This window comes from Pigmentiphaga soli (assembly GCF_039541095.1).
GTDB lineage: Bacteria > Pseudomonadota > Gammaproteobacteria > Burkholderiales > Burkholderiaceae_B > Pigmentiphaga > Pigmentiphaga soli.
In genome coordinates, this window is sequence record NZ_BAABFO010000003.1 from 1 (window position 1) to 230,686 (window position 230,686).

General features: G+C 69.9%; 175 protein-coding genes and 1 pseudogene (1 of these 176 cut by a window edge). 81 read left to right on the top strand and 95 right to left on the bottom strand.

Annotation, left to right across the window (positions count from 1 at the left end; translation table 11 throughout):
• Window positions 1-1,138 precede the first annotated feature (1,138 nt).
• Window positions 1,139-3,241: an exodeoxyribonuclease V subunit alpha gene (gene recD, locus ABD927_RS03855; RefSeq protein WP_345246515.1), complete on the top strand. Its 2,103-nt coding sequence runs from the start codon at window positions 1,139-1,141 to the stop codon at window positions 3,239-3,241.
• A 36-nt stretch (window positions 3,242-3,277) separates the two neighbouring features.
• Here the strand turns inward: recD and ABD927_RS03860 are convergent, their stop codons facing one another.
• Both ABD927_RS03860 and ABD927_RS03865 read right to left on the bottom strand, forming a co-directional pair.
• Window positions 3,278-11,647: a two-partner secretion domain-containing protein gene (locus ABD927_RS03860; protein ID WP_345246517.1), complete on the bottom strand. Its 8,370-nt coding sequence runs from the start codon at window positions 11,645-11,647 to the stop codon at window positions 3,278-3,280.
• 37 nt (window positions 11,648-11,684) lie between these two features.
• Window positions 11,685-13,193: a ShlB/FhaC/HecB family hemolysin secretion/activation protein gene (locus tag ABD927_RS03865; RefSeq protein ID WP_345246519.1), complete on the bottom strand. Its 1,509-nt coding sequence runs from the start codon at window positions 13,191-13,193 to the stop codon at window positions 11,685-11,687.
• Between the two features lie 433 nt (window positions 13,194-13,626).
• Here ABD927_RS03865 and tam point away from each other — a divergent pair, with 433 nt between their 5' ends.
• Window positions 13,627-14,400: a trans-aconitate 2-methyltransferase gene (tam, locus tag ABD927_RS03870; RefSeq protein ID WP_345246521.1), complete on the top strand. Its 774-nt coding sequence runs from the start codon at window positions 13,627-13,629 to the stop codon at window positions 14,398-14,400.
• A 10-nt stretch (window positions 14,401-14,410) separates the two neighbouring features.
• Here the strand turns inward: tam and nikR are convergent, their stop codons facing one another.
• Genes nikR through ABD927_RS03885 form a run of 3 tightly spaced genes read right to left on the bottom strand, consistent with a single transcriptional unit; the run spans window position 14,411 to window position 18,037 of the window.
• Window positions 14,411-14,806, bottom strand: coding sequence for a nickel-responsive transcriptional regulator NikR (gene nikR, locus ABD927_RS03875; protein WP_345246523.1), 396 nt, complete (start codon window positions 14,804-14,806; stop codon window positions 14,411-14,413).
• A gap of 9 nt (window positions 14,807-14,815) precedes the next feature.
• Window positions 14,816-16,936, bottom strand: coding sequence for a TonB-dependent receptor (locus ABD927_RS03880; protein WP_345246525.1), 2,121 nt, complete (start codon window positions 16,934-16,936; stop codon window positions 14,816-14,818).
• 15 nt (window positions 16,937-16,951) lie between these two features.
• Entirely contained in the window at window positions 16,952-18,037 is a 1,086-nt protein-coding gene (locus ABD927_RS03885) for a HoxN/HupN/NixA family nickel/cobalt transporter (RefSeq protein WP_345246527.1), read from the bottom strand.
• 286 nt (window positions 18,038-18,323) lie between these two features.
• Here ABD927_RS03885 and ABD927_RS03890 point away from each other — a divergent pair, with 286 nt between their 5' ends.
• The 5 genes from ABD927_RS03890 to cyoD (ABD927_RS03910) all read left to right on the top strand — a co-directional run bounded on the left by ABD927_RS03890 (window position 18,324) and on the right by cyoD (ABD927_RS03910) (window position 23,349).
• Window positions 18,324-19,325, top strand: coding sequence for a tripartite tricarboxylate transporter substrate binding protein (locus ABD927_RS03890; RefSeq protein ID WP_345246529.1), 1,002 nt, complete (start codon window positions 18,324-18,326; stop codon window positions 19,323-19,325).
• Between the two features lie 245 nt (window positions 19,326-19,570).
• Window positions 19,571-20,398, top strand: a complete 828-nt coding sequence (gene cyoA, locus ABD927_RS03895; RefSeq protein ID WP_345246531.1) for a ubiquinol oxidase subunit II — start codon at window positions 19,571-19,573, stop codon at window positions 20,396-20,398.
• Between the two features lie 7 nt (window positions 20,399-20,405).
• Window positions 20,406-22,382: a cytochrome o ubiquinol oxidase subunit I gene (gene cyoB / locus ABD927_RS03900; RefSeq protein WP_345246533.1), complete on the top strand. Its 1,977-nt coding sequence runs from the start codon at window positions 20,406-20,408 to the stop codon at window positions 22,380-22,382.
• A 2-nt stretch (window positions 22,383-22,384) separates the two neighbouring features.
• Window positions 22,385-23,014 (top strand): cytochrome o ubiquinol oxidase subunit III, encoded by a 630-nt coding sequence (gene cyoC / locus ABD927_RS03905; protein WP_345246535.1) that lies wholly within the window; start codon window positions 22,385-22,387, stop codon window positions 23,012-23,014.
• A gap of 2 nt (window positions 23,015-23,016) precedes the next feature.
• Window positions 23,017-23,349 (top strand): cytochrome o ubiquinol oxidase subunit IV, encoded by a 333-nt coding sequence (gene cyoD / locus ABD927_RS03910; RefSeq protein WP_345246537.1) that lies wholly within the window; start codon window positions 23,017-23,019, stop codon window positions 23,347-23,349.
• Here the strand turns inward: cyoD (ABD927_RS03910) and ABD927_RS03915 are convergent.
• Both ABD927_RS03915 and ABD927_RS03920 read right to left on the bottom strand, forming a co-directional pair.
• Entirely contained in the window at window positions 23,342-23,989 is a 648-nt protein-coding gene (locus ABD927_RS03915) for a DUF6436 domain-containing protein (protein ID WP_345246539.1), read from the bottom strand. The genes cyoD (ABD927_RS03910) and ABD927_RS03915 overlap by 8 nt on opposite strands.
• Before the next feature lie 57 nt (window positions 23,990-24,046).
• Window positions 24,047-25,453: an aminotransferase-like domain-containing protein gene (locus ABD927_RS03920; protein ID WP_345246541.1), complete on the bottom strand. Its 1,407-nt coding sequence runs from the start codon at window positions 25,451-25,453 to the stop codon at window positions 24,047-24,049.
• A 98-nt stretch (window positions 25,454-25,551) separates the two neighbouring features.
• Here ABD927_RS03920 and hisC point away from each other — a divergent pair, with 98 nt between their 5' ends.
• Window positions 25,552-26,724 (top strand): histidinol-phosphate transaminase, encoded by a 1,173-nt coding sequence (hisC, locus tag ABD927_RS03925; protein ID WP_345246543.1) that lies wholly within the window; start codon window positions 25,552-25,554, stop codon window positions 26,722-26,724.
• On the opposite strand, the gene ABD927_RS03930 is transcribed toward hisC, so the two are convergent.
• On the bottom strand, window positions 26,721-27,974 hold the full coding sequence (locus ABD927_RS03930; protein ID WP_345246545.1) for a Bcr/CflA family multidrug efflux MFS transporter: 1,254 nt from the start codon (window positions 27,972-27,974) through the stop codon (window positions 26,721-26,723). The two genes, hisC and ABD927_RS03930, sit on opposite strands and share 4 nt — an antisense overlap.
• 137 nt (window positions 27,975-28,111) lie before the next feature.
• Window positions 28,112-29,125, bottom strand: a complete 1,014-nt coding sequence (locus ABD927_RS03935; RefSeq protein WP_345246547.1) for an aldo/keto reductase — start codon at window positions 29,123-29,125, stop codon at window positions 28,112-28,114.
• A 78-nt stretch (window positions 29,126-29,203) separates the two neighbouring features.
• Between ABD927_RS03935 and ABD927_RS03940 the strand changes: the two genes are divergently transcribed.
• The 3 genes from ABD927_RS03940 to ABD927_RS03950 all read left to right on the top strand — a co-directional run bounded on the left by ABD927_RS03940 (window position 29,204) and on the right by ABD927_RS03950 (window position 31,498).
• Complete coding sequence (locus ABD927_RS03940; RefSeq protein WP_345246549.1) at window positions 29,204-29,611, top strand: GFA family protein; 408 nt, start codon at window positions 29,204-29,206, stop codon at window positions 29,609-29,611.
• A 155-nt stretch (window positions 29,612-29,766) separates the two neighbouring features.
• Complete coding sequence (locus ABD927_RS03945; protein WP_345246551.1) at window positions 29,767-30,174, top strand: DUF2231 domain-containing protein; 408 nt, start codon at window positions 29,767-29,769, stop codon at window positions 30,172-30,174.
• Window positions 30,167-31,498, top strand: coding sequence for a PQQ-dependent sugar dehydrogenase (locus tag ABD927_RS03950; RefSeq protein WP_345246553.1), 1,332 nt, complete (start codon window positions 30,167-30,169; stop codon window positions 31,496-31,498). The genes ABD927_RS03945 and ABD927_RS03950 overlap by 8 nt, the downstream gene beginning before the upstream one ends.
• Window positions 31,499-31,667: 169 nt before the next feature.
• Here the strand turns inward: ABD927_RS03950 and ABD927_RS03955 are convergent, their stop codons facing one another.
• Window positions 31,668-32,417, bottom strand: coding sequence for an SDR family oxidoreductase (locus tag ABD927_RS03955; protein WP_345246554.1), 750 nt, complete (start codon window positions 32,415-32,417; stop codon window positions 31,668-31,670).
• 233 nt (window positions 32,418-32,650) lie between these two features.
• On the opposite strand from ABD927_RS03955, the gene asd reads away from it, so the two are divergent.
• The 9 genes from asd to purT all read left to right on the top strand — a co-directional run bounded on the left by asd (window position 32,651) and on the right by purT (window position 44,840).
• Window positions 32,651-33,517 (top strand): archaetidylserine decarboxylase, encoded by an 867-nt coding sequence (gene asd, locus ABD927_RS03960; protein WP_345246556.1) that lies wholly within the window; start codon window positions 32,651-32,653, stop codon window positions 33,515-33,517.
• Between the two features lie 290 nt (window positions 33,518-33,807).
• Window positions 33,808-33,897, top strand: a complete 90-nt coding sequence (gene kdpF, locus ABD927_RS03965; RefSeq protein WP_345246558.1) for a K(+)-transporting ATPase subunit F — start codon at window positions 33,808-33,810, stop codon at window positions 33,895-33,897.
• Complete coding sequence (kdpA, locus tag ABD927_RS03970) at window positions 33,897-35,696, top strand: potassium-transporting ATPase subunit KdpA (RefSeq protein ID WP_345246560.1); 1,800 nt, start codon at window positions 33,897-33,899, stop codon at window positions 35,694-35,696. The genes kdpF and kdpA overlap by 1 nt, the downstream gene beginning before the upstream one ends.
• Window positions 35,697-35,717: 21 nt before the next feature.
• The gene (kdpB, locus tag ABD927_RS03975) at window positions 35,718-37,799 is read left to right on the top strand and encodes a potassium-transporting ATPase subunit KdpB (protein WP_345246562.1); all 2,082 of its coding nucleotides are present in this window, start codon (window positions 35,718-35,720) and stop codon (window positions 37,797-37,799) included.
• 55 nt (window positions 37,800-37,854) lie between these two features.
• Window positions 37,855-38,520 (top strand): potassium-transporting ATPase subunit KdpC, encoded by a 666-nt coding sequence (gene kdpC, locus ABD927_RS03980; protein ID WP_345246564.1) that lies wholly within the window; start codon window positions 37,855-37,857, stop codon window positions 38,518-38,520.
• A 59-nt stretch (window positions 38,521-38,579) separates the two neighbouring features.
• Complete coding sequence (locus ABD927_RS03985; protein ID WP_345246566.1) at window positions 38,580-41,435, top strand: DUF4118 domain-containing protein; 2,856 nt, start codon at window positions 38,580-38,582, stop codon at window positions 41,433-41,435.
• Window positions 41,436-41,439: 4 nt separating this feature from the next.
• Window positions 41,440-42,132, top strand: coding sequence for a two-component system response regulator KdpE (gene kdpE, locus ABD927_RS03990; protein WP_345246568.1), 693 nt, complete (start codon window positions 41,440-41,442; stop codon window positions 42,130-42,132).
• A gap of 248 nt (window positions 42,133-42,380) precedes the next feature.
• The gene (locus ABD927_RS03995; RefSeq protein WP_345246921.1) at window positions 42,381-43,553 is read left to right on the top strand and encodes a pyridoxal-phosphate-dependent aminotransferase family protein; all 1,173 of its coding nucleotides are present in this window, start codon (window positions 42,381-42,383) and stop codon (window positions 43,551-43,553) included.
• Window positions 43,554-43,625: 72 nt separating this feature from the next.
• Entirely contained in the window at window positions 43,626-44,840 is a 1,215-nt protein-coding gene (purT, locus tag ABD927_RS04000) for a formate-dependent phosphoribosylglycinamide formyltransferase (RefSeq protein WP_345246569.1), read from the top strand.
• 55 nt (window positions 44,841-44,895) lie between these two features.
• On the opposite strand, the gene ABD927_RS04005 is transcribed toward purT, so the two are convergent.
• Together ABD927_RS04005 and ABD927_RS04010 are read right to left on the bottom strand one after the other, a co-directional pair.
• Window positions 44,896-45,822 carry a BMP family ABC transporter substrate-binding protein gene (locus tag ABD927_RS04005; RefSeq protein WP_345246571.1) on the bottom strand — a complete coding sequence of 309 codons (927 nt, stop codon included), beginning with the start codon at window positions 45,820-45,822 and terminating at the stop codon, window positions 44,896-44,898.
• 270 nt (window positions 45,823-46,092) lie between these two features.
• Window positions 46,093-47,694 (bottom strand): ABC-F family ATPase, encoded by a 1,602-nt coding sequence (locus tag ABD927_RS04010; RefSeq protein WP_345246573.1) that lies wholly within the window; start codon window positions 47,692-47,694, stop codon window positions 46,093-46,095.
• A gap of 297 nt (window positions 47,695-47,991) precedes the next feature.
• Here ABD927_RS04010 and ABD927_RS04015 point away from each other — a divergent pair, with 297 nt between their 5' ends.
• Genes ABD927_RS04015 through mnhG form a run of 6 tightly spaced genes read left to right on the top strand, consistent with a single transcriptional unit; the run spans window position 47,992 to window position 54,052 of the window.
• Window positions 47,992-50,907: a monovalent cation/H+ antiporter subunit A gene (locus ABD927_RS04015; RefSeq protein ID WP_345246575.1), complete on the top strand. Its 2,916-nt coding sequence runs from the start codon at window positions 47,992-47,994 to the stop codon at window positions 50,905-50,907.
• Complete coding sequence (locus ABD927_RS04020) at window positions 50,898-51,239, top strand: Na+/H+ antiporter subunit C (RefSeq protein WP_345246577.1); 342 nt, start codon at window positions 50,898-50,900, stop codon at window positions 51,237-51,239. Before ABD927_RS04015 ends, ABD927_RS04020 begins: the two co-directional genes overlap by 10 nt.
• Window positions 51,236-52,888, top strand: coding sequence for a monovalent cation/H+ antiporter subunit D (locus ABD927_RS04025; RefSeq protein WP_345246579.1), 1,653 nt, complete (start codon window positions 51,236-51,238; stop codon window positions 52,886-52,888). The genes ABD927_RS04020 and ABD927_RS04025 overlap by 4 nt, the downstream gene beginning before the upstream one ends.
• Entirely contained in the window at window positions 52,885-53,376 is a 492-nt protein-coding gene (locus ABD927_RS04030; RefSeq protein ID WP_345246581.1) for a Na+/H+ antiporter subunit E, read from the top strand. Before ABD927_RS04025 ends, ABD927_RS04030 begins: the two co-directional genes overlap by 4 nt.
• Window positions 53,373-53,648, top strand: a complete 276-nt coding sequence (locus ABD927_RS04035; protein WP_345246583.1) for a K+/H+ antiporter subunit F — start codon at window positions 53,373-53,375, stop codon at window positions 53,646-53,648. The genes ABD927_RS04030 and ABD927_RS04035 overlap by 4 nt, the downstream gene beginning before the upstream one ends.
• Window positions 53,645-54,052, top strand: a complete 408-nt coding sequence (gene mnhG / locus ABD927_RS04040) for a monovalent cation/H(+) antiporter subunit G (RefSeq protein WP_345246585.1) — start codon at window positions 53,645-53,647, stop codon at window positions 54,050-54,052. Before ABD927_RS04035 ends, mnhG begins: the two co-directional genes overlap by 4 nt.
• Window positions 54,053-54,091: 39 nt before the next feature.
• Here mnhG and ABD927_RS04045 read toward each other — a convergent pair whose 3' ends face one another.
• From ABD927_RS04045 to ABD927_RS04085, 9 genes are all read right to left on the bottom strand, one after another.
• Window positions 54,092-55,141, bottom strand: a complete 1,050-nt coding sequence (locus ABD927_RS04045) for an LD-carboxypeptidase (protein ID WP_345246587.1) — start codon at window positions 55,139-55,141, stop codon at window positions 54,092-54,094.
• Between the two features lie 15 nt (window positions 55,142-55,156).
• A complete protein-coding gene (gene tadA, locus ABD927_RS04050; RefSeq protein ID WP_345246589.1) occupies window positions 55,157-55,681 on the bottom strand; it encodes a tRNA adenosine(34) deaminase TadA in 525 nt (174 codons plus the stop codon).
• Between the two features lie 97 nt (window positions 55,682-55,778).
• Window positions 55,779-56,894 carry a bifunctional DNA-binding transcriptional regulator/O6-methylguanine-DNA methyltransferase Ada gene (gene ada / locus ABD927_RS04055; protein ID WP_345246591.1) on the bottom strand — a complete coding sequence of 372 codons (1,116 nt, stop codon included), beginning with the start codon at window positions 56,892-56,894 and terminating at the stop codon, window positions 55,779-55,781.
• Window positions 56,895-56,999: 105 nt separating this feature from the next.
• A complete protein-coding gene (locus tag ABD927_RS04060) occupies window positions 57,000-57,404 on the bottom strand; it encodes a hypothetical protein (protein WP_345246593.1) in 405 nt (134 codons plus the stop codon).
• A gap of 247 nt (window positions 57,405-57,651) precedes the next feature.
• On the bottom strand, window positions 57,652-58,803 hold the full coding sequence (locus tag ABD927_RS04065) for an enolase C-terminal domain-like protein (protein WP_345246595.1): 1,152 nt from the start codon (window positions 58,801-58,803) through the stop codon (window positions 57,652-57,654).
• A 25-nt stretch (window positions 58,804-58,828) separates the two neighbouring features.
• Complete coding sequence (locus tag ABD927_RS04070; protein ID WP_345246597.1) at window positions 58,829-59,812, bottom strand: Bug family tripartite tricarboxylate transporter substrate binding protein; 984 nt, start codon at window positions 59,810-59,812, stop codon at window positions 58,829-58,831.
• Window positions 59,813-60,011: 199 nt separating this feature from the next.
• Complete coding sequence (locus tag ABD927_RS04075) at window positions 60,012-61,496, bottom strand: efflux transporter outer membrane subunit (RefSeq protein WP_345246599.1); 1,485 nt, start codon at window positions 61,494-61,496, stop codon at window positions 60,012-60,014.
• 39 nt (window positions 61,497-61,535) lie between these two features.
• Window positions 61,536-64,775, bottom strand: coding sequence for an efflux RND transporter permease subunit (locus tag ABD927_RS04080; protein WP_345246601.1), 3,240 nt, complete (start codon window positions 64,773-64,775; stop codon window positions 61,536-61,538).
• A 23-nt stretch (window positions 64,776-64,798) separates the two neighbouring features.
• Window positions 64,799-66,016, bottom strand: coding sequence for an efflux RND transporter periplasmic adaptor subunit (locus tag ABD927_RS04085; protein WP_345246603.1), 1,218 nt, complete (start codon window positions 66,014-66,016; stop codon window positions 64,799-64,801).
• Between the two features lie 110 nt (window positions 66,017-66,126).
• On the opposite strand from ABD927_RS04085, the gene ABD927_RS04090 reads away from it, so the two are divergent.
• Complete coding sequence (locus ABD927_RS04090; protein WP_345246605.1) at window positions 66,127-67,131, top strand: LysR family transcriptional regulator; 1,005 nt, start codon at window positions 66,127-66,129, stop codon at window positions 67,129-67,131.
• Window positions 67,132-67,144: 13 nt separating this feature from the next.
• On the opposite strand, the gene ABD927_RS04095 is transcribed toward ABD927_RS04090, so the two are convergent.
• The 9 genes from ABD927_RS04095 to ABD927_RS04135 all read right to left on the bottom strand — a co-directional run bounded on the left by ABD927_RS04095 (window position 67,145) and on the right by ABD927_RS04135 (window position 78,520).
• Window positions 67,145-68,896, bottom strand: coding sequence for a phosphoethanolamine transferase (locus ABD927_RS04095; protein WP_345246607.1), 1,752 nt, complete (start codon window positions 68,894-68,896; stop codon window positions 67,145-67,147).
• 219 nt (window positions 68,897-69,115) lie between these two features.
• Complete coding sequence (locus ABD927_RS04100; protein WP_345246609.1) at window positions 69,116-69,724, bottom strand: DNA-3-methyladenine glycosylase I; 609 nt, start codon at window positions 69,722-69,724, stop codon at window positions 69,116-69,118.
• Window positions 69,725-69,869: 145 nt separating this feature from the next.
• On the bottom strand, window positions 69,870-70,586 hold the full coding sequence (locus ABD927_RS04105; RefSeq protein ID WP_345246611.1) for an ROK family protein: 717 nt from the start codon (window positions 70,584-70,586) through the stop codon (window positions 69,870-69,872).
• Window positions 70,587-70,696: 110 nt separating this feature from the next.
• Window positions 70,697-73,105, bottom strand: a complete 2,409-nt coding sequence (locus ABD927_RS04110; protein WP_345246612.1) for a catalase — start codon at window positions 73,103-73,105, stop codon at window positions 70,697-70,699.
• 47 nt (window positions 73,106-73,152) lie between these two features.
• Window positions 73,153-73,389 (bottom strand): hypothetical protein, encoded by a 237-nt coding sequence (locus ABD927_RS04115; RefSeq protein ID WP_345246613.1) that lies wholly within the window; start codon window positions 73,387-73,389, stop codon window positions 73,153-73,155.
• A gap of 117 nt (window positions 73,390-73,506) precedes the next feature.
• On the bottom strand, window positions 73,507-74,763 hold the full coding sequence (locus tag ABD927_RS04120) for a lytic murein transglycosylase (RefSeq protein ID WP_345246615.1): 1,257 nt from the start codon (window positions 74,761-74,763) through the stop codon (window positions 73,507-73,509).
• 168 nt (window positions 74,764-74,931) lie between these two features.
• Entirely contained in the window at window positions 74,932-76,572 is a 1,641-nt protein-coding gene (locus tag ABD927_RS04125) for a glycine betaine ABC transporter substrate-binding protein (RefSeq protein WP_345246617.1), read from the bottom strand.
• A 31-nt stretch (window positions 76,573-76,603) separates the two neighbouring features.
• Window positions 76,604-77,230 (bottom strand): TetR family transcriptional regulator, encoded by a 627-nt coding sequence (locus ABD927_RS04130; RefSeq protein WP_345246619.1) that lies wholly within the window; start codon window positions 77,228-77,230, stop codon window positions 76,604-76,606.
• Window positions 77,231-77,242: 12 nt separating this feature from the next.
• Entirely contained in the window at window positions 77,243-78,520 is a 1,278-nt protein-coding gene (locus ABD927_RS04135) for an MFS transporter (protein WP_345246621.1), read from the bottom strand.
• 226 nt (window positions 78,521-78,746) lie between these two features.
• Here ABD927_RS04135 and ABD927_RS04140 point away from each other — a divergent pair, with 226 nt between their 5' ends.
• A complete protein-coding gene (locus ABD927_RS04140; RefSeq protein ID WP_345246623.1) occupies window positions 78,747-79,343 on the top strand; it encodes a hypothetical protein in 597 nt (198 codons plus the stop codon).
• Between the two features lie 14 nt (window positions 79,344-79,357).
• Here ABD927_RS04140 and bioD read toward each other — a convergent pair whose 3' ends face one another.
• The 3 genes from bioD to bioF all read right to left on the bottom strand — a co-directional run bounded on the left by bioD (window position 79,358) and on the right by bioF (window position 82,813).
• Window positions 79,358-80,752, bottom strand: coding sequence for a dethiobiotin synthase (bioD, locus tag ABD927_RS04145; RefSeq protein WP_345246923.1), 1,395 nt, complete (start codon window positions 80,750-80,752; stop codon window positions 79,358-79,360).
• An 86-nt stretch (window positions 80,753-80,838) separates the two neighbouring features.
• Window positions 80,839-81,570 carry an alpha/beta fold hydrolase gene (locus ABD927_RS04150; protein WP_345246625.1) on the bottom strand — a complete coding sequence of 244 codons (732 nt, stop codon included), beginning with the start codon at window positions 81,568-81,570 and terminating at the stop codon, window positions 80,839-80,841.
• A 52-nt stretch (window positions 81,571-81,622) separates the two neighbouring features.
• Window positions 81,623-82,813: an 8-amino-7-oxononanoate synthase gene (gene bioF / locus ABD927_RS04155; protein WP_345246627.1), complete on the bottom strand. Its 1,191-nt coding sequence runs from the start codon at window positions 82,811-82,813 to the stop codon at window positions 81,623-81,625.
• 216 nt (window positions 82,814-83,029) lie between these two features.
• Between bioF and ABD927_RS04160 the strand changes: the two genes are divergently transcribed.
• The gene (locus ABD927_RS04160) at window positions 83,030-84,304 is read left to right on the top strand and encodes an adenosylmethionine--8-amino-7-oxononanoate transaminase (protein WP_345246629.1); all 1,275 of its coding nucleotides are present in this window, start codon (window positions 83,030-83,032) and stop codon (window positions 84,302-84,304) included.
• 57 nt (window positions 84,305-84,361) lie between these two features.
• Complete coding sequence (locus ABD927_RS04165; RefSeq protein WP_345246631.1) at window positions 84,362-86,722, top strand: hybrid sensor histidine kinase/response regulator; 2,361 nt, start codon at window positions 84,362-84,364, stop codon at window positions 86,720-86,722.
• A 7-nt stretch (window positions 86,723-86,729) separates the two neighbouring features.
• Here ABD927_RS04165 and ABD927_RS04170 read toward each other — a convergent pair whose 3' ends face one another.
• Window positions 86,730-87,137: an OsmC family protein gene (locus ABD927_RS04170; RefSeq protein ID WP_345246633.1), complete on the bottom strand. Its 408-nt coding sequence runs from the start codon at window positions 87,135-87,137 to the stop codon at window positions 86,730-86,732.
• 160 nt (window positions 87,138-87,297) lie between these two features.
• Here ABD927_RS04170 and ABD927_RS04175 point away from each other — a divergent pair, with 160 nt between their 5' ends.
• Window positions 87,298-87,936, top strand: a complete 639-nt coding sequence (locus ABD927_RS04175) for a MarR family winged helix-turn-helix transcriptional regulator (protein ID WP_345246635.1) — start codon at window positions 87,298-87,300, stop codon at window positions 87,934-87,936.
• Window positions 87,937-88,009: 73 nt separating this feature from the next.
• Here ABD927_RS04175 and ABD927_RS04180 read toward each other — a convergent pair whose 3' ends face one another.
• Window positions 88,010-88,987, bottom strand: a complete 978-nt coding sequence (locus ABD927_RS04180) for a tripartite tricarboxylate transporter substrate binding protein (protein WP_345246637.1) — start codon at window positions 88,985-88,987, stop codon at window positions 88,010-88,012.
• Window positions 88,988-89,047: 60 nt separating this feature from the next.
• Window positions 89,048-90,208, bottom strand: a complete 1,161-nt coding sequence (locus ABD927_RS04185) for a mandelate racemase/muconate lactonizing enzyme family protein (protein ID WP_345246639.1) — start codon at window positions 90,206-90,208, stop codon at window positions 89,048-89,050.
• 111 nt (window positions 90,209-90,319) lie between these two features.
• On the opposite strand from ABD927_RS04185, the gene ABD927_RS04190 reads away from it, so the two are divergent.
• The 6 genes from ABD927_RS04190 (at window position 90,320) to ABD927_RS04215 (ending at window position 98,742) form a co-directional block, all read left to right on the top strand.
• Window positions 90,320-91,363, top strand: coding sequence for a LysR substrate-binding domain-containing protein (locus ABD927_RS04190; RefSeq protein WP_345246641.1), 1,044 nt, complete (start codon window positions 90,320-90,322; stop codon window positions 91,361-91,363).
• Between the two features lie 93 nt (window positions 91,364-91,456).
• Window positions 91,457-93,688 (top strand): hypothetical protein, encoded by a 2,232-nt coding sequence (locus tag ABD927_RS04195; RefSeq protein ID WP_345246643.1) that lies wholly within the window; start codon window positions 91,457-91,459, stop codon window positions 93,686-93,688.
• A gap of 248 nt (window positions 93,689-93,936) precedes the next feature.
• Window positions 93,937-94,764 carry a ferritin-like domain-containing protein gene (locus ABD927_RS04200; protein WP_425570180.1) on the top strand — a complete coding sequence of 276 codons (828 nt, stop codon included), beginning with the start codon at window positions 93,937-93,939 and terminating at the stop codon, window positions 94,762-94,764.
• A 217-nt stretch (window positions 94,765-94,981) separates the two neighbouring features.
• Complete coding sequence (locus ABD927_RS04205) at window positions 94,982-96,001, top strand: amidohydrolase family protein (RefSeq protein ID WP_345246927.1); 1,020 nt, start codon at window positions 94,982-94,984, stop codon at window positions 95,999-96,001.
• A 104-nt stretch (window positions 96,002-96,105) separates the two neighbouring features.
• The gene (locus ABD927_RS04210; RefSeq protein ID WP_345246645.1) at window positions 96,106-97,644 is read left to right on the top strand and encodes an MFS transporter; all 1,539 of its coding nucleotides are present in this window, start codon (window positions 96,106-96,108) and stop codon (window positions 97,642-97,644) included.
• Between the two features lie 117 nt (window positions 97,645-97,761).
• Window positions 97,762-98,742, top strand: coding sequence for an Rpn family recombination-promoting nuclease/putative transposase (locus ABD927_RS04215; RefSeq protein ID WP_345246647.1), 981 nt, complete (start codon window positions 97,762-97,764; stop codon window positions 98,740-98,742).
• Window positions 98,743-98,800: 58 nt separating this feature from the next.
• Here the strand turns inward: ABD927_RS04215 and ABD927_RS04220 are convergent, their stop codons facing one another.
• From ABD927_RS04220 to ABD927_RS04240, 5 genes are read right to left on the bottom strand one after another with little or no spacing between them, the layout of a single operon-like run.
• Window positions 98,801-100,978, bottom strand: coding sequence for a site-2 protease family protein (locus tag ABD927_RS04220; RefSeq protein ID WP_345246649.1), 2,178 nt, complete (start codon window positions 100,976-100,978; stop codon window positions 98,801-98,803).
• Entirely contained in the window at window positions 100,972-102,327 is a 1,356-nt protein-coding gene (locus tag ABD927_RS04225) for an efflux RND transporter periplasmic adaptor subunit (protein WP_345246651.1), read from the bottom strand. The genes ABD927_RS04220 and ABD927_RS04225 overlap by 7 nt, the downstream gene beginning before the upstream one ends.
• 13 nt (window positions 102,328-102,340) lie before the next feature.
• Entirely contained in the window at window positions 102,341-103,255 is a 915-nt protein-coding gene (locus tag ABD927_RS04230) for an efflux RND transporter periplasmic adaptor subunit (RefSeq protein ID WP_345246653.1), read from the bottom strand.
• Window positions 103,256-103,295: 40 nt separating this feature from the next.
• The gene (locus ABD927_RS04235; RefSeq protein WP_345246655.1) at window positions 103,296-105,185 is read right to left on the bottom strand and encodes a TolC family protein; all 1,890 of its coding nucleotides are present in this window, start codon (window positions 105,183-105,185) and stop codon (window positions 103,296-103,298) included.
• 56 nt (window positions 105,186-105,241) lie between these two features.
• Window positions 105,242-123,010, bottom strand: coding sequence for a VCBS domain-containing protein (locus ABD927_RS04240; protein WP_345246657.1), 17,769 nt, complete (start codon window positions 123,008-123,010; stop codon window positions 105,242-105,244).
• A 413-nt stretch (window positions 123,011-123,423) separates the two neighbouring features.
• On the opposite strand from ABD927_RS04240, the gene ABD927_RS04245 reads away from it, so the two are divergent.
• Window positions 123,424-125,442 carry a sensor histidine kinase gene (locus ABD927_RS04245; RefSeq protein WP_345246659.1) on the top strand — a complete coding sequence of 673 codons (2,019 nt, stop codon included), beginning with the start codon at window positions 123,424-123,426 and terminating at the stop codon, window positions 125,440-125,442.
• Here ABD927_RS04245 and ABD927_RS04250 read toward each other — a convergent pair.
• From ABD927_RS04250 to hyfB, 6 genes are all read right to left on the bottom strand, one after another.
• On the bottom strand, window positions 125,439-125,972 hold the full coding sequence (locus tag ABD927_RS04250; protein WP_345246661.1) for an NADH-quinone oxidoreductase subunit B family protein: 534 nt from the start codon (window positions 125,970-125,972) through the stop codon (window positions 125,439-125,441). The genes ABD927_RS04245 and ABD927_RS04250 overlap by 4 nt on opposite strands.
• Complete coding sequence (locus ABD927_RS04255) at window positions 125,972-127,549, bottom strand: hydrogenase large subunit (protein WP_425570175.1); 1,578 nt, start codon at window positions 127,547-127,549, stop codon at window positions 125,972-125,974. Before ABD927_RS04255 ends, ABD927_RS04250 begins: the two co-directional genes overlap by 1 nt.
• Window positions 127,550-127,553: 4 nt before the next feature.
• Window positions 127,554-129,008, bottom strand: a complete 1,455-nt coding sequence (locus ABD927_RS04260) for a hydrogenase 4 subunit F (protein ID WP_345246665.1) — start codon at window positions 129,006-129,008, stop codon at window positions 127,554-127,556.
• A 191-nt stretch (window positions 129,009-129,199) separates the two neighbouring features.
• On the bottom strand, window positions 129,200-129,859 hold the full coding sequence (locus tag ABD927_RS04265) for a formate hydrogenlyase (protein WP_345246667.1): 660 nt from the start codon (window positions 129,857-129,859) through the stop codon (window positions 129,200-129,202).
• 9 nt (window positions 129,860-129,868) lie between these two features.
• A complete protein-coding gene (locus tag ABD927_RS04270) occupies window positions 129,869-130,819 on the bottom strand; it encodes a respiratory chain complex I subunit 1 family protein (RefSeq protein ID WP_345246669.1) in 951 nt (316 codons plus the stop codon).
• Window positions 130,813-132,825 carry a hydrogenase 4 subunit B gene (hyfB, locus tag ABD927_RS04275; protein ID WP_345246671.1) on the bottom strand — a complete coding sequence of 671 codons (2,013 nt, stop codon included), beginning with the start codon at window positions 132,823-132,825 and terminating at the stop codon, window positions 130,813-130,815. The genes ABD927_RS04270 and hyfB overlap by 7 nt, the downstream gene beginning before the upstream one ends.
• Before the next feature lie 109 nt (window positions 132,826-132,934).
• Between hyfB and ABD927_RS04280 the strand changes: the two genes are divergently transcribed.
• Together ABD927_RS04280 and ABD927_RS04285 are read left to right on the top strand one after the other, a co-directional pair.
• Window positions 132,935-133,693, top strand: a complete 759-nt coding sequence (locus tag ABD927_RS04280) for a YoaK family protein (RefSeq protein ID WP_345246673.1) — start codon at window positions 132,935-132,937, stop codon at window positions 133,691-133,693.
• 34 nt (window positions 133,694-133,727) lie between these two features.
• Window positions 133,728-133,922: a ribbon-helix-helix protein, CopG family gene (locus tag ABD927_RS04285; RefSeq protein ID WP_345246675.1), complete on the top strand. Its 195-nt coding sequence runs from the start codon at window positions 133,728-133,730 to the stop codon at window positions 133,920-133,922.
• 5 nt (window positions 133,923-133,927) lie between these two features.
• Here ABD927_RS04285 and ABD927_RS04290 read toward each other — a convergent pair whose 3' ends face one another.
• Together ABD927_RS04290 and ABD927_RS04295 are read right to left on the bottom strand one after the other, a co-directional pair.
• A complete protein-coding gene (locus tag ABD927_RS04290; RefSeq protein WP_345246677.1) occupies window positions 133,928-134,992 on the bottom strand; it encodes a Bug family tripartite tricarboxylate transporter substrate binding protein in 1,065 nt (354 codons plus the stop codon).
• 23 nt (window positions 134,993-135,015) lie between these two features.
• Window positions 135,016-136,146 carry a mandelate racemase/muconate lactonizing enzyme family protein gene (locus ABD927_RS04295; RefSeq protein WP_345246679.1) on the bottom strand — a complete coding sequence of 377 codons (1,131 nt, stop codon included), beginning with the start codon at window positions 136,144-136,146 and terminating at the stop codon, window positions 135,016-135,018.
• A gap of 105 nt (window positions 136,147-136,251) precedes the next feature.
• Between ABD927_RS04295 and ABD927_RS04300 the strand changes: the two genes are divergently transcribed.
• The 6 genes from ABD927_RS04300 to ABD927_RS04325 all read left to right on the top strand — a co-directional run bounded on the left by ABD927_RS04300 (window position 136,252) and on the right by ABD927_RS04325 (window position 145,810).
• Complete coding sequence (locus ABD927_RS04300) at window positions 136,252-137,181, top strand: LysR substrate-binding domain-containing protein (protein WP_345246681.1); 930 nt, start codon at window positions 136,252-136,254, stop codon at window positions 137,179-137,181.
• 409 nt (window positions 137,182-137,590) lie between these two features.
• The gene (locus tag ABD927_RS04305) at window positions 137,591-140,803 is read left to right on the top strand and encodes an efflux RND transporter permease subunit (RefSeq protein ID WP_345246683.1); all 3,213 of its coding nucleotides are present in this window, start codon (window positions 137,591-137,593) and stop codon (window positions 140,801-140,803) included.
• A gap of 2 nt (window positions 140,804-140,805) precedes the next feature.
• On the top strand, window positions 140,806-142,047 hold the full coding sequence (locus ABD927_RS04310; protein ID WP_345246685.1) for an efflux RND transporter periplasmic adaptor subunit: 1,242 nt from the start codon (window positions 140,806-140,808) through the stop codon (window positions 142,045-142,047).
• Window positions 142,048-142,061: 14 nt separating this feature from the next.
• The gene (locus tag ABD927_RS04315) at window positions 142,062-143,498 is read left to right on the top strand and encodes an efflux transporter outer membrane subunit (protein WP_345246687.1); all 1,437 of its coding nucleotides are present in this window, start codon (window positions 142,062-142,064) and stop codon (window positions 143,496-143,498) included.
• Window positions 143,499-143,712: 214 nt separating this feature from the next.
• The gene (locus ABD927_RS04320) at window positions 143,713-144,789 is read left to right on the top strand and encodes a TauD/TfdA family dioxygenase (protein ID WP_345246689.1); all 1,077 of its coding nucleotides are present in this window, start codon (window positions 143,713-143,715) and stop codon (window positions 144,787-144,789) included.
• Between the two features lie 52 nt (window positions 144,790-144,841).
• Window positions 144,842-145,810, top strand: coding sequence for a Bug family tripartite tricarboxylate transporter substrate binding protein (locus ABD927_RS04325; protein ID WP_345246690.1), 969 nt, complete (start codon window positions 144,842-144,844; stop codon window positions 145,808-145,810).
• A gap of 11 nt (window positions 145,811-145,821) precedes the next feature.
• Here the strand turns inward: ABD927_RS04325 and ABD927_RS04330 are convergent, their stop codons facing one another.
• Together ABD927_RS04330 and ABD927_RS04335 are read right to left on the bottom strand one after the other, a co-directional pair.
• Entirely contained in the window at window positions 145,822-148,239 is a 2,418-nt protein-coding gene (locus ABD927_RS04330) for a penicillin acylase family protein (RefSeq protein WP_345246692.1), read from the bottom strand.
• Window positions 148,240-148,241: 2 nt separating this feature from the next.
• On the bottom strand, window positions 148,242-149,744 hold the full coding sequence (locus tag ABD927_RS04335; RefSeq protein ID WP_425570181.1) for an MFS transporter: 1,503 nt from the start codon (window positions 149,742-149,744) through the stop codon (window positions 148,242-148,244).
• 219 nt (window positions 149,745-149,963) lie between these two features.
• On the opposite strand from ABD927_RS04335, the gene ABD927_RS04340 reads away from it, so the two are divergent.
• Complete coding sequence (locus tag ABD927_RS04340) at window positions 149,964-150,158, top strand: DUF3008 family protein (RefSeq protein WP_345246696.1); 195 nt, start codon at window positions 149,964-149,966, stop codon at window positions 150,156-150,158.
• Between the two features lie 31 nt (window positions 150,159-150,189).
• Here ABD927_RS04340 and ABD927_RS04345 read toward each other — a convergent pair whose 3' ends face one another.
• Together ABD927_RS04345 and ABD927_RS04350 are read right to left on the bottom strand one after the other, a co-directional pair.
• Window positions 150,190-150,699, bottom strand: coding sequence for a DinB family protein (locus ABD927_RS04345; RefSeq protein ID WP_345246698.1), 510 nt, complete (start codon window positions 150,697-150,699; stop codon window positions 150,190-150,192).
• Between the two features lie 29 nt (window positions 150,700-150,728).
• Entirely contained in the window at window positions 150,729-152,174 is a 1,446-nt protein-coding gene (locus tag ABD927_RS04350; protein ID WP_345246700.1) for an MFS transporter, read from the bottom strand.
• A 116-nt stretch (window positions 152,175-152,290) separates the two neighbouring features.
• Between ABD927_RS04350 and ABD927_RS04355 the strand changes: the two genes are divergently transcribed.
• The 9 genes from ABD927_RS04355 to cyoD (ABD927_RS04395) all read left to right on the top strand — a co-directional run bounded on the left by ABD927_RS04355 (window position 152,291) and on the right by cyoD (ABD927_RS04395) (window position 161,184).
• On the top strand, window positions 152,291-153,220 hold the full coding sequence (locus tag ABD927_RS04355; RefSeq protein ID WP_345246702.1) for a hypothetical protein: 930 nt from the start codon (window positions 152,291-152,293) through the stop codon (window positions 153,218-153,220).
• 42 nt (window positions 153,221-153,262) lie between these two features.
• Window positions 153,263-154,129: a glycosyltransferase family protein gene (locus ABD927_RS04360; RefSeq protein ID WP_345246704.1), complete on the top strand. Its 867-nt coding sequence runs from the start codon at window positions 153,263-153,265 to the stop codon at window positions 154,127-154,129.
• 183 nt (window positions 154,130-154,312) lie between these two features.
• The gene (locus ABD927_RS04365; protein WP_345246706.1) at window positions 154,313-155,302 is read left to right on the top strand and encodes a glycosyltransferase family 9 protein; all 990 of its coding nucleotides are present in this window, start codon (window positions 154,313-154,315) and stop codon (window positions 155,300-155,302) included.
• 59 nt (window positions 155,303-155,361) lie between these two features.
• The gene (locus tag ABD927_RS04370; protein ID WP_345246707.1) at window positions 155,362-156,570 is read left to right on the top strand and encodes an ATP-binding protein; all 1,209 of its coding nucleotides are present in this window, start codon (window positions 155,362-155,364) and stop codon (window positions 156,568-156,570) included.
• Window positions 156,567-157,118, top strand: coding sequence for a response regulator transcription factor (locus ABD927_RS04375; protein ID WP_345246709.1), 552 nt, complete (start codon window positions 156,567-156,569; stop codon window positions 157,116-157,118). Before ABD927_RS04370 ends, ABD927_RS04375 begins: the two co-directional genes overlap by 4 nt.
• Before the next feature lie 191 nt (window positions 157,119-157,309).
• Window positions 157,310-158,212, top strand: coding sequence for a ubiquinol oxidase subunit II (gene cyoA, locus ABD927_RS04380; RefSeq protein ID WP_425570176.1), 903 nt, complete (start codon window positions 157,310-157,312; stop codon window positions 158,210-158,212).
• Window positions 158,213-158,219: 7 nt separating this feature from the next.
• Window positions 158,220-160,193: a cytochrome o ubiquinol oxidase subunit I gene (gene cyoB / locus ABD927_RS04385; RefSeq protein ID WP_345246710.1), complete on the top strand. Its 1,974-nt coding sequence runs from the start codon at window positions 158,220-158,222 to the stop codon at window positions 160,191-160,193.
• Window positions 160,190-160,825, top strand: coding sequence for a cytochrome o ubiquinol oxidase subunit III (gene cyoC, locus ABD927_RS04390; RefSeq protein WP_425570177.1), 636 nt, complete (start codon window positions 160,190-160,192; stop codon window positions 160,823-160,825). Before cyoB (ABD927_RS04385) ends, cyoC (ABD927_RS04390) begins: the two co-directional genes overlap by 4 nt.
• Window positions 160,825-161,184, top strand: coding sequence for a cytochrome o ubiquinol oxidase subunit IV (gene cyoD, locus ABD927_RS04395; protein ID WP_345246712.1), 360 nt, complete (start codon window positions 160,825-160,827; stop codon window positions 161,182-161,184). Before cyoC (ABD927_RS04390) ends, cyoD (ABD927_RS04395) begins: the two co-directional genes overlap by 1 nt.
• A 20-nt stretch (window positions 161,185-161,204) precedes the next feature.
• Here the strand turns inward: cyoD (ABD927_RS04395) and ABD927_RS04400 are convergent, their stop codons facing one another.
• Both ABD927_RS04400 and ABD927_RS04405 read right to left on the bottom strand, forming a co-directional pair.
• Window positions 161,205-161,666, bottom strand: a complete 462-nt coding sequence (locus ABD927_RS04400; protein WP_345246714.1) for a DUF2269 family protein — start codon at window positions 161,664-161,666, stop codon at window positions 161,205-161,207.
• On the bottom strand, window positions 161,651-162,970 hold the full coding sequence (locus tag ABD927_RS04405; protein ID WP_345246716.1) for an SDR family oxidoreductase: 1,320 nt from the start codon (window positions 162,968-162,970) through the stop codon (window positions 161,651-161,653). Before ABD927_RS04405 ends, ABD927_RS04400 begins: the two co-directional genes overlap by 16 nt.
• Before the next feature lie 69 nt (window positions 162,971-163,039).
• Here ABD927_RS04405 and ABD927_RS04410 point away from each other — a divergent pair, with 69 nt between their 5' ends.
• The gene (locus ABD927_RS04410) at window positions 163,040-163,519 is read left to right on the top strand and encodes a hypothetical protein (RefSeq protein ID WP_345246718.1); all 480 of its coding nucleotides are present in this window, start codon (window positions 163,040-163,042) and stop codon (window positions 163,517-163,519) included.
• A 26-nt stretch (window positions 163,520-163,545) separates the two neighbouring features.
• On the opposite strand, the gene ABD927_RS04415 is transcribed toward ABD927_RS04410, so the two are convergent.
• From ABD927_RS04415 to ABD927_RS04425, 3 genes are all read right to left on the bottom strand, one after another.
• Window positions 163,546-164,271 (bottom strand): ferritin-like domain-containing protein, encoded by a 726-nt coding sequence (locus ABD927_RS04415; RefSeq protein WP_345246720.1) that lies wholly within the window; start codon window positions 164,269-164,271, stop codon window positions 163,546-163,548.
• Between the two features lies 1 nt (window position 164,272).
• On the bottom strand, window positions 164,273-165,454 hold the full coding sequence (locus tag ABD927_RS04420) for a hypothetical protein (protein WP_345246722.1): 1,182 nt from the start codon (window positions 165,452-165,454) through the stop codon (window positions 164,273-164,275).
• A gap of 74 nt (window positions 165,455-165,528) precedes the next feature.
• Window positions 165,529-166,419 (bottom strand): MBL fold metallo-hydrolase, encoded by an 891-nt coding sequence (locus ABD927_RS04425; RefSeq protein WP_345246723.1) that lies wholly within the window; start codon window positions 166,417-166,419, stop codon window positions 165,529-165,531.
• A 354-nt stretch (window positions 166,420-166,773) separates the two neighbouring features.
• Here ABD927_RS04425 and ABD927_RS04430 point away from each other — a divergent pair, with 354 nt between their 5' ends.
• A complete protein-coding gene (locus ABD927_RS04430) occupies window positions 166,774-167,985 on the top strand; it encodes a GGDEF domain-containing protein (protein ID WP_345246725.1) in 1,212 nt (403 codons plus the stop codon).
• Here ABD927_RS04430 and ABD927_RS04435 read toward each other — a convergent pair.
• From ABD927_RS04435 to ABD927_RS04475, 9 genes and pseudogenes are all read right to left on the bottom strand, one after another.
• Window positions 167,969-168,157, bottom strand: a complete 189-nt coding sequence (locus ABD927_RS04435) for a hypothetical protein (RefSeq protein ID WP_345246727.1) — start codon at window positions 168,155-168,157, stop codon at window positions 167,969-167,971. The two genes, ABD927_RS04430 and ABD927_RS04435, sit on opposite strands and share 17 nt — an antisense overlap.
• A 104-nt stretch (window positions 168,158-168,261) precedes the next feature.
• Entirely contained in the window at window positions 168,262-169,881 is a 1,620-nt protein-coding gene (gene groL / locus ABD927_RS04440; RefSeq protein ID WP_345246729.1) for a chaperonin GroEL, read from the bottom strand.
• Window positions 169,882-169,917: 36 nt separating this feature from the next.
• Window positions 169,918-170,235, bottom strand: coding sequence for a co-chaperone GroES (groES, locus tag ABD927_RS04445; RefSeq protein ID WP_345246731.1), 318 nt, complete (start codon window positions 170,233-170,235; stop codon window positions 169,918-169,920).
• Between the two features lie 153 nt (window positions 170,236-170,388).
• Complete coding sequence (locus tag ABD927_RS04450) at window positions 170,389-171,033, bottom strand: diguanylate cyclase (RefSeq protein WP_345246733.1); 645 nt, start codon at window positions 171,031-171,033, stop codon at window positions 170,389-170,391.
• A 104-nt stretch (window positions 171,034-171,137) separates the two neighbouring features.
• Window positions 171,138-171,224, bottom strand: a pseudogene (locus tag ABD927_RS04455) (DUF3597 family protein); the annotation flags it as partial.
• A 203-nt stretch (window positions 171,225-171,427) separates the two neighbouring features.
• Window positions 171,428-172,594, bottom strand: a complete 1,167-nt coding sequence (locus ABD927_RS04460) for an aminotransferase class V-fold PLP-dependent enzyme (RefSeq protein ID WP_345246735.1) — start codon at window positions 172,592-172,594, stop codon at window positions 171,428-171,430.
• A gap of 40 nt (window positions 172,595-172,634) precedes the next feature.
• Window positions 172,635-173,621: a Bug family tripartite tricarboxylate transporter substrate binding protein gene (locus ABD927_RS04465; protein ID WP_345246736.1), complete on the bottom strand. Its 987-nt coding sequence runs from the start codon at window positions 173,619-173,621 to the stop codon at window positions 172,635-172,637.
• 85 nt (window positions 173,622-173,706) lie between these two features.
• Complete coding sequence (locus tag ABD927_RS04470) at window positions 173,707-175,446, bottom strand: hydantoinase B/oxoprolinase family protein (RefSeq protein WP_345246738.1); 1,740 nt, start codon at window positions 175,444-175,446, stop codon at window positions 173,707-173,709.
• Window positions 175,443-177,545 carry a hydantoinase/oxoprolinase family protein gene (locus ABD927_RS04475; protein WP_345246740.1) on the bottom strand — a complete coding sequence of 701 codons (2,103 nt, stop codon included), beginning with the start codon at window positions 177,543-177,545 and terminating at the stop codon, window positions 175,443-175,445. The genes ABD927_RS04470 and ABD927_RS04475 overlap by 4 nt, the downstream gene beginning before the upstream one ends.
• A 100-nt stretch (window positions 177,546-177,645) precedes the next feature.
• Here ABD927_RS04475 and ABD927_RS04480 point away from each other — a divergent pair, with 100 nt between their 5' ends.
• Window positions 177,646-178,581, top strand: coding sequence for a LysR substrate-binding domain-containing protein (locus tag ABD927_RS04480; protein WP_345246742.1), 936 nt, complete (start codon window positions 177,646-177,648; stop codon window positions 178,579-178,581).
• Window positions 178,582-178,705: 124 nt separating this feature from the next.
• Here the strand turns inward: ABD927_RS04480 and ABD927_RS04485 are convergent, their stop codons facing one another.
• A complete protein-coding gene (locus ABD927_RS04485; RefSeq protein ID WP_345246744.1) occupies window positions 178,706-179,101 on the bottom strand; it encodes a DUF3597 domain-containing protein in 396 nt (131 codons plus the stop codon).
• Between the two features lie 33 nt (window positions 179,102-179,134).
• The gene (locus tag ABD927_RS04490) at window positions 179,135-180,622 is read right to left on the bottom strand and encodes a DHA2 family efflux MFS transporter permease subunit (protein WP_345246746.1); all 1,488 of its coding nucleotides are present in this window, start codon (window positions 180,620-180,622) and stop codon (window positions 179,135-179,137) included.
• A gap of 173 nt (window positions 180,623-180,795) precedes the next feature.
• Between ABD927_RS04490 and ABD927_RS04495 the strand changes: the two genes are divergently transcribed.
• Window positions 180,796-181,233 (top strand): MarR family winged helix-turn-helix transcriptional regulator, encoded by a 438-nt coding sequence (locus ABD927_RS04495; protein WP_345246748.1) that lies wholly within the window; start codon window positions 180,796-180,798, stop codon window positions 181,231-181,233.
• A 12-nt stretch (window positions 181,234-181,245) separates the two neighbouring features.
• Here the strand turns inward: ABD927_RS04495 and ABD927_RS04500 are convergent, their stop codons facing one another.
• Entirely contained in the window at window positions 181,246-181,836 is a 591-nt protein-coding gene (locus ABD927_RS04500) for a 2'-5' RNA ligase family protein (RefSeq protein ID WP_345246750.1), read from the bottom strand.
• 255 nt (window positions 181,837-182,091) lie between these two features.
• On the opposite strand from ABD927_RS04500, the gene ABD927_RS04505 reads away from it, so the two are divergent.
• On the top strand, window positions 182,092-183,285 hold the full coding sequence (locus ABD927_RS04505) for an MFS transporter (protein ID WP_345246752.1): 1,194 nt from the start codon (window positions 182,092-182,094) through the stop codon (window positions 183,283-183,285).
• 48 nt (window positions 183,286-183,333) lie between these two features.
• Here ABD927_RS04505 and kce read toward each other — a convergent pair whose 3' ends face one another.
• Together kce and ABD927_RS04515 are read right to left on the bottom strand one after the other, a co-directional pair.
• Window positions 183,334-184,257 (bottom strand): 3,5-dioxohexanoate:acetyl-CoA acetone transferase, encoded by a 924-nt coding sequence (gene kce / locus ABD927_RS04510; RefSeq protein WP_345246754.1) that lies wholly within the window; start codon window positions 184,255-184,257, stop codon window positions 183,334-183,336.
• A 23-nt stretch (window positions 184,258-184,280) separates the two neighbouring features.
• The gene (locus ABD927_RS04515) at window positions 184,281-184,736 is read right to left on the bottom strand and encodes an acyl-CoA thioesterase (protein ID WP_345246756.1); all 456 of its coding nucleotides are present in this window, start codon (window positions 184,734-184,736) and stop codon (window positions 184,281-184,283) included.
• A 201-nt stretch (window positions 184,737-184,937) separates the two neighbouring features.
• On the opposite strand from ABD927_RS04515, the gene ABD927_RS04520 reads away from it, so the two are divergent.
• From ABD927_RS04520 to ABD927_RS04565, 10 genes are all read left to right on the top strand, one after another.
• The gene (locus ABD927_RS04520; RefSeq protein WP_345246758.1) at window positions 184,938-186,176 is read left to right on the top strand and encodes a CaiB/BaiF CoA transferase family protein; all 1,239 of its coding nucleotides are present in this window, start codon (window positions 184,938-184,940) and stop codon (window positions 186,174-186,176) included.
• A 5-nt stretch (window positions 186,177-186,181) separates the two neighbouring features.
• Complete coding sequence (locus ABD927_RS04525; RefSeq protein WP_345246760.1) at window positions 186,182-186,685, top strand: MaoC/PaaZ C-terminal domain-containing protein; 504 nt, start codon at window positions 186,182-186,184, stop codon at window positions 186,683-186,685.
• Window positions 186,685-187,221, top strand: coding sequence for an Lrp/AsnC family transcriptional regulator (locus tag ABD927_RS04530; RefSeq protein WP_345246762.1), 537 nt, complete (start codon window positions 186,685-186,687; stop codon window positions 187,219-187,221). The genes ABD927_RS04525 and ABD927_RS04530 overlap by 1 nt, the downstream gene beginning before the upstream one ends.
• Window positions 187,218-187,988 carry an enoyl-CoA hydratase/isomerase family protein gene (locus ABD927_RS04535; protein WP_345246764.1) on the top strand — a complete coding sequence of 257 codons (771 nt, stop codon included), beginning with the start codon at window positions 187,218-187,220 and terminating at the stop codon, window positions 187,986-187,988. Before ABD927_RS04530 ends, ABD927_RS04535 begins: the two co-directional genes overlap by 4 nt.
• Before the next feature lie 79 nt (window positions 187,989-188,067).
• Window positions 188,068-189,012 carry a Bug family tripartite tricarboxylate transporter substrate binding protein gene (locus tag ABD927_RS04540; RefSeq protein WP_345246766.1) on the top strand — a complete coding sequence of 315 codons (945 nt, stop codon included), beginning with the start codon at window positions 188,068-188,070 and terminating at the stop codon, window positions 189,010-189,012.
• A 7-nt stretch (window positions 189,013-189,019) separates the two neighbouring features.
• Window positions 189,020-189,985, top strand: coding sequence for a hydroxymethylglutaryl-CoA lyase (locus tag ABD927_RS04545; RefSeq protein WP_345246768.1), 966 nt, complete (start codon window positions 189,020-189,022; stop codon window positions 189,983-189,985).
• Window positions 189,986-190,007: 22 nt separating this feature from the next.
• The gene (locus ABD927_RS04550) at window positions 190,008-190,985 is read left to right on the top strand and encodes an NADPH:quinone oxidoreductase family protein (protein WP_345246770.1); all 978 of its coding nucleotides are present in this window, start codon (window positions 190,008-190,010) and stop codon (window positions 190,983-190,985) included.
• A gap of 30 nt (window positions 190,986-191,015) precedes the next feature.
• Window positions 191,016-192,152, top strand: coding sequence for an iron-containing alcohol dehydrogenase (locus tag ABD927_RS04555; protein WP_345246772.1), 1,137 nt, complete (start codon window positions 191,016-191,018; stop codon window positions 192,150-192,152).
• Between the two features lie 153 nt (window positions 192,153-192,305).
• Complete coding sequence (locus ABD927_RS04560; RefSeq protein WP_345246774.1) at window positions 192,306-193,277, top strand: Bug family tripartite tricarboxylate transporter substrate binding protein; 972 nt, start codon at window positions 192,306-192,308, stop codon at window positions 193,275-193,277.
• Window positions 193,278-193,311: 34 nt separating this feature from the next.
• A complete protein-coding gene (locus tag ABD927_RS04565) occupies window positions 193,312-194,214 on the top strand; it encodes a cupin domain-containing protein (RefSeq protein ID WP_345246776.1) in 903 nt (300 codons plus the stop codon).
• Window positions 194,215-194,338: 124 nt separating this feature from the next.
• Here the strand turns inward: ABD927_RS04565 and ABD927_RS04570 are convergent, their stop codons facing one another.
• Window positions 194,339-195,703 (bottom strand): MmgE/PrpD family protein, encoded by a 1,365-nt coding sequence (locus ABD927_RS04570; protein WP_345246778.1) that lies wholly within the window; start codon window positions 195,701-195,703, stop codon window positions 194,339-194,341.
• A 130-nt stretch (window positions 195,704-195,833) separates the two neighbouring features.
• On the opposite strand from ABD927_RS04570, the gene ABD927_RS04575 reads away from it, so the two are divergent.
• Window positions 195,834-196,541 carry a GntR family transcriptional regulator gene (locus ABD927_RS04575; RefSeq protein ID WP_345246780.1) on the top strand — a complete coding sequence of 236 codons (708 nt, stop codon included), beginning with the start codon at window positions 195,834-195,836 and terminating at the stop codon, window positions 196,539-196,541.
• A gap of 63 nt (window positions 196,542-196,604) precedes the next feature.
• On the opposite strand, the gene ABD927_RS04580 is transcribed toward ABD927_RS04575, so the two are convergent.
• Complete coding sequence (locus tag ABD927_RS04580) at window positions 196,605-197,567, bottom strand: Bug family tripartite tricarboxylate transporter substrate binding protein (RefSeq protein WP_345246782.1); 963 nt, start codon at window positions 197,565-197,567, stop codon at window positions 196,605-196,607.
• A 150-nt stretch (window positions 197,568-197,717) separates the two neighbouring features.
• Window positions 197,718-198,626 carry a ketopantoate reductase family protein gene (locus ABD927_RS04585; protein ID WP_345246784.1) on the bottom strand — a complete coding sequence of 303 codons (909 nt, stop codon included), beginning with the start codon at window positions 198,624-198,626 and terminating at the stop codon, window positions 197,718-197,720.
• Between the two features lie 191 nt (window positions 198,627-198,817).
• Between ABD927_RS04585 and ftsH the strand changes: the two genes are divergently transcribed.
• The 4 genes from ftsH to ABD927_RS04605 all read left to right on the top strand — a co-directional run bounded on the left by ftsH (window position 198,818) and on the right by ABD927_RS04605 (window position 204,634).
• Window positions 198,818-200,656 (top strand): ATP-dependent zinc metalloprotease FtsH, encoded by a 1,839-nt coding sequence (gene ftsH, locus ABD927_RS04590; RefSeq protein ID WP_345246786.1) that lies wholly within the window; start codon window positions 198,818-198,820, stop codon window positions 200,654-200,656.
• 90 nt (window positions 200,657-200,746) lie between these two features.
• Window positions 200,747-201,523 carry a fumarylacetoacetate hydrolase family protein gene (locus tag ABD927_RS04595; RefSeq protein WP_345246788.1) on the top strand — a complete coding sequence of 259 codons (777 nt, stop codon included), beginning with the start codon at window positions 200,747-200,749 and terminating at the stop codon, window positions 201,521-201,523.
• A 62-nt stretch (window positions 201,524-201,585) separates the two neighbouring features.
• Window positions 201,586-203,571 carry a bifunctional metallophosphatase/5'-nucleotidase gene (locus tag ABD927_RS04600; protein WP_425570178.1) on the top strand — a complete coding sequence of 662 codons (1,986 nt, stop codon included), beginning with the start codon at window positions 201,586-201,588 and terminating at the stop codon, window positions 203,569-203,571.
• A 91-nt stretch (window positions 203,572-203,662) separates the two neighbouring features.
• Window positions 203,663-204,634, top strand: coding sequence for a Bug family tripartite tricarboxylate transporter substrate binding protein (locus ABD927_RS04605; protein WP_345246792.1), 972 nt, complete (start codon window positions 203,663-203,665; stop codon window positions 204,632-204,634).
• 107 nt (window positions 204,635-204,741) lie between these two features.
• On the opposite strand, the gene ABD927_RS04610 is transcribed toward ABD927_RS04605, so the two are convergent.
• The 5 genes from ABD927_RS04610 to ABD927_RS04630 all read right to left on the bottom strand — a co-directional run bounded on the left by ABD927_RS04610 (window position 204,742) and on the right by ABD927_RS04630 (window position 209,930).
• Window positions 204,742-205,794 (bottom strand): NAD(P)-dependent alcohol dehydrogenase, encoded by a 1,053-nt coding sequence (locus ABD927_RS04610; RefSeq protein WP_345246794.1) that lies wholly within the window; start codon window positions 205,792-205,794, stop codon window positions 204,742-204,744.
• Between the two features lie 163 nt (window positions 205,795-205,957).
• Window positions 205,958-206,863: a polyphosphate kinase 2 gene (ppk2, locus tag ABD927_RS04615; protein ID WP_345246796.1), complete on the bottom strand. Its 906-nt coding sequence runs from the start codon at window positions 206,861-206,863 to the stop codon at window positions 205,958-205,960.
• A 102-nt stretch (window positions 206,864-206,965) separates the two neighbouring features.
• Window positions 206,966-208,030, bottom strand: a complete 1,065-nt coding sequence (locus ABD927_RS04620; RefSeq protein ID WP_345246798.1) for an Ldh family oxidoreductase — start codon at window positions 208,028-208,030, stop codon at window positions 206,966-206,968.
• A 17-nt stretch (window positions 208,031-208,047) separates the two neighbouring features.
• Window positions 208,048-208,740: an RraA family protein gene (locus ABD927_RS04625; protein WP_345246800.1), complete on the bottom strand. Its 693-nt coding sequence runs from the start codon at window positions 208,738-208,740 to the stop codon at window positions 208,048-208,050.
• Window positions 208,741-208,784: 44 nt separating this feature from the next.
• Window positions 208,785-209,930 carry a mandelate racemase/muconate lactonizing enzyme family protein gene (locus ABD927_RS04630; protein ID WP_345246802.1) on the bottom strand — a complete coding sequence of 382 codons (1,146 nt, stop codon included), beginning with the start codon at window positions 209,928-209,930 and terminating at the stop codon, window positions 208,785-208,787.
• 143 nt (window positions 209,931-210,073) lie between these two features.
• Here ABD927_RS04630 and ABD927_RS04635 point away from each other — a divergent pair, with 143 nt between their 5' ends.
• The 3 genes from ABD927_RS04635 to ABD927_RS04645 all read left to right on the top strand — a co-directional run bounded on the left by ABD927_RS04635 (window position 210,074) and on the right by ABD927_RS04645 (window position 213,326).
• Window positions 210,074-211,063 (top strand): LysR substrate-binding domain-containing protein, encoded by a 990-nt coding sequence (locus ABD927_RS04635; protein ID WP_345246804.1) that lies wholly within the window; start codon window positions 210,074-210,076, stop codon window positions 211,061-211,063.
• Window positions 211,064-211,187: 124 nt separating this feature from the next.
• Window positions 211,188-212,168, top strand: coding sequence for a Bug family tripartite tricarboxylate transporter substrate binding protein (locus ABD927_RS04640; protein WP_345246806.1), 981 nt, complete (start codon window positions 211,188-211,190; stop codon window positions 212,166-212,168).
• A gap of 45 nt (window positions 212,169-212,213) precedes the next feature.
• Window positions 212,214-213,326, top strand: a complete 1,113-nt coding sequence (locus ABD927_RS04645) for a mandelate racemase/muconate lactonizing enzyme family protein (RefSeq protein ID WP_345246808.1) — start codon at window positions 212,214-212,216, stop codon at window positions 213,324-213,326.
• A 21-nt stretch (window positions 213,327-213,347) separates the two neighbouring features.
• Here the strand turns inward: ABD927_RS04645 and ABD927_RS04650 are convergent, their stop codons facing one another.
• From ABD927_RS04650 to ABD927_RS04700, 11 genes are read right to left on the bottom strand one after another with little or no spacing between them, the layout of a single operon-like run.
• Window positions 213,348-214,514, bottom strand: coding sequence for a CaiB/BaiF CoA transferase family protein (locus tag ABD927_RS04650; RefSeq protein ID WP_345246810.1), 1,167 nt, complete (start codon window positions 214,512-214,514; stop codon window positions 213,348-213,350).
• A 7-nt stretch (window positions 214,515-214,521) separates the two neighbouring features.
• Complete coding sequence (locus ABD927_RS04655) at window positions 214,522-215,205, bottom strand: nitroreductase (RefSeq protein ID WP_345246812.1); 684 nt, start codon at window positions 215,203-215,205, stop codon at window positions 214,522-214,524.
• A 7-nt stretch (window positions 215,206-215,212) separates the two neighbouring features.
• Entirely contained in the window at window positions 215,213-216,196 is a 984-nt protein-coding gene (locus tag ABD927_RS04660) for a Bug family tripartite tricarboxylate transporter substrate binding protein (protein ID WP_345246814.1), read from the bottom strand.
• Between the two features lie 30 nt (window positions 216,197-216,226).
• Entirely contained in the window at window positions 216,227-217,003 is a 777-nt protein-coding gene (locus ABD927_RS04665; protein ID WP_345246816.1) for an SDR family oxidoreductase, read from the bottom strand.
• Between the two features lie 47 nt (window positions 217,004-217,050).
• Complete coding sequence (locus tag ABD927_RS04670) at window positions 217,051-218,031, bottom strand: Bug family tripartite tricarboxylate transporter substrate binding protein (protein ID WP_345246818.1); 981 nt, start codon at window positions 218,029-218,031, stop codon at window positions 217,051-217,053.
• Window positions 218,032-218,056: 25 nt separating this feature from the next.
• Complete coding sequence (locus ABD927_RS04675; protein ID WP_345246820.1) at window positions 218,057-219,535, bottom strand: aldehyde dehydrogenase; 1,479 nt, start codon at window positions 219,533-219,535, stop codon at window positions 218,057-218,059.
• A gap of 3 nt (window positions 219,536-219,538) precedes the next feature.
• Window positions 219,539-220,129, bottom strand: coding sequence for a thiamine pyrophosphate-dependent enzyme (locus ABD927_RS04680; RefSeq protein ID WP_345246822.1), 591 nt, complete (start codon window positions 220,127-220,129; stop codon window positions 219,539-219,541).
• Between the two features lie 8 nt (window positions 220,130-220,137).
• Window positions 220,138-220,689 (bottom strand): phosphonopyruvate decarboxylase, encoded by a 552-nt coding sequence (locus tag ABD927_RS04685; RefSeq protein ID WP_345246824.1) that lies wholly within the window; start codon window positions 220,687-220,689, stop codon window positions 220,138-220,140.
• A 4-nt stretch (window positions 220,690-220,693) separates the two neighbouring features.
• The gene (locus ABD927_RS04690; RefSeq protein WP_345246826.1) at window positions 220,694-221,815 is read right to left on the bottom strand and encodes a LacI family DNA-binding transcriptional regulator; all 1,122 of its coding nucleotides are present in this window, start codon (window positions 221,813-221,815) and stop codon (window positions 220,694-220,696) included.
• Window positions 221,812-223,029 carry an iron-containing alcohol dehydrogenase gene (locus ABD927_RS04695; protein WP_345246828.1) on the bottom strand — a complete coding sequence of 406 codons (1,218 nt, stop codon included), beginning with the start codon at window positions 223,027-223,029 and terminating at the stop codon, window positions 221,812-221,814. The genes ABD927_RS04690 and ABD927_RS04695 overlap by 4 nt, the downstream gene beginning before the upstream one ends.
• A gap of 16 nt (window positions 223,030-223,045) precedes the next feature.
• The gene (locus ABD927_RS04700; protein ID WP_345246830.1) at window positions 223,046-224,467 is read right to left on the bottom strand and encodes an aldehyde dehydrogenase family protein; all 1,422 of its coding nucleotides are present in this window, start codon (window positions 224,465-224,467) and stop codon (window positions 223,046-223,048) included.
• A 271-nt stretch (window positions 224,468-224,738) separates the two neighbouring features.
• Here ABD927_RS04700 and ABD927_RS04705 point away from each other — a divergent pair, with 271 nt between their 5' ends.
• Window positions 224,739-225,257 (top strand): carboxymuconolactone decarboxylase family protein, encoded by a 519-nt coding sequence (locus tag ABD927_RS04705; protein WP_345246832.1) that lies wholly within the window; start codon window positions 224,739-224,741, stop codon window positions 225,255-225,257.
• Window positions 225,258-225,294: 37 nt separating this feature from the next.
• On the opposite strand, the gene ABD927_RS04710 is transcribed toward ABD927_RS04705, so the two are convergent.
• The gene (locus tag ABD927_RS04710; RefSeq protein WP_345246834.1) at window positions 225,295-226,680 is read right to left on the bottom strand and encodes an MFS transporter; all 1,386 of its coding nucleotides are present in this window, start codon (window positions 226,678-226,680) and stop codon (window positions 225,295-225,297) included.
• Window positions 226,670-227,266 (bottom strand): PadR family transcriptional regulator, encoded by a 597-nt coding sequence (locus ABD927_RS04715; protein ID WP_345246836.1) that lies wholly within the window; start codon window positions 227,264-227,266, stop codon window positions 226,670-226,672. Before ABD927_RS04715 ends, ABD927_RS04710 begins: the two co-directional genes overlap by 11 nt.
• Window positions 227,267-227,399: 133 nt before the next feature.
• Between ABD927_RS04715 and ABD927_RS04720 the strand changes: the two genes are divergently transcribed.
• The gene (locus ABD927_RS04720) at window positions 227,400-227,837 is read left to right on the top strand and encodes a PPC domain-containing DNA-binding protein (RefSeq protein ID WP_345246838.1); all 438 of its coding nucleotides are present in this window, start codon (window positions 227,400-227,402) and stop codon (window positions 227,835-227,837) included.
• Here ABD927_RS04720 and ABD927_RS04725 read toward each other — a convergent pair.
• Entirely contained in the window at window positions 227,821-228,981 is a 1,161-nt protein-coding gene (locus ABD927_RS04725) for a PepSY-associated TM helix domain-containing protein (protein ID WP_345246840.1), read from the bottom strand. The genes ABD927_RS04720 and ABD927_RS04725 overlap by 17 nt on opposite strands.
• Window positions 228,981-230,686: the 3' portion of a TonB-dependent siderophore receptor gene (locus tag ABD927_RS04730; RefSeq protein WP_345246842.1), read on the bottom strand. Its footprint extends 721 nt past the window's final position; 1,706 of the gene's 2,427 nt are visible here — the last part of the coding sequence; its start codon lies off the right edge, out of view — the gene reads right to left on this strand; its stop codon occupies window positions 228,981-228,983. Before ABD927_RS04730 ends, ABD927_RS04725 begins: the two co-directional genes overlap by 1 nt.

Below are 230,686 nucleotides of genomic sequence, written 5' to 3' on the forward strand. Positions count from 1 at the left end.
CCTAAGACCGCTTGGCCCTCCGACTTGGACGGGCTGGCGCAGCGCGTGCGCGCGGCGCGCCGCCGCGCGGCCGAAGTGTGGTGGATCGCGTCGTACAGCGCGCTGCGGGTCGCCGCCGCGGGCGCCGACGGCGCGACGCCGATCGTGCCGCACGGCGATGCCAGCCCCGAGACCGCCGGCGCGCAGAAATTGCTCGACGACGACGCGGCGCCGGCCGATTGGCCGGTGGCGCCGGCCGGTCCGTCGGTCCTGCCGCCTGAGCGATATGCGGTGCCCGCCGATCCGTATGCCGCGCCGCCCGGCCCCTCCGTCGGCGTGGCCCCGGGGCGCGCCGGCCTGCATCGTTTCCCGCGCGGCCCGCAACCGGGCACCTTCCTGCACGGCCTGCTGGAATGGGCCGGCGCCGAGGGTTTCGCGCAGGCCGTGGGCGAGCCGGAAGCGCTGGCCGACGTGGTGGCGCGCCGCTGCAACCGGCGCGGCTGGTCCGCCTGGATCCATCCGCTGCGCGACTGGCTCGCCGCGCTGCTGCAGGCCCCGCTGCCGCTGCGCGGCGCCGCGCCGCTGGTGCTGGCCGCGCTGCGCGACTACCAGGTGGAAATGGAATTCTGGTTCGAAAGCCGCCACGTCGACGTCGCGCGCCTGGACCGCCTGGTGCGCCGCCATACCCTGGACGGCGCCGACCGGCCGCCGCTGGAAGCGCAGCAGCTCAACGGCATGTTCAAGGGCTTCATCGACCTCGCGTTCGAACACGAAGGCCGCTACTACGTGGCCGACTACAAGTCCAACTGGCTGGGCGCCGACGACGGCGCCTATACCGAGGCGGCGATGCGCGCCGAAATCCTGGCCAAGCGCTACGACCTGCAATACGTGCTGTACCTGCTGGCGCTGCACCGGCAGTTGAAAGCCCGGCTGCCCGGCTACGACTACGACCGCCATCTGGGCGGCGCCGTCTATCTGTTCCTGCGCGGCACGGCGTCGGCCACCGCCGGCGTCTTCTTCGACCGCCCGCCGCGCGCCGCCATCGAAAGCCTCGATGCGTTGTTCAGCGGAATAATGGTGGAGGAGGGGACATGAATGACCGCGCAGGCCGCGCGATTGCCGCGGCCCGGATGCCGGACGGCGCAGGGAGGCCGTTCCGATGACCACGGCCAGCCGTTCCCGGGGCGTGTCTTCCTCCAGCCTGCCGCGCGACGCCGCCGAGCTGCGCAGCCTGCTCGGGCTGTGGGTCGAGCGCGGCTGGCTGCGCACGCTGGACCGCGCGCTGGCGGAATTCTTCCTCGACCTGCGTCCCGAAACCGACGTCCGGGTGGCGCTGGCGGCCGCGCTGGCCAGCGGCCGGCTCGGCCACGGCCACGTGTGCCTGGACCTGGAAGACGCCCTGGCCAGCCCGGGCGAGGTGCTGCCGCCGCCCCCCGACGGCGGCGGCGAGCCCGCGCCGTGGCAGCCGCAGCAGGTGCTGGCCGGCCAGCGCGCCGGCGCCTGGCTGGCCGCGCTACGCGCCAGCCCGCTGGTGGAAGCCGCCGGCGGCGGCACGCAGGCGGCCCAGGGCGACCTGTTCGCCGACGCCGGCGACCCCGGCAATCGTCCGCTGGTGCTGTGCGGACCGCGGCTCTACCTGCGCCGCTACTGGCGCTACGAACGGCAGGTGGTGGAAGGGCTGCGCGCCCGCCTGCTGGCCCCGGCGGCGCCGCCGCCCGGCCTGCGCGCGCGGCTGGACCGCCTGTTCGGCCCGCCGCCGCCCGGCGGCATGCCGATCGACTGGCAGAAACTGGCCTGCGCGATCGCCGCGCGCGGCGCCTTCGGCATCATTACCGGCGGCCCCGGCACCGGCAAGACGACCACCGTGGTGCGCCTGCTGGCCGTCCTGCAGGAACCGGCGGTGGAGGCCGGCCGGCCGCTGCGGGTGCGGCTGGCCGCGCCCACCGGCAAGGCGGCGGCCCGGCTGTCGGCCTCCATCGGCGAGCAGATCGGCCGGCTCGACGTCGCCCCCGGGGTGCGGGCGGCGATCCCGGCCGACGTCGTCACGGTGCACCGGCTGCTGGGGCGCCGCGCCGGCAGCCGCCAGTTCCGCCACCATGCCGGCCGGCCGCTGCCGCTCGACGTGCTGGTGGTCGACGAGGCCTCCATGGTCGACCTGGAAATGATGGCCAGCCTGCTGGACGCGCTGCCGCCCGACGCCCGGCTGGTGCTGATCGGCGACAAGGACCAGCTGGCCTCGGTCGAGGCCGGCGCGGTCTTGGGCGACCTGTGCCGCGACGCCGAAGAAGGGCGCTACGGCGCCTCGACCCGGCAGTGGCTGGAAGCGGCCACCGGCCTCGCGCTGCGCGACCCGCGGCTGCGCGAGGGCGACGCGGCGCGCCACCTGCTGGCGCAGCAGACCGTGATGCTGCGCGACTCGCGCCGCTTCGGCCCCGACAGCGGCATCGGCCGGCTGGCGCGCAGCGTCAACGCCGGCGACCCGGCGGCCGCGTGCGCCGAACTGCAAAGGCTGGCGGACAGCGCCGGCAGCGGCATATCGCTATTGTCCGCCGCCGACGATGGCGCGGCCTTCGCCAGCCGCCTCGATACCCTGCTGCTCGACGGCCCGCCGGGCGCGCAAGCCGTTGCGCCGGGGCACGCCGCCTATCTGCATGCGCTGCGCGACGCGCGGCCGGTGGATGCGGCGCCCGGCGATGCCGCCTGGGAAGACTGGGCGCGCGCCATCCTGGCCGCGTTCGACCGCTTCCGCGTCCTGTGCGCCGTGCGGCAAGGCGATCATGGCGTCGTGCGCAGCAACCAGCGCATCGCGCGGCTGCTGCGCGCGCGCGGCCTGATCGAGCGCGAAGACGGCTGGTACGAAGGCCGCCCGGTGCTGGTCACGCGCAACGATCCGGCCACCGGCCTGGTCAACGGCGACATCGGCATCGCGCTGGAACTGCCCGCGCCCGGCGCGGCGCCGGCGCTGCGCGTGGCCTTCCTGCGCGGCGACGGCGGCGGCGTGCGTTTCGTGCTGCCGAGCCGGCTCGGCGCGGTCGAAACCGCCTACGCGATGACGGTGCACAAGTCGCAGGGGTCGGAATTCGCGCACACGGCGCTGCTGCTGCCGGACAGCGCCAGCCCGGTGCTGACGCGCGAGCTGGTCTATACCGGCATCACCCGCGCCGCCGCCTGGTTCACCCTGGTGGAGGCCGCCCCCGGCGTGTTCGGGACGGCGGTCGGCCGCCGGGTGCGGCGCGCCAGCGGGCTCGACATCTGCGCCTGAACGCCTGCCGGGCGGCCCCGGCAGGCATCGGCCCGCTTACCGCGACGTCTGCTCGTCCGTGGACGAAGCGCCGAGCGATCCACCGCCACGCACATCCGTGACCAAGGCGCTCCCCGACTGCGCCCACACGCTGTACACCAGAGCGCTGGGCATGAAGTTGCCGTAATAGGGCGACGAGGTAGCGTTCGACAATTCGTTGATGAATTGCTGGCTCTGCGTATAGGTGCCGCCGTAGGGACGGGAATCCAGGTTGACCGAAGCCGCGTTGGTCTGGTCGCCGACCAGATCCCTGACCAGCTCGGGGCTGGAGGCGCGCGAATCCATGTCGATGACCCCCGCCTTGATGTTGGCGCCGTTCGGCAGGTTGTCGACGATGGTGGCCGCGGTCAGGGTGACTCGTCCGCCGTTCGAGCCGGTGCTGGTTTCGATCTGGCCGATCGAAACGCTGTCGGCCGCCCGGTAGACGATGTCGCCCTGGCCCGTGGTCTTGGCCTGCGGGCCCATGGCGATGCTGCCGTCGCTGATCAGCGACACGCTGCCCTTGCCCGCGGCCGTCACGTTGCCGTCCTGCGCGATGTCGCCGCCGGACTGCAGCACGATGCGGCCGTCGCCCGTGCCGGATACGCCGCTGCCGATGCCCAGGTCGCCGGCCGTGGTCAGCACGATGTCGCCGGCGGCGCCGAGGGCGTCGCCGTTGCCCGCGCCGGCCAGGGCCAGCTCGCCGCCGTACAGGTTGTTCACGTAGATGCCGCCCGTTCCGCCCTGGGCGCTCAGGCTGTGGATCATCACGTCCATGCCGTTGTCGGCGGAGCCGACGCCGCGCGCGGCGTCGAGGACCAGGCGCTCGGCCGTCACGCTGGCGACGCCGGCGCCGGCATCGCGGATCGCGCCGCCGGCCGCCTGCAGGCTCACCGCATGGCCGTCGGCGTTGATCGTATCGACCACGATGTCGCCGCTGGCGCTGCGCACCGAAACGTCGCCCGCCGGGCTTTGCACGCTCAGGCCGGCCAGGCCGTCGGCTTCGTCGATGTCCACGGCGCCGCCGGCGGTGGCCGACAGCCGGTCGACCTGCGTCTGCACGGCGATGTCGCCCGCTGCCGCCAGCGTGGCGCTGTCGGCGGCCACCCGGGTGGCGGCGTCGCCGTCGTCGCGCAGGGCGCCGGCGGCGGCAGTGAGGGTGGCCTGGCCGCTGACCGCGACCGCGCCGAGGGTGGCGTCGCCCAGGCGTACCAGCAGGTTGGCGTTGCCCTGGCCTGCGGCCAGGCTGTCGACGGCGATCGCCTTGGCCTGGTCCAGGTTCACGTCGCCCGCCGTGCTGCCGGCGCGCAGGCGGTTGACGTCGAGCCGCAGCGCGCCGAGGGGCCCGTTGCCGATGCCGGTGGCGGCCGCCAGGCCGAGCGCGTCGGCGACGATCTGCGGATCGGTGCCGGCGGCGGCGCTGGTGATGGCGTCGCCGGAGGTCAGGCTGACGTTGCCGCTGCCCGCGCCGGCCGACACGCTGTTGACGGCGATGCCGCCGGCGGCGCCGACGGTGATGTCGCCGTCGGCGGTGCGGATCTGGTCGAGCGCGATGCTGCCGGTCTCGTCGATGGCCACGTCGCCCTGGCCGAGTACCGCGACGGAAGCGCGGTCGGCACGGGTATGGATCGCCACGCCGTCCTGGGCCTGGACCTGCAGGTCGGCAGCCTGGATCAGGCCGCCGGTGCCGGTGTTCACGCTGCCGGCGGAGGTCAGCGCGACGGTGCCAGTGGTCGATCGCACGTCGAACGCGGTGATGTCGCCGCCCGCGTTGACCTGCAGCAGGCCGTCGGCGTTGCCTGCCTGGGTCAGTTGCAGCGCGTCGGCCTCGTCCACGTTGAGCGTGCCGCCCTGCGTGACCTGGGCGGTGAGGGTATCGATGCGGGTCTTCAGCGGCTGGGCCAGCGAACCGATGCCGGTCGCCGCGGCGGCGTTCAGGTCCTTGCCGGCCACGTGGTAGGCGGCCGAGGCGTTGCCCTCGATGCTGCCGGTTTCGGCCGCCAGCCGGACGTTGCCGTCCTGCGTATCGATGGTGTTGACCCGGATGTTGCCCTTCGCGCCGTACGACACGTCGCCGTCGCCGCTGACGATGGTCGACGTGCCGTCGGCCATCGTGATGTTGCCGGCGGTCGCGGTGGCCGTGACCGGACCGTTGGCGGTCAGGATGTCGGCGTTCTGGTTGATGTTGCCGCCGGCCGTGGCGCTGACCGAATCCAGCGCGGTCACGACGCCGTTCAGCGTGAGGGCGCCGCTGGCGTTGAACGTGGCATTGGTGCCGGTGATCGTCTCCAGCGTCATGTCGCCGCCGTGGGCGGTGTACGAGATGTCGCCGGCGCCGGTGACCGTGGTCGAGGTGCCGTCGGCCATCGTGACGTCGCCGGCGGTCGAATCGATCGTCACGTTGCCGGTGTCGGTGGCGATGTCGGCGTTCTGCGTGACGGCGCCGCCGGCGGTGGCGGCGACGTCGGCCTTGCCGGTCACGCTGCCGCCCAGCAGGATGGCGCCGCTGGCGTCCAGCGCGATATTGCCGTTGCCGGTGCTGTCGACGTGCTTCCCGACGTTGAGCGAACCCTGCTTGACGGTAACGCTGATGTTGCCGCCGCTGGCCTCCAGGCCGTTGAGCGCCGGCGCGCCGCCGGACGTTGCCACGGAGTCGACCAGCAGGTCGCCGCTGAGGTCGGCCAGCGCGATGCCGCCGGTGCCGCCGCTCGCCTCCAGGCGGGCCGCCTCGATGTTCAGCGCCTTGCCGGCGCCGATGCCGCTGCCGGCGCTCAGGCTCAGATTGGCGGCGGTGAGGTTGCTGGCGTCGTCGGCCAGGCCGTTGTCGATGCCGCCGCTGGCCACCAGGGTGATGGTGTTGTCGCTGGTGCCGCCGGTGGCGGTGCCGATGCTGCCCAGCGCCATCGAACCCGCCAGCGTGGTCAGGAACACGTCGCCCTGGGTGGTCGACAAGGTGCCGACCGCCAGGTCGTCCGCTTCGGCGATCTGGATCGCGCCGCCGGCCAGGCCGTCCAGGGCGTTGACCTGGGTCGTCAGCCGGCCGCCGGTGATGCCGATGCTGCCGCCGGCGGTCAGGGTCAGGTGGTCGCCGGAGATGCCGGTGGCGGCATCGCCGTCGCCATCGATGCGGCCGCCGGCCGTCAGCGTGATGGCGCCGGTGCTGGCATCGGCGCTCAGGGTGCCGACCACCAGATTGCCGGCGCTGTCGATGTCGAGGTTGCCGTCGGCTACGGTCGCCAGGTTCGCCACGAGGTCGCCCGTGTTGTGGATGCCGAGATCGCCGTCGGCCACCGTCACCTGATGCGCGACGAGGTCGCCCGCGTTGCGGATGTCGAGGTCGCCGGTGCCGGTGAGGGCGGCGGTCAGGCCCGCGAACCGGGTATCCATGTCCACCGCGTTGACGGCGGTGATGGCCAGTTCGCCGCCCTGCGCATTGAGATCGGCGCCGTTGCCATCGATGATGGCACCGCCGCTCTCCAGCGTTACCGTATGGGTGCCGGCGGTGTCGTCCACCGACTGGTCCAGCTTGAGGTCGGCGTCGGTATCCAGCGTGATGTCGCCCGCGCCGCTCACGCCGCGGACGGCGCCCAGTTCGCTTACGGTGATCAGCTGGCCGGTGCGGTTGCTGATGTTCACGCCGCCCGCGCCGCCGTCGGCCGCCAGGGTCGACACCTTGGTGTTGACCGCCTGGTTCATGCCGATGCCGTTGCCGGCGACGGCCGTCAGTTCCGGCGTGACCAGCGTGCCGCCGGCGCCGAGGATCGCCCCGCCGGCGTTCAGGTCGATGGACGTGTCGCTGTTGACGGTGCCCACCACGCTGATGTTCTGGTCGGCCTGGGCCTTGATCGTCTCGCCGGAGGCGACCTTGATGTCGCCCAGGCCCAGGTTGCCGGCCGTCTCCAGGTACAGGCTGGTGTTGAGCGCGCCGTCCGCGCCGCTGCCCGCGATGTCGAGCCTGTTGGCGGAAATGCCCAGCGGCTTGTCGGCCGAGCTGTCGATGTCCTTGTTCAGGTCGTAGGCGGCCACCGCCTGCCGGCGCAGCTGGCCGGCGGCGTTGAAGGCGACGGTCGCCTTGAACACCGACTGGTCGTCGGTGTTCTTCGAAATCTGCCAGGCGTCGCGCTGGGCGGTAAGGTCGTGCAGATTGTTGTTCGCCGCGGTCAGCGCGGCCTTGGCCTGGTCCAGCTCGTTGTTCAGGTCGTCGAGCTGGCCGTCGAGCGGGTTGAAGGTATAGGTTTCGAATACGTCCACCGCCGTCTGGGCGGCGGACAGGGCAAGGTCGACCACCGCGAACGCCGCGTCGGCGCCGGCATCGCCGGAGAACGGCACGGCCTGCGCGGCGCCGGCGACGACGGCCGCGGCATTGCGCACCACGGTCGCGGCGCTGAGCGCGGTATTCAGGCCGTCCAGCACCGATTGGGCCGCATCGACCAGGGCCGACAGATTGTCGACTTCGCGGGCCGTCGACTTCTCGTCCCGCGCGGCCTGCGCCTGCCGCGCGGCGGCGTCGGCCACCAGGCGCTGGTAGCTTTCGAGCTGCTGGATCGCCTCTTCGAGCTGGGCGATCTTGGCGTTGAGTTCGGCCTGCTTGGCGGAATATTCGGCGATCGCGGTCTCTTCCGTCAGCTGGGCGTCGCGCAGGGTCGGCGTGTGGACGCTGATCTCGACGTCGTTGCCGATGATGTTTTCCAGGCTGCCGTTGCCGTCCAGCAGCACCCCGTTGTGCGCGATGATCGACACGTCGCCGTTGCTGGTGGCGTCGAGCATGCCGATGGTGATGTTCGACTGCGCTTCCAGCCTGATCGAGCCGCCGTCGGTCTTCAGGTTGCCGACGATGATGGCGCCGTTGTAGCCGTCCAGGTCGGACTGGCCCAGCGCGGTCATCGTGATGCTGCCGCTGCCCCGTACGTAGATCGTGTCGGCCTGGTTCAGGAAGACGATGCTGCCGCTGGTGGCGACCAGTACCAGGTTCCCGTTCGGGTCCATGGCGATGGTGCCGCCATGGTTGTCCAGGATCGTGATGTCGGTGGCGGTGATCGACACGCCGCCGCTGCCCCGGTTTTCCAGCGTGCTGGCGTCCACCGCGATGGCGCCGGTGTTGGCCGCCTGCACGCCGCCGCTGCCGCCGGAAGCCGACAGCTGGCTGACGTTCAGCGCGAGCGTGCCGTTGCTGCCGATCCCCTGGTCGGCGCTGAGCGTCAGGCTGCGGGCCGTGACGTTCGCGTCGCCGGAGCCGCCGGCCAGCTTTTCGATGGCGCCGCCGCTGGCGATCGAGGCGTCGGCGCCGCCGGCGTCGACCACGCCCAGCGCGATGTCGCCGTCGCTGGCGATGCCGACCGCGCCGGCGCCGCCGGTGTCGGCCTTGACCAGCGACAGCGCCTGCCCGCCGCTGTTGGACACGAAGATGCCGCCGCTGCTGGTGTCGACCGTCAGCGTGCGGACCTGGGTTTCGAGGGAATCGGCCTGCGTGCCGAAGACGCCGGCCGTGACGGTCAGGTCTTTGGCGACGAAGTTCAGGTCGTTGCCGTTGGCGTCGGTTACCGCGCCGCTGTTGGAGAAATCGATGGCCTTGGTCGCGCCGGCCTGCAGCTTGCCGACGGCCGCGGTGCCCTGGTTGCTGAAGCCGATGTCGCCCTGCGCCGTGACGTCGACCTGCGTGAGCGTGCCGATGTTGGCGTAGTCGACGTCGCCGCCGCTGGTGATCGAGACCAGCCCCGTCCCGGCCACGGGATTGTTCGAGCTGTCGAGCCGGGCCGAGACCTGGGTGGCGAACGGCGTGGCGGCGCTACCCACCGAGGCGCCCGACAGGTCCAGCGAACCGGCGACCACGGCCGCGCCGTCAGTGGCGCCGGAGACCAGCGCGCCGGTCGCGTGCAGCGTCGCCTTGCCGGTGGTGCTGACCTCGTTCACGGTCATGTCGCCCGCGTGGGCCACGCTCACGGCGCCGTTCGATCCTTCGGCGGTCGCCGTCACGGTCAGCGCGCCGGTGGACGCATCGTTGACGTTGATCGCGCCCGTCGTGCTGGTGGCATCGAGCTGCGTAGTCTTCGTGTTCAATGCGGCGCCGGCGGCGCCGATGTCATCGTCCGCGGCCAGCGCGATGGTCTGGGCGGTGAGGGTGGAGCCGCCGCTGGCGGTGATGGCGCCGACGGTGCTCGTCAGCGAGATGTCGTGCGCGCCGCCGACGTTCAGGTCGCTGGCGACGACAATATCGCCCTGGTTGGAGAAGACCAGGTCCATCGGATTGGCGCCGGTCAGCGTCAACTGGTGGTTGCCGTGGTTGAAGGCGAGGGCGCCCACGTTGAAGTCGATGCTGACGTCGCCGTTGCCGGTGACGGCCGACAGGGCATCCAGCTTCTTGTCGTTGCTCAGGTACAGCCCGGCCGCGGCGGCGGTCACCGTGGCGTCGATCGTGTCGACGTCGGTCTCGATCTTGTCGGCCGCCGTGCCGACCGCGCCGCCGGCGTTGATCGCCAGGCCGGCGCCGCGCACGTTGAGCGCGCTGCCGTTGTTGTCGGTGGTGGCGCCGCTGGTGACGGTCAGCGACACCTGGCCGCCCGCGGCATCGATGCTGCCCAGTTTCAAGGCGCCCTGGCCGACCGAGACCGACACGTTGTTGTTCGCTCCGCCGGCCACCAGCGTGCCCACCGTCAGGCCGTTGTTCTCGCCGACGTAGATGCCGCCGTTGCCGGCCGCGGCATTGAGGGTTTCGGTCTGCAGCTTGAGGGCCGCGCCGTCGGCGCCGATGGCTCCGCCTGCCGTCAGGTTGATCGTCCGGCCCATCAGCGGCCCGCCGCCCGTGCCGCCAGACGATGGCGCGGCATAGATGTTGCCGCCGTCCGAAGTGAGATTGAGGGCGTTGCCCGCGGTGATCGCGCCGCCGACGATCAGGTCGCCGCCGGCTTCGATCGAGACGTTGGCGCTGCCGGCGGCGCCGTTGGCGAACCGGATGTTGCCGTTGGCATCGCTGAGCACCGTCAGGGCGACGTTCTGCCCGCCCACGTTGAGCACTTCGGACGTCTGGATCGCGCCCAGCATCAGGCCGCCGGCATTGCGGACGTTCACGCCGCCATTGCCGGCGGTGGCCGTCAGAATGTTCACGTCGGTGTTCAGCGCCTGGCCGTCCGTGCCGATGGAGCCGGCCGAGGTGAGGGTGGTCGACCACGCGGTGATGTTGGTCGCGCCCGGATCGGCGGACGTGATGCTGCCGCCTTCGCTGGCAATGATGGCGCGGCGCTGGTTGGTATCGTCGTTGGTGCCGGTCGTGATGGTGCCCAGGGCGACGCCGTCCGCCACGTCGGTGACGAGCACGTGGCCATTGACCGCCGAGGCGTTCAGGATGTCGGCGTCGACCCGCAGCGGGGCGTCCTCCGCCCCGATCGAGGCGCCGTCGGCCGTCACGGCCAGGTTCAGGGTATGCGCCTTGGTCAGGTTCGGCGTCGAAGTGGCGGACGCCGGGGTCGTGATCGATTGCGTGGCCGTCAGGGTGGCGGTGCCGGTGGCCGTGACCCGGCCGTTCTGGACGATGTTGGCGCCGGAAATGTCCAGCGTGGTGGCCTCGATGACGCCGGTGTTGTTGACCACAGACGACATCAGCGCGTTGGCCTGGTTGGCCGACAGCAGCACGTTCTGCGCGGTGAGGGTGCCGGTGTTCTTCACGCCCACCAGGTTGGCATCGGTGCCCGCCGCGGTCAGCGCATCGGCCGACACGCTGAAATCGATCAGGTTGCCGCCCTGCAGATTGACCGCGAACTGGTTGCCCGCCGCCAGCGTGATCTGCGCCACGTTGGCCATGACGAGATCGTCCTGGAGGCCGATGCTGCCGTTGTTCTCCACCGACGGCGCCACCAGGTAGACGAAGCCGTTGTCGCCCACCCTGATTTCGCCGTTGTTGACGATCTTGGCCAGGTTGTCGGCCGCCGCGAAGGTTAGGTTGCCGCCGGCCATGAAGGCGTCGTTGTCGACGTCCAGCGTGGTCGCCAGCAGGCCGGCCACGTCGATGTGGGCGCCGGCGCCGAACACGATGCCGTTCGGGTTGACCAGGAACACGCGGCCGTTGGCCTGCAGGGTGCCCAGGATGTTCGACTGCGCGGCGGTCGTCACCCGGTTCAGCACCACCGACGTGGAGCTCAGCTGCGCGAACTTGACCAGTTCGTTGGCCGAGATGCTGAAGTCGTTCCAGTTGATGACGGCCTTGTCGCTCGTCTGGTTGATGATGGTCTGCAGCGCCGTGGAGGTGTCGAAGGTGGCGCTGCCCCGGACCACGGTGCCGCCGGTCGGAGCGGCCAGGGCTACGCTGCCGTAGCCGGCGCTCAACAACGCGACGGAAAGAGAAGAGAGGACGAACGCTTTGCGAGCGGCATGACGCGTATTGTTCTTGCTGGACATGGCAATTACCTGTTGCGAATGTGGGGTGTGCGTTGCGTCAGAAGTGGTACTGGGCCTGCACGAAGAAGACGGGGCTGGTGCCTTCCTTGTCGCCGACCGGAACGGCCAGGTCCATGCGCACGTCGACCGCCTTGATGGGTTCGGCCAGCACGCCGAAGGTGACGCCGGTCAGGTGGTTGTTGCGCTCCTGGCCCAGGAACGGCGTGCGGGTATAGACCCGGCCGTGGTCGATGCGCGTGAAAAGCTGGTAGCGGTTGTCGTCCGACAGCAGCGAATAGCGGGCTTCCACGCTGGCGGTGAAGCCGCTGTCGCCGGAGAACAGGGCCGGCTGGAAACCGGCCACCGAGTTGATGCCGCCGATGGTCCACTGCTCGCTGGAAACCAGCGACTTGGTGGAGTACTGGCCCGAGAAGCGCGGGATCAGCGAGATGCGCGAGGTGATGCGCTGCACGCGGCCCAGATCGAGGGTCAGCTTGGTGAACGAATTGTCGGCACGCGCGTAGCTGCGGCTGGACATCAGGCTTTCGTCGTCCATGCCGCCCAGCCCCTGGCCCAGCCCGACCTGCACGCCGAACGCGGCCAGGTTGCGGCTGGCCAGGCCGGTATTGTCCAGGCCCACGCCGAAGCGCAGCTTGCGGATCTTGTCCTTGGCCGTGGTGGTGTCCAGCATTTCCTGCTTCAGATTCTGCGCCTCCAGCCAGGCCTCGGCGTTGAAGACGGTGCGCGAGGAGCGGATGAAGTCCTGGGCGATGCCCACGCCCAGGCTCTTGTTGTCGCCCTTGATGTTCAGCGCTTCGTACTCGCGGCCCACGCCGACGTTGCCGTTGGCGAAGTAGGCCTGCAGCTTGGTGCCGATGGCGTTGAGGGGCGTCGCGTAGCTGACGTACTGGTAGTTCAGGTCGCCGGCGCCCACCGCGGTCATGGCCAGCGCGTTGAGCTCGTCGCCGCGGCCGGTCAGGTCGGCGAACTTGACCGAGGGCATCAGGCGGTTCTTGCCGGTGTTCTTGCTGCCGTAGTTGTTGAACTCCACGCTGCCCGAAATGCGCGGGCTTTCGACCACGTTGACCACCAGGTCGGTGGAGCCTGTCTCCTTGCCCGGCTGCAGCGTGGAGGTGACGGCGATGCCGGACTGCCGGTTGAGCTGGGTCAGCCCTTTCTCCACCTGCGCGAGCGTGAAGGTCTTGCCCTGGACCACGCCGGCGGCGTTGAGCGCCGCCACCACGCGTTCGGTGCCGTAGCGCGCATTGCCACGGACGTCGATGCGGCCCAGCCAGCCTTCGAGCACGGTCAGCTTCAGCGCCTCCATGTGGGCGAAGTCCTGCGCCGGCACGACCACCGTGGCCAGACTGTAGCCGGCCTTGTGGTAGTAGTCCTGGATCTTCGAAGCCAGTTCGCGCATGGCCTGCAGCGACATCGGCTTGCCGATGTCGCTGGCGATCAGCGAGCTGAGCTGGGCGCTGGTGAACGCGCGGTTGCCGCTGAAGTCGACGCGGTCGACCCGCACGCTGGGATCGGCGGCCGCGACGGCGGCCGGTTCATCGGCCATGGCCGTTCCATGGGCCATGGCAATGGCCAGGCCGAGCGTACCTACCGCGAACGTGGACGAAAGCGAACCCGAAAACATGAATGCCCACCTACTTGTAGAAATGGATTGATCGTTGCCGGCCTGCCACGGCCTGGTCCGAAAGAGGCTTGTGCGAAGGGAAGGGGTTTGCTTGCCCGAGATTCGTTCGCTCATCCCGATTGCCATGTGTATACTTGCCTCCCCAATATTGGTGCGGATACTAACAGATACTAATAAAAACAAATAGACGCATTTATATAGAAAGAAAGATAAGAAAAAACGGAAGGCTTTTATAAGAATTCTTAGTACAGATCTGGCAGGCGAAGGCCTGTCCTGTAGCCGTCCCAGACAGCTGGCCGTAGGGGGAAACCGTCTATCATGTCGCCCAGCCGGAACACCGGCGGGAGAACGAGACATGGCCTGGTCGGCAACGCAATACCTGCATTTCGAAGACGAACGAACCCGCCCCGTGCGCGACCTGCTCGCCGCGGTGCCGAACCGGGAGGTGCGCCTGGCGGCCGACCTGGGCTGCGGCCCCGGCAATTCGACCGAAGTAGTGGCCCGGCGCTATCCGCAGGCCCGCCTGATCGGCGTGGACAATTCCGAGGAAATGCTGGTGGCGGCGCGCAAGCGCCTGCCGGACGTGGAATTCCAGCTGGCCGACATCTCGACGTGGGATGCCGCCGGCCCCTTCGATCTGTTGTTCGCCAATGCCTCGCTGCAATGGGTCCCCGACCATGAGCGCCTGCTGCCTTCGCTGGCCGGCAGGCTGGCGCCGGGCGGCACCCTGGCGGTGCAGGTACCCGACAACCTCGATGGGCCCGCCCATCGCCTGATGCGCGACCTGGCCGCCGACGGCCCATGGGCGCCCAGGCTCTCCAAGGCCGCCGCGGCGCGCACCGGATTGAAGGAAGTCGGCTGGTACTACGACCTGCTGCGCCCGCATTGCGCGCGGGTCGAGGTCTGGCTCACCATCTACCACCACCCGCTGGCCGGCGGGGCGGCGGCGGTGGTCGACTGGTTCAAGGGCACCGGCCTGCGGCCCTTCCTGGATCCGCTGGACGCCGACGAACGGCAGGCCTACCTGGAACGCTATACGGCCGGCATCGAAAAACTCTTCCCGCCGCACCCCGACGGCTGCGTGCTGCTGCCGTTCCCCCGCATGTTCATCGTCGCTACGAGAGGTTGAGAGCCCGGCGTCAGGCCATCAGGTGCAGCTGGCCGTCTTTGACGCCTTTTTCGGCCAGGATGGCGTTGCCCAGGCTGCTGACAGCATCGGCCGGGCCGCGCAGGATGACGGTCTCCAGGCACTTGTCGTGTTCCAGGTGCACGTGGGTCGACGCCATCGTCAGCACGTGGTGGTCGTGCTGCAGTTCGAGCAGGCGCATGGTGGTGGTGCGGTCGTGGTGGTCGTACAGGAAGGTCAGCGCGGCCACGCAGGGGGCGTCGGGGCGCAGGGCCACGCGCTCGCGGCGCAGTTCGCTGCGCACCAGGTCGCGGATGGCTTCGGAGCGGTTGCTGTAGTGGCGCGAGGCGATCAGGGCCTCGAAGTCGGCGGCGAGATCGTCGTCGATGGAAATGGTCAGGCGCTGCACGGCGTTCCCTCAGAAGTTCCACGCCACGCCCATCCGCAGCGTGCGCGGTTCGGCCGGGTGGATATGGCGGTCGTCGACCGGCACGGCCTCGCCGCGCAGTTGCGAGGCGTAGTAGTAATCGATGTCGTTGACCTTGCGATCCAGCACGTTGAGCAGCTCCGCATACAGCCGCACGTTTTTCGCCACGCGGTAGCCCAGTTTCATGTTGACCAGCAGCGACGAAGTCGAGCGCTGGCTGTTGTCCTCGATCAGCGGCCGCGGCCCGAAATAGCGCAGGCGGGCGCCGAAAGTCCAGGCGCCACGGTTCACCGACAGGCCGGCCGAGGCGGTGGTCCGGACCGCCTCGGGGATGTGGTCGCCCGCAGGATCCCGGTCGCGGAAGCGCGCGCGCGAGAACCCGCCGTCCACGTCCAGCACCACGCCCGGCGTGGGCGCATAGTAGGCCGCCAGCTCGATGCCGCGGCGCCGGCTCGGCCGGCTGGGCTCGGTGGCGCCGCTGTCGCCGCTGTAGACCAGTTCCGAATCCAGGTCGAGCTGCCACAGCGCGGCCGACAATTGCAGGCCGGGCACGAAGGCGGCCGTCTTCACGCCGACTTCCCCGCCCTTGCCCGGCACCAGCAGGCGCACCTTGTCGAGCGGCTCGCCGGTCTCCGGGTCCACCGCCGCCGTCGCGCCGCGCACGTCGTTGCTGTGGTAGCCGCGGCCGTAGTTCAGGAACACCTCGGTGCCCTTGGCGGGCGACAGGATCACGCTCAGCTTGGGGCTGATCGCGCGCTGGCTGCCGCTGCCCGAATTGGCCGGCGTGACCTTGGCGTCGACGTCGTACCAGAACTGGTCGGCGCGCAGGCCGGCCACCGTGCGCAGCCATGGCAGCCACTGCGTGCTGTTGCTGGCGTAGAAGGCGGCGCTGGTTTCGCTCAGCGTATCGACGCTGATGTCCTGCACCACGTTGCGGTTCTCGGTGGCCGACAGGGTGACCGGGGCGAGCCGGTCGTGGCGCACCTGCATGCCCACCGAGCTCTGGCTGTCGCGGCCGAGCAGGGTAGAGAACCAGGTCCGCTCCACATTGGCGCCGGTGATGACGCGGTCTTCCGACTGCTCGAACTGGTCGCCGCGCGCCGGGTCGTCCATGTAGTACGTGAAATTCGAGAACAGCTGCATGCGGCTCTTGACCACATAGGCGTTGGCCTTGATCTGGCCATCGGCCAGCGGCCTGAGCCAGTCTGCCGACAGGCTCAGGCGCGAGGCGCGGCCGCCGTCGGTCGGGTCGATCATGCCGAAGCGGCCGATCAGGCCCGAGTCGACCGCCCGGCCCGGCACCTGGTCGGTGGCATGCCACGAATTGCGGTATGCCATCGCGGAGATGCCCAGCTTCTCGCCGCCGCCCAGCGGCATCGTGTAGCGCAGCACGCCGTTGAGCTTGCGCACGCCCTCGGGCAGGTCCCAGGGGCCGTCTTCGTTCATCCATTCCAGGCCGTAGAGCAGGGTGCCCGCGCCCAGTTGCGGCGAGCCGGCCAGCACGCCGCGCCGGTAGCCGTGCTCTCCCAGCTCCATCTGCGCCAGATTGGCGGGCAGCCTGTCGGCATATTCGATGCCGACCGCGCCGGCGGTGGCGAAATCACCCTGGTCGGCGAAGTACGGGCCCTTGCGGTAGGCCACGTAGTCGACCAGTTCCGGGATCACGAAATTGAGGTCCGTATAGCCCTGGCCATGCGCATTGCTGCGCATATTGGCCGGCATGCCGTTGAAGGTGGTGGCCAGGTCGGTGCCGTGGTCCAGGTTGAAGCCGCGCAGGAAATACTGGTTGGCCTTGCCGTCGCCGCTGTGCTGGGTAACGATCAGGCCCGGCACGGTCTCCAGCAGTTCGCCGGGCCGCAGCAGCGGCCGGTTTTCCAGCTGCGCGCGCGGCACATAGCCTTCGGTGGCCGAGTCGCTGCGTTCCGTGTCGACCGGCGAAGCGGCCGGGACCGGCCGCGCAGCCACCGTCACCGCGGCCAGCGTAGGCGTATCGGCGGGGGCGGGGGCCTGCACGCCGCCGGCCTGGGCGCCGGCGCTGAGCAATGCGCCGATCACGGCCGGCAGGAAGCTCGGCCGCCCGGGCCTCGCGGCCCGGCAGACAGCATGTTTCATGGGCAGGATCCGTGCTCAGGGTTGGCAGGCCGGCTCAGGAGGCCGAACCGGTGGGTGCACGATGTCGTCGAAGCGCTTCCAGCGGTAGATCGCCGCCGATATCAGCCAGCTGGCGACAAAGATGCCGATCACTGCGAAACCGATCAGGCCGAAATGTTCGTTCAGCTTGCCGATCGCGTCCCACCAGCCGCCGCTCAGCTCCAGCTTGTCGGCCAGCAGGCCGAGCCCTTCGATGCCGCCGATCAGCAACGCCACGATGGCGGAAATCGCGGTGATCGTGACGTTGTAGTAAAGCTTGCGGACCGGCTTGACGAAGGCCCAGCCGTAGGCGCCCAGCATCAGCGTGCTGTCCAGCGTGTCGACCAGCGTCATGCCCGCCGTGAACAGCGCCGGGAACACCAGAATGGTCCAGATCGGCATGCCTTGCGTGGCGCCGGCGGCCGAGATGCCGAGCAGCGTCACCTCGGTGGCCGTGTCGAAGCCCAGGCCGAACAGGAAGCCCAGCGGGTACATGTGCCAGCTCTTGGTGACCAGCCGGAACAGCGGCCGGAAGACCCGCGCCAGTAAGCCGCCGCCGGCCAGCAGCGCGTCGACGTTTTCTTCCTCGTACGGCTCGCCCTGGCAGACGCGGCGGAAAATCTTCAGCACCGAACGCAGGATCGCCAGGTTCATCAGGCCGATCGCGAACAGGAAGAAGGTCGACACCAGCGTGCCGATCAGCCCGCCGATCTCCTTGAACTCCGCCAGCGCGCCTTGCAGCGCCATCGCAGTGGCCGCAATGCCGGCCGAGGCCAGCACCACGATCGACGAATGCCCGAGCGAGAACATCAGGCCCACCGTCAGCGGCCGCTTGCCGGCCTGCATCAGCTTGCGCGTAACGTTGTCGATGGCGGCGATGTGATCGGCGTCGACCGCGTGGCGCAGGCCCAGCGTATAGGCCAGCAGGCAGGTGCCGAGCAGCAAGGGATGATCGCGGAACGCCGCCAGGGCCCAGGCCCAGCAGCCGATGTTGAACGCGATCAGCAGGCCGTAGAGGCCGGCGATCCTCGGCCGCAGCCGCGGGTTGTCGTCGCTGAACAGTGCCTTGAATGAATGTGCCACGCATGCTCCCGGTGTCGGCGACATTGTTCGCCGCCGGCCGGGGAGCCGAATAGTTCAATTTTCATGAGTGGCGCTGCGTTTTTCTTATGATTCTGAAAATCGTGTGAATGCAGCGCCGCGCCTTAATTATCGCATAATGTGTATTATGTAAAGTCAAGGCCAGAACAGGTTGACGCCGAGGGGGCTCACTTTTCGTAGCGCGAAAAACCCGAAAATCCCGTTTGCCGCCGCCGGCATCCTTACTTAGGATCGCCGGTATCACAACGACAAAATACCGGCGGAGACCATGGCCCCCATTCCCGCGATTCCCGTTCGCCTCTGCGCGAAGCGGTCCGGCGCGTTCGCCGCCTGGGCGGCCCTGGCCGTCGCCGGCCCCGCCGCGGCGGCCGACTACCCGGCCCACGCCGTCACGCTGGTGGTCGGCTACACGGCCGGCGGCGCCATCGACCAGTCGGCCCGCCTGGTGGCCAGCGAGCTGGCCAAGCGCTGGAACCAGCCGGTGGTGGTCGACAACAAGCCAGGCGCCAACGGCGTGATCGCCGCCACCGAGGTGGCCCAGGCCCGGCCCGATGGCTACACCCTGCTGGTGACCGCCACCAGCCACAACCTCAACAAATTCGTCAACAAGAACCTGCGCTACGACGTCCAGAAATCGTTCGCGCCGGTGGCGTTGACGGTCGAGGTGCCCAACGTGCTGGTGGTCAACGCCGCCTCGCCCTACCGCAGCGTGGCCGAGCTGGTGGCCGCGATCAAGGAAGGGAAAAAGAAATTCAGCTATGCCTCGCAGGGCGTGGGCGGCGTGCCCCACCTGGCCGGCGAACTGTTCAAGATGCGCACCGGCACCGACATCCTGCACGTGCCGTACAAAGGCGCCGCGCAAGGCATGACCGACCTGATGGGCGGCGTGGTCGACATGTCCTTCCCCTCCCCCGGCTCGGTCATGGCCTACGTCAACCAGGGCAAGCTGCGCGCGCTGGCGGTCGCCTCGCCCGAACGCATCGCCCAGCTCAAGGACGTGCCCACCTTCGCCGAGGCCGGCGTGCCCGACTACCTCATCAGCACCTGGCACGGCATCCTCGCCCCGGCCGGTACGCCCGCCGACGTGGTGCGCAAGATCAACGCCGACGTCAACGCCATCATCGCCGAGCCCGGCTTCCAGCAGTCCCTGCTGGCCCAGGGCAACATGGCCGCCAAGCCGCTCACGCCCGGGCAATTCGGCCAGAAGCTGGCGCGGGAACTGAAAACCTACGGCGACATCGCCGGCAAGGTCGACCTCAGCGGAAGCTGATGCCGGAAGACGACGGCTCTTCCGCGGGGCGCGCGGATCCGGCCGTGGACGTTTCGAAATCATCGCGCCGGTCCCCGGAAATTTGGGTAGCGGTCAATTCGCCCGACAAAATCCATACAGACAAGGGATTTCCCTTGCATTGTTTATTGCCATACAATACACATACATCAAAAGTTAAATAGCAATTTGTATGTGTGTATAGGCGTCGTATGGATATTCCCGGTCTACCCACAGCAGCCAGCTGGGTGCTTTTCAATTCCAAAGGAAGCGTTGGCCTGGCCCAGCGCGATCTGATCATCGTCTGCATCGGCCTGATGCTGTTCGTGGTGATCCCGGCGATCGTGCTGACCTTCGTTTTCGCCTGGAAGTACCGCGCGGGCAACCTCAGGGCCCGCTATACGCCCGATTGGGCGCATTCGACCCGGATCGAGCTCGTCGTATGGGGCATGCCGCTGGTCATCATTGCCGTCCTGGCCACCATTGTATGGAAATCAACCCATGAACTCGATCCATACAAACCGCTGAACGCTGGCGGCGAACCGATCAATGTGGAGGTGATCGCGGCCGACTGGAAGTGGATTTTCGTCTACCCGGACCTCGGCATCGCCACGGTCAACGAACTGGTCTTCCCCGAACGCCGCCAGCTGGCCTTCAGCATCACGTCCAACTCGACGATGAACACCTTCTTCATCCCGCAGCTGGGCGGCCAGGTCTACGCCATGGCCGGCATGCGCACCCGGTTGCACCTGCTGGCCAACGAACAGGGCACGTTCCGCGGCATGTCGGGCAATTTCAGCGGACCCGGCTTTTCCGACATGCACTTCGCCGCCCGCGCCACCAGCGAAAAAGATTTCGAGCGCTGGGTGAACCAGGTCCGGATCTCGCCGCTCACGCTGGACTACGGCACTTTCCAGAAGATCGCCCGGCCCAGCCAGGGCGACGGCGTGCTGCATTTCGCGCAGGTCCAGCCCGGCCTGTTCAAGAAGGTGATCGACCAGTTCGCCGACTCGGGCAAGCACGGCCCGCAGGCCGAGGCCGCCGCGCCCGGCATCGTGACCGCCAACAAGGAGTAAGACAGTCATGTTCGGCAAATTGACCTGGGACGCCGTCCCGCTGCACGAGCCCATCATCGCGATCACGCTGGCCGCCGTGCTGGCGGGCGGCCTGGCGCTGCTGGCGGCGGTCACGTATTTCCGCAAGTGGGGCGTGCTGTGGCGCGACTGGATCACCACCGTCGACCATAAGCGCATCGGAATCATGTACGTGCTGGTGGCCATCGTCATGCTAGTGCGCGGCTTCGCCGACGCGCTGATGATGCGGGCCCAGCTGGCGATGGCCGGCCCGGGCGGCGAAGGCTTCCTGCCGCCGCACCATTACGACCAGATTTTCACCGCGCACGGCGTGATCATGATCTTCTTCGTGGCCACGCCGTTCATCGTGGGCCTGATGAACATCGTGGTGCCGCTGCAGATCGGCGCGCGCGACATGGCCTACCCCTTCCTGAACGCCTTCAGTTTCTGGCTGTTCGTGGTGGGCGTGGTGCTGGTGATGCTGTCGCTGGGCATCGGCGAATTCGCGCAGACGGGCTGGGTGGCGTATCCGCCCTTGTCCGACATCGAGTTCAGCCCGGGCGTGGGGGTGGATTACTACATATGGGCGCTACAGGCATCCGGGCTCGGCACGCTGCTGACCGGGGTCAACCTGTTCGTCACCATTCTGCGCATGCGCGCGCCCGGCATGACGCTGATGAAGATGCCGATCTTCACCTGGACGGTATTCGTCACCAGCGTGATCATCATCGCCGCCTTCCCGATCCTGACGGTGGCGCTGGGCGCGCTGACGCTGGACCGCTACCTGGGCTTCCATTTCTACACGAACGAGCTCGGCGGCAACCCGACCATGTACGTGAACCTGGTGTGGGCCTGGGGCCATCCGGAGGTCTACATCCTGGTGCTGCCGGCCTTCGGCATCTTCTCGGAAGTGACGGCCACCTTCGCGCGCAAGAAACTGTTCGGCTACAAGTCGATGGTGGGCGCGACGCTGGCGATCGGCATCCTGTCCTTCCTGGTGTGGCTGCACCACTTCTTCACCATGGGCTCGGGCGCCAACGTCAATGCCTTCTTCGGCATCATGACGATGATCATCGCGATCCCCACCGGCGTGAAGATCTTCACCTGGCTGTTCACCATGTACGGCGGCCGCGTGGAATTCACGCCGCCCATCCTGTGGACGCTGGCCTTCCTGGTGACCTTCACCATCGGCGGCATGACCGGCGTGCTGCTGGCCATCCCGGGCGCCGACTTCGTGCTGCACAACAGCCTGTTCCTGGTGGCCCACTTCCACAACACCATCATCGCCGGCGCGCTGTTCGGCTATTTCGCGGGCCTGTACTACTGGTTCCCGAAGGTGTTCGGCTTCAAGCTGGACGAACGGCTGGGCAGGTATTCGTTCTGGTGCTGGGTGATCGGCTTCTACCTGGCCTTCATGCCGCTGTACATGCTGGGCTTCATGGGCATGACGCGCCGCCTGAACCACTACGACAACCCGGCCTGGACGCCCTATCTGCACGTGGCCTTCGTGGGCGCCCTGTTCGTGCTGGCCGGCATCGGCTTGCTGGTGCTGCAGCTGATCGTGAGCGTGCGCGACCGCGCCCGCAACCGCGACCTGACCGGCGATCCGTGGAACGCGCGCACGCTGGAATGGGCGACCGCTTCGCCGCCGCCGTTCTACAACTTCGCGGTGGTGCCGCGGGTCGACGCGATCGACGCCTTCCACGAGGCCAAGAAACGCGGCCTGCCGCCCGCCCCCGCCCGCTACGAGCCGATCCACATGCCGCGCAACTCGGGCGTGCCGTTCATCGTCAACGTGTTCATCCTGGCGCTGTGCTTCGCGCTGGTCTGGCACATCTGGTGGCTGGCTGCAGCTGGCGCGGCGGGCACCGTGGCCTCGCTGATCGCCCGCTCGTACGACGACGACACCGATTATTACGTACCGGCCGAGGAGGTCGCGCGGATCGAGCGCGCGCATCTGGCCGGCCTCGACGCCAAGGCAGCATGACCATGACCGCGCACATTCTCGATCGTTCTTCCACCGGCCTTGTCCAGGGGCACGGCCGCGGGCACGATGATCACGCCCACGGCTCCGCCAAGGTGCTGGGCCTGTGGGTCTACCTGATGTCGGACTGCATCCTGTTCGGCTCGCTGTTCGCCTCCTACGTGGTGCTCGGCGGCGCCTATGCCGGCGGCCCGACGCAGAAAGACATCTTCGAGCTGCCCTTCGTTCTGGCCGAAACCTTCGTGCTGCTGTTCTCCAGCATCACCTATGGCTACGCGATGCTGGCCATGCACCGTGCCGACCGCCGCGGCGTGCTGCGCTGGCTGGGGCTGACCTTCGCGCTGGGCGCCGTCTTCGTCGGCATGGAGATCCACGAATTCGGCCACCTGATCGCCGAAGGCTACGGGCCGGACCGCAGCGCCTTCCTGTCGGGCTTCTTCGCGCTGGTCGGCACCCACGGGCTGCACGTGGCTTCGGGGCTGGTCTGGATGGCGGTCGTGCTGCACCAGGTGGCCAGCCGGGGGCTCACTGCCACCAACGTCACGCGCCTGTCGTGCCTGAGCCTGTTCTGGCACTTCCTGGACCTGGTCTGGATCTGCGTATTCACCATCGTCTATCTGTTCGGAGTTCTTTGACCATGGCCCATTCCGCAACCTCGCTGGCCGGCGAAGGGCACGGCAGCGCCCGTTCCTACAACGTCGGCTTCCTGCTGTCGGCCGTTCTCACGATCATCCCGTTCGCGCTGGCCATGCATCCGGTGCTGTCGCGGCCCGCCACGCTGCTGGCGCTGGTGGGCTTCGCCGTGGCGCAGCTGGTGGTTCAGCTGGTGTGCTTTCTGCACATGAGCCGGTCGTCGGAAGGCGGCTGGAACCTGGTCAGCTTCGTTTTCACGCTGGTGATCCTGTTCATCATCGTCGCGTTGTCCGTATGGATCATCTGGAGCATGCACTACCACATGATGATCAATTGACGGCGTTCCACGGGCAGTAGCAGCCGACCGACAGCATCGGTTGCGGCTCGACCCGCTCGCCGGCCACCAGCCTGTCGAGGATGGGTTCGACGAAGCTGTTGGCCGAGCTGCAGATCAGCCCTTCGCTATAAGGGCCGGCATAGGCCAGCCGGCCGTCGCCGGCCCAGATCGCCACCGAGGGGCTGGCGGGCAGTTTCTCCATGCCGTCTATGCGCGGCAGCGGCTCGAGCTTGCCGCGCAGGAAGGGCGGCAGCTCGCCGCGGGTGCCGGGCCGCTGCACGCTGTAGAAATCGACCTTTGCGCCGCGGTACATCTGGATCAGGTAGTTCAGGTGGGCGCCGGTTTCCTTGTTGCAGGCGGCGCAGCCCGGGTCCCAGAAGTGCACCACGCGGACACGGCCGGTGGCGCCGGCCAGTTCCGGCGGCAGGCGCAGGTCGGCATCGCCGAACATCACCACGTGGTCGGCGTAGTCGGAAAGGCCGCCCACGCCCAGGGATCGCCACATCCCTACCCCGGCGCCCGCCAGCGCCAGCGCCACCACGCATAGCAGGCCGGCGACGGCGCGCCGGCTCAGCATGGAAACGTCCCGGCTCGCGCCGTCCTGCTTCAGGCCATCCTGGCCTATGCCGCCTCGATTCATGCTTTCCTGCTTCATGCTTGCTTCATGCTTGCTTCATGCCGTTGCGCCGCGTGCCCGTCAGACGATTGCGCGCGAACTGCGGCGCCGGTCTTCCTCCAGCAGCGCGGCGATCTGCTGCAGCGCCCGCGCCAGTTCCGCCTGGCTGGCCGCCCCGCCGATCGAGATGCGGACGGCGTCGCCGCTCTCGGCCTCGACGCCGAAGGAATCGGCGCTCGCCACCAGGATGCCCTGCTGCTCCAGCGCATGCACGAACAGGTGCTGGTTCCAATGCGCGGGCAACGGCAGCCAGACGTGGATGCCGCTCGGATGGGCCTGCGCGGCCTTGGGCAGGATGGAACGCGCCAGCGTCTGGCGGGCGCGCGCTTCGCGCTGCACTTCCAGCGACAGCTGCCTGGCGACGCCGCTGCGGATCCACTGTTCGGACAGCGCCGTCAGCAGGCCCGAACACCCCATGCTGCAGGCGCGCAGGCTTTCCTGCAAGGGTATGGAACTCTCGCCGCGCGGCGGCAGCAAGAACGAGGTACGCAGGCTCGGCCACACGCATTTCGACAGCGAGGCGAGATAGTAGGTGCGCTCGCCGCCGGTCAGCGTCGCGAGCGGCGGCGGCGCGTCGTTCAGCAGATAGCGGTAGGGATCGTCTTCGACCAGCGTCATGCCCAGCCGCTGCAGTACCGCGGCCACGTCCTTGCGGCGGCCTTCCGGCATCGTCTGCGCCGTGGGATTCTGCAACGTGGGATTGAGGTAGATCAGGCGGGCGCCGGTTTCGCGGTGGCAGCGTTCGATCGCGTCGGGCACGACCCCTTCGGCGTCGCTCGCCACCCCCACCGCGCGCAGCCCGAGCTGGCGGACGGCGAGCAGGAAACCGGGATAGGTGAGCGGTTCGCACAGCACCGCTTCGCCGCGGCGGGCGGCCGACATCAGCACGCCGAACAGGCCGGCCTGGCTGCCCGCGCACAGTATCGGCGCCTGCCCGGCCAGGGCGCCGAGCGCCGGCCTGAGCCAGGCCTGGCCCGCCTGCGCGGCCGACGAGCCGGCGGCGTCGTCCTGGTAGCGGGACAGCGCCTCGATGCCCTGGCGTTCGAGGACCTCCGCGATGCCGGCCTGCACGCGCGCGGCCATGCCGCCGCCGGCCGGCTGCGGCGGGATGTTCATCGTGAGATCGATCCGCTCGCGCCCGGCCGGCGCGGCCTGGCCGGCAATGAACGAGCCGCGGCCGCTGAACGAGGCGATCAGCCCGCGGTTGCGGGCCTCCGTATAGGCGCGCGTGACGGTGGTGAGATCCACCCCCAGCCGGGAGGCCAGCCAGCGTTGCGGCGGGATCTGGTCGCCCGCGGCCAGCGTGCCGGCCTGCACCGCCTGCCCGATCAGATCGGCGATCTGCAGATAGCGCGGCCCCGCGCCGCGCGTGAGCGGCCGGATCCAGCCCGTATGCACCGCTTCTTTCATGTCGTCATTCTGTGGCATGCCTGTTTCTCTCATTGCCGGCACCGTACGAAACCTACTAGAATCCACATACATTATACATACATATCCATACACAATATAAAAGTATGGATCACGCGATGAACCAGTACCACCGCATTTCCGCCAACCGGCTCCAGGACGGCGACATCGACTATCTCGCGCTCGCGGCCGATGGCGTGCGCGGCCTCTCCCCTTACCTGCCCGGCAAGCCGATCGAGGAACTCGAACGCGAAACCGGCCTGCCGGCGGACCGCATCGTCAAGCTGGCCAGCAACGAAACCCCGCTGCCGCCCAATCCGCGGGTCGTGGAAGCGATCGTGCGTGAACTGCCCCAGTTGACGCGCTACCCCGACGGCAGCGGCCACCGCGTCAAGCGCAAGCTGCGCGAGCGCCTCGGCCTGGACCCGGCCGGCATCACGCTGGGCAACGGCTCCAACGACCTGCTGGCCATGATCGCGCAGGCCTTCCTGGCGCCCGGCCGCAACGCCGTCTACAGCCAGTACGCCTTCGCCGTCTACGCCTGCGCCACCCGCGCCGCCGGCGCCGAAGGACGCGAGATCGCCGCGCGCGGCTGGGGCAACGACCTGGACGCGATGGCGCGGGCGGTCGATGCCGACACGCGGGTCGTGTTCCTGGCCAATCCGAACAATCCCACCGGCACCTGGTTCGAGCGCGGCGCGCTGGAAGACTTCCTCGCCCGCGTGCCCGCGCGCACGCTGGTGGTACTGGACGAGGCCTACATCGAGTACGCCGACGACCCCGCGCTGCCCGACGGCCTGCTGCAGCTGCCGCGCCATCCCAACCTGGTCGTCTGCCGCAGCCTGTGCAAGGCCTACGGCCTGGCCGGGCTGCGAGTGGGCTACGCGGCATCGTCGCCGCAGATCGCCGCCATCCTCGATCGCGTGCGCCAGCCGTTCAACGTCAATGTGCTGGCGCAGGCCGCCGCCTGCGCCGCGCTCGACGACCCGGCCTACCTGGAGGAGGGCCGGCGGGTCAACCGGGCAGGCCTGGCCCAGCTGCGCGAGGGGCTGGGCCGGCTGGGCCTGGCCTGGATCCCGAGCCGGACCAATTTCGTCACGGTCGATTGCGGGCGGCCCGCCGGGCCGGTCTATTCGGCGTTGCTGGACGCCGGCGTCATCGTGCGCCCGCTGGCCGGCTACGGCATGCCGGACCATCTGCGGATCTCGGTCGGCACGCAGGCCGAGAACGCCCGGCTGCTGGCGGCGCTGGGGCGGATCCTGACAACGCCCGGGCCGGGCATCGCCCCCTAGCCGCGCCGCTTGCGCCCCACCGGCATCAGCGCCGTCGCCAGGCAGCCCACGCCGGAAAGACCGATGATCCAGCCCAGCGGCCACGGCGTGCCGTCGGCGCACCACCCCACCAGCGCCGCGCTCAGGACGCCGCTGCCATAGTGCATCACGCCCACCAGCGACGACGCCGTTCCCGCCCGCTGCGGAAAGGCCGCCAGCGCGCCGGCCACCGAGTTGGCCACGATGAAGCCGTTCATCGACATGTAGAAGAACAGCGGCACCACCAGCCCCGTCAGCCCGCCCCAGCCGAAGCGCGCATCCAGCGCCAGCGCGATGCCCGAGGCGGCCGCGATCCACGTGCCCAGGCGGAACAGCCGTTCGCTGCCGACCCGCATCACCAGCCGCGTATTCAGGAAATTGGCGCCCATCATGCCGACGATGTTGATGCCGAACAGCAGGCCGTAGAGCTGCGGCGGCACGTGGTAGTACTCGATGTACGCGAACGGCGTGCCGGCCAGGAAGGCATAGATGCCGGCGTAGAAAAAGCCGCCCGACAGCGCATAGCCGATCAGCCGCGGGTCGCGCGCCACTTCCAGGTAGCCGCGCAGCGCGGCGCCCAGCGGCTCGGTGGTGCGCCGCGCGCGCGGCAGGGTCTCGGGCAGCGCCCACAGCCCTGCGCAGGCCAATGCGCCCAGCCCCACCAGCGTCCAGAAAATACCGCGCCACGACCACCACGACAGGATCTGCCCGCCCAGCAGCGGGCCCACCAGCGGCGCCACGCCCATGATCAGGATCAGCGTCGACAGCATGCGGGCCGAATGCTCGCGGGCATACAGGTCGCGCACCATCGCGCGCGCCAGCACCGGGCCGGCGCAGGCGCCCACGGCCTGCACGACGCGCCAGCCGAGCATCTGGGCCACGGTGTCCGACAGCGCACAGCCGGCCGAGCCGATGATGAACAGCACCAGCCCGGCCGCGATCGGCGCGCGCCGTCCGCAGCGGTCGCTGATGGGGCCCCACAGCAGCTGGCCCAGGCTGAAACCGATCAGGAAGGCCGACAGCGTCAGCTCGACGCGGCCGGCGTCGGCTTGCAGGTCGACCGCGAGCACCGGCAAGGCCGGCAGGTACATGTCGGTCGAGATCGACGCGAACGACATCAGCGCGCTGAGGATCAGGAGGATGCGCAGGCCGTCGGCGCGCGCAATGACGGGGCGCGCGGGGGCGAGGCCGGCGGCAGCGGGCTCGGGGTCGGGGGATTGCTTCTGAGTCATGAAGGAACTGCTGGAGGAGGAGAAAGCGGAAGAAACGGCAAGGAACCGCAATGGCTCGGCAAGGAAAAGGAACAGCGGATACGGAAGCGGCCGCCAGCCTGGCGCCGGCAAGCCAGGGCGGCCCGCGCGGGCGAGGTTCAGGAAGCGGCCCGGATCGGACGCCCCTCGATCGGATAGGCCGGATCGGTATAGCCCGGGGTCGACGCGTGGCCGGGTGCGACCAGGCCATCGACGAAGCGCTCGTCGTCCGGCCCCAGCTGCACGCCCAGCGCTTCCACATAGCGGTCCCACTGCTCTTCCGTGCGCGGCCCGGCGATGGCGGCGCTGACCAGCCCGTTGCGCAGCACCCAGGCCAGCGCGAAGGCGATCGGCGTCGTGCCGCGCGCGGCCGCATGGGCCACCACCGCCTGCGCCAGCTTGACCGATTCCGGCCGCCACTCCGTCTGGTGCATGCGGCGGTCGCCGCGCGCCGCGCGGCTGTCGGCCGGGGGCGGCGCGTCCACCGGGTACTTGCCGCTGAGCACGCCGCGCGCCAGCGGGCTGTACGAGACCACGCCCAGGCCGTAGTGCGCGGCGGCCGGCAACTGCTCCACTTCGGAGCTGCGGTCGACGATGTTGTACAGCGGCTGGCTGGCTAGCGGCCGCTCGATGCCGAGCCGGTCGGCAATGCGCGCGGTCTCGGCGATGCGCCAGCCGCGGAAATTGGAAACGCCGTAGTAGCGGACCTTGCCCTGGCGGATCAGGTCGCCCACGGCGCGCACGCCCTCTTCCAGCGAGGCCTCGGGCAAGGCGCGGTGGAAATAGAGGATGTCGATGTAGTCGGTGCCCAGGCGGCGCAGGCTGGCCTCCACCGCCTGGAAGATCCATTTGCGCGACTGGCCCTGCTCGTTCGGGGCGCTGCTGCGGCCGTAGCCGAACTTGGTGGCCACCACCCAGGCGTCGCGCCGGCTGGCGATGGCGCGCCCCACGACCTCTTCCGAGCGCCCTTCGTTGTAGACGTCGGCCGTGTCGACGAAATTGACGCCCTGGTCGAAGGCTTTGTCGACGATGCGCCGGGCGACGGGCTCGTCGGTCTCGCCGCCGAACATCATGGCGCCCAGGCACAGGGGCGACACTTTCAGGGCGCTGCGCCCAAGATACCGGTAGTCCATCTCGTTTCTCCGACTCGGGTGCCGGAGATGATATAACGAACCGGGCATGCCGTCCCCCGCGGCGGCGAAGGAGGAGACGTGAAAGTAGAAGGTCGATGCCATTGCGGCGCCATCGCCTACGAGGCCGAGGTCGAGCCCGGCACCGTCGGGATCTGCCACTGTATCGATTGCCAGCGCCTGAGCGGCGGCGCGTTCCGCGCCAACGTGCCGGCGCCGGCCGAGCACTTCCGCATCCTGCGCGGCGAGCCGCGCCGCTATCTGAAGGTGGCCGACAGCGGCGCCCGGCGCATCCACGCGTTCTGCGGCGATTGCGGCTCGCCCGTCTATTCCTGCGCGGAAGAGAACCCGCGCAGCTACTCGCTGCGGCTGGGCGCGCTGGACCAGGGCCACGAACTGGGCAGGCCGGCGCGGCAGATCTGGACGCGCCGGCGCTTCCCGTGGATGCCGCCGCTGGACGGCGTGCCCGAGGTCGACGGGCAGCCCTGAACGGGCCGCCGCGCGGCACGGCGATACCGCCAGGAAAAACTCGCTTGCAGAATCGGACCGGCCGGACGCCTCCGGACCGCTAAGATCATGCAGTACCGCAACCGTCGCATCCGAGGCTTCCCATGTACACGCATCCCATACCAACGCGATCACGCGTGGCGTATGCCCTCTACGCGCTGCTCAATCCCATTCCGTTCGGATTCTTCGTCGCCGCGCTGATCTTCGATGCCGTCTACGCGCGCACCGGCGAACTGCTCTGGATGAAGTCCGCCGCCTGGCTCGTCAGCATCGGCCTGCTGTTCGCGATCCTGCCCCGGCTGATCAACCTGGTCCACGTATGGCTTCCCAGGAACAGGGTGCTCGCCGCGGAGAAATGGGACTTCTGGCTCAACCTGGTCGCCATCGTCCTGGCGATCGTGAACGCCTTCGTGCATAGCCGCGACGCGTATGGCGCGATGCCGGAAGGCCTGTGGCTTTCCGCGCTGACGGTACTCCTGCTGTCGCTGGGTTTCGTACTTCTTGCCGTGCAGCGTGCCGCCCCGGAGGAAACTGGTCATGAATAAGGAAAAACGGACGAAGGCGTGCGCGGTCGCGCTCGCGATCATGCTGGCCGGCTGCGGCGAAAAGGCGGCCTACCAGCCCGCGCAGCAGGCAGGGACCAACCCGCCCCTGCCCCAGGCGAAAGACTTCTTCCTGCCGCCCATGCAGGTGCCCAAAGGCGTGGGCTGGGGCGCGGACGAAAAACCGGCGGTCGCGGCCGGCCTGCAGATCGAAAAGATCGCGTCCGGCCTGAGCCATCCGCGGATGGTTTACGCGCTGCCCAATGGCGACGTGCTGGTCGTCGAGTCCAACGGCCCGGGCGCCGAGCCGACCACCACGCCCAAGCAACTGATCGGCGGCCTGATCAAGAGCCGCTCGGGCAAGAGCGGAAAAGGCGGGAACCGGATCACGCTGCTGCGCAGGCAGCCGGGCACGAACGGCGAATGGGAGCGGCACGTCTTCATCGAAAATCTCCACTCGCCGTTCGGCGTGCAACTGGTCGGCGATACCTTGTACGTCGCCAACACCGATGGCATCGTGAAATATCGCTATACGCCGGGCGAAACGAGGATGTCGGATCCCGGCACCGAATTCGCGGACCTTCCCGGCACCATCAATCACCATTGGACCAAGGCCCTGCTGGCCAGCCCGGACGGCGGCCGGCTCTACGTGGGCGTCGGCTCCAACAGCAACATCACCGAAAACGGCCTGGCCGTGGAGTATCGGCGCGCGGCGGTGCTCGAGGTGGATGCCCGGACGGGGGCCAGCCGCATCTACGCGTCGGGCCTGCGCAATCCGACCGGCCTGCAATGGGAGCCGGCCACGGGCAAACTGTGGGCGGTCGTCAACGAGCGCGACGAGATCGGCGCCGACCTGGTGCCGGACTATCTCACCTCGGTCCAGGAGGGCGGTTTCTATGGCTGGCCGTACAGCTACTTCGGCCAGCACATCGACCGGCGCGTGATGCCGCAGCGGCCCGACCTCGTGGCCAAGGCCATCCGCCCGGACTACGCCCTGGGCTCGCATGTGGCGCCCCTGGGCCTGCTGTTCTACCGGGGCCGGAATCTTCCCGAAAAGTATCGCGGCGGCGCCTTCGTCAGCCAGCATGGCAGCTGGGACAGGTCTCCGCTCAGCGGCTACGACGTGGTCTACGTGGCGTTCCGGGACGGCAAGCCCGTCGGCGTTCCCGAGCCGGTGGTGACCGGTTTCGTTTCCGAAGACGAGAAGGCCCTGAAGGGCGCGCCGGTCGGCCTGGCCGAGGACGCCGACGGCGCCTTGCTCATCGCCGACGACGTCGGCAATGCCGTCTGGCGCGTCACGGCCCAGCGCGCAGGCGGCAATGGCTGAGCGGCTCGTTCATTGGCCCGGACAGGCCTGAGCTTGGACCCGCCATCCGGCCAGAGCAGCCGCCTGCGCCCCGCGCGCGCGTTGCTGCTCATGCTTCCGCTGTGCGCGGCGGCCCAGGAGGCGCCCGGCCCGGCGCGCTCGGGCCCTGCCTGCCGCTCTGGCGCCGCGCTCAGCCGCGCCCGATGAACGGCATCTTGGTCGCCATCACCGTCATGAACTGCACGTTGGCCGACAGCGGCAGCCCCGCCATGTAGCGCACCGCGTCGACCACGTGGCGCACGTCCATCAGCGGCTCGGCGGCGATGCGGCCGTCGGCCTGGGCGATGCCCTGGGCCATGTGGTCGGCCATGTCGGTGGCGGCGTTGCCGATGTCGATCTGGCCGCAGGCGATGTCATGCGCGCGGCCGTCCAGCGACAGCGAACGCGTCAGCCCGGTCAGGGCATGCTTGGTGGTGGTGTAGCCGACGCTGCGCGGCCGCGGCGCGTGGGCCGAGATCGAGCCGTTGTTGATGATGCGGCCGCCGCGCGGCGTTTGCGCCTTCATCAGCGCGTAGGCGCCGCGCGCGCACAGGAAGGCGCCGTTCAGGTTGGTGTCGACCACGTCGCGCCACTGCGCCACCGTCAGCGCGTCGATCTCCAGCCCGGGGGTGAAGATGCCGGCATTGTTGAACAGCAGGTCGAGCCGGCCGAACTCATCGCGGATGCGCGCGAACAGCGCATCGACCGCTTCTTCGCTGCGCACGTCGGCGGGCACCGCCAGCGCCCGCCCGCCGCCCTGCGCGATGGCCTCGGCCGCCTGCGCCAGCGGTTCGGGGCTGCGCCCCGCCAGCGCCACGGTATAGCCGTCCTGCGCCAGCCCCAGCGCCACCGCGCGGCCGATGCCGCGCCCAGCCCCCGTCACCAATGCGATCTTGTCCATGCGTACGGTCCTTCCTCCGTGAAGCGCACGTTATACCGCACGCCGCTCGCCGGATCCGGCCGGTGCAGGCATGCGGGCACCCGCTGCGCAGCCGCGGGACCGCATGACGGCGGGCACCGCCGCCGGCCCTACCCGCTGTACGATGAAGCCTGCGGCGCGCGGCGCCCTGGCCGGCGCCGGGGCACCGTGTATCATCCGGCGTTCCGCCTTCGCCGCGCCATTCGACCGTCTCCATGCCGATCAAGGACACCCTGTTCATCGCCAGCCAGTACGCCGCCCCGCACGCGCTGATCTCGCGGCTGGCCGGGCGCGTGGCCGACAGCCGGACGCCCTGGCTCAAGAACGCGCTGATCCGCCGCTTCATCCGGCGCTACGACGTCGACATGAGCCAGGCGCTGCGGGAAGATCCGACCGCCTACGAGAGTTTCAACGATTTCTTCACCCGCGCGCTCAAAAACGACGCCCGCCCGCTCGACCCCGCGCCCGAGGCCGTGCTGTGCCCCACCGATGGCGCCATCAGCCAGATCGGGCCGATCGACGGCGACGCCATTTTCCAGGCCAAGGGCCACAGCTTCACCGCCACCGACCTGCTGGGCGGCGACCCGGTGCGCGCGCGCGCCTTCCAGGGCGGCCACTTCGCCACCGTCTACCTGTCGCCGCGCGACTACCACCGCGTGCACATGCCGCTGGCCGGCACGCTGCGCCAGACCGTGTACGTGCCGGGCCGGCTGTTCTCGGTCAACCCGCTCACCGCGCGCCGCGTGCCGAACCTGTTCGCGCGCAACGAGCGGCTGGCCTGCCTGTTCGACACCGCGTTGGGGCCGATGGCGGTGGTGCTGGTGGGCGCGATGATCGTCGGTTCGATCGAAACGGTGTGGGCCGGCCTGGTCACGCCGCACGCCGCGCGGCCGGTGGTGACCGACTTCGACGTGCAGGCGCCGGATGCCGTCCACCTGGACCGCGGCGCCGAGATGGGCCGCTTCAAGCTCGGCTCCACCGTGGTCGTGCTGCTCGGGCCGCAGGTGCTGCGGTGGGCGTCGCGGCTGGTCCATCTGGAACCCGTGCGGATGGGGCAGAACCTGCTGCACGTGGCCGGCTGACAGCCGGAGCCGCCAGCACCACCCGCGCCATCGCCCCTTGCGGGCGATTTTTATATCTTCTTTACGCCTCCTTCCGAAAGCTTTACCCGGCTTTTACGCCCTTCTCCCTAAGCTTGCGCCTGTCCGCCGGGGCCGCGCCGCCGCGCCCCGGCCCGATCGTCAAGGGGAGCACGCCGCTCCCGGGGAGAACAAGGCGTGGACGCCATCTATCTGCTCGCATTCCTGGTCATCCTCCGGTTGACCGTCGGCCTGGCCGGCTTCTGCGAAGCCCTGCTGAAGGGGGAACGGCCATGACCTGGCTCTATTGGCTCGGCGGCGCCGTGTCGGCGCTGCTGTTCGCCTACCTGCTCGTCGCCCTGTTCCGGCCGGAGAAATTCTGATGAATGCCGATTTCACCGGATTGCTCGCCGTGTTCCTGGCGATCGTGCTGGCGCTCGGCCCTTTCCTCGGCCGCTATATCCGCGTCGCGATGGAAGACGGCCGCTCGCCGCTGACCGCCTGGGGCCGCCCCATCGAACGGGCGATCTACCGGCTGGCCGGCATCGATCCGGCCGCCGAAATGGGCTGGAAGCGCTACGCGATGGCGGTGCTGGCCTTCAGCGCCTGCGGCGTGGCGGCGGTCTACGCCATGCAGCGCCTGCAAGGCTGGCTGCCGCTCAACCCCGCGGGCATGGGCGCCGTCAGTCCCGATTCGTCGTTCAACACCGCGCTCAGCTTCGTCACCAACACCAACTGGCAAGGGTACGCGGGCGAGGCGACGATGAGCTACCTGACCCAGATGCTGGCCCTGGCGGTGCAGAACTTCGTCTCCGCCGCCACCGGCATCGCCGTGGCGTTCGCGCTGATCCGCGGCCTGGCGCGCCACGGCTCGGCCACGGTCGGCAACTTCTGGGCCGACCTGGTGCGCTGCACGCTGTACGTGCTGCTGCCGCTGTCGGCGCTGCTGGCCGTGGCGCTGGTGAGCCAGGGGACGATCCAGAACTTCAGCCCGTATGTGAAGGCGCAGATCCTGGAGCCGGTGCAGTACAGCCAGCCCCGGCTCGACGCGCAGGGCCGGCCCATGACCGACGACAAGGGCCAGGCCCTGACCGAGACCGCCAGCACGCAGGCCCAGACCATCGCCATGGGCCCGGTCGCCTCGCAGGAGGCGATCAAGATGCTGGGCACCAACGGCGGCGGCTTCTTCAATGCCAACTCGGCCCACCCCTATGAAAACCCGACGGCGCTGGCCAACTTGCTGCAGATGCTGGCGATCTTCGCGATTCCCGCCGCGCTGTGCCTTACCTTCGGCGAGATGGCGGGCGACCGGCGCCAGGGCGTGGCGGTGCTGGCGGCCATGGCGCTGCTGTTCGCCATGTTCGCGCTGGCCACCGGCCACTACGAGCAGCAGGCCAACCCGATGCTGGCCCAGGCCGGCGTCGACCCGGCCCATACCGCGCTGGCGCCGGGCGGCAATATGGAGGGCAAGGAAACCCGCTTCGGCATCGGCCCCACCGCCCTGTTCGCCGTCGTCACCACCGCGGCCTCGTGCGGCGCCGTCAACGGCATGCACGATTCGCTGACGGCGATGGGCGGCTTTTCGCCGCTGCTGCTGATGCAGCTGGGCGAAGTGGTGTTCGGCGGCGTCGGCTCCGGCCTGTACGGCATGCTGGCCTTCGCCATCCTGGGGGTGTTCATCGCCGGGCTGATGATCGGCCGCACCCCGGAATACCTGGGCAAGAAGATCGAGGCCTTCGACATGAAGATGGTGGCCATCGTCGCGCTGGTGACGCCGCTGCTGGTGCTGGCGGGCACCGCGGTGGCGGTGACGGTTGCAGCAGGCCGGGCCGGCGTGCTCAACCCGGGAGCCCACGGCTTCTCGGAAATCCTCTACGCGGTCTCGTCGGCAGCCAACAACAACGGCAGCGCCTTCGCCGGGCTGTCCGCCGACACGGTCTTCTACAACGTGCTGCTGGGCCTGGCGGTATGGTTCGGCCGCTTCGCCACCATCGTCGCGATCCTGGCCCTGGCCGGCTCGCTGGCGGCCAAGAAGCGCATTCCCGCCGGCCCCGGCACCATGCCGACCACCGGGCCGCTGTTCGTGACGCTGCTGATCGGCACCGTGCTGCTGGTGGGCGCCCTGACCTACGTGCCGGCGCTGGCCCTGGGCCCCGTGGCCGAATACCTGCAACAGCCCTGAACGATCGGAAAGGAACCAGACATGAGCAAGATGTCCTCGGCCGATCTGATCGGCCCCGCGCTGGCCGACGGCGTGCGCAAACTGGCGCCGTCGGCCCAGCTGAAAAACCCGGTGATGTTCGTCGTCTACGCCGGCAGCATCCTGACCACCGTGCTGTGGATCATGGCGCTGGCCGGCCGGGCCGAGGCGCCGGCCGGCTTCATCCTGGCGGTGGCGGCGTGGCTGTGGTTCACCGTGCTGTTCGCCAACTTCGCCGAGGCCCTGGCCGAAGGCCGCGGCAAGCAGCAGGCGGCCGCGCTGCGCGGGCTGCGCACCACGCTCACGGCACGCGTGCTGAAAGACTTCCGCGAGGCCGACGCCGCCGGCGCCACGCCGGACGGCTGGCGCGCCCGCGTCACGGGGCAATCGTCGGGCACCTTGCGCAAGGGCGACGTGGTGCTGGTCGAGGCCGGCGACACCATCCCCGGCGACGGCCAGGTGCTGGCCGGCGTGGCCGCGGTCGACGAAAGCGCCATCACCGGCGAATCGGCGCCGGTGATCCGCGAGTCCGGCGGCGATTTCTCGTCGGTGACCGGCGGCACCCGCGTGCTGTCGGACTGGATCTTCGTGCGCATCGCCGCCAATCCCGGCGAAAGCTTCCTCGACCGCATGATCGCGATGGTGGAAGGCGCCAGGCGCCAGAAGACGCCCAACGAACTGGCGCTGACCATCCTGCTGGTGGGCCTGACGGTGGTATTCCTGCTGGTGACCGTCACGCTGCTGCCGTTCTCGATCTATTCCGTGGCAGCCTCGGGCGCCGGCGCGGTAGTGACGGTGACCGCGCTGGTGGCGCTGCTGGTGTGCCTGATCCCCACCACCATCGGCGGCCTGCTGTCGGCCATCGGCGTGGCCGGCATGAGCCGCATGATGCAGGCCAACGTGATCGCCACATCCGGCCGCGCGATCGAAGCCGCCGGCGACGTCGACGTGCTGCTGCTCGACAAGACCGGCACCGTCACCTACGGCAACCGGCAGGCCTCGGCCTTCCTGCCCGCGCCCGGGGTGCAGCAGGCGGAACTGGCCGCGGCCGCGCGCCTGGCCTCGCTGGCCGACGAAACGCCCGAGGGCCGCAGCATCGTGGCGCTGGCCGACAAGGCGCTGCACAAGCCCGCGCCAGCCGTCGAAGGCGCCGGGTTCGTGCCGTTCTCGGCCCACACCCGCATGAGCGGCGTCGACCTGGGCGAACGCAGCATCCGCAAGGGCGCGCTGTCGGCGGTGGCCGCCTGGCTGGCCGAGCGCGGCGACGAGCTGCCGCGAGAGCTCATCCGCATGGCCGACGACGTGGCGCGGCGCGGCAGCACGCCGCTGGCCGTCAGCGACGGCGGCCGCGCGCTGGGCATCGTCGAACTGAAAGACATCGTCAAGCCCGGGATCCGCGAGCGCTTCGGCGAACTGCGCAAGATGGGCATCAAGACGGTGATGGTCACCGGCGACAACCGGCTGACCGCGGCCACCATCGCCGCCGAGGCCGGCGTGGACGATTTCCAGGCCGAGGCCACGCCCGAAACCAAGCTCAGGCTGATCCGCGGCTGCCAGGCCGAAGGCCGGCTGGTGGCGATGACCGGCGACGGCACCAACGACGCGCCGGCGCTGGCCCAGGCCGACGTGGCGGTAGCGATGAATTCGGGCACCCAGGCCGCCAGGGAGGCCGGCAACATGGTCGACCTCGATTCGGACCCGACCAAGCTGATCGAGATCGTCGAGATCGGCAAGCAGATGCTGATGACGCGCGGCGCGCTGACCACCTTCAGCGTGGCCAACGACGTGGCCAAATATTTCGCCATCATCCCCGCGGCCTTCGCGCCGGTGTACCCGCAACTGCAGATCCTGAACGTGATGGGGCTGGCCACGCCGGCCTCGGCCATCCTGTCGGCAGTGATCTTCAACGCGCTCATCATCGTCGCGCTGATCCCGCTGGCGCTGAAGGGCGTGCGCTACCGCCCGCTGGGTGCCGCCGTGCTGCTGCGCCGGAACATGCTGGTGTATGGCCTGGGCGGGCTGCTGGTGCCGTTCGCCGGCATCAAGGCCGTCGACATGGCGCTGGCCGCCTGCGGCTGGGCCTGAACCGGAACGCCATGGCCGGATGCCATGGCGCAACGCACTGGTGCAAGGAATCCTCATGAACGACACGACCCATCCCGCTTCGGCCGGGGCTCCCCCCGAGAGCGCTGTCCCGCGCCCCTCCCCCGCCGCCCAGGACCGGGGCGGCATCCTGCGGCCCGCGCTGGCCGCCCTGGCGGCGCTGACGCTGGTCACCGGCCTGTTCTATCCGCTGGTGGTGACCGGCATCGCCCAGGCGGTATTTCCGCGCCAGGCCGCCGGTTCGCTGATCGAGCGCGACGGCAAGGTGATCGGCTCGTCGCTGATCGGCCAGAACTTCAGCTCGCCCGGATATTTCTGGGGCCGGCCGTCGGCCACCGGGCCGATGCCGTACAACGCGGCGGCCTCCGGCGGCTCCAACCTCGGCCCGAGCAACCCGGCGCTGGCCGACGCGGCCAAAGCCCGCGTCGAGGCGCTGCACGCGGCCGATCCCGACAATATGGCACCGATCCCGGCCGACCTGATCGCCGCGTCCGGCAGCGGGCTCGACCCGCACATCAGCCCGGCCGCCGCGCTGTACCAGGCGGCACGGGTGGCGCGTGCGCGCGGCCTGGCGCTCGACCAGGTGCGGCGGCTGGTCGAGGCGCACACCGAGACGCCGCCCAGCGCGCTGATCGGCGACCCGGCCGTCAACGTGCTCGAACTCAACCTCGCGCTCGACGGGCTGGCTCCCGCCGGCCGCTGAGGCGCGGCGTATAGTAGCCGCCAGCCCCCTCACACCCGCGCCCCCCACGCCAGCCCGCCATGCATGGACAGGACGACCGCCGCCCCGATCCCGAACGCCTGCTCAGGCAGCTCGACCAAGGGCCACGGCCGCGCGGCCGGCTGCGGGTGTATTTCGGCGCTTCGGCCGGCGTCGGCAAGACCTACGCCATGCTGGCGGCGGCCCAGGCCCGGCACCGGCAAGGCGGCGGCGTGCTGGTCGGCGTGGTCGAGACCCACGGCCGCAAGGAAACCGAGGCCCTGCTGGACGGCCTGGACGTCCTGCCGCTCGAGACGGTCGAATACCGCGGCCACGCGCTCAGGGAATTCGACCTCGACGGCGCCCTGGCGCGCGCGCCGGCGCTGGTGCTGGTCGACGAACTGGCCCACTCCAACGCGCCCGGCTCGCGCCATGCCAAGCGCTGGCAGGACGTGCAGGAGCTGGCCGAGGCCGGCATCGACGTCTGGACCACGCTCAACGTGCAGCACCTGGACAAACTGAACGAGGCGGTCGGCAGCATCACCGGCGTGCGCGTGTGGGAAACCGTGCCCGACGCGGTGTTCGACGCCGCCGACGAGGTCATCCTGGTGGACCTGCCGGCCGACGAGCTGCTGCGCCGGCTGAAGCAGGGCAAGGTCTACCTGCCCGAACAGGCGCGCCAGGCGGCCGGCAATTTCTTCCGCAAGGGCAACCTGATCGCGCTGCGCGAACTGGCGCTGCGCCGCACGGCCGACCACGTCGACGATGCGGTGCAGGCCTACCGGCTCGACCGCGAGATCGATTCGGTGTGGCGCACGCGCGAAGCGGTGGCCGCCTGCATCGCCGCCGACGACAATCCCGAATACGTGGTGCGCGGCGCGCACCGGCTGGCGCAGCAGCTGGACGCCGAACTGCACGTGGTCACCGTCGATCCGGTGCGCGCGTCGGCGCGCGTACCGTCCGGCCACGCCGCGCTGCAGGCGGCCATGGCGCTGGCCGAATCGCTCGGCGCCCGCACCGAAACGCTGCCCGGCGGCGACATGACGGGCGCCGTGGCGCGCTACGCACGGCGCCACAACGTCACCAAGATCGTGCTCGGCCGCCACCGCCGGCGTCGGCTGCCGACCTTCGGCGGCCTGCTGGCGGCTGCCCTGGCCCCGGGCTGGATGCTGCACCGGCACAGCTTCGCCGATCTGCTGGCCGCCGCCTGTCCCGGCGCCGACGTGATACGCATGGGCGCCCCGCCCCACCCGGCCGCGCCGGCGCCGGGCGGTACGCCCTTGACGCTGGGGCGACGTGCGCAATCCGGCGCCGAACCGGAAGGCGGCCGCGGCAACGCGGCCGGCTACCTGTGGGCGCTGGCGTATTGCGCGGTGGCCGCCGGCATCTCGGCGCTATTGCTGCCGCTGCTGCGTCCCGCCAACATCGTCATGCTGTTCCTGCTGGCGGTGGTCGCCGTGGCGCTGCGCCATGGGCGCGGGCCGGCGGCGCTGGCCTCGCTGGTGAGCGTGGGGCTGTTCGACTATTTCTTCGTGCAGCCCTACGAATCGTTCGCGGTCTCCGACATCCAGTACCTGCTGACCTTCATCGTGCTGCTCGGCGTGGGGCTGCTGATCGGCCAGCTCACCGCCGGCCTGCGCCTGCAGGCCCAGTTCTCGATCCGGCGCGCGGCGCAGGCCCAGGGCCTGTACGAGTTCGCGCGCGAGCTGTCGTCGGCGCTGCAGGCCGAGCAGATCGTCGATTCGGCGCGCGGCTTCGTGCAGGCCACCTTCGGCGCGCGCTGCGCGGTCTACCTGCTGGACAACGACGACCGGCTGGCGCTGGCCACGCCCACCGATTCACTACCCGGTGCCGCGTCGGCCCCGGGTACCGCGGGCGGCACGCCCGGCGGTCCCGCGCCGGGTGCCGGCGGCTCACCCGGCATCCTCCCGCTCGACACCGCCGTGGCCCAATGGGTACTGGATCACGGCAAACCGGCCGGCGCCGGCACCACGACCCTGTCCGACCGTCCGCTGCGCTACCTGCCGCTACGGGCGCCGATGCGCACCCGCGGCGTATTGGCGGTCGAGCCGCGGCCGCCGGGCCCCGGCGGCGACGCGCTGTCGCAGCGCCAGCAGCTGGAAGCCTGCGCCACGCTGATCGCCATCGGCCTGGAGCGGCTGCACTACGTGGAGGTGGCGCAGCGCGCCCTGGTCCACATGGAGTCCGAGCGCCTGCGCAACGCGCTGCTGGCCGCCATGTCGCACGACCTGCGCACGCCGCTCACCGGCCTGGTCGGCATGACCGAGACCCTGCTGCGCCGGCCCGGCCGGCTCGACGGCGAAGTGCTCGAAACGATCGGGGCGATGCGCGACCAGGCCCGCCGCATGCACGCGCTGGTCGCCAACCTGCTCGACATGGCCCGCCTGCAAAGCCTGGACACGCCGCTGCGGATGCAGTGGCAATCGATCGAGGAACTGGTGGGCGCGGCGCTGGCCGCCATGCGCGAGCCGCTGCGCGGCCACCGCGTGACGGTCGGCAAGCTGTCGGCGCTGCCGCTGGTGGAATGCGATGGCGTGCTGATCGAGCGCGTGCTGTGCAATCTGCTGGAAAATGCGGCCAAATACACGCCGCCGGGCAGCCACATCCACGTCGATGCCGAGGCCGGCGACGGCGAACTGCGCGTGACCGTGGCCGACGACGGGCCGGGCGTGCCGCCGGGCGCGGAAACGCGCATCTTCGAGAAGTTCACGCGCGGCGAGCGCGAGTCGGCCACGCCCGGCGTCGGGCTCGGCCTGGCGGTCTGCCGCGCCATCGTCGACGCCCACCGCGGGCGCATCCGGGTCGAGCCTGCCGGCCCGCCCCCGGCCCGCGGCGCCCGCTTCGTCTTCACGCTGCCGCTGGGCGCCCCGCCCGCAGTCCAGCCCGAGCCGACCTGACGCCATGCTCGAACAGCAAGCCGCCATCCTGATCATCGAGGATGACCCGCACATCCGCCGCTTCCTGCGCTCGGCGCTGGAAAGCGAGAATTGCGTCGTCCACGAGGCCGACACCGTGCGGCGCGGGCTGATCGAGGCCGGCACCCGCCACCCCGATCTGGTCGTGCTCGACCTCGGCCTGCCCGACGCCGACGGCATGGACCTGATCCGCCAGCTGCGCGGCTGGACCGAAATGCCGGTGCTGGTGCTGTCGGCCCGCAGCGGCGAGGCCGACAAGATCGCCGCGCTCGACGCCGGCGCCGACGACTACCTGACCAAGCCCTTCGGCGTGGGCGAACTGGTGGCCCGCCTGCGCGTGCTGCTGCGCCGCCGCGCGCGCGGCGGCGCTGGCGCCGCATCGGAAATCGCCTTCGGCGCGGTGAAGGTCGACTTCGCCCGCCGCGCCGTCACCCGCGGCGGCGAACGCGTGCACCTGACCGCCATCGAATACCGCCTGCTGGGCGTGCTGCTGGCCCACCGCGGCAAGGTCATGACCCACCGCGAGCTGCTGCGCGAGGTCTGGGGCCCCAGCCACGTGCAAGACCACCACTACCTGCGCATCTACATGGGCCATCTGCGGCAAAAGCTGGAAGCCGATCCCGCCCAGCCGGCATTCCTGCTGACCGAGGTGGGCGTGGGCTACCGCTTCGCCGGCTGAGCGGCCGAGTCATCGTTGCGGCCGCGCAACCCGGCCGGCCGGTCGCCACCGCCATGGCAGTGCATCCGGCCCCGCCGCCGGCGCGGGTTTTCCGTCTGTGCTACCTTTGTAAAATTATCTGCTCTTTCCCTGCGTTGCAGACCGCCAAGATGTCAAGCCCCAAGCTTCGCGCCGTCGAAGACCTCGTCCCGCCTTCCCCCGCGCCGTCAGAATCCGTCCCCGTGTTTTCCGCGCCGCCGGCCGTCAAGATGCTCAGCGAGATCCTGCCCGACGATCCGCTGCTGATGATGGGCGCCGGCCCGGTCCCCATTCCCGACGCCGTGGCGCGCGCCAATTCCGTGGTCATCAACCACCTGGGGTCGACGATGTCGACCATCATTTCCCAGGTCAAGGCCATGTCGCGCTACGTGTTCCAGACCAATTCGGAATGGGTGCTGGGCGTGGCCGGGCCCGGCTCGGCCGCGATGGAAATGGCGATCTGCAATCTGGTGGCGCCGGGCAGCAAGGTGCTGTGCATCGTCAACGGCTTCTTCAGCGCCCGCATGGCGGAGATGAGCCGGCGCCTGGGCGCCGACGTCGTCATCCACGAGATCCAGGGCCATCATGCCGCCTCCGCCGCCGAGGTCGAGCAGGCGATCGCCACGCACCGCCCCGATTGCATCACCATCGTGCAGGGCGAAACCTCCAACACCGTCTTCAACCGCGAACTGCCGGCCATCGCCCGCGCCGCCAAGCGCCACGGCTGCCTGACCATCGTCGACGCCGTCTGTACCCTCAGCACGATGCCGCTGCAGATGGACGAATGGCAGATCGACGCCGTCATCACCGGCGGCCAGAAGGGACTGGCGTCGATTCCCGGCGTGTCGCTGATCGCGTTCTCCGACGACGCCTGGGCCCGCATCGCCGAGCGCAAGACGGCCAACACCCACTGGTGCCTGGACGCCAAGCTGGCCGAGAACTTCTGGCACAAGGGTTCGTACCACTACACCGCGCCGGTGTCGGGCGTGCTGGCGCTGCACGAGGCGCTGCGCCTGGTGTGCGCCGAAACCCTGCCGGTGCGCTTCGCGCGCCATTCGCGCTGCTCGTTCGCGCTGCAGAACGGCATCGAGGCCATGGGCCTGCGGCTGTGGACGGCGCCGTCGTCGCGGCTGAATTCGGTGATCGGCGTGTCGGTCCCGGACGGGCTGGGCAGCCCTGAGATCTGCAACCACATCTCCGGTCAGTACCACGTGGAAATCTCGGGTTCGTTCGGCCTGCCCATCGTGCGCATCGGCCAGATGGGCGAACAGTGCCGCGCGCACAACCTGTTCCGCACGCTGCACGCGCTGGGCTCCACCATCCGCGACCTGGGCGCCAAGGTCGACATCCCGGCCGCCATGGCCACGCTGGAATACAGCCTGCAGCACGTGCGCACGGCGTAAGGCCGCCGGCCGCCGCGCGCGGCCCGCTTCGGCTACAGTGCGGGTTTCGACCGATTTTCTGGAACGCCCGCCATGTCCGCTCCCGCCATCCCGCCGCTCGGCACCCCCCTGTCGCCGCAAGCCATCCGCGTCATGCTGCTCGGCGCCGGCGAACTGGGCAAGGAAGTCATCATCGCGCTGCAGCGGCTGGGCGCCGAAACCATCGCCGTCGACCGCTACGCCGGCGCCCCGGGCCAGCAGGTCGCGCATCGCGCCCATACCGTGGCGATGACCGACCGCGCCGCGCTGAAGGCCGTGATCGAGCACGAAAGGCCGCACATCATCGTGCCCGAGATCGAGGCCATCGCCACCGACCTGCTGGTCGAGCTGGAAGCCGCCGGCGTGGCCCGCGTCACGCCCACCGCCCGCGCCGCGCAGCTGACCATGAACCGCGAGGGCATCCGCCGCCTGGCGGCCGAGACGCTGGGGCTGCCGACCTCGCCCTACCGCTTCGCGTCGTCGCTGGAAGAACTGCGCGCCGCCGTCGACGACGGCATCGGCTATCCCTGCATCGTCAAGCCGGTGATGTCGTCGTCGGGCAAGGGCCAGTCCAGACTGGACGGCCCGCAGGATCTGGAAGCCGCCTGGCGCTATGCGCAGGAAGGCGGCCGCGTCGGCGGCGGCCGCGTGATCGTCGAGGGCTTCATCCGCTTCGACTATGAAATCACGCTGCTCACCGTGCGGGCGCTCGCGGCCGACGGCAGCGTCGCCACCCGGTTCTGCGAGCCGATCGGCCACGTGCAAGTCGACGGCGACTACGTGGAAAGCTGGCAGCCGCATCCCATGCCGCCGGCCGCGCTGGCGCGCGCCCGGGACATCGCGCTGAAAGTGACCGGCGAGCTGGGCGGGCTGGGCATCTTCGGCGTCGAGCTGTTCGTGGCCGGCGACCAGGTATGGTTCTCTGAAGTCAGCCCGCGTCCCCACGACACCGGCATGGTGACCATGGCCACCCAGGCGCAGAACGAATTCGAGCTGCACGCGCGCGCGCTGCTCGGCCTGCCGGTGTCGACCGCGCTGCGCCAGCCCGGCGCCAGCAGCGTGATCTACGGCGGCGTGCAGGCCAAGGCGGTGGTGTTCGACGGCGTGGCCGAGGCGCTGTCCGAACCGGGCGTCGACATCCGGCTGTTCGGCAAGCCGGAATCGTTCGTCAAGCGCCGGATGGGCGTGGCGCTGGCCACGGCCGACGACGTGGACACCGCGCGCGCCCGCGCCAAGGCGGCCTCTGCCAAGGTCAGGCCGAGAGGATGAACTCGGCCCGGAGCGCGCTCGGGCCGATCTCGATCCGGCGCCCGGCCCGGCGCGCCTAGGCCCCTCGCTCCAGCATCGGCTCGAATTCCTCTCCATAGTACTGATCCGCCGGCAGCACCGTGCCGTCCAGCAGGCGCTGCGCCCAGTCGTCGACGGCCACGCGGGCCTCGTGGCAGACCGAATCGTTCAATATCAGGCGCACGTAGTCGGGCTGGTCCAGGCCGAATACGGTCTTGGCGCCGAAATCCACCGCGCCGCGGTAGAAGTCGAGGATCGCGGTCTCTATGCAGCGGCCGCAGTTGGCGATGGCCGAGGCCAGGAACACGTCGGGATGGCGCTCGGTCCAGTCGAGCACGTTGCCGATCTGCCGCACGCCGAAGGCGCGGCAGGCGTCGATCGCGCCGTCGCGGCCGCCGTCGATCATCGCGAACACCGTGTCGGCCTGGCGCGCGGCCATCGCGGCGAAGGTGTCGAAGGCCAGTTCGGGGTCGTGCGGATTGCCGCAGAAGGTGGTCAGCAGCGCGGTGTCGGGCCGCTGGCGCAGCACGCCGTCCACGTAGGCGGCGCGCCCCTTCAGGCCGGGCCGGATGCGTTCGCCCGACAGGTGGCCCACCACCCCGCTGCGCGTTTCGGCAGCCGCGGCCACGCCGGCCAGGAAGGCCGATTGTTCCTGCAGCACTTCGTAGCTGGCGGCGTTGGGAGCGGTGTAGCTGCCCTGGATGATGACGAAATGGATATGCGGGAAGCGGTCGGCCACCACCGTGACCGGGTAGTCGCCCTGGCCGCCGTGCAGCACCACCAGGTCGGCGCCGTGCAGGCAGATGTCCATCAGCCGCGCGGCGCGCATCGCCGGGCCGTCGGACTGCACCCAGATGACGTCGGCCGGTACGCCGGCGGCCCGCGCGCGCTCGACGCCGGCCAGCCCGGATTCGTTGAAGCTGCCGCGGCCCGGCGGCCCGAACAGAATGACCTTGATCCGCATGGCATCTACCTCCGGGGCCCGAGTCGCGCCGGACTCCCGGGCGGAGACGGCAGCTGCTGCGTGTGGTTGTCGCTCGCTTTGAGCGCGGACGGCAGCCGTTGGTTCCGCGGCATATACGCACCGGGCGCGGGCACCGGCGGCGGGAAGGCACTGATATAGGGCGGCACGAAGAAAGTATGCGGGGCGTTCATTGGCATTCCTGCGGGAGCGGGTCCCGGGGCATGCCGATGTCAAGCAAGGTTCGTGCCCTTGGCGGCACGGGGCCGCCGGTCAGGCCTCGATGCCGCGCGACGCCAGGTAGTCGTCGTAGTTGCCGTGATAGTCGACGATCTCGCCCGACGGCAGGATCTCGATGATGCGGCTGGCCAGTCCGGACACGAATTCGCGGTCGTGCGACACGAAGAACAGCGTGCCGGCGAACTTGTCGAGCGCGAACTGCAGCGACTCGATCGACTCCATGTCGAGGTGGTTGGTGGGCTCGTCCATCAGCAGCACGTTGTGCCGGCCCAGCATCAGCTTGCCGAACAGCATCCGGTTCTTCTCGCCGCCCGACAGCACCCGCACCGGCTTGACGATGTCGTCGCTGGAGAACAACAGCCGTCCCAGCACCGAGCGGATGGCCTGGTCGTCGTCGCCCGGCTGGCGCCACTGGCTCATCCAGTCGAACAGGTTGTCATCGGACTGAAACTGATCCGACACGTCCTGCGCCATATAGCCCAGGTTGGCGTTGTCGGACCACTTGAGGCGGCCGGCGTCGGGCGCCAGGTCGCCCGCCAGCAGGCGCAGCAGCGTGGTCTTGCCGGCGCCGTTGGCGCCGATGATGGCGATCTTCTCGCCCGCTTCTACCATGGCCGAGAAGCCGCCGATCACCGGCCGGTCGTAGGCCTTGGCGAGGTTCTCGGCCTCCACCGCCTGCCGGTGCATGGCCTTGGCCAGCTCGAAGCGGATGTAGGGGTTCTGGCGCGACGACGGCTTGACCTCGACCGTTTCGGCCTTGAGCTTGTCGATCTGCTTCAGGCGCGAGGTGGCCTGGCGGGCCTTGGACTTGTTGGCCGAGAAGCGGCGCACGAAATCCTGCAGTTCGCCGATGCGCTCCTTGGCCTTGGCGTTGGCGCTGACCAGCCGCTCGCGCGCCTGGGCCGAGGCCAGCATGTAGTCGTCGTAGTTGCCCGGGTAAATGCGGACCTCGCGGTAGTCGAGGTCGGCCATGTGGGTGCAGACCTGGTTCAGGAAGTGCCGGTCGTGGCTGATGATGATCATCGTCGACTGGTACTGGTTGAGCACGTTCTCCAGCCAGCGGATGGTGTTGATGTCGAGGTTGTTGGTGGGTTCGTCGAGCAGCAGCACGTCGGGGTTGGAGAACAGCGCCTGCGCCAGCAGCACCCGCAGCTTCCAGCCGGGGGCCACCTCGCGCATCGGCAGCTGGTGCTGCTCGACCGGGATGCCCAGGCCCAGCAGCAGCTCGCCGGCGCGCGCCTCGGCCGTGTAGCCGTCGTATTCGGCGAACTTGGCCTCCAGGTCGGCGGCGCGCATGTAGTCTTCGTCGCTGGCGTCGGGATTGGCGTAGATGGCGTCGCGCTCGGTCATGGCCTGCCACATCTCGGCATGGCCCATCAGCACCACGTCGAGCACGCGCACGTCCTCGAACGCGAACTGGTCCTGGCGCAGCTTGCCCAGCCGGGTGTTGGGCTCCAGCGAGACGTTGCCGGAACTGGGCTCCAGGTCGCCGCCGATGATTTTCATCAGCGTCGACTTGCCGCTGCCGTTGGCGCCGATCAGGCCGTAGCGATTGCCGTCGCCGAACTTGACCGAGACGTTCTCGAACAGGGGTTTGGGGCCGAACTGGATGGTGAGGTTGGCGGTGGAAATCACGGTGACGACAAGTGCCTGGGAAAATGGGGCGCCGCGGGGCCTGACGGGCCCGGCAGGCCGGATGGGGCGCACGCGCGGGGCGCCGAATCGCTTAGTGTAGCAAGGCCGGCCCCCACGGTCGTGACAGCGCCGGCCGCCGCCGCCCGGGGCCGTCCCGCGACCCCGTGCTGCACTGCGGGCCTACGATGCGGCAACCGTTTGCTACCATTGGGGTCCGACAGCCGCTGGCCCGCGGCGGCTGCCCGGTCGGCCTTTCCCTCCTCTTATCCCACCACAAAGCAGAGTGAACCGCTCGACATGTCGTTATTGATCCTTCTTGTGCTCCCGTTCGTGGGCAGCGCCGTGGCGGCCTTCCTGCCGGCCAACGCCCGCAATCGCGAAGCCTGGCTGGCCGGCGCCATCGCGCTGGCCGGCACGGTGCAGGCGGCCCTGATGTATCCCGACGTGTCGTACGGCGGCGTGCTGCGCTACGAGGCGGCCTGGCTGCCCGAGCTTGGGCTGTCGTTCTCGCTGCGGATGGACGGCCTGGCCTGGATATTCGCGCTGATGGTGACGGGCATCGGCCTGCTGGTGGTGCTGTACGCGCGCTACTACATGTCGCCGGAAGACCCGGTGCCGCGCTTTTTCTCGTTCCTGCTGGCCTTCATGGGCTCCATGCTGGGCGTGGTGATGTCGGGCAACCTGATCCAGATGGCGCTGTTCTGGGAGCTGACCAGCATGGTGTCGTTCCTGCTGATCGGCTACTGGCACCACCGGGCCGACGCCCGCCGCGGCGCGCGCATGGCGCTGACGGTCACCGCCGCCGGCGGGCTGTGCCTGTTCGCCGGCGTGCTGGTGCTGGGGCACATCGTGGGCAGCTACGAGCTGGACGACGTGCTGGCCTCGGGCGAGCTGATCCGCACCCATCCGGTCTACACGCTGGCGCTGGTGCTGATCGCGCTGGGCGCGCTCACCAAGAGCGCGCAGTTCCCTTTCCACTTCTGGCTGCCGCACGCGATGGCCGCGCCCACGCCGGTGTCGGCCTATCTGCACTCGGCCACCATGGTCAAGGCCGGCGTCTTCCTGCTGATCCGGCTGTGGCCGGTGCTGGCCGGCACCTCCGACTGGTTCTGGATCATCGGCGGCGCCGGGCTGTGCACGCTGCTGGTCGGCGCCTACGCGGCCATTTTCCAGCAGGACCTGAAAGGGCTGCTGGCCTATTCCACCATCAGCCACCTGGGGCTGATCACGCTGCTCTTGGGGCTGGGCAGCCCGCTGGCCACGGTGGCCGCGATCTTCCACACGATGAACCACGCCACCTTCAAGGCCTCGCTGTTCATGGCCGCCGGCATCATCGACCACGAATGCGGCACGCGCGACATGCGCCGCCTGAGCGGCCTGTACCGGCTGATGCCGGTGACCGCCACGCTGGCGATGGTGGCCGCCGCCGCGATGGCCGGCGTGCCGCTGCTGAACGGCTTCATCTCGAAGGAAATGTTCTTCACCGAGGCCGTGGTGGTGGGCAACGAGGTCGGCATGCGGTTCGCGCTGCCGGTGGCCGCCACCGTGGCCGGCGCCTTCAGCGTGGCCTACTCGTGGCGCTTCATGCACGACGTGTTCTTCGGCCCGCCGCCGCGCGACCTGCCGCGCACGCCGCACGAGCCCGTGCGCTGGATGCGCCTGCCGGCCGAGCTGCTGGCCTTCGCCTGCCTGGTGGTGGGCATCGTGCCGGCCTACACCATCGCGCCCTTCCTGGCCACCGCGGCCCGCGCCGTGCTGGGCGAACAGGTGCCGCACTACAGCCTTGAGATCTGGCACGGCTTCACGCTGCCGCTGCTGATGAGCTTCATCGCCCTGGGCGGCGGCTCCTTGTTCTATCTCATCCTGCAGAAGGGGCTGCGGCTGCGCACGGTCGAGCGGCTGCCGCTGATCTACCGCTTCAGCGGCAAGCGTTCGTTCGAGCGCATCCTGACCCTGGCCACCGCGCTGGCCGACCGCCTCACCAACAGCCTGGGCGCGCGCGGGCTGCAGCCGCAGCTGGTGGTCATCGTCATGGTGGCCGTGGGGGTGGGGCTGTGCGCCGCGCGCGGACTGCCGTCGCTGCGCGGCCCGGTCGCGCCCGGCGCGGCCGACCCGGCCTTCGCGCTGCTGTGGGTGATGGGCATCGTGTGCGCCATCGGCTGTGCCTACCAGGCCAAATACCACCGGCTGGTGGCGCTGGCGCTGATCGGCGGCTCGGGACTGGCCGTGTGCATCACCTTCCTGTGGTTCTCGGCGCCCGACCTGGCGCTGACCCAGCTGCTGGTGGAGGTCGTCACCACCATCCTGATGCTGCTGGGCCTGCGCTGGCTGCCCAGCCGCAAGGAACCGCGCGAGCTGGGCCTGCGCACCCCCGCCTCGGCCTGGGTGCACCGCGGGCGCGACCTGCTGCTGTCGGTCGGCTGCGGGCTGGGGCTGGCCGGGCTGTCGTACGCGCTGCTGACCCGGCCCTATCCCGATACCATCTCCAGCTACTTCCTGGAGCACGCGCTGCCGGGCGGCGGCGGCGCCAACGTGGTCAACGTGCTGCTGGTGGATTTCCGCGGCTTCGACACGATGGGCGAGATCACCGTGCTGGGCACCGTGGCGCTGACCGTCTACGCGCTGCTGCGCCGCTTCCGGCCCGCGCCGGAGAGCATCCCGCTGCCGCACCAGCAAACGGACCAGGGCAAGCCCGACGGCGACGGCCGCGGCGGCGTCGATCCCAGCACCGGCTACCTGACGGTGCCGGCGGTGCTGGTGCGGCTGCTGTTGCCGGCGATCGCGCTGTTCGCCGTCTACCTGTTCCTGCGCGGCCACAACCAGCCGGGCGGCGGCTTCGTGGCCGGGCTGGTGCTGTCGGTGGCCTTCATCCTGCAGTACATGATGGGCGGCACCGTCTGGGTCGAGTCCCGGCTGCGGCTGGTGCCGCAGAGCTGGATCGGCCTGGGACTGCTGTTCGCCGTCGGCACCGGGCTCGGCGCCTGGCTGTTCGGCTACCCCTTCCTGACCTCGCACGCCTTCCACCCCACCCTGCCCCTGATCGGAGAAGTCCCCTTGCCGAGCGCTTTCCTGTTCGACCTGGGCGTGTTCGTCCTCGTGGTCGGCGCCACCATGCTGATCCTGACGGCGCTGGCGCACCAGTCGATCCGCAGCCACCGCGCGGCCCAGCACACGCAGGCGGCCGCCGAACCGGGAGAACGGCCTTGGAACTGATCATTTCGCTGGCCATCGGCGCGCTGGCCGGCTCGGGCATCTGGCTGCTGCTGCGGCCGCGCACCTTCCAGGTCATCCTCGGCCTGTCGCTGATCTCCTACGCCGTCAATCTCTTCATTTTCGCCACCGGGCGCCTGTCCATCGACCAGCTTCCCATCATCGGCGGCGACCGCCCCATCGACATCCACCACTACGCCGACCCGCTGCCGCAATCGCTGGTGCTGACGGCGATCGTGATCGGCTTCGCGATGACCGCCCTGTTCCTGGTGGTGCTGCTGGCTTCGCGCGGGCTGACCGGCACCGACCACGTCGACGGCCGGGAGGTCGAATGATGCGGTCGCTGCTGGACCACCTGCTCATCGTTCCGATCGTGCTGCCGCTGGTGGTGGGCGGCGCGATGCTGCTGCTGGGCGAGCGCCGCACCCGGCTCAAGGCCGGCATCAACGTGGCGGCCACCGCCGCGCTGCTGGCCACGGCGGTGGCGCTGCTGCGGCGCGTGAACGCCGGCGGCGTCGAGGTCGCGGTCTACCTGCCGGCCAACTGGCCGCCGCCGTTCGGCATCGCGCTGGCGGCCGACCGCCTGTCGGCCGCGATGCTGGTGCTGACCTCGATCATGGCGCTGTGCTCGCTGGTGTTCGCCATCGCGCGCTGGCACCGCGCCGGGGTGCACTTCCATCCGCTGTTCCAGTTCCAGCTGATGGGGCTCAACGGCGCCTTCCTGACGGCCGACCTGTTCAACCTGTTCGTCTTCTTCGAGGTGCTGCTGGCGGCCTCCTACGGCCTGCTGCTGCACGGTTCCGGGCCGGACCGAGTCAAGGCCGGACTGCACTACATCGTGGTCAACCTGGTGGGCTCCTCGCTGTTCCTGATCGGCGTCAGCATGATCTACGGCGTCAGCGGCAGCCTGAACATGGCCGACGTGGCGCTGCGCATCGCCCAGATGCGCGATGGCGAACACCTGTTGCTGCAGGCCGGGGCGGCCATCCTCGGCGTGGCCTTCCTGCTCAAGGCCGGCGCCTGGCCGCTGAACTTCTGGCTGCCGCCGGCCTACGCGGCCGCCAGCCCGCCGGCGGCCGCGCTGTTCTCGGTCATGACCAAGATGGGGATCTACGTGATCCTGCGGCTGTCGCTGCTGCTGTTCGGCGACGACGCCGGCGCCTCGGCCGGCTTCGGCAGCCACTGGCTGCTGCTGATCGGCCTGATCACGCTGAGCTTCGGCGCGCTGGGCATGCTGGCGGCGCAGAACCTGCCGCGGCTGGTGGGCTTCAGCGCCATCGTTTCGTCGGGCACGCTGCTGGCGGCGGCCGGCTTCCGTTCGCCCGCCGTCACGGCCGGCGCCTTGTTCTACCTGGTCAATTCGACGCTGGCGCTGGGGGCGTTCTACCTGCTGCTCGAACTGATCGAGCGCAGCCGCAGCTACGGCGCCGACCTGCTGGCGCTCACGCGCGAGGCCTTCGGCCTGGACCGCCTGCAGGTCGACGATGACGACGACGCCGACACCGGCGACGCGGGGGTCGCGATTCCGGCCGCGATGGCCTTCCTGGGCCTGGCCTTCGTGGCCTGCGCGCTGCTGCTGACCGGCCTGCCGCCGATGTCGGGCTTCGTCGCCAAGTTCGTGCTGCTGAGCTCGGTGCTGAACCCGGGCGGCCTCACGCCCGACGTCGGCAGCGGCGTGCCGGCCAGCGCTTGGGTCATGACGGGGCTGGTGATCGGCTCCGGGCTGACCGGGCTGATCGCGCTGGCGCGCATGGGGGTCCGCACCTTCTGGGCGCCGTCGGGGCGCGCCGTGCCGCGGCTGCGGGTGATCGAGGTGCTGCCCATCACTGCCCTGCTGGCGCTGTGCGTGGCGCTGACCTTCCAGGCCGGGCCCGCGATGCGCTATTTCGAGGCGGCCGCGGCCGCGCTGCATGCGCCGCACGACTACATACGCGGCGTGATGGCCGCGCGGCAGGTCGGCGCCACGGCGGGAGTACTGCCATGATCCGCCGCCTGTTCCGCTGGCCGCTGATGTCGGCCAGCCTGTTCGCGATGTGGCTGCTGCTCAATCGCAGCGTGGCGCCGGGCCAGATCCTGCTGGGCGCGGTGCTGGCGCTCGCGCTGCCGCGGCTGACGGCGAAGCTGCGGCCCACCGCGGTCAGGGTGCGCCGGCCTTGGGTCGCGCTGAGACTGCTGGCCACCGTGCTGTGGGACAGCTTCCTGTCCAACCTGGCGGTGGCCCGCGTCATCCTGGGCGGCCGCGAGCGGCGCCACCGGTCGGGGTTCGTCGAGATACCGCTGGAGCTGCGCGACCCGCACGGGCTGTCGATGCTGGCCGCCATCCTGACCGGCATCCCGGGCACGGTATGGTGCGAACTGTCCGACGACGGCAGCACGCTTACCATCCACGTGCTCGACCTGCAGCAAGAGGAAGACTGGGTCCGCACCGTCAAGGACCGCTATGAACGACCGCTGAGGGAGATTTTCGAATGAGCGTGCTGCCCTGGGCCTGCCTGGCCGCGATGCTGTGCTTCGCGCTGGCGATGATCCTGGCCACCCTGCGGCTGCTGCGCGGCCCGCAGGCGCAGGATCGCGTGCTGGCGCTCGACACGCTCTACATGAACGCCATGCTGCTGCTGATGGCGATGGCCATCCGCTACGGCGAAGTGCTGTATTTCGAGGCGGCGCTGGTGATCGCGCTGCTCGGCTTCGTCGGCAGCATCGCGCTGGCCAAGTTCCTGCTGCGCGGGGAGGTGATCGAGTGAACCCTATACCCGACTGGGCGGCGCTGCTGGCTTCTTTGCTGATCGTCGCGGCGGGCCTGCTGGCGCTGGTCGGCACGCTGGGGCTGTGGCGCTTCGAAAGCTTCTACCAGCGCATGCACGGGCCGACGATGGTCACCACCTTCGCCACGCTGTTCAGCTGTGCCGCATCGGCACTGTATTTTTCGATGGCCGAGGGCAAGCCGGTGATCCACGAGATCCTGATCGCCATCTTCGTCGCGCTCACGCCGCCGATCACCACCATGCTGCTGGCGCGCGCCGCGCTGTACCGGCACCGGCGCGCCGGCAAGGAAGTGCCCGGCAAGGACGACCTGCGGGGCGGCGCGGCGGCCGATTTCGGCGAGCTCGCCGACGAGACGAGCCTGCCCGAACTGCCCTCTTCTTAGGCGGTGGGCGGCCGGCCGGGCCGCGGCCGGGCAGGGATGTCAATGAGCATGGCGGTGGCCGTCGCCATGATCGCGGCCATGGCCGTGCGCGTCCGCGTGGCCGTGGTCATGCTCATGGGCGTGCTCTTCGAACACGATGTGGGCCATGCCGTCCTCGACGGCGATCCCGACCCGGGCGCCCACCGGCAGGGTGGCCTTGAGCTTCACGTGCCCGAACGGCAGCCCGGTCACCACCGGCACGCGCACCATCCGGCGCAGGTGGCGCACCACTTCCGCCATGTCGTAGCCGCCATCGTGCGGACCGAGCTTGTAGTCGGTGAAGCTGCCCAGCACGATCGCCTTCTGGCGCCCCAGCACACCCGCCTGCGCGAGCTGGATCAGCATCCGCTCGATGCGGTAAGGGTGTTCGTTGACGTCTTCCAGGAACAGGATGCCGCGCGTGCGCGGCATGTAGGGCGTGCCCAGCAGCGCCGTCAGCACGGCCAGGTTGCCGCCCCACAGAATGCCGCGGCCATCCACCGGATCGGCGTCGGCGGTCTCGAAGCTGAGGATTTCCAGTTCGCCCGACATGCACTCGCGGAACAGCGCGGCCGTCAGGTCGTCCACGCGCGTGCCGCCGAAGTCGGACACCGCCATCGGCCCGGCCCAGCTGACCGCGCCGGTGCGGGCCAGCAGCGCCAGCTGGAACAGCGTGAAATCGCTGTGGCCGACGAAGCGCTTGCCGCTGTCGGCCATCGCCCGCCAGTCGATGCGGTCCAGCAGCCGCGACAGGCCATAGCCGCCGCGCGTGGCCATGACGATGGGATGGGGCTGGGCGGCCGCGCGCGCCAGGGCTTCCAGCCGCTGTTCGTCGGTGCCTGCGAAGCGCAGCGCGCGGCGCGCTGCGCCGCGGTCGGCCGCGACCTTGAAGCCGAGTCCGCCCAGGTTGGCGCGGGCGCGGGCCAGCGCTGCGGGATCCTGGAGCGCGCCGGAGGGCGAAACGAGATAGATGCCGGGCCGGGAAGCGGCGCGGCGAGAGGCCGGGCGCGGCGCGGCGATGGATTCTTCGGCGGCGGCCTTTTTTCCGGCTATGGCTTTCTTGTTCGGCATTGGGTGGTTATCGGGTTAAAGACCGGCAGGCGGCTGCACATCGTCCGGCTCCACGGGCGCGGCCACTCGGCGCCGGCCGGCATCGCGCCGTTCGCGGAAGAAGGCCCGCAATTGCGCGCCGCACTCCTCGGCCAGCACGCCGCCCTCCACCACCGTCTGGTGGTTCAGCGCCGCCACCGCCGGCAGGTCGATCACGCCGCCGCAGGCGCCGGTCTTGGGATCGCGCGCGCCGAACACCACGCGCGCCAGGCGCGCGTGCAGCATCGCGCCCATGCACATCGCGCAGGGTTCGAGCGTGACGTACAGCGTGGCGCCCGGCAGGCGGTAGTTGCCCACGCGGGCGCAGGCCGCCCGCAGCGCCTGGATCTCGGCATGGGCGGTGGGATCGCTGCCGCCGATCGGCCGGTTCGCGCCCTCGCCCAGCACCCGCCCGTCGGCATCGCACACCACCGCGCCGACCGGCACCTCGCCGTCGCGCCAGGCCTGTTCGGCCAGCGACAGCGCGCGGCGCATCAGCAGGGTATCGGGCGATTCGGGCATGGGCTTGGGAAAAGACGTTGCGTGTGCATCGGCGCCGATTCTACCGTGCCGCGGGCGCGGCAACGGCTGCGGGCGCCGACCAGGCGCCGCGCCCGACTCAGGATGTCCCGCCGGCGTCGCCGGCCGATCCTCCGGCTTCGCGCTCCAGCAAGGCCCGCTTGCGTTCCACGCCCCAGCGGTAGCCAGCCACGCCGCCGTCGCCGCGCACCACGCGGTGGCAGGGAATCGCCACCGCCACGCTGTTGCTCGCGCAGGCCCGGGCCACGGCGCGCGCCGAGCCGGGGGCGCCGATGCGCTCGGCCAGCTCGGCGTAGCTGATGGTGCTGCCGGCGGGCAGCGCCCGCAGGGCTTCCCATACGCGCAGCTGGAACGCGGTGCCGCGCACGTCCAGCGGCAGATCCAGGCCCAGCGCCGGCGCTTCGACGGCGCCGACCACGCGCGCCACCCATTGTTCGAACGCGGCGTCGGCGCCGACCAGTTCCGCGTGCGGGAAACGGTCTTGCAATTCGCGCAGCAGCGCGTCGGGGTCGTCGCCCAGCGAGATGGCGCAGATTCCCTGGTCGGTGGCCGCCACCAGAATGGCGCCGAGCGAGCACTGGCCCAGCGCGAAGCGGATGCGCGCGCCCTGCCCGCCGCGGCGGAACTGGGTCGGCGTCATGCCCAGCATGGCCGAAGAGCGCTCGTAGAAGCGGCTGCCGGAGCCGAAACCGGCCTCGTAGACGGCCTGCGTCACGCTGCGTGCGCCGGCCAGCCCCTTGCGTACCGCCTCTGCGCGCCGGGCGCGGGCATAGGCGGCGGGCGTGACGCCGGTGCGGGTCTTGAACAGGCGGTGGAAATGGAAGCGGCTCAAGCCGGCCGCGGCGGCGAGCCGGTCCAGGTCGGGTGGCGCATCGCCCGATCCGGCGGCCGCTTCGATCAGCCGGCAGGCGCGCGCCACCGGATCGGCTTCCGGGTTGGCGACGGCCTGGGGACGGCAGCGCAGGCAGGGCCTGAAGCCGGCCGCCTCGGCGGCCTGGGCGCAGGCGTGGAAGTCGACGTTCTCGCGGCGCGGCAGCCGCGCCGGGCAGCCTGGCCGGCAATAGACGCCCGTGCTGCGGACCGAATAGAAGAAATGGCCACCGGCGGCCGCGTCGCGCGCTGCGACGGCCCGCCAGCGGGCCTCGTCGTCGGGATAGCGTTGCGCCGCCGGGGGCGATGTGATTTCCGGGATCATGGCTCTACGATAACGCACCGCTTCATGCGGCAGTCCGTCCATGATGTCCCCGGCAGCGGGCAGGCGCACCCCGGTTATTGCGGTCGAATCCGGTCGGCGCGGCGGTCAGCGGTTGCCTTGCGTGCCGGGCACGACCTCGCGGTATTCGCGGTAGATGCCGCCGCCTTCCACGCTGCCGCGCGTAACGCCCTTGCCCTGGATGCGGGCCACGCAGGCGGAACGGTCTTCCTGCGGCAGCGCGTCGCAGCGCGCCACCGCATTGCGGGCGTACTGGTCCTGGTTGGCGGCCGACGGCATCTTGCCGTGGCGCGCCTCTTCCAGCGCGGCACCCGCCTCGCGGCGGCAGGTGGCGCGGTCTTCGTTCGACCGGCCGCTGTTGCAGCGGGCGATTTCCTCGCGGTAGCGGTCGTCGGCGCTGGCGGCCAGGACGGCCTGGCCGGCCGCGATGCCGGACAATGCGAGCACGATGCAGGCGGCCATGCGGGGGGTTGCGATTTTCATCGTCTTCATGGAGGCTCCTCGTTGCGCCGTGGCGATACGGCAGTGATGCGGTGCGGCGCGTTCACGCGAAAAGTGTAGAGCCGAACGGCTGCCGCGATGCCGCAACATGCTACCAGTGTAAGCATCGGAACGTGACGTGCGCGCTACGCAAGGCGGTGCGGCGCGGCGCGTGATCGCGGTCACAATCGGTAGCGGCTGCGCGAGCCGCGAAACCGCGCCTGCGGGCCGCGGCGCTTCGCGCAAGCCCGGGAGACGTTCAGCCCCGCGCTGGCCCCGTTTCGAACAACAGCGTGCCGGGGCCCATCGCTTCCTGCGCCAGCCCGACGCCCAGGCCGGCCTGCCCATCGGGCAATTGCACGGCTCCATTGTCCACCTGCGGCAGGCCGTGGCCCACCAGTTCGTCGAACCGCGGCGTTTCGTCGAACTGCAGTTCCAGGCAGTCGAAGGCCGAAGCGGCCGCGGCGATCTGCAGGCTGGCGGCATGGCATACCGGGCCGGTGGGATTGTGCGGCGAGAAATCCACGCCGGCCGCCTTGAACGCGCCGGCGATGGCCAGCATTTCGTCCAGGCCGCCGGCGTATTTCACGTCCGGCATCATCGCGTCGTAGACGCCGGCCGCCAGCAGCGGCGCGAAGCCTGCCAGCCCGCTCATGTGCTCGGCGCCGGCCAGCCGGATGCCGGCCGCGTTGGCCTGGGCGCGCAGGCCGCGCAGGGCCGGGTAATGGTCGGCCGTTTCCGGCGTCGGGCATTCGATCCAGTACAGGCCGAGCCCCGATCCGGCCGCGGCGGCCACCAGCTCCCGGGCGCCGCGTTCGTCGAAGCGCCAATGGCAATCGACCATCAGCCGCGCGCCGCCGCCCACCGCGCCGCGCACCGCCGCCGCGCGCGGCAGGCCGAGCCCGATGCCGCGCCGCACCGCCGCGGCGTCCTGGCCGGGCCGCACTTCATCGAACGGCGCGATCTTGAAGGCGTCGTAGCCGCGCGCCAGCGCCAGCCGCGCGGTGGCCGCGAAGCCTTGCGGGCTGCGGTCCTCGGTCTTGCGGTTGATGTTGGCGTAGAGCGGGATGCGCCGGCGCCGGGCCCCGCCCAGCGCCTCGGCCACCGCGATGCCGCGGCGGCGGGCGGCTGCGTCCCACAACGCCTGGCTGGCGGCCGACACGAAAGCGGCCTCGGGCAGCGAGGCATAGGGCAGGCGGGCGGCCAGGCCGGCGGGCTGGCCGGCGTCCAGGCCGAGCAGCGCGGGCGCCAGGCGTTCGGCGGCGGCCCGCACCTCGTCTTCGTGCTGGTTCAGGGACGCTTCGCCGATGCCGCGCACGCCGTCGGCGGCGGCCAGCGTCAGGAACAGCCATACGGTCTTGGGACTGACGCGCACGGCGTCGAGCCGGCAGTAATCGATGCGTATCGTCATGCAAGGCAGGCCGGGCGGCGCGGCGTCAATGCGTGGCCGACATCTGGATGTGGGCGAACTTGGCCACCTCGCGCCAGTTCGCGATCTCGCGCTTCTGGTAGGCGGCGAAGTCTTCCGGGCTGCCGCACACCACCTCGCCGCCCAGCGCTTGCAGTTTCTCCTGCACCGCCCGGTCGCGGCAGGCCTGGGCCACCTGCGCCGACAGCTTGCGCACGATGGCGTCCGGCGTGCCGCGCGGCGCGAACAGGCCGAACCAGGCCACCGTCTCGTAGCCCTTGATGCCGGTTTCTTCCACCGTGGGAACGCCGGGGAAGACGGGCGAGCGCTTGCGCGTGGTCATCGCCAGCGGCGTGATCTGCCCGGACTTGACCAGCGCGGCGGCCGGCGGCAGGTTGACGGCCATGAAATCGACCTGGCCGGCGGTCAGCCCGGCCAGCCCCTGGGCGGCGCCGCGGTACGGCACGTGCACGGCCTCGATGCCGGTCAGCATGCCGAGGTAGGCGGTGCTCATGTGCGCCGAGCTGCTGGGGCCGCCGGAGCCGTAGTTGAGCTGGCCGGGGTGCTGCCTGGCGTAGGCGATCAGTTCCTGCAGCGAATGCACCGGCAGCTTCTTGCTGGCCACGAAGATGTTGGGCGCCTCGTACACCAGCGAGACCGGCACGAAATCGGCCACCGGATCGTACGGCAGGTCGGGATAGGTGGCGGCGTTGATGCCGTGCGAGCCGGCGTTGCCTAGGATGAAGGTGTAGCCGTCCGGCTTGGCCCGCGCGGCGTTCACGCTGCCGATGATCCCGCCGGCGCCGGGTTTGTTGTCGACCACGAAGGTCTCGCCCATCGAGCCGCGCAATTTCTCGGCCAGCACGCGCGCGATCTGGTCGGCGCCGTCGCCGGGCGCGCTCGGAACCAGGATGGTGATGGCGTGGGTGGGCCAGGCGGCGCCGTCCTGGGCGTGTGCCAGCCAGGGCATCGAGAGCGCCGCGGCGGCGCAGAGCTTGAAGAAGGGATTCACGGCGGATGCTTCGCAGAAAACGCAGGGGGCTGCGCGCCGAAGCCAGCCGGTTGCGGCCTGTGGCGCGGAGCCCGGCAAGATACTGGAAGCAGGCAGCGCAAGGGTACGAAGAAAACCGCATGAGCTCATGCGGTTTCCGCTCGGCGCCGTCCGTTCATCGGCAAAAGGGGCCGCCCTCGCCCCCTTTGCGTGCCGGGCGTCAGCGGCGCGGGCTTGCGCTCGCCACCGGCTCCGGCGCCTGCCAGCCGCCGCCCAGCGCGCGGATCAGCGCCACGGTGGAGCGGGCGCGCTCGCCGTCCATCTGCATCGCCGCGCGCTGCTGCTGCAGCACGTTGCGGTCGGCGTCGATCACCTCCAGGTAGCTGACCGAGCCTTCGCGGTACTGCGTCTGCGACAGCTGCGAGGCGCGCAGCGAGGCGGCAACGGCCTCGTCCTGCGCGGCCGCTTGCTGCGCGAGGATGCGCAGGTTGGCCAGGTTGTCTTCCACCTCGCGGAAGGCGGTCAGCACGGTCTGCCGGTAGGCGGCCACGTCTTCTTCGTAGCGGGCGCGCGCCAGGTCGAGCGCGGCGTCGCGGCGGCCGCCGTCGAAGATGGGCAGCGTCAGCATGGTGCCCACCAGCGGGCCGAACAGGAAGGTGCGGCTGGACCAGCGCGCCAGGTTGTCGAACTGCGAGGCCTCGGTGCCCAGGCCCGCCGTGATGTCGAGCCGCGGAAAGAAAGCGGCGCGCGCCATGCCGATGCGCGCGTTGGCGGCCGCCATCGCACGCTCGGCCGCGGCGATGTCGGGCCGGCGCTCCAGCAGCGCCGACGGCAGCAGCGCCGGCACCGGCGGCGCGCTGCGCACCAGCGGCATCTCGGCCAGCGTGAAATCGGCTGGCGCGGCGCCCAGCAGGATGGCCAGCGCATGTTCGGCGCTGGCGCGGGCGCGCGCGGTGCCGAGCGATTCGGAACGGGCCGTGGCCAGTTCGGCGCGGGCGCGCGCCACATCCAGCTCGGCGATGTCGCCTTCCTCGAAGCGCCGCTGGGCCAGTTTCAGCGCCTGCTCGCGCAGCGCCACGGTGCGGCGGTACAGCGCCTGGACCGCGTCCAGCTCGCGCACCAGGAAATAGGCCTGCGCCACGTCGCCCTGCAGCGCCAGGCGCACCGATTCGAACAGCGCCTCGCTGCGTTCGGCGTCGGCCTCGGCCGCGTTCACCGACGAGGCCACGCGGCCGAACAGATCGGCCTCGTAGGACACGCTCAGCTGGGCGCGCCACAGCGTGGAGGCCTGCGAGGGGCCGTCGTCGGGCCGCCCTTGCGAGGCCGGCGACGGCCGCTGGCGGGTCGGCCCGACGCCGGCGTCCACGCGCGGAAACAGGCCTGCGCGCGCGTCCTGCTGCAGGGCGCGCGATTGCGCCAGGCGGGCGGCGGCGGCCTGCAGGTCCTGGTTGGCGGCCATCGCCCGCTCTTCCAGGCCGTCGAGCGTGGCATCGCCAAAAACATGCCACCACGGACCGCGCGCGATGCCGTCGGCCGGCTCGGCGGGCTTCCAGTCGGCGTTGCCGGCGGCGGCCGCATCGCCCTTGGCCTCCTTGAAGGCGGCGGGGACGTCAGCCTGCGGCCGTTCGTACACCGGCGCCACCGAGCAGCCGGCCAATATCAGCGCCAGGACGGCCGGCGGGAAAGGGTTGCGAATCCAGTTCATGTCGGGGTTCCAAAGCAGCATTCGAATCGGCGGCGCGGCTCAATGGGGCGCGCCGCCGGCGGCCTGCAGGCCGTGCGCCGGCAGCGGCCCGGGTACGGCGGGCGTCTCGACGGAAGCCGGCGCGTCGTGCGGCGGCTTGCCGTGCCGGGCCTCGCGGCTGGCCACCAGGCGCAGCAGCACGTAGAACACCGGCGTCAGGAACAGCCCGAACAGCGTCACCCCCAGCATCCCGAAGAACACCGCCACGCCCATCGCGTGGCGCATCTCGGCGCCGGCGCCGGTGGCCGTGACCAGCGGCACCACGCCCATGATGAAGGCGATCGAGGTCATCAGGATCGGCCTCAGCCGCAGACGGCAGGCCTCGACCGCGGCCTGCACCGGCGAGCGGCCCTGGGACTCCAGTTCGCGGGCGAATTCGACGATCAGGATGGCGTTCTTGCAGGCCAGCCCCACCAGCACCATCAGCCCGATCTGGGTGAAGATGTTGTTGTCGTTGCCGGTGAGCCAGACGCCGGCCAGCGCAGCCAGGATGCTCATCGGCACGATCAGGATCACCGCCAGCGGCAGCGTCAGGCTTTCGTACAGCGCGGCCAGCACCAGGAACACCAGCAGCACGCTGATGGGAAACACCCAGATGCCCGCGTTGCCGGCCAGGATCTTCTGGTAGGTCAGGTCCGTCCATTCGAAGCGGATGCCGCGCGGCAGCGTCTGGGCGGCGATCCGCTCGGCCGCGGCCTGGGCCTGGTCCGAGGAATAGCCCGGCGCCGGGCCGCCGTTGATGTCGGCCGCCGTGTAGCCGTTGTAGCGCACCACCATCTCCGGCCCGTAGGTGGGCCTGACCTGCACCAGCGACGACAGCGGCACCATCTCGCCGTCGCGGTTGCGGGTCTTCAGGCCGAGGATGTCTTCGGCGCGCGCGCGGAACGGCGCGTCGGCCTGCGCCCGCACCTGGTAGACCCGGCCGAAGCGGTTGAAGTCGTTCACGTACAGCGAGCCCAGGTAGATCTGCATGGTGTCGAACACGTCGGTCACCGGCACGCCCAGCTGCTTGGCCTTGACGCGGTCGAGGTCGACGTCGACCTGCGGCACGTTGATCTGGTAGCTGGAGAAGGTCGGCCCCAGTTCCGGCGCCTTGGCCGCGGCCGCCACGAAGGCCTGCGCGGCGGCGTCCAGCGCGGCGTAGCCGAGCGCGCCGCGGTCTTCGATCTGCAGCTTGAAGCCGCCCATCGTGCCCAGTCCCATGACTGGCGGCGGCGGGAACACCGCGATGAAGGCGTCCTGGATCGCCGCGTACTTCTGGTTCAGCGCTGCCGTGATGCCGTCGGCCGACAGCGCCGCGCTGCGGCGTTGGTCGAACGGCTTGAGCGTGACGAACACGATGCCGGCGCTGGAGCTGTTGGTGAAGCCGTTGATCGACAGCCCCGGGAAGGCCACCGCGCTTTCCACGCCGGGCTGCGACAGCGCGACGTCGGTCATGCGGCGGATCACCCCTTCGGTGCGGTCGAGCGAGGCGCCGTTGGGCAGCTGGGCGAAGCTGATCAGGTATTGCTTGTCCTGCGCCGGCACGAAGCCGCCGGGCACGATGGAGGCAATGCCCACCGTGGCCGCCAGCAGTACCGCGTACACGGCCATGACCGAGGCCTTGCGGCCCACCACGGTCTTGACTCCGCTCGCATAGCGCTCCGAACCGCGCCGGAACATGCGGTCGAAGGCACGGAAGAAGCCGCCGAAGACGCGGTCCATCAGCCTGGTCAGCCAGTCCTTGGGCGCGTCGTGCGGCTTGAGCAGCAGCGCGGCCAGCGCCGGCGACAGCGTCAGCGAATTGAAGGCCGAGATCACCGTCGAGATCGCGATGGTCATCGCGAACTGCTTGTAGAACTGGCCGGTCAGGCCGGTCATGAAGGCCAGCGGCACGAACACCGCCACCAGGGTCAGCGCGATGGCGATGATGGGGCCGCTGACTTCCTGCATCGCGCGGTAGGTGGCCTCGCGCGGCGACAGCCCGGCCTCGATGTTGCGCTCGACGTTCTCGACCACCACGATGGCGTCGTCCACCACGATGCCGATCGCCAGCACCATGCCGAACAGCGACAGCGCGTTGATCGAGTAGCCGAAGCCCAGCATCAGGGCGAAGGTGCCGATGATGGACACCGGCACCGCCAGCAGCGGGATCAGCGAGGCGCGCCAGGTCTGCAGGAACACGATCACCACCAGCACCACCAGCGCGATCGCCTCCAGCAGCGTGTGCACCACCGCCTCGATGCTGGAACGCACGAATTGCGTCGGGTCGTAGACGATGCGGTACTCCACCGACGGCGGGAAGTCCTTGGCCATGTCGGCCATCGCCGCCCTCACCTGATCCGACACCGCCAGCGCATTGGCGCCCGGCGCCTGCATGATGGCCAGCGCCACCGCGGGCTTGTTGTCGAGCAGCGAGCGCAGGCCGTATTCCGAGGCCGCCAGCTCGATGCGGGCGACGTCGGCCAGCCGCGTGATGGCGCCGTCGGGGCCGGCCTTCAGGATGATGTCGCCGAACTCGGCCTCCGTCTGCAGGCGGCCGCGCGCGTTGACCGACAACTGCAGCGGCACGTCCGGCCCGCTGGGCGAGGCGCCGAGCACGCCGGCCGCGACCTGCACGTTCTGCTCGCGGATCGCCGCCACCACGTCGCTGGCGGTCAGGCCGCGCTGGGCCACCTTCTGCGGATCGAGCCAGACCCGCATCGAGTAGTTGCCGCCGCCCCACAGCTGGACCTCGCCCACGCCGGGGATGCGCGCCAGGCGGTCCTTGACGTTGATCAGCGCGTAGTTGCGCAGATAGGTCATGTCGTAGCGGTCGTCGGGCGAGATCAGGTGGGCCACCAGCGTCAGCGTGGGCGAGCTCTTGGCGGTGGTCACGCCCAGCCGCTGCACGTCTTCCGGCAGCCGCGGCAGCGCCTGCGCGACGCGGTTCTGCACCAGCTGCTGGGCCTTGTCCGGGTCCACGCCGAGCTGGAAATTGACCGTAATCGCGAGGTTGCCGTCGCTATTGGCCTGCGACTGCATGTAAAGCATGTCTTCCACGCCGTTGATGGATTCCTCCAGCGGCGAGGCGACGGTTTCGGCGATCACCTTGGGGTTGGCGCCGGGATACTGCGCCCGCACCACCACCGACGGCGGCACCACTTCGGGATACTCGGAGATCGGCAGCTGGAACAGCGCCAGCGCGCCGCCCAGCAGGATCAGCACCGACAGCACGCCGGCGAAGATCGGACGATCGATGAAAAATCGGGAGATATTCATGGTCGTTTCCGTTGCCCCGCGCTTCAGACCTGCAAGGCGCCAGCGGCCGGCTTGCCCTGCCCGGCGCCGCCCGCCGGCTCGCTGCCGGCCATCGGCACCGCCTTCGGCGCCACCGTGTCGCCCGGCCGCACGCGCTGCAGCCCGTTGACGACGATGCGCTCGCCGGCCTTCAGCCCCTCTTCGACCACCAGCAGGCCGTCCTGGCTGGCGCCCAGCCTGACCCGCCTGTAGGCCGTGCGGCCGTCGGCGCCCACCACCAGCACGTAGCGCTTGTCCTGGTCGGTGCCGACCGCGCGTTCGTCGATCAGCACGGCATCGCGCGGCGTGCCGCCGCCCAGGCGGATGCGGGCGTACAGGCCCGGCACCAGCATGGCGTCGGCGTTGTCGAACACGGCCCGCACGCGGATCGTGCCCGACGAGGTATCGAGCCGGTTGTCGACCGAGCTGATGGCGCCGCGGCGCGGATAGCCTTCTTCGTTGGCCAGGCCCAGGTAGACCGGCACCCGGCCCTGGGCGGCCTGCTCCCGCTGGATGTATTTCAGGAAGCTTTGCTCGTCGACGTCGAACGAGGCGTACATCTTGGCCACCGACACCAGCGTGGTCAGCGGCACCGAGCCGGCGCCGGCCGCCACCACGTTGCCGACCGTCACCATCGCGCGCGAGATGCGGCCCGACACGGGCGCCGTGACGCGGGTGTATTCCAGGTTCAGGCGCGCCTGGGTGAGCGCGGCGCGCGCGGCCAGCAGGTTGGCCGCGGCTTCGCGCGCGGCGTTCTGCTTTTCGTCGACGTCGCGGCGGGCGATGGCGTTGTCGGCCAGCAGGCGCTGCGCGCGGGCCAGGTCGGAGGCCGCGTAGGCATCGCGCGCGCCGGCCGCGGCCACCTGGGCCTCCATGCGCTCGACTTCGGCGGCATAGGGGCGCGGGTCGATCGTGAACAGCACGTCGCCCTTGCGCACCAGGCTGCCGTCGCGGAAATGGACCGCCGTGAGCGTGCCGGACACCAGCGGCCGGATCTCGACCCGGTCGACGGCTTCGAGCCGGCCGGAGTAGCTTTGCCAGTCGACCACCTGGCGGCTGACGACCTCGGCCACGTCGACCGGCACGGCAGCCGGAGCGGCCGCCTGCGGCGGCTCGGATTCGGCCGCGCCGGCGGTGAAATGGCGGGCGGCGAAACCGCCGCCGGCCAGGAGCGCCGCGGCCAGCGCGGCGGACAGGACGAAACGATGACGTGGGGCTTGCATGGGACTGCCTCGGGCGGATGGGGGAACAGGAAGCGAATTCTGGATGTTTCGTCCAGCTGGATAAATCCCTATAATTCGGCAACACTATTCGTTCATCTGGAACAATCGCCATGGACATCGTGCAAGCCATGCAGGTCTTCACCCGGGTGGTGGAGGCCAACAGTTTCACGCTGGCCGCCGACAATCTCGGCCTGCCGCGCGCCACGGTCACCACCACCATCCAGAACCTGGAGAAGCGGCTGCAGGTGCGGTTGCTCAACCGCACCACCCGCCGCATCAGCCTGACGCCCGACGGCGCGGCCTATTACGAGCGCTGCATGCGCATCCTGGCGGACCTGGAAGACGCCGAGGCCTCGTTCCGCGACGTGGCGCGCGGCCCGCGCGGGCGGCTGCGGGTCGACGTCCCGCCCTCGATCGGCCGCATATTGCTGATCCCGCACCTGTGCGAGTTCTACGGCCGCTACCCCGACATCGAACTGGTCATCGGCATGACCGACCGCCCGGTCGACCTGGTGCAGGAGGCGGTCGATTGCGCGATCCGGGTCGGCGAGCTGCAGGATTCGACCATGGTGGCGCGGCGCATCGGCACCTTCCAGAGCATCACCTGCGCCGCCCCGCCCTACATCGAGCGCCATGGCCTGCCGCAAACATTGGAAGACCTGCAGGACCACCATGCGGTGCATTATTTTTCCAGCCGCACCGGCCGCACCATCGACTGGGAACTGATCGTCGACGGCGAATCCCGGGCGGTCAAGGTCAAGGGCAGCGTGGCCGTCAACGATGCCGATGCCTATGTGGCCTGCGGCTTGCAAGGCTTCGGGCTGATCCAGGCGCCGCTGTACATGGTGCAGCAGCACCTGGCGTCGGGCGCGCTGGTCGAGGTGCTGCCGCAGTGGACCTCTTCGCCGATGCCGATTTCCGTGGTCTACCTGCAGAACCGGCACCTGGCGCCCAAGGTGCGCGTGTTCGTGGACTGGGTGGCCGAGCTGTTCGCCAGCTGCGAAGGCAGCGGCTGCCGGGAAGCCAGCCAGGAATGCCGCTTTGCCTGCCAGCCGGAGCCGCACACGGTGCGCTCGGTGATCGAGCAGCACAACATCGCCGAAAGCCTGTTCTAGCCCTGGAGCGAGCCTAGGATTTCCTGGGCGCCGGCGGCGCTGCCGACGGCGCCACGGCGGACGCCGGCCCTTCCGGCAGGTCCCGGCACGGGGCGGCCATGTCGAGCGCCGGCCGGTAGAGCGCGGTCTGTACGTCGAACAGGCCGAGAAAGGTGTGGAACACGTTGTCGTGGCTGAACGGCGCATCGCCGCGGGCGGCCAGGCAGCGGCGGTCGATGCCCCAGTCGCGCTGCGCCTCGGGCGACAGCCACATCACCATCGGCACGTGGGTCTGGGCCTCTGGAGCGATCGCATACGGCGCGGCATGCAGGTAGAGGCCGTTCTCGCCCAGCGATTCGCCGTGGTCGGATACGTACACCATGGCCGTGTCGCGCTGCGCCGCGTTGCGCTGCAGGAGGGCCACGACTTGCGCCAGGAAATGGTCGGTATAGGCGATCGTGTTGTCGTAGGCGTTGATCAGTTCTTCGTGCGTGCACTGGCTGAACTGGTTGCTGCGGCACACCGGCGAGAATTTCTGGAACGCGGCCGGATAGCGGCGATAGTAGGCCGGCCCGTGGCTGCCGATGCTGTGCAGCACGATGAAGACGTTGTCCTGCTTCGCGTCGATGTACTGCTGCAGGCCGTCCAGCATGACCTCGTCGTAGCAGGTTTCGCCGTCGCAGCGCGCATCGTTGCGGCGGGCGTCCACGGTGTCGTGCGGCACGCGCAGGCAGGCGCCCTTGCAGTCGCTGTTGTTGTCGCGCCAGAACACCTCCACGCCGGCCCGCTGCAGCACGTCGAGCAGGCCTTCGTGGGTCTTTGCCTTGCGGTCGCTGTAGTCGGCGCGCGGGAAACCCGAGAACATGCACGGCACCGATACCGCGGTCGAGGTACCGCAGGAACTGACGCGGCCGAAGTTCAGCACGCCCAGCCGGCGCAGTTCGGGCGTCGTGTCGCGCGCATAGCCGTTGAGGCCGAAATGGTCGGCGCGCGCCGTCTCGCCCACCACGAACACCACCAGCGATTTGCGCGGCTGCCGGGCCCAGGCCGGACCCGGGCGGGCATCGAGCCCGATCGGAGCCACCGCCAGCGTTTCCTTGACGCCCCAGCGCTGATGCGCGTATTTGTCCAGCGCGTGGAGGTAGCTGGTGGGGTTGATGAAGTTGGTCAGGGCGCGGTTCTGCCGCAGCAGCGGGCTGTACACGCCGTAGAAGGCGGCCAGCATCAGTATTCCCGCCATCGCACAGGCCAGCACCGTGCCCGCCCGGCCGGCCAGCCCCTTCCAGCCGCGCGCATAGGCCACCGGCAGCCGCCAGACCAGCGCCGTGGGCAGCAGCCCCAGCACCAGCAGATAGCCCAGCATCGCGGGGCTGAACAAGGCGGACGCCTCGGCGAGGTTGGTCTCCGCCATGTTCTGGATCATGACCGAATCGATCGACACGCCGTAGTCGGTCATGAAATACGCCGCCAGCGCCGACGCGATCGCGATCAGCATCAGCACCGGCTTGAAGATCCAGCGGAACGACACCGCCGTCAGCAACAGCGCGAAGGCTGCCCACATCAGCACGCCGAAGGAGACGTAGAAGGCCGCGTCGCCCAGCCCCGCCAGCGGCACCAGCCGCGCCAGCGCCCGCCATGCGGGCACGTTGTAGAACGCCACCAGCGCCAGCGCCGCCAGCATCGCCAGCCGGGTGCTTCCTACCGCCGCCCGGCCCTGCTCCGGCGCGCTCGAACCGGCGCGCCGGCCCGCGCCAGGAAAACTGCCACTGCCAAAGATTGCGGACACCGCGCCGCTCCCTGCCTGTCACGACGCAGGGCAAGGTAGCGGGGGCGGGGTCGAAGAAATGTCAAAACATTGTCGAATTTTCGTGAAACCGGGCAGCAAGCGATACCCTTGGCGCCAGCGCCATCGGCGGCTGACCGGACGCCGCTTGGGGGCGCCTTACTCGCCTGGCTCGATGTCGGCCCCGATTTCACGCATCTTCTGGATGACCAGATCGATATTTCAGGCCGGGCGCCTGAACGCGCGCCGCGCGGCTTCGGACGTGGCATGGGCGGGGCAGCCGGGCGCGTGGTCGTTGACCATGCCGACGGCCTGCATCAGCGCGTACATCGTGGTGGGCCCGACGAATTTCCAGCCGCGCTGCTTGAGCGCCTTCGACAGCGCGCGCGACTGCGGCGATTCCGCGCGCGGCCCGGCGGGGCGCGGGGCCTGCGGGTCTTCTTCGTAGCGCCAGACGAAGGCGGCCAGCGAGCCGGCCTCCTCGCACAGTTCCACCGCCCGTCCGGCGTTGTTGATCACCGCCTCGATCTTGCCGCGGTGGCGCACGATGCCGGCATCCTGCAGCAGGCGCTGCACGTCGGCCTCGCCGAAGGTGGCCACGCGGCGGAAGTCGAAGCCGGCAAATGCGGCGCGGAAGGCTTCGCGCTTGCGCAGGATGGTCAGCCAGCTCAGCCCCGACTGGAAGCCTTCCAGGCTGATGCGCTCGAACAGCGCGACGTCGTCGCCGACCGGCATGCCCCATTCGCGGTCGTGGTAGTCGAGGTAGAGCGGCGTCTGCCCCGCCCACGCGCAACGGCCGGAAGCGCCCGCCGGATCTGGATCGGCAGCCATGTCAGTGCTCCATGGCGCTACGCGCCTTCCGCGGCGTACGAAACCGCGCCGCCCCGCCCAAGATGCGGCGGATCCGGCTTCGCCGGTCCGCCCGCATCGCCCCCTTGAGGGGGCGCGCAAAGCGCGTAGGGGGTGGGGTCACCTCTCACCCCTTCGGCGGCGCGCCGCGCCACAGCACCGCGCCGCCCAGCAGGCCGGCCTCGTTGGAGCCGATCACCACGCCGGGCGGCAGTTCGCCTTCCACGTGCCGCGCGTTGCCGCCGCCGATGTGGATGCGGTCGGGCCGCAGCAGCACCTCGACCATCGCCAGCGCGCGCCGCAGGTGGCGGTTCCAGTGGTGGTTGCCGGCTGCCACGCGCGCGGCCTCGCCCAGGCATTCTTCGTAGGTGGCGTCCTTGTGCAGCGGGTGGTGGCCCAGCTCCATATGGGGCATCAGTTCGCCGTCGCGGAACAGCGAGGTGCCGACCCCGGTACCGAAGGTGAACACGAATTCCAGGCCTTCGCCCGTCACCAGCGCCATGCCCTGCATGTCGGCGTCGTTGACCAGCCGCGCCGGGCGCCCGCCCAGGCGGTCGGACAGCACGCGGCCGAGTTCGAGCCCGCGCCATTCGTCGTCCTTGCTGAGGTTGACGGCCGTCAGCACCCGCCCGTGGCGGATCATGCCGGGAAAACCGATCGCGATGCGGTCGAACGCGGGCAGCGACGCCGCCATGCCGACCAGCGTGTCGACCAGCAGCCCGGGCGGGCACGGATGCGGCGTGGGCAGCCGCAGGTGCTCGCCGAGCAGTTGGCCGTCGTCGTCGATCACGGCGGCTTTCAGGCCGCTGCCGCCGATGTCGAACGCCAAGATACCTGGGGTCAAGAAACGTCTCCTTGCCGGAATGACACATACCGGAGCATACCAAGCCCGGCGGCGGCCGCGGAGCCGCCGGGCCTGCGACGCCGGCGGGGAAAGCGGCCGCGCCGCCGGCGCTACACCAGCGGCGGATCGCGATCGCGCTCGGGATGGCGGTGGCGCGCCACGGCCTTGACGAAGGCGGCCAGCGCGGCGTCCAGTTCGCCCGGCTGGCCGAACACCAGGCCCGGATCGGCGCTGCCGTCCGGCAGTTCGGACGGAATGGCGGCGTCGTCCAGCAGCGCATGGCCGGCGCCGAGCGCCAGGATGGTCTTGCAATGGCGGTAGGTATCGCGCACGAACTCCAGCGCCCTGCCCTGGCCGGCCAGGTCGTCGATCGCGGCCTCGCCGTCGGGCAGCACCAGCGCGTCGAACAGCACGGCCGGCGTGTTCTCCAGCGACGCGTCGGCGTCCAAGCTGTCGCCGGCGGCGGTCGGCACCGGCCCCACGTGCGCGGCCACCAGCCGCGGCACCGCGCCGGCCTCCACCAGCGCCGCCTGCAGGCGCGACAGCGATTCGCCGTCGAGGCCGGGCGCCGCCAGCAGCGCGATCTTGCGGGTGCGGATGTTGCCGTCGCCGGGCCGCGCGGTCAGCGACAGCGGCGGCGAGACGGTCACTTCCGGCTTGGCCGGACGCTCCAGCGCGCGCGGCAGCGGCGGCGGCACCTGCATGCCGAGGCCGGCCGCCACGCGCGCGGCCAGCTCGTCCGACACATTGGCCAGCCCGGCCACCATGCGCTCGCGCACGGCGGGCACCGTCACCTTGCTGAGCTCGAAACGGAAGGCGGCCACGATGTGGTTTCTCTCATGCTCGGTCTGGCTGTCGTAGAACAGCCGGGCCTGGGTGTAGTGGTCGGCGAATTTTTCCGGCTTGCCGCGCACCTTGTCTTCCGCCACCGGCTGCGGGAACGACACGAAGCCCTTGGCGCCGGCCTGGAACGGACAGCCGCCGGCCAGCGAATTGGGCTCGTAGGCCACCCGCCCGCGGGCGATGGCCTGGCGGTGCATGCCGTCGCGCTGGTTGTTGTGGACCTGGGCCACCGGGGCGTTGATGGGTATCTCGTGGAAGTTCGGGCCGCCCAGCCGGCTGATCTGCGTGTCGACGTAGGAATGGATGCGCCCGGCCAGCAACGGATCGTTGGAAAAGTCGATCCCCGGGACCACGTGGGCGGCGCAGAAGGCCACCTGCTCGGTCTCGGCGAAGAAATTGTCCGGGTTGCGGTTCAGCACCAGGCGGCCCACCGGCGTGACCGGCACCAGTTCCTCGGGCACGATCTTGGTCGGGTCCAGCACGTCGAAGCTGAAGCGCTCGGCCTCTTCCTCGGTGAAGATCTGCAGGCCCAGCTCCCATTCCGGGTAGGCCCCGGCCTCGATCGCCTCCCACAGGTCGCGCCGGTGGAAATCCGGATCGGCGCCGGAGACCTTGACGGCCTCGTCCCACACCAGCGAGTGCGTGCCTTGCAGCGGGTTCCAGTGGAACTTGCAGAATACCGACTCGCCGGCCTCGTTGACCAGCCGGAAGGTATGCACGCCGAAGCCCTGCATCATCCGGTAGCTGCGCGGGATGGCGCGGTCGGACATGACCCACATCAGCATGTGGGTGATCTCGGGCATCAGCGAGGCGAAATCCCAGAACGTGTCGTGCGCCGACGCCGCCTGCGGCATGGCGTGGTGCGGCTCGGGCTTGACCGCGTGGACCAGGTCCGGGAATTTCATCGCGTCCTGGATGAAGAACACCGGGATGTTGTTGCCGACCAGGTCCCAGTTGCCCTCGTCGGTGTAGAACTTCACCGCAAAGCCGCGCACGTCGCGCGCCAGGTCGGTGGAGCCGCGTTCGCCCACCACGGTCGAAAAGCGCACGAACACCGGCGTGATCTTGCCTGCCTCCCGGAACGGCGCGGCGCGCGTGTACTTCGTCAGCGGCGCGTAGTTCTCGAAATAGCCGTGCGCGCCCGAGCCGCGCGCGTGCACGATGCGTTCCGGGATGCGTTCGTGGTCGAAATGGGTAATTTTTTCACGGAGGATGAAATCCTCCATCAGCGTCGGGCCGCGCAGGCCGGCCTTCAGGGAGTTCTGGTTGTCGCCGACCTGCACGCCCTGGTTGGTGGTCAGCGCCTGGCCGCCGGAATCCACCCGCACCCGGTCGAGCCCGTCGTTGGCGGGGTTGTGGCCGGGCGCCGCGGCGGTGCCCGCCTTCGGCGAGGCGTTGCTCTCGCTCAGCGTGCTGGCCGTGACCGACGGGTCGGACGGCGCCACGGTGGCGCCCTGCGGCGGCTGCACCGCGTTGTCATGGCCGTGTTCGAGCGGCTTGTTGGGGTTGTGGGGCATGCCGGCCGACATCTGCTGCAGCGCCGCGGCCTGGGCGGCTTGCGGATCCGCGGCCGGCTGCGCTTTGGCGGGGCGGCTCACGGTATTGCGGGCGGCGGCCTTGGCGGCCGCCTGCTTGCGGGGCGCGGATGCGGACCCGGTCTTCCTGGCAGTTGCCATATCGACTCTCCTCGGAAACGATGGACGGACTCGCGAGGAAAGCCGCCTCAGGCATTGCGGCCGGCGCCGGCCACCGGTTCGCCGGCCTCGGGTTCGGTCTTGTAGACGCCGCGCACGTTCAGCGCCGCCAGCCCCGCCTGCAACGCGATCAGGGCATAGGCACGGTCGTGCAGCCCCCATGCGATCCACAACACGTTGCTGAGCAGGAAGACCCAGAACCCGACATTGCGCCGGGATTTGCGGCTGGATGCCACCAGCCATGCCGCGGCCAGGGAAGCGGCCATCGCTGGCCATTGCAATAGGTCGAAATAAGCATTCATCGGCAGCAGCCTGTTCCTCGCAAGCCCCACGGTCGAGCAAGCCGCGTTCCCGCCGCGCCGGCGGCGGCTTCCGCGCGCCCGTCAGCCGCCGCGCAGTGCGCCCAGGATGCGCTGGCCGGGCCGGCCGTCGGGCTCGAACCCCAGCCGTTCCTGTTCGGCGCGGATGGCGTCGCGCGTGCGGCTGCCGGGGATGCCGTCGGGTTCGCCGACGTCGTGGCCGCGCGCGGCCAGCAGGGCCTGCAGCTCGCGGATCTCGCGACGGCTCAGGCCCGGATCGTCGGTCGGCCACGGCGTGGCCAGGGGCGGCGCGCCCTGGATGCGCGCGGCCAGCAGCCCCACCGCCAGCGCGTATTTGCGCGACTGGTTGTAGTGCAGGATGGCGTCGAAATTGCCGGTGGCCAGGAATACCGGCCCGCGGCCGCCGGTCGGCGCGAACAGGTAGGCGGTGGCGGCCGGATCGGCCGACGCGGCCAGCGGGCCGCCGTCGGCCCGGGTCACGCCGCGCGCCGTCCAGTCGGCCAGCGGGCGGCGGTCGGCGCCGGCGTATTCGGCGTCGGGCTGCGGCGGCAGCGTCGCCGCCAGCGCCGCCGGCAGGCGCACCTCGATCACCGCCGGCAGGCCGCGCGTCCATTGCGCGCGGCGCTTGCGCAGATGGCTGGCGGTGGAGGCCAGCGCGTCAGGCAGCGAACCGTACAGGTCGATGCGGCCGTCGCCGTCGCCGTCGGCGGCCAGTTCGAAGAACGAGGTCGGGATGAACTGCGTCATGCCGAAGGCGCCGCTCCACGAGCCGACGAACCAGGCCGGGTCGACCACGCCGTCGCGCAGCAGGCGCAGCGCCGCGTAGGCGTTGCGCGCCCACAGCGGATTGCTTTCGGTGCAGGCGCGCGTCAGCCAGGCGTCGAGCACGCGGGTCTTGCCGAGCTGCCGGCCATAGTTGGTTTCGATGCCGAAGATCGCCACCAGCGCCTGGCCGTCGACCTGGTAGCGGTCGGCGATGGCGGCCAGCGGCTCGCGTTCGCGTTCCACGATCGCGCGGCCGTCGGCCACCCGTTCGTCGTCCACCGTCTTGGCCAGGTAGTCCCACCAGGTTTCCTTGGTTTCGGGCTGGACGCGGGCGGCGGCGGCCGTGGCGGGCAGCAGCGAGGCGTCCTGGGTCAGGCGGTCGAAATCCGCGACGGCCACGCCGTTGGCCGGGGCGCCGGTGCGCAGGCGCGCCAGGCAGGCGGCTGTGTCGAGGGCGGGACCCTGCTGCGCGTGGGCGACGCCGGCGGCGGACAGCAACAGGCCGGCGGCGGCTGCGGAAAGGAAACGGGAACGGATGCGGAGATAACCTGGCATGGCGGTCCGGAAGTCGATCGAAGCCCGCATCGTAACGCAGCGCCGAGGCCGTCCGCGGGCGTGGAAGCAACGGTTTGCAAGCGCAGGGACCGGCCCCGTCCGCACGCAAGCCGCCGGCGCCGGCCGCCCGGGGTAGCCAACGCCGGCGCGCGCGGCCGGGCCGGCGGCTCAACGCCGCAGCCGGCGTTCGGCCAGTTCGAACAGCAATTCGCACAGCAGCGCCAGCGCCGCCGCCGGCAGCGCGCCGGCCAGCAGCAGCCCCGCGTCGTTGAGCGCCAGGCCGGTGACGATCCGTTCGCCGAAGCCCCCGGCGCCGATGAAGGCGGCAATGGTGGCGGTGCCGATCGAGATCGAGGTCGCGGTGCGCAGGCCGGCCACGATGGAAGGCAGCGCCTGCGGCAGCTCCACCAGCCCGATCCGCTGCATCGGGCGCAGCCCCAGCGCCATCGCGGCCTGGCGCTGGCCGGCGGCAATGCCGGCCATGCCGACGCAGGTGTTGCGCATGATGGGCAGCAAGGCGTAGAGCGTGAGCGCGGCCAGCGCCGGCAGCGTGCCGATGCGCCCCAGCAGCCAGATCAGCACGGCCAGCAGCGCCAGCGAGGGCACCGTCTGCAGCAGCCCGGCCGCCGCCAGCAGCCGCGCCGGCGCGCGCGGCGGCGCCAGCACGCCCAGCGGCACGGCCACCGCGGCGGCCAGCGCCACCGCCGCCGCCACCAGCAGCACGTGCTGCGCCGCCAGCCGGGCCAGGTCGTCGCCCCACAGCTTGTCCCATACGCCGGTACGCTGCCGGGCCGGCGCGCGAGCCGCCGTTTCTCCCGCGGCCAGGAAATCCCGGGCGATGCGCTCGAACCCCACGCCGTCGAGCTCGGCCCGCGTGTTCATCGCGATCATCGCCTGCTCGTCGATCCGGCCCTGGAGCCGGGACAGGGCCTGCCACGCCGCCGGAAAGCGGCGCGGCACGTCGAGCCGGTACAGCACCAGCGCGTCGTAGCGCGGGAAATAGCCTTGGTCGTCGCGCAGCACCCGCAGGCCGAGTTCGCGGATCTTGGGATCGGTCGAATAGATGTCGATCACGTCGACCCGCCCCTGCGCCAGCGCCTGGTAGGCGAGCCCGTGGTCCAGCCCGGCCGGCGTCTGCGGCAGCCGGTAGCGCCGCGCCAGGCCCGGCCAGCCGTCGGCGCGGCCGATGAATTCGTTGGACAGCCCGAAGCGCAGCTCGCGGTGGGCGGCCAGGTCGCTCAGCGTGGCGATGCCGGCCCGGCGCGCGTCGGCATCGCGCATCGCCAGCGCGTAGCCGTTGCTGAATCCGAGCGGGATCGCGGCGCCCAGGCCGAGCGGCGCCAGGCCGGCCCGCAGCGCGTCCGGATCGGTATCCTCGGTCTTGAGGATTTCGCGGGCGATGGTGCCGGCATATTCGGGATAGAGATCGATGGCGCCGGCCTGCAGCGCCTGGTAGACCACGGCCGTGTTGCCCAGCCCGGCCTTGACGGCTGGCGGTCCGCGCAGCGCCGGCGCGGCGGCCTGGGCGAAGACCTGCGCCAGGATGTAGGACTCGGTGAAGCGCTTGGAGCCGATCGTCAGCGTTCGCGCCGAAGCGGCCGCGCCCGCCGCCTGCACGCCTTCCCCGTTCGCGCTTTCGGCGCCCGCCCATGCCGCGCCGCCCCATGCCGCGGCCAGCAGCCAGGCAGCCAGCGCGGCGGCGAACCCGGTGCCGGCGCAGGACCGGACGAACGCGGCCCGGCGGCCGGCGCCGCGCGAGGCGCGCGGTCCGCGGTTCCGCATCCGGCAGGCGGGGCGATGGTCAGGCATGTCCGCAGCATCGGGCCTGTGGCCCGGCCGGTCAAGTCGAGGCGCCGTCGTTGTCCGCGCCTGCCGCGGCCGACGCATCGGCATCCGCCAGGTAATCCCGCGCCGCGCGCAGCACTTGGTCGGCATCGGGATCGCCATCCATCGCCCGCGACAGCGACACCGCGCCCACCAGCATCGCCAGCTGGGCCCAGCCCTGGCGGGCGCGGCCCGCCGGCGTGGCGGCCGGCGACAGGTCGGCCAGCATGGCCGCCAGTTGCTTGCAGCCCGCCACGTAGGCGGCGCGCACCGGCTTGCCGGGCGGCTGGCGCGCCACGTCGGCCGCCAGGGCCGTGGCGGCGCAGCCCGCGCCGGGATGATCCCGGTGCGGGGCCGACAGATAGCTCTCGATCACCGCCAGCCAGCGGCTGCGCCGGGTGCGCCGCCCGGCCGTCCGCTCGCGCCAGCGCTCGGCCGCCTCGCCGAAGGCGCGGGCGCAGGCCGCGGCGGCCAGTTCGTCCTTCGACGCGAAATGCCCGTAGAAGCCGCCATGCGTCAGGCCGGCATCGGCCATCACGTCGGCCACGCTGACGTCGAGGCCGCGCTCGCGCAGCAGCCGGGCCGACGCCTGTTCGATCCGTTCATGGTTCTTCGCGGTCTGGTCGCGCGATACGCGGGCCATGGCGTCTCCTCGTCAGGCCGCCAGCGCCGGCCGCCGGCGGATGACGAACACGATGGCGGCGGCCAGCAGGCAGGCCAGTCCGGCGGCGTACAGGGCCGGGTTGTAGGTCAGCAGCGCGGTGCGCACGGCGCCGGCGCCGTAGGCGGCCGCCGCGCTGCCCAGCTGGTGCGCCGCGAAGATCCAGCCGAACACCATCGGCGCCCGCTCGCGGCCGAATTCCGCCGTGGCCAGCCTGACCGTGGGCGGCACCGTGGCGATCCAGTCCAGCCCGTAGAACATCGCGAACAGCGACAGCCCGGTCAACGTGAATTCCGAATGCGGCAGCCAGAACAGCGACAGCCCGCGCAACCCGTAGTACCAGAACAGCAGCTTGCGGCTGTCGTAGCGGTCGGACAGCCAGCCCGACATGATGGTGCCGACGAAATCGAAGGCCCCCATCATGGCCAGCACCGAGGCCGCCGGCACCGCCGACAGCCCGTAGTCGCCGCACAGCGAAATGAAATGCGTCTGGATCAGGCCGCTGGTGCTCAGCCCGCAGATGAAGAAGGTGGCGGCCAGCACCCAGAACACCCGGTTGCGCGCGGCCTCGGCCAGCACCGTGAACGGCGCCGTCCAGCGCATCGGCCGCGCCGGCGCGGCCGCCGCTGCGGTCCCCGGCGGCTCGCCGTACGGCGCCAGGCCGACGCTGGCCGGCCGGTCGCGCATGAAGCACAGGACGAGCCCGGCCACCACCAGGCAGGTAGTGCACAGCGGCAGCACCGCCGCTCGCCAGCCATAGTGGTCCGACAGCCAGGCTGCGGCCGGCAGGAACAGCAACTGGCCGGTGGCCGAACTGGCGGTGAGGATCCCGATCACCAGCCCGCGGCGCTGGGTGAACCAGCGGTTCGATACCAGCGCGCCCAGCACTTGCGCCGTCATGCCCGAACCGATGCCCAGCACCACGCCCCACAACGCGAACAGTTGCCAGATGGCGGTAACGCCGGTGACCAGCCCCATGCCGGCGCCGATCATCAGCAGCGCGCTGCAGACCACGGCCCGCAGGCCGAAGCGGTCGATCAGCAGCGCGGAAAACGGCGCCATCAGCCCGAACAGCGCGAAACGCAGCGCCAGCGCCGACGACACCTGCTCGGTATTCCAGCCGAATTCGGCCACCAGCGACGGCAGCAGCGCGCTGGGCGTGCCCAGCGCGGCCGCGGTGGTCAGCATGGTCAGGAAGGTAATGGCGGCGACGATCCAGGCGAAGTGGATGCCGCGGCGGTCGAGCCAGAGCGACAGGGTTTGGGCGAACATATCGTGGCGGCAGGGTGTCGGGTGCACGGCGCGCGGACCGCGCGGCCGGAAAATAAATGATGGCCATCATAATTCAATTCGACGCGCCCGTCGCCTGCTTGATCCGCCACCGCAAACGGCGGAACATCGCCCTGCACGCGGAGCCCCGCGATTTCAGGCGGGCTTCAGCGGCAACGCGCTACAAACGCCACATATCGCGCCGAAGCAGTGCATCCCGGGACAAATCATGAACGGATACTTGAAGACCCTGGCGGTCGCCGCCGCTTTCGCCGCCGCCGCGCCGGCGCTGGCCCAGAGCGCCCGCATCGGCGGCGACGTCATCGCCGCCACGCCCACCTCGCTGACGATCCGCCACGCCAGCGGCGAGACGGTCGCGATCGACGCGCCGGCGAGCGTGCCGGTGCAGGCGTTCAAGAACATGACGCTGGCCGACGTCAAGCCGGGCAGCTTCGTGGGCGTGGGCGCCAAGATCGGCCCCGACGGCGTGCAGCGCGCCGTGCAGGTGGTGATCTTTCCCGAATCGGCGCGCGGCACCGGCGAAGGCCACCGCGGCTGGAACATGGGTCCCGACAGCACGATGACCAACGCCAACGTCGACGCCGTGGTCGGCGCCCGCGACGGCCGCAACCTGAAGCTCTCGTACAAGGGCGGCACGCAGGAAATCGTCGTGCCGCCCGAGGCGCGCATCCTGACCTTCGTGCCGGCCACCCGCGCCGACGTGAAAGTGGGCCGCAAGGCGGTGGTCAATGCCGACCAGAAGGGCGACCGCTACGTCGCCACCCGCATCACCGTGGAAAAAGGCGGCGTCGTCCCGCCGATGTAGGCGCGCGGCCGGGTTCAGCGTCCGGCGGCGGCCAGGCAGGCGGCCAGGTCCGGCATCGCCGTCGCCAGTTCGGCGACCACCTGCCCGTCCACGCGTTCGAGCGCCGGAATCTCGGCCAGCACGCGCACCCCGCCGAAGCGTTCGATGGCCTCGCGGTTGCCCGGCGAACGCGGCCCGCTCAGCACCACGCCGGCCACCGGCGCGCCGCGGCGGCGCAGCGCCTCCAGGCTCAGCAGCGTATGGTTGATGGTGCCCAGCGTACTGCGCGCCACCAGCACCACCGGCAGGTCCAGGCGGCAGATCAGGTCGATCATCATGGTGTCGTCGTCGATCGGCACGAACAGCCCGCCGGCCCCTTCCACCACCAGCGGCGCCGCCGTGGCGGGTGCCTCGATGGCCGCCGCGTCGATCGCCGCCCCCTCTTCCCGGGCCGCGGCCCACGGCGACAGCGGCGCCCGCAGCACCGATGCCGGCGCATGCAGCCGGCCGGGCGCGAGCCCCGCCAGCCGCGTCACCGTGTCGCTGTCGCCGGGCTCGTCGGCGATGCCGGTCTGCAGCGGCTTCCAGTAATCGGCCTGCCAGGCGCGCACCAGGACGGCCGAGGTCAGCGTCTTGCCGATGCCGGTGTCGGTGCCGGTCACGAATACGCCGCGCGGCGTGTGCGCCGCGCGCCGCCAGAGGCCTTGCGCGATGCGATAGGTCGCCGTCGCGCCCGCGGCCTCGAAGCGGGCCAGCACGCGCCGCAGCTCGGCCACGCCCAGCGGACGCGCGCCGGCGGCCGGCACGGTGGCGCCGATCGCCCTGAGCCCGCGCAGGAAGGCCAGGCCATCGGCGTGCGCCTGCACGAGGTCGTAGGCCTGCACGCGGCCCGTCATGCGCGGCAGCGCGCGGCCGATGCGCGCGGCGGCGGGATAATGCGGCGTGGCCGCGGCCAGGCCGAGCGCCTCGTGCGCCCGGCGCCATTCCCCGAACGTGCCGGCCGCCAGGGTGGACACCGCCAGGTGCCCGCCCGGCCGCAGCAGGCCGCCCAGGCGCGCCAGGCCCGCGTCCAGGTCGCCGAACCACTGCGCCGCGAGGCTGGAGCAGACCAGATCGAAGCGTTCCCCGGCCAAAGCGCAGGGATGTTCGCCGTCCAGCTGCATGAAGCGCGCGGTGCCCGGCAGCGGCGGGCCGCCGCGGGCCGCCGCCAGCATGCCGGGGGAAATGTCGGTGATCGTCCAGTCGGCCGCGCCGATGCGGCGCGCCAGCGCCTGCGTCAGCAGGCCGGTGCCGCAGCCGACCTCCAGGATGCGCGGCCGCGCCGGCAGCGGCAGGCCGGCGATGGCCTGCGCCAGCCGCTCGGCCGCGGCGCGCTGCACCTCGGCGTGCGCGTCGTAGTCGCGCGCGGCGCGGCCGAAACGCCGGCCCACCCGCGCGTTGCGCTGCGCGCCGCCGGCCGGGCCGCCCCGTGGCTGCGGGGCGTCCTGCAGGCCGACCGCGTTCCGTCCGGGCCCGTTCACGCCGCCCTCCCCGGCCCCGCCAGCCCTTCGAGGTAGCGGCGGATGTGGCCGGCGCACCAGTCGGGCGCCGTCACCGGCAGCACGTGCTTGCCGCCCGCCCGCCATTCGATGCGGGTGCCCTGCAGGCCGCCGAACGAGGCCCGCGTCAAGGCGGGCGGCACGATGGGGTCGGCCTCGCCGGCCAGCGCCAGCCCCGGCACGCGGCCGCGGGCCAGCGCGGCGCGGCCGGCGCCGCCGGCCAGCACGCGCAGGCCGGCGCCCAGCCGGTCGGTATCCAGCGGCCGGCCCGCGGGCGGACTGCCGCAGCGCAGGCGGAAATCGTCCACCACCGTGGCCGGGTCGACGTCGAACCGCGCCAGCATGCGTTGCAGCACGCGGGGCGCGACGCCGGCGGGGAAATCGTCGGCGCCGGTGAAGCGGCTGAAGCCGTTGATCGCGACCCAGCCGGCCCAGTCCGGCGCGCCTTCCTGCACCAGCCGCAAAAAACCATGCGAATGCCCGATGGCCACGATCGGGCCGCCGGGCCGCGCCGGTCCGGGCGCGCCGAAGTAGCCGGCATCGGCCACCACCTGCGGCCAGTCGGCCAGGTGCGGCCGCAGGGCGTCCCACAGCGAACCGTCGAAGGCCCAGCCATGTTCGAACAGCAGCGTGGGCCGCGACGGCGCGGTGCCCGACGCGGCCTCGGGCACGGCCGAAGCCAGGACTCCGGCGCGGGGCATCGGCGTCATCGCGCGCCTCCGTGGGGGTGATCACCCGGCCGGGCGGCCGTGCGGAAAACGTTCATGGCCTGACTCCCGTAGTCTTGATCGCGGCCCCCAGGGCATTGAGCAGCCGCGCCAGGTCGCCCTCGGTATGCGCGGCGCTCAGCGCGATGCGCAGGCGGCTGGTGCCGGCCGGCACGGTGGGCGGCCGGATCGCCACCGCCAGCAGGCCGGCGGCTTCCAGCGCCGCGCTCAGCGCCAGCGCACGCGTTTCGTCGCCCACGATGGCCGGCACGATGTGGGTGGACGAGGCGCCGGTGTCCACGCCCATTCCCTGCAGCGCCGCGCGCAGCCGCCGCCCCGAGGCGGCCAGCCGCTCGCGTTCGGCATCCAGCGACGGGATCAGGTCGAGCGCGGCGTCGATCGCCCCCAGCACCGGCGGCGGCAGCGCGGTGGTGTAGATCAGGCCCGAGCAGGCGTTGACGAGGTAATCGCACAGCGCCTGCGAACCGGCCACGTAGGCGCCGAACGAGCCGAGCGCCTTGCTGAAGGTGCCCATCGCCAGGTCCACGCGCCCGGGCGCCAGGCCGGCCAGCCCCATGCCGCCCTCGCCCAGCACGCCGGTGGCGTGCGCCTCGTCCAGGTACAGGAAGGCGCCGTGGCGGTCGGCCAGATCGGCCAGCCGCGCCACGTCGACACGGTCGCCGTCCATGCTGAACACGCTTTCGGTCACGATGAAGCACGGCCCGTCGCCGTCGCGGCCGGACAGCAATTGATCGAGATGGTCCAGGTCGTTGTGGCGGAAACGGACCTCGCGCACGCCGGCGGCCTGGCAGCCATGGTGCAGGCTGGCATGGTTCAGGCGGTCGGTATAGACCTGCGGCGCGCCCCGCGACGCGGCCGCGCGCAGCAGCGCCGGCAGCACGGCGGCGTTGGCCTGCCAGCCGGAGGCGAACAGCAGCGCGGCCTCGGTGCCTTTCAGGCGGGCGATCTTGGCCTCCACCGCCTGGTGGGCCTCGAAATTGCCGCATACCAGCCGCGAGGCCTGGGCGCCGGTACCGTAGTCGGCCGCCCACGCCTGGGCGCGCGCCACCAGCGCCGGATGGCGCGCCAGCCCGAGATAATCGTTGCTGGAGAAATTCACCAGCCGGCGGCCGCCGGACACCAGGCGGCCGGCCGGCCCCGGCTGGACGGCGCGCAGGCGGCGCCGCACGCGCCGGCTTTCGGCCTTGTCGAGTTCTTGCAGAAACAGCGGGTCCAGTCTGGACATGGATACCTTCGGAGGTCAGGCCCACCCCTACGCGCTGCGCGCGCCCCTCGAGGGGCGATGCGGGCGGACCGGCGGAGCCGGATCCGCCGCATCCTGGAGGGGCTGCGGCAGTCGCCCGCGTCGGGAGGCGGACAGCGCCATGGAAACGGATATTCGGCCATCGGGCGGGGCAAGGGGGCGCCCGGTAGAATTGGCGCCTTCGATATCATTCTATACATGATGACTGTTGCGCCGCCCTGGATGGCCGCAGGCTATCCGCACATCTGGCTGCCCTACGCCCAGATGAAGACCACCCCGCCGCCGCTGCCGGTGGCGGCCAGCCACGGCAGCCGGCTGGTGCTGGCCGACGGCCGCGAGCTGATCGACGGCGTGGCCTCGTGGTGGACGGCCTGCCACGGCTACAACCACCCCGCCATCGCCGCCGCCGTGCGCGCCCAGCTCGACACGCTGCCGCACGTGATGTTCGGCGGCCTGGCGCACGAACCGGCGCTGACCCTGGCGCACCGCCTGTGCGCGCTGCTGGGCCCCGGCCTGGACCGCGTGTTCTACACCGATTCCGGCTCGGTGGCGGTCGAGGTGGCGATGAAGATGGCCGTGCAGTACTGGCTCAACCGCGGCGAACGCGGCCGCAGCCGCTTCCTGGCCTTCCGTGGCGGCTACCACGGCGACACCTTCGGCACCATGGCCGTGTGCGACCCCGACGAAGGCATGCACCGGCTGTTCCGCGGCCTGCTGACCGAACACCTGATCGCCGAGCTGCCCGGCGACGAGGCCGCCGCCGGCGCGCTCGACGCCCTGCTCGGCCGCCACGGCGCCACGCTGGCCGGCATCCTGGTCGAACCGCTGGTCCAGGGCGCCGGCGGCATGCTGATGCACCCGCCCGAGGTGCTGCAACGGCTGCGCGCGCTGGCCGACGCCCACGGCCTGCCGCTGATCTTCGACGAAATCTTCACCGGCTTCGGCCGCACCGGCACGATGTTCGCCTTCCAGCAGGCCGGCGTGCGGCCCGACATCGTCACGCTGTCGAAGGCGCTGACCGGCGGCACGCTGCCGCTGGCCGTCACCGTGGCCAGCAGCCGGATCTTCGAGGCATTCTGGTCCGATTCGCCGGAACACGCGCTGATGCACGGCCCCACCTTCATGGGCAACGCGCTGGCCTGCGCCGCGGCCAATGCCTCGCTCGACCTGTTCGAGCGCGAACCGCGGCTGGCGCAGGTGGCGGCGCTGTCGTCCAGGCTGCGCGCCGGGCTCGAGCCGTGCCGCAGCCTGCCCTGGGTGGCCGACGTGCGCACGCTGGGCGCGATCGGCGTGGTCCAGCTCGACCGCATCGCCGACCGCGACGCGCTGCGCCGGCGGCTGGTGGACGCCGGCGTCTGGGTGCGGCCGTTCGGCAACGTGGTCTATCTCACGCCCGCCTTCACCATCGGCGAAGACGACCTCGAACGGCTGCTGGCGGCGGTCAGGCAGGTGCTGGCCCAGGGCCGGCCCTGACCTGGCGCCGCTCGCACGCGGTGGCACAGCGGCGCCAGCCACAGTTACTATAGTGCGATGACGTCACCCGACAGCCCGAACGACAACCAATTGGCCGGTCCGCAGCGCCTCCGGCTCCTGGTCGACAGCATCCGCGACTACGCCATCTACATGCTGGACCAGGGCGGCCGCGTGGCCAGCTGGAACGCGGGTGCCCAACGCTTCAACGGCTACGACGAAAGCGAGATCATCGGCCGGCACTTTTCCGTGTTCCATACGGCCGAAGATCAGGCGGCGGGGCTGCCCGGGCAAGCGTTGTACACGGCCGCACAGGCCGGCAAATTCGAAACCGAGGGCTGGCGAGTCCGCAAGGACGGGGCGCGGTTTCACGCGCACGTCATCATCGATCCGATCAAAGACCGCGACGGCCGGCTGCTGGGCTTCGCCGAGATCTCCCGCGACATCACCGAGCGCAAGCAGGCCGAGGAAGCGCTGCGCCAGAGCGAGCAGCAATTCCGCGTGCTGGTGCAGGGGGTCACGGACTACGCCATCTACACGCTGGACCCCACCGGCAGGGTGACCCACTGGAACGTCGGCGCCCAGCGTATCAAGGGCTATACGCAGGAAGAAATCATCGGCTCGCATTTCTCCCGCTTCTACACGGCCGAAGACCGCGCCGCCGGCCTGCCCGCCAGGGCGCTCGCCACCGCATCGAATGCCGGCCGCTTCGAGCAGGAAGGATGGCGGGTCCGCAAGAACGGCAGCCGCTTCATGGCGCACGTGGTGATCGAAGCCATCCGCAACGAGGCCGGCGACGTCATCGGTTTCGCCAAGGTCACGCGCGACATCAGCGAGCGGGTGGCGGCCGCCGCCGCGCTCAGGCGGACCGAGCAGGCACTGCAGCAGGCCCAGAAAATGGAAGCCATCGGCAAGCTGACCGGCGGCGTCGCGCACGATTTCAACAATCTGCTGCAGATCATCTCGGGCAATCTGCAACTGCTGTCGCGCGACGTGGCCGGCAACGAACGCGCCGAACGGCGGGTGCACAACGCCCTGGCGGGCGTCACCCGCGGCGCCAAGCTGGCCAGCTACCTGCTCGCCTTCGGGCGCCGGCAGGCGCTCGACCCGAAGGTGGTGAACATCGGCCGCTTCATCGCCGGCATGGAAGACATGCTGCAGCGCACCCTGGGCGAAGCCATCGAGGTGGAAATGGTGGTGGCCGGCGGCTTGTGGAATACCTTCGTCGACGTCAGCCAGGTCGAGAACGCGCTGCTGAACCTGTCGATCAACGCGCGCGACGCCATGGACGGCGCCGGCAAGCTGACGATCGAACTCGGCAATGCCTTCCTCGACGACGCCTACGCCCGCCAGCACGCGGAAGTGACCCCGGGCCAGTACGTGATGCTGGCCGTTACCGATACCGGCACCGGCATGCCGCCGGAGGTGATCGCCCAGGCCTTCGAGCCCTTTTTCTCCACCAAGCCCGAGGGCAAAGGCACCGGCCTGGGGCTGTCGATGGTGTACGGCTTCGTCAAGCAGTCCGGCGGACACGTCAAGATCTACAGCGAGCCGGGCCACGGCACCACGGTCAAGCTCTACCTGCCCCGGTCGATGGAGGAAGAGTCGGTTTTCGAGCCGCTGGACAACCAGCTGACCGTGGGCGGCAACGAAACCATCCTGGTGGCCGAGGACGACCCGCAAGTCTGCGCCACGGCCGTCGAACTGCTCACCGACCTGGGGTACCAGGTGCTCAAGGCGCAGGACGCCGTGGGCGCGCTGGCCGTCATCGACAGCGGGCTGAAGATCGATCTGCTGTTCACCGACGTCGTGATGCCGGGTCCGCTGCGCAGCACCGAACTGGCCCGCAAGGCCAGGGAACGGCTGCCGGACCTCGCGGTGCTGTTCACCTCCGGCTATACGCAGAACGCGATCGTGCATGGCGGGCGCCTCGATGCCGGGGTCGAGCTGCTTGGCAAGCCCTACACGCGCGAAGACCTTGCCCGCAAGGTCCGCCACGTGCTGGCGAACCGCAGGCAACGCCAGGAACTCGCGGCCATGGAGCCGGCCAAGGCGACGGCGCCGATGAAGAAGACCGAATCGCTCAGGATCGTGCTGGTGGAAGACGACGACCTGATCCGCGCAGGCACCGCGGAACTGCTCGAGTCGCTGGGCCACGCCGTGACGCAGGTGCCCGACGCCGGGCAGGCCCTGGACGTGCTGGCGGCCGGCCCCGTCGACGTGCTGATGGCCGACGTCGGCCTGGCCGGCATGTCGGGCGAGGCATTGGCCATGCAGGCCCGCGAGCTGCATCCCGCGATCGGCATCGTGTTCGCCACCGGACAGACGATTTCCGTCGACATCCCGCGCGCGATCACGCTGCGCAAGCCGTACAACATCGCCACCATCGCCACGGCGCTGCGGGCGGTGGCCGGCGGTTGACGGTCGTCTACGACGCCGCGTCCACCACCTGCAAGGCCTCGGTCACGATCGCGATCTTGCCCGTCAGCGTCTTGTGCACCGGGCAGGCCTCGGCGATGCGCAGCACGGCCGCCTTCTGCTCGTCGGACAGGCGCCCCGCCACGTGGATGGTGCGGGTCATCCGGTAGCCGTCGGCGCCCTTGGCGTGCGCCACTTCTACCCGCAGCGAATCGACGTCGAAGCCCTTGCGCTTGATGTACAGCTCCAGCGTGAGCGTGGTGCAGGCGGCCAGCGCCGCGTCCAGCAGGTCGTGCGGCGCCGGGTGCCTGCCGCCGCCGGCCTCGGCATCGAGGTCGGCCACCAGCCAGCCGTGGTCGAAAGTCACCTCGCAGGCGGTCTTGCCGCTCGCGGCGGCCCATTGCGCTTGAGTCGTCATGGCATGTCCATCCAGAGCACAGGAAACGGCGCCGGACGGCGCCGCGCAGCAGGCCGCGCCTGCCGGCATATTATGCGCCGGCACGGCGAGCGGGGGCTATCACGCCCTCCCGCGCCAACGGTGGCATGCCTATAATTGCGCGAACTCTTGAGGCCTCGCGATGAAACCCGGCAAACAGCCACCGAGCGCAGGCGCGCCGTCGAAATCCTTCCGGTCGCTGCCCACGTTCAGGTTGGAAATCCTGTCGAACCTGGTCGTGCGCCAGGCCGATCTGTCGTACCAGAGGATGTTCGGGATGCGCACGGTGGAATGCCGCATCCTGGGCGTGGTGGGCGTGTGCGGCCCGATCACGCTGCGCCGCCTGTGCCGGGAAATCGGCGTCGACAAGAGCCACGGCAGCCGGATGGTGACCAAGCTGGTGGCCGACGGACTGGTCGAACGCCAGGCCGACGAAACCGACCAGCGCTCGTTCTACCTGGCGCTGACGCCGGCCGGCCGCCGCATGTACGGCCGCATCGACGCCGAGGCCGCGGCACACAACCGCGTCTGGATCGACGCGCTGCCGGCCGAGCACCGCGAAATCTTCCTTGAATGCCTGGACCGGCTCACCGAACGCTCGCGCGCGATGCTGCACGACGAAACGGCATTCGGCGAGGCGCGGGCCGCTGCCGCCGGGGGCCCGCCGGCAGCCACCGAGCCGGACCGCGCCCCCTTGCTGGTCGATCCCGACCTGGCGCGGCAGTTGCACCGCCTGCTCGGCGCCTTGCTGGACGGCGAACCGGCCGCCGGCGAGCGGTAGCCCGCACGGCAGAGGGCTCCGGCAGGCAGGGGCGCCGGGCCCCCGGCGCGGGCCGCCGCGAGCGCCCTGCCGGCTACTTCACCACGCCGATGGTTTGCAGGAATTTCCTGCGCGAGGCCACTTCTTCCACTACGTGGCGCTGCATCTGGTCGGCCGTCAGGTTCACCGGCGACTGGGCGTTGGCCTTCATGAAGGCCTTCCACTCGGGCTTGGCCTCGACCCGGTCCAGCGCCGCCGACAGCTTGGCGACGATCTCGGGCGGGGTGCCCTTCTTCACCATCAGCCCGCGCCACAGCAGCTCGACCACGTCCAGCCCCTGTTCCTTGAAGGTAGGCACGCCGGGGAAGGTCGGATCGCGCTTTTCGGTGCTGATGCCGAGCAGCCGCATGTCGCCGTTCTGCACCTGGCCCAGCGCCGAGCTGGGGGTGAGCACCGCGGCGTCGATCTGCTTGCCCATCAGCGCCAGCGCCGCCTGGTTGCCGCCCTGGAACGGCACCCAGATCGCCTTGAAGTTGCCCACCTGCTGCAGCCGGTAGAACACGAACTGGTGGAAACCCGCCGCCGCGTAGCCGCCCACGCTGACCTTGTCGGGCGTCTCGCGCAGCGCCTTTACCAGATCGCCCAGCGTGCGATAGGGGCTGTCGGCCCGCACCGCCACCGCCGAGGGCTCGGCCTGCAGCCCGCGGAAGAACAGGAAGTCATCGGGCGAATAGCTGGACTTCGGGTCGGCCATCAGGAACGAGGTCGAGCCGGTGGCCGACACGATGACGTAGCCGTCGGCCGGCGAATTCATCGCGGTGGCCATGCCGACCGCGCCGGTGCCGCCGGTGCGGTTTTCGACCACGATGGTCTGCTTGAGCTCGTCGCCGAGGAACTTGGCGGTGGTGCGCATCATCAGGTCGAGCGGCGAACCGGCTGCCGAGGTGCAGATGAAGCGGATCGGCTTGGAAGGATAGTCGGCTGCCGATTCGGCCGCGGCGGCGGCCGGGCCGGCCGCGATCATGCCTGCCACGGCCAGCAGCGCCGCGGCGATGCGGGGCTTCAGATTCATGTCTTGTCTCCTGTCGTTCGGCGGCCGGACCCGAACGCCGGCCGCCCGCCGGGGCACGGCTCAGTGTTCGGATTGCCCGTCGTTTTCGTTGGTGCGGAAAGTGCGGCGCGGATAGTCCTTGTACGGCCGGGCGCGCACGGCCTCTTCGATGATGTCCAGTCCCAGCCCCGGCCCCTGCGGCAGCGTGATGTAGCCGTTCACGGGCACCAGCGGATTGGTGGCCACCACCGAGCCGAACTCCTCGTAGGGCAGGAAATACTCGGTCAGCGTGAAGTTCGGCATGCAGGCGGCCGCCTGCACCGTGGCCGACAGCGCCAGCGAGGTGGAGTTGTAGTTGTGGGGCGAGACCGCCACCATCTCGGACTCGGCCGCCGAGGCGATCAGCAGCAGTTCCAGGATGCCGCCGCAGTTCGACACGTCCGGATTGATGATGTCCACGCAGCGGCCGCGCAGCAGGCGGCGGAAGTCGGCCCGGCCGTACATGGCCTCGCCGCTGACCACCGGGATCTTCGAGGCGGCCCGCACTTCGGCCAGCGCTTCCAGGTTCTCGACCTGGCAGGGCTCTTCGAACCAGTAGGGCTCGAACTCGGCCAGCGCGTTCGACAGCGTGATCGCGTGCTGCGGCGCCAGGCGGCGATGGATATCGAGCAGCAGTTCGACGTCGGGTCCGACCGCGTCGCGCACCGCCTTGAGCACGGCCACGGCGTGCCGGATGTGCTCCCGGGGGATGTAGGTGCGCCACGGCCGCGGCAGCGGGTCGAATTTCATCGCGGTGAAGCCCTTGCGCACCACCTCTTCGGCGCCGCGGGCGAAGTCGGCCGGCTCGTACATCTTGTAGCTCCAGCCGTTGGCGTAGACGCGCAGCTTGTCGCGCACCGGCCCGCCCAGCAGGTTGTAGACCGGCTGGTCGACGGCCTTGCCGGCGATGTCCCACAGGGCCTGCTCGATGCCCGACAGCGCGCACCAGTATTCGAGCGAGGAGCGGCGCTGGGCGTAGTCGTCGAACGCGATCTGCAGGAAGTGGCGGATGTGGGCGGCCTCGCGGCCTTCGAGGTAGCGGCCGAGTTCGTTCACCTGGGCGGCGATGGCGCGGTCGCGGTCGTACTGGCTATAGGCTTCGCCCCAGCCTACGATGCCTTCGTCGGTTTCGATACGCACGAACACGAAGTTCTTGCGCCAGCCCGGATGGACGGGCAGGCATTCGACTTTCCTTATCTTCATGGCGATGGCCTCCTTTGCAAAAGAACGGCGGCAATGTAGCAATCGGGCATAGATACCGTAAATGAGATATTTTTGGCATCCAGTGATGCCATTTCCATATCCCCTCCCGTCATGACCTCGCGCCGCCCGGCCGCGCTGCAGCGCCGCCATCTCCAGATCCTGGCCGCCATCGCCGACAGCCGCTCGGTGCACCGCGCCGCGCAAAGCCTCGGCCTGCCGCAGCCGGCCGTGTCGCGGCTGCTGGCCGATGCCGAAGCCCTGCTCGGCCATCGCCTGTTCGAACGCTCGGCGCGCGGCAGCGAACTCACGCCGCAGGGCGCTGCGGTGCTGGCCCAGGCGCGCTTCGTCCTGCGCGGGCTGGAGCGGCTCGACGGCCTGCTCGGCGAATCCGGGCCGGTGGTCCGCCTGGGCTGCATCCCGCGCGCGATGCATTCGCTGATGCCGCTGGTGCTGGACCGCATGTTCCCGGCGGGCGGCGGCGCGCCGCGGCGCTCCGCCGCCGGCTTTCGCCTGAGCATGATGGAGGACGGCTCGACCGTGCTGGTCGACGCCCTGGCGCGCGGCGAATTGGATTTCGGCATCCTGCGCCACCCCTCGGGCACCGCCGGCTTCAGCGAAGACATTGCCGCCGAACGGCTGTACGACGAACGCCCGCTGGTGATCTGCGCGGCCGGCAATGCCGAATTGCCGCGCGGGCCCGTGAGCCTGGCGCGGCTGATGGATCACGGCTGGGTGCTGCCCTCGCCCGGCAGCACCTCGCGCACCGTGCTGGAACGCTTCCTGGCGCAACAGGGGCTGCCGCCGATCCAGCCCGTGATCGAGACCCGCAGCTTCGATTCGAACCTGGCGCTGGTGGCCGACACCCGCTTCATCACGATCGTGCCCGAGTCGGCAGCCCGCCGCTACGCCGCGCTCGGGGTCGTGCGCGTCGTCAATGCCAGGCCCGTGCTGCCTGGCAGCCCGGTGATGCTGGTGGGCCACCCGGCGGCGGCCGAAGACCCGGTGCTGGCCTCGTTCCGCCGCATGGTCCGCGCAGCCGCGAGGACCATGGGCAAGCCCAGGGTGGCGGCGGAGCCCGCGCTACCGGACGCCGCCGCCTGGCCTGTAACCAGACCATACAAACTCCCTGCCGCCAGAAGCCTGCGCAGCAAGTAGCGTGCCGCGAAGTAAGCAATAATCCGGAACGCGATTTTTACCTTCGTTCCGCCGCGCGGCGGCGGTCTTCCCGATCCCGGAGAACCCCAGTCCATGGAACATACCTGGCAATTCTTCCGCGCGGGCGGCGTCGACCAGGTCGCCATCCGTTCCGGCGCCGATGTCTGCCATCTCGACCAGCTCGACCAGAAGCTGTGGGTGGCGCTCGCGTGCCCCACGCGCGGCATCGAATTCGACCACCAGACGCTGGACCTGATCGATACCGACCACGACGGCCGCATCCGCCCGCCGGAATTGCTGGCGGCCTGCCGCTGGGCCTGCGAGCGGCTGCGCGACCCCGACGTGCTGCTGCGCCGTGACGGCAGGCTGGCGCTGGCCGAGATCGACGACCGTACCGAAGCCGGCGCCCAGCTGGCCGCGACCGCCCGCCGGATCCTGGAATTGCTGGGCAAGCCGGCCGACGCCGTCGGACTGGACGACGTGGCCGACCGCGGCCGCCTGCTGAAGGCCATGCGCTTCAACGGCGACGGCATCGTCACCCCGGCCACCGCCGACGAAGGCCCGCTGCGCGAGGCCATCCAGCGCATCATCGACACCCACGGCAGCGTGCCGGACCTGGGCGGCGAACAGGGCATCGATCGCGCCCGCGCCGACTCCTTCTTCGAAGAGGCGGCCGCGATCCGGCAATGGCGCGACCGCGTGGCCGGCGACCCGTCCATCGTGCCGCTGGGCGACGCCACCACGGCCGCCGTGCAGGCCGTCGACGCCGTGAGCGCCAAGGTCGACGACTTCTTCGCGCGCTGCCGCGTGGCGGCCTACGATCCGCAGGCAGCGGCCGCGCTCAACCCCTCGGTGGAGGAATACCGGGCGCTCTATGCCGATGCCCTGACGCTGGGTTCGGACCGCATCGCCCATCTGCCGCTGGCCCAGGTCGAGCCGGGCCGCACGCTGCCGCTGCGCAGCGGCGTCAACCCCGCCTGGGCGGCCGCGCTGGATGCGCTGCGCACCCAGGCCATCGAACCGCTCACCGGCGCGCCGGCCGAGGCGCTGACCGAAGCCGCGTGGCGCCAGCTGCAGGAACGCCTGGCCCCGGCGCGCGAATGGCTGGCCGCCAAGCCCGCCACCCACCTCGACGCGCTCGACGTGGCCCAGCTGACGGCCATGCTGGATGCCGGCATCCAGGCCCAGGTCAACGCGCTGATCGAGTCCGACCTGAACATCGAGCCGCACCACGACGACATGCAGGACCTGGAAAAGCTGCTGCGCCTGCAGCGCGACCTGGTCCATCTGCTGGAAAACTTCGTCTCGTTCAAGGACTTCTACCGCCGCGAAGGCGCGATCTTCCAGGCCGGCACGCTATACCTGGACGCCCGCAGCTGCGACCTGACCGTGCGCGTGGACGACGCCGCCAAGCACGCGGCGCTGGCCGGCCTGGCCAAGACCTATCTTGCCTACTGCGACTGCACCCGGCAGGGCGAGAAAATGACGATCGTGGCCGCCTTCACCGCCGGCGACGTCGACTTCCTGTTCGTCGGCCGCAACGGCGTGTTCTACGACCGCCAGGGCAGGGACTGGGACGCCACCATCGCCAAGATCATCGAGAACCCGACCAGCATCTCGCAGGCCTTCTTCTCGCCGTACAAGAAATTCGTGCGGATGATCGAGGAACAGGTGGCCAAGCGCGCCGCGGCCAGCGACGAAGCCGCGCAGGGCCGGCTGGGGGCGATGGCCACCAGCGTCGCCACCGCCGACAAGGCCGAGACCGCCGCCGACGCCGCCAAGCCGCCGGCCAACAAGGTCGACGTCGGCACGGTCGCCGCCATCGGCGTGGCCTTGGGCAGCATCAGCGCCGTGCTGGTCGGCATCTTCGCCAAATTCGTCGACCTGGGCTGGTGGATCCCGGTGGCCGTGCTCGGCATCGTGCTGGCGATTTCCGGCCCCAGCATGCTGATCGCCTGGCTCAAGCTGCGCCAGCGCAGCCTGGGCCCCATCCTCGATGCCAGCGGCTGGGCCATCAACGGGCGTATGAAGGTCAACGTCCGGCTGGGCGGCTCGCTGTCGCAGACCGCGCACGTGCCCGACAACGCCAAGCGCAGCCTGAACGATCCGTTCGCCGAAAGCCACGGCAAGGCCTACACCCTGTGGACCCTGGCGATCATCGTCGTGCTGGCCGTGCTGGCCTGGCGCGCCGGCCTGCTCGATCCGGTGCTGCCGGCGTCGATGCGGACCACGCCGCCGGCCGCGCCGGCCGCGCCGGCGGCCGGGGCGCCGCCGGCCACCGCGCCCGCCCCTGCGCCCGCCCCGGCACCCGCTCTCGCGCCCTGAAGACCGGCCCGCGCCCGCCCAGTCAGTGACCTTTCAGTGCGGCTGTGGCATCTTAGCCATGTTGACAGCCGTGTTACAGAAAGGTATCTATGCAGGCAGGATCTGCACATTAATTAGATAGAAAACCGGAAGGCCGGGCAGGCAGCGCACGGGCGCCGCTGCGCTCTTACGCGCCGTTGCACTCTGGCGGGGCCCGGGCGCGGAACGGCCGGCCGGCTCGTGCTGCCTATGCTGGATGTCCGATGGAGATCGTCTTGGGAAAAGCAGATTCGCCCTCGCTGCCGTGGTCGCTCGACAACATCGACCTGGCAGGCATCGACATGCAGCGGGTGCGCGACGACGAAAACCTGTTCTACGTCCTCACCGCCGCATCATTCATCGAAACCGGCTCCGACCTGTACACGCGCAACCTGGTCAGCTACTACCACGACGACCCCGAAGTTTCCGCCTGGCTCGGCCAGCACTGGGAGCCCGAAGAGCTGCAGCACGGCCGCGCGCTGCGGGCCTACATCGAGCGCGTCTGGCCGGATTTCGACTGGCCCGCGGCCTTCGCGAGCTTCTTCGACGAATATTCGCGCAGCTGCACGGTGGAGGAATTCGAGCCCAGCTACGCGCTGGAAATGGCGGCCCGCTGCGTGGTCGAAACCGGCACCGCCACCCTCTACACCAGCATCAACGCCTATACCGACGAGCCGGTGCTGAAACGGCTGACGGCCCACATCCGCGCCGACGAAGTCCGGCACTACAAGAACTTCTACCACTACTTCTGCAAATACAACCAGGCCGAAGGCAACGGCCGCAGTGCCGTGTTCGGCGCGCTGGCGCGGCGCGTGGCCGAGATCCGCAACGACGATTCCGACTGCGCCATGCGGCACGTGTTCGCCGCCCGCCATCCCGAGCTGGCCCACGACGCGGCCGCGCTGCGCAAGGTCAACCGCCGCACGCGCAGCCTGGTGGTGCGCAACCTGCCGGCCGACATGGCCGTCAAGATGCTCCTGAAGCCGCTGCACCTCTCGCCGTGGGCCAACAAGAGCATCCAGTATCCGCTGGTGCGGCTGGCGCAATTGTTGAAGTAGACCCACCCCTGCCCGCTTCGCGCGTCCCCTCAAAGGGCGCTGTCGGACCGGCGGAGCCGGATCCGCTGTGCCCTGGATGGGGCGGCGCGGGTCGATGGGTCGCATGCCGTGGCGGGTGCCCGGTCGACTACAATCGGCTTCGCGTCCAGGCGCGCGTCCGCGTATGGCTGCGCGGCCCGGACCGGATACCCAGGAGAACGCAACAATGACTTCCCCCCTGATCATCGACTGCCATGGCCACTACACCACGGCGCCCAAGGCGCTGGAGGACTGGCGCAACCGGCAGATCGCCGGCATCAAGGATCCGTCGCAGATGCCCAAGGCCTCCGAACTGAAGATCAGCGACGACGACCTGCGCGAATCGATCGAGGCCAACCAGCTGCGCCTGATGAAACAGCGCGGTTCCGACGTCACGCTGTTTTCGCCGCGCGCGAGCTTCATGGCCCACCACATCGGCGATTTCAACGTCTCGGCTGCCTGGGCCGCCATCTGCAACGAGCTGTGCTACCGGGTTTCGAAGCTGTTCCCCGACAACTTCGTGCCGGTGGCGATGCTGCCGCAATCGCCGGGGGTCGACACCAAGACCTGCATTCCCGAGCTGGAAAAATGCATCAATGAATACGGCAACGTCGGCATCAACCTGAACCCGGATCCGTCGGGCGGGCAGTGGAACTCGCCGCCGCTGTCCGACCGCTACTGGTACCCCATCTACGAAAAAATGGTCGAGTACGACATCCCGGCCATGATCCACGTCAGCACCAGCTGCAACCCGGCCTTCCACACCACCGGCTCGCACTACCTGAACGCCGACACCACCGCCTTCATGCAGTGCCTGACCTCCGACCTGTTCAAGGACTTCCCCACGCTGCGCTTCCTGATCCCGCACGGCGGCGGCGCGGTGCCCTACCACTGGGGGCGCTTCCGCGGCCTGGCGCAGGAAATGAAGAAGCCGCTGCTGAAAGACCATCTGCTCAACAACATCTTCTTCGATACCTGCGTCTACCACCAGCCGGGCATCGACCTGCTGACCCGCGTGATCCCGGTCGACAACATCCTGTTCGCCTCGGAAATGATCGGCGCGGTGCGCGGCATCGATCCCGAAACCGGCAACTACTACGACGACACCAAGCGCTACATCGAAGCGTCGGTGCTCGATGCCGAGGCCCGCTACAAGGTGTACGAAGGCAACGCCCGGCGCGTGTTCCCGCGGTTGGACGCACGCCTGAAGGCGAGATGATTCCTCCCCTACGCGCTTCGCGCGCCCCTCGGGGGGCGACGCCGGCGGACCGGCGAAGCCGGATCCGCGGCGTCCTGGGCCGGTGGCTGCCTGCCTGAGTGGATATGCTTCCTGCCGACGTCAGCCTTCCCGCCCGCCTCGACCGCTTGCCGTGGTCGCGCTGGCATTGGCGTGTGGTGATCGCGCTCGGCGTGGCATGGGTGCTGGACGGGCTGGAGGTCACGCTGGTCGGCTCGATCGGCGGCGTGCTGGAACGGCCCGATACCCTCGGGTTCAGCGCCGCCGAGGTGGGCGGCTCGGGCTCGCTCTATATCGCCGGCGCCGTGCTGGGCGCCCTGCTGTTCGGCCGCCTGGCCGACCGGCTGGGCCGCAAGAAGCTGTTCCTCATCACGCTGGCCGTCTACATGGCCGGCACGCTGGCCACCGCCTTCTCGCCCGACTTCGCATTCTTCGCCGCCTGCCGGTTCGTGACCGGCCTGGGCATCGGCGGCGAATATGCGGCCATCAATTCCGCCATCGACGAACTGATCCCGGCCCGGGTGCGCGGCCGGGTCAACCTTGCGATCAACGGCAGTTTCTGGATCGGCGCGGCGCTGGGGGCGGCGCTGAGCCTGGTGTTGCTCGACCCCGGGGTGCTCGGGCCGGCGCTCGGCTGGCGGGCGGGCTTCATCCTCGGCGCCGTGCTGGCCTTCGCCATCCTGCTGGTGCGCCGCGACGTGCCCGAAAGCCCGCGCTGGCTGATGACGCATGGCCAGGAGAAGGAAGCGCTGCGCGTGGTGGCCGCGATCGAGGCGGCGGCTGGCGTGGACGGGACAGCCGGCCATGCCGCTGCGGCCCCTGTCTCGCCGGCGACAGCCCCCTCCGCATCCGGCGACCCGCTACGCGCGGGGACGCCGCCTGACGCCGGGCCGGGCTCTGCGCCCTTGTCCGGGCCGGTGGCCGGCGGCGCCGGCGCGCCGGGCGCCCGCGCCACGCCGCCGCTGCGCGTGGTGGCCGACGTCCTGCTGCGGCACTACCGCCGGCGCAGCCTCGTCGCGCTGGCGCTGATGGTGTCGCAGGCCTTCTTCTACAATGCCATCTTCTTCACCTACGCGCTGGTGCTGACGCGCTTCCACGGCGTGCCCGAGGCGCGGGTGGCGCTGTACGTGTTCCCTTTCGCGCTGGGCAACGTGCTGGGGCCGCTGCTGCTCGGCCCCCTGTTCGACCGCGTCGGCCGCCGCCGCATGATCGGACTGACCTACACGCTGTCGGGCGTCGGCCTGGCGCTGACCGGCTGGGCCTTCCTGGAAGGCTGGCTCGACGCCCGCAGCCAGGCGCTGTGCTGGTCGGCCGTGTTCTTCCTGGCCTCGGCCGCCGCCAGTTCGGCCTATCTGACCGTAAGCGAAGTATTCCCGCTGGAAATGCGGGCGATGGCGATCTCCGTGTTCTATGCGATCGGTACCGGGGCCGGCGGCTTCGTCGCCCCATGGCTGTTCGGCGTCCTGATCGAAAGCGGCAGCCGCGGCGCCGTCACCGCCGGCTACGCGCTCGGCGCCGCGCTGGTGATCGTGGCCGGCCTGCTGGCATGGCGCTTCGCGATCGACGCCGAACGCAAGCCGCTGGAAGAGATCGCGCCGCCGCTGGGCGGGGGTGGCCTGTCCTAGCGCCCATGCCGCCCGGGCCATCGGCCCGCGCGGCAGGACATTCGCATCCCACTACCTATATCCGGCGCACACCGCAGGCGATAGAGTGCGGTCCGACTCTTCACTGCATTGCTCGCCATGCCGGACCACGACGCCACCTACAAGCTGCTGTTTTCCCAATCGCCGGTGATGGCCGCGCTGCTGCGCGGCTTCGTGCGCGAAGAATGGGTCGGCACGCTGGACCTGTCCACGCTCGAACGCGTGCCCTCCTCCTTTGTGACCAACGATCGCCAACGACGCGAGAGCGACATGGTCTGGCGGGTGCGCAGCCGCGTGCGATGGGTGTACGTCTACCTGCTGCTGGAATTCCAGTCTCGCAGCGACCGCTACATGGCCCTGCGCCTGATGGTTTACCTGTCGTTGCTGTACCAGGACCTGCTGCGCCAGCGGCCAGGCGAGGACGATGCCCTGCCGCCGGTGCTGCCGCTGGTGCTCTATAACGGCGCCGGCCGCTGGACCGCCCCGCGCCAGATGAGCGGGCTCATCGATATCGTGCACGGCGGACTGGCGCGCTACCGGCCCGAATTGCGCTATCTTCTGCTCGATCAGACTGCGCTTGGCGAGGGGCCGCTGCCTGGGGACAATCTGGCGGCCACCTTCTTCCGCCTGGAGCGCAGTCGCGATCCTGCCGAACTGGTCGACGCACTGGGGGATCTGAACCGTATCGCGGCGGCGCCGGCGATGACGGAAGTGCGCCGCGCCTTCACGCTGTGGCTGCGCGAAGTGCTGCTGCCGGCGCGGCTGCCCGGTGCTACGATCAACAAGCTTGAAGATATTCAGGAGATTCGAACCATGCTCGCGGAACGCGTCATCGACTGGACCGAACAGTGGAAACGGCAGGGCCTGGAAGAAGGGCGTCGGGAAGGCCGGTTGGAAGGCCGGTTGGAAGGCCGGTTGGAAGGCGCCCAGGCCTTGTTCGAGCGGCTGCTCACGGCGCGCTTCGGCCCCTTGCCCGATGCTGCGCGGGAACGCCTGGCGGCCGCGGACCCGGCCTTGCTGGAAGCCTGGTCGATCCGCCTGCTCGGCGCGGCAAGCCTGCAGGACGTTTTCGACGTTTGAGTGCCAGCGACGGCCGCTTTCTTGGCGCCCAGGATACTGAGGGCGAGCTCTCCGGCCGTCACGTGCCCGATTGCTGGATCAACACCGACAGCGCCGAGTCGAGCCACTTGCCGCCGATGCTCGACCTCTCTCCCTGGAAGTGCACGCTGACCGCTTCCACCTGTTCCACCGGCCGGTCGCTGCGGCCTTCGACGATGACGCGGTACCAGGTGTCGGCCGGCTTGAGCTGGTCTTTGGGCACGGTGGGGTTGAGCGGGATGGGGCCGCCGTTCGGCTGGGCCAGCAACAGGTGGGGCAGCCGCGTGGCGGCGCTGTCGTCGATGTCGACGATGCAGCCGGCCAGCGGCGCGTCGTAGCGGCCCCGCACGTAGACGCGCGCGGGCTCGCCCTTGGCCAGGCGCTGGCGGTCGCGCTCGCGCACCAGGGCCTCGACCCGCCAATGGTCGCCGCCCACCAGCATCGCGATGCGGGTGGTGGCCGAGACCCAGCTGCCGGGCTGCAGCGTGGGATCGACGTCGCGCACCGTGCCGCCGTGCAGCGCGGCGAGCTTGAGCCGCAGCAGTTCGGCCTCGCGCGCGCGGCGCTCGGCCTCGTAGCGGCCCGCGTACTGGTCGGCCAGCATCTGCCGCGCGGCGCCGCTGTCGTCGATGCCGACCGCGCCGCGCGCCGAGCGGGCATAGGCCTGCGCCAGCGCGCTGGCCTTGTCGCGCTCCTCGGCCTGCCGCGGCGCGTCGAGCTCCAGCAGGACCTGCTCGTCGCCGACCGCCGCGCCATTGCGGATGTCGACCTTGTCGAGCCGCGCCGCGTACGGCGAATACACGGGCTGCTCCACGCCGGCGCGCAGCACGCCGGGTGCGACGATGCGGGTGGACCACGGCACCGCCAGCACGGCCGCGCCGCCCACCAGGATCAGCAGCCAGCCGGCCAGGTGGCCCCGCCGGATCTCGGCGCGGCGCGCCCACCACACGCGCATTTCGCTGCGGACGGGGCGCACGATGAACACCGAGATCTCGACCATGAACAGGAACAGCCCTAGCGCCTTGAAGAATTTGTGATAGACCACCAGCGCGATGCCGAAGAACAGGATCAGCCGGTAGATCCAGGTGGCGATCGCGAACGCCGTCAGGAAGCGCTGGTAATGGCGCGGCAGCACCTCGGCGACCGGATCCTCGATGCCCATCAGGCGCTTGCGCATGAAACGCTTGCCCCAATGCCCCGCCCGCTCGTGCAGGCCCGGGAAATCGAGCGCGTCGGCCAGGATGAAGTAGCCGTCGAAGCGCATGAACGGGCTGGCGTTGACCGTCAGCGTCAATACCCATGCGGTGGTGGCCAGGAAGAACAGCGCGTTCTTGAAATTGCCCTCGGGCGCGAACACCCAGAAGAAGGTGGACCACGCCGCCAGCATCAGTTCGGTCAGGATGCCGGCCGACGCGATGGCCAGCCGCCGCCGCGAGCGTTCCAGCTTCCAACTTTCGCCAGTGTCGGTATAGGCCATCGGCCACAGCACCAGCAGCGCCACCCCCATGTGGCCGACGCGCACGCCGTTGCGCGTGGCCACCAGCGCGTGGCCGCACTCGTGCAGCAGCTTGGAAAAAATCAATGCGCCCAGGTAGCCGACGATGCCGTCCCAGCTCAGCGCCCCGTGCAGATTGGCCATCACGGCGTCCCACTGCCGCGCCGACAGCACGAGGCCGATCGATGCCGCGGCGGCGGTCAGGCCGAAGAACCAGCCGCTGAACAGCCATTGCAGCCACGGCAGCGCGCGCTGCAGCACCTTGGCGGGCCGCACCAGCGGGATGCGGATCGACAGGTAGTTGTGCAGCAGCCAGTGCGCGAACCTGACCGGCGGCTTGGGGCGCGTTTCCTGCACCAGCTGGTTGTGGCGCAGGAAGGCCGCGAACTGCAGCACGTCTTCGTCGATCGGCTGCAGCGTGGTGTCTTCGGCGACGGCGGCGGCGATCCGCGCCGGATCGCCCATCTCCCAGCGGGTCAGGATTTCGAATTCGAGCCAGCCGATGCGGTAGAACAGGTTGCGCACCGGGTCGCTCAGGTGCCAGACCGGGGAACCGTCCACATTGACGCCGGCCGGGTGGATCTGCAGTTCCTCGCGCAGGCGCGGCCACGGCGCCTGGCGCGCGCCGCCGGGCAGCAGTTCCAGGCCGGCCGGCGGCGACGCGGGCGGCGCTGCGCCGGCGGCCGCGGTCAGCTCGGCGATCGCAGCAGGCGAGGCTACCATCCGAACCACTCCCGCAAGGCGGCCATCGGACGCCGCAGCAACAGGTATCCCAGCACCGTCCAGTCGCCCACGATGCGGGCCGTGCCGCGCAGGCCGATGCGCAGGTAGGCCGGATCGCCGCCTGTGATCGTGCCGCGCAGCAGATAGCTGGCGACGCCGCCGGGCGATTCGACCGCCTCGTAGCCAGCGTAGTCGAGCCGGGCCAAGGCCGGATGCAGTGGCGCCACGCGCAGGAACAGGGTCATAGGCGCGCCCGGCTTGAGGTTGACCGCTTCGCCGACCGGCGCCCAGGCATGCAGCCCCAGCGCCTGCGGATCGGCCAGCAGGCCTACGCGCTGGCCGGTCTGCACCGGGCGGCCGGCCCAGTCGTCCGGATCGGAATAGACGAACACGCCGCGCGCCGGCGCGCGGATCGACAGCTGCTCGATCTCGCGCCCCAGCGCCTCGACGTCGACCTGCCGTTCGCGCAGCTTGCCTTCGGCCAGGCCGAGGTCGGCCTTGGCGGTCTGGCTCTCGATCGCGCGCTGCGAGGCCTGGTGCAGTTCCACCTGGGCGGTCGACAGCGCCGCCTTGGCCACCACCAGCTGGTTGTACAGCGTGGTGTCGTCCAGCTCGGCGATCACCTGGCCGGCCTCGACCGGCGTATTGGGCGGCACCACCATGCGGCGGATCACGCCGTCGCGCGGCGAGGCGATCACCTGGCTGCGGTTGGAGACGATCTCGGCCTGTACCAGCGCATAGTCGCGCACCGGGATCAGCATGGCCAGCGCCAGCAGCGGCAGTCCCCAGCGCAGCAGGCGCGCGCCAGAGACGGCCGGCAGCACGCGCGACCAGCGCGGCCGGCGCTCGGTCAGGCTCCACCAGGCGTAGCCGTACAGGTCGGCCGCGCCGAGCAGCTGGTATTCGGGCGTGGCGGGTTCGAGCTGGGTCGGCCACGGCGTGTCGCGCGCCAGCAGCAGCGCCGCGCGCGACACGCCGTCGGGCCCGGCCAGCGACAGCAGCCATACGTGCGCAGGCAGCCAGTCGGTCCATGACGCCGCCAGCTCGGCGGGCAGCATGGCCGGCGCCAGCGCCATCACCTTGACCGGCGACTCGCCCTCGTCCAGGCGTGGCCGCACGTGGCGGACCACATCGGCCAGCCACAGCGCATAGGGGGAATTGGCGTCGACGTCCGCCAGCCCCGAATGGGCGGCCAGCCGGGTGCGGCGCCGCTCGCCGTAGGCGACCAGCGCGGCCTGCCGGTATTCGGCCAGCGCGCGGGTTTCGTTGCAGAAGATGAAGGACAGCTCGGCGGGCGTCCGGGCGGCATGGACGCGGGCGGCGAGCCGCTGGAAGGCTTGGTTTACCACGGGCGGACGATGCTCACTGCCGGGCCGGCGGCTGGACCTGGCCGCTCATGCCGGGCAGCACCTGCTTCGGCTGCCCTTCGAAAGCCGCCTCGATCTCGACCGTCTGGCTGACCGCGTCGACGCGGCCGGCGATGCGCGAGACCTTCAGTGCGTACTTGCCGCCGGTTTCGTCGACCGTCGCGTTCAGCGTGTCGCCGATCTTCAGCCACGACAGCCAGTTCGACGGCACGTTCAGCCGCGCCTTGGGCGTGCCGGTGCTGACCAGGTCGATGACCTGCGCGCCGGGGTTCACGCCCTGCCCGATCTTGACATAGACGCGCGCCACGCGGCCGTTGAACGGCGAGACGAAGGTGCACTGCTGCAACTGCGCGTCGAAGATCTGGATTTCGCTTTCCGTCTTGTTGACGTTGGCGGCGGCCAGCTCCACCTCGATCTCGGCGGCCGAATCCAGGCCTTGCAGCTTGGCCTTGGCCTCGTATTGCAGGCGGGCCGCCGTATGTTCGGCCACGGCCGCGGCGCGGCGCGCCTTCACCTCGTCGCAATCGAGGGCGGCCACGACCTGTCCGGCGCGGACGGCATCGCCCAGGCCCACCGGCAGGCGGGCGATGCGGCCCGGACTGGCGGCCGAGAGATTGCTCTCCTGGTTGGCGACGACGAGGAAACGGACCGGCGTCGATGGCGCCGGAGCTGGAACCGGGGCCGGAACCGGGGCCGGAACCGGGACCGGGACCGGGACCGGGGCCGGAACCGGGACCGGCGCAGCGGAGGACCGGGCAGCGGGCGCCGCGGCCGGCGCCGGGCCGCGCGGCGCGGGCGCCGGGCCCAGCGGGGCGGACTGCGCCAGCGCCGCGCCGCCGGACGCCGTAAAGGCCGGCGGCAGCGCGAGGCACAAGCCGGCCAGACATGCGGACAACAGATGGAAACTCAAGGCGATACTCTCAAGAAAACGCGCTTTTCACGCGACGCAATTACTTCCGGGCGACCGCGGCCGGCTGCTGCGCCAGGCGGTGGACCTCGGACATGACCGACAGCGCGGCGGCTTCGGCGAAGGCCTCCATCGTCCGCTCGGTCGTCTCGTTGGGCAGGAAGCTGGTATAGCTCTGGGTCAGCAGCCGGCGCCCGCCGGCGTCTTCCAGCGTCAGGTTCCACTGGGCGCGGCGCGTGGCGCGGGCTTCCAGCGGCTGGTAGACCATGGACAGCAGCAGGCCGGTGGCGCCCTGCCCCAGCTTCAGGTCGTTGCGCTCGACCACGCGCTCGACCGCCACCTTCACGCCGGCGGCGGTGGCGCCGGCCGGCACGCCGGCCACCTGCACGCGGATCGGGCGCAGCTCGGCCTGCGCCACGGCCTGCTGCGTGAAGGCCAGGGCCTCGCCGCTGGCCAGACTGGTGTCGATCGCCTTGGCCAGCGTCGGGATGTCGGTACCGGTCACGGTATCGGGCAGCAGGTCGATGCCGACCGAGTTCAGGATGCGGCCATAGGCGGCCTGCGCGGCGGCATAGGCGGTGGCGAGCTGGAAGCGCGACACCACGGCGCGCGACTCGGTGCGCAGCGCCTCCAGCTCGCTGTCCAGCTTGTTGTTGCTGCCCACGCGCGAGATGCTGGCCAGGCGCTGGTCGACGCGGGTCGACTCGGCGGCCAGGTCATGGTCGACCATCGCCAGCTTGTAGCGCTCCACGGCCACCCGCACCTGGGTGATGACGGCCATCGACAGGGCCTGGCGGCGCGCATCGTCGGCCTTCAGGCGGGCCTCGTTGGTCTTCCTGAGCGTGGGCAGGCCGGCCAGGCGCAGCAGGTTCATCGACAGGCTGACGCCGCTTTCCGCCCAATTGTTGTTGTACAGATAGTCGTTGGTGTCGTAGCGCGGGCCCACGTAGAGGTTCAGGCTCGGGAACAGCGCCGCGATCTGCTTCTTGGCCTCGAGCTGGTCCTGGCGCGCCTTGTAGTCTTCCTCGCGCAGCTCGGGCCGCTTCTCCAGCGCCTGCAGCTCCAGCTTGTCCATGTCGGCCGGCACCGGGACCAGCGGGTTCTCGGATTCCTCGACCAGCGTGAAATCGGTGCCGGGCGGCAGGCTCATCAGCGCCGCCAGTTCGCGCTTGGCGAACTGCATCTCCTGGCGCTTGACGTTGATCAGCGTGGCCGCGTCGAGCAGCGCGCGCTGGTAGGCCAGGCTCTGGGCGGGCGGCAGCACGCCGGCGCGCTCGGCCTCGCGCGATTTCTGCAGCGCGTCCTGGATGCGGTCGGCCAGCTTGTTGGCCTCGCCCAGCAGCTGCTGGGCGCCCAGGGCACGCCAATAGGCGCTGCGCACGTCCTGCACGATGTTCTGCAGGATCTTGCGGCGGCGCTCTTCGGCGATGTTGTAGTCGTCGGCGGCCTGCTTGGCGCGGTAGTAGCTCAGCCCGAAATCCAGCGCGTTCCACGACAGCGTGGCCCGGCCGTAGAAATGCTCGCGCTCTTCCGAGGTCGACGGGCGCAGGCTGATCACCCGGTCCTCGATGCCGATGCTGGTGCCGCCCGAATCGTTGGTGCGAGCCGTGTAGCCGGCCTCGGCCACCAGCTTGGGCAGCATGTCGAGTTCGGAGACTTCGAGCAGGCCGTGCGACAGCGCGCTCTCCATCATCTTGAGGCGATAGTCGAGGTTGTACTTGAGCGCGCGCGCCAGCGCGGTCGAGAACGTCAACGGCGCGGCCAGCGGGACCTGGTCCTTGTACATCTCGGCCTGGTCCTTCTGGGCGCGGGCCGCGATCTGTTCCTGCGAGATCGGGGTCGGCGTGATCGTGCAGCCGGCAAGCGCGAACGCGGCCAGCGGGATGGCGCCCCAGGCGGGGACGGACTTGAATCGGGGGCGTGCGGACGTCATGGTCGGATTCATTGTCTCGGGAGGAAGGTGGGCTTTCGGGATGGCCATGGTCGATTTCAGCTGCGCGGACTCGGGCTCACCCGGACGATGGCGGCCGGCCGCGGCGCCGACGCCGGCGCGCGGTAGGCAGGGACCCGCTCGCGGGCCAGCGCGGCCAGCCGCGCCGACAGCGAGTGGGCGCCCTCGGGCGGGGCGGCGTGCGGCTCGCCGGACACGGGAAGCGGCGCGGAGACCACGATGGGCGCGGCGTCGCCGTGTCCGCCCGCCGCCTCGGCCTTGCCGGCGTCGGCCTGTGCGGTCCGGGCGCCGTCCGTGCGGGCGGTCCGGATCTCGTCGACGGGCGCCCTGCTCTCGAACTCGCCGAACGGCGAGAAATCGTTGAACAGCGAGTCGCCGACCAGCATGCCCGTATCGGCCACGCGGTTCAGGTTCTCGGTTTCGAGCAGCAGCGCGCGCGAGAACGACACCCCGTCGGCACTGACGTGCTGGACGTTGGTCATGTCCTGCAGGATCTGCAACGTCGAGCCTTCGATCTCTTCGCCGTCGCGGATGCGGCCGTCGCCGAGGATGCGGCCGTTGATGGCCAGCACCTCATTGGCGGATTCCACCGCGGCGTAGTGGACGAACAGGGCCGGGGTGTACGACTGGCCGATGCCGCGGGTTTCCGGAACGTAGGCCTGCGGGAAGATCTGGTCGCCGAACTTCGGCGGCGGGGTCTCGCCGTGGATCGTGATGGTCAGCGTGGCGGTGGCGGTATCGCCATCGGCGTCGGTGATCGTATAGGTGAAGACCTCGGCCAGCGTCTGCTCCCCGCCCAGCGCCGCCACCGCCGGATTGCGGTTGTCGACGACGTAGGTATAGCTGCCGTCGGCGTTCATCACGATCGTGCCGTACTCGCCGGCCAGTTGCTGGCCGACGGTGCCGGCGCGCGGGCCGGAGGCGATGCCGGTCACCGGCGCCGCCGGGCCGTCGGCGCCGATCGTGTCGGCCGCGCCGCCGCCGGCGTCGCCCGCCACCACGTTGCCGCTCACGGTGCCGCCGGGCGGGTTGGCGTCGACCTGGGTGGTGTCGGGGCGCGCGACCGGAGCATCGTCGACGATGCGGATCGTCAGCGCGCCGTCGATGGTGGCGCCGCTCTGGTCGGTTACCGACAGCGCGATGCTGTCCATCGTGGCGTCGGCGCCGGGCTGGTCGACCGGGCCGTCGAGCGTGTAGCGATAGTCGAGCACGCCGCCGGTCGGGATGCCGCCTACCAGCGGGCCGGGGGTGAAGCCGGTCAGCGTGAGGGTGCCGTCCGGGGTATCGATCACGATCGGGTGGCCGGGGTCGAGGGCGGACAGTTGGGCCAGCGAGATCGAGGTGCCGCCCACGGTGATGGACTGCAGGCCGTCGGCGGCCTCGATGTCGATGCGGCCCGTGGTCGATTCGCCCGGATCGGCCGGATCGGTCAGCGCATGCTCGTCGACGTCGGCGTCGCCCAGCACGGCGCCTGCGCCGTCGATCGGCACGATGGACGGATTGCCATCGGTGCGGCCGTGGATCGTGATGGTCAGCGTGGCGGTGTCGGTATCGCCATCGCCATCGGTGAGCGTGTAGACGAACTGCTCCGTCAGCGTGTCGCCGTCCTTCAGTGCATTGACCGCCGGGTCGTCGTTGTTCAGCTCGTAGTGGTAGCTGCCGTCGGCGTTGAGCGCCAGGTGGCCGTGGGCGGTGTCGAAGCCTGCGCCCCCTACCGTTTGCGGCGCGCCGCCGAAGGTGACGCCGGACACGGCCGCACCGTCGGCGCCGGGCACGTCGGCGACGTCGGACGGTCCGCCGGCGGCGATGACGTTGCCGTCGATGCCGGTGGCGTCTTCGTTGACGTGGCCTTCATCGTCGCGGGCGTCCGGGGTGTCGTCGACGATGCGGATCGTCAGCGTGCCGGTGCTGGCGCCGCCGCCCTGGTCGGTCACGGTCAGCGCGATGTCGTCGGTGCTCTCGTCGGCATCGGGCTGGTTCTGCGGGGCGTCCAGGGTGTAGTGGTAGTGCAGCGTGCCGGCGGTCGGTATGCCGCCCACGTCGCTGGTCACGTCGAAGCCGTCGAGCACCAGGGTGCCCTTGGGGGTGACGATGGTTTGCGGCGTGCCGTCCAGGTCCAGCAGCTGGGCCAGCGTGACGGGGATGCCGTTGACGTCGATGGATTGCAGGCCGTCGGGCGAGATGACGTCGATGGTGCCGCCGGTTTCCTCGCTCGGGTCGCCGGGATCGGTCAGGCCGTGCTCGTTCACGTCGGCGTGGCCGGTGGCGCCGGCGTTGCCGTCGACCGGCACGATGGCCGGCGGGCCGTCGGTGTGGCCGTGGATCGTGATCGTCAGCGTGGTGGTCGAGGTGTCGCCGTCGTGGTCGGTGATCGTGTAGGTGAAGACTTCCGTCAGCGTGTCGCCGTCCTTCAGCGCGTTGACGGCCGGGTTGGCGTCGTTCACCGTGTAGGCGTAGCCGCCGTTGGCATTCAGCACCAGCGTGCCGTAGCCGCCGGCCAGGCTGGTGCCGACGCCGCCGGAGACGTCGCCCGGCGCCGCGCCGAATTGCACGCCGGTCACCGCACCGCCCGCGGCCGCGCCGTCGGCGCCCAGGCGGTCGGCGTGGTCGCCGGCGCCTGCGCCCGTGTCGCCCAGCACGTTGCCTGTCGCCGGGATGCTGTCTTCGTTGACGTCGGCCGTGTCGGCAGCCGCGGTCGGCACGTCGTCGACGATGCGCACCGTCAGCGTGCCGGTGTTGCTGCCGCCGCCGGCGTCATGCACCTCCAGCGCGAAGGTGTCGGTGTTTTCGTCCGCGCCCGGCGAGGCGTGCGTCTGGGCATCCGACAGCGTGTAGCGATAGTGCAGCGTGCCGGCCGTCGGCGCGCCGCCCACGTTGGCCGTGGCCTCGAAGCCGATCAGCGCCAGCGTGCCGGCGGAGGTCGTGATCGTCCTCGGCGCGGCTTCGCTCAGGGCCGCCAGATCCGCCAGCGACAGGGTCTGGCCTGCCACCACGACTTCGGTCAGGCCGTCGGCCGCCTGGATCGTCACGTCGCCGGTCGTCGTCTGCGTCTCCGACGCGTCGGTCAGGCCATGTTCATAAACCTCGGCCTCGCCCGTGGCGGACGCGCCGTTGCCGTCCACCGGCACGATTGCTGGATTGCCGTCGGTGTTGCCGTGGATGGTGATCGTCAGCGTGGTGGTCGAGGTATCGCCGTCGTGGTCGGTGATCGTGTAGCTGAACACTTCCGTCAGCGTATCGCCAGTCTTCAGCGCGTTGACCAGCGGGTTGGCGTCGTTCACCGTATAGGTGTAGCCGCCGTCGGCATTCAGCACCAGCGTGCCGTAGCTGCCCGCCACGCCGGTGCCGATGCTGCCGGAAACGTCGTCCGGCGCCGCGCCGAACTGCACGCCGGTCACCGCGCCGCCTGCGGCCGCACCGTCGGCGCCCAGACGGTCGGCGTGGTCGCCGGCGCCTGCGTCCGTGTCGCCCAGCACGTTGCCGGTGGCGGGCGTGCTGTCTTCGTCCACGTCGGCCGTGTCGGCCACCGCGGTCGGCACGTCGTCGACGATGCGCACCGTCAGCGTGCCGGTGCTGCTGTCGCCGCCGGCGTCATGCACCTCCAGCGCGAACACGTCGGTGACTTCGTCTTCGCCTGCGGAGCCGTGCGTTTGCGGATCGGTGATGGTGTAGCGGTAATGCAGCACGCCGGCCGTCGGCACCCCGCCCACGGTGGCCGTGGCCTCGAAGCCGGTCAGCGCCATCGCGCCCATCGCCGTCGTGATCGTTACCGTCGACGATTCGCTGAGCCCTTGCAGCACGGCCAGCGAGACGGACTGGCCGTTGATCACGACACCGTCCAGGCCGTCGGCCGCCTGGATCGTCACGTCGCCGGTCGTCGTCTGCGCGGCCGACGCGTCGGTCAGGCCGTGCTCGTAGACTTCGGCTTCGCCCGTGGCGGACGCCCCGTTGCCGTCCACCGGCACGACGGCCGGATTGCCATCGGTGTGGCCATGGATGGTGACCGTCAGCGTCGTGGTCGAGGTATCGCCGTCGGCGTCGGTGATCGTGTAGGTGAAGACCTCTGTCAACGTGTCGCCGTCCTTCAGCGCGTTGACCGCCGGATTGGTGTTGGCCACCGTGTAGGCGTAGCCACCGTTGGCGTCCAGCACCAGCGTGCCGTAGTTGCCGGCCACGTTGCTCCCCACGGAGCCGGCCACATCGATGCCGCCCGAATCGCCCGCGGCCACGCCGGTCACGGCCCCCCCGGCGGCCGCGCCATCCGCGCCCAGGCGGTCGGCGTGGTCGCCGGCGCCTGCGCCCGTGTCGCCCAGCACGTTGCCTGTCGCCGGGATGCTGTCTTCGTTGACGTCGGCCGTGTCGGCAGCCGCGGTCGGCACGTCGTCGACGATGCGCACCGTCAGCGTGCCGGTGTTGCTGCCGCCGCCGGCGTCATGCACCTCCAGCGCGAAGATGTCGGTGTTTTCGTCCGCGCCCGGCGAGGCATGCGTCTGGGCATCCGACAGCGTGTAGCGATAGTGCAGCGTGCCGGCCGTCGGCACGCCGCCCACGTTGGCCGTGGCCTCGAAGCCGATCAGCGCCAGCGTGCCGGCGGAGGTCGTGATCGTCCTCGGCGCGGCTTCGCTCAGGGCCGCCAGATCCGCCAGCGACAGGGTTTGGCCGGCCACCACGACCTCGGTCAGGCCGTCGGCCGCCTGGATCGTCACGTCGCCGGTCGTCGTCTGCGTGCCCGACGCGTCGGTCAGGCCGTGCTCGTAGACTTCGGCCTCGCCCGTGGCGGAGGCGCCATTGCCGTCCACCGGCACGATGGCCGGATTGCCGTCGGTGTTGCCGTGGATCGTGATCGTCAGCGTCGTGGTCGAGATGTCGCCGTCGGCATCGGTAATCGTGTAGCTGAAGGTGTCCTTCAGCGATTCGCCCGTCTTCAGCGCGTTGACGTCGGCGTTGCCTTCGTCGAGCGTGTAGGTGTAGTTGCCGTCGGCACCCAGCACCAGCGTACCGTAGCTGCCCACGACATCGTTGCCGACATCGCCGTTGACTGTCACGCCCGACGAATCGCCCGCCGCCACGCCCGTCACGGCATCCGATGCGTCGCCGTCGGCACCCAGCCTGTCTGCCACGTCGCCATCGCCGGCCGCCATGCCGCCCAGCACATTGCCCATGACCGGCGTGCCGTCCTCGGTCACGTCCGCTTCGTCGGCACGTGCCGTCGGCGCGTCGTCAATGATCCGCACCGTCAGCGTGCCGTTGGTCGTCGCATCGCCGGCGTCCGTCACCGACACCGCGATGTCGGCCGTGGTGTCGACACCTGCTACTGCCGGTGCCGTCTTCAATTCGTAGCTGTAGTGCAGCGTCCCGCCGACCACGATGCCGCCGCCGTTCACGTCGCTGTCGAAGCCGGTCAGCGTGATCTTGTAGTTGGCGGTATCGATCACGACTTCGGTGGTGCCGAGGCCCTGCAGCTCGGTCAGCGTCATCGTGCGGCCATCGACGGTGACCGAGGTCAGGCCGTCGGCTGCCTCGATGTCCATCGTGCCGGTCGCCACGTTGCTGCCGTCGGCATCGGCCAGGCCCTTCTCGTACACGTCGACGTGGCCCGCCACGCCACTGCCATTGCCGTCCACCGGCACGATGGCTGGATTGCCGTCGGTGTTGCCGTGGATCGTGATCGTCAGCGTCGTCGTCGATGTATCGCCGTCGGCATCCGTGATGGTGTAGCTGAAGGTATCCGTCAGCGATTCGCCCGTCTTCAGCGCGTTGACGTCGGCATTGCCTTCGTCCAGCGTGTAGGTGTAATTGCCGTCGGCACCCAGTACCAGCGTACCGTAGCCGCCCGCGACGTCGCCGTCGACATTGCCGTTGACCGCCACGCCCGACGAATCGCCCGCCGCCACGCCTGTTACCGCCGAACCATCGGCACCCACGCGATCAGCCACGTCGCCGTCGCCGGCCGCCATGCCGCCCAGCACGTTGCCCATGGCCGGCGTGCCGTCTTCGGTCACGTCCGCTTCGTCGGCCCGTGCCGTCGGCGCGTCGTCAATGATCCGCACCGTCAACGTACCGATGGACGTTGCATCGCCCGCGTCCGTCACCGACACCGCGATGTCGGCCGTGGTGTCCGCGCCTGCTACTGCCGGCGCCGTCTTCAGTTCGTAGCTGTAGTGCAGCGTCCCGCCGACCACGATGCCGCCGCCGTTCACGTCGCTGTCGAACCCAGTCAGCGTGATCTTGTAGTTGGCGGTATCGATCACGACCTGGGTCGTACCGAGATTCGCCAACTCGGCCAACGTCACCGTCCGGCCATCGACGGTGACCGAGGTCAGGCCGTCGGCTGCCTCGATATCCAACGTGCCGGTCGCCACATTGCTGCCGTCCGCATCGGCCAGGCCCTTCTCGTACACGTCGACGTGGCCGGCCACGCCGCTGCCGTTGCCGTCCACCGGCGTGATCGCCGGCGCGCCATCGGTATGGCCGTGGATTGTGATCGTCAGCGTCGTGGTCGAGGTGTCGCCGTCGGCATCCGTGATGGTGTAGCTGAAGGTATCCGTCAGCGATTCGCCCGTCTTCAGCGCGTTGACGTCGGCATTGCCTTCATCGAGCGTATAGATGTAGTCACCATCAGCGCCCAGCACCAGCGTGCCGTAGCCGCCCGCGACGTCGCCGTCGACATTGCCGTTGACGGCCACGCCCGACGAATCGCCCGCCGCCACGCCTGTTACCGCCGAACCATCGGCACCCACGCGATCAGCCACGTCACCGTCGCCGGCCGCCATGCCGCCCAGCACGTTGCCCATGGCCGGCGTGCCGTCTTCGGTCACGTCCGCTTCGTCGGCACGTGCCGTCGGCGCGTCGTCAATGATCCGCACCGTCAGCGTGCCGTTGGCCGTCGCATCGCCCGCGTCCGTCACCGACACCGCGATGTCGGCCGTGGTGTCGGTGCCTGCCACCGCCGGTGCCGTCTTCAATTCGTAGCTGTAGTGCAGCGTCCCGCCGACCACGATGCCGCCGCCGTTCACGTCGCTGTCGAACCCAGTCAGCGTGATCTTGTAGTTGGCGGTTTCGATGACTATTTCGGTGGTGCCGAGGCCCTGCAGCTCGGCCAGCGTCACCGTGCGGCCGTCGACGGTGACCGAGGTCAGGCCGTCGGCTGCCTCGATATCCATCGTGCCGGTCGCCACATTGCTGCCGTCCGCATCGGCCAGGCCCTTCTCGTACACGTCGATGTGCCCGGCCACGCCGCTGCCGTTGCCGTCATCCGGCGTAATGTCGGGATTGCCGTCCGTGTGGCCCGCTATGGTGATAGTCAGCGTCGTGCTGACGGTGTCGCCGTCACCGTCTGTAATCGTGTAGGTGAAGGTATCCGTCAGCGAATCGCCCGTCTTCAGCGCGTTGACGTCCGGATTGCCGTTGTCCAGTGTGTAGGTATAGGTACCGTCGGCGTTCATGACGAGCGCGCCGTACTGGCCGGCCAGCGCCGCGCCCAGGGTACCCGCCGCGCCGGAGCCGTTCTCGATCGCCGTGACCGGGCCCGAGCCCTTGCCGTCGGCGCCGAAGTCGTCGGCCGCGTCGTCGTTGGCGCCGCCGTCCACCACGTTGCCGCTGACGCTGCCATGGTCGTCGTCGTCCTCGGTCACTTCGGCGCCGTCGGCATGGGCCGTCGGCGTGTCGTCGACGATATTGATGCGCAGCGTGCCGGAACCCTGGATGCCGTCCACGTCCTCGATCGAGAGCGCGATATCGTCCGGCGTCGCCGTCTCGCCTTCCTGGTCCAGCGCCGCCTTCAGTTGGTAGGTGTAGGTCAGCGTGCCGGATACCGGCACCTCGCCTACGCTCACCACGCCGGTGAAGCCGGTCAGGTGCAGAATGCCTTTGCCGGTGTCGATATCGACCGGGTTGGCTGCGCTCAGGGCCGCCAGAGCCGCCGTGTCCAGCGTCGTGCCGCCCACCGTGATCGACGCCAGGCCGTCGCCGGCCGCGATCGCGACCGTGCCGCTGGTCACGTCGGCGCCGCTGGCGTCCACCAGGCCATGCTCTTCCACCGTCGCATGGCCATCGGCACCGGCGTTTCCGTCCACCGGATCGATAGTCGGAGCGCCGTCGGTATGGCCCTGGATCGTGATGGTCAGCGTGGCGGAGTCGGTGTCGCCGTCACCGTCGGTGAGCGTGTAGCCGAATACTTCCGTCAGCGTGTCGCCGTCCTTCAGCTTGTTGACGTCGGCGTTGTCGCTGTCCAGCTCATAGGTGTAGCTGCCGTCGGCGTTCAGCGTCAGGTGGCCATAGGCCGTCTCGAAGCGCGTGCCGACGCCCGGCGCGCTGGCGTCGAACGCGATCGACGTTACCGTCCCGGTGTCCGCGCCCACGCGGTCGGCGGCTTCGCCGGGCTTGCCGCCGGCGATCACGTTGCCGGTGATCTGGGCCGTTTCCTCGCCGATCGACACGGCGTCGTCGTTGGCCGTGGGCGTATCGTCGACGATGCGGATGCTCAGCGTGCCGGCGGCGCTCGACACGTTGCCGGCATCCTTCACCTGGATCGAGATGTCGTCGAAGCTGTCGACGGCGCCCGGCTGGGACCGGGCCGCCTTGAGCACATAGGTATAGGACAGGGTGCCGGTGACCGGCACGCCACCTACCTGGCTGCCCGGCGTAAAGCCGGTCAGTTTCAGGATGCCCTCGCCGGTATCGATGTCGCGCGTGGCGCTGGACGTGAGGGCCAGGAGTTGCGCCAGCGTAACCTCGGTACCGCCCACCGTAATCGACGCCAGGCCGTCGGGCGTATCGACGTCGATCGTGCCCGAGGCCTTGGCGCCGTCCGGATCGTCGACCAGGTCGCTTTCCAGCACGTCGTTGTCGCCGTCGACGCTGCCGGTGTTGACATCCTCCACCGCGAACGACGGACCGCCGTCGGTGTGGCCGTGGATCGTGATCGTCAGCGTGGCGGTAGTCTTGTCGCCGTCGGCGTCGGAAATCTCGTAGGTGAAGGTATCCGTCCGCGATTCGCCCGTCTTCAGCGCGTTGACGGCAGCGTTGTCGTTTTCCAGCGTGTAGGTGTAGGTGCCGTCGGCGTTCATCACCAGGCCGCCGTACAGGCCGGCCAGCGACGAGCCCAGCGTGCCGCTCGTGCCGCCCGAGTTCCTGATGCCCGTGACGGGATCCGTTGCCGCACCGTCGGCGCCGAAATCGTCGGCCACGTCGGCGTTGGCGCCGCCGTCCACCACATTTCCGCTGGCGGTGGTATGGCCGGGATCGTCTTCGTTGACCTCGGCTCCGTCGCCATGCGCCGTGGGCGTGTCGTCGACGATCTGGATGCTCAGCGTGCCGGTGCCGTGGCCGCTTCCCTCGTCGTCGATGGCCAGGAGAATGTTATCCAGCGTGGACGTCGCGTTGGGCTGGTTCTGGGCTTGCTTCAACTCGTAGGTGTAGGCCAGCGTGCCCGATACCGGCACGCCGCCCACCTCTAGCACATCGGTGAAGCCGGTCAGGTGCAGGATGCCCTTGCCGGTGTCGATGTCGACCGGGTGGGCTACGCTCAGGCCCGCCAGGGCCGCCCTGTCCAGCGTCGTGCCGCCTACCGTGATCGACGTCAGGCCGTCGCCGGCCGTGATCGTGACCGTGCCGCTGGTCACGTCGGCGCCGCTCGCGTCCACCAGGCCGTGCTCTTCCACCGTCGCCTGGCCGGCGCCGCTGTTGCCGTCGTCCGGCACGATGACCGGGTTGCCGTCGGTGTTGCCGTGAATGGTGATCGTCAGCGTGGCCGACGAAGTGTTGCCATCGCCGTCGTCGGCGTCGCCGTCGGTGATGGTGTAGCTGAACACGTCGTCCAGGTGATCGCCGTCCTTCAGCGCATTGACGTCGGCGTTGTCGTTGTCCAGCGTGTAGACGTAGCTGCCGTCGTCCTGCAGCACCAGCGTGCCGTACAGGCCGACCAGCGTCACGCTGCCGGCGGTGACCGGCGTGTCGGGCGCCGCGCCGTCGCCGACGTGCGCGCCGGTGACGGTGAGGTCCAGCGAGTCGGGATCGGTGTCCGCGACGCCGCCCTTGCCGTCGCCGTCCACGACCTGGCCGGAAACGGAGGCGGTGTCCTCGTCGATGTCGTTGGTGTCGGCATGGGCCTGCGGCGGATCGTTGCGGGCGATGATCGTCAACGTCCCGTCGATCGTCGCGGACGCCAGTCCGGTCGGGCCGCCGGCATCGCCCGTGCTTTGGGCATTATTGCCGTCGAAGACCTGGATCTGGTAGCTGCGCGTGGCATGCGCGCCGTAGTTGGTCGGGTTGTCGCTGGTGCTCGAATAGCGGACCGCCTCGATCAGGTTCTGCACGTCGGCCAGCGTCGTGTCTTCGGCCAGCTGGATGGTCAGCGTGTCGCCCTCGTAGGTGGCGAAGACGCCTGTCGGGAGGCCGCTCACGTTCAGCACGTCGCCGGCGAACCAGTCGGTCAGCCTGACGGTGATGGTGCCCGCGCCGAACACGGCCACGCCGCCGGTGGTGCCGATGTCGACGTCCTGCAGCGTAACGTTGTCGGCCAGCTGGGTGTCCGGCACGCCGGTGCCCAGGCCGGTGTTCTCGGTCACGGTCGGATCGGTGGGATCGCCGCCCAGGACCGGAGCGTCGTTGAGCGGGATCACCGTGGTGCCGAGCGTCTGCGCGCCGGACCAGTGGCTCTCGCCGTCCGCGTCCGCGACCAACTGGCCGGTGATGTCGGTGCCGGCGGAGAACGTGACGGCCGTGTCGGAGGCCCGCACCACCAGGCCGCCGTCGGGCGCGCCGTTGAAGTTGGCGGCGGGCACGAAGCGCAGCAGGTCGGTCAGCCCCAGCACGATCGCGTTGGCGCCGTCCGGGGAGCCTGCGCCGGACGGGATGTCGGTCCACGAGCCGCCGTCGTCGTGCGAATACTGCCACACGCCTTGCAGCGGGTCGGAGGTGTTGCCGACGATGGCGATGCCGCCCAGCGGCGTGGAGGCGTCGCCGCCGCCGTCGACGTCGGTCTGGTCGTCGGTGTCGTCGCTGTACGAGGGGAACAGGCTGCCGACCGTATGCCCGGAGGAATCGGTGTCGTCTTCGTCGACCGCCGGCATGGTCTCGTTGCCGATGACCGGGCTGTCGTTGAGGTTGTCCACCGTGGTGGACAGCGTGATCGTGCCGCTGCTGTAGCGGGTCGTGGCCCCCCGGTTGCCGGAACTCAGGTCCAGGCCGCCGGTGCCCGATGCCGGCAGGCCCGATCCGCCGTCCTCCACCAGCACCACCGTCATGGCCTGCGGCGTGCCGTGGAAATCGCCGTTCGGCACGAATCGCAGCGCGGCGCCCGCGCCCAGGTACAGCGCGTCGGCGGCGCTGCGGTCGCCCACCTCGGTCCAGCCGGCGGGGTTGCCCGGGTCGAGGTTGTATTGCCACACGCCCTGGTCGCTGTCGGTGGTCAGGCCGATGATCGCCACACCCGCCAGTCCGTTCGGCGTCGACGATGAACCCGGTTCCGAGCCGGGCACGGCGCCGCCGCCCTCCAGGCCCTTGCCCTCGATGTCGTCGTTCGGGTCGCTGAAGTGCGAGCCGAACAGATCGCCCACGGTCTGGCCGGCGGGCGTCGAATCTTCCAGCACTACCTTGGGGCCGGATTCGTTGTCGAAGACCTCCGTATTGCCCACCACCACCGGCGCGTCGTTGACCTCGCTCACGGTCACGGTGAAGGTGCGCGTGGTGACCAGCGCCTCGTCGGGCACGCCGGGCTGGTCGGCGCCCGGATCGGCGTAGTCCACCGAGCCCGGGTCGGAGGCCGGATCGCCACCGCTTACGGTGCCGGGCCGGCCGCCGTTGTTGCCGCCGTCGTCGACGCGCACGGTCACGTCGAACTGGCCGTTCCAGTCGGTGGCGGCCGGCGTGCCGTCGATATTCGGCAGGCCGACGCTGAGGTGGTTGAGCGCGTAATTGATCTGGTCCAGCGTGCCGCTGATGACCAGCTCGCCGCTGCCGACCCCGGTAAGCGTGCCGCGCTGCGCCACGGTGCCGCTCACCGAAGCGATCGTGAAGCCCTGGGGCAGCGTGACGGTCGCCGTCAGGATGTCGCCCGGCAGCGCGTCGGAGTCGCTGACCGCGAGGCCCGATAGCGCGACCGTGGCCGATCCTTCGGTGAAGACCGGGACGTCGGCGTCGATTCGCGCCGGATCGTTGACGTCGGTCGGGAAGATGTCGCGGTAGGCCGAGGCGACGTTGTCGGGCAGGCTGGGCAGGGCGCCATACGGATCGACGGCCGCGCCGGGCACGTTCACCGTGCCGGTGCCGCTGCCGTCAGCGTTCGGGCCGCCGTTGGCGTCGGTGCCCGCCAGCGCGCCGGTCGCCGGGTCGCGCATGCGGTCGTCGGCGATCACCTGGACGCGGTAGTGCGTATCGCTGTTGGCCAGCGACGAACCCGAGAAATCGACGGCCAGCTTGGCCAGGAAGGCATTGACCTGCTCGACGCTGCCGCGGATGACCAGGGCGGAATCGACGCCGGTATAGGTGCCGTCGACGATCAACCCTGCGTAGTCGGTGGGATCGGCCTGGCTGACGATGCGGATGCCGGCGTAGTCGTTGCTGCCGGCCGTCGTCAATGGGCTCCCGTTCGCCTGCGTCAGGCGCACGGTGACCTGGATGAAATCGTGCTCGCCCTCGGCCTCGCCATCGCCGTCGCTGCCATCCACATCGCGGTCGTGCACCGAGAAGCCCGGCACCGGCGTTTCGCCTGTGAGCGGCAGCGAACCGCTGCCAGCCGTGACCGTGGGCGCATCGTTGACCGCCTGGATCGTCAGCGCGATGTCGTGGCTCACCGAGGTCGGCGTCTGGCCGTCGCCCAGGTTGGAGCCGCTGGCGTCGCTGACGGTGACGGTCAGCGTCACGTCGCCGTCGGCGGCACCGTTCAGGTCATGGTTGACGTCGGCCGCGCCGCGATAGGTGAGCGAGGAGTTGAGCAGATCCTGGATGTCGGCCGCGGTGCCGGTCAATGTGAGAGTGCCGGTGCCGCGCACCACGCCCACGCCCGCCGCCGAGCCGACGTCCAGTTCGCCGCTCGCCACCGACAGCGTGACCGTGACCGAGGTGCCGAACACCTGCGATTCGGTGTCGCCGATGCTGAAATTGAGCTGGTCGCCGATGAAGGTGGCTTGGTCCTCGACCGTGGCGGCGCCGGCCTCGTTGCCGAGCGTGACCGGATCGTTCTCGGTGGAAGCCCAGATGGTCACGCTGGCGGCCGAGATATTGCCGCGGATATCGCCGCTGGTGGGCACCGCGTCCGAATACCAATCGAACTCGTCGCCCTGCACCAGCGTCTTCTCGCCGGTGTACAGCGTGGACGGCTGGTTGTAGACGCCGCCGCCGTTGCCGCCGTACAGGGTGTCGCCGGTGTCCGGATCGGTGCCCATCACGGTCAGGCTGCCGTCGGGATCGCGCATCCGGTCGTCGGCGATCACCTGGACCTGGTAGATCTGATCGCGGTCGCCGTGGAAGGCGATCTGCAGGGTGGCCAACGCATTGTTGACGGCCTCGCGGGTGCCGCGCAGCACCAGGAAGTCGTTGTTCCCGTCGTGGCCGTCCTCTGTGTCTTCGCCGTCCTCTGTGTGGCCGTCAATCAACAACGTGTAATCGCTGCCGACCAGGATGTCGACGCCGCCCATGGCCGCGTAGTCGGCCTGGTCGAAGGCGCTGCCGTCGTCCTTCAACAGCCGCACCGTCACCTGGATGAAGTCGCGCTCGTCCGGCTCCAACGTCGTCAGGTCCGGGTCGCTGACGGAGAACGCCTTGCCGCTGCCGTCCTTGACGTCGAGCAGGTCGTCGGTGACCGGGATCGGGCCCGAGGGCGCGCTGACCACCGGCGCGTCGTTGGTGGGGTTGACGTAGATCCAGAACTCGCGGCCGGTCTGTTCGGAGGCGCCGTCGGCCAGCGTGAACTCGAAATGGTCGTCGGAGGGTGTGCCCGGATACGGGGCGCCGGTCGGGTCGCTGCCGTCGCTCAGGTAGTAGATGCGGCCGGCGGCCACGTCGGCCTGCGAGAACGACGAGCCGACGCCGATGGTCAGGAAGGTGTGGCCGTCCACCGAATAGGCGATGCGGCCGTGCTCGGGCGCGGCCGTGATGCGGTACTGCACCTGGCGGTCGGAACTGTCCGGATCGATGGCCTGCAGCATGGTGGCGTCGATGCGGCCGTAGGAGCCTTCGTACACCAGCCGCAGCGCATCGTTGAGGCCCGTGTCGTCGATAGCCGGCGGCGCATCCGGGTCGATCGGGTTGCCGCCCGCATCGGTCTCGTACGGAAAGGCGCCGGTCGGATCGGTCTGGTTCGGATCGGCGGCGATGCGCGGCGGATCGTTGCGGTTGGTGATCGTGAAGCCGACGGTGGCCGGCGCCGACGAGGTCGTGGCCGGATCGGTCGTGCCGTCGCCGAACCAGCGGTCCATCGCCACCACCTGGAAGGCGTCGCTGCGGTATTCGCTGCCGTCGTTGACGTAGCGCAGGCGCGTGGTGCCGGCATCGCCGGTGATCCACGACGCATCGAGCACCGTGGCGTCGTGGAGATCCAGGGTGCCGCTGTCCGGATCGCGCGTCGCGGCCTGGACGTCGACCCAGGCACTGCCGTTCCAGTACTGCAGCTTGCCGTGGTCGGGCAGGTCGACGATCACGAAGCGCAGCGGATCGCCGCCCGCGGCGCCGTTGTCGACCGCGTAGTTGGGCGTGCCGTCGGGCAGCGTGGCGCCGGCGTTCTCCAGATAGTTGCCGCTGTTGCCGTCGTCGGGGTCGGCAAAGCCCAGCATGCCCGAGGTGATGGCGACGGCATTGGCCTCGTCGGTGGCCTGATCGTCGGCTTCCGTGATGACGGTGGTGGAACCGCTCACCACCGGCCGGTCGTTCACCGGTTTCGCCACGAAGGTCAGGTCGACGTTCCAGCGGTCGGGCTGGACGCCGCCCGCGCCATCGTCGACCATCACGCCGGCCGAGGCCTGCAGCCGGACGGTGGACTGGAACTGTTCGCCGCCGTCGTGCACGAAGCGGACCCGGCCGTTGTCCAGGTCGGCCTGGGTGAAGGTGTCGTAGTTGTACAGGGTGACCCAGGTAGCCCCGACCAGCTTCTGCAGGTTGCCGTGCCAGCCGTGCTCCTCCGTGCCCTCGGCCAGGATGGTGTAGACCACCTGCGACGGGTCGACCCCCGGCATCGAATAGCTCAGGCCGGCGGGCTGGCCTTCCTTGCCGTTGCCGATCACCAGCGTGCCGCCTTCGTACAGCACGGTGGGCGGGTCGCCGGGGTCGGTCGGGTCGGCCGGGTAGCTGGGCGGCGTGCCGCCGCCCTCGTCCACCGGCGTGCCGCCCAGGCTGCCGCCGCCGTTGCCGTCGCCGCCGCTGACGTTCTTGTTGTCGTCGGCGGTCTGCGACGAGGTGTCGCGCGGCGTGGTGCCGTCCAGGTCGGCGCCCTGGGCGCTTTCCAGCAGGTTCACGGTGAAGGTGAAGGTGCGCAGGGCGGCGCCCTCGGCGCCGCTCTCGTAGATGCCGCCGACCTGTTCGTACGAGCTGCCGTCGGCGCGCCAGCGCAGGCCGACCGCGTTGTCGACCACCTGGAAGTCGAAGGCCGCGGTTTCGCCGGCGCCCGCGGCGGCGGTCTGCCAGAACTGTACGCGGCCGGCCTTGACGTCGGCCAGCGTGAAAGTGGCGCCCACGCCCAGCGTCTCGGTGCCGTCGGCGCCTACGTACATCAGCATGCCGCGGGCCGCGTCCTGCGCGGTGACGACGAAAGTCAGGTTGACGTCGGTCGAATCGATGTCGGTCACGTCCACCATGGAGGTGTCCAGCGTAACCTTCAGGTCGCCGCCCACCGTGGCCGAAAGCGACGAGCCGTCGACCCATTCCGGGTTGTCGTCCACCGGGCGGATGGTCAGCGCGATGACGGTGCTGGCGCTCTTGGCGTCGAGGATCGGGTCGAGCCCGCCGCCGTTGTCGGTCACGGTAACGCCGAAGCTGTCCGACGGCGGCGTGCCGGTGGCCGGGTTGTCCAGGCCGTCGTTGCTGTAGGTCAGCCGGCCGCGTTCGCTGTAGTTGAACGTGAAACCCGCCGCGGTGATGGCCACGCCGTCGAAGTACAGCGTGCCATGGGTCGGCAAGGCGGTGATCTCGACGGTCAGGTCGGCGTCGGCATCGTCGCCGCCGCCGTCTGCCTCGATCAGGTTGCCGACCACCGATTGCAGAGTCCCGCTGCGGTCCCTTGCATTGGCCGGCTGGCCTTCGTAGACCGGCCCGCCGCCCTCGACGTTCGGCGCCTGGTTCACCGGCGTGATCTTGATGGCGATGCGCGCGGTGTCGGAGTTGGCCTGCGGGGTGGCACCGTCGTTGACCGACACGCTGAACGCGTCATCGCTGTCCTGGTCGGCGCCGGTGGCGGTATGGTGGTACACCAGCAGGCCGTCGATCACGTCCTGCTGGGTGAAGATCGAGCCCACGCCGATGCGCTGGCCCCGCAGCGTGAGGTAGCCGTAGGCGAGATCGTCGCCCGACCCGTCGATCAGGCGGTAGACGATCTGACTCGGGATCTGCGTACCGGCGGCGACTTCGGGATCGACGATGGCCAGCACGTCTGCCGTCACGGTGGTCGGGTTGTCGGTGCCGGCCGACACCTCGTCGGCGTGCAGTTCCGTATCGGCCAGCGTGGCCGGGTCGTTCGAGGGCGTGACGGTCAGCGTCACGCTGCGGTCGGCGGCCAGCGCCGGATCGCCGCTGTTCTCGATGTGCACGCCGAGCGTGGTGGAGGCCGCCGAGATACCCAGTTCGACGTCGGCGGCGGTGAAGGTCAACCCGTTGAGCCAATCGCGCGCCTCGGCGGCGGTGCCGGTGAAGGTCCACACGCCGCCGGTTTCGGTACCGCCGCCCACGGTGGCGGCCAAGGCGCCTACTGCCGGGTCGGACAATTGCGCGGTCACGGTCACCTCGCCATCGCCCGCCACCGTCCAGAAGCCATCGAAGGCATAGGTTTCGGCGCCCGGTGCATTGAGCGTGCTGGGCTCGATCACGCGCACTTCGTCGCGCGCCGCCCCGACCGCCGGCGCCGCCAGCAGCGCGGCGTAATCGGCATCGGCCCACGCCGCCGTCTCGATGCGGCCCACCGACGATTCCATCACCCAGTCGCCGCCCAGAGCGGCCGCGCCTACCGGGTCGCTGGAGGCCGCCACGTCGGCGCCGGTCAGGTCGGCGATCTGCTGCAGGAAGGCGGTGCCGTCGCGCGCGACGTCGCAGCCATACAGCATGATGTCGCCGTCGCCGCCCAGGCTGGCTCCGATCGCGGCCCATTGCGCGGCGAACGAAGCCACGTTGTCGCCATCGATCTTGGCGTTGCCCAGCGTGATCTCGCCGGCCGAACCGTGGCTGATGATGTGCAGCGCGTCGATATCGTGCCTGCCGGCCAGCGCGCCGGCCAGTTGCGCCAGCCCGGACGATTGGCCATCGAGCAGGACGATTTCGGCGCCGGGCGGCAGCGACGCGACGATCGACTGCCAGTCGGCCACATGCTCGTCGATGGCATAGACTTCGTGCCGGCCGGTGTCGGCCGCCGGCGCAGCGCCTTCGGCATGGCGCTCGGCATCGTGCGCGGCCGGCGCGGCGCGGCCGGCATCGGCTGGCGCGTCGCCGTGCGCGGCGGGCGCATCGGCAGGCGCCGGCGCATCGGCCTGGTGAACCTCGGCCGGCGGTTCCCAGTGCGCCGGGGCGGCGGCGGCCGCCTCGACCAGCGCGGCGCCGTCGAACAACTGGCGCGATTCCAGCGCATAGCGATGGCTGCGGGGGCGGCGGGAGCGGGCCGAGAATTGCATGCGGATATCTCCGGGTATTCGAATCGGGTTCCAGAACCTGCGGCGTAGGCGCCCACCTCGATACGGCGGCGCTCGCGCAAAGCCTTGTCGGCGCTGGCATTGTCACTGTCCCGGGGGGCGCCCCATGTTTGCCGGAACGCACGAATGCTTTGCTGGAACGAACATTTGTGATTGTTTATGTTCTCCTTGCATCACTCGGTAAGTCCGGCTTCGTATCGGGACATTCATGCGAGCGCACACTAACGTCCGGCCCCGGTCCGTGCGCTTGGGCCGCCCGCCGGTCTGCTTTACGATGGCGCTTTTCCAACGTCCTGGCCTTTTTCATGTCCGCAGCTCGTTGCTTGTCGATGCTTCGTGCCGCGTGGGCCGCGGCGGTCGCGCGCGCCACGGCGGCGCACCGCGGATCGCCAGGGATGTGGGCGGCAGCCTGCGCGGCTGCTTGGCTGCTCGGATGGCCATGCGCGGCCGGCGCCGCGCCGCTGTGCCTGACCTTGCCGCAGCCCGCCGAACGGTGGCTGACGGCCGATGCCCAGGTGTTCGAAGACCGCGCCGCCCGCCTGGACATCGACGACATCGCCGCGCTGCCGGACGGCGCCGGCGGCTTCGAGCCGGCCGACGCCGAGCGGCTGCGGCCGGCCTACTCGCGCTCGGCATGGTGGCTGCGCCTGGAAATGGCCAACTGCGCGAGCGAGGAGATGCGCTTCGTGCTGGACCTCGGCTCGCCCCGCCTGCGGCAGGTGGATTTCTACGTCGAACGCGGCGGCGTACGCTCGCTGGTCCGCTTCGATATGGCCCGCGTGCGCAACCGGGATGCCGGCAACGAAACGCGCCCGGCCGCCGACGACGACCTGGCCGGCGACGGCATCGCCCGCCCCGGCGCCGACGGCGGCGTCCGCCACGCGCCGCACCCCGTGCTCGCCTTCGGCCTGGCACCGGCAGAACGCGTGCGCATCTTCATCCGGGTGCGCAGCGAATTGTCGATCCAGCTCACGCCCCGGCTGTCCGCGCCCGATGCCTTCTCGCGGCGCGAGGCCGGCATCACGCTGCGCAACGGCCTGCTGCTGGGCGGCCTGCTGGCGATGGCGGCCTACGGGCTGACGATGGGCCTGCTGTCGCGCCAGGGACTGTTCCTGCTGCAAGGCCTGTGCTTCATGTCCTTCGCGCTGTACGAGGCGTCGTACCGCGGCATCGCGCGGCTGCACCTGTGGCCGCCCGGATCGTCGCTGGCCTGGCGCGGGCCGCCGCTATTGGCTTCGCTGAGCCACATCGTGCTGCTGGCCTACCTGCACCGGCTGCTGGCCGCGGGCGGGATCGCCCTGCCCTGGCCGCGCTGGTTCGCCGCCCTGGCCTGCGCCAACGCGATCGTGGCCGGCGCGGCCCTGTTCGGCGACGTGCGGATCGCCGCGCAGGCGGCCGGCTACATGGCGCTGCTGCAGATGGCAAGCCTGATTGCCGCGGCCGTGCGCCTGCGCGCGCAGCTGGCGCGGTGGCGGCTGTCGGTCACGCTGGCGCTCGGACTGCTGCTGGCCGGCGCCTTGCAACGGGTGCTGGAAGACCATGGGCTGCTATTCCTCGGCGGCCTGGGCACCTCGTCCAACCCCTTGTACGAACTGACCACGCTGATCGCGCTGCTGACCGTTTTCGTGGCCTGGCTGGGCGACGTCGGGCGCGACCACAAGGCCACCGAAATGGCGCTGGCGGCGGCGCGCGACGAAACCAAGCGGCGGCTGCAGCAGGAGGTGGAGCGCCGCAAGCGCAAACTGGGCAGCGCGTTGCGCGAGGCCGACGACATCCACCGGCAGCAGACGCGGATGCTGGCCTACATCGGCCACGACCTGCGGGCGCCTCTGGCCACGATCATCGGCTACGCGCGGCTGCTGGGCAAGAACCTGGAACCGGCGCTGGCCGCGCCGGTGCGGGCCATCGAGCGCAGCGCCGAATACCAGCTGAACCTGATCGGCGAACTGCTGGAATACACGCGCGGCGAACTGCGGCCCGACGCCAGCCCGCCGCAGCCGCTCGACCTGGACGAATGGCTGCGCGACATCGCGCAGTACGCGTCGCTGCTCGCGCTGCAGCAGAACAGCCGGTTCTCGTACGAACACCCGCATAGGCTGCCGGGCAGGCTGGCGCTGGACGGCCGCCGGCTGCAGCGGGCCCTGCTGAACCTGCTTGCGCATGCGACAAGGCTGCAATCCGGCGGCGCAGGCCATTTGCGAGTGACGGCCGAACCGGCTGGCGCCGCCTGGCGCCTGCGCTTCGAGATCGTCGCCAGCGGCGGCGCCCGCGCCGAAGCCGTGCCGGAAGACGACGGCGGGCTGGGCCTTTACATCGCGCGCCGCATCGCGCGCAGCCTGGGCGGGGAAGTCTCGGTCACGTCCGCCGACGACGCCACGATCCTGGCGCTCACGCTGGAAGCCGCATCCGGCTAGTCCCGGCGCGCTGCCAATTCCGGCCGCGCGCGCAGCGCGGCCAGGATGCCTTGCAGCAGTTCCAGCGGCGTCGGCGGGCATCCCGGAATCGTCACGTCGACCGGCAGCAGGCTCGACACCGGCCCGCATACCGCATAGCTGCCCGCGAACAGGCCGCCCGTGCAGGCGCATTCGCCGGCCGCCACCACCAGCCGCGGCGCCGGCGTGGCCTCGAAGGCGCGCCGCAGCGCGTCGCGCATGTTCAGCGTGACGGGGCCGGTTACCAGCAGCATGTCGGCATGGCGCGGGCTGGCCACGAACCTGATGCCCAGGCCTTCGATGTTGTAGTAGGGATTGCTCAAGGCGTTGACCTCGAGCTCGCAGGCGTTGCAGGAGCCGGCGTCGACCTGCCGGATGCACAGCGCGCGCCCGAGGATGTCGAGGATCTCCTGCTGCAGGCCGGCGCCGGCGGCGCGCCACGCCTCGCCGCCGGGCGGCGCGGGCTCGGTGGGGATGCCGGTGCGGGCGATCTGTTTAAGCAGTTTCCACATCACGCATCGTGTCCGGAATAGCTCAGGTTGAACGATTTGTTGATCAGCGGGAAGTCGGCCACGATGTTGCCGATGATCGCATGTTCCAGCGCCGGCCAGTTCTGCCACGACGGGTCGTGGCAATGGCAGCGCGCGAGGGCGCCGTCGGCGTCCAGCTCCAGCGCCACGAACACCTCGCCGCGCCATCCCTCCACCCTGCCCACCCCGCGCGCCGGCCCGGCGCCGCGCGCGGGGGGCCGGGCCGTCACCGGCCCGGCGGGCAGCGTCTCCAGCATGGCGCGGATCAGCCGCAGCGATTCGAAGGTTTCGGCAAAGCGGACCGCCACGCGGGCGGCCACGTCGCCCGCCGTGTGGCCGGCGCAGCGCGGCCGCAGCGCGTCGTAGGGCGCGCAAGGCTGGTCGACGCGCAGGTCGCGCCGCAGGCCGCTGGCGCGCGCCGCCGGTCCGCACAGCCCGAAGTGTTCGGCCAGCCCGCGCGCCACCGTGCCGGTGCCGGCGAACCGGTCCTGCATGCCGGCGTGTTCATCGTAGATGGACTGCAGCAGCCGCACTTCATGCTCGACCCGCCCGCACTGCGCGGCCAGCGCCGCGACGCCCGACGGCGCCAGCTCGGCCGCGACGCCGCCCGGCACCACGCGGTCCATCAGGTAGCGGTGGCCGAACACATCGGAGTGCAGCCGCAGCCACTGTTCCTTAAGCAGCGAGAATTGCGCCAGCCCGGCGGCGAAGCCGGCATCGTTGCCCAGCGCGCCGAGGTCGCCCAGGTGGTTGGCGACCCGTTCGCGTTCCAGCATCAGGGCGCGCAGCCATTGCGCGCGCGGCGGCACGGGTGCGCCGAGCGCGGTTTCCAGCGCCATGCAATAGGCCCAGGCGAACGCCACCGTGCTGTCGCCCGACACGCGCCCGGCCAGCCGGTGGCCGAGCAGCGGCGGCGTGCGTTCGAGCAGGAATTCGGTGCCCTTGTGGGTATAGCCGAGCCGTTCCTCCAGCCGCAGGACCTTCTCGCCCACCACCGAAAAGCGGAAGTGCCCGGGCTCGATCACGCCGGCGTGGATGGGGCCGACGGCGATCTCGTGGACGCCGTCGCCGGCCACCTGCACGAAGGGATAGGGCCGCTCGCCGCCGGCGTCCGCCGGCGGCGGCAGCAGCGAAGCCTGGGCCGGCACCGGCTGCGCCAGCGGATGCCAGTCCTGCGGCCAGTGGCCATGGTTCAGCCAAGGGCGCGTATCGCAGGCGCCTTCGGCCCGCACGCCGAGCAGGTCGAAGGCGGCGCGCTGCATGCGCACCGCGCAGGGGAAGGCTTCGCCCAGGTCCGGGTAGCCCTCGCCCGCGGCCAGCGGCAATTCCGCCCACAGCAGGCCATCGTCCAGCGCATAGGCGGCCGAGACGGCCGCGCCCTGCCCGGCCGCCGCCCGCCGGCCCCACAGCGCCACCAGCCAGCCGCCGGCCGCGCGCACCCGGCGGGCCACGCCGTCCCAGCCGGCGCGGTCGACACGCGCCACGGCGGCCGCGGGCGCCGCCCCGCCGCGCGCGGGCAGCGCATCGACGCCTTCGAGCTCCAGTTCGGCCATCCGCATCGCGCTACCCCGCTATCATCGCCGCCGCCTGCCGGTACCACTGGGCCAGGTAAGGCGGCACGTAAAGCCCCAGCGCCAGGGCCAGCGCCAGGTGCACGAAGACCGGCAGCAAGGCGGGCGCGTGCTCCAGCCGGCGCGCGGTGGTATCGCCCAGCACCATTTCCTGCACCCGCATGAAGATCGCCGCGAACGCCACCCCGAGCGCCAGCAGCAGCACCGGGCTGGCCCACGGCAGCACGCGCATGGTGGTGGTCAGGATCAGGAATTCGCTGGTGAACACGCCGAACGGCGGCATGCCGACGATCGCCAGCGCGCCCAGCATCATGCCCCAGCCCACGGTGGGGCTGATGCGCAGCAGGCCGCGGATGCCGTCCATCATCTGGGTGCCGGTCTTCTGCGCGGCATGGCCGACGGCGAAGAAGATGGCCGACTTCACCAGCGAATGCACGGTCATGTGCAGCAGCCCGGCGAAGGTGGCGGCGGGGTCGCCCAGGCCGAAGGCGAAGGTCATCAGCCCCATGTGCTCGATCGACGAATACGAGAACAGCCGCTTCACGTCCCTCTGCCTGAACAGCGAGAACGACGCCACCAGCACCGAGGCCAGCCCGAAGCCCACCAGGAGCTGGCCCGGCAGGCCGTCGCGCAGCGCGCCGTCGGCCAGCACCTTGCAGCGCAGGACGGCGTACAGCGCGACGTTGAGCAGCAGCCCCGACAGCACCGCCGAGATCGGCGTCGGCCCTTCGGCGTGGGCGTCGGGCAGCCAGTTGTGCAGCGGCACCAGGCCGATCTTGGTGCCGTAGCCCACCAGCAGGAACACGAAGGCCAGCGAGACGATGGTCGGGTCCAGCAGGGTCTTGATCTCGTCCAGGTTGGTCCACAGCAGCGCGTCGGCGCCGCCGCCCAGCTGCCGCTCGGCCGCCAGGTACAGCAGGATGGTGCCGAACAGCGCCTGCGCGATGCCCACCCCGCACAGGATGAAATACTTCCACGCCGCCTCCAGGCTGGCGGCCGTGCGGTACACCCCCACCAGCAGCACGGTCGACAGCGTGGCGGCCTCCATCGCCACCCACAGGATGCCCAGGTTGTTGGTCAGCAGCGCCAGCAGCATCGCGAAGATGAACACCTGGTACATGCTGTGATACAGCCGCATCCGCGCCTGCGTCATCTTGCCCCGGTCGCGCTCGACCCGCATGTACGGCCGCGAAAACAGCGACGTGGTCCAGCCCACGAACGCCGTCAGCGTCACCAGGAACACGTTGAGCGCATCCACGAAGACCAGCTTGCCCAGCGCGAACGCCGGCCCGTGCGCCATCGTCTGCGCCGCCAGCAGCAGCGCCGCGCAGAACGTCAGGAAACTGAACGCCGCGTTGACCTCGGGCGCCCCCTCGCGATGCCCCATCAGCGCCAGGCAGGCGCCGGCGAACAACGGAATGCCAAGCACGAACAACAGCGCAGACACCTTAGCCCCCCATAGCGCCACGCGCCGCAAGAACCCGGAGATCCAGGATGCGGCGGATCCGGCTCCGCCGGTCCGCCCGCATCGCCCCCTTGAGGGGGTGCGGCCACAGGCCGCGCGGGAGTGGGCTCCCCTTCCGGTCCGCCCGCATCGCCCCCTGGGAGGCGCGCGCAGCGCGTAGGGGGGAGCCCAGACTATTCATCTTTTAATTTTTCCAAATGGCGGATGTCGAGACTGTCGAACTGCTCGCGGATCTGGAACATGAACACGCCCAGGATCAGGATGCCGACCAGCACGTCGAGCCCGATGCCCAGCTCGATGATCATCGGCATGCCGCTGGTGGCCGCGGCCGCCGCGAAGAACAGCGCGTTCTCCATCGACAGGAAGCCGATCACCTGCGCGATCGCCCGCGCGCGCGTGATCAGCATCATGAACGACAGCAGCACGCAGGCCAGCGCGATGCCCAGCGTGCCGCGCGCCGCGGACGACGACAGCAGGCTGATCGGCAGCGACACGTTGAAGGCCACGATCACCAGCACGATGCCCAGCAGCAGCGTGGAGGCGATGTTCAACAGCGGCTCCACGTCGGCCTCCACCTTGAGCCGGCGCACCAGCTTGTACAGGATCCACGGAATGACGAACACCTTGAGCAGCAGCGTCAGCCCGGCCGACACGTACAGCTCCGTATCGCCGGTGACGAAGCCCAGCACCAGATTGGCCAGCACCAGCGTCAGGCCCTGCAGCGTGTACAGGTGGATCAGCGACAGCACCCGCCGCTGGCTGAGCATGGCGAAAGACAGCAGCAGCATGACCGCCGCCAGGAAACCGATCAGTTGCGAGGCCAGGTGGTGCACCGTGCCTCCCTAGCGCGCCAGCAGGAAGTGGACCAGCATCCCGATCACCGCCAGCAGGAAGGCCATCATCAGGAACTCGGGCACTCGGAAGATGCGCATCTTGGCGTTGACCGTCTCGATGAAGGCCAGCGCCGCGCCGCCCGCCATCAGCTTGACGAACAGCGCCGGCACCGCCAAGAGCAGCGCCGCCGGATTGCCGGCCTGCGCGATGCCCCACGGCAGGAACAGCGCCACGCCGATGCAGGAATAGGCGAACAGCTTGAGGCTGGCGGCCCACTCCATCAGCGCCAGGTGGCGGCCCGAGTACTCCAGCATCAACGCCTCGTGGATCATCGTCAGCTCCAGGTGGGTGGCCGGGTTGTCGACCGGCAGCCGGGCGTTCTCGGCCAGCGACACCATCGTGAAGGCGATGCCGGCGAAGGCCAGCCCCGGGTAGATGGCCAGTTCGCGGTGGCTGAGCGTGCCCACGATGCTGGCCAGCAGGGTCGACTGCGTGATCAGCGAAGCCGAGAACAGCACCATCAGCAGCGCCGGTTCCGCCAGGAAGCCCACCAGCATCTCGCGCCGGGCGCCGAGCGTGCCGAAGGCGGTGCCGATGTCCATCGCCGCCAGCGACAGCGCCACCCGGGCCAGCGCGAACAAGCCCACCAGCGCGATGGCGTCGGCCGCCGGGGTCAGCGGCAGGTCGGTCGACAGGGTGGGCACGATGCCGCAGGCCAGCGCCATGCAGGCCCACACCAGGTAGGGCGCGCCGCGGAACACCTGGCTGGCCTGGGCGGCCACCACCGATTCCTTGTTGAACAGCTTGTGCAGCATCCGGTAGGGCTGCCAGATGCTGGGCGCGCCGCGGTTCTGCAGCCAGGCGCGGCATTTGTCGACCCAGCCCTTGAGCAGCGGCGCGGCGGCCAGGGCCAGCACCACCTCCAGCGCCTGGGCCAGGACGCCCGACAGCGTCACCATCTGCGCACCAGCAGCAGCAAGGCCATCAGCACCAGGAAGCTGTGCAGCAGATAGGCGCCGATGCGCCCGCGCTGCAGCAGCCCGGCCAGCTCCGCCACGCGCCGGGTGAGCCGCACCAGCGGGTGGTACACCAGTGCCCAGCTGCGGTCATGCACGGACACCCGGTACGCCGGCGCGCGGTCGGACGGCGACGGCAGCTGCCGCTCCACCTGGAAGAAAGGCGAAAAGATTTCGCGGATCGGCTGGCCGAAACCTTCGGCGGTGTCCTGCATGCGCGGCGTCAGCGCCGGCAGGCCGCAGCCCCAAGGCGCGGCGCGCCGGATCCGCCCATGGTAGAAGCGCCGCACCAGCAGCGAGGCGGCGCCGCAGCAGGCGGCCAGGAACAGCAGGAACACCAGCGGCATGTAGCTGGCGCGGCCGGTGCTGGTGGGCGCCAGCAGCAGCCAGCCGTTGGCGGCCACCGTGGGGCCGATGCCGGCGTCGACCAGGAAGCGCGTGACGCGGTCGAGCAGCGCCACGAACTGTACCGGCAGCAGCCCCAGCAGCACGCAGATCGCCGCGAACCAGGCGAAGCCGGCGCGTTCCCAGCCGCTGGCGTCTTCGGCCTCGCGCAGTTTTTCCTCGCGCGGCTGGCCGAGGAAGATGATGCCGAAGAACTTGACCATGGTGTAGCCGGCCAGCGCCGCCACCAGCGCGATCAGCGCGGCCACCAGCGGCACCAGCATGGTCAGGAAGGGATCGGGCAGCCCGGTGGTGAACAGGAAGCTCTGCAGCAGCAGCCATTCCGACACGAAACCCGACAGCGGCGGCAGGCCGGCGCTGGCCAGAGCGCCCACCAGCGCGGCCCAGGCGGTCCACGGCATGAAGCGGATCAGCCCGCCCAGGTGGCCCAGGTTGCGCTCGCCGGTGGCGTGCAGCACCGAGCCGGTGCCGATGAACAGCAGGCTCTTGAACGCGGCGTGGCTGGCCACCTGGTACAGCAGCGCGGTCAGCGCCAGCGCCGCCAGTTCGGCCATGCCGTAGGCGCGGAACAGGATGGCCAGCCCCAGGCTGGCGAACATCAGCCCGATGTTGTCGATGGAGGAATACGCCAGCAGGCGTTTCATGTCGGTCTGCACGGCGCTGAACACCACGCCCAGCACGGCGGTGAACAGGCCCAGCGCCAGCGTGGCCGCGCCCCACCACCACAGCTGCGCGTGCAGCAGGTCGAACACCAGGCGCAGCATGCCGTAGACGCCCAGCTTGAGGATGAAGCCGCTCATCAGCGCCGACACCGGCGACGGCGCGGCCGGATGGGCCTCGGGCAGCCAGACGTGCAGCGGCACCAGCCCGGCCTTGCCGCCGAACGCGAACAGTCCCAGGAAGAACGCCGCCGCGGCGCCGGCGCCCTGCAATTGCTGCTGGCGCATGTTGGCGAAAGTGTAGTCGCCGGTGTTGGCCTGCAGCAGCCCGAAGCACAGCAGCAGCGCCAGCGCGCCCATGTGCGAAATCGCCAGGTAGACGAAGCCGGCGCGGCGGATCTCGGCCAGGCGGTGGTTGGTGGTGACCAGGAAAGTGGCCGACAGCGCCGTGACTTCCCACGCGACCATGAACAGGTAGGCGTCGTCGGCCAGCAGAGCCAACGCCATGCCGGCCAGGCAGGCGTGGTATTCGAAGGCGATCAGCCCCGGCGGCGCGCCCTCGCCCTTGGCGAAATAGCCGGCGGCGAAGGCGCCCACGCCGGCCGCCACCGCCCCCAGCACGAACAGGAAATAGGCCGACAGGCCGTCGACCCGCAGGTGGAAAGGCAGCGCCGGCAGCCCCAGCGGCAGCACGGCCTCCTGCGGGCCGGCGGCCAGGCCCCACAGCGCCAGCCCGCACAGCGCCAGGCCCAGCGCGGCGCCGGCCGGGAACAGCAGGCGGGCGACGGCGCCGGTACGGCGCAGCAGGCACAGGCCGGCGATGGCCACGGCCAGCCAGCCGGCGACCACCAGCAACATGCCATCGATCACCAGGAACCGCCCCATCGGTGTGCCCCCAAGCCCTCGATCCCGCCCCGCGCGGCGTGCGGCCGCGGTTAGAAGCAGATGATAATGATGTTATCATCCTACGCGTTTATTCGGGCAGGTTCGCTCGATGCCCGCCCTATTCCTCCGCAAACTCACCAGCAGCCAGCGCAGTACCGACGCCAACGTGCAGGTCGGCTTCGCGCTCGCCTTCGTGGCCGGCGCGGCCAACGCCGGCGGCTTCCTGGCCGTGCGCCAGTACACCTCGCACATGAGCGGCGTCGTGTCGGCCATCGCCGACCAGCTGGCGCTGGGCGACCTGACGCTGGCCCTGGCGGGATTCGGTTCGCTGCTGTCGTTCATGCTGGGCGCGGCCTGCTCGGCGGTGCTGATCAACTGGGGCCGGCGCAAGCGGCTGCAAAGCCAGTACGCGCTGCCGCTGTTGCTGGAAGCCGCGCTGCTGCTGTGCTTCGGCCTGCTCGGCAGCCGCCTGGCGTTGCATCACGCCATGTCGGTGTCGGCCACGGTCGTGCTGCTGTGCTTCATCATGGGGCTGCAGAACGCGATCATCACCAAGATATCGAACGCCGAGATCCGCACCACCCACATGACGGGCATCGTGACCGACCTCGGCATCGAACTGGGCAAGCTGTTCTACTGGAATTCGTCGCGGATGGACCCGGCCCAGCCCTGTGTGCTGGCCAACCGCAGGAAACTGCGGGTGCACGGGTCGATGCTGGCGATGTTCTTCCTGGGCGGCGTGGCCGGCGCCACGGGATTCAAGCACGTGGGCTACTCGGCCACCGTGCCGCTGGCCGGCCTGCTGGTAACGCTGGCCATCCTGCCGGTGCTGGACGATCTGCGTGGGCGAAGACCGTATAAATTATAATTTGATTAACATATCCGCAGGAGGCGTGCCCGCCATGGAAACCAGGAACGCCCGGCTCACGGTGCTGATCGACCCGCACAAAAAAAAAGCCTTCGAGGAACTCTGCGCCACGCAAGACCTCACGCCCTCGCAGGTGGTGCGGCAGATGATCCGCGAATACCTGGCGCAGCACGGCGTCAGCTACCAGAGCCAGACCCCGATCCGCCCGCGGCCACGCAGCCGGGCCTGAGCACCCTACTCCAGCTTCACCCCCGCCCTCTTCACCACGCCCGACCACTTCTGCACTTCGCTTGAGATGAACTGGCCGAACTGCGCCGGCGTGTCGCCCACCGGCTGGAACTGCAATTCCTTCAGCCGCGCCGCCCACTCGGGCGACTTCAGCTGCCGCACGCTGGCGTCGTGCAGCTTGTCGATGACCGCCCTGGGGGTGCCGGCCGGCGCCACCAGCCCGTAGAACGACTGCACCACCACCGGCACGCCCAGTTCCTGCAAGGTCGGCACGTCGGGCAGCACGGCCAGGCGCTTCGGGCTGGCCACCGCCAGCGCGCGCACCTTGCCGGCCTGGACTTGCGGCACGATGCTGGCCGGCAGCGCCAGCGCCATCGACACCTCGCCCGACAGCACCGCGTTGACCTGCGCATTGCCGCCCTTGTAGGGCACGTGGATGCCGTCCATGCCGGTGGCCAGCTTCATCTGCGCGAACGCCAGGTGGGCGTTGGTGCCGACGCCGGTGGTGCCGTAGCTGAGTTTGCCGGTCTTGGAATACGCGATCAACTCCTTGACCGAATGCACCGGCACCGACGGATGCACCACCAGGATGGGCGAGGTGGTGGCCAGCATCGTGACCGGCGCGAAATCCTTGACCGGGTCGTACGGCAGGTCGGTCTGCACGCTGGGGCCGATGGTGAAGGCGGCGTCGACCACCAGCAGCGTGTAGCCGTCGGGATCGGAGCGCGCCACCTGGCGCGAGCCGATCATCGCGTTGCCGCCCGGCTTGTTCTCCACCACCGCGGTCTGGCCGAGGTCGGCCACCGCGCCGGTGACGATGGTGCGCGCCATGATGTCGGAGGCGCCGCCCGGCACGTAGGGCACGATCACGCGCACCGCGTGCGAGGGATAGGCGTCGCCGGCGGCGTGGGCGCCGGCGACGCTCAGGCCCGCGGCCGCGCTGGCGCAGGCCAGCGCCAGGCGCAGGGCCGGCGCCTGGCGGCGCCGGCGGGATGCGCGCGGCGCATGGGCTTCGCCGCGGGGAATGATCACTTCGCTCACGTCGGTCTCCTCGTCTGGTCTGTTGTTCATGTCCGGCACGGCCCGGCGCGGCCTCAGGTCACGCTAGGCCCGCTGAGGCCCGGGTATTTGTCGAACAGGGATTCGTCCACCTCGATGCCCAGCCCCGGCAGTTCGCTGGGCTCGATATAGCCGTCGACCACCTTGGGCGCGCCCGGCGCCAGGTCGTCGCGGAAGGGATTGACCGGCGACAGATCGGCCTCGTAGAACAGGCCGTGCGGCACCGCGCACAACAGGTGCACGCAGGCGGCGCCGACCACGCCGCTGGTCGAGTTATGCGGCGCGAAGGCGCGGCGGAAGGCCGAGGCCATGTCGGCGATCTTCTTACATTCGGTGATGCCGCCGCATTTGCTGGGATCGCTCTGGATGATGTCGACCGCGCCGGTTTCCAGCAGCTCGCGCGCCTGGTAGCGCAGGTAGTGATTCTCGCCGGCGGCGAACGGAATGCGGGTGCGGGCGTTGAACAGCGCGGTATCGCCGATCGCGTCGGGCGGGAACGGCTCTTCCACCCACAGCACCTTGCAGGCCTCCAGCGCCGGCAGCGCGCGCTGCAGCTGGAGCCTGTCGTAGCGGGTATTGATGTCGACCATGATGTCGACCGCCGGGTCGATCGCCTGCCGCACGGCTTCCAGGCGGCGCACGTCGTTTTCCACCGTGTCGCCCAGCCGCAGCTTGAGCGCGGTATAGCCCTGCGCCGCGTAGCGCTGCGCTTCTTCGACCAGTTGCTGGACCGGCTTGTAGCCGAACGAGGCGCCGCCCACGTAGGCGCGGATCTTGCGCCGCGAGCCGCCCAGCAACCGGTAGACCGGCATGCCCAGCGCCTTGCCGCGCACGTCCCACAGCGCCATGTCGACGCCGCTCTGCGCGGTGTACAGCGCGTTGCCGGGCGTGTGGGTCTGGCCCTGGCGCCGGTAGACGGCCTGCCAGATGTCTTCCACCGCCATCGCATCGGCGCCCTGGACGATAGGCGCGAGATTGGCATTGACCAGTTCGGCCACCGCGATCGGGTTCAGCGAATCGTGCGCATGGCCGTAGCCGACCACGCCGTCTTCGGTACGCACACGCACGATGACGGCGTCTTTCTTCACGGGCTGGCCCATGCCGCGGCGGGGCATGCCCGTCAGCGGCGCCGACAGCGCGAACGCCTTGACCTCGGTGATTTTCATGATGCTCCAGGCTGCATGGAATGACGACCGCAAAATCGTAGCCCCGAAGCACCATGTATCTATAATCATATTATTTGATCGCATGATATCCAGGGTGATATAGGCATGACGCTCCAGCAATTGCGCTGCTTCTGCGAAGTCGTCAACCAGGGCCTGAACCTGTCGCGTGCGGCGCGCGTGCTGCACACCTCGCAGCCGGCCATCACGCGGATGATCCGCGGCCTGGAAGACGAGCTCGGCGTGCAGCTGCTGATGCGGCTGGGGCCGCGCATCGCCGCCATCACCGAGGAAGGCCAGCAGGTGCTCGGCTTCGCGCTGCAAATCCTGCAGGACGTGCGCAACATCAAGCTGGCCGCGGGCGACAAGCGCAACGCCGGCACCGGCCTGCTGCGGGTCGGCACCACCAATCTGCAGGCCCGCCACGCGCTGGTCGACGTTGCCCGCCGCTTCGTCGAGGCCTATCCCGAAGTGAGCCTGACCATGGCCCAGGGCACGCCGGCCGAGGTGGCCGACTGGGTATCGCGCGGCATGGTCGACGTCGGCGTCAGCACGCTGCCGGCCGAACTGCCGCGCAACGTGGTGCGCTTCGAGGCCTACGCCATCCACCGCTGCATCATCGCGCCGCGCGGCCACGCGATCCTGAAAAAGCGCCGGCCGAGCCTGGCGCAGCTCGCGCAGAACCGGCTGATCATGTACGACAACCAGCTCGACACCGGCGCGGTGGTGCGCAAGGCCTTCGACGCCGCCGGCATCTTCCCGCGCATCACGCTGCGCACCACCGACGCCGGGCTGGTGAAAGACTACGTGGCGGCCGGCCTGGGCATCGCCGTGATCCAGACCATGGCCTTCGACGCCGCGCGCGACACCGCCCTCGGCATGGTGATGGCGGGCCATCTGTTTCCGCCCTCCACCGCCTGGATCACCGTTCGCCGCGACCAGTTCCTGCGCGGCTTCATGATCGACTTCATCGGCATGGTGGCGCCGCGCTGGACGCGGACCGAAATCGAACGCGCCCGCATGCGCGCCGCCGGCTGAAACGCGACACCCCGCGCGCATGCCGTGGCCGCGGCCAACCCTTGCTGCAGCGCACCGAGACGGCCTGTCGGTTATATGGAGATGGCGAAAACCACGATAGCGCCATGCCGGACTATCAGGTTACATTCAGTACAAAACCGCTATGTTCGCTATCGGCCGGCGATCCTGCCGGGTTGCCCGCAATTTCTGACATGAAGCTGAAATCCCCGTGACAGACCGCCGCATTCCCGACGCCCGTCCGCCGGCCCTCCCCGCGCCCCCGAGCTTGCCGGACCGGACCGTCCGGCCGTAAGCCAAGGATCTATTTTGCAGTGCAGCATACGCTGCGTATCTCCCCCGGCTCCCCACCCACCGAATGCGTCTTTCCCACCCAGCATGATCTCGCTCATTCCCAGGCGGAAGTAGAACCGTGTCCTTCGTCCAGCTGGCGCTGCGCCGTCCCTATACGTTCATCGTCATGGCACTGCTTATCGTGCTGGCGACGCCGTTCACGCTGTCGCGGATGGCCACCGATATCTTTCCGGAGATCAACATCCCGGTGGTCAGCGTCATCTGGACCTACACCGGCCTGTCGGCCGAGGAAATGGGCCAGCGCATCGCCGCCGCCAACGAGCGCAGCATCACCACCACCGTCAACGACATCGAGCACATCGAGTCGCAGTCGCTCGACGGCGTGACGGTCATCAAGGTGTTCTTCCAGCCCACGGCCAACCTGCAGACCGCGATCTCGCAGGTGGTGGCGGCCGAACAGCCCATGGTGCGCCAGCTGCCGCCCGGCATCACCCCGCCGCTGATCATCAACTACTCGGCCTCCAGCATCCCGGTCATCCAGCTCGGCCTGTCGAGCGCGACGCTGCCCGAGCAGTCGCTGTTCGACGCCGCGCTCAACGTGCTGCGGCCGCAGCTGATCACCGTGCCGGGCACCGCGGTGCCCGGCCCCTACGGCGGCCGCAACCGGCTGGTGTCGGTCGACATCGACATGCAGGCGCTGCAGGCGCACGGCCTGTCGCCCACCGACGTGGTCACCGCCGTCAATGCGCAGAACCTGATCCTGCCCTCGGGCACCGCCAAGCTCGGCGCCACCGAATATTCGGTCAAGCTCAACGGCTCGCCCGACAGCATCGCCGGGCTCAACAACATACCGATCCGCACCACGCCTGGCGGCGGCACGATCTACCTGCACGACGTCGCCTTCGTGCGCGACGGCTATTCGCCGCAAACCAATATCGTGCGCCAGAACGGCGCGCACGGCGTGCTGCTGTCGGTACTGAAGAATGGCAGCGCCTCCACGCTCGACATCGTGGCCGGCATCCGCGAGCTGCTGCCCCGCGTGCTGCAGATCCTGCCGCAGGACATCAAGGTCACCCCGCTGTTCGACCAGTCGCTGTTCGTCAAGGCGGCGGTCAAGGGCGTGGTGGTGGAAGCGCTGATCGCCGCGGCGCTGACCGCGGCGATGGTGCTGCTGTTCCTGGGCAACTGGCGCAGCACGCTGATCATCGGCCTGACCATCCCGCTGTCGATCCTGGCCTCGATCCTGGCGCTGAACATGCTGGGCGAGACGCTGAACCTGATGACGCTCGGCGGCCTGGCGCTGTCGGTGGGCATCCTGGTCGACCAGGCCATCGTCACGATCGAGAACATCGAGCGCCACCTGCACCTGGGCACCGGACTGAACCAGGCCATCCTCGAGGGCGCCAACGAAATCGGCGTGGCCGCCTTCGTCTCCACGCTGTGCATCTGCATCGTGTTCGTGCCGATGTTCTTTCTGTCCGGCGTGGCGAAATTCCTGTTCGTGCCGCTGGCCGAGGCCGTCGTGTTCGCGATGGCGGCCTCCTACATCCTGTCGCGGACCCTGGTGCCCACGCTGGTCATGCTGCTGATGGGTCCGGCGCAGGCCCACGCCGACCCGGATGCCAAGCGCGGCCCGCTGCAGCGCCTGTACCGCGCCTTCGACCAGCGCTTCGAGCGGGCGCGGCGCGCCTACACGCTGGCCTTGTCGGCCCTGCTGGCGCAGCGCCGGGCCTTCGGGCTGGTCTTCTTCGGCTTTTGCGTGCTGTCCTGTGCGCTCTATCCCTTCCTCGGGCGCGACTTCTTCCCCAACGTCGACGCCGGCCTGATCCGGCTGCACATGCGGGCGCCCACCGGCACCCGGATCGAGGAAACCGCGCGCCTGGCCGACCAGGTCGAGGCCACCATCCGCCAGCTGATCCCGGCCGACCAGCTGGAAACCATCCTCGACAATCTGGGCGTTCCCAACAGCGGCATCAACCTGTCGTTCAGCAACGCCGGCACCATCGGCACGCTCGACGGCGAGATCCAGATGGCGCTGCGCGAAGGGCACCGCCCCACCGAGGAATTCATCTCGCTGCTGCGGGCCGAACTGCCCAAGCGCTATCCAGGCGTCGAATTCTTCTTCCAGCCGGCCGACATCGTCACCCAGATCCTGAACTTCGGGCTGCCGGCGGCGATCGACGTCCAGTTCACCGGCAACAATCTGCAGGCCAACGCCGGACTGGCCGGCGAGCTGGCGAAATCGATCCGCGAAATTCCCGGCGCGGTCGATACCCACGTGCACCAGCGCATGAACCAGCCGGTGCTGGCGATGACGATGGACCGCACCCGCCTGCAGCAGGTGGGACTGAACGCGTCCAACGTGACGCAGAACGTGCTGATCGCGCTGTCGGGCAGTTCGCAGACCTCGCCCGGCTTCTGGCTCAATCCGCGCAACGGCATCTCGTACCGGGTGGCGGTGCAGGCGCCGCAATACCGCATCGATTCGCTCGACGCCATGATGAACCTGCCGGTGGCCGCCTCCGGCGCGGCGGCCGCCGCCACCGCCGGCAGCCCGCCGCAGCTGCTCGGCAACCTGGTCAGCGTCGCGCCCGCCGCCCAGCCCGCAGTGCTGTCGCGCTACAACATCCAGCCGGCGGTCGACATCTACGTCAGCGTGCAGGGCACCGACCTGGCCAGCGTCGCCTCGCAGGTGCAGGACAGGGTCGACGCCATGCAATCGAAGCTGCCGCGCGGCAGCCGCCTGGTCGTGCGCGGCCAGGTGCAGACGATGAAGGCCTCGTTCATCGGCCTGGGCGTCGGGCTGGCGATGGCCATCGTGCTGGTCTACCTGCTGATCGTGGTCAACTTCCAATCGTGGATCGACGCGCTGATCGTGATCGCGGCGCTGCCCGCCGCGCTGGCCGGCATCGCCTGGATGCTGTTCATCACCGGCACCACGCTCAGCGTGCCGGCGCTTACCGGCGCCATCATGACCATGGGGGTGGCCACCGCCAACAGTATTCTGCTGGTATCGTTCGCCCGTCAGCGGCGCGAGGAAGCGATGCCCATCCTGTCGGCCGCGCTGGAGGCGGGCTCCACCCGCATCCGCCCGGTGCTGATGACCGCGCTGGCGATGATCATCGGCATGATTCCGATGGCCCTGGGCCTGGGCGAAGGCGCCGAACAGAACGCGCCGCTCGGCCGCGCGGTGATCGGCGGCCTGCTGTTCGCCACGGTTTCCACGCTTTTCTTCGTGCCGGTGGTGTACGCCGGCGTCCATGAACGGCTGGCGCGGCGCGCGGCGGCCCGTTCCGCCAACCTCCGCCGCGCGTCGTCCCTGGAGAGCTGAACATGACGGAGCAACGCCATTCGGCGCTGGGCATCCATCCGCTGGATCCCGACACGGACCCGCACGAACTGCTCAGGCGCCACCAGGTCATGCGCCGCACCCGCGTCCTCGGCATCGTGGTGCTGGCGGTGCTGGCGATCGGCGCCGGGCGCACGGTGCTCAGCCGCATGGCCAACGCCCGCGCGCTGGAATCGCAGTCCACCGAACTGGCCACGCAGTACGTGAAGACGGTGCTGCCGGGCAGCGGCCACGACAGCCGGTCGCTGCTGCTGCCCGGCACGCTGCAAGGCTTCGTGCAGTCGCCCATCGCCGCGCGCGCCAGCGGCTACCTCAAGCGCTGGACCAAGGACATCGGCAGCCGCGTCGAGAAAGGCGAACTGCTGGCCGAGATCGAAACCCCGGAAATCGACCAGCAGCTATCGCAGGCGGTGGCCGCCCGCCAGCAGGCCGAAGCCAGCCTGAACTTCGCGCAAAGCACCGTGGCCCGCTGGGAAAGTCTGCGGCAGAAAGACGTGGTCTCGCAGCAGGACCTGGAAGAACGCCGCAGCGCCGCGGCCCAGGCGCGCGCCAACCTGGCGGCGGCCCAGGCCAACGAGCAGCGGCTGCGCCAGCTCGAGGGCTTCAAGCGCGTGGTGGCGCCCTTCTCCGGCGTCATCACCCGCCGCAACGTCGACGTGGGCGATCTGATCGACGCCGGCGGCGGCAATGGCCGCACGCTGTTCATGCTGTCGCAGACCGATCCGCTGCGCATCTACGTCAACGTGCCGCAGGCCTATTCGCAAATGGTCAAGCCCGGCCAGCCCGTGACCGTGACCCAGCCCGAACTGCTGGGCCAGCAGTTCCAGGGCAAGGTGGCGCGCATCGCCTCGGCCATCGACACCGCCACCCGCACCATGCAGGTCGAGGTCTCGCTGCCCAACAAGGACGGCATCCTGATGCCGGGCGCCTACGTCCAGGTATCGCTGGAGATCGGCCCCACCAAGGCGCTGACGGTGCCCTCCAACGCCCTGCTGTTCCGCGGCGAAGGCCCGCGCGTGGCGGTGGTCGACGATTCGGGAGTGGTGCACTTGCACGCCGTGACGCTGGGCCGCAATTTCGGCCAGACGCTGGAAATCCTGGACGGCCTGGGCCCCAACGACCGGATGGTGCTCAATCCGGCCGACTCGCTGGCCGACGGCGACCGGGTGGCGCTGGCGCCGGCCGATCCGGCGCCGGCCGCCGCGCCGGCCAAGACCCCGCTGTGAAAGCCATGCCCGCGATGAAATCCGCACGCCTGCTGGCCGCCGCGGCCGCCGCCGTGCTGGCCGGCTGCGCCACCCCGCCGCCCTACAGCAAGCCGGCGGTCGACCTGCCCGTTTCGTGGAAGTTGGAGCCGCCCTGGCGCGCCGGCACGCCGCGCGACGCCGACGACAAAGGCCCCTGGTGGCAACGCTTCGGCGATCCGCAGCTCAATGCCCTGGAGCAGCGTGCGCTCGCCAATAGCCCCACCCTGGCCATCGCCGCCGCCCGCCTCACCCAGGCCCGCGCCTCGGCCACCGCCACCTCGGCCGGCCTGTTCCCGCAGCTTTCCGTAGGCGGCCGCCTGGCCCGGCAGAAAACCTCGGCCAACCGGCCGCGCACCAATTATTCGTCCGAAACCTTCTCCACCGTGCAGAACGACGACACCTTGTCGTTCACCGCCAGCTACGAGGCCGACCTGGCGGGCCGCGTGCGCAGCGCGGTCGCCGGCGCCCAGGCCTCGGCCGAGCAGTCGGAGGCGGACCTGGCCAACACGCGGCTGTTGCTGACGGCCGAGCTGGCGGCCGACTACGTCAACCTGCGCGAGCTCGACGTCGAACTGAACGTGCTGTCGCGCTCGATCGACCTGCAGCGGCGGGCGCTGGAACTGGTCACCTCGCGCCACGACCTGGGCGCGGCCTCGGGCCTGGAAGTGGCCCAGCAGCAAGGCGTGCTCGACACCACGCTGACCCAGGTGGACGTGCTGCGCCGCCAGCGCGCCCAGTACGAACATGCCATCGCGACGCTGACCGGCACGCCGGCGCCGGAATTCTCGTTGCCGACCCAGCTGCGCGACATGACGCCGCCCGAGATCCCGCTCGGCCTGCCCTCCGACCTGCTCGAACGGCGGCCCGACATCGCCTCTGCCGAGCGCGCGATGGCGGTGGCCAACGCGCAGATCGGCGTGGCCAATGCCGCCTTCTATCCCAGCGTGACGCTGGCGCCCTCGGTCGGGCTCGAAACGCGCACGCTGTCCACGCTGTTCGAAGCATCCAGCATCCTGTGGTCGCTGGGCGTATCGGCCACCCAGGTCCTGTTCGATGCCGGCCGGGCCCGCGCCAACCTGGATTTCGCGCAGGCGGGCTACGACGCCTCCGTCGCCACCTACCGCCGCGTCGTGCTGACCGCGATGCAGGAAGTGGAAGACGGCATCACCGGCCTGGCCGCCCTCTCCCGCGCCTCGACCCAGGCCCACACCGCCGTCGCCACCGCCCGCCGCGTGCTCGACATGGCCAACAGCCGCTACGAAGGCGGCGCCACCACCTACCTCGACGTCATCACCGCCCAGCAGAGCCTGCTCAGCAGCGAACGCCAGGCGGCGCAGCTCGACGGGCAGCGGCTGCTGACTTCCGTCTACCTGGTCAAGGCCCTCGGCGGCGACTGGGCCGGGGCGAACCTGGCCGCTGCGCGTCCCTGACGCAGCCCACCTCTTGGCACCTTCGGATGCGGCTCGGCCCGCAGGCGCCACCTTGCGCCGCACAAAAATATTGACTTACGATGTTCACAAAACTAGTATCAAAAAAAGAATAAATACCTAGATTGGAACGTTACTAGTCACCGTCATTTCCCGCCGGCGAACCAGACGGAGGGGCTGCAGGCAAGCAGCCTTCTCTAACGCTTGGAGAAAAATAATGGGCAATTTCCGCAGTTTTGGCACATCGAAAAGAGAGCCGGCGTACCCCATGGCTCCGGTCGTCGATCCGGCGGGCTGGACGCCTGAAACGCTGCCGCCCCTGGAATCGTGGAGTTACCGGCTGAGCGATCGCGATTGCGCCGAAATCGTGGAGGCGACCGAAGACGCGCTGCGCCGCGGCATCCCGCCGGAAGCAGTGTGCACGTCGAATTTCCGGCTGGGCGGCTTCGGAGAAGTTCTGCGCGACGTCCGGCGCGAACTGGTGGACGGCCGCGGCATGGTCATGCTGCGGGGATTTCCCGTCGATCGCCTGGACCGCCTGGGCCAGGCCGTTGCCTATCTGGGCATCGGCGATCATCTGGGCCGGCGGACCTCGCAAAACGCCAAGGGCCATTTGATCGCGCACGTGAAAGATACCGGCGCGAACTACGCCGATCTCAACGTCCGGTCCTATCAGACGAATGCCGGCCTGGTGCTGCATTCGGATGCCTGTACCCACGTCGGCCTGCTCTGCCTGCGCACCGCGAAAAGCGGCGGCCAGAGCATGGTCGCGAGTTCCGTGACGGTGTACAACCGCATGCTCGAACGCCGTCCCGATCTGGTGGAGGAACTCGCCAAGGACTTCTACCGTTCCAAGGCGGGCGAGGTGAATCCCGGCGAGCAGCCCTTCTACAAGCTGCCGATCTTCACCTTCTACAAGGGTTATTTCAGCGCGGTGGGGGCCGGCGCCTTCATCGACAAGGCGCAGGCGCTGCCAGGCGTGCCGCCGCTGACCCCGATCCAGAAAGAGGCCATCCGGCTCTATCGCGAAACGGCGGTCGAGTGCTCGATAGACATTCCGTTCGCGCCCGGCGACATCCAGTTTCTCAACAACTGCGTGACGCTGCACGCCCGGCGCAGCTATGAGGACTGGCCCGATCCGGCGCGCAAGCGCCACTTGCTGCGGCTGTGGCTGTCCGACCCCGATGCCCGTCCCCTGCCACCGGAACAGTTCCAGGGCTACGTCGGAAGCGGCGTGCTGCTCGACGGCGTGACGCCGAACGTATCGCTGGACGTGGCCGAGTACGCCGAATAAGCCGCCATTGCGGCCCAGCCTCATTTTCGTCAACGCAGGGAATGACTCGACCATGGTGAAATCCACATCGTTCGGGCGGCTTCTATGCATCGCCGCACTGGGTTTGTCCTCGGCCTCCTACGCCCAGGCATACCCGCACGCCCCGATTACCATCATCGTTCCGTACCCGGCAGGGGGCGGCGTCGATACGATGGCGCGGCTGTTCGGCGCGGCGCTCCAGGCCAAATGGGGGCATCCCGTCGTCGTCGAGAACCGCGCCGGGGGCAACGGCGCCGTGGGCGCGCAATTGGTGGCCAAGGCCAGCCCGGATGGCTACACCCTGCTAGCATCGGCCGAAGGACCGCTGGTGATGAACCAGCATCTGTACACCAAGCTCAACTACGATCCCACCGCCTTCACGCCGGTCACGATCATCAGTTCGTCGCCGATGTTCCTGTCGGTGACGCCGTCGGTGCCCGTCGGCAACCTGGCCGAATTGCTGGCGTATGCCAAGGCCCATCCCGGCGCCTTGCGCTACGGCACCTCCGGCGTCGGCGCGCCGTCGCATCTGTCGGGCGTCATGCTGGAGATGAAGACGGGCATCGAGCTGACCCAGGTTCCCTACAAGGGCAGCGCGCAATCCCTGAGCGATTTCCTGGGCGACCACATCAATATGCTGTTCGCGTTCCAGACCAGCGCCGGGCCGTACTTCAACACCGACAAGATGAAAGTCCTGGCGGTGACCAGCCCGCAGCGCCACCCCGCCTTTCCCGCGATTCCGGCCATTGCCGAAACCTTGCCCGGCTTCGCCGCCCTGAGCTGGGTGGCGATGGTGGCGCCGCCCGGCACGCCGCCGGAGATCGCGTCGAAACTGTCCTCCGCCATCGCCGAGGCGATGAAAAGTCCCGAGATCAAGAAAAAGATCGAAGAACTGGGCAGCACGCCGATCGCCAATACGCCCGCCGAAGCCGGCGCCTTCCTCAAGGAGGAATCCGGGCGCTGGGGAGAAGTGATCCGGGCCGCGAAACTGAAGGTGGACTGACAGCGGTTGCCCTACGGCGCCGGCACCAGCGCCAGGCGGTGCGCGTCGGGGCCGGGCAGGAAGGCAGCCGGTTCGCCACCGGCCCAGGCATCGTGCCCGGCCAGGAAAAACGGCGACAAGGGATGGCCCGAGGCGCCGCCGGGCATTTCCATGATGCCCTCTTCTTCGTGGCCGGGCGCGACGGCGAAGCGCTCCGAGGCGCCGAACGCCGCGCCCTGCACCCGCGGCATGTTGATGTCGCCCGGCATGGGCCGCGCCGGCGCGGACAGCCAGCGCCGCAGCGGCGCCGGCAGCGCGCGGGCCAGCGGGTGCATCATCGCCAGCCGGTTGCGTTCGCCCCAGCGGGCGTCGTCCAGCCGCGCGCCGCCGGCCGTCAGGCCCGCGATGGCGGCGTCGATGCGGTCCAATACGAAAGACCGCCAGTCGGCCGCATAGGCCGGCCGCCAGGACTGGGTGCGCAGGAGTGTTTCCATGACAGGCAGCAGCCGCGACGAGGCATGGCGCACCGACAGGCCCGGCGCCACGGCCGCCAGGCGGTCGTCGAGCGGGCCGAACCAGGCCTCGTACAACGCGCCGTGGAAGGCGCGCAGCAGCGTGTAGCCGGCGCCGTCGGCGTCGGCCCGGCCGTTCCAGGCGGCGACGATGCGGCGGAAGTCGGCGCGCTGCGGATGGCCGTCGACGGCGGCGGCGTCCAGCGTGTCGAGCGCCAAGCGGCGCCACGGCTCGATCCAGCGGGCGCGGTCGTCGAGCTGGATCGCCAGCAAGGCCGGCTCGTCGAAACGGTCGGCGGCGAACAGCGCATCGCGGATCTGGGTGGCGCGCGCGCCGACGTCGGCGCCGCCGTCGCCGATCCGGCGCTGGGCCGCCGGGTCGCCCAGCTGCGTGCTGTTGGCGGTCCACAAACGGCCGCCGGCGGGATCGATCACGGACGGGTAGTCGGCGGCGGGCAGCCGCGCGAGGGGCGCGCCGGCCTGCGCGGCCTCCACCGGGAAGCCGTCCGGGTCCAGCGCCGCGGCCGGCAGCGGACCGGCCAGGGTCCAGCCGATGCGGCCGGCGCGGTCGACCGCCATGATGTTCTGCGTGGGTACGCCCGCGGATCGAACCACGCTCAGCGCCTGCGGAACGTCGGCGGCGGTCTCCAGGCCGATCAGCGCGAGGTTGGCGGCATCGGGCAGATGGGCGATCCAGCGCACGGCGTAGATGCGGCCGCCGGACTGCAGCATCGGTCCCCAGCGGGTATCGCGCACGATCAGGCGGACCGATTCGGCGCCGCGCACGGCAATCGTCTCGACCGATTCGGCCGCCTCTTGCCAGGCGCCGTCCGGGCCGCGGTAGCGGCGCGGGTCGGACGGGTCCACGTCGAGCCGGACCAGGTCGACGAAATGGCCGTAGCTGTTGGTGAAGCCCCAGGCCACGTTGCCGTTGCTGCCGGCCACCACCACCGGCGCGCCGGGCAGGCTCACGCCCGATACGCGGCGCGTCGCGCCGCCGGCGGCCGGAAGTTCGAGCGTCAGCCGGTACCAGATATTGGGCAGGCGCAGGCCCAGGTGCATGTCGTTGGCGATCCGGGCGCGGCCGTCCGCGCCGTGCGCCGCGCCCACCGCCCAGGCATTGCTGCCCAGCGCCGAGGACGGCGGCGTGCCGGCCGCGGCGATCCGCCATCGGTCCCATTGCCACGGCCTGGGCGCGTCGGGCGTATCCAGCCAGGTCGGACGCGGCGGCGCGGCATCGGCGCCGGCGGCCGGCGCGATGCCGTCCAGCGGCGCATCCCAGTGGCTGGCGCGCGGGGTGAGCGCCGCCAGCAGCGCCGGCGGCAGCAGTTCGCGCAGCGCCCCGCGCGACAGCACGCGCTCGATCTCGGCGCCTTGCAGGTCGAAGTACATCGCGTAGATGATCAGCAGCGTATCGGCGGGCCGCCACGGCTCGGGGCTGCCGCGCAGCAGCGCGTACTCGAACGGCCGCGCGCCGAGCGCCGCCAGGCCGGCGTTGACGCCGTCCGCATAGCGGCGCAGCAGCGCCTGGTGCGCGGCCGGCAGCGCGGCGTAGGCCCGTTCGGCCCGCGCGCGGAAGCGATGCAGCCGGCGGCGCTGGTCGATCGGCAGCGCCGCCGGGCCGACCAGGGCGGCCAGTTCGCCGGCGGCGGCGCGGCGCGTCAAGTCCATCTGGAAAAAGCGGTCCTGCGCGTGCGCAAAGCCGGTGGCAAAGGCCAGGTCGCGGCGATCGGCGGCGCGCACCGTCACGCTGCCCTGCGCGTCGCGCACGATCGCCGCTGGCCGGCCCAGCCCGGCCAGCGCGCGTTCGCCGTCCAGCTGCGGCAGGCTGGCGCGCAGGAACAGCCAGGCCGCCACGCCGCCCGCCGCCAGCACGGCTGCCGCGGCGCCGGCGACGATGGCCGCCGCGCGTGCGATCCGGCGTCTTGCCCCGGCCATGTTCAGGCCTCCCGCGCGCGGCGCAGCAGCAGCGCGGCAAACACGGCGGCAGCCAGCGCCGCCAGCCCGCACAGGGCCGACATCAGTTCGAAGGCATGCGTGAAGGCGGCGCGCGCGGCCGTCAGCACGGCCTCGCCGCTGTGCGGCGGCAAGCGGCTGGCCGCCTCGGCGGCGCCGGCCAGGGTGTCGCGCGCGGCCGCGGCCGCCTCCGGCGGCAGGCCGGCCGGCAGCGTATCGGCCACCGCCGCCCGGTAGCTCGCGGTGACGATGCTCCCGAACACGGCAATGCCGAGCGCGCCGCCGAACTCGAAACTGGTTTCGGAAATGGCCGACGCCGCGCCGGTCCGCGCCGGCGGCGCCAGCCCGACCACCAGATCGGTGGTGACGGTGCCGACCGGCGACAGCCCCGCGCTGAACAGCACCACGCCCGCCACCAGCACGCCCAGGCCGCCCTCGCCCACCTGCGTCAGCAGCGCGAAACCGGCCGCGGCCAGCGCGAAACCGCCGGCGATCAGCCAGTTGGGTGCGACGCGGCGCGCCAATGCCGGCGTGGCCACCGAACCGGCGACGAAGGCCAGCCCAGACGGCACGGTCCAGATGCCGGCCTCCAGCGGCGGCATGCCCAGCACCAGCTGCAGGTATTGGGCGATGAACAGGAAGGCGCCGAAAGCCACGAACAGGCCCATCACATTGATGCCCAGCGCCGGCCCGAAGCCGGGGGCGCGGAACAGCGCGAGATCGATCAGCGGGTCGGCCAGGCGCCGCTGGCGGCGCACGAAGGCCACGCCCACGGCCGCTCCCGCCGCGATGGCGGCAATCGCCAGCCCATCCAGCCCGCTGCCGGCGATATGCTTGATGCCGTAGATCACCAGCAGCGCCGCCGCCAGCGACAAGCCGGCGCTCGCCAGGTCGAGCCGGCCCGGCCGCGGATCGCGCGACTCCGGCAGCAGCCTCGGAGCCAGCAGCAGCAAGGCCGCCATGACCGGCACCGCCAGCAGGAACACCGAGCCCCACCAGAAATGCGCGAGCAGCGCGCCGCCCACCAGCGGGCCGATGGTGCCCCCGGCCGAGAAGCCAGCCACCCAGATGCCGATCGCCAGCCGGCGCTGCAGCGGATCGGCGAACATGGTGCGGATCAGCGACAGCGTCGACGGCGCCAGCGTGGCCGCCGCCACGCCCAGCAGCGCGCGGGCGGCGATCAGCATCGCAGGCGTGGTCGAGAACGCCGCCGCGGCCGAAGCCGCGCCGAACGCGGCGGCCCCTATCATCAACAGGCGCCGCCGCCCGATGCGATCGCCCAGCGTGCCCATGGTGATCAGCGAGCCGGCCAGCAGGAAGCCGTAGATGTCGACGATCCACAGCATCTGCAGCGAGCTCGGCGCCAGGTCCACGGCCAGGTGGGGCACGGCCAGGTTCAGCACCGTAAGATCCATCGAATACAGCAGGCAGGGCAGCACCAGCACGGCCAGGCCGATCCATTCGCGCCGCGTAGCCTGCAGGCCCATTCCAGCCCTGCGGCAACAATCGGCGGTATCGGTCATCGCAGAACCTCGTTCGAAAGGAAAGCCTCGCGGCACGGCATTGTGCCCGTTCCGGCCGCCCGCGGCAGGCGGCGCGCCGCTATCCTAACCGAGTGCGGCCCCGCTTTCGATGAAAAGCCCCCGGCGCCCGGTGGGCATGGGGCTTGCTGCCCTGCAGGCTCCTCTATGCGAAGGAGATCCCCCATGCCAGCGAAATCGAAAGCCCAGCAGATGGCGGCCGGCGCCGCGCTGTCGGCCAAGCGCGGCGAGCGCAAGGCCGGCGAACTGCACAGCGCCTCGCGCTCGATGTACGACTCGATGAGCAAGAAGGAGCTCGAGAAAATGGCTTCCACCCCGCAGAAGGGCAAGCCGGCCCATAAATCCAAGTCGGCCCACTGAGGCCGGGCATCGGGGCCGCCGCTGGCGGCGCTCAGGCGCGTCCGGCGGCCCGCAGGCGCTGGTACGCCAGCAGATCCAGCTCCGGGCCCTCCGCGCCCAGCCCGGTCAGGATGGTATGGACCTGGGCGCGATGGTGCGTCTGGTGGTTGAACAGATGGGCCAGCGCCTGCGCCAGCGGCTGCCGCACGTCGTCGTTGTCGACCACGCGGCGGTAGCGGATGTCGGCCTCCAGCGCGGCGGCGTCCAGCCCGGCCACGTAATCCAGGATGGCCTGGTCCTGCGCCACCCGCGCGCGGCGCAGCGCATCGAAGTCTTGGAACAGGATCGCGTCCAGCCGATAGCCGGGGCCGCCCTCGCCCGTGAAGCGCCCCAGCCATATACAGTCGGTTACCAGCAAGTGGTTCAGCGTGCCGTGCACCGATTTGAAAAAGGCGCCGCGGTCGGCCCGGTACGCGGCATCGTCGAGGGCCGCCACGGCGTCGTACAGGCGGCCGTTGGCCCACGCGTTGTAGTGCGCGAACATGAGGAAGTGATCGATCATCGGCAAACCTCTCTGCGGTTCCGGTGGAATCAACGCGCGCGGCGACGCGCCACGTGGTCGCCGGCGTCGGGCGGCAGCCGCCAGGCGTCGGCCAGGCTCAGCAACGACAGCACCGCCAGCACCACGAAGGCCAGCCGGTAGTCCATGGCCGGCAGCGCGTCCATGCCGGTCAATCCGTTCAGCCAGTGGGCGCCGCGCGCGGCCAGCGCCCCCAGCGCCACGCCCATGCCCATCATCAGCTGGAAAGCCGTGCTGAACAGCGTATTGGCCGGCCGCATCCGGTTGTCGGGCACATCGGCGAAGGCCAGCGTGTTCAGGCCGGTGAAATGGATCGAGCGCGATACGCCCCCGATGAACAGCAGCGTGGCGATCAGCGGCACCGGCGTGGCGGGCGACATGCAGGCATAGGTAAGCAGCGCCGCGGCGTTCAGCACGCCGTTGACCAGCAGCACGCGCCGGAAGCCGAAACGCCGCAGCAGCGGCGTGGTGGCCGGCTTGATCACCAGGTTGCCGCCGAAGATCGCGATCATCAGCAGGCCGGCGTGGAACGCATCGAGCCCGAAGCCGGCTTGGAACATCACCGGCAGCAGGAAGGCCGTGGCCCCCACCGTCATGCGGAACAGCGAACCGCCGGCGATGGTGACCACGAAGGTCGGCACCTTGAGCACGCTCAGGTCGATCATCGGATTGGCAGCGCGCCGCAGGTGGACCACGCAGCCGGCCAGCAGCGCGGCGCCCAGCGCGAAGAACAGCGCCGCCCGGCCCCAGGCGGCCTGCGCGCCGCCCACCTGCTCGACCGCCCACAGCAGGCTGAACAGCGCCGTGCCGCCCAGCAGGAAGCCCGGCCAGTCGAACGGCCGCCGCACGGCCGCGCGATCGTTCGGGATCAGCGCCAGCGCGGCGGCCATCGCCGCCAGCCCGATCGGCAGGTTCAGGTAGAAGATCCAGCGCCACGACGCGTAGGTGGTGATGAAGCCGCCCACCGGCGGGCCCAGCACCGGCGCCACCAGCGCCGGCCAGGTCAGCGTGGCGATGGCGTTGATCAGCTTCTCTTTGGGCGTGCTGTTGAGCACCACCAGCCGCCCCACCGGCACCATCATGGCGCCGCCCACGCCCTGCAGCACGCGCAGCGCCACGAACTGGCTCAGCTCCTGCGCGAAGCCGCACAGCAGCGACGATACGGTGAACACCGCCATCGCGGCGGTGAACACGGTGCGCGCGCCCAGGCGCTCCGACACCCAGCCGCTGCACGGGATGAAGACGCCCAGCGCGAGCAGGTAGGCGCTGATGCCGATATCGAGGTCGACCGGCTGCACCCCGAACGATGCCGCCATCTGCGGCACGGCGGTCGTGATGACGGTGCCGTCGAGGTTTTCCATGAAGAAAGCGACGGCCACCAGCAGCGCGATCCAGGTGCTGGACCGGCCGGCGGCCGCGGGCCGCGCGGCGGCGGAAGGATTTGCGTGGGAATTCAAGACTTGGGCCCCGTGATGGCGGGCGCGATGGCAGCCGTGCCGCTGCCGCGCCGGCACGATGCTAACATGGCTGACGGACTCGACATCCGGCCGCGGCGCATGAACAATGCCGCCCTATGCCTGTTTCCCGCCGTCTCGCCAACACCGCGCTCAAGCTGCTGTACCGCTACAGCCATGGCCCCCGCTACCGCCACAACGAACGCCTGTGGCCCCATGTCGCCGTCGATCGCGACGCCGACGGCAACATCGCCGGCTATTCGTACCGGGGCCGGCCACTGCCGCTGGCCAACACGGAGCTGGCGCGCGGCGCCGCCTCCGGCATGGGCCACATCATCGCCAGCGGCCCCTCCATCAACGAGATCGACTACGGCCGCCTGTCGCTCTCCCATGTGATGGGCGTCAACGGCGCCATCGCGCTGGCCGACCGCCACCCGGTGCGATTCGACTATTACTGTTTCAACGATACCGGCTTCGTCCGCGCCCGGCCCGGCATGGTCCGCCGCATCGTGGCGCAGGACCTGCTGCTGTTCACCACCCCGCTGTGCCTGTGGCACGTGTTACAACTGGTGCCGCCCGAGGCGCTGCGCTGTCGCCTGTTCCTGGTGGAAAATCCGCAGTGGCGGGCCTGGCTGCCGGCACGCACGATGGCCGAGGTGCGGCGCGACCACTCCGAAAGCGAACTGGCCATTTTCGACCTCGAACGCGCGTTGGGATTCGGCCACGATATCCGCAAAGGCGTGTTCGACGTCGGGACGGTGGCGTACACTGCCCTGCAGATCATGGCCTGGCTTGGTTTCACGGAAATCGTGCTGCACGGCGTGGATCTCGTCGACGCCGCCGCCGCGCCGCGTTTCTACGAATCGGCCGCCGACCGCCTGCCGACCACGCTCGACGCCTACCTGCCGGGCCACATCCTGCCATCGTTCGTGCAAGCGGCCGCCCTGTTGCGCGAATCGGGCGTGCAGATCGTGAACCTGTCGCCACGCGGAGCGCTGTCGGGCGACATGTTCCGGCAACTCGATTGGCACACGTTGGCGGGCGGCTGAAAAAGGCTGCCGGCCACTCGATGCAGGGGGGAAGGAATGGGCATGGAAGACCGGATCAGGTTGTTCGTCGGATGCGATCCGAACGACTGCGACCTCGAACAGATGATGGTGCTCGAGTACAGCGCCCGCAAGCACTGTTCGCTGCCCATCGACATCGAATGGATGCGCCTGTCCAGAGACCCGTCCAGCTTCTGGCATGCCGAGCCGGAGCACGGGCTGGGCTGGCGCACCGAAACCTGGGCCACGCCGTTCTCGGGCTTTCGCTGGGGCGTGCCGGCGTTCTGCGGCTACCAGGGGCGCGCCATCTACCTCGACACCGACATGATCGTGCTGTGCGACCTGGCCGGACTGTGGCGCATGCCCTTCGGCCCGGGCAAGGTGCTGGCCGGCAAGGGCCGCAAGAACTCGTGGCGCTTCTGCGTGACGGTGTGGGATTGCGCCGCCGCCCGGGCCCAGCTGCCGCCGGTGGAACGGCTGCGCGCCGAACCGGATTCGCACCAGCGCATGATGCGCCATTTCGCCGGCCATCCCGGCCTGATCGAGCCGCTGCACTCCGACTACAACAATATCGACGGCGAAGAAAAGCCGGCCGAGGCCATCCGTATCCTGCACTACTCCGACATGGGCACGCAGTTCAGCCACAAGTACGCCTTCCCCAGGCTGGCGCAGGAAGGCCGCCGGCACTGGTTCGACGGCCAGGTGCTGCCCCATCCGCGCGCCGACCTGGCGGCGTTGTTCGACCGCTACTACCAGGATGCGCTGGCCGCCGGCTACGACCTCGACCGCTACCGCGCGCCGCAGCTTTTCGGCGATACCATGAAGGCCTCGCAGCGCGACTACGCCGGCAACCGGCGCACCCGCAGGCGCTCGTTCTGGTCGCGCATCGGCCTGCGCGGCGCCGCCGGCTGACTGGCGCCGGCCCTGGCGGACACTGACGCGAAATCGCCGAAATCAGGGTTACCATATAAGACAACCCGCGTCAGATGTGATAATACGGTTCAAGTTGTATCGTTCTGAACCGTTACACCAGGTAGAACCGCCATCAACCACCCCCGACATTCGATCCAGAAAGGTTGGTCCGTTGCGTTCGTGATGTCGCCGCGGATCGGCGACACGCTCATTTCGATGGTCGTGGCCAACAATCTGGTCCGCCACGGCATTGCCGTTACGATTTTCAGCCGGCATCTGCCCGCATTGGGCAACTGGTTTCCCGGCTTTCGCATCGAACCCGCGTTCGACGCCGGGCAGGCCCGCCAGCGCCTGGAAGGCTTCGACGTCGTGCTGCACGCCTACGAGGCGGACGTGGTGGGCGACGTGCGCGACTGGCATCCTCGGGTCTGGATCATGGACCAGTGGCCCACCTACCGCCAGGTCAAGCCGATGATCGACATCCAGCTCGACCTGTGCAGGCACTGCTTCGGGCTTGATAACCTCACCCGCGACAACGGCCTGGTGGCGCCGGCCGACGCCGGCGCCGCGGCGGTGCGCAATCGCGTGGCCATCCACCCCACCGCCAGCGACATCCACAAGCAATGGCTGCCCCGGCGCTTCCTGCGGCTGGCGCGGCGCCTGCGCGCCGACGGCTACGAGCCGTGGTTCGTCGTCGCGCCCGACGAGCAGGCCGATTGGGCCTGGGTCGAGGCGCAGGGATTCCGGCTCGCGGCCTACGCATCGCTGGCCGATCTGGCGCGCTGGCTGGGCACCGCGGGCATTTTCGTCGGCAACGACTCCGGCCTCGCGCACCTGGCGTCCAACGTCGGCGTGCCGGCCGTTTCGCTGGCCATCCGGCCGCGCATCGCCCTGCGCTGGGCGCCGGGCTGGGCCCCCAGCCTGGCGATCACCGCGCCGCCGGTGGTGCCCGGCCGCTGGCTGCGGGAAGTCTCGTGGAAGTACCTGCTGCCGGTCTCCAAGGTCGCCGCGGCGATCGAAACGCTGCGCCGGCGGGTGGCCGATACCCCGCGCGCCTTCGGCCCCGGGCCGGCCGACGCCGCCAGCCTGCCCGTGCTGGGCGCCGCCGGCTCCGCGGGCACCATCCTGCCGGTTTCCGACGCCCTGCCCGGCCCCCGCCAGTCCACGCGCTGAACCGCCGGGTGCGACCGATCGTCGCAGGCCCGGTCCGCGCCATGTTCTAGTATTCCGGCATGCCCCGTACCGAGATCTCCTTTCTGCGCCTGCTGTGCAGCCTGCGGTGGCTGGCCATCGGCGGGCAGGCCGCCACCATCCTCGTAGCCAGCGCCATACTCGGCCTGGATCTGCCGCTGCACCCGCTATGGGGCGGCGTGGCGGTGCTGGCCGCCTTCAACCTGTACGTGCTGGTGCGCCTGCGCCACGACGATCCCGACGCCCAGCCTCACGCCACCGCGTTCGCCCACCTGCTGGTCGACATTGCGGTGCTGGCCTGGATGGTCGGCTGGAGCGGCGGCATCACCAATCCGTTCGGCATGCTGTTCCTGGTGCTGATCGCGCTGGCCGCGCTGGCGCTGCCGCGCCGCTGGGCGCTGGCCACCGCGCTGGCCGGCCTGGTCGGCTACGCCGCGGCCGCCGCCTTCGGCCAGCCCCTAGTGGTGGAGGGCAACGCCTACGAACTGCTGCTGTGGGGCATCGCCGCCAATTTCGTCATCTCGATGGCGGTCATCGTCTATTTCTCCACCCGGCTGGCCTCCGACCTGCGCCGGCGCGAGCGCGAACTGGCCGCGCTGCGCGAACGCTTCGCCCGCAATGAAGGCATCGTCGCGCTGGCTACCCACGCCGCGGCGATGGCGCACGAACTGAACACGCCGCTGGCCACCATGACGCTGCTGATCGACGAAATCGAGGCCCAGGCCGATACCGACGCGCTGCGCGCGGACGCGGCCACCATGGCCGAACTGCTGGCGCTGTGCCGCGAACGAATCCGCAATCTGGCGGTCCCTGCTGAGGTGGACCTGGAACAGGTGGTCGGCCAATGGCGGCTGGTGCGGCCCGCGATCGAACTGCGCCGCACCGGTTCGCTGCCGGCCTCGCTGCGCGTGGACCCGTCCGTGGCCCACCTGCTGCAGGCGCTGCTGAACAACGCCGCCGATGCCGGCGAACAGGCCGGCGTGCCGCGCGTTGATCTGTTCCTGGAGTACCGCGACGGCACGCTCGGCGGCGAGGTGCGAGACTACGGCCGCGGCTTCGATCCCAACCAGACCCTGCTGCCGGCCACGCTGTTCCGCAGCGGCAAGCCGGGCGGGCTGGGCGTGGGGCTGGCGCTGTCGCACGCCACCGTGGAACGGCTCGGCGGCGAAATGACGATGACCGGGGCCGAAGGCGGCGGCGTGCGGATCCGCTTCCGGCTGCCGCTGGAACATATCGAGTATTGGCCATGAACGACACCGACGTCGGCTTGCTGATCGACGACGACGAACTCTACCTGACCACGCTGCAGCGCAGCCTGGCCCGGCGCGGCCTCGAAACCCGCACCGCCGCCTCCATCGCCGAGGCGCTGCGCGTGGCCGACGAGATCCGCCCGGCGTTCGCGCTGGTCGACCTGAAGCTGGGCGACGATTCCGGCCTCACCCTGATCCGCCCGCTGCGCGCCCTGCGCGCCGACATGCGCATCCTGCTGGTGACCGGCTACGCCAGCATCGCCACCGCGGTCGACGCCATCAAGCGCGGCGCCGACGACTACCTGCCCAAGCCAGCCACCGCGCCGATGATCCTGCGCGCGCTGGAGCGCCACAAGGGCGACGCGGTGGCGGTCGAATCGACCATGATCCCGCTGCACCGGCTGGAGTGGGAGCACATCCAGCAGGCCATGCACGAAACCGGCGGCAACGTCTCGGCCGCCGCCCGGCTGCTGAACATGCACCGCCGTTCGCTGCAGCGCAAACTGGCCAAGCGGCCGGGGCCCGAACGCGGTCCGGAACCCGAATAACCCTGCCCCAGGGTGCGTCCAATCGTCGCACCCCCTCGGGCCGGCAGGCCGGCCCCCCTCCTTCGGTCCGGCCCCGGAATCGCCGGCATTCAGCCCCGCGACATGCTGCGCGCGACTTTTTGTCGCAGGGCAGCATGACGCATCGGCGCTAGGATTCGCGGCGTACCGCAACCCCATCCCCCAAGGCTGAAGTGAGCAAATTTCCAATCGCCGGCGCGGCGCGGGCATTGGCCTGTGCCGGCGCCACGCTGCTGCTCGGCGGCTGCAACATGGCCATTCTCTCTCCCAAGGGAGACATCGGCGCCCACGAGAAAACCCTGCTGCTGACGGCGCTCGGCCTGATGCTGATCGTGGTGATCCCGGTGATCGCGCTGACCCTGTACTTCGCCTGGAAGTACCGGGCCTCCAACACGCGCGCCGACTACGCGCCGACCTGGTCGCACTCCACCGCGATCGAGGTCGTGGTGTGGACCATTCCCGTCATCATCGTCGGCATCCTGGGCGTGATCACGTGGAAGAGCACCCACGAGCTGGACCCCTACCGGCCGCTGCAGGCGTCCAACCCGGCCGTCAAGCCGCTGGTGATCGAGGTCGTCTCGCTCGATTGGAAATGGCTGTTCATCTATCCGGAGCAAGGCATCGCCACCGTCAACGAGATCGCCTTCCCTGTCGACGTGCCGGTGCAGTTCCGCATCACGTCGGCCACGGTGATGAACTCCTTCTTCATCCCGCGCCTGGGCAGCCAGATCTATTCGATGGCCGGCATGGAAACCCGCCTGCACCTGATCGCGCGCGAAGCCGGCGAATACCCCGGCATCTCGGCCAACTACAGCGGCGCGGGTTTCTCCGACATGCGCTTCAAGGCGATCGCCACCACCCCGCAGGGCTTCGACCAGTGGGTGGCTCGCGCCAAGGCCTCGCAGGAACAGCTCACGCCCTCCAGCTACCAGGCGCTGGCCCAGCCCAGCACGCGCGCGCCGACGGAATATTTCGCCTCGGCCACGCCGGGCCTGTTCGATTCCATCCTGCGCCAGCACGTGGAGCCCGCCGGCCTGGCCATGTGCACTTCCCCTACCGACACGCCGACGGAGTAAGCAAGCCATGTTCGGAAAACTCTCCATCGACGCCGTCCCGTACCATGAACCGATCGTCATGGGCACGCTGGCCGGCGTCCTCGTGCTGGGCGCCCTGCTGCTGGGCGCCATCACGCGCGCCGGCAAGTGGACGTACCTGTGGAAGGAATGGTTCACCACGGTGGACCACAAGCGCATCGGCATCATGTACATCATCGTCGCGCTGGTGATGCTGCTGCGCGGCTTCGCCGACGCGCTGATGATGCGCACCCAGCAGGCGGTGGCGGCGGGCGGCAACGAAGGCTTCCTGCCGCCCCACCACTACGACCAGATCTTCACCGCCCACGGCGTGATCATGATCTTCTTCATGGCCATGCCCTTCATCACCGGGCTGATGAACATCGTGGTGCCGCTGCAGATCGGCGCCCGCGACGTCGCCTACCCCTTCCTGAACTCGCTCAGCTTCTGGCTGTTCGGCTCGGGCGTGGCGCTGACCATGCTCTCGCTGTTCGTGGGCGAGTTCGCCACCACCGGCTGGCTGGCCATGCCGCCGCTGTCGGGCACCGAGTTCAGCCCGGGGGTGGGCGTCGATTACTACATATGGGCGCTGCAGATATCCGGGCTCGGCACCACATTGAGCGGCATCAACTTCATCGTGACCATCCTGCGCATGCGCGCGCCCGGCATGAGCCTGATGAAGATGCCGGTGTTCACCTGGACCGCGCTGGTCACCAACATCCTGATCGTCGCCGCCTTCCCGGTGCTGACCGCCACGCTGGCGCTGCTGACCGCCGACCGCTACCTCGGCATGCACTTCTTCACGAACGAGCTCGGCGGCAACATCATGATGTACGTGAACCTGATCTGGATCTGGGGCCATCCGGAGGTCTACATCCTGATCCTGCCCTGCTTCGGCGCGTACTCGGAAATCATCTCCACCTTCTCGGGCAAGACGCTGTTCGGCTACAAGTCGATGGTGTACGCCACGGCGGCGATCGGCGTGCTGTCGTTCCTGGTCTGGCTGCACCACTTCTTCACCATGGGCTCGGGCGCCAACGTCAATGCCTTCTTCGGCATCACGACGATGATCATCTCGGTGCCCACCGGCGTGAAGATCTTCAACTGGCTGTTCACGATGTACCGCGGCCGCGTGCGCTTCACCACGCCGGTGCTGTGGACGCTGGGCTTCATGATCACCTTCGTGATCGGCGGCATGACCGGCGTGCTGATGGCGATCCCGGGCGTGTCGTTCGTGCTGCACAACAGCCTGTTCCTGATCGCGCACTTCCACAACGCCATCATCGGCGGCGTGGTGTTCGGCTGCATCGCGGCGCTGACCTACTGGTTCCCCAAGGCCTTCGGCTTCAAGCTGAACGAGCGCCTGGGCCGGTACGCGTTCTGGTGCTGGCTGGTCGGCTTCTACGTCGCCTTCATGCCGCTGTACGTGCTCGGCTTCATGGGCATGACGCGCCGCATGAACCACTACGACGACCCGAGCTGGCAGCCCTACCTGATCGTGGCCTGGTTCGGCGCGGCGATCATCATGGTGGGCATCGCGTTCATGCTGCTGCAGCTCTACGTCAGCTTCCGCGACCGCGAGCAGAACCGCGACCTGACGGGCGACCCCTGGGGCGGCCGCACGCTGGAGTGGTCCACCTCCTCGCCGCCACCGTTCTACAACTTCGCCCACGTGCCGCAGGTCAACGAGCTGGACCAGTTCTGGCACGACAAGGAACGCGGCGGCGCGGCGCGCCCCGCCCGCTACCAGGACATCCATATGCCGCGCAACACCGGCATCGGGGTCTACATGGGCGCCTTCAGCTTCGCGATGGGTTTCGGGCTGATCTGGCATATCTGGTGGCTGGGGGCCATCGGGCTGGCCGGCATGATAGTCGCGTTCCTGGTGCGCGCGGCCTCGCGCAACACCGATTACTACGTGCCGGCCGCCGAAGTGGCGCGCATCGAAGCCGCCCGGCTGGCACCGATGCAGGAGGCGGCATGACTATGCATACCGAAATGACGCTGTCCGGCGCGCTGGGCGGCCATCACGACGCCCACGGCCACGACGAGCACCACGACGACGGATCCAAGACCGTATTCGGCTTCTGGATCTACCTGATGAGCGACTGCCTCATCTTCGCCGTGCTGTTCGCCACCTTCGCCGTGCTGTCGGGCGCCACCGCCGGCGGCCCGTCGGGCAAGGAACTGTTCGAACTGCCCTTCGTGGCGGTCGAAACCATGCTGCTGCTGACCAGCAGCTTCACCTTCGGCCTGGCCATGCTGGCCATGCGCAGCGGTTCGACCGCCCGCGTCGCGGGCTGGATCGTGGCGACTTTCGTGCTGGGCGCCGGCTTCGTCGGCATGGAACTGTACGAATTCACCCACCTCATCGCCGAGGGCGCCGGCCCGCAGCGCAGTGCCTACCTGTCGGCCTTTTTCACGCTGGTCGGCACCCACGGCCTGCACGTGACGGCCGGCCTGATCTGGATGGCGGTGTCGCTGTTCATGATCGGCCGCCACGGGCTGGACGCCGTCTCGCAGCGCCGCCTGGCCTGCCTGAGCCTGTTCTGGCACTTCCTGGACATCGTCTGGATCTGCGTGTTCACCTTCGTCTACCTGATGGGAGCGCTGTGATGGCCGACCATACCTCTACGCACGACGCCGGCCACGGCGGCATGGGTTCCTACGTGGTGGGCTTCGCGCTGTCGATCGCGCTGACCGCGGCCTCGTTCTGGCTGGTGATGGGCGGCGCCGTGGCGCGAGGCACCGCGCTGGCCGGGCTGCTGGCGCTGTGCGTGGCCCAGCTGCTGGTGCAGCTGATCTTCTTCCTCCACATGGGGCTGTCGCGCGAACAGCGCGACAACCTGTCGGCCTTCCTGTTCACGCTGCTGATCATCGCCATCATCGTGGGCGGCTCGGCCTGGGTGCTGCACAACATGAACGCCCACATGATGCCCGACATGCCCACCATGCAGCAGATGCGGGAAATGTGACGCCGGGCCGGCGGCTGCCGTCACGACGGCTTGGCCGTCATCAGGTAGAAGATCGCCAGGAAGGCGGCGAAGGCCGGCACCCCCAGCGCCACCCAGATGCGGAACAGCCGCCAGTAGGCGGCCGGCAGCGGTTCTCCCCGGGCCGCCGCCGCGCGCGCCAGGTCGCGCAGGCGCACCTGCAGCCAGACCACCGGCAGCCAGCAGGCCAGCGCCGCCACGTACAAGCCCACCGACCAGCGCAGCCAGCCCGCGAACGCCATGCCCACGGCATGCATCATCCACCAGCCCGTCAACGGCTGGATGACGGCGGTGGTGGCCGTGAACAGCGCGTCGGCGATCACCACGTAGCCCGCCACCGCGGCCACCGTGCGCGGGTCGCGCCCCAGGGTGGCCGCCAGCAGATAGAAGGCGCTGCCGATGCCCGTGCCGAACAGCAAGGTAGACGACAGGATGTGGATCCACTTGGTTAGCGCGTATTCCATGGTCGTTCCAGTTGATACAGCAGGAGCAGCAGGGCCAGGATCGGCAGGTTTTTCAGCACCGGGCCGTAGGGATGCAGCCAGAATTCCGGCAGCTTCCACGTGATCACGGCCGTATAGAACGCGATCAAGGCGGCCTGCCCCGCCCACAAGGCCCGGCCCGCGCGCGGCAACAGGGTAAGCAGGCCCAGCAGGATGTCGAGCGCGGCGGCGCCGTACAGCGCGAACGGCCGCAGCCAGCCCGGCGTGCCGGCCCGCCGCAGCAGCTCGTAGCTCGACTCGACCGGATACAGTCCCAGCGACACGATGCCGGTGCCGATCCACAGGCAGGCCAGGCTGGCGCGCAGCACCGGCAGCAGCCAGTCCAGGCGGGCGCGGGCCGCGGCGGCGGGCGCCTCGTCCGGCGCGACGAACGCGGCCGGCGGCCGCGGCGGGCCGCCGAGCAGCTCGCGCACCGGTGCGGGATCGGCGGTATTGCCGCGTTCCAGCATCGCCAGGGTTTCGCGGTCCGGCGCCGCGCCCGGCAGCGCCGCCGCCAGCCGCGCCAGGCATGCCGTCAGCGCCCGCGGCAATTCGACCACGCGCAGCCGCCCCGGCACGCCGAGCGCCGTCCGCAGGGCCGACAGGAAATCGCGCAGCGGCAGCGGCTGCGGCCCGACCAGCGCCACCTTCGGCGGGCAGCGCCGGCCGGGGTCGGCCAGCAGCGCGATCGCGCGCGCCGCATCATCCACGTGGATGGGCTGCACCGGCGCCCGCGCGGCGCGCGGCAGCGGCACCAGCGGCAGGCTGGCCATCATGCCGAACAGGCGCGCGCTGGCGCCGCCCGGGCCGTACACCAGGGACGGCTGCACCACCACGGCATCCAGGCCCAGCGACATCAGGTAGTCGTCGGCCGCCCGCTTGCTCAGGTGATAGGCGCTGCGCGCGCCGGCGTCGGCGCCCAGCGCCGAAACCTGCACCACCCGCCGCACGCCGGCCTGCCGGCAGGCTGCGAACAGCGCCTGCGGCGCGCGCTCGTGCAGAACCGCGAAACGGGCGCCGGCGGACTCCTTGAGGATGCCCACGGCGTTGACCACGGCGTCGATGCCGTCGAGCAGCGGCAGCCAGTACGCCGGGTCGCAGCCCTGCTCGAAATCCACCTCCACGTGGACGGCGGCCGGCAGCGGCCGGGCCGGCGGCCTGCGCGCGCCGGCCACCACCGCGTGGCCGGCCGCGGCGAGCTCGCGGGCGATGTGCCGCCCGAGGAAGCCGGTGGCGCCCAGCAGCAGGACGCGGGCGCGGGCCGGACCGGGTTCGGCGCGCACCATCCGTTACAGCCTGTCCGCCGTGCCCATGCAATCGTAGGCACGGACCGTAGCGATGGAGCGCGAAAACCGATGAAGCAAGAGATCGATTCCCATGGTTTGGCAATGGCGAAGGCGGCGTGGTCGTCGGGCAGCATGGCGAGCCTGGCTTCCACGGCCATGTTAGCGTGGCGCGGCGCGCGCGACTGCGACAGCGTGTTCGCCCCCGTCAACGCGGTCAGCCATTGGCTGTGGGAGGAAGAGGCGCTGCACCAGCAGCGCGGCACGCTGCGGCACACGGTGGCCGGCTACGCCATCCACCACGCCATGTCGGTGCTGTGGGCGACGGTTTACGAACGGCTGTTGCACGGCCGGCCGGGCAGGCAGCGCGCCGCACGCCGCGGCCTGGCCGCGCTCGCGGTCACCGCCGTCGCCTGTGCGGTGGACCTGAAGGCCACGCCGCGCCGTTTCACGCCCGGCTTCGAGCGGCGGCTGGATGGACGCTCGCTGGCGCTGGTCTACCTTGCCTTCGCCGCCGGGCTGGCGCTGGCGCGGCCGCGCCGCCGCGGCTAGCCGCGGCCGCCCTGGCCGACGCCCGCTCAGGTCGCTTCTTCCAGCACCCGCGAGGCCAGCCAGTTCCTGACCATCGCCAGGTGCTCGCTTTCCTCCTCCAGCGCGGCGTCGAAGGAATCGGCCATGGCGCCGTGCCCGGTCTGCCGGGCCACCGCGATCAGCAGCTCCCAGCCGGCGTTGTCGGTCAGCTCCGCAGTCAGGATGGCGTCGAGGCACTGGTTGATCGTGGTGCGCGGGTCGGTGATGACCTGCAGGATGCCCATCGACGCCACGGCCGAGGTGTCGGCGCACGGCGTCTGCGCCGTGGGGTCGGCGCCGATCGACTCCATCGCCCGCTTCAGCAGCAATACGTGCTGTCCTTCCTCGCTGCAGATGCGGTGGAGGTCTCTGCACATATCCTTGGTGCGGCCCAGCTCGGCGGCCTCCACCTTGGTGATCAGGGCCTCGTAGAGGCGGGTTCCGGTGCGTTCGAAGGCCAGGCGCTGGCCGAGCTTGTCGACCAGCACCTCGGGCGCCTTGCCGGTGATCTTGCCCAGCGCGGTCTGCATCATGCCCTTCACCGTCCCGGGCACCGGCACCGAGCCGATCCGGTCCGCCACCTCGATGTAGGCGGTGCGTTCCATCGCGAACGCATCGCGGCCGGCCAGCACGTCGACCGGCATCTCGCGGGCGAAGGCCACCGCCCTCGGCCCTTCGATCGGCGCCATCTGCATGCCCGTATGGTTCATGCCCAGTTTGCTTTCGTCTTCCATGTCAGCCCCTTTCCTCGGCAAGCATCGAATCGGCCAGTTCCGTGCCCGGCGTCCAGCGGTAGCCCGCCGACACCGCTTCGCTCGGCGAACCCTGGGAATTGAGATAGGCGCGCGCCTCGATCGACAGCGCGCTCTCCCTGTCCTTCGGCACGAATGCGGTGCCCTTGGCCCGCAGCGACACTTCGTTGGCGAGCACCGTGCGCACGAAATCGCGATGGGTCGAGAACTGGATCGGCGCCGGAATCACGCCCGCCAGGATCTCGTCGGGGTCGCGCCGCTCGTGCTGCTTGTAGAGTTCGCGCATCAGGGTCAGGTGGCCGAACTCGTAATCCAGGAAGCGCTCCCACATCGCCTTGACGCGCGGATTGGATTCCTGCTGCGCACAGCTGTAGTAGCCGTAGATTTCCGTGGCCTCGTGGATCAGCAGCTTTTCCATCCAGCTTTCCTGCGGATCCTGCAGCGATCCGTATTGCGTGACGTGCTGCTCTTCGACGGAGGCGATCTCGGCATACAGCTCGCGCGCCAGCGGATCGGCGAACAGGGGGCCGATGTTCATGTAGTAATCGTGGGTCTGGTATTCCGAGGCGGTGATCAGCGCGGCGTGCAGCTTGGTGATCAGCGCCGCGCTGCGGCCGTCGTACGGGGCGCGCACGTCGTCGTCGGGCGCGCGGTGTTCCTCGGCGGTGGGGCGGCCGGGCACGATGTCGGTATAGCCCTGCAGGATATTGTTGGCGTCCTTGCCTTCCAGGCGGTCGAGCAGCGCGCTGTACCGGTACAGGTGGTCGAAATCCTCCAGCAGGCCGAAGCGGTAGGTCTGCGCCTGGTAGGGGTCGGGCTCGTGCTGCGCGACCGAGGCCGTCACCTCGATGGCCACCTGCTCGTAGGCAATGGTGGTTTCCAGCGGCGAATGGTCGGCCGACAGCATCCAGTTGACCATCGTGGCCTGGTGCTGCTCGACCCGGCGCATGCGCGCCAGCGGCACGCGCAGCGGACCATTGAAGCGCGCCGCCATCTGCTTGATGCGCAGCGCGTCCAGCTCGATGCCGTTCATCAGGATGATGCGCACCCGCGTGAAGGCGTCGTCGTCCAGCTTGCTGATCGGCTTGCCGACCATGTCGCGCCACGTGAAGCGCTGCTTGTCCAGCGGCACGCCACGGTTGTCCCATAGATTGTTCAGGGGCATGAGTTTCTCCCGGAAAGTGAGGCGCCGGCGTTTCCGGCGCGCGGCCTTCCGCAACCCGCGTTCCCGCGGCCGCTCTAGCCGGCCGCGGCGGCCAGGCGCGGCCCGCGGGCCGACGCCGGCCAGGCCGCGTTGCGGCCCGCGAGCCGCTCGAACTCCGTCAGGTCGTGGCCGCAGCACACTTCGACCGCCTCGGCGTGGTCGCGGCAGAGTTCCCGCAGGCGGCGCTGGTTGTCGAAGCGCGCGCGGCGGTCTTTTTCCATCAGCCATTGATAGAACCTGAGGCCGGGCGTGCAGTGCGGCGCGTCGGGATGCATTTCCTCATGGTAGAAGTAGGCGTCGCCGGCCTGCAGCAGCCAGCGCTCGCCGCCGTCCAGCGCCACGCCGGCGTGCCCGAGCGTATGGCCGGTCAGCGGGATCAGGGCGATGTCATCCGGCAGGCCTTCCAGCGGCCGGGCGCGCGCGAAGCCGAACCAGCGGTCTCCGCCCCCGGCGCGATAAACCTTCCACCGGGGCCGGGACGACCACTGCTGGGGCCGGAAGCGCTGCCGATCGAGCCAGGTGGGGCGGGCCAGCGCGGCATCGCGCTCGGTTTCCATCAGGTGTACCGTGGCCTGGGGAAAATCGTCGAGGCCGCCGGCGTGGTCGAAGTCCAGGTGCGTCAGCACGATGTGCCGCACGTCTTCGGCCTTGAAGCCGAGCGCTTCGATCTGCCGCCTGGCGGTCATCTCTTCGCGCAGCTCCGGCTTGACCATGGCCAGGAAAAACGCGCTGAGCCGGGTGCGCGGCTCGTGCACGTCGCGCAGCCCGAAGCCCGTATCCACCAGCACCAGGCCGCTGGCCGGCGTTTCGGCCAGGATGCAGTGGCAGCACAGCCGGCCGCGGCACAGCAGGCAGTCGGCGCGTCCATCCATCAGGTGGCCGCCCAGCGGGCAGGTGGAAATACAATTCAGGTGATGCAGTCGCATGGAGTGCTCCGACGGGGAACGGGGGCTGCGAGCCCGCATCGCCTGTGCCCGAATGCCCCGGCGCCGGCGCCGGGCACGGCTGGCACCGGCCGGCGCTGCGGGCCTGTAAAAGCTTCGCGCTCGAGCAGAATGAATTGCGCGCCAGGCTGGCACGCCACTCGCCGGCGGCCAGGCCACGAGGGCGCAAGCGGGGGCAAACCGGTAGAATGGCCGCATCGAATGTAAGGCGGGCACCTCGGAACCACGAGGCGCGCGGCCTGTTCCATACGGCCCCGGCCTCGCGCCGCGCACTGCCGGCGGCGGTCCGGGCCTGCCGCGCCAGGTCTTCCGGCGCGGCGCACCGCACATGCCTCCATGCCAGATCCGGTCAGCATACTCATCGTTACGATCCTCTCCGCCCTGATGAGCCTGGCGGTGCTGGGGTCGTTGCTGCCGGCCGGGATCCCGGGCGTCAGGTACTGGTTCGGCGGCAACATGCTGTCGATCCTGTCGTTCGTGCTGTTCGCGCTGCAGCGCCAGGGGCCGCCCATCATCACCATCCTGGGCGCCAACGGAACGCTGGCGCTGACCGTCCTGCTGATGCTGCAAGGATGCCGCCGCTTCATCGGCCAGCCGCCCGTCGTCTGGGCCGAGTACGGCGCCTTGCTGCTGGTGCTGGCCGGCCTGTGGTACTGGACCTACGTCGATCAGGACATCAACGCGCGCATCGTGCTGGTGTCGGCCTTCCACGCCTACGTCTACCTGTCGATCGCGTGGCTGGTCCGCAAGACCCGCCCGGCCGAGCGGCCCTACTACGCCTACCGCTTCCTCAGCATCGCCGCCTTCATCGGCGGGCTGGGGCACACCTTCCGCGGCCTGATCTACGCCACGGGCCTGGCGCGGCAGACGGAGCTGCTGCAATCCAACCAGCTGAACATCGTATTCCTGGCGCTGGGCATCCTGGCGTTGCCGTGCCTGTCGATCGGCATGGTCATGCTGGCCCACGACCGCATGGCGCGCCGGCTCGAGCAGATGGCCAACCTGGACGAGCTGACCGGGATCCTCGCGCGTCGCGCCTGCCTGGCGCAGGCCGACGCCGCGCTGCGGGCGGCGCAGCGCTCCGGGCGGCCGCTTTCGGTGGCGATCATCGACATCGACCACTTCAAGGTCATCAACGACACCCACGGCCATGCGGCGGGCGACAAGGTGCTGGCGCATTTCTCCGCCTCCGTGGCGCGCAGCCTGCGGGCCAGCGACGTCTTCGGCCGCCTGGGCGGCGAGGAATTCATCATCGTGTTCCCGGAAACCCGCCGCGACGAGGCGGCGGCCGCGCTCGACCGCCTGCGCCAGGAACTGGCCAAGACCCCCTGCCTGCTGAAAGGCGGCAGCGTTGCCTACACGTTCAGCGTAGGCGTGGACGAATGCCAGCACGGCGAGACGCTGGCCAGCCTGATGGGGCGCGCCGACGCCGCGCTATACGCGGCCAAGCGCCAGGGCCGCGACCGCGTGGTGGCCGCGTGGGAAGTACCGCCGGTGCCGCTGCCCGCCAGGCACGGCGCGGCGGTGGAGCTCAACCCTTCTTCTTGACGTCGCTGCGGCCCAGATCCTGGGCCTGGCGGCGCGGGTCTTCCCCCTTGAAGCCGCCGTAGCTGCTCTGGCCGGGGTCGGCGCTGCGGCTGTGGATGCGGTCGCCGGGCTTCGTGCCGTGGACGCCCGCGGCGGGCTTCGTTTCGGGGGTGGTCTGCTTCGCGCGATTCATGCCGGTCTCCTTCAAGAAGTCCGGTAGTTCAGCAAACGCCGTGCCTCGCCTGAAATGAAAAAGCCCCGCTCCAGGAGCGGGGCCCATGCATCGCAAGAATGCGATCAGTAGTCCATCTCGGGCGCGGCGGCCGGCGCCTTTTCTTCCTTCGGCGCCTCGGCCACCGTGGCGTCGGTGGTCAGGATCAGGCCGGCGATCGATGCGGCGTTCTGCAGCGCGGTGCGGGTGACCTTGGTGGGATCGACCACGCCGATCTCGACCAGGTCGCCGTACTCGCCGGTGGCGGCGTTGTAGCCGTAGTTGCCCTTGCCGGCCAGCACCTTCGACACCACCACCGACGGCTCGTCGCCGGCATTGGCGGCGATGGCGCGCAGCGGGGCCTCGATCGCGCGCAGCACGATCTTGATGCCGGCATCCTGGTCGGCGTTGGCGCCCTTCAGGTCCGCGATCGCGGCGCGGGCGCGCAGCAGCGCGACGCCGCCGCCCGGCACGATGCCCTCTTCGACCGCGGCGCGCGTGGCGTGCAGCGCATCGTCCACCCGGTCCTTCTTCTCTTTCATCTCGACCTCGGTGGCCGCGCCGACCTTGATCACCGCCACGCCGCCGGCCAGCTTGGCCACGCGCTCCTGCAGCTTCTCGCGGTCGTAGTCGCTGGTGGCCTGCTCGATCTGCGACTGGATCGCCTTGACCCGCGCGTCGATGCGCGACTGCTGGCCGGCACCGCCGATGATGATGGTGTTTTCCTTCTGCACTTCGACGCGCTTGGCGCTGCCGAGGTCTTCCAGCGTGGCCTTGTCGAGCTGGCGGCCGGTTTCTTCCGAAATAACGGTGGCGCCGGTCAGGATGGCGATGTCTTCCAGCATCGCCTTGCGGCGGTCGCCGAAGCCGGGCGCCTTGACCGCGGCCACCTTCAGCACGCCGCGCATCGCGTTGACCACCAGCGTGGCCAGCGCCTCGCCTTCCACGTCCTCGGCCACGATCAGCAGCGGCTTGCCGGCCTTGGCCGTGGCTTCCAGCACCGGCAGCAGTTCGCGGATGTTGGAGATCTTCTTGTCGTGCAGCAGGATCAGCGGATCGTCCAGGTAGGCGACCTGCTTGTCGGGATCGTTGATGAAATACGGGCTGAGATAGCCGCGGTCGAACTGCATCCCCTCGACCACGTCGAGCTCGTTCTCGAGCGACTTGCCGTCCTCGACGGTGATCACGCCTTCCTTGCCGACCTTGTCCATCGCATCGGCGATGATCTTGCCGACGGCCTCGTCGGCATTGGCCGAGATCGAGCCCACCTGCGCGATCTCCTTGCTGGTGGCGATCGGCTTGGACAGCTTGCGCAGCTCGTCGATCACCGCGGCCACGGCCTTGTCGATGCCGCGCTTGAGGTCCATCGGGTTCATGCCCGACACCACGTACTTCATGCCTTCCTGCACGATGGCCTGGGCCAGCACCGTGGCGGTGGTGGTGCCGTCGCCGGCCACGTCGGCGGTCTTGGAGGCCACCTGCTTGACCACCTGCGCGCCCATGTTCTCGAACTTGTCCTGCAGTTCGATTTCCTTGGCGACGGTCACGCCGTCCTTGGTGATGGTGGGGGCGCCGAAGCTGCGCTCGATCAGCACGTTGCGCCCCTTCGGGCCGAGGGTGACCTTGACGGCATCGGCCAGGATGTTCACGCCGCGGACGATACGGCTGCGGGCGCTATCGTGGAATTTGACGTCTTTCGCACTCATGATTCGGTCTCACACGATGACGATGGTTGACGGGGATCAGGCTGCCTTCCTGAGTTCGCCCTGGCCTTCCTCCAGGATGGCCATGACGTCTTCCTCGCGCAGCACGAGCACTTCTTCGCCGTCGAGCTTGACGGTCTGGCCCGCGTATTTGCCGAACAGCACGCGGTCGCCCACCTTCAGTTCCAGCGGACGCTGGGTGCCGTCCTGCAGCAGCTTGCCGCTGCCCACGGCGATGACTTCGCCGTATTCCGGCTTTTCGGCGGCGGAATCGGGAATGACGATGCCCGAGGCCGTCTTGCGTTGCTGTTCGACCCGCTTGACGATAAGCCGGTCGTAGAGGGGACGAATGTTCATATTCAATCTCCTGAGCGATGACAGATCACCAAAAGGAAGGCCGGCGGCGCAGACTGCGCCGCCGTATGCGCGCCAGCGCGCGTGGGCTGGCGGCTCGAAACTTATGGGCGGGAAGCGCGCTTCCAAGAGGAGGCGGGGCCCATGAGTTTGTATCTATTGGTTACCTGGAAGAATGATGTGATCCGTCCGCCCCAGCCGGTAGACCGTGCGGCCGGGATCCGGCCCGGCGCCGCGTGGCGGCCGGGGGCCGACAGGACAAGGCGGCTCGCGGCCGCCGTCGGCCGCCAGCGTGGCGTCGTCTTCCGGCACGCCGTCCCACAGGCCGCCCTTGCGCGGGCGGAACAGCCAGCGCAGGTAGCCCTTGGCGGCGGCCATTTGCATCAGCTCGCCGCGGTCGGGGGCCTCGGACAATAGGTGCCGGCCGTCGTCGCCGTCGTAGTCGCCGAAGGCCTGGCGGCAGGCCAGCGCCTCGCCCGCCGACGCGCCGAGCTGCCCGCAGGGCCGCCGCTCCACGCGTTCGACGTCCCAGGCGCCGAAGCGCCACGCGGCTTCCAGCAAGGCCTGGTCGAGGGCCTCGACCGCATGCCAGCGGGTGTTGATCTGCAGCGCGGAGCCGGGCACGGCGCGCGGGGGCAGTTCCACCCCGGGGATGCGCACCGAAGTCTCCCGCCGGAAACCGTGCCAGTGCAGCATCAGCAGCACCGGCGTATCGGCGCGCGCCACCGCCGTCACGGTAACGGCGTACAGCGGCAGGCCGACGGCGTCGATATGAGCCGAAACGGTGTCGAAAATCTCCATGTGAACCTCCTGATTCAAGGCTCGTGGCAACCGTTAGGGAAAATCTACGCGCAATCGGCCCCGCCCGGCAAGTGGGCCTTGCGGGCGTGGCCGGCGCCGGGCGGTTACTTCAAGTCGTCGGGGACCTTGCCGCCGTTCCCGGCCAGCTTGCGCATCACCTGCTTGTGCAGCCAGATGTTCATGGCGGTCGTGCTTCCGGAAACCAGCCGCGGCGAAGCCGCCCTCGCGCTCGACCGCCTGCGCGGGGAACTGGCCCAGGCCCCCTTCTTCTTGACGTCGTTGCGGCCCGGGTCCTGGACCTGGCGGCGCGGATCTTCGCCCTTGAAGCCGCCGTAGCTGCTCTGGCCCGGCATCGCTTTTGCGGGGGGATCACCCCTGCCCGCTCCCTGGCGCCTCAGCGTCTCAAGGTCTTGCTTGCGACTTCGATCACCTTGTCGATGTCGTTCTCGTTATTGTAGGCGTGAAGGGTGAAGCGAATCATGTTGCGCCGCATGCAGGCGCGCACCTTGTTCGCATCCAGCGCTTCGAACAGCCGCGTGACGTCCGGACGGTCGACGCCATAGCTGCCCACGCTGACGGTGTGCGCCAGGTCGGCTTCCTCGCGGCCGAACACCGCCACGCCGATCTCGCGCAGCGCCGTGGCGAACGTGCGGGTGAGTTGGCTGACGTAGCGATCGATGTTCTGGATGCCGAGCTCCTCGATCAGGCCCAGCGAGTTGTGGACGGCCACGACGGCTGGGAAGTTGTAGTTGCCCAGGTCGAAGCGCATGGCGCCCGGCATGAACGTGATGGCGCCGTCGCCGAGGTCGGATTCGTGGGAATCGCTACTGTCGAGCTTGACGCTGAAGCGGGCGAGATAGGCGGGCGTCATGGCTTCGGCCAGGTCGCGGCGCACATACAGAAAGCCCATGCCGTACAGGGCGAGCAGGCCTTTCTGGGTGGAGGCGGCCAGCACGTCGACGTTGAGCGCGTGGACGTCGATGTCCAAGATGCCGATGGATTGCGCGGCATCGACGACGAGCAATGCGCCGCTCGCGCGGCAGGCCTGCCCGAGAAGCTTGAGGTTGGTCCGAAAGCCTGGGCAGAAGGTGACGGTCGATACGCTGACGGCGCGGGTACGGCTGTCAATGCGGGCGATGATGTCGTCCACTGGAATCTCGCCGTTCGCCGCCGCTACGGTGCGGACGTCGACGCCGCGGCGGGCGAGCGCCAGCCAGTGATAGACGTTGTTGGGGTGTTCCAGTTCGGGGCAGATGATGACGTTATCGCCCGCTTGCCAATTCAGCGAGGACGAGAAGACGTTCAGGCCTTCCGAGATGTTCTTGGTGAAGGTGACTTCTTCGGTCTCGGCGTGGATCAGGCGGGCAAAGCGGGCACGCGTGTCTTCCGTCAGTTCGAACAATCTCGACTTGTCGATCTGTCCCAGCATGCACTGGCGCAGATAGGCGTCGAGTTTGTCGAAGGTCGGTTTCGGCAACGGCGAGCGGCTGCCTACGTCGATGTAGGTCATCTCGTCGAAAACGGGAAAGTGGCTGCGAAATGCGGTGATGGGCTGGGTCATGGTGTTGGGCGCTGTGAGTGTATGGAGAGGTTGGCGCCGGTCACTCGACCTTGGCGCCGGATGCCGCGACGACTTCCTTCCACTTGATCAGTTCCGAATCGATCTGGGCCGCGAACTCGGCCGGCGTACCGCCGATGACGGTGAAGCCCATGTCGGAGATCTGCTTGGCCATCTCGGGCGAGCGCAGGATGTCGTTGGAGACACGGGCGAGCCGGTCTACGATGGCGGCGGGCGTCCCGGCGGGCGCCAGCAGGGCCTGGAAGTACTCGACCACCACTTTGGGGTAGCCTGCCTCGACGAAGGTGGGCACGTCGGGTAGCGACGGATCGCGCTGGCGGGTGGTAACGGCCAGCGCGCGCAGGTGGCCGGTCTTGATGTGGCCGGACACGGCGGGGAGCGAGGAGAAGCCGAACGGCACCTCGTTGCTGAGCACCGCCGCCACGCTGGGACCGGCGCCGTTGTAGGGGATGTGGGCCCATTCCAGGCCCGACATGCGCAGCAGCTCGCCTGCCAGATGCTGCGAGGTGCCGATGCCGGCCGAGGCGTAGTTGAGGGAGTCGGGCTTGCGCTTGGCGATGTCGAACAACTGCTGGACGGACTGCACGCCGGATTTCGGATTGGCGACCAGCACGGTGGGGGCGCCAACCAGGTTGATGATAGGCGCGAAGCTGGTTTTGGCGTCGTACGGTACCGACGCGTACAGAAAGGGATTGATGACGAATGTGCTGCTGACCATGACGATGGTGTAGCCGTCGGCAGGCGCCTTGGCCGTCATGCCCATGCCGATGTTGCCACCGGCGCCGGCCTTGTTTTCGACGACGACCGACTGACCCAGCCGGTCACCCAAGTCCTTCGCGAACACGCGGGCGAGGAGGTCCACCCCGCCACCGGTCGCAAACGGTACGATCAGCCGGATAGGGCGCGACGGGTAGTCGGCCTCGGCCGCCTGAGCCAGTCCCATCGAGTGAAACAAAGCACCGGCGCTGGCGGCACAGATGAGTAACCTACGGGTGAAGTTGCCTTTCATGGGGGATTCCTTGGCGATCGAGAACATTGACTGCACGGAACGGAGCGCAGCCGGAGCTGCGCCGTGACGGAATGGATCGGCGCAGCTAGCCGGCGCGCAGCGCCCGGGTGGCCGCTTCATCGACCTGCAACTGCTCAGTGATCACGACGCGGTAGGCGCTGCGTGCGTGCTCGCTGGTGACTTTGCCCTGCAGCACGTCCTGCAGGACGCGCTCGGGCTCGCGTTCGACGGCCCGGCCATAGCCGCCCGAGCCGGCCATTTCGGCGCGGAAGACATCGCCGGCACCGAACACGCGGATGAACTTGGATGGCAGCGCCTCGCAATGCGGCGTGCCGGGGTTGAGAAAGGCGCGGGCATGCGCGCCCCCTTCGCCGCCCTTGAAGCCCCAAGCGCGAGTCTTGAAGCGATCGGAGCGCACCTGGACCAGCACGTCCGGCACCAGGAAGCGGTACTGGCGGACGACGCCGAGCGCACCGCGCAGCCGTCCGGCACCCCCGGTGTCCGGCAGGAAGGCGTATTCCTCGATCCGGATGGGATTGTCCGCCTCGACCAGTTCGACCGGCACATTGGCGATATTGCCGATGCAGTTCGGTCCGGCGTCCTGACCGTCGTGGACGGGCCCGCCGCCATTGCCGGTGTTGTTGTGGAACTCAAGGTGGAGGAAGCGCTTTCCCTCCTGGTCGAGGCCGGCTGCGGCGATGCCGAACTCGGAGCCGCCAGGGCCGGCAGGCATGCGGTCGCGGGTCAGCTCGGCCAGCACGCCGAGCATGATGGAACGGATGCGGTATCCGATCTGCCCGCGCGAGCCCAGCGCCGCCGGAAACTTGGCACTGACAATCGTGCCTTCCGGCGCGATCACGGTGATGGGCCGGTACATGCCCGCGTTGGTGGGCACCGCCTCGTCCAGCAAAGTGCGGATGGCCGCGTAGGCGCAGGAGGCGGTGAAGGCGTAGTTGCAATGGACGGCGCCGCCCGACTGCGGTGGCGATCCGCTGAAGTCGCAGATGATTTCGTCATCGCGCTTGGTCAGACGCACATGTATCTTGCACGGGCCTTCATGCACGCCGTCGTCGTCGTTCCATTCGACGAACTCGACTTCGCCATCGGGCAGCTTGCGGATGCTGGCGCGGGTCAGTTCCTCGCCGTAGTCGATCAGGTCGTCGGTATAGGCCTGGTAGCTGTCGGCGGTCCAGCTCTCGAGCAGCTTGTTCATGTCCCGCTCGGCCTGATTCAGCGCGGCCAACTGCGCCGCCAGATCACCCAGTACGCGCTGCGGCACGCGGCTGTTGAACTCTATGACGCGCATCAGCGTCGTGTTGGGCGTGCCGCGCTCGACCAGCTTGCTAGGCGGAATACGCAGGCCTTCCTCGAAGATTTCGTTGCTGTCGGCGGCATTGCCGCCCGGCACGCGTCCGCCCAAGTCGGTGTGATGCAGAATGAGGCCGATGAAGCCGACGCGCACGCCGTCTGCGTAGATGGGTTTGAAGGTGAAGATGTCGTTGAGGTGGCTGCATCCCGAGTACGGGTCGTTGCTGGCCAGCACGTCGCCGGGTTGAATGTCGTCGCCGAAGTAGTCCAGGCAGCCGCGCAGGGCAGGCATCATCGCACCGAGGTGCACCGGCACCGACATGCCCTGGCCGACCAGGCGGCCCTCGCCGTCGCAGATGGCCGCCGAGAAGTCCATGCTGTTCTTGACGTTGGCCGAGCGGGCCGTCCGCACGACCATCACCAGCGCATTGTCGGCGATCGTCACCAGGGCGTTCTTCAGCAGTTCCCGGCGAATCGGATCAATCTTGGTCGGGCGGGAAAGGGGGGGCGTGTTCATGCGTGCACTCGCTTGATTACGATGTTGTTGGCGCCGTCGCGGCTCGCGGACCACCCCGGCCGCACGACGGTCGTCGTGTCGTACTCTTCGATAATGAGGGGGCCCATCATGCGGTCGTCCGTCGGCAGCGCTTGGCGGTCGACGACGGCGGTGTCCAGCCAGCCGTGCGGCTGGCCGAAATAGGCCTTGCGGGCAATGCGCGCCTTTTCGGCATTGCGGCCGCGGGTCAGCGACGGGGGCATGCGGGGCGTGTCCAGCACGCCGCGGCACACCACGCGCAAGGCGATCATTTGCAGCGGCTCGCCCTGGGTGACGTAGCCGAAGGTGCGGCGATGCTCGTGCTCGAATCGCGTCCGCAACTGGTCCAGGGTGTCGGCCGGCAGCGGCAGCGCGGGCAGCTCGACCGGCAGCGGCGCAGTCTGTCCCGCATATTTCACGTCCGCCAGCAGCTGGATGTGGCGGTTCTCGTCCCCGTACCCCTCGGCGGCGAGCAGCGCCACGCCCTCCTCGATCAGCGGTTCCAGCGCGGCCGTCAGCTCTGCCACGGTTGCTTTGTCGGTGCGCCGGTAGAAGGCCTGGACGAGCTGGTGCTCGACATCGGCGAACAGCAGTCCCAGCGCACTGAACAGGCCCGCCACGGGGGGCACGATCACGGTGTTCATGCCCGAGGTCTCGGCCAGCGTGCAGGCGTGCACCGGCCCGTTGCCGCCGATCGCGAACAGGCCGAAGCTGGACGGGTCCATGCCTTTCTCGGACGATACGCCGTGCAGCGCGCGCAACATGGTCGAGTTGGCGATCAGGTGGATGCCGTAGGCGCCTTCCTCGCAGGAGACGCCCAGTTGTCTGGCGAGGGCATCGAGCGCCTGCTTCGCCTTGTCGTAGGCGAGGCTGAGTTCGCCTCCGACCAGGGCGTCAGGGTTGAGGTAGCCCAGCAGCAGGTTGGCGTCGGTGACGGTGGGCTGTTCGCCGCCCCGGTTGTAGCAGATGGGGCCGGGCGCGGCGCCCGCGCTACGCGGGCCGACCTGGATGCCGCCCGCCGCGTCCACCGCCGCGATGCTGCCGCCGCCTGCGCCGACCTCCGAGATGTCGATGGTCGGGACCTGAACCGCGAAGCCGCCGCCCTTTATCATTCGCTGGCCGAGTGCGGCGCCGCCGCCGACTTCGGTTTCCGGGCAAAGCGAGAACTGGCCGTCGATGATGATGGTGGCCTTGGCGGTCGTGCCGCCCATGTCGAACACGATGGTGTTGCCCAGGCCGGCATGGGTGCAGACCCGCTGGCCGCCCAGCACGCCCGCGGCCGGACCGGATTCGATGATGTAGATCGGGCGCTCGGCGACGACCCGGCCCGGCGCCATGCCGCCGCTGGATTGCATGATGCCCAGCGGCGCGCGCACGCCGATGTCATCCAGCCGGCGCTGCAGCGACGATACGTACCGTTCGACGATCGGCCGGATATAGGCGTTGACGACAGTGGTGCTGGTGCGCTCGTATTCGCCGAGTTGCGGCAGTAGTTGCGTCGAGGCGGATACCGATAGATGCGGCAGCCGTTTGGTGAGGAATTCGGCCACTGCACATTCATGCGTGGCATTCACGTAGGAATTGAGCAGCGTAATGGCGACGGCCTGAATATCGAGTTTCTCGATTTCAGCGGCCAGTGCTTCCAATTCCTGCATATCGATCGGCTTGACGATTGAGCCGTCGCCGCCAATGCGCTCGTCCAGTTCAAAACGAAAACGACGCTCGACCAGCGGTTCGGGTTTCCTGAAAGTGATGTCGTACAGGCGCGGCGTGCGATACCGGCCCAATTCGAGCACGTCGCGGAAACCCTTGGTCGTCACCAGCGCGCAACGCACGCCCTTGCGTTCGATGATGGTGTTGGTGGCGACGGTGGTAGCGTGCGCGAATTCGCGCACCGCAGCGGGCGAACGGTTGATTTCCGCAAGCAGAGTGGTGACGCCTTGCTGAATCGCCTCGCTGTAGTCGTGCGGGGTCGACAATACTTTTTTGCTGTATAGGGTGCCGTCGTCTTCAATCAGCACGATGTCGGTGAATGTGCCACCGATATCTACGCCCATGCGGCAGGTTTTTTCTGACTGCATTACCGGTCTCGTCTCTGTTGCGGTAATGCAGTCTAGGAATCGTGTCGTATATGTGACAAATGATTTATTCTTGGTCTATGCATGCCTCAGACTCATCCATATGAAACGCCATCTGCCCCCTCTGCTGGCGCTGCGCTTCTTCGAAGCGGCGGCGCGTCACAGGAGTTTTTCGTTGGCGGCAGAGGAGTTGCACGTGACCCAGAGCGCCGTAAGCCGACAGATCCGGACACTGGAAGAGGCGCTGGGTTACCCCTTGTTCACGCGCTCGATCCGCAAAGTCGCGCTCACCCCACGTGGAGTGCGCTATCAGAGCGCCGTGGAGGCGGCGCTCGACATCATCGAGCGCGCCTCATCCCAGTCGCCCAACGCCAAACGCAGCCTGACCGTCAGCGCCCCGCAATCGTTGGCGACCTTCTGGCTGATTCCGAGGTTGTCTGAATTCGCGCGGAATTATCCGCACATCGATATTCGCGTGACGACATCGAACGAGCCGGCCGATTTCGAACGCGACGACATCGATGTGGCGATCCGGCTGGGCGCCATGCCGGGTACGCCCTATGAAATCGACCAGCCCGAGGTGCCCCAGCCCCTCGTCAAGAACTGGCACGGCGTGCACGCCGCGCATCTTTGGGACGAGGTGCTAGTTCCGGTGTTGAGCCAGAAACTGCTGAGTCAGAGCAAGCCGCTGACTACCCCGGCCGATTTGAAGCACTACAAGCTGCTGCACGTTGCGCTGCGGCCCAAGGCATGGACCGACTGGTTCCGCTGCGTCGATGCGCGGTATCCCAGAAACGCGCGCACGCTGGAGTTCGGCCACTTCTTTATGGCGCTCGAGGCAGCCAGGGCCGGTCACGGCGTGGCGCTGGCACCGACCATATTTCTTGATGGGCCGTTCGGCGCCAATGGCGATATTGTCAGCCCCTTGCCGGCCGCCAAGAAGAGCGCGGGCGCCTACTATTTTCTGTGCCGGGAGCAACTCAAGAGCGATCGCGCTATCTGCTCGTTCATCAACTGGCTGCGCAGCAACGGCCAATAGGTTGCCAGCTCCCGACGTAAGCACCCCTGTCACGTAGACGGTTCCCCATACTGACGCAGGGCGGGCTTGCTGTGCTCGCCGAAGCCGGGCGCCTTGACCGCGCGAGCACCCGGCGCAAAGGGAGCTATTTGAGGTCGTCGGGCACCTTGCCGCCGTTCTCGGCCAGCTTGCGCATCACCTGCTTGTGCAGCCAGATGTTCATGGCGGCCGAATCGTTGGTGTCGCCGTCGTAGTGCAATTCGGCCGCCAGTTGCTGGCGGGCGGCGAGGCTGCTGTCCAGGTCGAGCAGCTTGAGCAGGTCGACGATGGAGGTGCGCCAGTTGAGTTTTTGCGGGTTCTTGGCGGCCAGGCCCGACAGCACGGCCTCCACGTCGACCGGGGGCGCCGCCGGCGCGGCGGATGCCCCTGGCGCCCCGGGGGCGGCGGCCGGCGGCGTGCCGGGCGCAGGCGTGCCGGCCCCTGGCGTGGCGGCCGAGGCATGGCCGAAAATCTTGCCGAGAATGTCTTTGAAGAAGCTCATCGAACTACCCTCCAGTCGTGGCGGAAAAAACCGTCAATCCATCGCGACGTGGGGCGCCTCTTCACCAGCCGGGCGCCTGCGCGTCCGCACCACCGCCAGCAGCGGCACGACGCACAGCGTCACGATGAACATCAACTTGAAGGCATCGACATAGGCGATCATCGATGCCTGCTGCGTGATCAGTTGATTGAGCGATTCCATCGACGAAGCCGAACCCGGATCGAAATACTGGTTCAGCGCGCCATTGGAAGTGGTCGCATGCTCTACCAGCGCGGAGTGTACCACCTGGGTATTTCGCGTCACGAGCGCCTGCACCACCGAGATCCCGATGCTGCTGCCGATGTTGCGCAGCAGGCTGAAGATGGCGGTGCCGTCGGCCCGCAGCTCGGGCGACAGCGTGGCGAAGGTGACCGCGCTCAGCGGCACGAACACTAGCCCCAGCCCGAAGCCCTGGATCACGCCGGGCCAGACGATGTCGCTTTCCGACAGCACCAGGGTATAGCCCATCATCTGGTACAGCGCGACCGCCGAGATCAGGAAGCCGGCCAGCAGCATGGCGCGCACCTCCAGCCGCGCCACCAGCCGCCCGGCCAGCAGCATCGCGATCATGGTGCCGACCCCGCTGGGCGCGGTGACCAGGCCGGTGGTGGCCACCGGATAGCCCATCAGGGCCTCCAGCATCGGCGGCAGCAGCGCCCGCGTGGCGTACATGACCGCGCCGATCACGAAGATGAAACAGGTGCCGGTCACGAAGTTGCGGTCTTTCAGCAGCTCGTAGCGGAAGAACGAATCCTTGCCGGCGGTGGCGGTATGGATCGCGAAAAATACGAAGCTGACGCCGGCCACCAGGGCCTCGATGCAGATTTCGGTCGAATTGAACCAATCCAGCTGCTGACCGCGGTCGAGCAGCGCCTGGAGCGCGCCGATGGCCAGCGACAGCGTGGCGAAGCCGAAGAAATCGAGCTTGATCGGCCGGGTCTGCCTGCCCTTGGGCAGGTAGGTCAGCACGCCGAACAGCGCGAAGGCGCCGATCGGCAGGTTGATGAAGAACACCCAGCGCCAGTTGTAGCTGTCGGTCAGCCAGCCGCCCAGCGTGGGGCCCAGGATCGGGCCCACCATCACGCCCACGCCCCAGATGGCCATCGCCTGCGGCTGCTTTTCGCGCGGATTGATGTCGAGCAGGATGGATTGCGACAGCGGCACCAGCGCCGCGCCGAACAGCCCTTGCAGCAGCCGCGCGCCCACGATCTGCACCAGCGATTCCGACATGCCGCACAGCGCCGAGGCCACCGTGAAGCCGCTGATCGCGATGGCCAGCAGCCGGGTGATGCCGAAGCGGGCCGTCAGCCAGCCGGTGAGCGGCGTGGCGATGGCGGCGGCCACGATGTAGGAAGTCAGCACCCAGCTGATCTCGTCCTGCGAGGCCGACAGCGAGCCCTGCATGTGGGGCAGCGCCACGTTCGCGATGGTGCTGTCGAGCGTCTGCATCAGCGTGGCCAGCATGATCGACAGCGTGATCATGCCGCGATTCAGCGGCGCTGCGGGGGAGTGTGGGGTTTGCACGAGAGGCGGCGGTCTATTTATATCGTACTATATTATATGCCTGCTTACTAATTGCCTAAAACGCCTGGCATGCTGCCGCGGCGTGGCGTCGTTGGCACAATGGGCAGCAAACAAAGGATTGCGAGAGGTCGATGGCTGATTTCGAGACGCGCTTCGGTTTCCTGATAGCGGACATCGCCCGCCTGTACGGCACGCAGTTCGACCGCCGCGCGCGCGGCAACATCGAACTGAGCCGCGCGCAATGCCGGGTGGCCGTCTACCTGTCCACCTTCGGCCAGATGAACCAGGCCAAGCTGGCCGAACTGCTCGAGGTCACGCCGATGACGGTGGCGCGCATCCTCGACCGCATGCAGGAAGGCGGCTGGATCGTGCGCGTGCAGGATCCGAACGACCGCCGCGCCTTCCACGTCCAGGCCACCGCCAAGACGGACGAGGTGCTGGTCGACGCGCAGCGGCTCGGCGACGAGGTGGTCGACACCGCGCTGGCGGGATTGACGCCCGAAGAGCGGAAGGTATTGATCGGCCTGCTGCAGCGCGTCCGCCGCAACCTGAGCGCCGCCGACGGCTGACCGCGGCGGCGTTCAGGCCGCCAGCGGCCACGTCGCCAGGCGCTCGTAGCGGCTGCGGCCCAGCAGGCTGCGCACCAGCACGAATTCCCCTACCCGCCAGCGGACGGCGTCGATCGGCCGCTCGGCGATGGTCCGGTCGCCGTACAGCAGTGTGACGTGGGGCGTGTAGGGCGCCGCCGCGGCGGCATCGCGCGCCGGTCCGGCCGGCGCCAGCGCGGCACATAGCCTGCGCTGCAGCATATCGAGGCCGGCCACGCCGTCGCCGCCCAGCAGCACGATGGGATGCCGGCCGCGGCGGCCGGCGAAGCTGCCCACCGCGTCGAATTCGGCATCGAACGGCCGCATCGCCACGGCATCGCCGGCCGCCCGCGCGTGGTCGACCAGGTCCTGCGGCAGGCCGAGGTAATCGCCCAGGTGATGCAGCGTGACGTGCAGCCGCGAGGCCGCCAGCGGACGGCCTCGCAAGCCTTGCGACGCGCACAGCTGCGCGGCGAATGCAGCAATGCGCGCGGCCGCATCGGGAGCCGGGAATACGGCGTAGAAGAGCCGGTCGGTCGGCCGCGGCGCGGGCTGCAGGCCGGGCAGGAAGAACTGTTCGGGCATGGCGCAACATACCGCAATGGCTTGGGAGCGGGACGGCCGCGGCCCGATTGTCGCGCCGCCGCATCATCCGGCTCGGCCGCATCTGCTATCATCGCCGTCGACAAGTCGAAGCGATGGGCGCCGCGCGCCGCATTTCTTCCGTAAGCGTTCAACGTCAATCAACGCGCAACCTGCCGGGATCCTGCGGCGGGGGCGCGTCGTCTCGTTCCCCTCCTCTTGCGATCGCGACTCCCGGCATTACGGAGTCTGCCACTCGTGTCGTCTTCTTCCCCCGATATCGATACCGCGCCGCGCCAGTTGCTGCGGATGACGCTGTCGCTGTTTCTTTCCTACCTGGCCGTGGCCATGGCGCTGCCGGTTTCCTCCGTCTACGTGGCGCGCGAGCTGGGCCTGGGCAACGTGCTGGGCGGCCTGGCGGTCGGCATCGCCTTCCTGTCCACCATCCTCACCCGCCGCTACGCGGGCGGCATCGCCGACCGGCTGGGCGGCAAGCTTTGCATGCGACGCGGCCTCTTGCTGTACGCGGCGGCCAGCCTGATCTGCCTGGCGGCCGGCTGGCGCATGCCGTCCGCGCCGGCGAGCTACGCCATCCTGATCGCCGGCCGGCTGCTGCTCGGCCTGGGCGAAAGCCTGGCGCTGGTCGGCGTGATCGGCTGGGGCATCGGGCTGATGGGCCCCGCCCGCTCCGGCCGCGTGATGGCGCTGGTGGGCATGGGCATGTACGGCGCCTTCGCGGCCGGCGGCCCGCTCGGGCTGGCGCTGTTCCACCGGCTCGGCTTTGCCGGCCTGATGGCCGTCTGCGCCGTGCTGCCGCTGGCGGGGCTGCTGCTGGTGCAGGGCCTGCCGGCCGTGGCCCCGCACCCGGGCCAGCGCGCGCCGTTCTGGCAGGTGATGCGCCGCATCTGGCGCGAAGGCGCCGTCGTCTGCCTGCAGGGTGTGGGCTTCGCGGCGCTGGGCGCCTTCATTTCGCTGCTGTTCATCAGCCGCGGCTGGCCGTATTCGGGCTTCGGGCTGAGCTGCTTCGGCGCCGGCTTCGTGCTGATGCGCCTGCTGTGCGGCCACCTGCCCGACCGGCTGGGCGGCACGCCGGTGGCCATCGGCTCGCTGGCGATCGAGGCATGCGGCCAGTACCTGCTGTGGCTGGCGCCCGGGCCGGGCCTGGCGCTGCTCGGCGCCTTGCTGACCGGGCTGGGATGCTCGATGGTCTTTCCGGCCATGGGGGTGGACGTGGTCCGGCGCGTGCCGCCGCAGCAGCGCGGCACCGCGGTCGGCGGCTTTGCCGCGTTCCAGGACCTGGCCTACGGCGGCACCGGGCCGATCGCCGGCCTGGTGGCCGATCATTACGGCTATGGCGGCATCTTCCTGGTGGGCGGCATGGCCGCCACGCTCGGGCTGGCGCTGGCGGCGCTGGGCCTACGGCGCCCGCGGGCGCCGGCCGCCGCTGGCTAGCGTCCCCGGGGCGCGCGTGCCGCCGCGCGCCATCACCCAAACGCGGGCTCAGAAGCCCGTCGCGTCCTTGCCTTTCAATTGCAGGATGGCGCGCGCCTCGTCGGGCGTGGCCGCCTCCAGCGACAGGGCCTCGATGATGGCGCGGATCCGGGCCACCTGCGCCGCGTTGCCCTGCGCCAGGCGGCCGGGCCCGTCCCACAGCGAATCTTCCAGGCCCACGCGGACATTGCCTCCCATCGCGGCGCCGATCGTCGCCAGCGGCATCTGCGAGCGCCCCGCCCCGAGCACGGACCACGCGTAGTCGCCGCCGAACAGCCGGTCGGCGGTGCGCCGCATGTGCATCAGGTCTTCGGGGTGCGCGCCGATGCCGCCGCGGATGCCGAACACCGACTGGATCAGCAGCGGCGGCCGCAGCAGCCCGCGGTCCAGGAAGTGCGCGGCGGTGTACAGGTGGCCGACGTCGTAGCACTCGACCTCGAAGCGGGTGCCGTTGGCGCTGCACGATTCCAGGATGTAGGCGATGTCGCGGAAGGTATTGCGGAAGATCCGGTCGTCGCTGTCGGCCAGGTAGGGCCGCTCCCAATCGTGGCGGAATTCCTTGAAGCGGCCCAGCATTTCGTACAGCCCGAAGTTCATGCTGCCCATGTTGAGCGAGGCGACCTCGGGCCGCAGCTGCAGCGCCGGCTGCAGGCGCTCTTCCACCGACATGGTGGATGCGCCGCCGGTGGTCAGGTTGAGCACCGCGTCGCAGGCCGCCTTGATGCGCGGCAGGAATTCGCGGAACAGGGCCACGTCCTGCGACGGCCGGCCGTCGGCCGGATCGCGCGCGTGCAGGTGCACGATGGCCGCGCCGGCCTGCGCCGCCGCGATGGCGTCCCGGGCGATCTCGTCCGGCGTGACGGGCAGATGCGGCGACATCGAGGGGGTGTGAATGGAGCCCGTGACGGCGCAGGTGATGATGACTTTCTTCATGGTGTCTCCTCCTGGTGGTCGTGTCATGGCTGCGGGCCGTCGCCGGCCGCCAGCAGCCGGCCGGCGGCCGTCCGCAGCGCGGCGGGCAGCGGCACCGGACGGCGGCTCTCGCGGTCGACGTAGGCATGGACGAAGGTGCCGGCGGCGAACGACAGCGCCGCCTCGTTGCGGAACAGGCCGATTTCGTAGGTGATGCTGGTGGTGCCGATCCTCGCCACGCGCAGGCCGCAGTGGATGTCGTCGGGAAAGGCCGCCTCGCCGAAGTACTGGCAGGCGCTGCTGACCACCAGCCCGGCCACCGCCCCGCCGCCAATGTCGAGCAGCCCGTTGGCGACCAGCCAGCCGTTCACCACGGTATCGAACCAGGTGTAGTGGACGGCGTTGTTGACGTGGCCATAGACGTCGTTGTCCCTCCACTGCGTGGGAATCACGCGATACCACCGATAGGCGTGGCGGGGCTGCGGGGCGGCGCGCTGCATGCGTGTCTCCTGGCGGGCGATGCCGATGCGCCGGCGGTCCACGGCGCGGTGCCGCCATTGTCCATCAAATCAGGGTTTTCATCTACATATGTCCATAAAATTATATGTATAGTGGACATACGTTCCACATAACGATGACGATAAAGACAATCGAACGACCATACATTCGATTGCCGAACAATCGTCCGGAGGAGACGGCGCATGAGCGCACGGCAGGACGGCGCCGCGGCGGACGCGGCCCCGCTGCATGGCATCCGCGTGGTGGATTTCACGCACGTCATCGCCGGGCCGTTCGCGACCCAGGTGCTGGGCGACCTGGGCGCCTCGGTGGTCAAGATCGAAGGCATCGACCGCGGCGATATCGGCCGCGACATGGCGCCGATGAAGAACGGCCAGAGCCACTACTTCGTCACGTTCAACCGCAACAAGCGCAGCATCGCGCTCGACCTGAAGAGCGCGGCCGGCAGGAACGTCGCGCTGGCGCTGCTGCGCGATGCCGACGTCGTGATCGAGAACTTCGCGCCCGGCGTCATGCGGCGCCTGGGCCTGGGCTACGAAGACGTCCGCGCCATCAATCCGGCGGCGGTCTATTGCAGCATCAGCGGCTTCGGCCAGACCGGCCCGCTGGCCCACAAGCGCAGCCTGGACCTGATCGCCCAGGCCTATTCGGGCATCATGAGCGCCAACGGCACGGCCGACGCCGCGCCGCTGAAGATCGGCGTGCCGATCGGCGACACCGCGTCGTCGCTGTTCGCGGCGATCGGCATCCTGGCCGCCCTGCACCGCCGGCGCGACACCGGCGCCGGCCAGTTCATCGACGTGGCGATGTACGACTCGCTGCTCACCCTGCTGGCCAACCACGGCGGCTACTTCAACGCCACCGGCCGGCAACCCGAGCGGGCCGGCTCCGGGCACTATTTCACCGTTCCCTACGGCACTTTCGAAGCGGCCGACGGCGAGATCGCCATCGCGGTCATGACCGACGCCAACTGGGCCGGCCTGTGCCAGGCGCTGGGCCTGGACGAACTGGGCGCCGATCCGGCATTGCGCACGCTGCAGGGCCGCGCGGCCCAGCGCGAACGGGTGTACGCGGCCGTGCGGCCGGCCATCGCGCGCCTGGCGGTGGCCGAGCTGGTCGAGCGGCTGGGCGCGGCCGACGTGCCCTGCGCCCCGGTCAACGACATCGGCGCCGCGCTGGAGCATCCGCACACGGCGGCGCGCGACATGCTGCTGCACCTGGAGCATCCCCGCTACGGCGCGATCCGCGCCACCTCGATGCCGCTGCGCGACGTCATGCGCGAGCGCCACCAGGCGCCGCCGCTGCGCGGCGAGCATACCGCCGAAGTCCTGCGCGAACTGGGACTGGCGCCATCCGACATCGCCGCGCTGCTGGCCGCCGGCCACGCCTGGCAACACGCCCCCGCATCCGAAGGAGACTGACCTCCATGGCCGCCGACGCATCGATGACCGACCGCCCCCTGCCCTGGCGCGGCTACGACGACATCGTCGTCGGCCAGCGCATCCAGGGTTTCGGCCGCACCGTCACCGATGCCGAAATCGTCATGGTCACCGCGCTGACCACCGGCTGGCACCAGCCGCTGCACACCAACGCGGAATGGGTGAAGGCGAACACGCCGTTCGCCGGCATCATCCTGCCCGGGCCGGTCATCGTGGCCTATGCCATCGGGCTGCTGAGCGCCACGCTGGTGTACAGCGGCGTCACGCTCGCCTTCCTCGGCGTCGACAAGGTCGCCGCCCGCGCCCCCGTATATGGGGGCGATACCATTACGGCCGTCGCGACGGTGAAATCCAAACGGCTGGCTTCGGACCCGGCCAAGGGCATCGTCGAACTCGACATCGGGGTGGCGAAGCAGGACGGCACGGCCGTCATGAGCTTCGTCTACACGCTGCTGGTTCGCACCGGCTCAACCGAAGCAAAGGCCACGTAATGGAAGAACAGAACGTCTCCGGGGCTGTCCGGCCCGTCACCGTATTTCCGCTGGATCCGGTCGACCGCCACATCCTGTCGCACCTGGGCGCCAACGCCAGGCTGTCGGCGCGGTCGATCGCGCGCGAGATGGGCGTCTCGGCCGGCCAGGTGATAGACCGCATCAAGCGCCTGGAAGAGAACGGCGTGATTCAGGGCTACCGGGTGGAGGTCAACCACGAGGTGGCGGGCTTCGGCGTCAATGCCTTCGTATGGATCGAGATCGACATCCGGCAGGACGTCGACGCCACGCTCGACTACTGCATGGCGATTCCGGAGGTGGAGGTCGCCAACTGGACCACCGGTGAATTCCAGCTGTTCCTGACCGTGCGCGTGCGCGACCACGCCCATCTGCGCAAGCTGCTGCTGACCAGCCTGCGCGGCGTGCCGGGCAGCCTGCGGCAGTCGACCGTGGTCGGGCTGGCGCACCGGCGGCGGGTGGGCGGCCAATACGCATTCACGTGGAAGGACGACTCCGGAGGCAGCGAACCGTCATGAAAGAACTGATCGTCGAGACGCGTGGCAACGCGCTGTGGATCACCATCGACCGGCCGGCGCGGCGCAACGCCATGACCGAGCCGGTCATCCTGGGCATCGCCGATGCCCTGGCGCAAGCCGGCCGCGACCCCGCGGTGCGCGTGGCGGTCGTCACCGGCGCCGGCGACAAGGCCTTCTGCGCCGGCGCCGACCTGCAGACCGGCACCTCCTTCGAATTCGACTACGCCACCCCCAGCCTTCCCTTCGCCAACCTGCTGCGCGCCGCGCACGCGGCCACCGTGCCGCTGGTGGCGCGCGTCAACGGCGCCTGCATGGCCGGCGGCATGGGGCTGCTGGCCATGTGCGACATGGCGGTGGCGGCCGAGCACGCCATCTTCGGGCTGCCCGAGGTCAAGGTCGGCGTGTTCCCGATGCAGGTGCTGTCCTGCCTGCAGCGCATCGTGCCGTCGCGCGCGCTGTACGAACTGTGCCTGACCGGCGAGCCGGTCGACGCCCGCCAGGCCCAGGCCATCGGCCTGGTGAACCACCTGGCGCCGGCGCAGGAACTCGACGCCAGGGTCGACTGGCTGGTCGGCCGCCTGGCCGACAAGTCGCCCGCCGCCATCCGCCGCGGCCGCTACGCCATGCGGCGCATCGAGGCCATGTCGTTCGAAGAATCCATTTCGTTCACCGAGAGCCAGATCGGACTGGTATCGATGACGAAGGATGCGCGCGAGGGCCTGCTGGCCTTCCGCGAAAAAAGAAAGCCGGTCTGGACAGGCTCCTGACACATCCGAAGCCGCCCGATCGCCAATCACCAGACAGGAGACAGACGTGCGGACACTTTCGATTCGGAACGGAACGCGGTTGATCGCTGTACTACTGGGCTGCGCGGCGCTGGCGGGCGCCGCGCAGGCGGACGAGGCCTGGCCGGCCAAGCCGGTGCGGCTGGTGGCCTGCTGCGCCGGCATCATCGACGCCATCGCGCGCGTGGTGGCCGACGAGATGACGGGCGACCTGAAACAGCCGGTCGTGGTAGAGACCAAGCCCGGCGCGAGCGGCATGATCGGCGCCGACTTCGTCGCCAAATCGGCGCCCGACGGCTACACCCTGTTCATCGGCACCAACTCCACCCATGCCGCCAACCAGAGCCTGTACGTGAAAGTGCCGTACGACTACGTGCACGATTTCGCGCCGATCAACGGCATCGCCGTCGGCCCGATCATGATGGTGGTGCGCGCCGACTCCCCCATCAAGAGCGTGGCGGACCTGACCGCGGCGGCCCGCGACAAGCCTGGCAAGCTGACCTTCGGCTGGGCCAGTTCGTCCACCCGGGTCGCGATGGAGCTGTACAACCAGCTGGCCAAGGTACGGATCATGAGCGTGCCGTACAAGACCAATCCGCAGGCCACCACCGATCTGGTCGGCGGCCAGATCGACGTGATGTTCGCCGACATGGCCACCGCCGTGCCCATGGTCAAGGGCGGCAAGCTGCGCCCGCTGGCCATCTCCGGCAAGCGCCGCGTGGCCGTGCTGCCCGACGTGCCGACCATGGAAGAGGCCGGCGTGCCGGGCTACGACCTGACCTGGTGGGTTGCCGCCTGGGCGCCGTCGAAGACGCCGCGGGACATCGTCGACCGGCTCAACGCCTCGATCGCCAAGGCCATCGCCACGCCCAAGGCGCTGGAGTTCTTCAAGACCATCGCCGTCGACCCGATGCCGATGACGCCCGGCCAGCTGATGCAGTTCCAGATGGCCGAGCACGGCAAGTGGGGCCGCGTCATTTCGCTGGCCGGCATCGAACCGCAGTGAGGCCCGCATGACATCGCTACCGAAGTTCGTCGAATTCCACGAGGAAGGCCCGCGCGAGGGCTTCCAGTTCGAGCGCGGCCGGTTCCCGCTCGAACAGCGCGCCGCCCTGGTCGACGCGCTGGCCCTGGCCGGGCTGCCGCAGATCCAGGTGGCCTCGTTCGTGCATCCCGGCAAGGTGCCGCAGATGGCCGACGCCGAGGCGCTGTTCGCCAGCCTGACGCCGCGGCCGGGGGTGAAGTACACGGGGCTGTGGCTCAACGCCCGCGGCTTCGAGCGCGCGCGCGAGGCGGCCCACATCACGCTCACCGGCAGCCTCAATTTCTACACCTCCGACGCCTTCAGCAGGATGAACAACAACTGTTCGGCGGCCGAGATGCGGGAAGCCCAGCGCGACTGGATCCCCCGCTACGAAGAGGCCGGCGTGCCGCTGGACGCCGCCTACATCATGACCGCATTCGGCTGCAACTTCGAAGGCGAGATCCCGGTCGCCAAGGTGACGGAACTGGCGCGCTGGATCGCGGCGCTGAACACGGAACCGGGCGTGGCGATCCCCAAGCTCTATCTGTGCGACACGGTGGGCTGGGCCAATCCCGACAGCGTGCGGCGCCGGGTCGATGCGGTGAAATCGGTGCTGCCCGACGTGCGCGTCGGCCTGCACCTGCACGACACGCGCGGCCTGGGCGCGGCCAATTTCCACGCCGCGCTGCAGATGGGAATCGACCTGTTCGACAGCTCGGTGGCCGGCCTGGGCGGTTGCCCGTTCTGCGGCCACAGCACCCAGGCGGCCGGCAACATCTGCACCGAAGACATGGTCTTCCTGTGCCACGAGCTCGGCATCGAGACCGGCATCGACCTGGAGGCGCTGATCGAAGCGGCGCAGCTGGCCGAACGCATCATCGGCCGTCCGCTCGGCGGCCGCGTGATGCACGCCGGCTCGCTGCAAGGGTTCCGCCGCGGGCGGCCCGGCGCATGACGCACGCTTCCGGAGTATCCGCATGAAGGCCCTCGTCTGCCGCCGGTATGGCCCGCTGGAAGCGCTGGCCATCGAGGACATCGCCCCGCCGCCGCTGGGCGACGGCGACGTGCGCATCGCCGTCCGCGCGGCGTCGGTCAACCCGCCCGACGTGCTGATGCCCGCCGGCAAATACCAGGTCAGGCCCGAGCTGCCGTTCGTGCCCGGCATCGAGGCCATGGGGACCGTCATGGAAACGGGCGCCGACGTCTCCGACCTGCGGCCCGGCGAACGCGTCATGACCTACGCCGGCCAGGGCTGCTACGCCGAGCAGGTCGTGGTGCCGCGCCGCCGCGTCGAGCGGGTGCCCGCCGGCATGGACGACGCGCAGGCCGCCGGTTTCGTGCTGGTCTACAGCACGGCGTACCACGGCCTGGTCGACTGCGGCGGCCTGGCGGCAGGCCAAGCCGTGGCGGTGCTGGGCGCGGCCGGCGGCATCGGCCTGTGCGCGATCCAGATCGCCAAGGCCTTCGGCGCCACGGTGGTGGCCGCCGCGGGCAGCGCCGCGCGCCGCGACGCCTGCCTGGCGGCCGGCGCCGATCTTGCCGTCGATGGCGCCCCGGAGGGACTGGCCGACAGGCTCCGGCGCGCCACCGGCGGCCGGGGCGCCGACGTGGTGCTGGACGTGGTCGGCGGCGACGCGACCGAACCGGCGCTGCGGGCCGTGGCCCCGTACGGCCGGCTGCTGATCGCCGGCTACGCCAGCGGCGCCATCCCGATGATCAAGGGCAACCTGGTACTGCTCAAGCAGGCCCGGGTGGTCGGGGTCAGCTACCGGCTGTTCCTGGAACGCACGCCGGAGCTGGCCGCCGCCAACCTGCGCCGGCTGTGCGAACTGTACGAGGCCGGCCTGCTGCGCCCGCAGGTCGGCGCGCAATTCCCGTTCGAACGCGTGGTCGATGCGCTGCGGGCGCTCGGCGAGCGGCATGCGGTGGGCAAGATCGCGGTCCGCATGGCCTAGGCGCAGACCGCCCAGACAGGAGTGTCCGGCATGGCCCTCATCAACTACGTGACGCAGATCCAGTTCGAATTCGGCGCCCTGGCGTTGCTGGCCAGCGAATGCAGGCGGGCTGGCATCTCCCGCCCGCTGATCGTGACCGACCCGGGCGTCAAGGCGGCGGGCATCGTCGACCGTGCGCTGGCGGCGATTCCCGGCCTGCCGGCCACGGTGTTCGACCGCACGCCGTCCAATCCCACCGAGGCCGCCGTCCGCGCCGCGGCCGCGCTCTACCGTGCCGGCCGCTGCGACGGGCTGGTCGCGGTCGGCGGCGGCTCGGCCATCGATTGCGCCAAGGGCGTGGCGATCGCCGCCCGGCACGCCGGGCCGCTGGCGCGCTACGCCACCATCGAAGGCGGCTCGGACCGCATCACCGACGCCGTCGCGCCGCTGATCGCGGTGCCCACCACCAGCGGCACCGGCAGCGAGGTGGCGCGCGGCGCCATCCTGATCGTCGACGACGGCCGCAAGCTGGGTTTTCACTCCTGGCACCTGGTGCCGCGCGCGGCCCTGTGCGACCCCGAGCTCACCCTCGGGCTGCCGAAGACGCTGACCGCCGCCACCGGCATGGACGCCATCGCGCACTGCATGGAGGCTTTCCTGGCGCCGGCCTTCAACCCGCCCGCCGACGGCATCGCGCTCGACGGCCTGGAACGGGCCTGGGGCCACATCGAACGCGCCGTGCGCGACGGCGGCGACCGCGAGGCGCGACGACAGTTGATGAGCGCCTCGATGCAAGGCGCCCTCGCCTTCCAGAAAGGCCTGGGCTGCGTCCATTCGCTCAGCCACAGCCTGGCCGGCGTCGACCCGACGCTGCATCACGGCACGTTGAACGCGGTGCTGCTGCCTGCGGTGGTGGCCTTCAATGCCGAGGCCCCGTCCGTGCGCGGCGAACGGCGGCTGGAACGAATGGCGCGCGCCGTGGGCCTGGAGGCAGGCAGCGACCTGGGCCCGGCCATCCGGGACCTGAACGCGCGCCTGGGCCTGCCCGCGGGCCTGGCCGACCTCGGCGTGGCCCCCGCTTGGTTCGATCGCGTGGCGGCCGGCGCGCTGGCCGACCACTGCCACAAGACCAATCCCCGGCCGGCCGATGCCGGCGACTATCGGGCTTTGCTGGAAGCATCGATGTAGCCCGCGCGGCTCCTGGACGCCGCTGAGCGAGCGGATTGCCATATTGTATTATGGGTTATCATGGAGGGCTTGACCGCCGCCCGAGGGGCGGGCGGCGGCGCCTTACCCTTGCCGGCCCGCACGGCATCGTTGAAGTTCCAGGAGACACGCAGCATGTACAGATCCATCCAGAAAGCGGCGCTCGGCCTCGCCCTCGCCTGCAGCGCGGCCGCCGCGCTGGCCGCCGGCTACCCCGAACGGCCGGTCCGCACCATCGTCCCGTATGCGCCCGGCGGCGCTTCCGACGTGGTCGCACGCGTGGTCACCAAAGACATGGAAAAAAGCTTCGGCCAGCCCTTCGTGGTCGACAACCGGCCCGGCGGCGGCGCCATCATCGGCACCGGCACGGTGGCCAACGCGGCGCCCGACGGCTATACGATCGGCGCCATGGACAGCGCGTTCGTGATCAACCCGGCGCTGGTGCCCGACCGCATCCCCTACGACACGCAAAAGGATTTCGCGCCGGTCATCCTGCTGGCCAAGATGCCCATCATCCTGGCCGTCAACCCGAGCGTGAAGGCCAATTCGCTGAAAGAGCTGATCGCGCTGGCCAAGTCCAAGCCGGGCGGCCTGAACTACGGCTCGGCCGGCAACGGCAGCCCGCTGCACCTGGCCGGCGAACAGTTCAAGTACGCCGCCGGCATCGACGTGGTCCACGTGCCGTACAAGGGCGGCGCGCCGTCGATCGCGGCGCTGGTGGCCGGCGAAACCCAGATGGCGATGACCGTGCTGTCCACTTGCCAGAGCTACGTGAAGTCCGGCAGGCTGAAGGCGCTGGCGGTAACCGGCTCGACCCGGCTGCCCGAAATGCCCGACGTCCCGACCTTCGCCGAACTGGGCTATCCCTCGGTCGATTCCTTCGTGTCGTTCGGCATCGTGGCCCCCAAGGGCACGCCCGACAACGTGGTGGCAACGCTGAACGACGGCTTCAACCGCCAGTTGAAGGACGCGCAGGTGCAGAAGCAGCTCAACGAGCTGGGCTTCCAGCCGATCGGCGGCACCGCCGCGTCGTACAAGGAATTCGTGTCGGCCGAGATCGCCAAGTGGATCAAGTTCACGAAGCTGGCCAACATCAAGGTCGATTGATTTCGCAGTCCACGCAACATCGCAGGATACGTCCATGGAAAACACGGTTCTGTCTCCCTACGCCGAGCGCGGCCGCTACTTGACGCTCGACCAGGGCTTCAATCAGGCCCTGCCTCCCGTACCGGCCCATATCTTCCTGGCCGAGCGCGACCAGGCGCTGGGGCCCGGCGGCTCGGCGCACATCCTGTGCGACCAGAGCGCCGAGATCGCCGCCCGCACGCCGTCGACCACGCCGCTGCTGCTCGCTTCCTACGTGCGACTGGCGCCCGGCCAGCCGCTGACGCTGAGCTCGGGCGGCAGCGCCGAGGTGTTCTACGTCATCCGCGGTGCCGGCAGCACTGAGTGGGGCGACGGCGAACGCATCGACTGGCAGGCGGGCGACGCGATGCTGCTGCCGGGCGGCAGCCAGGAGCGGCACACCGCCACCGGCGACGGCAACGCGGTGCTCTGGCGCGTGACCAACCAGCCGCAGCTGGCTTATGAAAGCGCCCTGCCGCCGCCGGTCGAGGCGTCGCCGATCAAGGCGGTGCACTATCGCGGGCCGGAAATGATGAAGGCGCTGATCGACGTCCGCCAGCACGTGATGAAGAGCGGCATGAAATCGATGGCCATCATGTTCGGTTCGGAAGGCTCGGCCTACAACCGCATCGCGCCGTCGCTGACGCTGGCGCTCAACGCGGTGCCGCCGCACGACCACCAGATTCCCCACCGCCACAACTCGGTGGCCGTCAGCCTGGTGCTGCGGGGCGAGAAGGCGTTTTCGCTGGTGGATGGCAAGCGCGTGGACTGGTCGCCCTACGCCACCTTCGTCACGCCGGCCGGCGCCTCGCACACGCATCACAACGAATCCGACCAGGATTCGATCGTGCTGATCGTGCAGGACGGCGGGCTGTACTACCACTGCCGCACGATGGGCTTTGCCATCACCGGCGAATGAGCCTGGCGCCGGGCCTCGCCCGGCGCGCATCGCTGCGCCATGAACGAAGGGCCGGTCTGCGTACCGGCCCTTCGGCGTTTGCGGCCGCCGCGGACGGGCTCCCGGGCGGCCCGCCGCTTTGCGCTCAATTGACCCCGGCGGCCAGCTTCATCAGCGAGCCGACGTCGTCGCGCTCGTCCAGTGCCCAGACCGCCTGGATCAGGGCCTCCGGCTCGACCCCCGAGCCGCCGCCGCGGCACAGTTCGCGCAGCTTGGCTTCGAGGTCGGCATCGGACAGCGGCCGCTTCGGTCCGCCGCGCGCGGCCTCGATCGACACCACGATGGGCTCGGCGCCCGCCAGCCGGACGGCCACCCGCGCCGCTTCCACCGCGAAGCTGTCGTCGTCGCGGAAGCGCACCTTGGCGCCCAGCGCGCGCAGGGCCGGATCCGCGACGGCTTGGTCGGTGAATTCCGGCAGCCCGGCCTTGCCGCGCACCAGCGACACCGCCACCGCGTGCTGCGCGCTGACCTGCGCTTCGCGGCCGGTGCGCACGCCGGGGCGGTCGGTGCGCTGGCGCAGCAGCGAATGGCCGGTGATCTCGATGTCTTCGATGCGGCCGGCGGCGCCCGCCAGTTCGGGCCGGCGGGCCAGTTCCAGGCAGGCTTCGATGACCGGGTTCAGCACCACGCCGCAGGGATAGGGCTTGTAGGTGTTGGCGAGGATTTCCCAGCGCTGGCCCAGCGCGCCGTCGACCTCGTCGGGCCGGGCGCGCTCGCTGGTGACGTTCAGGAAGCCGCGCACGCCTTCCAGCGGCGCGTCCGGGCCGTCGAAGCCTTCCCTGGCCAGCAGCGCCGACAGCAGGCCGTTGCGCGCCGCGTTGCCCACGCCCACGCTCTTGGCCATGGTGCCCAGGGTTTCGACCAGGCCGCCGGCCTGGCTGGAGGCCGAGCCCAGCGCCCATACCAGCGCGCGCGGCTCCAGCCCGAAGATCTTGCCCGCGGCAAGCGCCGAACCGAACACGCCGCAGGTGGAAGTGATGTGCCAGCCGCGCGCATAGTGCGACGGCGACACCGCGTTGGCGATGCGGCACTCGGCCTCGACGCCGAGGATGAAGGCCAGCAGGAAATCGCGGCCCGACATCGGCTGGGTTTCGGCCAGCGCCAGCAGCGCCGGCGCGACCGGCGCCGTGGGGTGGGCGATGGTGGGGATGTGGGTGTCGTCGAAATCGAAGACGTTGGCGCTGGCGGCGTTCAACGCCGCCGCGGTGAGGATGTCGCAGCGTTCGCGGCGGCCGATCACGGTGGCCTGTTCGCCGGCGGAGAAGCGCTTGTACACGCCGGTGGCCAGGTCCAGCGTGCGGTCGCGGCAGCCGGCCAGCGCCACCGCGAAGAAATTGACCAGCGAGCGCTTGGCTTCGTGGCGTACCGCCGGCGGAATGTCTTCCCAGCGGGTGGCGGCGACGAAGCGCGCGAGGGCGCCGCTGACCGCGCCGGTTTCGGATTGGGACATGCTGTCTGGCCTTGCGTGCGTGAAAACGGATCGCATTATTGTAGGATACGATTCCCGTGATATTCCAGAATTCAACGGAGCAGGCCCTTCGCCGGGCCGCAAGCCCCACCCTCCACGCCCCTTCTTGTCCATGTCCGACCTGACCGCCTCGCCGGCCCAACTCGACCCGGATCTCCGGGTCACGCGCATCGCCGCCCCCTTGCGTCACAGCGTCGTCGAAAGCATCCGCAATGCGATCGCGCTCGGCCACCTGCAGGCCGGCCAGCGCCTGACCGAAAAAGCGCTGTGCGAAATGACGGGCGTCAGCCGCACCCTGGTGCGCGAGGCGCTGCGCCAGCTGGAGTCCGAGGGGCTGATCGACGTCGTGCCGCACCGCGGCCCCTTCGTCGCCCGCCTCACGCCGGAACAGGCCGAATACATCTACCAGGTGCGCCGCGAACTCGAAGGCCTGGCGGCCGAGCTGTTCGCCACGCTGGCCTCGGCCGAAGAGCAGAAGGCGCTGAAGAAGGCGCTGCGCCAGCTCACCGCCAGCTTCTCCAACAAAGACCCGGCCGTGCGCCTGAACGCCAAGAACGAGTTCTACGCCTGCCTGCTGCGCGGCAGCGGCAATGCCATCCTGGCGCAGGTGCTGAGCCTGCTCAACGGCCGCATCGTGGTGCTGCGCGCCACGTCGCTGCAGCAGCAGGGCCGCGCCCGCGAAAGCATCCGCGAGCTGAACGAGCTGGTGGAGGCGGTGCTGGCGCGCGATCCCGCGGCGGCCCGCGAAGCCGCGCGCCGCCACGTGGCCAGCGCCGCGGCCGCCGCGCTGGCCATCATGCGGGGCCAGGCCGCCAACTGAAGCGCGGCGCCGGCCGCTTCGGGCGCAGCCGGCCGCGGCCAGCCGGTCCCGGCCGCGGCCGCCTCACTCCTGTTGGATCCTGGCTTCGCGCACCACGTCGCGCCAGCGCGCCACCTCGTTGTTGAAGAAGGCGGCGAACGCCGAGGCCGGCTGGTCCACCGGCATGCCGTCGCGCACCTTCAGGAACCCGGTTACCGCCTTGGTGCGGATCGCGGCGCGGATCTCGCCGTTCAATTTGTCGATCACGGCCGGCGGCGTCCCGCCCGGCGCGAAGATGCCGTACCACGTCGTGACGTCGTAGCCCGGCAGCCCCACTTCCACCGCGCTCGGCACGTCGGGCAGGCTCGGCGCCCGCTCGCGGCCGCTGACCAGGATGCCCTTGAGCTTGCCCGACGCCACCAGCGAGGAAATGTTGGCCAGATCCATCGCGGTCAGCTGCGATTCGTTCTTCATCACCGACAGAATCGCCGGCGGCGCGCCGGAATAGTTGACGTTGACGAATTCGGTGCCGGTCTGCAGGCGGAACAGCTCGGCGAACAGGCGGCTGGAAGTGCCCGACGAGGCCGCGTTCATCGATCCCGGCGCGCGCTTCAGGCGCTGGACCAGGTCCTGGTACGACTGCACCTGCAGCCCGGGCGCCACCGCGATCAGGTAAGGCATGCTCATGATCTGCGCCACCGGCACGACGTCGGCCGGCGCATACAGCGGCTTGCGGAACACGCTGGGGTTCATCGAGATCGCGGGCGTGTCGATCAGCAGCGTGCTGCCGTCGGGCGGCGAACGCTTCAGGTACTCGGCGGCGATCATGCCCGAGGCTCCGGGCCGGTTCTCGACCACGACGTTGCGGCCGGTCGCGTTCGACATTTCGGTGGCGATGATGCGCGCGGTGCCATCCACCGCGCCGCCCGGCACGTAAGGCACGATCAGCTTGAGCGGGGGCTCGGCCGCCATCGAGGGCGCGAGCCACGCGCAGCAGGACGAAACGGCGCAGGCCACGGCGATGCGGCCGCCGGCGGTCGGGATCATGGGCGTCTCCTTGTCGTTCTTGCGCCGTCGTCGCGGCGCTGCGCTGCCTAGTCTGGGACGGCGATCGGCGGGCGGCAATTGACAAAAACTGACGGGGCGCCAGGAATAATCACGCAACCGGCGCGGCAGGCCGCAAGGAGAGGCCGGGACTCAACCTCCGGGCGGGGCGCCGATCCGTGCCTCCAGCAGGCCCACGATGGTGTGCAGCACCCGGTTCGCGGGCGTGGCCACGCCCAGTTCGGCGCCCTTGCGCACCACGTACCCGTTCAAATGATCGATCTCGCTGCGCCGGCCGCGCGCCATGTCCTGCGCGGTCGACGAGAACTGCGCCGGCATCGTCGCCGCGATCAGCCGCACCGCCTCGTCCACGTCGCCGGGCACGGATACGCCGGCGCCCCGGGCCACGGCCAGGCACTCGGCCACCACGTCGCGCATCACTTCCTTGACCCCGGCGTATGCGACCAGTTCGCCGTAGGGCAGGCGCGCGATGGCCGACAGCGCGTTGTAGGCACAGTTCAGGATCAGCTTGGCCCACAGCTCCCCGATGGCGTTGGCCGATACCCGCGTCGGGATGCCGGCGTCCTGCAGCAGGCGGGCGATGTCGCCGCCGCGCGCGGCGGGCCCGATCACCAGTTCGCCGCGCCCGTTGTGCTTGACGTGGCCGGGGCCCGCCATCTCGGTGGCCACGTATACCACCGCGGGCACCACCGCCTGGGGCAGCAAGGCCTGCAGACGCTCGGTGTTGTCCACCCCGTTCTGCAGGCTCAGCACCACTGCGTCCGGCGGCAGGTGCGGCGCGATCTGCGCCCCGGCGTCGGCGGTATCGGCGGACTTGACGCAGAACAGCACCAGCCCGGCGCCCGCCACGGCCGCCGGGTCGACGCTGGCGGCCACAGGCACGCGTTCGGTGAACGATTGCGTTTCCAACAGCAGGCCGGCATGCCGCATCGCGTCGACGTGCGCCGGCCGGCCGATCAGTACCACCTCGTGCCCGGCGCGGGCCAGCATGCCGCCGTAATAGCACCCGACCGCGCCGGCGCCCATGACCCCGATCTTCATTTCCTGCTCCCTGCATCCTGCAATGTCCAGAAGACCGAACTTTACGCGCTCCGCGCCGGCAGCGCCGTTTCCGACCCTTCCTTGACGCGGCAGCGGTATCCGGCGCGCCCCAGTCTTCCGCGCGGACCGATAACACGGAACAATGACGGAGCCGGCCTGCGCCGGACGAGACGGATCCAAACGGGGGAATCATGGCTCAGAAGCAAGTCCACTGGAATGTCGGCTACTGGATCGTGGCCGTGCTGTTCGTCACGCTGCTGCAAAGCTGGTGGCAGACCAGCCGCACGGTCGAACCGGTGCCGTACAGCGAATTCGAACAGGCCCTGGCCGCGGGCCGGATCGGCGAAGTCTTCGTGGGCGAGACCACGATCACCGGGCGCCTGAAGACGCCGGACGAAAAAGGCAAGACCACGCTGGTGGCCACCCGCGTGGATCCGCAGACGGCCGAGATGCTGTCGCGCTACGGCGTGACCTACACCCGCGTGGTGGAAAGCACCTTGCTGCGCGACGTGCTGTCGTGGGTGCTGCCGGCGGTGGCCTTCTTTGCCGTCTGGTTCTTCCTGTTCCGCCGCTTCGCCGATCGCCAGGGCCTGGGCGGCTTCATGCCGCTCGGCAAGAGCCGGGCCAAGGTCTACGTGGAAAAAGACACCGGCGTCACCTTTGCCGACGTGGCCGGCGTCGACGAAGCCAAAGACGAACTGCGCGAGGTGGTCGATTTCCTGAAGGACCCCCAGTCCTACGGCCGGCTGGGCGCGCGCACGCCCAAGGGCGTGCTGCTGGTGGGCCCGCCCGGCACCGGCAAGACCCTGCTGGCGCGCGCGGTGGCCGGCGAGGCCGGCGTGCCGTTCTTCTCCATCTCGGGCTCCGAATTCGTGGAGATGTTCGTAGGCGTGGGCGCGGCGCGCGTGCGCGACCTGTTCGAGCAGGCGCGCGCCAAGGCGCCGGCCATCATCTTCATCGACGAACTGGACGCGCTCGGCCGCGCGCGCGGCGTCGGCCCCGCGCTGGGGCACGACGAGCGCGAACAGACGCTGAACCAGCTGTTGACCGAGATGGACGGCTTCGACGCTTCCGTCGGCCTGACCATCCTGTCGGCCACCAACCGTCCAGAGATCCTCGACCCCGCGCTGCTGCGCGCCGGCCGCTTCGACCGCCAGGTGCTGGTCGACCGGCCCGACAAGAAAGGCCGGCTGGACATCCTGCGTGTGCACGTGCGCAAGGTCCGCCTGGCGCCCGATACGGATCTGGAACAGGTCGCCGCGCTGACGCCCGGGTTCTCGGGCGCCGACCTGGCCAACCTGGTCAACGAGGCCGCGCTGGCCGCCACCCGCCGCAACGCAGGGTCGGTCGCGCTGGAAGACTTCACCCGCGCCGTGGAGCGCCTGGTGGCCGGACTGGAGAAGAAAAGCCGCGTGCTCAACGAACACGAGCGCCGCACCGTGGCCTACCACGAGATGGGCCACGCATTGGTGGCGCTGAGCCTGCCCGGCAGCGACACGGTGCACAAGGTCTCCATCATCCCGCGCGGCATCGGCGCGCTGGGCTACACGCTGCAGCGCCCCACCGAAGACCGCTACCTGATGACGCGCGGCGAGCTGCGCAACCGGATCGCCGTGCTGCTGGGGGGCCGCGCGGCCGAGAAGCTGGTGTTCGGCGAACTGACCAGCGGCGCGGCCGACGACATCGCCCGCGCCACCGACATCGCGCGCGACATGGTTACCCGCTTCGGCATGGAGGAAAGCCTGGGCTACGTGGCTTTCGAGCGGCCGCGGCCGCGCTTCCTGGACGTGCCGGACGCGGCGGGCAGCGGCAGCCCGGTGGCCGAGTCCACCAAGGCGCGGATCGACGAAGCCGTCCGCGCCATCGTGATGGATGCCTTCGACCTCGCCCGCGGCATCCTGGCCGGCAACCGCGCGGTGCTGGAACGCTGCGCGCAGGCGCTGCTGGCCCGCGAAACCCTGGACGAGGCGGCGATCCGGGAATTGACCAGCGATCTGACCGTGCAGCCGCCGGCCGCGCAGCCGGATTGAGCGCGGCCGCCGGCGGACCGTGCGCCTTGCTTGCGCAGGGCGCATAGCGGGCTATCATGGCGAACCCATCACTCCTATAACGAGACAGCAATGAGCCAGCCCCCCTCTTCCGCCATCGACCAGGTCGCCCAGGTCTTGATCGACGCGCGCCGGACCGGCCGCCAGGCCGATGCCGCCCCCTGGGCCGACGCCCTGACGACCTCCGATCAGGCCTTCGCGGTGCAGGCGCGCGTGGCCGAAGCGCTGGGATGGTTCGACGGCGTGCCGCTGCATTGGAAATCGGGTGGCGGCTCGCGCACGGCAACGCTGACGCATACGCCGCTGCCGCCGGCGGGCGTCCGCTCCAACGGCGCCTCGTTCGCCGGCCTGGGGCTGCACGAGCCCGCCGTGGAAGCGGAGATCGCGCTGCAGATCGGCCAGGACGTCGACGCCGCGCTGGCTGCCGGCCTGGACTACGGCGCGGCGGTCGCATTGCTGTCCGGCATGACGGTTGCGGTCGAGGTGGTCGACAGCCGCTGGCGCGAAGGCCTGCGCGCGCCGGCGCTGCTGAAGGTGGCCGACAGCCAGGTGCACGGCGGCCTGGCGCTGGGCGACTGGGTGCCTTTCCAGGCGCGCGACTGGGCCAGCCAGAGCTGCGAGGTCCGTGTCGGCCGCGCGGCGCCGACCACGCATACCGGCACCCATTCGCTGGGCGATCCGGCCTGGCTGCTGCCGGCCTGGCTGCGTCATGCCACCCGCGGCGGCGGCGTGCTGCGGGCCGGCACGGTGGTCACCACCGGCAGCTGGGCAGGCGTCATCCCGGCGCGGCATGGCGACGAAGTCGTCGTGGTCTTCCCCGGCGTGGGATCGGTACAGCTGACGATCTAGCGCATCATGCCGCCGTCATATGGCCGGCCGATGATGCCTGCTATTTCCTGCGGAATGCCCCGATGCCAGAACGTTGCCTGTCCCCGCGCGCCGCGCGGACGGCCGCGGCGCTCGCCGCCGCCCTCGCCGTACCGGCCGCCTGCGCCGGCCCCGGTTCCGGCCTCGGGACGACGGCGCCAGGCCCCCGGGCCGATACGCGCGCAACCTTGCCGAACGCAGGCGCCCGGCCATTCACGCTGACCATCCTGCACATCAACGATCCTCACTCGCACCTGGCGCCGGTGCAGACGACGCTGCAGCTTCGCAACGCGGCCGGCGCCCGCGTGGCGGTCCAGGTCGAGGCCGGCGGCTTCCCGCGCGTGACGGCGGCGTTCGCAAAGCTTGCGCGCGGCAGGCGCAACGTGATCAAGCTGCACGCCGGCGACGCGCTCAGCGGCACGCCGTATTTCGACCGCGCCGGCCCCATGGGCGCGGCCGACGCGGCCATGATGAACACCGTCTGCTTCGACGCCTTCACGCTCGGCAACCACGAATTCGACCGCGGCGACGACGGCCTGCGCGGCTTCATCGACCGCCTGCACGCCGGCGCCTGCCGCACGCCGGTGCTCAGCGCCAATGTGCATTTCGGCGCCGGCTCGGCGCTGAATCCCGTCCATGCGCCCGATTACGTACTGCCATCGGTCGTGCTCGAACGCGGCGGCCGGCGCATCGGCGTGGTGGGCCTGACCATCGCCGGCAAGACCAAGGCGTCCTCCAAGCCCGACGCCGACACGCAATTCGAAGACGAGGCGGTGGCCGCGCAGCGCGCCATCGACGCGCTGGAGGCCGCCGGCGTGCGCCAGGTCGTGGTGCTGAGCCACGTGGGCCATGACCGCGACCGCGAATTGATCGCCCGCCTGCACAAGGTCGATGCCGTCGTGGGCGGCGACTCCCACACGCTGCTGGGGCCGCCGGCGCTGGCCGACTACGGCGTGGGCCGACCCGCCGGCCCGTATGCCGAAGCGCTGCGTAACGCCGACGGCGAGACCGCCTGCCTGGCTCAGGCCTGGCAGTACGCGCGCGTGGTGGGCGAACTGGCGGTGACATTCGACGACGGCGGCCGCGTGATCCGTTGCGGCGGTGCGCCCCAGGTGCTGATCGGCGACGATTTCCGCGTGGCGGGCCGCGCGCCTGGCGCCGCCGACCGCGCCGCCTTCGCGGCCGATGCCGCCAACAGCGGCTTCCTGCAGATCATCGCCCCCGACCCGGCCGCCGAGGCCGTGCTGCGGCCCTTCCGCGACAAGGTCGAGGCTTTCGAGCGGCAGGTCGTGGCCACGGCGCCCGACGCGTTGTGCCTGCGGCGCCTGCCGGGCGGGCCGGAATCGCCGGGCTACGTGGCGACCGGCACGGCCTGCGACACCGACACGGAGGTCGCCGCGCACGGCGGCGACCTCCAGCAGATGACGGCTCAGGCCTATCTCGACACCGTCGCCGCCCGATACGGCGGCGCCGACATCGCGCTACAGGGCGCGGGCGGCGCGCGCGAGCCGCTGCGCGGGCGGATCACGGCGGGCGACGTGCTGCGCGTGCTGCCCTTCGGCGACACGCTATGGCAGCTGGACCTGAGCGGCGCCGAGGTGCACGCCATGATCGAAGACGCCTTGCAGGCGGTATTCGGCCCGGGCGGCACGACCGGCCCCTACCCCTATGCCGCCGGCCTGCGCTGGCGCGTCGACGCCTCGCAGCCGCGCGGCCGGCGCGCCACCGGCCTCGAAGTGCGCAACGCAACCACCGGCGCCTGGGAGGCGCTGGATCCGGACCGCCGCTACCGGGCCGTCGCGCCCGGCTTCGACGCGACCGGCGGCGATGGCCACGCCACGTTGGCCGCCGTGCCCGCGGCCCGCCGCCACAATACCGGCGTGCTGGACGCCGATGCCTTCCTCGCCTGGATCGCGCGCCAGCCGGCCGATCCGGCGGGCGGCCTGCCCGTCTTGCGCAAGCTGCCCGCGGATCTGTACAGCACGCAGGTCTTCCTGAACGGCCCATCCATGAACGGCCCATCGCGATGAGCGGCCGGACGCGCCGAGAAATCGCTTGCAGTCCATCCCGAACTGCGTAACGATTGCCAAAAACGACACAAACCCAGATGGAGACGAACTCATGCTCGCACGCGCCTTCGGCGGCTGCCTGGCCGCCCTTACCTTGCTCGCCGCCGCTACCCAAGCTGCCTCCGCGCAAGACTTCCCGCCCCACAAGCCCGTCACGATGGTGGTCGGCTTCGCGCCCGGCGGCGGTTCCGACACCGCGGCCCGCCTGATCGCCAAGCAGCTCAGCCAGAACATCGGCCAGACGGTGGTGGTCGAGAACCGCGCCGGCGCCGGCGGCAACATCGCGCATGCCTACGTGGCCAACGCGCCCGCCGACGGCTCGGTCATCCTGCTGGGCTCGATCGGCCCGCTGTCGATCGCGCCGCACCTGATGAAGCTGCCCTACGATCCCGAGCGCGACCTGGCGCCCATCACGATGGGCCTGAATTTCCCCAACGTGCTGGTGGTCCATCCCGGCCTGAACGTGAAAACGCTGGCCGAATTCATCGACCTGGCGAAGAAGAAAAGCCTGGATTTCGCGTCCACCGGCGCCGGCTCGGCCTCGCACCTGGCGGGCGAACTGTTCAACCAGCGCGCCGGCGTGGAACTGGTGCACGTACCGTACAAGGGCGGCGCGCCGGCGATGGTAGACCTGCTGGCCGGCCGCATCGCCGCCTACTACGCGGTGCCGTCCACGGCCGCGCCGTACATCGAGTCGGGCAAGGTGGTCGCGCTGGCCACCACCGGCCTGCAACGCGCGCCGTCGCTGCCCAACGTGCCGACCGTGGCCGAATCGGGCTTCCCCGGTTTCAGCGCCACCAACTGGTATGCCTTCGTCGCGCCGGGCAAGACGCCGGCGCCCATCCTCGACGGCTGGAACCGCGAGATCGTCAAGGTGCTGAACGACCCCGCCGTGCGCGAACAGCTCGACAAGCACGGCCTGACGCCTATGCCCGGCACGCGCGAGGAACTGGGCCGCTACATCGCCAGCGAGTCGGCCACCTGGGGCAAGGTGATCCGCGAACGCAAGATCACTGCTGAATAAGGCTCCCCCTTCCGGCCTGCGGCCGCTCCCCCAGGGGCGGCGCTGGCGGACCGGCGGAGCCGGATCCGCGGCGCCCGGGATGGGGCGGTGGCTGGCGGAGGGGGCTTTTATAGCGTGGCCATGTCTATTACGAAGCGGTATTTGACGTCGCTTTTGAGCATGCGGTCGTAGGCGGCGTTGATCTGGTCCATCTCGATCATTTCGATGTCGGCCGTGATGCCGTGCCGGGCGCAGAAATCCAGCATTTCCTGCGTTTCGGCGATGCCGCCGATCAGCGAGCCGGCCAGCGAGCGGCGGCCGAAGATGAGGTTGGCGGCCGAGGGCGAGGGGTGCGGCTCGGACGGCACGCCTACCAGCGTCATCGTGCCGTCCAGCTTCAGCAGCGCCAGGAAGGCGTCGAGGTCGTGCGGCGCGGCCACCGTGTTCAGGATGAAATCGAAAGTGCCGGCGTGCGTGGCCATTTCCTCGGGATGGCGCGACACGACCACTTCGTCGGCGCCCAGCGCCTTGGCCGCCTCGGTCTTGCCGGGCGAGGTGGTGAAAGCCACCACGTAGGCGCCCAGCGCGTGCGCCAGCTTCACGCCCATGTGGCCCAGGCCACCGATGCCGACCACGCCTACCTTCTTGCCCGGCCCCACCTTCCAGTGCCGCAGCGGCGACCAGGTCGTCACGCCGGCGCACAGCAGCGGCGCGACGGCGGCCAGTTCCGATTCGTCGTGGCCGACGGTAAGCACGAAGAACTCGTCGACCACGATGTGGCCCGAGTAGCCGCCGAAGGTGTTCTCGCCGCCGCCCTTGGCGTAGCCGTTGTAGGTGGCGGTGAAACCGGTATCGCTGACGCAATACTGCTCCAGCCCGGCGCGGCACGACGGGCAGGTGCGGCAGCTGTCGACCATGCAGCCGACGCCGACGAGCTGGCCGGGCTTGACCTTGGTCACGCCGCTGCCGACGGCGGTGACGCGGCCCACGATCTCGTGGCCGGGCACGCAGGGGAACTGCACGCCGGCCCATTCGCCGCGCGCGGTGTGCAGATCGGAATGGCAGACGCCGCAGTAGAGGATGTCGATCGCGACATCGGTGGGACCGGGCTCGCGGCGCGCGATGGTGATGGGGGCGAGCGGGCTGGACGCCGACTGGGCGGCATAGGCGGGAGTTTGCATGATCGTCTTCACCAGCGTAGAAGTTCGGGAACACGCGCACGGCCGCGCCACCGCAAAACGGCGGCGATACCGCAGCGCAACATCCCCTCATTATGAGGGAGCGTACTGCGCGGGTATTGCCTGATTCTGCGAGACTTCTGCCCGATCGTCCGGGATGCCCGGATCAGTAGACCGCCGGCACGAACATGTCGGGCGGCAGCTGCTTGCGGCTGTAATCGGGATGATACTCGCGCGCCGGCAGCGTAATGCTTTCGTGCTGTACCTCCCCGTAGGGGATCAGGCCGAGCAGGTGGTTGATGCAGTTCAGGCGGGCGCGCTTCTTGTCCACGGCCTCCACGATCCACCAGGGCGCCTCGGGAATGTGGGAGCGTTCCATCATCACTTCCTTGGCCTTGGTATAGGCCTCCCAGCGGCGGCGCGACTCCAGGTCCATCGGCGACAGCTTCCACTGCTTGAGCGGATCGTTCATGCGCATCAGGAAGCGGCGGTTCTGTTCCTCGTCGCTGATCGAGAACCAGTACTTGATCAGCACGATGCCCGAGCGCACCAGCATCTTCTCGAACTCGGTCACGCTGCGGAAGAATTCCTCGTACTCGTCGTCGGTGCAGAAACCCATCACGCGCTCGACGCCGGCGCGGTTGTACCAGCTGCGGTCGAACAGCACGATCTCGCCGCCGGCCGGCAGGTGCGACACGTAGCGCTGGAAATACCATTGCGTGCGTTCGCGGTCGTTGGGCGCCGGCAGCGCCGCCACGCGGCACACGCGGGGGTTGAGGCGCTGCGTGATGCGCTTGATGGCGCCGCCCTTGCCGGCCGCGTCGCGGCCTTCGAACAGCACCACCACCTTGAGCTTGTTGGCCACCACCCAGTCCTGCAGCTTGACCAGTTCGCCCTGCAGGCGCAGCAATTCGCGGAAATACAGGCGGCGGTCCATGTCGCCATCGTCGTGGCCCTGGAGCAGCGGATCGTCGAGCCGGCTGTCGTCCAGCTCCATTTCCAGCTCCTCGTCGAAGCTGTCGATCATCTCGGCGTAGAGGCGGCGGATCTGCTTGGAAAGGTCTTCGCTCATGGTCGGCTGGAAAAAAGACGGCGGACGGCGCGGTAAGGCCCGCGGGCCGCCCCAGTCTATGGCGGGGGCGTGACAGTTCAGTGAAACCGCCCCCGCCGCGGCTCACCCCGGCAGCGGCGCCACGTCGAACGGCAGGCCGGCGATCTCGCCCGCCCGCTCCAGCTCGCGCACGATGCCGGCCGGCACGGGAATGCCGCCCACCGCGCGATCGGCCTCGCATTGCGCGGCGCGCTGGCCCGGATAGCGGCCGGACGGCCCGGCCGCCTCCAGGTAGGTGCCCAGCCAGGCGGCCATGTGGTCGTCGAAGGCGACGCGGCCGATCACCTGCGCCGGGTCGATCACCAGCAGGAAGGCGCTGACGTTGCCCGCGCTGCTGGTGGCGCCATGGGCCGCGGCGCTGGCCGCGGTGGCCGAGCCGCTCAGGCTGCCGGCCAGCACCTGCACCATCATCGCCAGGCCCACGCCCTTGTGGCCGGCGATGGGCTGCATCGCGCCCTTGAGCGCCTGCTGCGGGTCGGTGGTGGGCTGGCCGTCGGGGCCGATGGCCCAGTCGAGCGGGATCTCGACCGCGCCGTCGCGCACGGCCTGCAGCACATTGCCGCGGGCCACCACGCTGGTTGCCATGTCGACCACCAGCGGCGGCCCGCCGGCGACCGGCGCGGCGAAAGCGATCGGGTTGTTGCCGATGGCCGCGCGCGAAGAACCGAGCGGCGCCATCAGCGGCGGCGTTTCCTGGCAGATCAGCGCCACCATGCCCTGTTCGGCGGCCTCCAGCGCGAACAGCCCGAGCGCCGCCAGGTGGCCGCTGCCGCGGATGATGGCGGTGACCACCGGCGCGGTCCGCGCCCGCGCGATGGCGGCGCCGACCGCGGCGCTGGCCACCGACTGCCCCAGCCCGCCGTCGCCGTCGAAGTACAGCACGCCGGCGCGCTCGTTCTCGCGGAACGCCGGCTGGGCGTTGATCTCGCCGCTGCGGATCTTCTCCAGATAGACCAGCACCCGCGCCACGCCGTGCGTATCGATGCCGCGCAGGCTGGTGCGCACCAGCACCCTGGCGGTGGCCAGGGCATCCTGCCGGCGCACGCCGGCGGCCAGGTACATCCGGCCGATCCAGTCCTGCAGCTCGGCGGCCGCATAGCGGGCGACCCCGCTCCGAACCTCGTCCATGCGATGCCCGCCCGCGCTCAGCGATAGTAGTCGTCGATGAATTCGCAGCCCATCTTCGACAGCGCGGCCTCGGTATAGGCCGAGCGGTCCCAGCTGCCGTCCTGGATCGCCTTGGCGCTGGCGGCTTCCTGCTCCTGCTTCTTCAAGGCCTTCTGCAGCACGGCCTCGGCGTCCTGGCGCGGAATCACGATCACGCCGTCGGCGTCGCCGGCGATCAGGTCGCCCGGGTTGACGATGACGCCGCCGCAGGAGATCGGCACGTTGACTTCGCCCGGGCCGTTCTTGTACGGGCCGTTGGGCTGGGCCCCCGCGGCGTAGAACGGGATCGGCATGCCGGCCAGCGCCTCGACGTCGCGCAGCGCGCCGTCGATCACCCAGCCGGCGTGCCCGCGGCGGATCGACCAGTTGGCCATGTTCTCGCCGGCCAGCGAATTGGCCAGGTCGCCCTGACCTTCGACCACGATCACGTCGCCCGGCTCGGCCAGGTCGAGCGCATAGTGCATCATGGCGTTGTCGCCGCTGCGCACCCGCACGGTAATCGCGGTGCCCAGCAGCGGCACCTTGTTCAGCGGGCGGATGCGCGCGTCCAGGCAGGCGATCCGGTTGACCACGTCGCCGATGTTGGCGACCGGGATGCCGCGGAATTTCTCGACCAGTTCGCGCGGGGTACGGTTGACTTTCTTGAAGACTCTGAAGCCGACGTTAGCCATGATGTGTTATCGCCATGTAGAAGAGTGAGTGGAAGATGCCCGGCTCAGCGGCCGGGGGAAGGCAGGACGGGGGCCCCGGACGAGCGGCCGGCGTGGCGGCGCAGCAGGTCTTCGTCGAGGTCGATGCCCAGCCCGGGTGCCGTCGGCAGCGCGATATACCCGTCGACCGGCCTGAGCTGGCCGGGGCAGATGTGCTGCGCGAAATCGGCGAACGGTAGATAGTACTCGGTCAGCGTAAAATTGGGCATGGCCGCGCCGGCGCATACGGTGGCGTTGAGCGCCACCGTGGTCGAGTTGAAGTTGTGCGGCGACACGGCCACGAAGTGCGGCTCGGCCATCGCGGCGATTTCTTTCAGTTCGAGGATGCCGCCCACGTTGCAGACGTCCGGGTTCAGGATATCGGCCGCGCGTTTTTCCAGCACCGGCACGAAGGCGGACTTCCCGTACAGCGCCTCGCCGGTGACCACCGGGATGCCCACGCCTTGCCGCACCTCGGCCACGGCGTCGAGGTTGTCGGACGAACACGGCTCTTCGTACCAGTACAGGCCGAAGGGCTCGAGCGCGCGGCCCAGCCGGCGGGCCGCGCCGGGCGGCAGGCGGCGCAGCATGTCGAGCAGGATGTCGACGCCGGGGCCGACCGCCTCGCGCACGGCCCGTACCACGGCCACCACGTGTTCCTCGTGCGCCTGCGGCACGAAGGTGCGCCACGGGCCGGGCAGCGGCGACAGCTTGATCGCGTCGAAGCCGCGCGCCGTCACGGCACGGGCCGCCTGGGCGTATTCATCGGGCGTCTTGCAGTGGTCGCTCCAGCCGTTGGCGTAGACCCGGATGCGGTCGCGGCAGGCGCCGCCCAGCAGGTTGTACACAGGCTGGCCGCAGGCCTTGCCGGCGATGTCCCACATCGCGTGCTCGATCGCGCTCTGGGCGCAATAAAGGTCGAACGAACTGCGCCGCTGCGCGAAATCGTCGTACACCGACTGCACGAATTGCTTGATGTCGAACGGGTTGCGGCCGATGACGCTGGCGCCCAGTTCCTCGATCTGCGCGACGATCGCGCCGTCGCGGCCGCGCAGCGTGTAGGCCTCGCCCCAGCCGTGCAGGCCGGTGTCGGTAAGGACTTTGACGAACAGCCAGGTACGCCCGCGAAAGCCCGGGTCGACGGCAAAACATTGAACGGCGGTGATCTTCACGGCAAATGCTCCAGAGCGCAAATCGTGCGCGCAGTTTGCGCGCCTTCGCCCGCGCGGGCAAGACCGGCAGGCCGGGATGCCGGCCCGCGCCGCGCTACCATCGGAGCCACGCACCCTGCCTCCCAAGCCCGGACGACCCCATCATGACCCAGCGCGCCCCCGCCCGCCTCGAACCCGACGCCGCCGACCGGCCGCCGCTGTCGCCAACCCTGGCGGCCCGGCTGAAGCTGCGCCAGCTATCGTGTTTCCTGGAAGTGGCCGAAGGCGGCAGCCTGGGCGCCGCCGCGGCCCGGCTGTGCGTGACGGAGTCCGCCGTTTCCAAGACCATCAACGAGCTGGAAGACATCCTCGGGGCGCGGCTGTTCGAGCGTGCTCGCAAGGGCATGAGGCCGACCGCCGCCGGCGCCGAGTTCGGCCAGCGCGCCCGCGAGATCCTGAAGCTGCTGCAGACCGCCGCCGACCAGGCCGGCAGCGGGCGCCGCGTGCGTCCCGCCACGCTGCGGATGGCCGCCATGCCGATCGCTTCGGCCATCTACCTGCCGGCGGTGCTGCAGGGCTTCGTCGAGCACTTCCCGCGCTGCCTGGTCGAGGTCATCGTCGGCCCCAAGGATTCGGTGCTGGACGACCTGCGCAAAGGCGCGGTCGACGTCATCATCGGCCGCCTGCCGCCGTCCGAAGACATGGCCGGCCTGGCGTTCGAGCAGATCATGCTGGACCAGTACGTGTTCGCCGTCGCCCACAACCATCCCTTGGCGCGCCGCAAACGGCTGCGCATGCAGGATCTGCTGGCCCATACCCTGGTCACGCCGCCCAAGCAGACCGTGGTCTGGAACGAGGTGCAGCGGCTGTTCCTGGCCAACGGCATCGGCGAGCCGCCGCGCGTGATCGAGATCCTCGACCTCAACTTCGCCAGCGCCTGCGCGCTGCGCCACAAGGCCGTGTGGATCGCCTCGCGCAGCTTCCTGCGCGCGCAGGGGCTGATCGGGCCGCTGCGCGTGCTGCCGCTGGACACCGCCATGCTGGAAGCTCCCATCGGGCTGATCCGCCGCGCCGAGGCGGCCCGCGACGGCGCCCAGGCGCTGCTGGCCGAACTGGTGCGCCGCCATCGCGCCGCGCCGCCTGGCGAGGGTTGAGCAAACGCTCAACCCTGCGCTCGACAATTCGATATACAGCGCCGGACCCCACTCGCTACAGTGCCCGCTGCAGCGGCCGGGTTCCCCGGGCCGGCCGCCGCCAACCCATAACGAGGAGACTGCCATGCCCATCCGCTATCGGCGCTTCGCCGCGCTCGCGTCTTCGTTGGCTGCCGCGCTGGCCTTCGCCCCGGTCCAGGCCCAGAACTACCCCAGCAAGCCGGTCCGCGTGATCGTGCCGTTCGCTCCTGGCCAGGCGGCCGACCTGGTGGCCCGGGTGCTGGCCGAGAAACTGAACAAGACCACCGGCGCCACCTTCGTCGTCGAAAACCGGCCGGGCGCCGGCGGCACGCTGGGCGTCGGCATGGCTGCCAAGGCCGAACCCGACGGCTACACGCTGGTGCTGGCCACCATCGGGCCGCTGTCGCAGGCGCCCGCGCTGTACCCTCACCTGTCCTATTCGCCGATCAAGGACCTGGCGCCGATCACCGACATCGCGCTGACGCCGACCGTGCTGGTTTCCACGCCTTCGGCCGGCTACCAGTCGGTGCAGGACCTGATCGCCAAGGCCAAGGCCAGGCCGGGCACCATCAATTTCGCGTCGGCCGGCGCCGGCTCGAACCAGCACGTCACGATGGAACTGTTCAAGTCGCGCGCCGGCATCGACATCGTGCACATCCCGTACAAGGGCGGCTCCGAATCGGCGGCCGCGATCCTGGCCGGCACCGCCACCATCATGTTCGACGCCATCCCGGCCGTGATGCCCAACGTCAAGGCCGGCAAGTACAAGGCGCTGGCGATCTCCACCGCCAAGCGCTCGCCGCTGCTGCCCGACGTGCCCACCGTGGCCGAATCCGGCCTGCCTGGCTTCGACGCGGTCGGCTGGATGGGCCTGGCCGCGCCGGCCGGCACGCCGGAACCGGTGCTCGACTACCTGAACCAGAAGGTGGTGGCGGCGCTGGACGACCCGGAGGTCAACGCCAGGCTCAAGGCGCTGGCCTTCACGCCCGACGGCATGTCGCGCCAGAAGTTCACCGAGATGATCCGCAGCGAAAACGAAAAGTGGGGCAAGGTGATCCGCGAGGCCAACATCCGGCTGGAGTAACGCCTCCCCTGCCCTCTTCCCACGCAACAGACAGACGAAACCGCCATGCCGCACACCATCCGACGCATCGAACTGACCCGCGTGTCGGTGCCCTTCGAAACCAACGGCCCGCGCAACGGGCTGCGGCCCGGGCTGGCGCCATGGACCCGCATCGAATCGCTGCTGGTGCGCGTGCACACGGCCGACGGCGCGGCGGGCTGGGGCGAGGCGTTCGGCCATTTCGTCAACGCCGGCACCGCCGCCGTGCTCGAAAGCCTGGTGGCGCCCTGGTTCATCGGCAAGGACGCGCACGCCATCGGCGCGCTGATGGAACAGGCCGAACGCGCCTTCTACGGCTTCGGCCGCAACGGCCCGGTGCGCTATGCGCTGTCGGCGATCGACGTCGCGCTGTGGGACATCGCCGCGCAGCGCGCCGGCCTGCCGCTGTACCGGCTGCTGGGCGGCAACCGGCCCGAGGTGGGGCGCTATGCCAGCTTCGCGCGCTACGGCGATCCCGACGCGGTGGCCGCCAATACCGCCGGGGCCGCCGCGGCGGGCTTCGCCCAGGTCAAGCTGCACGAAGCCACCCTGCCCGCCTTCCTGGCCGCGCGCCAGGCGGCGGGCGACCGGACCCGGGTGGCGCTCGACGTGAACTGCCCTTGGACGGTGGACGAAGCGCGCGCCATGGCGCGCCGCATCGCGCCCGAGGATTTCGAATGGCTGGAGGAACCCGTCTGGCCGCCGGAAGACTACGACGCGATGGCCCGCGTGCGGCGCGAGGGCACCCCGATCGCGGCCGGCGAGAACGTGACCACGCTGCACGACTTCAAGCGCCTGTTCGAGGCCGGCGCGGTCGACGTGGTGCAGCCCAGCGTGATCAAGGCCGGCGGCATCACGGCGGTGCGCAAGGTATACGCGCTGGCCGAAAGCTACAGCGTGCGCGTGGCGCCGCACTGCTACTTCTGGGGGCCCGGCTACCTGGCCACGGCCCACCTGATCGCGGCCGACCCGCGGCCGATGCTGCTGGAAACGCCCTACATCACGCTGCAGGAGCCGATCCACCCGGCCTTCGATTCCCAAAGCGGCCGGATGGAATTGCCGGATACCGCGGGGCTGGGCTTCGCGCCCGACGAGGCGGCGCTGGCCCGGCACACGGCATGGTCGGCGGCCGTGTCATAACCCAAGCGCGCAGGAAGCCTGCTACTCCAACCAGTCGTGCAATACCTGCTCGCCATGCTCGCCCAGCAGCGGCGGCGGGGTCCAGCCGGCGGTGATGTCGAAGCCGGAGAACTTGGCGGCCGCGCCCAGTTGCGGCAACGCGCCGTAGACCGGGTGCTGCAGCGGCACGACCATCTCGCGGTGCTTGACCTGGCGATGTTCGAACACCTGGCGGATGTCGTTCACCGGCGCGCAGGGTATGCCGGCCGGCTCCAGCAGCGCGATCAGTTCCACCGTCGTGTGTCGGCGCACGATGGGGTCGAGTTCGGCGTACAGGCTGCGGCGGTGTTCGACGCGCGCCGGCAGGCTGGCGTAGCGCGGATCGGAAATCCAGTCCTCGCGCCCGAGCGCCTGCGCCAGGCGCTCGAACAGGCCCTGGAAGCCGGCGCCGATCACCAGCCAGCCGTCGGCGGTCCGGAAGGCCTTGTACGGCACCTGCTGCGAATGCTCCGAGCCCCAGCGGCGCGGCACGCTGCCGGCCACCAGGTATTCCAGCGCGGCATTGGCCAGGAAAGCCACCTGCGATTCCAGCAGGCTGGTCTCGATCTTCTGCCCCTTCCCGGTGGCCGCCCGGTGCAGCAGCGCGGCCAGCACGGCGGCGTGGCAGTTGGTGCCGGCCACGATGTCCATCGCCGAATTGCCCAGCTTGACCGGCGCGCCGTCGGGTTCGCCGGTAATGCTCATATAGCCGCCGATGGCCTGGATGGTCACGTCGAAGGCGCCGACGTCGCGGTCGGGGCCGCTGGCGCCCATGCCCGAGATCGACGCGTAGATCAGGCCGGGATGGTCCGGCGCCAGGCTTTCGTAGTCGAGCCCCAGCTTGCGCATCACGCCGGGCCGGAAGTTCTCCAGCACCACGTCGGCGCGGCCGGCCAGTTCGCGCGCCACGCGGCGGCCGTCGTCGCTGCGCAGGTCGAGCGCGATCGAGCGCTTGTTGCGGTTGGCCGCCAGGTAGGTCATGCCCATGCCGTGGTGGAACGGCGGACCCTGGCGGCGGGTGAGGTCGCCCTCGCCCGGCGATTCGACCTTGACGACGTCGGCGCCCAGGTCGCCCAGCAGCATGGCGCAGTACGGGCCTGCCAGCACGCGGGTGAAATCGAGAATGCGGATACCGGCCAGCGGCTTGCCGGCGGCGTGGTCTTGGCTCATCGCCTCGCTACTCCTGATGGAAGGTGACGAACTCGTCCAGCGGGATGCGTTCGGGCTGGAAACCGTTGACCGGATCCGAGCCGTCCTCGTAGCCGATCGACATGCCGCAGACGATGATCTTGTCGCTGCCGATGCCCAGCTGCCGCTTGACGATGTCGGGATAGTTGGCCAGCGCGGCCTGCGCGCAGGTATGCAGGCCGCAGCCGCGCGCGGCCACCATGATGTTCTGCAGGAACATGCCGTAGTCGAGCCAGCTGCCGGTGCCCAGGTCGGCGTCGATCGTGAAGATCATCACCACCGGCGCGCCGAACAGCAGGTAGTTTCGGCCGTGCTGGCGGACCGAGGCCTCGCGATCGCCTCTGGCGATGCCCAGCGTGCCGTACAGCCCCCAGCCGGTCTTGCGCCGGCGACCCAGGTAGGGCTCGCGCCAGTTCACGGGGTAGTACTGGTACTCGCGGCGCTCCGGCTCGCGACGCTCGTGGGCCGCCAGCAGTTCGGCCGACAGGCGGTCGCGCGCGGCGCCGGACAGCACGTGCACGGTCCAGGGCTGGATGTTGCTGCCGCTGGGCGCCGTGCCGGCGATCCGCAGGAGGCGTTCCAGCAAGGCGCGGTCCACCGGCGTCGGCAGGAAGGCACGCGTGCTTTTGCGGGAAGTGATGGCCTGCGCCACGATGTCGAAGGTCTGGTCCATTGCGCTCTCAGTTCGGCGTCAGGCCGATATCCTGGACGATACTCGTCCAGCGCTTGAGTTCCGAGGCGGTGAACCGGGTGAACTCTTCGGCGCTGCCGCCGGCGGCCTCGATGCCCGCTTCGAGCAGGGTCTTCTTGACGTCGGGCTTGTTCAGGCTGGCGTTGATGATCTGGTTGAGCCGGGCGACGATCTCGGGCGGCGTGCCGCCCGGCATATAGACGCCGGCCCATTGGGTGGAGTCGTAGCCGGGCAGGAATTCGCCCACGGTCGGCACGTCGGGGATGGCGGGCGAGCGGTTGCGCGAAGTCAGCCCCAGCAGGCGCAGCTGGCCGGCCTTGACGTAGGACTGCACCTCCACCAGCGGCGAGCCGACCGTCAGGTCGATCTGCCCGCTGATGGTATCGACCACCGCCGGCGCGCCGCCCTTGTACGGCACGTGGGTCATGTTGCCGTGCGCCATCGAATTGAGCAGCGCGCCCGACAGGTGGGCGGTGGAGCCGATGCCGGCGCTGCCGTACTTGATGTCGCTGCCCGGCTTGCGGATCAGGTCGAGGAATTCCTTGACGTTGGCCACCGGCAGCTTCGGGTTGACCGCCAGCGCGCCGTAGAAGTAGCCCACGCGCGCCAGCGACTGCATCTTCAGCACGTCGTAGCTGAGCGATTTGTAGGTGCTGGGCGCGATCACGATCGAGGTCGACGCCACCATCAGCGTGTAGCCGTCGGGCTTGGCGCGGGCGACGAAGGCGGTGCCGATGTTGCCCGAAGCGCCAGCCTTGTTCTCCACCACCACGGTTTGCTTGAGCGCGTCGGACAGCTCGCGCGCCAGCAACCGGCCGATGAAGTCCATCGTGCCGCCCGGCGGATAGGGCACGACCATGGTGATGGGCTGCTGGCGCGGCCAGTCGGAGTCGGCATGGACGGCGGGCGCCGCGGCGGCGGCGATCAGCGCAACGGCGAGGGCCAGCGGGCGGGCCTGGAACATGGGGGTCATCAGAGTCTCCTTTCGGGTTTTGGTGGTGGTCTAGAAAACGCCGCGGTAGGCGCCGCCGTCGATCAGCAGGTTCTGGCCGGTGATGTAGCCGGCCTGCGCGCTGCACAGGTAGGCGCACAGGTCGCCGAATTCGGCCGGCTCGCCGAAGCGGCCGGCCGGAATGGCCCGGCGGCGTTCGGCCAGCAGGCTTTCGGCGTCGGTGCCGGCGTGGCGCGCCATGGCGGCCGCGCCGTCGCGCAGGCGCGCGGTCAGGAAGGCGCCGGGCAGCAGGTTGTTGATGGTCACGTTGCGGCCGGCATGCAGCCGCGCGATGCCGGCCACGAAGCCGGTCAGCCCCATGCGGGCGCCGTTGGACAGCCCCAGCGCGTCGGCCGGCGCCTTCAGCGCGCCCGAGGTGATGTTGACGATGCGGCCGAAGCCGGCCCGCGCCATGCCGTCGAGCACGGCCTTGATCAGCTCGATCGGCGCCAGCATGTTGGCGCCGAGCGCGCGCAGCCAGTCGGCCTCGTCCCAATCGCGGTAGCTGCCGGGCGGCGGGCCGCCGGCATTGGTGACCAGGATGTCGGGCCGCGGGCAGGCGCGCAGCGCGGCGGCGCGGCCCTCGGCCGTGGCGATGTCGGCCGCCACCGCATGGGCCTGCGCCCCGCGCGCCGACAGCCCCGCCACGGCCTCGGCCAGCGGCTGCGGCCGCCGCGCCACGAGGAACACGGCCGCCCCTTCGCGCGCCAGCGACGCCGCGCAAGCGTAGCCGAGCCCCTGGCTGGCGCCGCATACCAGCGCCCGCCGCCCTTCCAGATTCAGTTGCATATGGGTCTCCGAAGCACGGCGCCGGCGCGCCGGGCAATGGGTGCCGATCAGACCGGGTCGATGCCTGCCGCCTCGATGGCGTCCTTCCAGAGCCGGTCCTGTCCGGCCTGGAACGTGGCCAGTTCCGCGGGACTGGTCACGAAGCGCGCCGACCCCGACGAGCGGTAGAAGCCGTCTGCCTCGGGCGACGAGGTGGCCTCGACGAACAGCCTGTTCAAACGCGCGACGATGTCGGGCGGCGTGCCCCTGGGCACGTACAGCGCGTTGAACCACGGCATGGCCGAGTAATCGTTGCCGAGCACTTCGCGCACGGTCGGCACGTCGGGAACCTCGGGCACGCGCGCGTCGCCGGTCACGGCCAGCGCCTTCAGCGTGCCCTGGCGCACGTGGCCCAGGCCGGTGGCGGTGTCGGTGATCATCATGTCGATCTGGCCGCTCAGCAGGTCGGTAACCGCCAGCGAATTGCTCTTGTACGGCACGAACAGCAGTTTCACCCCGGCCTCGCGCTCGAACATGCTGGTGGCCACCTGGCTGGACGAACTGCCGCTGCCGTACGAGACCTGGCCGGGCCGCTCCCGGGCCCGCTTGACCAGGTCGGCCACCGATCCGATGCCGCTGCCGGGCCGCACCAGCAGCAGCTGGTCGCCGCGCGACACGGCGGTGACCGGGTCGAAGTCGCGCGCCGGATCGTAGGGCAGGCTCTTGAACAGGTAGCGGTTCGCCACCTGGGTGGTGTTGGTGCCCAGCAGCACCGTGTAGCCGTCGGCGCGCGAACGCGCCACGTAGGCGGCGCCGATGCCGCCGCCCGCCCCCACCTTGTTCTCCACCACCACCGTGACGCGGTGGGCGTCGGCGATGGCCTTGGCCAGCGCGCGGGCGAGCTGGTCGCCCGCGCCGCCGACGCCGAACGGCACCACCAGGTGGATGGGCTTGGACGGGAAGCTCGCCTGCGCCATGCCGCAGGCGGGCGCCAGGGCGAAAGAAAACGATATTGCGCCCAGCGCAATCCTCTGCTTGAACGTCGTCATTGCTGTCTCGCGATCATCATGTTTTTCAGCGCGTCACGAACGGGTTGCCGACCGCGGCGCCGACGTTGACCCACACGCTCTTGGTTTGCAGGTATTCGCGGATCATCTCCATGCCGTTCTCCCGGCCGATGCCGCTCTGCTTGTAGCCGCCGAACGGCGACATGTAGCTGGTGGCGCGGTAGGTATTGACCCAGACCGTGCCGGCCTGCAGGCGCGCGGGCATCGACAGCGCGCGCTCCAGGCTGGTGGTCCAGATGCCGGCGGCCAGGCCGAAGCGGGTGTCGTTGGCGATGCGCACCGCGTCGTCGTCATCGGTGAAGCGCAACACCGACAGCACCGGGCCGAACACCTCTTCCTGCGCGATCCGCATGCCGTTGTCGACGCCGGTGAAGATGGTGGGCTGCACGAACCAGCCCTTGCCGCAGGCGCCGCCCGCGGCCGGCCCGCCGCCCAGCGCCGCGTGCGCGCCGTCCTGGCGGGCCACGTCGAGATAGGCCAGCACCTTTTCGTACTGCGGCCGCGTGGCCACCGGGCCGACCTGGGTATCGGGCGCCATCGGATCGCCCAGCTTGGCCTGCCCGGCGAACGCCAGCAGGCGGCCGACGAACAGGTCGTAGATCGAGTCCTGCACCAGCAGCCGCGAACCGGCCAGGCAGGTCTGCCCCGAGGCCGCGAAAATGCCCGACACCACGCCGTACACCGCCGCCTGCAGGTCGGCATCGGCGAACACGATGTTGGGCGACTTGCCGCCCAGCTCCATCGTGACGCGCTTCATGCCGCCGGCCGCCTGGCGGTAGATCGCGCGGCCGGTGGCGTCCGACCCGGTGAAGGCGATCTTGGCGACCAGCGGGTGCTCCACCAGCGGCGTGCCGGCCTCGGGACCGAAGCCCGTCACGACGTTGACCACGCCGTCGGGAAAGCCGGCCTCTTTGAACAGGCGGGCAAACTCCAGCATCGATACCGAGGTGAATTCCGATGGCTTGACCACCGCCGTATTGCCGGCCGCCAGCGCGGGCGCCAGCTTCCATGCGGTCAGCAGCAGCGGGGAATTCCAGGGCGTGATGATGCCGACCACGCCCAGCGGTTCGTGCCGCGTGAAGTTCATATAGCCCGGCTTGTCGAGCGGGATCACCGCGCCCTCGATCTTGTCGGCCAGGCCGCCGTAGTAGTGGAACCAGCTCGGCAGGTAGCGCAGCTGCGCCAGCATCTCGGCATAGAGCTTGCCGTTGTCCTTGACCTCCAGCCGCGCCAGCCGGTCGGCGTCGCGCGCCACCAGGTCGCCCAGCCGGCGCAGCAGCTCGCCGCGGCGGCTGGCGGTCAGCCGCGACCATTCGCCGCCTGAGGCCTCGCGGTGGGCGGCCGCCACCGCCTGCTCGACGTCGGGCGCGGCGCAGCGCGGCACCAGCGCCCACGGCTCGGCCAGGTAGGGGTCGAAGGTTTCGAACCACTCGCCGCCGGCCGGGTCCACGAAGCTGCCGTCGATGTATGCCTGGTACTTTTGCACGGCCTACTCCATCGCCCGTTCGACGCCCAGCAGCGCGATCCGGAAACGGTTCTTCAAATGGGCGCCGTCGCGCGGCGATACGAAGGGCGGCAGCTTTTCCTCGTCGATCTTGATCGCGGCGAACAGCGGACCGCGCTGCGCATAGACCCGGTCCGCCAGCCCGCGCAGTTCGGCTTCGGTGCGCACCGTCATCGCCTGCGCGAAGCCCGCCTCGCGCGCCATGCCGGCCAGGTCCACGCCCAGCCCGGTATGGGCGCGCTGCATGCCGGTCTCGCCGTAGCGGCCGTTGTCCATCACCACCACCGACAGATTGGGCGGCCGGGTCACCGCGATGGTGGCCAGCGAGCCCAGCCCCATCAGCATTTCGCCGTCGCCGGTCACCACCAGCACGCTGCGGTCGGGTTGCGCGAGCGCCAGGCCCAGGCCGATGCAGGCCGCGCCGCCCATCGCGCCCCATACGGGGAAATTGGCGTGGCTGTCTTCCACCGAGGTCACGTCCCAGATGGGCGAACCCAGCCCGGCTACCACGAGCGCGTCGCCGCGGCCGGCCAGCAGTACGGAGGCGACCTCGCGCCGGTGCAGAATCTTTTCCATGTCGGGCCTCAGTGCTTGGTTTCGGTGAAGGTCTTGGCGCCGATCGCGCGCTGGCCGATCAGCAGCGCCACCATGCGCGAACTGCGGAAGGCCAGTTGCAGGCAGCCCTGGGCGGTCTCGACGATGTCGTCGGGCGTGTCGGCTCGCTTGACGGTGGCGCCCATCGCCTCCAGCACGGCCGGCGTGGCCGACGCCATCGGCACCTGCCACGGGTTGGCCTCGCCGAAGTCGCCGCGCATGGTCACCAGCATCAGCAGCGGCATCTGGCAGATGTTGGGCAGCGACAGCATGTTGATGCAGTTGCCGACCCCGCTGCTCTGCATCAGCAGCACGCCCCTGGCGCCGCCCAGGTGCGTGCCGGCCAGCAGCGCCACGCCCTCCTCTTCGGTGGTCAGCCGCACGATGCGGATGTCGGGATCGGCCTCGTACAGCCGGATCAGGCGCGAATGGCCGCCGTCGGGCACCCAGGCCACCTGGGTGATGCCGTTGTCCTTCAGCAGCCGGTACAGCCGGTCGGGCCAGTCCTGGGCGGCGGCCCCGTCGTCTCGTTCCTTGTTCATGGGTCTAGCGACCTCCTTGTTGTTCGTCCGGCCGCGCGGCCGGCGGGTTGGGCGCGATGCGCGCGCAGGACTCGCGCATCACGAATTCGGTGGGAATCTCCAGCCGCGTGCCGCTCAGCCGCTCGCCGTGCCCCAGGTTCTTCATCAGCAATTGCGCCGCCTCGCGTCCCAGCGCGTACGGGTCGTAGCGGATGGCGGAGATGGCCGGCGTGGCCAGCTGCGCCAGTTCGCTGTCGTTGGAAACCACCAGCGACAAGTCCCGCGGGATCACGCAGCGGCGGCTGCGCACCGCCGGCAGCACGCCGGCCAGCAGCCGCATGCCCAGCGCCAGGATGGCCGACGGCGGTTCGTCCAGGCCCAGCAGCAGCTGGGTTTCGCGAAAGCCGTAGGACTGGCTGAAGCTGTCGAGCCGCAGCAGGCGCTGGTCGATCGGCACGCCGCGGCTGGCGTGCGCGTCGCGGTAGGCCTGCAGCCGGCTGCGCCCGACCCAGGTCCGGCGGCCGCCGCTGATCAGGCCGATGCGGCGGTGGCCGAGGTCGAGCAGGTATTCGGCGGCGTGCAGCGTGCCGCGATAGTGGTCGGCGCAGACCCGGGCGTCGGCGTTGTCGTGGGCGCGCTCGATCATGACCTTCGGAAAGTCGACGCGGGCCAGCGCGCGCGCCACCTGCGGATGGCTTTCGTCTTCGATCGAGAACAGCAGTCCCTCCACGTTCCAGCGCGAGAAGCGGTCGATCAGCGCCTGTTCGCGCTCGGGCCGGCCGTCGCTGCTGGCCACGATCAGCATGTAGCCGTGCTCGGACAGCAGGTCCTCGGCGCCCTTCACCATTTCGGCATACAGCGGGTTGCGGATATCGGCGAAGATGAAGCCGATGGTGCGCGAACGCACGCCGCGCATGCTTTGCGCCGCCATGCTGGGCTGCCAGCCGAGGCGCAGGATGGCGGCCTCGACTTTTTCGCGGATGTCGGCGGTCACGCTGCTTTCCTGGCGGATCACGCGCGATACGGTGCCGATCGATACGCCGGCCTCGCGGGCCACGTCTTTCACGGTGGCGCGCCGGCGGGTCGGCGCTTCGCCGGCGGCCGTCGTCGTGTCCGCGGCCACGCCCGTTGCGGTGCCGGTCGTCATGTCGTCCGCCGCGATGCCGCGCGCCATGCCCGCAAGCGCGTCCCTTCGTGGGCGCGGCGGAACAGGTCGAGGAAATCCTGGCGCGTGGTCTGCCTCGGGTTCCAGCGCTCGTAGCCGGCGCGCACGCAGTCGTCGGCCATCTCGCCGAAGGCGGCCGGGTCCACGCCGGCCTGCGCCAGGCTGGCCGGGATGCCGAGGTCGTCGCACAGGTCTTCGATGGCCTCCACCGCCGAACGCGCGGCCTCGAGCAGGGTCATGCCGGCGGTATCGACGCCCATGGCCTGCGCCACGCGCGCGAACTTGGCCGGATCGGCCGCCAGGTTGAAGCAGGCCACGTAAGGCAGGCACAGCGCGTTCGACAGGCCATGGCTGAAATGGAAGCGCGCGCCGAGGAAACGCGCCATGCAATGCACATTGCCCAGCCCCGTCTGGCCGAAGGCCATGCCGGCCAGCGCCGAGCCGCACAGCATCGCCAGCGCGGCGGCGCCGTTGCCGCGATGCGCGGCCAGCTGGCGGATGTTGCCGGCGATCAGTTCGATCGCGCGCAGGTTCAATGCGTCGGTGAAGGGATTGGCCTGGCGCGAGATGAAGGACTCGAAGGCATGCACGAAGGCGTCCACGCCAGCATGCACCGCCACGTGTGCCGGCGCGGTAGCCAGCGCGGCCGGGTCGAGGATGGCATAGCGCGCCGGGTTCAGCGCCGCGTGCCGGATCGACATCTTGCGCAGGCCGTCGGCGCTGGAGATGACGCAGGAGCCGGATACTTCCGAGCCGGTGCCGGCGGTGGCCGGGATCGCCGCCAGCGGCAGCGGCGGCAGCTTGAATTTTTCGATGCCTTCGTAATCTTCGATGCGGCCGCCGTTGGCGGCCAGGATGCCGACCGCCTTGGCGACGTCGATCGTGCTGCCGCCGCCCACGGCGATCGTGAGCGTGGCGCCGCAGGCCTGCTGCGCGCCGAACGCGCGGTGCACGATGTCGACGTCGGGTTCGGGACGGATCTCGCTGAAGACCGTGGCTTCGGCGCCGGCGGCGGCGATGGCGGCCGACACGGCACGGAAGAATGCGCCGTCGAGCAGCGCGCCGTCGGCCACCACGAAGGCGCGCCGCACGCCGTGCTCGGCCAGGATGCCGGACAGCGCCCGGTACGCGCCCTCGCCCGCGAAAATGCGCGTGGGGCAGAAATGGCTGGCAATGCCAGCAGGCAGGGAAATCATCGCGGTTTCTCGGAGATCAGGGGTTGAAGACCACCAGCCGTTCCTCGGTCATCTCGCGCATCGCGTGCCATGGCCCTTCCTTGCCGAAGCCGCTGTCCTTGACCCCGCCGAAAGGCATCACGTCGGCCCGCGCGCTGGAGGACTCGTTCAGCTGCACCGTGCCGAAGCGCAAGTGGCGGGCGGCATACAGGCACTCGCGCACATCGGTGGTGAACACGCCGGCCGACAGGCCGTACGGCGTGGCATTGGCATCGCCTATCGCCTCTTCCAGCGTGTCGAAGGGGCGCAACGCCACGATCGGCGCGAACGCCTCCTGGCACCAGGTCTTCGCCTGCGCGGGCACGTCGGTAAGCACCGTGGGCGGCACCACGGCGCCGTCGCGCCGGCCGCCGCACAGCACCCGGGCGCCGCCCGCGGCGGCCTCGGCGACCCACTGCTCGGCCCGCACCGCGGCGGCCTCGGAGATCAGCGGCCCGACCGTGACGGCCGGATCGCGCGGGTCCCCCGCCCGCATCCGTTCCGCCCGCGCGGCCAGCCGCGCCGCGAAGTCGGCCGCCACCGAGCGGTGCACATACAGGCGCTGCACCGAGGTGCAGACCTGCCCCGCCTTGCGGAACGACGCATTGGCGATGCGCTCGGCCGCGCGGTCGAGATCGGCGGTCGCGCACACCAGCGTGCTGGCGATGCTGCCCAGCTCCATCTGCGTGCGGCGCAGGCCGGCCGCCTGCTGGATGATGCGGCCCACCCGCGTGCTGCCGGTGAAGGTGTAGAACGCGATATCGTTCTCTTCCAGCAGCCAGCGGCCGACGGTATCGCCGTCGCCCTGCACGATGGCCAGGAAATCCGGCGGCATGCCCGCTTCCAGCAGTACTTCACCCAGCAAGGCCGCGGTCAGCGGCGTGAAGGCCGACGGCTTGAGCACCACCGCGTTGCCGGCCGCATAGGCCGGCGCGATCTTGTGCAGCACCGTGTTCAGCGGCGCGTTGAACGGCGTGATCGCACATACCACGCCAACCGGGAAGCGCAGCGTGAAGCCGATCCGTTCGTGCGAGCCGGGGCTGGCCGCGAACGGCACCACGTCGCCGGTCAGGCGCGTGGCCTCGTCGGCGCACAGGCCAAGCGTGACGATCGCGCGGTCGATCTCGCCATGGGCGTCGGCGCGCGTGAAGCCGGCCTCGGTTGCCATGAGGTCGACGAAGGCCTGGCGGCGCCCTGCCACGCCCCGCGCGGCGTCGCGCAGCACGCGGGCGCGCTCCACCGGCGGCGGCGGGCCCGCATCGGCGGCTCGCCGAGCCAGCGCAACGGCCTGGGCCACCTGGGTGCGGCTGGCCGATGCCACCCGGCATGCCTCGCGGCGGGAGAATTTGTCGAGCACGGGGAAGCTGTCGGCGCAACCCAGCCACTGGCCGCCGATCAGGCATTGCAGGGGAGATTTCATTGGCTTTGGTTGAAACGTTATCTTTCGCTGAAAATGAATTTGCGCATTACGCATCAATTTTTCAGCGATTTTGCGTTTCAACGGGCAAGCCGACTACTGGGAGAAACTAGCGTAGCATTTGCTACCTTTCGCCCGAGTGAAAACGTTATTGCACCGCCGCAGCTTCCGATCACGGCCGTCATCGGGCAAACCCCGCGCTCCGGAGGGCCGGCGCTGGTGCACAATCCAGGACAATCCTGGCCGACCCACTACCTCACCGGAGTCCCTCCATATGCGAATCGAACCCGTCGTCCCCGGCACCCGCCCCGAACTCGCGCAGCTCGAAAGCCAGATCCAGGCCGCCCGCGGCCGCATCTCGCTGCTTTACCAGGTGCTGCTCAACAGCCCGCCCGTCGCATCGGGCTGGGAGCAGATGATGTCGGCCATCCGCAACCACAACAGCCTGTCGCCCAAGCTGCGCGAATTGCTGATCCTGCGCGTGGCCGTGCTCAACCATGCCCGGTACGAATTCGACGCGCACGTACCGCACGCCGCCGCGGCCGGCGCCGCGCCGGAGATCATCGAAGCGATGCGCGCGCCGGACCCGGCCGCCGATCCCCGCTTCTCTCCCGCGGAAGCGGCCGCGCTGGCCTACGCGGACACCATGACCCGCGACATCGAAGTGCCGGACGACATCTTCGAACGGGTGGCCGCGCACTACCAGGGACAGCAGTTGCTCGACCTGACCGCCACCATCGCGTCCTACAACATGGTGTCGCGTTTCCTGAACGCGCTGCGCATCGGGCACTAGCGCGTGGGCCCTGGCGCACGGGATGCATCCCGGAAGGCTAGGCCCGGCGCGCCGACAGGCTGATCGCCAGCGCCGCCAGGCTCAATAGGGCAAGCGCGACGAAAACCGCCGTCATGACGGGCAGGAAGGCGAGCGGATCGGCGCTGACCGGCGCGCTGCCGATCCCGAGCGAGATCGCAATCGCCGTAATGATCATGCCGCTCAACATGCCGAGCATGCGCGCCTTGGCGGCGAAGGACGAAGCCGTGCTCGCGCGGTCGCGGGGCACGCTGCCCATGATCATCGTCATGTTGGGGGACGAGAAGAGCGCGAAGCCGAGACCCTGCACCGCAAGCATCACGCCGACCGCGACGAGCGAGGAGTCGGCGTCGAACGAAATCGCCAGGAGCGCCGAGACGAGCACCACGCCGACACCGCAGGCCGCCACCGCTCGCGGCGGATAACGATCGGCAAGCGCCCCGGCGAAAGGCGCAACGGCCGCCATGAGCACGGAGCCGAGCGCGAGCACCTGGCCCGACACCTTGGCGGCGTTGCCGAGCGTGACCTGCATGTAAATCGCCAGCATGAAACTGGAGGAGAACGCGTTGCAGTAGAGCAGCCACTGCACGAGCAGCGCGCGGCGCAGCTGAGCATTCGAGGCAAGCAGGCCGACGTCGAGCAGCGGCTGCGCGAGCCGCCGCTGGAGCAGCACGAACACGAACGCGGTCGCGAGCCCTGCGGCGATCAGCGCATAACCGAGCGCCGGCGTGCGCAGATTGGATGGACCGAGCGTGAGCAGCAGCGTCGCCGCGACCACGAGCGCGCAGCTGGGCAAATGCACGGCGCGCGCCCCGGGTGCGCGCCAGCCTCGCGGCAACACGATTCGCGCGAGCCCATACGCGGCCAGCACCACCGCCGCGTCGGCGACGAATACCGCACGCCAGCCGAAGGCATCGATAAGAAAGCCGGCACACACCGGGCCAAGCGTGAGCCCGGCGTAGATAGCGCCGACCACGGTGCCGAGCGCGCGGCCGCGCCGTTCGGGCGCCACCGCGCCCACGATGAGCGCCGGGCCGGCGACCGCGACGAATGCCGCCGCGGCGCCCTGCATGAAGCGCAGCGAGAGCAACACCGGCACCGATGTCGAGAACGAAACAAGCAAAGTGAGCAGCGCGAAGCCAAGCAGGCCGAACTTGTAGAGCGATGCCTTGCTGCCGGCATCCGCCAGCCGGCCCGCGGGCAGCAGCACGGCGACGTTGCCGGCAAGATAGAGTGTCTCGACCAGGCTCAGGGTATTGGCCCCGGCGTGGAGATCGGCGCCGATCGGCGGCAGGGCCACGGCCACCGCCGACACCATGAAGGGCACCGTGAACTGCGACGCGGCAATGCTTGGTACGAGCAGCGGATGCGCGCCAGGCGAGGCCGCGCTTGGTTCATTGGCCAAGGATGTCCTCCGCGGCGCGTTTCAGGATGGCGGCGATGCGCCGCGCTTCTTCGGGCGCGCAGTGGCGCTTGGCTGCCAGGGCCTGCTTGAGCGCCTTGCGCGCGCCGTGCACGTCGGGCGCTTCGCCGGCGTCGTCCATGCCGGCGAAGGCTTCGCGCACTTGCTCCATCCGCCCGCCGATGCGTTGCAACGCGTCCAGTATGGCATCGGCGCTGCCGCGGTTGGCTTCCAGGTGCTGGCGGCCGGCGTCGGTGATGCTGTAGAGCTTGCGGTTGCCGGCCGGTTCGATGCTGGCATGGCCGATCTCGTCCAGATAGGTCAGGGCCGGGTAGATCACGCCCGGGCTGGGCGTGTAGAAACCGCCAGAGCGCTGCTCGATGTCGCGGATCAATTCGTAGCCGTGCGCCGGGCGTTGTTCCAGCAGCGCCAGCAGCAACAGCTGCAGATCGGACGCCGAGAGCCGCCGGCCGCCCGGCATGCCACCCTCGCTGAACCCCCAGAAGCCGCCGTGCTGCCCCCAGTGCTTGAAGCCGCCGCGTCGTCCCATGGCGTGGGCGTGCGCGCGGGTGGGATGGAAGAAGAACATGATGCATCCTTATTTCATAAAATATATCTTACGATATATCTTAAAGAACAGGCACGCAAGTGTTTTCTCTGCCCGCGCGGGCATCCGACTTGCTGGCCCCGCTTCGACCGCGCCGAACCACAAGGAAACGTCCATGCGAACCAAGCTCCTCAACGACGATGCCGAACGTACCTTCGCCGTCATCCTCGAAACCGGCGACGAAGCCGTGTCGTCGCTGGAAACCTTCGCCCGCGAGAACGCCATCACCGCGGCCCGCTTCACCGCGATCGGCGCCTTTCGCCGGGCCACGCTCGGCTACTTCGACTGGCAGTCCAAGGAATACGAGCGCATCGAACTCGACGAGCAGGCCGAGGTGCTGTCGCTGGTGGGCGACATCGCCCTGCAGGACGGCCGCGCCAAGCTGCACGCGCACGCCGTGCTGGGCCGGCGCGACGGCGGCACGCGCGGCGGGCACCTGCTGGAGGCCATCGTGCGGCCCACCCTGGAAGTGCTGCTGACCGACTCGCCCGCCTATCTGAAACGGGAATTCGACCCCGAGGCAGGCCTGCCGCTGATCAAGCTGCGCGGCTGAGTCGCGTGCGCGCGGCGCGCCGCCGCGCGGCCCACAGGTACAGCCCGCTGGCCAGCACCGCGATGGTCGCGGTGTCGAGCGCGGCCCAGACCAGCTTGAGCGGCATGCCGCCGAAATCGCCGAAGTGCAGCGGCCGCGACAACTGCGCCAGCCGCAGATAGGCCGGCATCTGCGCCACGGCGGCCAGTTCGCCGCTGCGGGCGTCGACCAGCGCGGCGGTGAACAGGCGCGAGGTGAGCGGCGAATTGCCGTTGGACCAGATCAGGTAGTGGCGCGGGTTGGAGAACGACGCGCTGGGAAAGATGATGCTGGTCACGTTGCGGTCGGGCAGCGCGCGGCCGACGGCACGGTAGGCGGCATCGGCCGAAGCGGGCGCGGCCTCGACCGGCCGGCCGCGCGTGCCGCCCAACAGCACACTCATCTCGCCCGCGCGCCACCATGCCGACAATGGCAGCGAAATCGCGTTGAGGATGCCGGTGGCGCCGATCAGGGTCATCCATGCAAGCACGCAGATACCCACCAGGTTGTGCAGGTCGAGCCATCTCGTGCGGGGCGAACGGCGCCGCACCGTGCCGAAGCCCAGGCCACGGGTGAACGGGCCGTAGAGGGCCACGCCCGAGGCCAGCGACATGAGGAAGGCCAGGCCCGTGGCCGCCAGCACCCATTGGCCGCGCTGGCCGGCGAACAGATCGGTGTGCAGGCGCCGGGCCGCGGCCATGAAGGTCATGGGCTGCCGGCCGGCGGGCGGTTCGTCGGCCAGCAGCGCGGCCGAACGGGCGTCGAACACGGCCTCGTGGTCGCGGCTGCGGTCGGGCACATCGGCCGGCGCCATCACTACCTTCACCGCGGCCTCGTCGTCGTCGATGAAAACGAAGCGCACCGCCTCGCCCGGATGGCGGGCGCGGGCCGCGGCCACCATGCCGTCGATATCGGCAAGCGGCTCGCCGGCGGCGCGCGCCGTGCGCGGCGGGCCGTCCGCCTGCAGCGCCTCGATCTCGTCGGCGAAGATCAGCGGCAGCCCGGTCGCGCACAGGATCAGCAGCAGCGCGGTGCACCACAGGCTGCTCCAGGTGTGCAGCGCGCGCCAGCGCCGCAGCGCGGTCGTGGAAACCGGGCGGCCGCGAACCGGTGCGGCGGCGCCCATCAGAAGTCGAGCGTCATCGATACCAGGAAGGTGCGCGGCGCGCCGCGCGCCAGGCCGAAGGAGCTCGACGCCGCCGCCCAGTAGTCGCGGTCGAACACGTTCTCGACCCCGGCGCGCAGCACGGCCGCGCGCCCTGCCATCCGGGTGCGGTAGCGCAGCCCCAGGTCGACGCGCGTCCACGACGGAATGCTTTGCGAATTCGCCACGTTGTAGTACTGGGACGAGGTGTAGATCACGCGCCCGGTCAACGTCAGCCCGGGCAGGAAGGCGGCGTCCCATTCTCCGGCCAGGTTCAGCTGGGTGGCGGGCACGCCGATGGCCTTGTTGCCGTCGTACGTGCCGCCGGCCGTTTTGGTCAGCACGCCATCCATCAAGGCGGCGCCGCCCAGCAGCCGCACGCCGTGCAGCGGCTCGCCGAACACGTTGAGTTCGATGCCGCGGTTGCGCTGTTCGCCGTCGACGCCGAACAGCTGGGTGGCCGGATCGGTGGCGCCGCTGGGCTGGCTGATCTGGAACGCCGCGAGGGTGGCGGCGAAGCGGCCGAAGTCGTGCTTGGCGCCCACTTCGTACTGCTTGGAGCGGATCGGCGCGAACATGAAGCCCTGGTTGGCGCTGCCGGCCGGCGCGGTCGGCCCCTGGCTCAGGCCTTCGATGTAGTTGGCATAGAAGGAGGTGTCGCGCCACGGACGCAGTACCAGCCCGGCGCCGGGGCTGAGCCGGTCTTCGTTGTAGCCGGGGCCCGAGCGCGCGCCGGTGGCGGCCGCGAAGTTCTGCGCCTTCACGTTCTGCTTTCTGACGCCCACCGTGAGCTGCACGCGGTCGTCCAGGAACGACGCGGTATCCGCCAGCGCCACGCTGGTGAGGTCGGATACGCTGGTCTTCGGCGCCGAGCTGCCGTAGGCCGACAGATCGGGCTGCGCCACCGGGGCCGGCCGGTACAGGTTCGAGGTATAGGTCGCCACCACCGGCGCCAGCACGCCGGATTCGGTATGCAGCGCGTCCACCGCCAGGTTCAGTTCGTGCCGCACGGCGCCGGTGGCGAACCGGCCGCGCAGCCCCGCCTGCCCCGTGCGCGTGTCGGAATACGTGGGCTGGTAGTACTGGTTGGCGCGGAAATCGCCCTGCGCGTTCTGCAGGTAGATGAAGTTGTAGAGGCCGAGGAAATCGTTGCTGCGCGCGCCCGCCGCGGCGTAGGCCGTCCAGTCGGGCGCGAGGTCGAACTCGCCGCGTACCATGCCGAAGCGGTCGTCGGATTTCGCGAAGTACCAGTCCTGGCCGAGGTTGAGCGTGTTCTTGGGCGCCGCCGGGATCTGGAAGTTGGCGTTGTCGGTGTAGACGATGCGGGTCGGCACGTCGGTGCGCATGTGGTGGTAGCCGAAGTCGGCCGACAGCCGCACGCGGTCGCCGCGGTAGTCGATGCCGATGGCGGCCGCGCCCGCCTGCTGCGACTGCTGGTCGACGCCGGTGCGGCCGTCGCGGTAGGCGCCGTTGACGCGGATGCCCCAGCGCTTGTCCTCGCCGAAGCGCCGGCCGAGGTCCAGGTGGCCGCCGAACTGCGCGTCGGAGTAGTAGCTGGCGGTGACGCGGGTGATGGGCGTGTCGGTGGCGCGCTTGGTGACGAGGTTGATGCTGCCGCCGATGCCGCCGGTCGGCGCCATGCCGCCGAGCAGCGCGCCCGGGCCCTTCAGGATTTCCACCCGCTCGA

Coding starts and splice junctions, on each gene's coding strand:
- cyoB (WP_345246533.1), top strand. CDS start 20,406: ATGTTCGGCAAATTGACCTGGGACGCCGTCCCGCTGCACGAGCCCATC.
- ABD927_RS04150 (WP_345246625.1), bottom strand. CDS start 81,570: ATGACGCCGATGCCCCGCGCCGGAGTCCTGGCTTCGGCCGTGCCCGAG.
- ABD927_RS04575 (WP_345246780.1), top strand. CDS start 195,834: ATGTCCGACCTGACCGCCTCGCCGGCCCAACTCGACCCGGATCTCCGG.
- ABD927_RS04360 (WP_345246704.1), top strand. CDS start 153,263: ATGGAAGACCGGATCAGGTTGTTCGTCGGATGCGATCCGAACGACTGC.
- ABD927_RS04700 (WP_345246830.1), bottom strand. CDS start 224,467: ATGAAATCTCCCCTGCAATGCCTGATCGGCGGCCAGTGGCTGGGTTGC.
- ABD927_RS04250 (WP_345246661.1), bottom strand. CDS start 125,972: ATGTGGAAACTGCTTAAACAGATCGCCCGCACCGGCATCCCCACCGAG.
- ABD927_RS04025 (WP_345246579.1), top strand. CDS start 51,236: ATGATGCGGTCGCTGCTGGACCACCTGCTCATCGTTCCGATCGTGCTG.
- ABD927_RS04320 (WP_345246689.1), top strand. CDS start 143,713: ATGGGCAATTTCCGCAGTTTTGGCACATCGAAAAGAGAGCCGGCGTAC.
- ABD927_RS04420 (WP_345246722.1), bottom strand. CDS start 165,454: ATGCCCCTGAACAATCTATGGGACAACCGTGGCGTGCCGCTGGACAAG.
- ABD927_RS03890 (WP_345246529.1), top strand. CDS start 18,324: ATGGCCCCCATTCCCGCGATTCCCGTTCGCCTCTGCGCGAAGCGGTCC.
- ABD927_RS04005 (WP_345246571.1), bottom strand. CDS start 45,822: ATGCGGATCAAGGTCATTCTGTTCGGGCCGCCGGGCCGCGGCAGCTTC.
- ABD927_RS04270 (WP_345246669.1), bottom strand. CDS start 130,819: ATGGTGACGCTGTCGGGCGTCCTGGCCCAGGCGCTGGAGGTGGTGCTG.
- kdpE (WP_345246568.1), top strand. CDS start 41,440: ATGCTCGAACAGCAAGCCGCCATCCTGATCATCGAGGATGACCCGCAC.
- ABD927_RS04310 (WP_345246685.1), top strand. CDS start 140,806: ATGACGGAGCAACGCCATTCGGCGCTGGGCATCCATCCGCTGGATCCC.
- ABD927_RS04580 (WP_345246782.1), bottom strand. CDS start 197,567: ATGATCCCGACCGCCGGCGGCCGCATCGCCGTGGCCTGCGCCGTTTCG.
- ABD927_RS03860 (WP_345246517.1), bottom strand. CDS start 11,647: ATGTCCAGCAAGAACAATACGCGTCATGCCGCTCGCAAAGCGTTCGTC.
- ABD927_RS04090 (WP_345246605.1), top strand. CDS start 66,127: ATGGACATCGTGCAAGCCATGCAGGTCTTCACCCGGGTGGTGGAGGCC.
- ABD927_RS04240 (WP_345246657.1), bottom strand. CDS start 123,010: ATGCAATTCTCGGCCCGCTCCCGCCGCCCCCGCAGCCATCGCTATGCG.
- ABD927_RS04135 (WP_345246621.1), bottom strand. CDS start 78,520: ATGTTCGCCCAAACCCTGTCGCTCTGGCTCGACCGCCGCGGCATCCAC.
- ABD927_RS04140 (WP_345246623.1), top strand. CDS start 78,747: ATGAACGGATACTTGAAGACCCTGGCGGTCGCCGCCGCTTTCGCCGCC.
- ABD927_RS04460 (WP_345246735.1), bottom strand. CDS start 172,594: ATGACCCAGCCCATCACCGCATTTCGCAGCCACTTTCCCGTTTTCGAC.
- ABD927_RS04570 (WP_345246778.1), bottom strand. CDS start 195,703: ATGTCCCAATCCGAAACCGGCGCGGTCAGCGGCGCCCTCGCGCGCTTC.
- ada (WP_345246591.1), bottom strand. CDS start 56,894: ATGATCCCGGAAATCACATCGCCCCCGGCGGCGCAACGCTATCCCGAC.
- ABD927_RS04190 (WP_345246641.1), top strand. CDS start 90,320: ATGACCTCGCGCCGCCCGGCCGCGCTGCAGCGCCGCCATCTCCAGATC.
- ABD927_RS04720 (WP_345246838.1), top strand. CDS start 227,400: ATGCGAACCAAGCTCCTCAACGACGATGCCGAACGTACCTTCGCCGTC.
- ABD927_RS04355 (WP_345246702.1), top strand. CDS start 152,291: ATGCCTGTTTCCCGCCGTCTCGCCAACACCGCGCTCAAGCTGCTGTAC.
- ABD927_RS03880 (WP_345246525.1), bottom strand. CDS start 16,936: ATGAAACATGCTGTCTGCCGGGCCGCGAGGCCCGGGCGGCCGAGCTTC.
- ABD927_RS03865 (WP_345246519.1), bottom strand. CDS start 13,193: ATGGCCGATGAACCGGCCGCCGTCGCGGCCGCCGATCCCAGCGTGCGG.
- ABD927_RS04340 (WP_345246696.1), top strand. CDS start 149,964: ATGCCAGCGAAATCGAAAGCCCAGCAGATGGCGGCCGGCGCCGCGCTG.
- ABD927_RS04255 (WP_425570175.1), bottom strand. CDS start 127,549: ATGCGGATGGCCGAACTGGAGCTCGAAGGCGTCGATGCGCTGCCCGCG.
- ABD927_RS03930 (WP_345246545.1), bottom strand. CDS start 27,974: ATGACTCAGAAGCAATCCCCCGACCCCGAGCCCGCTGCCGCCGGCCTC.
- ABD927_RS04185 (WP_345246639.1), bottom strand. CDS start 90,208: ATGAAGATAAGGAAAGTCGAATGCCTGCCCGTCCATCCGGGCTGGCGC.
- ABD927_RS04605 (WP_345246792.1), top strand. CDS start 203,663: ATGCTCGCACGCGCCTTCGGCGGCTGCCTGGCCGCCCTTACCTTGCTC.
- ABD927_RS04130 (WP_345246619.1), bottom strand. CDS start 77,230: ATGGCCCGCGTATCGCGCGACCAGACCGCGAAGAACCATGAACGGATC.
- ABD927_RS04060 (WP_345246593.1), bottom strand. CDS start 57,404: ATGAAGACGATGAAAATCGCAACCCCCCGCATGGCCGCCTGCATCGTG.
- ABD927_RS04680 (WP_345246822.1), bottom strand. CDS start 220,129: ATGGAAAAGATTCTGCACCGGCGCGAGGTCGCCTCCGTACTGCTGGCC.
- ABD927_RS04640 (WP_345246806.1), top strand. CDS start 211,188: ATGCCCATCCGCTATCGGCGCTTCGCCGCGCTCGCGTCTTCGTTGGCT.
- ABD927_RS04480 (WP_345246742.1), top strand. CDS start 177,646: ATGAAACGCCATCTGCCCCCTCTGCTGGCGCTGCGCTTCTTCGAAGCG.
- ABD927_RS04280 (WP_345246673.1), top strand. CDS start 132,935: ATGCCCGCCCTATTCCTCCGCAAACTCACCAGCAGCCAGCGCAGTACC.
- ABD927_RS04565 (WP_345246776.1), top strand. CDS start 193,312: ATGGAAAACACGGTTCTGTCTCCCTACGCCGAGCGCGGCCGCTACTTG.
- ABD927_RS04635 (WP_345246804.1), top strand. CDS start 210,074: ATGACCCAGCGCGCCCCCGCCCGCCTCGAACCCGACGCCGCCGACCGG.
- ftsH (WP_345246786.1), top strand. CDS start 198,818: ATGGCTCAGAAGCAAGTCCACTGGAATGTCGGCTACTGGATCGTGGCC.
- kdpF (WP_345246558.1), top strand. CDS start 33,808: ATGACCTGGCTCTATTGGCTCGGCGGCGCCGTGTCGGCGCTGCTGTTC.
- ABD927_RS04165 (WP_345246631.1), top strand. CDS start 84,362: ATGACGTCACCCGACAGCCCGAACGACAACCAATTGGCCGGTCCGCAG.
- ABD927_RS04210 (WP_345246645.1), top strand. CDS start 96,106: ATGCTTCCTGCCGACGTCAGCCTTCCCGCCCGCCTCGACCGCTTGCCG.
- groES (WP_345246731.1), bottom strand. CDS start 170,235: ATGAACATTCGTCCCCTCTACGACCGGCTTATCGTCAAGCGGGTCGAA.
- ABD927_RS04115 (WP_345246613.1), bottom strand. CDS start 73,389: ATGGCCGCTTCCCTGGCCGCGGCATGGCTGGTGGCATCCAGCCGCAAA.
- ABD927_RS04120 (WP_345246615.1), bottom strand. CDS start 74,763: ATGCCAGGTTATCTCCGCATCCGTTCCCGTTTCCTTTCCGCAGCCGCC.
- ABD927_RS04300 (WP_345246681.1), top strand. CDS start 136,252: ATGACGCTCCAGCAATTGCGCTGCTTCTGCGAAGTCGTCAACCAGGGC.
- ABD927_RS04645 (WP_345246808.1), top strand. CDS start 212,214: ATGCCGCACACCATCCGACGCATCGAACTGACCCGCGTGTCGGTGCCC.
- ABD927_RS04125 (WP_345246617.1), bottom strand. CDS start 76,572: ATGCCTGACCATCGCCCCGCCTGCCGGATGCGGAACCGCGGACCGCGC.
- ABD927_RS04705 (WP_345246832.1), top strand. CDS start 224,739: ATGCGAATCGAACCCGTCGTCCCCGGCACCCGCCCCGAACTCGCGCAG.
- ABD927_RS03915 (WP_345246539.1), bottom strand. CDS start 23,989: ATGAATCGAGGCGGCATAGGCCAGGATGGCCTGAAGCAGGACGGCGCG.
- ABD927_RS04450 (WP_345246733.1), bottom strand. CDS start 171,033: ATGGAGATTTTCGACACCGTTTCGGCTCATATCGACGCCGTCGGCCTG.
- ABD927_RS04160 (WP_345246629.1), top strand. CDS start 83,030: ATGATGACTGTTGCGCCGCCCTGGATGGCCGCAGGCTATCCGCACATC.
- ABD927_RS04035 (WP_345246583.1), top strand. CDS start 53,373: ATGAGCGTGCTGCCCTGGGCCTGCCTGGCCGCGATGCTGTGCTTCGCG.
- ABD927_RS04030 (WP_345246581.1), top strand. CDS start 52,885: ATGATCCGCCGCCTGTTCCGCTGGCCGCTGATGTCGGCCAGCCTGTTC.
- kdpC (WP_345246564.1), top strand. CDS start 37,855: ATGAACGACACGACCCATCCCGCTTCGGCCGGGGCTCCCCCCGAGAGC.
- ABD927_RS04600 (WP_425570178.1), top strand. CDS start 201,586: ATGCCAGAACGTTGCCTGTCCCCGCGCGCCGCGCGGACGGCCGCGGCG.
- ABD927_RS04690 (WP_345246826.1), bottom strand. CDS start 221,815: ATGACGACCGGCACCGCAACGGGCGTGGCCGCGGACACGACGACGGCC.
- ABD927_RS04370 (WP_345246707.1), top strand. CDS start 155,362: ATGCCCCGTACCGAGATCTCCTTTCTGCGCCTGCTGTGCAGCCTGCGG.
- ABD927_RS04080 (WP_345246601.1), bottom strand. CDS start 64,775: ATGAATATCTCCCGATTTTTCATCGATCGTCCGATCTTCGCCGGCGTG.
- cyoD (WP_345246712.1), top strand. CDS start 160,825: ATGGCCGACCATACCTCTACGCACGACGCCGGCCACGGCGGCATGGGT.
- ABD927_RS04530 (WP_345246762.1), top strand. CDS start 186,685: ATGGAAGAACAGAACGTCTCCGGGGCTGTCCGGCCCGTCACCGTATTT.
- ABD927_RS04475 (WP_345246740.1), bottom strand. CDS start 177,545: ATGCAGTCAGAAAAAACCTGCCGCATGGGCGTAGATATCGGTGGCACA.
- groL (WP_345246729.1), bottom strand. CDS start 169,881: ATGAGTGCGAAAGACGTCAAATTCCACGATAGCGCCCGCAGCCGTATC.
- ABD927_RS04375 (WP_345246709.1), top strand. CDS start 156,567: ATGAACGACACCGACGTCGGCTTGCTGATCGACGACGACGAACTCTAC.
- ABD927_RS04520 (WP_345246758.1), top strand. CDS start 184,938: ATGAGCGCACGGCAGGACGGCGCCGCGGCGGACGCGGCCCCGCTGCAT.
- ABD927_RS04525 (WP_345246760.1), top strand. CDS start 186,182: ATGGCCGCCGACGCATCGATGACCGACCGCCCCCTGCCCTGGCGCGGC.
- ABD927_RS04290 (WP_345246677.1), bottom strand. CDS start 134,992: ATGAACAACAGACCAGACGAGGAGACCGACGTGAGCGAAGTGATCATT.
- ABD927_RS04110 (WP_345246612.1), bottom strand. CDS start 73,105: ATGGCAACTGCCAGGAAGACCGGGTCCGCATCCGCGCCCCGCAAGCAG.
- ABD927_RS04685 (WP_345246824.1), bottom strand. CDS start 220,689: ATGAACAAGGAACGAGACGACGGGGCCGCCGCCCAGGACTGGCCCGAC.
- ABD927_RS04550 (WP_345246770.1), top strand. CDS start 190,008: ATGAAGGCCCTCGTCTGCCGCCGGTATGGCCCGCTGGAAGCGCTGGCC.
- ABD927_RS04075 (WP_345246599.1), bottom strand. CDS start 61,496: ATGAACTGGATTCGCAACCCTTTCCCGCCGGCCGTCCTGGCGCTGATA.
- ppk2 (WP_345246796.1), bottom strand. CDS start 206,863: ATGAGCGAAGACCTTTCCAAGCAGATCCGCCGCCTCTACGCCGAGATG.
- ABD927_RS04315 (WP_345246687.1), top strand. CDS start 142,062: ATGAAATCCGCACGCCTGCTGGCCGCCGCGGCCGCCGCCGTGCTGGCC.
- ABD927_RS04485 (WP_345246744.1), bottom strand. CDS start 179,101: ATGAGCTTCTTCAAAGACATTCTCGGCAAGATTTTCGGCCATGCCTCG.
- ABD927_RS03995 (WP_345246921.1), top strand. CDS start 42,381: ATGCTCAGCGAGATCCTGCCCGACGATCCGCTGCTGATGATGGGCGCC.
- ABD927_RS04295 (WP_345246679.1), bottom strand. CDS start 136,146: ATGAAAATCACCGAGGTCAAGGCGTTCGCGCTGTCGGCGCCGCTGACG.
- ABD927_RS03955 (WP_345246554.1), bottom strand. CDS start 32,417: ATGGACAAGATCGCATTGGTGACGGGGGCTGGGCGCGGCATCGGCCGC.
- ABD927_RS04620 (WP_345246798.1), bottom strand. CDS start 208,030: ATGGACGAGGTTCGGAGCGGGGTCGCCCGCTATGCGGCCGCCGAGCTG.
- ABD927_RS04180 (WP_345246637.1), bottom strand. CDS start 88,987: ATGAATCTGAAGCCCCGCATCGCCGCGGCGCTGCTGGCCGTGGCAGGC.
- recD (WP_345246515.1), top strand. CDS start 1,139: ATGACCACGGCCAGCCGTTCCCGGGGCGTGTCTTCCTCCAGCCTGCCG.
- ABD927_RS03920 (WP_345246541.1), bottom strand. CDS start 25,453: ATGCCACAGAATGACGACATGAAAGAAGCGGTGCATACGGGCTGGATC.
- ABD927_RS04215 (WP_345246647.1), top strand. CDS start 97,762: ATGCCGGACCACGACGCCACCTACAAGCTGCTGTTTTCCCAATCGCCG.
- ABD927_RS04365 (WP_345246706.1), top strand. CDS start 154,313: ATGTCGCCGCGGATCGGCGACACGCTCATTTCGATGGTCGTGGCCAAC.
- cyoC (WP_425570177.1), top strand. CDS start 160,190: ATGACTATGCATACCGAAATGACGCTGTCCGGCGCGCTGGGCGGCCAT.
- purT (WP_345246569.1), top strand. CDS start 43,626: ATGTCCGCTCCCGCCATCCCGCCGCTCGGCACCCCCCTGTCGCCGCAA.
- ABD927_RS04535 (WP_345246764.1), top strand. CDS start 187,218: ATGAAAGAACTGATCGTCGAGACGCGTGGCAACGCGCTGTGGATCACC.
- ABD927_RS04235 (WP_345246655.1), bottom strand. CDS start 105,185: ATGACGTCCGCACGCCCCCGATTCAAGTCCGTCCCCGCCTGGGGCGCC.
- ABD927_RS04195 (WP_345246643.1), top strand. CDS start 91,457: ATGGAACATACCTGGCAATTCTTCCGCGCGGGCGGCGTCGACCAGGTC.
- cyoD (WP_345246537.1), top strand. CDS start 23,017: ATGGCCCATTCCGCAACCTCGCTGGCCGGCGAAGGGCACGGCAGCGCC.
- ABD927_RS04500 (WP_345246750.1), bottom strand. CDS start 181,836: ATGCCCGAACAGTTCTTCCTGCCCGGCCTGCAGCCCGCGCCGCGGCCG.
- ABD927_RS04245 (WP_345246659.1), top strand. CDS start 123,424: ATGTGGGCGGCAGCCTGCGCGGCTGCTTGGCTGCTCGGATGGCCATGC.
- kdpA (WP_345246560.1), top strand. CDS start 33,897: ATGAATGCCGATTTCACCGGATTGCTCGCCGTGTTCCTGGCGATCGTG.
- ABD927_RS04555 (WP_345246772.1), top strand. CDS start 191,016: ATGGCCCTCATCAACTACGTGACGCAGATCCAGTTCGAATTCGGCGCC.
- ABD927_RS04660 (WP_345246814.1), bottom strand. CDS start 216,196: ATGACCCCCATGTTCCAGGCCCGCCCGCTGGCCCTCGCCGTTGCGCTG.
- ABD927_RS04725 (WP_345246840.1), bottom strand. CDS start 228,981: ATGGGCGCCGCCGCACCGGTTCGCGGCCGCCCGGTTTCCACGACCGCG.
- ABD927_RS04560 (WP_345246774.1), top strand. CDS start 192,306: ATGTACAGATCCATCCAGAAAGCGGCGCTCGGCCTCGCCCTCGCCTGC.
- ABD927_RS04495 (WP_345246748.1), top strand. CDS start 180,796: ATGGCTGATTTCGAGACGCGCTTCGGTTTCCTGATAGCGGACATCGCC.
- ABD927_RS04430 (WP_345246725.1), top strand. CDS start 166,774: ATGCCAGATCCGGTCAGCATACTCATCGTTACGATCCTCTCCGCCCTG.
- cyoC (WP_345246535.1), top strand. CDS start 22,385: ATGACCGCGCACATTCTCGATCGTTCTTCCACCGGCCTTGTCCAGGGG.
- ABD927_RS04045 (WP_345246587.1), bottom strand. CDS start 55,141: ATGCCGAACAAGAAAGCCATAGCCGGAAAAAAGGCCGCCGCCGAAGAA.
- ABD927_RS04410 (WP_345246718.1), top strand. CDS start 163,040: ATGAAGCAAGAGATCGATTCCCATGGTTTGGCAATGGCGAAGGCGGCG.
- tadA (WP_345246589.1), bottom strand. CDS start 55,681: ATGCCCGAATCGCCCGATACCCTGCTGATGCGCCGCGCGCTGTCGCTG.
- ABD927_RS04175 (WP_345246635.1), top strand. CDS start 87,298: ATGAAACCCGGCAAACAGCCACCGAGCGCAGGCGCGCCGTCGAAATCC.
- ABD927_RS04425 (WP_345246723.1), bottom strand. CDS start 166,419: ATGCGACTGCATCACCTGAATTGTATTTCCACCTGCCCGCTGGGCGGC.
- ABD927_RS04325 (WP_345246690.1), top strand. CDS start 144,842: ATGGTGAAATCCACATCGTTCGGGCGGCTTCTATGCATCGCCGCACTG.
- hyfB (WP_345246671.1), bottom strand. CDS start 132,825: ATGGGGCGGTTCCTGGTGATCGATGGCATGTTGCTGGTGGTCGCCGGC.
- ABD927_RS04585 (WP_345246784.1), bottom strand. CDS start 198,626: ATGAAGATCGGGGTCATGGGCGCCGGCGCGGTCGGGTGCTATTACGGC.
- ABD927_RS03950 (WP_345246553.1), top strand. CDS start 30,167: ATGAATAAGGAAAAACGGACGAAGGCGTGCGCGGTCGCGCTCGCGATC.
- ABD927_RS03935 (WP_345246547.1), bottom strand. CDS start 29,125: ATGGACTACCGGTATCTTGGGCGCAGCGCCCTGAAAGTGTCGCCCCTG.
- ABD927_RS04065 (WP_345246595.1), bottom strand. CDS start 58,803: ATGACGATACGCATCGATTACTGCCGGCTCGACGCCGTGCGCGTCAGT.
- ABD927_RS04470 (WP_345246738.1), bottom strand. CDS start 175,446: ATGAACACGCCCCCCCTTTCCCGCCCGACCAAGATTGATCCGATTCGC.
- ABD927_RS04085 (WP_345246603.1), bottom strand. CDS start 66,016: ATGCAAGCCCCACGTCATCGTTTCGTCCTGTCCGCCGCGCTGGCCGCG.
- ABD927_RS04335 (WP_425570181.1), bottom strand. CDS start 149,744: ATGGGCCTGCAGGCTACGCGGCGCGAATGGATCGGCCTGGCCGTGCTG.
- ABD927_RS04465 (WP_345246736.1), bottom strand. CDS start 173,621: ATGAAAGGCAACTTCACCCGTAGGTTACTCATCTGTGCCGCCAGCGCC.
- ABD927_RS04490 (WP_345246746.1), bottom strand. CDS start 180,622: ATGATCACGCTGTCGATCATGCTGGCCACGCTGATGCAGACGCTCGAC.
- ABD927_RS04015 (WP_345246575.1), top strand. CDS start 47,992: ATGTCGTTATTGATCCTTCTTGTGCTCCCGTTCGTGGGCAGCGCCGTG.
- ABD927_RS04655 (WP_345246812.1), bottom strand. CDS start 215,205: ATGGACCAGACCTTCGACATCGTGGCGCAGGCCATCACTTCCCGCAAA.
- ABD927_RS04285 (WP_345246675.1), top strand. CDS start 133,728: ATGGAAACCAGGAACGCCCGGCTCACGGTGCTGATCGACCCGCACAAA.
- tam (WP_345246521.1), top strand. CDS start 13,627: ATGGCCTGGTCGGCAACGCAATACCTGCATTTCGAAGACGAACGAACC.
- bioF (WP_345246627.1), bottom strand. CDS start 82,813: ATGTCCAGACTGGACCCGCTGTTTCTGCAAGAACTCGACAAGGCCGAA.
- ABD927_RS04400 (WP_345246714.1), bottom strand. CDS start 161,666: ATGGAATACGCGCTAACCAAGTGGATCCACATCCTGTCGTCTACCTTG.
- ABD927_RS04415 (WP_345246720.1), bottom strand. CDS start 164,271: ATGGAAGACGAAAGCAAACTGGGCATGAACCATACGGGCATGCAGATG.
- ABD927_RS04650 (WP_345246810.1), bottom strand. CDS start 214,514: ATGAGCCAAGACCACGCCGCCGGCAAGCCGCTGGCCGGTATCCGCATT.
- cyoB (WP_345246710.1), top strand. CDS start 158,220: ATGTTCGGAAAACTCTCCATCGACGCCGTCCCGTACCATGAACCGATC.
- ABD927_RS04330 (WP_345246692.1), bottom strand. CDS start 148,239: ATGGCCGGGGCAAGACGCCGGATCGCACGCGCGGCGGCCATCGTCGCC.
- ABD927_RS04610 (WP_345246794.1), bottom strand. CDS start 205,794: ATGCAAACTCCCGCCTATGCCGCCCAGTCGGCGTCCAGCCCGCTCGCC.
- ABD927_RS04670 (WP_345246818.1), bottom strand. CDS start 218,031: ATGACGACGTTCAAGCAGAGGATTGCGCTGGGCGCAATATCGTTTTCT.
- ABD927_RS04170 (WP_345246633.1), bottom strand. CDS start 87,137: ATGACGACTCAAGCGCAATGGGCCGCCGCGAGCGGCAAGACCGCCTGC.
- ABD927_RS04515 (WP_345246756.1), bottom strand. CDS start 184,736: ATGCAGCGCGCCGCCCCGCAGCCCCGCCACGCCTATCGGTGGTATCGC.
- kdpB (WP_345246562.1), top strand. CDS start 35,718: ATGAGCAAGATGTCCTCGGCCGATCTGATCGGCCCCGCGCTGGCCGAC.
- ABD927_RS03985 (WP_345246566.1), top strand. CDS start 38,580: ATGCATGGACAGGACGACCGCCGCCCCGATCCCGAACGCCTGCTCAGG.
- ABD927_RS04100 (WP_345246609.1), bottom strand. CDS start 69,724: ATGGCTGCCGATCCAGATCCGGCGGGCGCTTCCGGCCGTTGCGCGTGG.
- ABD927_RS04665 (WP_345246816.1), bottom strand. CDS start 217,003: ATGCAACTGAATCTGGAAGGGCGGCGGGCGCTGGTATGCGGCGCCAGC.
- ABD927_RS04545 (WP_345246768.1), top strand. CDS start 189,020: ATGACATCGCTACCGAAGTTCGTCGAATTCCACGAGGAAGGCCCGCGC.
- ABD927_RS04435 (WP_345246727.1), bottom strand. CDS start 168,157: ATGAATCGCGCGAAGCAGACCACCCCCGAAACGAAGCCCGCCGCGGGC.
- ABD927_RS04695 (WP_345246828.1), bottom strand. CDS start 223,029: ATGATTTCCCTGCCTGCTGGCATTGCCAGCCATTTCTGCCCCACGCGC.
- asd (WP_345246556.1), top strand. CDS start 32,651: ATGCCGATCAAGGACACCCTGTTCATCGCCAGCCAGTACGCCGCCCCG.
- hisC (WP_345246543.1), top strand. CDS start 25,552: ATGAACCAGTACCACCGCATTTCCGCCAACCGGCTCCAGGACGGCGAC.
- ABD927_RS04715 (WP_345246836.1), bottom strand. CDS start 227,266: ATGTTCTTCTTCCATCCCACCCGCGCGCACGCCCACGCCATGGGACGA.
- ABD927_RS04625 (WP_345246800.1), bottom strand. CDS start 208,740: ATGGCTAACGTCGGCTTCAGAGTCTTCAAGAAAGTCAACCGTACCCCG.
- ABD927_RS04220 (WP_345246649.1), bottom strand. CDS start 100,978: ATGGTAGCCTCGCCTGCTGCGATCGCCGAGCTGACCGCGGCCGCCGGC.
- kce (WP_345246754.1), bottom strand. CDS start 184,257: ATGAAGAAAGTCATCATCACCTGCGCCGTCACGGGCTCCATTCACACC.
- ABD927_RS04405 (WP_345246716.1), bottom strand. CDS start 162,970: ATGGTGCGCGCCGAACCCGGTCCGGCCCGCGCCCGCGTCCTGCTGCTG.
- ABD927_RS04595 (WP_345246788.1), top strand. CDS start 200,747: ATGAGCCAGCCCCCCTCTTCCGCCATCGACCAGGTCGCCCAGGTCTTG.
- ABD927_RS04345 (WP_345246698.1), bottom strand. CDS start 150,699: ATGATCGATCACTTCCTCATGTTCGCGCACTACAACGCGTGGGCCAAC.